Below are 220,575 nucleotides of genomic sequence, written 5' to 3'. Positions count from 1 at the left end.
ACCGATGCTTCCGTCTCTTGTTGGATGACACGAATCAACGACTCGATCTGTTTTGCCGAGACTGCCGACTGCTCAGCGAGCGTTTTGACTTCCGCTGCGACAACAGCGAATCCGCGTCCTTGTTCGCCGGCGCGCGCTGCTTCGATTGCTGCGTTTAACGCGAGTAAGTTCGTCTGCGCTGCGACACCCTTGATCGAATCCGTAATTTGTCCGATTTCCTGCGATCGGTTACCGAGACCATCGATGACGTGGCTGAGACGCGAGACGTCTTCTTGAATCCGTCCCATCTGTGTCCCGAGTGTTCCGACGACCTGACCACCGAGTGCGACTTTTTCCATTGCATCTGCCGTACGTTCCGTCATCTGCTGCGCATTTCCGGCGACATAACGGACAGATGTCGTTAATTCTTCGATCGTCCGTGAAGCATCGGACACTTGATGCAGCTGCTGACTCGCACCACTTGCCATCTCTTCCATCGTCACAGCGACCATCTCGGTTGCTTTCGTCGTCGACTCTGCGTTGACGCTGAGTTCATCTGAAGCAACAGCGACACGCTCTGCTGTTCCCGTCAATTCTAAAACGACTTGTTGTTGTGACGCGATCATCTCATTAAAGGACGTCGTCAATTGACCGAGTTCGTCTTTAGAATCATAATCGCCACGAACCGTCAAATCACCGTTACCCGATTGGTCCATCCAGCCTTGTAATCGACGAATCGGACGGGTAATCAGACGCGTGATGTATAAAGCAAGTCCCACGAATAGGACGACACCTAATAAAATAATCCCGAGCATTAAGTAAAAGGCGGTCTGTTTTTCTGACTGATTTTGAGCGTTCAGATCCTTCGCCTGTCTCGTCATCGAAGCCATCAACGACTTCGCTGAACTGGCAACATTGTCCCGGACTTGCTCCAAACTCTCCGAGTAGGCTTTATAAGCCTCTTCGTTCTCATTTCGCGTCGCGGCATCTTGGACGAGGCTCATCCCGTTATCATAGGCTAGGACGTTATCCTTTAAGTCTTCTAATTGTTTTTTTGACTGTGCGGTAAATCGTCCTGTATCTTCTACCTTATTGAGCGATGAACGGATTTGCGCTTGTCGCGTATCGATATCCGCCTGCAGTTCACCGATTCGAGTCTCGTCCTTCGTTAAAATCATCTCGACTAAAAAGGAATCGAGTGCCCGTGTATCGATTCGGATCTGTGCCACCTCTTGAATTGGTATCAGATTTTCTTGATACATCGTGCGTGAAGCATTCGACATCTGATTCAAGAAATAGAGTCCTGCTCCTGCGATTAAGAGCATTGAGATGATTGCTGTCGCAATCAATACTTGAATCTTTCGTCTGACTGACATGTGTTTCATTCCATCCCCTCCCGTTTTTTTATCGGTTCAGGATTAAAATAGTTGATTGATTTTTCAATATTCCTATATTTTGATGTGCTCAAGCAAAGCCCTGCCGTACGACTTTCTCTCTCGTGTTCGATATAATCAGCATACAGCAGGTGAAGAAAGGATGGATTCCATGCAACGTGTAGCCAATGAGATCACACAATTCCGCGGCAGTCATTATGAGTTCGGTCGCGAACAAGGGCGTTACGTCAAACGAAACCAGTTGCTCCATAACCGGGAGGACAACTGGAAGATCCGTGTTCCGCGCTTTCAAGTCGATCCGGTCGAGACGAAGGAGATGTTTCTCCGGTACGCCCCGCATATTTGGGACGAGTTACTTGGACTCCAGGACGAACTTGAACTGTCGCTTCCGGATACGTTACTCCATTTCGGGCATTACCGGGTCGAAGGACCGAAAAGTGGTTGTTCGATCATGACCGGTGATAATTTCCTCGTCCGTAACTATGATTACCATCCGATGACATATGATGGTCGATTTTCCGTCTTTCAACCGAATGATGGTGGCTCAGCAATCATCGGTCCCGCATCGCGGGTGACCGGTCGGATGGACGGGATGAATGAACATGGGCTTGCGATGGGCTATAACTTCATTAATCGTCGCCGTCCGGGCGATGGGTTCGTCAGCTTCATGATCGGGCGGATCATCCTCGAGATGTGCACGTCGGTCGACGATGCGATCTCACTCGTCAAGGAGATTCCGCATCGCGGATCGTTCACGTACGTCGTCCATGATAAATCCGCGCGTTCGTTCGTCATCGAGGCGACAGCACGCGACGTCCAAGTACGGGAATCGAACATGTGCACCAATCACTTCGATTTGCTACAGCATGAAAACCGCTATCACCTCGATGACTCGAAACGTCGGATGATGGAGTTGAAGACCCATCAACACATGATTCAAGATGCGGAGTCCGCTTTTCGACTACTCAACGATACCGATAAAGGCGTCTTCGCTGATTTATATGCCCAGTGGGCGGGAACGATTCATACGTCTGCCTACTTTCCGGAAGAGTTGAAGGTCTGGTTTGCGCTCGGTGGTGATCAGGAACCGGTCACATTCGACTTTGCCGACTGGCTCGCTGGCAATGACTTCACAGCAAGCGAGATCACAGGTGAACTGGAGACGAACATTCAGTTCGCGAATACATTACAGACGTGGCGTTAAACGAAAAAGCTTCCTCCTGCTTGCGCAAGAGGAAGCTTTTTAATGGCTGACATCGAGACGTTTCGACATATGATAATCCGTCTTCTCGTACCCAAGCGAGTCATACACATGAATCGCCCGTTCGTTATGCGCGAAGACATGTAAGGAGATTTTCTTGACGTTCATCCGTTTTAATATCACTTCTAGTGATCGGAGCGCTTTCTTGCCGTAGCCTTGGTTCTGCTTGTCGGACGTAATCTTGACGTCGAAGATGAAGGCGGAACGTCCGCGTGATTCTTCCGTCACATGGACCCAAACCATCCCGATGTCGCTATCTGTCTCATCACGAAACGTAAACAAATAATGATCCTTCGTTTTCAGACCTTCTGGCAACAGCGCCGCGAACTCTTCAGTCGCCTTCTCAAGCGACTCGTTCTCTGACCACGTACCAGCGCGACACTTATCTGCCGCATATTCCTCGATTGCTACCGGTAGATACGACTCATAGGTCGCTTGATTCATTTGCTCGATGCGCATGCTGCCACCTCCTGCGTTTTCGTCCAGTCCCGTCGTAACATCGCATAGACCTGGATGTCGTGATACGTCCCGTACAATTTCTCAGCGTCCCGTAAGACGCCTTCTTCCGTGAAGCCGAGTCGTTCCGGGATTCGTCTGCTCCGGACGTTTCCGGTCGCACACTCGATGACGACACGGTTTAAGCCGAGCGTCTCGAAACAATAGTTCGTGACGAACCGGACGACGTCCGTCATGACACCTTTTCGTAGGCCCTTTTCTCCTAGATAATAGCCGATCGACGTTTGCCCGAGATGCCGATTAATTTCATGTAAACTGATCGTTCCAACGAGCTCGTCCTCAAGATAGATGCCGCATGTAAAGCCGTTACCATCGGCGAACTGTTGCAGCCATGCTGGAATGACGCTCTCCTGATATGTACTTGCCTCTGTTGCACCATCGACCCAACCGAGCCATTCGCGGAGATGGGGGCGATTGGCATCGACGAGGGCGAACAATCCTTCCGCATGGTGCCGTTCGATTAATTGAAGCGATACGTGATTGGATACTTGTAATCTGAACATGACCTCTCTCCTTTCTAGTACCTGTTGTTTGACATCACGTTGTCGTTTCCCTGCTTGACGTCACGTTCCATTCCATTCGTCTCGAGCGGACAGCCATTCCAAGTGCCTCGTAAAAGGCGATCGCTTCTTGATTGGCGTCATCGACGCCGAGTTCGATTTTGTCACAGCCAATCGTTTCCGCATGTGCGTAAGCGGCTTGCATCAATCGTCTCCCGACGCCTTGTTTTTGATGCGTATCCGCAACGACGAGACTGATGATGCGTAAGTAATGCTTATCGAAGACGAAGCCGCTTCCTTCGACGATGTCTTCCTTTAGGACGATCACACCGGCAAGCCCGCCTTGTTCCGCAACGAGTAATGCAAAATCCGGATTCTCGAGTTGCGACAGAAATAAGTCTTCCGGAACCGGCATCTCGTGCGGACGGTAATGATCGGGTCGTAAGGCGACGTGTTGATCGTGAATTTGCTGGAACAATGGAATCAATGCCTGAAAATCGTCAGGTCGAGCAGTGCGGATATTCATCAGTAGTTCGCTCCCTTTCCGTTTTGTAGTATATTAACATATTATTCCAAAGTGTAGAGGTACTTTTTTATACAAAAAGGCACTCCGTTACCGGAATGCCGTCTCTCACTTAAATTGCTTTTGTAAAGTCTCGCGCTGTCTCCGTTAACGTCGATGCCGCACTCTGAACGTCATGGAAGCGATCGACCGTTTCTGCGACGACCGTGACGCTTGCTTGTGCATCCGACGTTGCTTGCGTCATCGCACGGGCAATCCGCTGCAGTTCATCATTCATTCGCTGCGTCGTCTGTCGGACATCGACGACGGCTTGTTCGACGAGCTTTGAGAGATTTCTGACTTCAGTCGCGACGACATTGAATCCTTTGCCGTGTTCTCCGGCTCGCGCTGCCTCGATCGATGCATTGAGTGACAAGAGATTCGTCTGTGACGCAATTGTTTTGATCGTCTCCGTCACTTGAGCGATGTCCTGTGCCTGGCGTTGCAGTCGTTCAATCGTCTGATGGTTATCACGGGTCGTCTCGGCCATCTGTTCGATCGTTCGCCGTAACGCTTCGCTTTCCTGCTCGCCATGCGTCGATCGCGTATTCAAATCACTAGCAATCGTGTCAAACGAAGTCGCGAACTTTTGAATCGTCTGCTGACGATCCGTAATATCTGAGGCAATTTTCAAAACACCGGTCACTTCCGTTCCATCGTAAATCGGCATATAGGTTGCTTCTAGCCAAATCGATTGACCATGCGCATCGATGCGTTCAATTTTATCTGCCGTACTGAAGCCACTAAACAGCTTCTGCCAAAATGCTTGGTAACTGTCACTCATTGCAAACTCCGTCGTGCAGAAGAGATGATGCTGCATCCCGATCATCTCTTCTCGTTTATACTTCATCGTCTTTGCGAACAAACCATTGACATCGACGACACGACGTTGCCGATCGAATCGAATCATCGCGACGTTATCTCGCAGGGAGGCTAAAATTTCTTGGGATCCTAGGTCGGTTGAAAGTTGGGTGGTCATGATTACAAGCTCCTCTCGCCATCTACCTCCTGTTACAGGCTATCCAAGATATTACAAATCGGAATAGTATGAATTAAAGATATATGACTAAAATTTTTTTATCTTCTTTTTATATATCCAGACAACGATAGGATGAAACGTTATTTCTCTAAATATTCTTATCCTACACCTCTTTTTTAAACTTGTCTTTTTCTTCCGACCTGCTATACTCAAATCAAAACTTATTAAACTTTTTTAATAAGTGATTTAGATTGGAGGTCTTTGTTTGACTGAACTCATTTCACTTACACGTCACGCTTTTTTAGTCGACCATCTGGATACGATCCCTGCGATTCGTCAAGTCTTGGATGTCAGTTTTCCGACTGCAAGCAAACAGATCGATCAGATGATCGCTGCTCGGGAAATTGAAGAGACACCACTTGAATTGGTTCGCGGAGGGCGTCCGGCAAAACGGTATCGCTATCGCGCGGATCACTTCCACGGACTCGCTCTTTATCTCGAACGCACGTATCTGCAGTATCGCATCCACGACGTCGGTGGTCATCTGATCGCAACGGATCGCCTGAACTTCGATTCGACGGATCATGGATCTCATTTATTGAAAACGCTATCAACATTACTCGACGATCATCCAGATGTTCAAACGCTTGCGATTGGTGTTGCCGGTGCCGTTGATACCACCGGCACGATCCTGTTCGCCCCGGATTATCCGACGCTAGACGGTCGCCCCTTGCAACAAGAACTGACGGAACGGTTCGGGCGACCCGTCGTCATCGAAAATGATATGAACGCTGCGGTTCGTGCCCAAGCTTCTGATAACGAGACGACTGTCTATGTGTATCTCGGAACGAACGGACCGGGAGCCGGCGTCGCCGTTTCCGGTCATGTCATCCGCGGAGCGCATCACTTCGCTGGAGAGATCTCGTTCATCCCGTTTGACGACAAGCGAAATGTCGGACAAGTCCTCGCGACGACTACACCACACTCTGACGACTGGTATGAAGCGTTAAGTCGGATCATCCTCTCGTTTAGCGTCACCTTGAATCCGGATGCCATCTTATTTACGTCGTCCGATGTCTCGGATGACGGATTAGCTCGGCTGACGGAACGATGCGCCAAGCGCTTTCCGCTCGACAAATTACCTCAGTTGCGGCAAGGCGACTGGGAAACCGATTATTTAGATGGTTTGATGCAACTGAGCATCCAGTCATTCATTGAACAAATTCCGTTAGGAGGTCTCGCCCGATGACCCGTCTACTATTACCTTTGATTTATCTCGCTTTTATCAGTCTCGGTCTGCCGGATGCGTTACTCGGTACGGCGTGGCCCGTGATGCGGCTCGATCTCGAAGCACCGCTCGACATGGCAGGTTGGCTCTTTATGACGATTGCTGCAGGAACGATTGTTTCGAGTCTGTTTAGCGGTCGTCTGATCGAACGTTATTCAACGGGTCCGATCACGGCAGCTTCTGCCGGTTTGACGGCACTGACATTGATTGGTTTTTACGTTGCTCCGTCCTTGATTTGGCTCTTCGTCCTTGCGATTCCGCTTGGACTGGGTGCTGGAGTCGTCGACGCGGCGTTGAATCATTTTGTTGCCACCCATTATCAAGCGCATCATATGAACTGGCTCCATTGCTTCTGGGGCATTGGTGCGACAGCTGGTCCACTCATCATGGCTGGCGTATTGCTCGATTCCGGTTGGCGTGTTGGTTACCTCGTCGTCGGCGTATTGCAACTCGTTTTGATGATCATCTTGATCGTCAGCTTACCACTCTGGAAGCGGGCTCCGAAACAGGTGTCCGAACAGGTTCAGACCGTGAATACGTCTTCTGGAAAACCACGTGGATTGATTGCCGCTCTCGCAGCGTTTTGCTTTTATTGCGGCGTCGAGGCCGTCGTCGGGCTGTGGGGCAGTAGTTATCTTGTCCAAGTCCGGTCCTTTTCCGTAACATCAGCAGCGACGTGGATTTCCGTCTACTACGGAAGTATCACCGTGGGTCGATTCATCAGTGGTTTTCTGTCGCTGCGCTGGTCGAATCGTCGTTTGATTCGTGTCGGTCAATGGACGGCATTCGTCGGAGCCGCCTGTTTCATCCTCGCACCCGCTGCCTGGATGCCGCTTGGTTTCGTACTTGTCGGGCTTGGTCTCGCACCGATTTACCCAGCAATGCTCCATGAGACGCCGGTTCGCTTCGGGGAGGCTGCAGCGCAACGGCTGATGGGGGTACAAATGGCATTCGCCTATACCGGTAGTACCTTCATGCCGCCATTGTTCGGATGGCTGGCGACGTCCTATTCCTTATCGTTGTTCCATTGGTTTACGATCAGTCTCATCTTCTTGATGCTGGTCGCTACGGAAGGGTTGAACCGGATGTTGTTCAGACAGCGATTGGCAAAAGCGTCTTGAAAAAAGGAGGAATGGAGATGAAGATTGAACATATCGCCCTCTGGGTGGCAGACCTTGACGGGATGCGTCAATTCTACGAAACACATTTTGATGCAACGGCAGGCGAGCGGTATCATAATCCGGCGAAAGGGTTCATGTCGTATTTCCTGACGTTCTCGAGTGGTGCGCGTCTTGAGTTGATGCAACGGACAGATATCACGGAACGGACGATGAATGCGCTCGGGTATGCCCACTTCGCCTTTTCGCTCGGCAGCAAACAAGCGGTCGACGACTGGACGGCTCGGTTACAGAACACAGGTGTACAACATCTTGACGGTCCCCGGACGACGGGTGACGGGTATTACGAAAGTACGGTCGCAGACCCGGAAGGTAATGTGATCGAGTTGACAATCTAAGGATGAAACGAAACAATCCCTCATTCTGATTAGAGTGAGGGATTGTTTGTTGCTCGATGAATGCTCAATGGTTTCCTGCTTGTTGGTATGTTTCGTGACGAGTTGATTTCCGACGATCGATCAATCGTTCAAATACGAAAAGAGACCCTACTGGATAGAACAATAAGAAGACAACTTTCAATAGAATCTCCGTATCCATCCACGCTGAAAATGGTGGCAAAATGCCAAATAGAAGAAGAATTATTAACGACAGAACTCCTCCTAACAGCAGGTGCAGGACAATCGACCATCTACGCTTATGCTTTTGCTGACTCACGATATATTCAATCCCTAATGATAACGGTGTCCCGATCCCTAAAAAAATCAAACTCGTATAAAAGACCGTTACGACATAAACCTCGATCAGAACGAAGATCGTCATGAACAGATTTTCTTCAACACTCCCGAGGTTCACTGGATTCATCAATAAATAGATGAATCCAAAATGAAGACTCATCAACAGAATTGCCTTCATTTTTTGCAATACTTGCTTTTTCATAGATGCCTACCCCTTTCGAAAATAGTAAAAGACAGTAAAAGCCTCTATGAACTGAGGTTCCTACTGTCTTTATCCTTCGATTCACATATCTTAACATAACGTATAGTTTTGTAAAACATTGACACCACTGCAATTAACAAATCATGTAATGCATCAGTTGATTTGAAATTAAGGATTATTTCGTTAAACCTTTGCATGATAAGAATGTAATGCGTCCTATATTCAAGCATCTATTGAAAACTCTTTATATCCCAACATTTGTAATGATATGATTAATTCAAGCCAAATTATGGCTATATATTCTGCTTATTAAAGGAGACTCGTGTATGCGAAAGCACCTAGGATGGATCTCAATCGGTATTGTGGTTTTCACTTTCCTCACTGTTAAGCTCTTACCGTTCAATGGTTTTTGGGGTACGAACTATATGTTAGCTGGACTATTGCTTGCGCTAGTGTGCGCCATCATAAGTCTAAGAAATACGGGGAAAATCATTGCGTTAACATTACTCACTTCTCTATTGGTGCTTTTTATTTTTTCAGTGATCGGCTTCTTGGCACTAGCTTAAGTATTTCTAGAAGCGATTACATTCGATTAGCTGATATCATTACGATATTTCTTCTTGAACACGTCATACGTTGCTGAATCACCGAACAGTAGGAAACAACCGCGATCATCATAGATATTCATGACGATTTTTCGATCTACGTTCACGAAAAAGACTTCCGGATAGTATGTATATGTTTGACGAAATCTTGGTTGCAGCGGTGGGAAATCCTGATGGCAAATCGCTTTGATTAAACGCTTGTAATCTAATGCGTTTTTGTTCGGTAATAACACGGCATATTCGATCACTTGCTCTTCCTCATCCATCACTTTCTCTACAAACTTTATGTTGTATTTATCTGCTCTACGTCTTAACTGACGAAACACTTTCGTCGCTGACTGTTGATACTTACCGCGCTCACTTCTCACATGCACAATTAAATAAAGGGACTCCTCTTCTCGGAATACATCTTCAAACAGTTCGTTTGATTTTTTGTATACCTGTTTGAAGTATTCTTCATTGATTTCATCTAAATTATCCTTTAGCTGATAAAGATCCTTCACTAAATCTACGTGGAATACTAAATCCTTCTTGACAAAGGAACGATCAAATAAGTTCACCTTCCCAAAATGTTGTTGCAAGTATTGTTCTAAGTTCATTTTAAAACTCCTTTATTCTGATGAGGACAGATGTATTGTTTTAAATAACTGTTGCAGGACGGATCGATATAACAATTGTAGAAAGGAGGATGAAAAGATGATCATTGATACATTATCGAATCATCCTGAACAATTAGAAGTAGTTGCCACAATGATTCATACCGAATTCGTTCAAAAGAAAAAAGGAACGACACCCTATGAACAAATAAAAGCCTTTTTGGACAAAAAATCAGATGAGTCGTATCCTGTGACGTTGATTGCCTTAGATGATGTCACGTGTATCGGAACCGTCTCTCTCTTTGAAAATGACTTGAAGGAACGACCAGCCTATACGCCTTGGCTCGCTTCTTTATTCGTTGAAAAAGTCTATCGGAATCAAGGGATCGCGCAGCAACTGATCAATCAATTAATCGTTTACGCCAAATCACGACAGATCACAACAATCTATTTAAAAACAGAAAACGCTTCAGCATATTATAAAAAATTAGGATGGACTTTAGTTGAGGCGATTGAGACGACGAATTCACCCATGTATATTTTCGCTTATAATATTGATGACGCTTCATTCGTTCTAGTGAGCGACAACAGCAACTATTAAAGCTTTACTCTTATGAGATAACAGAAAGGACGTTTTTATGAATCTCGAAATTAAAAGCTATCTTGAAATTCCGCCTGAAAAAGAAGAGCATGATGTGAATCACACTTATCCAGGATTCGTAGAGATGACCCATACGATCGACAACGATATCTTTAACTATGCTTTTGGTCGAGCTGGCGGCTATCCTGCTGGAAAAGTCGTCTTTTGTATAGAGGGAATGCCTCTCCCTTTTAACGCACACGTGAGCGAGCTATTCCAATTTTGGCATGCGTTAATAAAAAGTGTGACCACGAATGATTTGCATGACATCGAAAAGTTCGATTGGTCACTTCCATATGAAAACGAAGAAATTTCTAACCAGTTCATGATTCGATTTTTCTATCGAAAAAAACAAGTAGAATTTCATTATCAAAATCAACTCTTGGCTACTTTTTCACTAGAGACCTATAAAAAAGCAGTACTGCATGGGTTTTTAGATTTCATGTGGCATACGAATCTGGAGTTTGAGACGATCGTGTATGATTCGCTTGGTGAGGAGATTAATTACGGAGCGATGCGAGAAGATACAGGAGACGATTTATACACATGTCGCTACATCTTCTTACAATTCATGAGAGAACTTTATCGTCAAAAAAATGATATACAGACGTTGATTGACTTCGATTTTAAGATTAGTCGCCCTTTCTCTAAATTAAATTATGATTTAAACGACTAAGGACATACTGACTTAGACGAATTTACAGTCCTTTTTTAAATCGATTCTTCGTATTCGTATAGACGCCTGCAAAAATTATAAAAAACACGAGTAGAACGAAGCCTACTACGAATAAAAACGAATATCCAGATATCTCACTGAATGCGATCAATAATAGGCTAAAGCTAATCCCATACATGATCTTTCCCATGAATTTACACAGGGCGACTTCGTCATATGTTTCCTTTTTACTCTCTGACATCGTATTATATCCTGCAAGCAATGAGGCACCCTTTCCTCTTGATAAAACGATCGCAAACACTAGCATGGGGATTAAAATCACGACATACACGATGGAATCGTTCAAGGTCGTTGCTCCTTTCTCCTGTTTTAATAGATATCATGTTATTTATCCATTTACGTTCTATAAGCAGTCTGCGTTTCATAAAATATCATAAGTACACTACCACAGTAATATGTTGATTTAGTAAATGACCGAAAGAACAATCGTATGTTGAAACTCTTAATCGTACCCATTATCTGTATCCCTTTATTGATTCTATCTGCGTGTAAGGAATAACACTCAAGTGATCAAGTAAGAGCAAAGACCGCAGTGATCAACCAAGATAGTGAGCTGAACATCGTTCTACTATATGATTCCTACCAAAAATACTTTAGCGCTAGAGAGCGATTGCTTTTGAGTCAGAACCGCATGTAAAGCTTTCATCCTTAGTTCTTCTGGTTAGCGTGTCCACTTTGTTCGATTATCAAATGTAGAGAATACTCCCATGCGATATTTTGTCCTTCAACTATTCAAGGGCGTGACTGAAAACTCGAAGAGCGAGGCGATTGACTTAATTCCATCCTCACCCATCGTGACGAAAATGATGTATTGTTTTTGACCTATCAAAATCTAGATGTAGCTATAGTAAAAGCTTCCTAAAAAAGTAGACAGTTGAAATATCAAAGCTGTCTACTTTTTTAGGAAGCTTACCATTCTTATTTCATCAAGACCATTTTTCTTCAGCATCCATCCAACAATTGTTTTTTAAATCAAGAGAATCATCACTATCGTGTATCGTAAAGTACGATGGAAGATTTAGTGACGCTCCACCAGCTTTTTCCCAGCACAATCTGAACCATTGTGCAAAAACGCTTTGTTCTTGTGGAATTAACTTTTCTTCATTTTGCTCATGAAACTCAAAAAAACCTCGAGTTGACTGTCGTTCATTTGATGATATTCGACTTCTTGTAATACATCTTCGCTCCCAGCAAAAACAGTTGAATCGTTTCCTTCGTTAAATACTTCATTTGCTTCTTTATCCATTGAGAACATGATGACCGAAAGTTCGAATCTAGTCGGTTCAATGAATGCTGTGAAGTCCAGTACTTCGATGTCCTTAGAGAACGGATAAGAAAAGATTTTCTGGAGTTGGTCCTCCACTAAACCTGACTGCTTTTCAAGATGGATCTTAATTGAATCAATATAGTTTTCGACTGTAAACATGATAAGTACCTCCAAGCATGAATCTATCAATTTATGTTATTAATTCGTCAGCCTTGCTTCATGTTTTCATCGTGTTTCTCTTGAAGTCGTCTCTCTAGAACTAATACGTATATTACAGCAAACAATACTCCAATTATTCCCGGCAAAACAGCAACGATGGGATCCTTCAAATATGCGAATGGAATTACATACGTAAACAACATCTTGATTCCATATGAAACCAACACGGACGTCAGTAAAACTAAAGTTATAGTCCGCTTTTCAATATTCCCAAAAAATTGATGTCTTTGTTTCTCTACTTTATGTATACCGAGCCAAGATAACATCTTCAAATCTCCTTTATTCATAGCTAATAGTTGACAATCATCACTCTACCATACGACCTTATATTTGTACTAAAAAGTAAGTTTACTTTAAGGATTTTCACCAAAAATGCTTATCAATATAAAAAAACTAACCTAATCAAAAAACTAACCTAATCAAAATTTACGATACGTATAAGAGGATGATTCATAGTTATCATTAAGTAAGTGAGATAGGATGACAGGCGTTTAGAAGAGAGACGTACACCTCTAATTGCTTGAATAACATCCCATTTTTTGTATACTGATAATGAAATTTATACAAATAAAAGGGGGTCTTCTCTTGAGAGCAAAACTTGGCTGGATTTCTATCGGATTAATGGTTCTTACTTTCTTGGTACTTTTTACATTCCCGATTAATGGATTTTGGGGCGACGCCATCCTCATTGGTGGTCTGGTCCTTGCTTTATTAGCTGCTATCTTTAGTAATCGAGGTATAGGCAAAATGTTAGCTTTTATTTTAATGATGGTTCTTTTAATTTTATTTGTACTATCTGTCTTGAATTTTTTAGGGATTTTCGCATAAAATCGAATCGATCGAATTGGATAACGAATGTCTAAGCTCTTACAAAGATGTGACAGTCCAATAAGAACGCTCCCTCAGAGTATATGTAAGAGAGAAAACATTCTTATATATCCAATAGATCGTCACGCAGTCATTTCAGCATAACTTTATCTGAGAGTATGCTCTTCACATTCTCTATTATATCTTCGGTTGCTTTTGGCGTTTTGACCTTCTAGATTGAAAGTATTTACTTTTTCGCTTCAAACGTCAGTGTTTTTTATGCACCTTCTCCTCTTTACTCAAGAATCAATTTAAACTTTCCTTCATGAATGACATCTGAAACTGGTGTTAATGAAAACTCTTGCAGTGTCTGCTCAGATTTTTTTTGTCGGAAATCTGACATTAACTCCGTTCCTAAACTGTAAACAGTTAATCGAGGGACATCCTTCGCTTCACTTCCAGTGCTAAGTTCTTCGTAGCTTAAGGAGTTGTTCTTAACCTGTTCGAGTATCTTCTTTTTATCGTTGAAAGCCATCTTTTCTGTTTCTATAGGGGGCGCTTTAGGATAAAGTTCCTTCGCAAACACCTCCGCTTTACCTTCGAATATGAGATAGTCGATGGAACTTGGTTGTCTGATTTCAGGATGTTCGTTCACTACGGAATGATTATACTCATGCGCAACAACGTACTCCAGTATCTCATGCGTATACTCTTCACCTAACATAATCACCATACTACCATCGCTCATCGTAAAACCAATCAGCCCGCTCGTCGCCTTTGCGGCGTATCGATGCTCTTCCGATAAGGGTAGCATCAGGATAATCTTATCTTTACCAGGAAGGTGGTCAGCTGATTTTCGGAGTGCCTCATGAACAGCTTTCATATTTTCTTTCTCTTCATGCATCAAACGTTTCGTCAATCTTTTTAAATCGTTCAAATAAGAAGTGGCGGAAAAAACGTCATTGAACCCCTTGAAATCAAGAAAGATATCCTGCTCTTTCTGAATGCGATCCAGTTCCCGACGGACGGTTTTATCGAAGATTCGCTGTAGGTCCTCGTCCGTGACGTTTGTGTCCTTCATCTTTTTCTGAACTTTTGTGAAGTAGTCGATATAGGCTGGGTACAATGTAATGATTTTTGCATGCTGGTCTTTTGCTAGTTCAACTTCTCGAATAGTGGACTTGGGTTTCTCAGTCGACTGCGTCGGTTGGGATGTACATCCTGATACACAACAAATGAGTATTGATAAAAAGAACGCTAGACGTATTCTCAAAATTATTTACCACCTTATTGTTGAAATGATTGTATCGTATAACGCTTATAAAATAATTATATAGATTTATTTTCCATCTATCCATAAAAAAGTAAGTTTCAGTTTGTTCATAGACCATTTTTAAGAACCTATAACGTTATCTACGTATACATTTGTTTTTCTAAAATTCTCATCGTTTGGAGTGTTAAACATGTCAGTTGGATGGAGTGGTACGATTCAAGATTTTTTACAGATCGATCAACATCAGTTTTCGCAAGCCTTACAGCATTCCATTCCAAATGATGCCTATCGTGTCATTTTGACGAGAAATCGAGATGGATTAATTATTTATATTTTTGAAAAACCTGAGTTAGAAGAAACATGGCATACACTTAAACACGTGTTACGTATTGAAAAACTAATATAACGTTCATCAAAAAAGTCTACATCTTGTACAGATGCAGACTTTTTTGATGAAATTTAGATGCCCATCAGTTTATTCCTTTCGTATAAAATTATCTTAATAAATTCGTCTGAATCGAAAAGAATTTTCCTTTGCATCAATTTTTTTATTAATTTCTGATTATACGTACTACCATCTATTCAGCGATGAATGCGAGCATGACAGTGCGGACAAATTGCTACGACATGTTCAGTATGATCAGGGTCACCATCCGAAAATTTATACACGTGACTCGCTTCAAATAGTTCAGATCGTCCATATACTTCGCATATTCCTGCCACTCTCTTTCATGCATATACTTTAATCGCTTCTGATTGTTTTCTGACCTTTATTTGTTTGACTTGAAATCGACTCATCTCTTGTCGACGTATCTTGAAGAGCCATATTTTTAAATTTTCAAGCGAATCTTCAATTATTACACTACTCTTCAAATGACGTTCCGACTCGAACTGATCATGCTTCATAATCGTAGCTGATCCAAGAACAAATTGCATGATCTCCCGTGAATGACCGTCACGATCGAGCACTTGTTTCAGTTTATAATCCATTAACGTTAGCTGATCATCAAATCGATATAAACCATTTTGTTCCTGATGAAAAAGTAACATATCTTTTGAATGATTGACATGATCACGTATCGCTTTAATCTCAAACAGATTAAATCTTATCATCTGCCGATATGGACAGACGTAAAGACGAACTTATCATAACGATGGCGTGAAAACGAATACTCGAACGGTTTTCCGTTACCAAGGAATACGACTTGCTCTACTTCGATGACAGGATCGGTCTCCTCGTTCCCGAGATATTCATGATCCCATTGATTCGGCTTGTCTGCCCGAATCATCTTATGCGAGCTCGTGATCGTATAACCGAGTTCTTCTTGGATATACCGGTAAATCGAACTATCAAGAACTTCTCGCGTTACTCCGGTAATTAATGAAGACGGCATAAACGTGTGTTCGATCACGTATGGTTCGTCGTCAACATATCGAACACGCCGTATCTCATAAACGGGATCGGTCTTCTCGATCATCAGATGGCGTGCGACCTCGGCTTCCGGAAAACGAACCTCGAACTGAAGAACTTCACTTCTGACAGCCCGCTCTCCGAGCAGCTTTGTCAACCCTTGTGACTCTTTGTTTAATACATTGATTCTTCCTTGGGAAAAGCTTGACGGTAAAATGAACGTCCCTTGTCCTCGTTGTCGATAGATGATCCCCTCGAGTACGAGGATTTCTAGAGCACGTTTCATGGTCATCCGGCTGACCTCAAACTCTTCTGCTAGTTGAATCTCGTCTGGCATCGCTTCTTCCACATTGTATCCGCCATGAAGAATCCGTTCTCGTAATTCATCTGCAATTTTTTCATACTTTGGTTTCTTTTTATTAGACATGACAACACCCCATGTATAGACATATACATATAATATAACAAAAAATAAGGATCAGGGCTAGATATACCCCGATCCTTTCTTCTTATCCTTCGAATCCATTTTCTTCGATGAGATGCTTGAACCAGTAACCACTCTTTTTTACTGTACGCGTTTGATTCGTCAAATCGACACCGACGAAACCATATCGGTTCTTATAGGCATTACTCCACGACCAATTGTCCATGAACGTCCAAAGGTGATATCCTTTGACGTTCGATCCTTCCTCTAATGCATGATGCACCCATTTCAAATGTTCCGCGATGAAGTCAATCCGGTAATCATCCTGGATACTACCGTCCGTGTCTCGGTAGCGTTCTTCTCCTTCCACTCCCATCCCGTTTTCTGAAATGAAGCACTCGATGTTTCCATAATTCTCACGTAAGTTCGTCAGGATGTCATACACACCCTTTTCGTAAATTTCCCAACCACGATGTCGATTCATCTTGCGTCCCGGCATTTCATAATAATCGAAAAGATGCTCTGGCATGAACGGTGCTTTCGGATTCGGAAGATGTTCTTTTACTTTGATACGTCTCGGCTGATAGTAGTTGATGCCGAGGATATCAACGGTGTACGTCTCGATTTTTTTTCGGTCCGTTTCACCCATCGCCGGGAGGGCATCCTGCTCTTTTAACAGTTCGATTAATTCAGCAGGGAAAGTACCTAAAACGGACGGATCGAGGAAAGAACGATTGAACAAGATGTCCGCTAGATACGCTGCTTGTCGATCCGCTTCATTTTGACTTCTCGGATAAGAGGGAGTCAGGTTGAGAATAATTCCGATTTTTCCTGTTTGTCGTGTATCTCTGTATGCTTCGATTGCAAGGGCACTTGATAGAATCGAATGATAGGCGACCTGGACCGCTCGTTTAAAATCTACGACGTTCGGATAATGAAAATCGTACAAGTATCCCCCCTCGACCGGGACGATTGGTTCGTTATGGGTGAACCATTTGCCGACACGGTCACCGAACAGTTCAAAGCAGGTTTTGGCATACGCAACATAATGCATCACGACTTCCCTGCTCTCCCATCCTCCCTTTTCTTGTAAGGCAAGCGGCATATCAAAATGATATAAATTAACGAACGGTTCGATCCCAGCTTCAATCAACGCGTCAATGACACGATTGTAGAAATCGACCGCTTCCGGATTGATGGTTCCTTCTCCCGTTGGAAATAGACGCGACCAAGAAATCGATAGTCGAAACGAATTGTGCCCGAGCTCTTTCATCAAGGCAATGTCTTGTTTGTATTGATAGTAAAAGTCAGATGCTACTGAAGCACTGACACCATCAAAGAAGCGGTTCGGTTCGACCTCGTACCAGTGATCCCAAATGTTCGGACCTTTTCCACCTTCATAGGCGGCTCCTTCCGTTTGTGTCGCAGAGGCAGCTGTCCCCCACCAGAAATCCGTCGGAAAATCATACTTTTTAATCGTAGTCGTCTTGTTCTCTATCTGATTCATCATTAGCACATCCTATCTCTCATTTTTCACTCATCCGGTATACTTTATCCGATCTGTTGATTTTTCTCTTGAGTAGTATTCGCTTCTTCCCGTTCTTTCTTCAAATTCAAACGGTCAATGAAGACGAGGAACGGGAACCAGACTGCCATGATGATTGCAAAGTTGACTAATTGTAGCAATCCACCAGCTAACGAATTGGTTGCCATCATTCCACTGATGAACATCGGGACAGTCCACGGTACCGCAACACCGGTCGGAGGTGGGACGATCCCCGTTGACATCGCGAAGTACGTCACGGTCACCGTAATCAGCGGTGCGACGATCCATGGAATCATGATCAATGGGTTCATGACGATAGGAAGTCCAAAGATCATGGGTTCATTAACGTTGAAAATACCAGGTCCAATTGACAGTTTTCCGATTTGTTTCATTTGTTTCGATCGCATGAATAACAAGATGGCAACAACGACAGCGAGTGTTGAACCGGAACCCCCGATCCCAACCGTATAGATCTCGATGAATTGTTTACTGATGATGTTCGGGATTTCTCCGTTCGACGTGTACGCATTCAAGTTTTCAAGAGAGAGTGTGTTCCAAATCGGGTCCATGACCGAGTTGACGATGACTTGTCCGTGCAGTCCAAAAAACCAGAATAGTTGCACGAAGAAGATGGCGATTAACGTCGGGAAGAGTCCGTTCCCTAGATTAACAAGTGGTTTTTGAACAAGATTGAAAATGAGATCGTGTAAGTTCGTATCTAACAGTGAAGTGACGGCAATGTTAATGCCAAGGAATACGGTGAGCGTAAGTAATGCCGGGACGAGTGCTGAGAATGATTTGGCGACAGCTGTCGGCACACCGGCAGGCATTTTGATCGTCCAGTTTTTTTGAACGATGAAGCGATAGATCTCTCCTGCTATGAATCCCGTGATCATGGCTAGGAACATGCCTTTTGCGCCGAGACGGTCGAGTGGAATGACATTGCCGACTGGATCGGCGACATTTTCGACTGAAACAAAGAAAGGAGTAAGTAATAAAAACGAAACAAGTGCGATGACGCCACCGAAAACAGCTTCGACCTCATAACTTTTAGACAGATAATAACCGATACCGAATACGACGAACAATGACATGATGCCCATTGTGGCGGATGGAGCGTTTCCAAGTGATGTCTTAAAGGCATCTAGTACACCCGGAGACATGAACTTATCAAGGAACGGTAAATTCGCGACGACGACAATTAAGGAACCAAACATCGTAATCGGAAAAGCAAGCATGAATGCATCACGTAATGTCTGCAAATATCGACTATTGTTTAAAAATGCCGCCATCGGCATCAAAAAACGACTTAGCAAATCAAACCACTTACTATTCTCAGTCATCTTAAACACTCCTTATCATTTTTGGGAAAACTTATGTTCCATGAGTTCGATGAGTCCGGTCGTTAAATCAAGCATCGTCTGCGTCGACATCAGGTGATCTTCTGCATGTAATAACAATAAGGAGAGCGTCGTTGGCTCACCGTTTGCTTCCTTTTGGACCTGACTAAAGTGAACTTGATGCGCTTCTTGTAATTGCGATCTTGCATTTGATAATAATTGGTCGAAGTCTTCAAACGTGCCATCTTTATACACTTCGATCGCTTCACGAATCGTACTTCTCGCATTTCCACTGTGTAAGATCATCGTGAAAGCAATTTGCTCCATCGTCTGTTCATTCGTCTGCATATCGATCACCCCATCAACTTCACAGCTTGTTCGTAAGCTGCTTTTCCGTCTGCCATTCCATACGCCATCATATCGATGACTTCGACCGGTTTGTCTGTCGCTTGCTGAAATTTTGATAATAGAAATCGCATTTGTGGTCCAATCAAGATGACATCTGCACCAGACATCTCCTTCATCGCCTGATCTTGTCCGACTGCCCAAATTTTAGCTTCTTCTCCGAGTCCCTTCGCATGTTCTTGCATCTTCGACACCAAAATGCTCGTCGACATTCCTGAACTACACGCCAACATGATTTTTCTCATCTACAATTCCCTCCTCATTTGTAATCGCTTACACATTTGATTATACGGATTAATTCATTCATGTCTATACTTGATAATTAATTTGTTTATTTTTATTTTATAAAAGTGTAGAGTTGTTATTGAAAATAAGATGAAGGAGGAATTTGTATGACAAAACCGATTTATCTTACTCCCCTTTCAAAAGAACGAATTTGGGGCGGACAGAAGCTTCAAGAGTATGGATTTTCGATACCTAAAGAACAACGGACGGGAGAAGTCTGGACAGTAGCAAGTCATCCAAACGGCATGTCACGCGTCCAGACTGGACCAATGACGGGACTCACCTTAGAAAAACTATGGTCAAATCACCCTGAAATTTTTGGTATGGAGACCGACTCTGATTTTCCACTATTGGTAAAATGGATCGATGCCTCGGAGGATTTATCCGTTCAAGTCCATCCAAACGACAAGGATGCCAATCGTTTTGAAAAGCAGCCATTTGGTAAAAATGAATGCTGGTACATCTTAGATTGTCCAGAAGACGCCGTCCTTATCTATGGTCATTCGTTAACCTCCTTAAACAACTTTGATGAGACCATTCATCAGGGTACTTTATTGCAGTCTCTTCAGCATGTGCCAATCGCTAAAGGTGATTTTATCTATGTACCTGCTGGCACAGTGCACGCGTTAACAAAAGGATGTGTCGTCCTTGAAATTCAACAAAATTCAGATACGACCTATCGACTATTTGATTACGACCGGTCTGATCCGGTGACGGGAAAGGTACGCCCGCTTCATCTTGAACAAGCCCGTCGTATCATTCGTTTTCCTCATTTCCAGTACACGGAACCTGCCGTCATGCTCACTCCTTTTCGTAAAAGATTGACACAAACACCCGACTTCTTTGTCGAAGAGTGGTCGATCAGGCAGACACATATCTTAGAGGTAAGCCGTCTGTTTCGCGTCATCACGGTCATCGAAGGTACGATTGAATTGGACCACGTCCTCCTGTCTGTCGGAGCGACTGCGATTCTTCCGGCAAATAGCACCTTTCTCATCAAAGGAAACGGTCTCGTCTTGATCACTGGTCCTTCTCTTAAAATGACAACGCCTCATCGAATCGGTATCGACCTCGGTGGAACGCAAACACGTGTCGCTGTGATCGATCAACATAAAATCGTTAAACAATTGTCGTTTCCGACCAATCCTAAAGCAGGTCCATCCCAGACGCTTTCAAATATCGAGTACGCCATTCAAGTTTTTTCAGAGGAATTTCACCTGTCGAATATCGGAATTGCCGCGCCTGGTCCACTCGATACGAAGACTGGACTTCTGTTATCTCCACCAAATTTACCAGGATGGGATGAAGTCGACTTGGTTACCCCACTTTCCTCCGCATTCGACTTACCCGTCTTTCTCGAGAACGATGCCAATGCCGCGGCTCTCGGTGAAGCGTTATACGGCGCGGGACGTCACTCATCATCTGTCTACTATGTGACCGTCAGTACAGGAATCGGTGGAGGTTATGTCTATATGAAACAACTAATCCGTGGAGCAAATGGATACGCTGGTGAGATTGGCAATACGATTATCGACTCATCGGGTCCACTGCATCCTGTGTTGAACAAAGGTTCTCTCGAAGGATATGCCAGTGGTACAGCACTACAGTCACGAGCTAACGAACGACACGCCTCGTCCATCGAGCGATTACTCGCTCATCCGCAAGAGAGGGATCGTTTTACTAATCATTTAGCAACTGGACTTGCAAACATCATTCACACGATTGATCCGGAAGTCATCGTCGTTGGAGGAGGTGTTACGGGATCTGCTGATTTATACTGGGAAGCGTTACAGGAACGTGTTCGCGAACTCGTATATCCTTCCCTTCGTTCAAAGGTCGATATCCGTCTTGCCGAATTGAAAGGACAGGCAGGCGTCATCGGAGCTGCTGCTCTAGATGGAGTAGAGTAAGCACCACATCACTTACCTTATTTAATCAAAGCAAAGAGGGTGATCCATTCCGTTATTGAAATGGATCACCCTCTTTGTATACATCCTATCTATTTGAATATAGCTATTTTTTAGAGCAGCGAATTGCTAAAAATGACTTCAGCTCGTTCTCAATCCGTTTTGGGTTTAAGGAAGAACAGAAAAATGTTAAATACTAAAAAAAGACCAAGCAGTACCCACAAGACAGAATAAAATGCTGTATTCGGGACGAACAAATAATTTATCAATAACACGATTAAAAAGAGAATATATCCAACAAAATATACTTTTTTCTTACGCGAATCCATCGTCTCATCTCCTTTATACATATGAGTGTTCTGTCGATTACTTCGTATTTTTTATAATCACTACAGTTAAAACAAGGGACGGGATGAAACAAATCAGTAGATCCGAGAGTGAGATCGAGAGTGAAGTAGGATGAATCAGCATCTCTATCCCTTTAAAAATGGCACCGAGTACAACAAGTAAAGATAGGAGAACCGGAACGAAAATACGCATCCATCTCGGAATACTCAGCCATATCCGTAAGATCTTTTGTGTTTTATCATCCATGTCATTCACCTCTTTTACAATTTTACATAAATTAGTATATCATACGTATGATTTTTGTGAAAAAATGTCGAAGTCACGTGTCGATTGAATCTTCTCCTCCACGTACAAAAGCAGTAAAAAGACACTTACACATCATGTAAGCTTCTTTTTTACTGCTTTATAGGATACAGATCAATGTCTCTTCCCCTACTACTTTAAACTAATTGATCACACCTTCTGCACTACAATAAAACTCCAGAGGAATGTTGTGTGTGGATGAAATACCATGTTGAATGAATTCTCCACCGACCGTCACATCGTATGTTCTTCCGCCATCCATCAAAGTAGCGGTATAGCCAAGCTGTCTCCATGTCCCCTTACTCGATGAAGCGGTTGACGTCATAGACGTGATGGTTTTAAAGACTTGCCTTTCTGCCTCCTCACGAAGTGCGGTATCAAATGTACCAGTGATCGAAATGGCAAATGTTGTCCCCTTCGCATGAATCGTTTTTGATTTAGATGTGGATTCTTTCTTTGAGAAATCGAACGTCGATGCGAACTTTACTTTGACTCGATCTTCCGCTATCTTTCGAAAACGGTTCGGCGCCACCCAATCCTTTTCCTTAAAGGATTTTTGATCGACGAGTTCTAAATCTGTATCTGGATGATGCGAATTAATAGTACGAAGAATAACCGCATACTGCTGATAATATTGGTTTTTTTGTTGTGGAGTCAGTGCCTTTTGTTTTCCCTCTGCAAATGCCTCGTACATAAAGGAGCTGGTTAAGGTAACACTCAATGCTGTTAAGAACGTCATCGTTTTACGCTTCATTTTTTCCACTCACTTTTTTTTAGATTATGTAGTATATTCTCAAATTATCACGTTATTTGTTCTTTTCCTATACTTTCACCGTCTGTTTTTCTATTCTTACTCACACTTCAATTTTATATTTATTTTCGAATTGAAATTTATGAATTCAGCGTGATGTGACTTAGACCATTATTTATTCACAGATTCTGTGATGAGGAAGTTAAAGTCATTTGCTCCTTTTGCCAATCATTCCTTTATATTGATGTACGAAATGAACTGCAGTACCTTTCTCTTCTGGTCATTAAAAAAACGACCTCTTTTGAGATCGTCTTCCTTTAGAAAATATGCACGCTTTCCATCATAGTGTATCGTGGACGCGCATCCGTTCTAGTTCTTTTTCTTGCTTCTTTTTAAAAGATTTCCGCCCATTCGACCATTCAACTGAAAGTACAATCCAACCGAATCCTAAAATTAATACATAAGCTAGAAAACTATTGTACCCACCATTGAGGTATCGCCACGTCATGACGATTGTCAATAAAATTGGCATAATGACGCCAAGATACGGATTATTTCGACTCGATAATAGTTGCTGTAATCCTAATCCAACGGTGATGAATAAAGCAGAAATGATAAAGTTCATTCGTTGTTACCCCTCTCAAGTCGATATTTTTCGATGATTTTTTTGGCATCCTCAATCGTAATGCGATCTTCAATGGCCATTTGTTTAATGTATGCGATGAACGGTTCATTCTCGATTTTCTCATTCACTTCGATTTTCTGAATGATCCGATCGACGCGAATCCGAACTGTGGGATAGGAGACATCATAATGTTTCGCCAGTTCCTTCAAAGAACCCGAGCTTACGATGAATTTTTTAACGAATTCCATCTCTTCCAATTCTAGAGATAAAACCCAATCTGGAACATCATCTTTTTTCATTTCCCATTTCCCTCCCATGTCACTACAATAGCATTCATTTAAATAAAGTTAAAGTATTTTTGATATTAATTAAACATTTAACCAATAAACAATTAAAATATATTCATTATTTCGCTTGTCATAGTGATTCAAGTCATGGTAGTTTAGGTTTGTCAAATCGGAAAAATAAGGAAAAGGAGTGTTTTACTTGAAAAGAACAACGGAATACATATTTGCTGTCATCGGTATATTCTTGTTTGGATCATTATGTTTAGGTGGGTTTCTATTGTCTGGATCGATTGCGGATCACGCTGGCATGAGGGAGTTGGTCGATCAATTCATTCAAGATGAGAACATTACGGATGTCACGTCTACCCAAATCCTCACATCCTTCCAACAATTCTTCTTATACCTTGGTGCCGTCTCTCTCTTATGTACGATAGGCGGAATCGTCTCGATCGTCCGGATTCGCAAAAACGGTTCAGCAGGAAAGATGTTGATCATTACTGCAATTCTTGGTGGGATCTTCACATTACTTGCCGGTGTCTTTGGTTCAATCGCTTATTTGATCGCCGGTATCACTAACGTCACGAAGAATAAAAAGATAGCACGGCAATACTAAACTCAAACAGAAAGGTGTGTCGATATGTTCGCGATTACACTTCGAGAATTTAAATCGCTTTTCCAAAGTATTCGAGCCATCCTGATCATCGTCGTCTTGTTCGGTGTGACGATTGGTTCAGCTAAGCTTGTCAGCCAGTTCAAAGAACAACTCAGTGATCTCGGTCTAGGTGACAACGCCTATATCATCGGTTTGATGCTGCTTTTGTTCTTAGCTGCTCCTTTATTCGTGACGAGTATTTCTCATAGTAGCGTCAACAAAGAGATTGAATCGAAGACGATTCGTTTTCTTGCGACGAAAACATCTCGTGAGAACATCATTTTTGGAAAGTTTTTAGGCAACGTCTCGTTTTGGGTCCTCTGTCTGACAGTTGCCCTCTTGTTGATCGTCCCGTTTTCAAAATCGTTCTCGATCGTCGATTTGATCCAAAGCATCATCTTCGTCTCTTACTTCATCGGTCTGTCGCTGTTTCTTTCGACAGTCGTCAACAGCTCTGCAATGACGATGTTCGTCGGCATCTTCATCTCGATCGCGCTTCCGGTCATCGGGATGTGGAGTCTTATTTCGAAGAATGTCATCGTTGATACGTTGTCTTACTTGACGCCCTATTATTACTATACGCAAGAAAACACTGCATACACGTATCTTGTCTTGATCCATATCGCCGTCTTCGTCATCGCGAGCTTGATGATCTTTAAAAGGAGAGATTTATGATGCTAGCCCTTCGCGCAACCAATCTAACGAAACAGTACGGCAATAAGACCGTCGTCAACCAGTTGAATCTCGAAATCAAACAAGGGGTCATCTTCGGCTTCCTTGGTCAAAATGGCGCCGGTAAATCAACATTCATCAACATGATCACAGGTCTTGTCCGTCCGACATCCGGAACGTTCGAGTTACTCGGAGCGCCGAACGATTCTTTGAAGGACGTCCGGACCCGAATCGGCGTCCTGCCGGATTACTCGACCTTTTACGAAAACTTCACGGCGCTCGATCACTTGAAGTATTTCAGTAAAGTCCTCGGTCTGAAGACGACGACGGACGAATTAAAACAACTCCTCCGTGATGTCCAACTCGAAGACGCCATCGATGTGAAAACGAAAAACTACTCGTTCGGGATGAAAAAAAAGCTCGGGATCGCCCAAGCCCTGATTAATCGACCGGAAATCCTATTTTTAGATGAACCGACGTCTGGCGTTGATGCCAACTCGATTCTCGGGATTCATACATTGATCCGCAAGATTGCAGCAGACGGAACGACGATTTTCTTAACGTCTCATAACTTAGACGAGGTCGAAAAACTGTGTACGGAGATTGCGATCATGCAGGACGGAACGATTCAGACGCAAGGCACGATGGAGGAGTTACGGGAACAACATGAGAAGAACATCACCGTTCACGTAAAACATGCGTTGCTCGACAATGATACACGACAACATCTGCAGACCAAGTTGTCGACACTTGCGAAAGACGTCAACGTCTCCTCTACTCACTCGACGTTCATCGTCCAAAGTGAACACGATATTGCTAATATCAATAGCTACCTCGTCTCGCAACACGTTAACGTGTATCGACTCGAAGTCGAGGAAGCGTCGTTGGAAGAGATCTTCTTGAATTTAGGTTCAGAAATTCGCTCGGCATAAAGTGAATAACTTGCCTCATGATGAATCAAACAAAAACTTCTATACAACATCCCCCCCATTCCACTTATGAAATGAGGGGGATTATTTTTATTTTCTGCTATCTGTTCATGAAGCCCGCTCTCTTCGTAAGAGATACAGGAAGTACGGTACACCGATGATCGCTGTGATCAATCCGGCTGGTATTTCAAGCGGCGGATGAATCCCGCGACCGAGCGCATCAGCGACGACGAGTAACCCTCCACCGAGCAACAGCGCCATCGGTAAGACGACGAGGTGTTTATGTCCGACGAGACGCCGTGCCATATGTGGAGCAATCAGACCGATGAAACCGATTGCACCGACCGTCGCGACGGCAACACCGGCTAGGACGACAGCGAGCGCCAAGAAGACGTGCCGCGTCCGCTGAATCGGTAACCCGAGACCAATGCTGACTTCCTCACTAAGTGATAAGACATCGAGTTGACGATGGCGATAGAAGAGGATCGCACCGATCACGACGAGCACCGGCGCTAAGATCAACACTTCCTGCCACCCTTTCCCGAACAGACTTCCAGCAAGCCAGACGAGTGAATCGTTCGTCTGGAGTGGAAATTTAATCAACAGGTATTCTGTTCCTGAAGCACAGATCGCACTAACGGCGATACCAAGTAACGCAAACGAACTGCGGGAGACGTTTCCATCCCGCTCTAGCATCATCAACGCTAACATGACGAGTGCTGCTCCGATAAAGGCCGCTATCGGTGTCAACAAGAGCGGACCGTCCGGCACGAGGGCAATCGTCAAAACGGCGAACAGAGACGCTCCGTTCGTCACTCCGATCACGTCCGGTGAGATCAATGGATTACGGATGACGCTTTGTAAGATGACTCCAGCAAGAGCGAAACTCGCACCTGCTAAAAAGGCAAGGACCGTTCGCGGCAAGCGGTAATTTTGGACGATGAAGGCATCCTTTCCACCGAAGAACGACTGCCAGAGTTCCGTTACCGACAACTGAATCGAACCGACCGACAGTAAGACGAAGCTTGTGACGAATACGATTACTGCGACAAGTAGAATCCGACGCATCTCTCTCATCGTAATCCCCCTTTCATCTGACGGCGTGCCAAGATAAGGAAGAAAGGTGCCCCGAGCAATGACGTCACGATGCCGACTGGTGATTCATACGGATAGGCAATGAAGCGCGCCAGGACATCGGCGTACGTCAACAACAGACCACCGATGACGGCAGAGACGGGTAAGACGATTCGGTAGTCCTCGCCAACGAGTCGACGTGTGATATGAGGCACCATCAGACCGATGAAGCCGATCGCTCCGGCGACGGCGACCGTCACGCCTGCGAGTAAGACGACACTGATGCCGGCAAGCAGAAGGATCCGCGTCACTTTTTGACCGAGTCCGACCGCGACGTCTTGCCCGAGTTGGAAGACGGCGAGCGACTTCGCAAGACTTGCCGCAAGAATCAAACCGGCGAGCGACCATGGGAGAACGATCCGGAGTTCGAGCCAGCTTGCGTCACTGAGCGAACCGGACAACCAATACAACACGTTCGTGATCCGGTCGTTGAACAAGATCAAGCCTTTCGTTAGCGACGTCAACAAGAGATGGATCGCCATCCCAACGAGGGCAAGTTTTAACGCCGTCATTCCGCGAATCGAAGCGAATGAAAAGACGAGCACGCCACCGAGTAAGGCACCAGCAAAAGCGAAGTAAAGCAAGTTCGCCGTCCCGAGTGACGGAAAGATGAGCAGGCTTAAGACGACGAGAAACGACGCACCGGCATTGACCCCAAAGACTTGTGGTGAAGCGAGCGGGTTCCGTGTCACGGCTTGCATGATCGCTCCAGCGACGGCAAGGTTTGCTCCGAGCAACAATCCGAGTAAGAGACGCGGCAAGCGCAGATTCGTCAGGACGAGTCCCGCTTTAGAGGTCGTGCCACTGATCCACTCCTGCACTAAGTGGACCGGATTCATCTGTGTGATACCAAAGAACAAGCTACTATAAACGGCCAAGCAACTAAGTAAGATAAGTACGAAAATCAGACGTTTCCGCTGCACCGGATCTTTCCCCTTTCATCAAGACGAAAAGCCAGATTGCTCCGGCTTTTTGTCGTTCGTTATTTCTGTTTGAGCAATTGAATTGCTTCGTCAACGATTTGTTCAGCAGCGTCCAGACCACGGTAACGTGTCCAGAGGTCACGATTGACTTCGTAGACTTCTCCGTTTTTGACCGCTGTGATCTGATTCCAGAGCGGATTATCCTTCCACTCTTTCAGTAACTTCGGATCGGCTTCCGCCATGAAGATGACGTCCGGATCCCACTTGACCATCTGCTCTAACGTGATCGTCACAGTCGGTTCCGATGTTTTCGTAACGGCATTTTCGATACCGATCTTCTCGAGCAACTCACCGTCAAACGACGTCTCACCGTGCGCTGTCAGTGAATCGGCGCGGAAGACACCGACCATGACTTTCCGGTCATCTTTTGGATCAACCTTCTTCTTCGCTGCCTGCAAGCGCTCTTCATGCAGGGCAAGGCGATCGTCCATCTGTTTCGTTTTGCCGACCGCTTCCGCAATCGTCTTGAACGAATCGATGTTCTCTTCATACGTCGCATTGCGACTCTTCAAGATGATCGTCGGTGCGATTTCTTGCAATTGCTTGTAAATTCCTTTATGACGGTTGAAGTCGCCGATAATCAAATCCGGTTGCAAGGAACTGATCACTTCAAGATTCGGTTGTTGGCGTGTACCGACTTCCGTGAACTCGATGTCTTTTCCGAGTAATCCAGAGACATCGGTCTTGTTTTCTTGTGCAATCCCGACCGGTGTGATGCCGAGTTCGTCTAACGCATCAACGAACGAGAATTCGAGCGCGACGACCTTCTTCGGCTTTTCCGGTACTTTCGTTTTTCCTGCTTCGTGCGTGATCGTCCGCGTTTTTTCGTTCGATTGCTCTGCTTGACCTGAACAAGCTGCAAGCATCAAACTGCTCAACACGAGGAGCGTCAACGCTGTCATCCAAGTTTTCCGTCTCATGGTGAGACCTCCTTTGATTCGTGATTCGACATTGAGAATCATTCTTAATTAATCCTGTCTCAGCATATCAAAGATTTCCATCGAACAAAAGGGAAATCCTTATTTTCAGATAATATAGACTGAAATCCACATTTTCTGAAGCAATATGGGATAATCAGGTAGTGAACAAAGGAGGGACTAAAGATGGATTGGATGAAAGACTTAGAACAGCGAATTGCGTTTCCGCTCGATGCAATCACGTTTGATCAATTACCTGACTTACTCGAAGCCTTCGCCTACCAGTTACCGTTCGAGAATACGACCGTCCTTGAGAGACGCATGCGTCCGTTTAGCGACGAGCGCTTCATCGAGACATTTCTGACAGAGCGACGCGGTGGTGTCTGTTACGACCTGAACGGACTGCTACACCGAGTCCTGCAAGAACTGAACTGTCCTGTTCGACTCGTTCAAGCGACTGTTTACGATACGAAGTCGGACGCCTGGTCAGCGACCGGACCGACCCATGTCGCGATCATTTGGAATGAAACACACCTGCTTGATACCGGCTTCGGCGTTAATTTACCGCTCGTTCCTGTTCCGTTGAGTGGGGAGACCGTTCATTCCGCTAGCGGCAGTTACCGGATCATCAATAATGACACACTTGAGATGAAGCGAACGGGACAAGCAGAGTTTGTGACTGGCTACCGGTTCGACCGCGAGACATCCATTACAACAGATGACTTATCGAAGATGGAACAGATCATCCAGCAGAGCGACGCTTCGCCGTTCAATAAAGGTCACCTCGTCGCGATGCGGACGCCGCGCGGACAAAAGACGTTGACTGAGCGGACGTTACGGATTGAAGAAACGACGACGACCGAGTTACCGGTCGCAGGTCCCGCCCAATTCGACATGCTGTACAATACACACTTTTTAGGACGGGAGTCGTAAATCATGGATCGTTATACGCTTTGTTTAATCCGCCACGTAGACCACTTTTTACTCGTCAATCGGCAAAAACGTCCAGCGATGGGCATGTGGAACGGTGTCGGTGGTAAGATCGAACCGGGCGAAACACCGGAAGCCGCCGTCATCCGCGAGACGTTCGAAGAGACGGGTATCATGCTCAATAAAGTGACATCAAAAGGCATCGTCCGCTTACACGGGGAAGAGACATCTGGTATGTACCTCTACCTAGCTGATATAGAAGAGCGTCCGTTTCCAACACCGGTCATGACAGTTGAAGGAATCCTCGATTGGAAATCACTCGACTGGATTCTAGACGACGATAACATTGGCATCATCAGCAACCTCCGGCACTACCTACCGATTGTTCTGTCGACCGAGCATCCATTACTGCATGACTTCCATTACGATGGACATACAATCACGGCATACGAGACACATGAATTGATCGAGTCATAACACAACATCCCCGCTCGTCCTTTCGGACAGGCGGGGATGTCTCGTTAGAATAGATGTAAGCCCGTCACGATGACAGCGACGATGACGATGCCCGGTAACAAGTTCGCGACACGGATTTTCGTGATTCCAGCGAGATTGAGACCGATTGCTGCAATCATCACTCCACCGGTCGCCGTCATCTCCAAGATGAATTCTTGCAGCGCGGCGTCAGGAATGAACTTCGTGATCGCAACGGCACTCAGTGCAATCGCCCCTTGATAGAGGAAGACGGGAATCGCTGAGAACATGACGCCGATCCCGAGCGTTGAACTGAGGACGAGCGCCGTGAAACCGTCAATCAACCCCTTCGTATAGAGGACGTCGTGATCCTGACGCAGTCCACCGTCGAGCGCACCGAGGACACCCATCGCTCCGATGACGAAAATCAACGTCGCGGTGACGAAGCCTTCCGCGATATTTGATGGACGACCGCGACTGATCTTACGTTCGAGCCACGCCCCCATCCGGTCGAGCTTCTCATCGAGGCGGAACCATTCCCCGATCGCACCTCCGAGAACGAGACTACCGATGACGATCAAAAAGTTCGTGCTCTTCATCCCCATCTGGATCCCGAGCACGACGACGGCTAGACCAATCGCTTGCAAGACCGTCTCCTTCATCCGTTCCGGAATCCGGTGGAACATCAATCCGAGCAACGTCCCGATGATGATCAGGACGGTATTGACGAGTGTACCTGTTAAAACCATCTGACAGCATACTTTCTCAATTGATTTTTCGTTTCGCAGGACGGACGACCGTCCGCTCCGCCTGATTCAAGCTATGCAACGTCATCCCGAGCATGACGAGGATGATCCCGAATGTCGCGAGTCCCGTCGGTAGTGCCGCATGGAGAAACAAAATCTCCCCGAGAACGGTGAAGACGATCTCAAACGACTGGGTCGCCTCGATCGCGGCTAACCGGACCGGTTCCGTCCGGACGAGTGACGTCGCGTAGAAGAAGAGCGATGTCGCGATGACGCCTGAGAATAAGGCGACGAAGCCGGACTGGGTCACTTGACTGACACTTGGTAATCCGACTTGTATGTAAGCAATCATGGAGAGCACGATCCAAAACGGTAGACTCGCGATCGTCAGCCCAAGGATCCGTTCAAACACGTCGAGCTCGTTTCCATACCGTTCCATCATCTTCCGGTTCCCGAGCGGATAGGCAATCGCAGCGACGAGCACCGGCAAGGCACCGAACAGTAAGGATTGTAGCGATAGACTTCCTGCGATGGATAACTGCATGACGACGACGCCAAGGACGATCAAGACGGAATACTTGAGAGCCGACCACGGAATCCGTTGCTTGAACAAGGGCGCAAGCAACGGTCCGGCTAGGATCGTCAATTGCCACGTTCCGGCAATCAGCCAGCCCGGCGCATGATCGGCAGCAAGACAGATGCTACCGTAAAACAGTCCGAAACCGATCGTTCCGTACAGTAACCAAAAACCGAAGTCGGCTCGCAGTGCCTGTAAGACGCGACCAATTCCCCGACGCATCAAGACGATGACGATAAAGAACGGCAACATCAAGAAGAAGCGAAGCGACGCACTGTAGATCCAGTGCCCCCCTGCTCCTTGCATCGATTGATTCAAGATGAAGGTGACGGCAAAGAACATCGCCGCTAGGATGCCATACATGATCGGTCGCATCAGCGCTCCTCCTTTAGGGTCGAGACGAGTAGACGTCCGAGTCCGTTCCAGTTGTGTTCCGTCGCTTGGACGAGCTGTTCGATATCCCGTTGTTGGCACGCGATCAAAATCGCCGCATGATCGGCAATCGATTGGCGTCCGAGTCGATCGAACTGGGCGTATTCAAGCCGGCGGATCAGCGGTGTTAATCGGCGAATCGTTTCTCGTAGCTGAGCGTTCTGACTGCGCAACACAAAGACATCGTGAAAGGCATCGTCTAACGTCAGTGCTGTCTCCGTCTCCTGTTGATCGATTGCCGTCGTGAACTGTTGATGGATCGTCTGAAGTTCCATCAAGTCGTCTTCCGTCAATTGCGGTCCGGCTAGACGCGCTGCCAGCCCGTGCAGCGTCGCGATGATTGGATAGGTTTGCTGTGCTTGTTCAGCATCAAGCTCCGTCACGATCGTCCGCGAGCCCCGTTTCGCAAAAATCAATCCCTCCTCCTCGAGTCGTTTCAAGGCTTCGCGGACCGGTGTCCGGCTGACTCCGAACATTTCCGCGAGCGCTTGATCGTTCACCTTCTCGCCTGGGGCGAGGCGTAAAGTGATGATGTGATGCTGTAAACGTCGATATACTTCCTCACTGAGAGGAAGTCGTGCAATGGCTAAATCATCTGTAGGTTTCATACGAGTAATATATTACATATTAATCATTGATACTAGCTTTATTCAAAAAAACTCCCCGTCAAACAACGAGGAGTCAACTATTCAAACGTTACGTGGATTCATCGGTCCATTCAGGTGACTGAGATCGTGCCGTTTCAACAAGATCAATTGAATGACAATCGCGACGAGTAGATAAGCTTGTGTCAAAAGAGGAGTGATGCCTAAATTGACGTTCACGACATCCGCTGCGATGCTCGCGAAATCCCATAACGCATGAAAAATGATCAATGGCCAAAGAGTATTCAGCTTGAGTGCGATGATCGCTAAGAACACACCAAAGACGAATGTATTCGCAAGTTGGAACAACATCGCTGCTGGGGGAATCAAGGCGATCAAATTAAGCAAGTGGAAAGATGAGAATAGGAGCGCACTGATGAGGACGGCACGATACGGATGTTCGTTCGGTCGAAGGTAACGTAAGATGATGCCTCGAAACAAGACTTCCTCATTGAAACCAACGAATAAGGTCGTCAGGAAGACGATTCCGACAAGTTGGAGTGCCGATGATGAAATCGAGGTCGTGAGCATCGCATTGACGATCAATCCGACTTGAACGATAACGATCAGCAGTAACGGAATGTACCAGATCAGACCCCGCGACTGCAGTTTCGAAAACCCGACGGCAGCAAACGTGGCATGTCGACGAATGTACCAGACGAGAAAAATCGCTGTAACGACTTCACCGAAGATCGCGATACGTAACAACTCCGGTTCACCATAACGAATGCCGAAACCAAACGCAGAGACAGCCATGACGATACCCATGATGATGAAGACGACGGTCGCCGAGACGACAGTATTCCGCTTATCCACGATCAATACCTCCCTTTTCTAAACAAGCGACGTATCTACTTTATGATTTGTTTACCTTTTTTTCAGGGAAATGAATCTTTTTCCTTCAGCTACCTTGTAATACAAAATAGCTTGGTATATCATTACCTTGTAATACCAAGTAGCGAAAGGATGATGTGGATGTCATCGACGCAAATGTTAAAGGGGATTCTCGACGGTTGTTTACTTGCACTGATCGCGGAAGAAGAGATTTATGGTTATGAACTGGCGACGAAACTGAAAGCATACGGTTTCTCTGACATCAGCGAAGGAACGATCTATCCATTGTTGATCCGGATGCAAAAACTGGGCTGGATCGAAGCGACTTCACGCGTCTCTCCGTCCGGTCCGAAACGGAAGTATTATTCGATCACGACGAGCGGTGCAGAAGAACTCACCGCATTCAAGGAAAGATGGCAACACCTTTCGAGAAGTGTTGAAAGTATTTTAAAGGAGGATGATTGAGATGACCCTATCAACGGAATCAACCCGATTTTTGGAAGACTTGAAGGTCTACCTGCTTGCTTCGGGAAAAAATGAACAAGCGACGAACGAGATCGTCCTTGAACTCGAAGACCATCTGATTGAAGCGGAAGCGGATGGCAAATCGGTTCGTTCCATCACGGGTGACAGTCCTGCCGCCTACATCCAGTCGATCTCACACGAGATGGCATTTGATTCAAAACAAGCCTTTTGGACGATCATGCAAGTGTATCTTGGTGCTTCCAGCTTTCTATACTTACAAAATCTCTTGAATGGCACGATGACTTACAGTATCCTGCTCGTCGGTGGCTTCTTACTGATAAGCGCTGTTTATTTGACGACACTTGCATTGTTGTTCCGCAAAGACGCCTTACGCGATACTGCTCGACCACGCCTCCTGCGTTACGGGATTCATGGGAGTGTTCATCTTCTTCTGATCGTCGGACTGTTGATCGTCAACGGACTCATTGATTCGCCCAAAATCACGTTATCTCCGAGCGTTGGTTGGTTAATTGGTGCCCTTCTAATTGCCTGGATTCTCGTCACGGCATGGAAGACGAAGACATGGATTTTACCGATTGCAGTGTTCGTCTTTTTCGTGCCTCAACTGCTGCTTTTGTTTGTATTTAATTTGTCAGAGATTACCGCCGTCCTCGTGAGTTATGTTTTGACCTCGATTACGATTGCAGTTACTTTTATCTGTTCATCTAAGAACAGTCAGGCAGATTAATCACTTAATCATTAAGTAGAAAATTAGACAAAGCAGCGACGTTCTCTCACCTTGAAAACGTCGCTGCTTTGTCTTATGACTTTTCACACCTTTCACATCTTGAGTTATTTGAGTGGATCAATGATTTACACTCTTCTTTTTAATGTAAAAATCACACCACCTAAAACAATGAACGTTAGAGGAATAAGTAATCCTAATATATTTCGATAATCGACAAACGTCAGGTCAGCGTAATTACGATGGTAGGTTTCTAACAGTAACCAACCAATCGGAAAAATCGGAAAAGTATACGTATATGCGCTTGAAACAATTCGTCTTCCCCGCTCATCTTTTCCTTCCTCACCGAAAATAAACGGTAGCGATACGAATAAGCTCAATAGAAAAATCGGTATTACTATTATGTTTATAATCACCCTTTTCCCTCACCTTCTCGTTCATATTGAAATACTTCGTTAATATCCTTATCAAATAAATATGCAATTTCAAACGCCAGAATCAACGAAGGGCTGTAGCGACTTCCTTCTAAAGAAATAATGGTTTGTCTACTGACTCCGACCTTCTCTGCCAATTCTTTTTGCGACCATCCTTTTTCAGCTCTTAAAACCGCTAATCGATTCTTAATGAATCCATCACTATTGATGCCCAAACCATCTCTCCTTTCATCACACTATATTTATTACCATAAATAAACAGTAAAATTTTTTTGACTTAAAGTAAAGTTTTTTTTACACATCAAATCAAATAAAAAGCGAAATTCTCAGATTAAGAGAAGTTCGCTGATTACTTGTGTCGATTTCAATTACGTGTTCGTTATTTCACGCTTTGCTTCATACCGCTCACGCGTCCAGTTGTAGACATGACTCGTCACGGTCCGACCGTCGATTCGCTCTAAGACGAATGGTCGGTCAAGAACAGGGGTAAAACCGAGTTTCTCAACGACACGGCGTGACTGGTCATTAAAATCAAAGTGACCACACCAAACGACATCGTTCGGCAGTTCTCGGAAGATGAAATCGAGCATAGCTTCAACGATTTCCGGCATCCGTCCTTCTCCCCAGTAATCAGGTGCGAGGACATACCCAATCTCGACTTGACGGTCATGGGTGATCGAATCGTCCGGCCGACGATTAAAGTGAAATCCGAAGCTACCGATCACTCCACCAGTCGCCTTATCGGTCACTGCATACTCGCCAGGTGACGCTTGGAAAATGCCGATCACTTCTAGACTTTCGTCAAGTGACGCGTGCGGTGCCCAACCTGCTTTTGGTCCGACATTCGGATCCTTCGCGTAAGCATACAATGCTTCTGCATCCTCATCCTGCCAACGGCGTAACAGGTGCCGTGGCGTTTCGATAGTATCTGGTAAGTTCATCTGTATTCCCCCTTATTAAGATACGTTTCGCTCTCGTTCGACAGATTCCTTCACAAACAGACTCGTATAGACTAATCCAAATCCCGTCAAGAGGATCAATCCGAGGTATACACTCATCATCGACGGGATCAAGAAGGTCCCGACGAGAATCGTCGATCGAGAAAGTAAATCGGCTCCAGCAAACGACGTTCCCGCGAACGCTGAGTACGCTCCGCGTTGATCGGCTGGCATCATGTTTGCTTTTTGAGTGTTCAAGACCGGAGAGTAGAGCAACTCGCCGATCGTTGCGATGAAGATGAAGACCATCAGTGCCGTCATGCTGTTGGCACTCGTCACGACGACGTAGCCGATCGTGTACAGCATGAGACCCGCAGCGAGCGTCCGGCGCGGAGACAAACGCTTCGCTAGTCGCTGGACGATGAACGTCAACGTGACGACGAGTAACGTATTTTCGATGTTGATGATACTCATCATCCGGACCCCGTTGATCGACCAGCCGGCAAATGATAGCGGTTCGAACGAATCGGCGAGTCGGACGGCGACGTAACTGCCCATCGAAAACTCAGCCGCTAAGATACACATCGAACCGAAAACGACCTTGACGAACGGACGATCCCGCCAAGCGAGTTGATAGCTCGTGAAGATATCCGTGAGGACACCACGTAGTTTTTGACGCTGCCACGTCCGTGGTGTGTCGTCAAGAAACAGGAAGTATGCAATTGGTAAAACGGATGACGTGAAGCTTAATATCCCGAACAACAGCAGTTGGTTACTGACGTAGAGCCAGCCCCCGAGCGCCGTACCGATGGCGATCGAGAGATTGATCAGCCAGTAGTCGAGCGCATAAACCGCTTGGCGGTTCTCTTTCGTCGTTGCATCGATGATGATCGCCCCCATTGCCGGCCGACCAAGATTACTTGTCACCGAGAAGACAGCGTAAATGACCATGAACAACAGCATCCAGTCGAGTGTCAATGAGATCGTCATCGTGATGAACGTCAGCGCTGTGAGCGCAGAAGTCGTGACGAGCAGACGTTTGCGGGAAAAGCGGTCGGCAAGATATCCGCCGAGTAGATTCGTGATGAAGCTGACGAAGACCATCGCGATCAAAAATGCACCGGCGATGACTTCGTTGAATGCCTGGACGAACAAGAGGGCCATGAACGGCATGATGGAGAACGAGACAGCCCGGTTGAAAAACGATGTGATAAGACGTACTTTAATTGGTTTCGGTATTTCTTTCCATTTCATATTGTCACCTTCCATTCTCTACCTGTATCATAAACAAGACAAGACACAGGAAAAATGGACGTCATTAAAAAAAGATGTCCCCTTTTAAGGAGGAGAAGGACGATGGATGCTTATCTTTTTATGTTATGGAAGACTTGCCGAAATGGACACTACTCGATTGCGACGCTTGCCGACGCCATCCATCTTAGTCCTAAACAAACGAAACGATATCTCAATAAATGGCAGGAAGACGGTTGGATTGGTTACACGAGTGGTCGCGGACGGGGCAACTTAAGTGAACTCGTCTGGTTACGCCACGTCGAACGAGAGTATGCGAAACGGATGCTCGAACGGATCGATCGCGACTCGATCGAGTCGGTGACGGAGGAATTGACGTGGGACTGGTCGCCAGCGCAAGCAGGACGCTTCATGCGGCAACTCGAACGAAAATTCGGCTATACACAGACGACGGCTGATGCGTTATTGATTCCGCGAAAACGGAACTTCCTGACGACACACCCGTTAGAAGCAGCCGATATCCATAGTGCCCACCTCGTCCAGAACGTCTTCAACCGGCTGTTTACGATCGATGTTGACGGCAACATCCAGGGTGAACTCGCCCATCATTATATTTGGAACGGGACGACGCTCAGTCTCTTCTTACGGAAGGACGTCCGCTTTCATGACGGCTCGCTCCTGACGAGTAAGGAAGTGACGAAGAGCCTGCGTGCCTTGATTGCCTATCCGGCTTACGCTTATTCCTACCGGCACGTGAAACAGATCGTCTCGAACGGTCCGTACCGGGTCGACCTCACACTCGATCAGCGCCGGAGTTCAATTTTGCCGCAACTTGCCTCGATACATACGAGCATCATCAAGGATGGCATTGGGACAGGACCGTTCCAACTGACGCAACATGACGACAAGAAAACCGTTCTGACAGCGTTCCCGAATTACTTTGGCATCCGTGCCCTGCTCGACCGGATTGAGTTCATCCAGATGCCGGAGCAATATGACCCGGTCTACCGGACATCGGCATCTGATTCCAGTCCGATTGATACGATCGCAACGCAATCCGGATTTGGTCTCGTCTTGCTCCATCCACGCGCCGGTGGTCCGTTTGAATCAAAAGCCGCGCGACATTATATCCACCGGCTCGTCGCGGAAGTCCGTGGTGGCATTCATGACTTCCATGAACGGGCACAACCGAACGACTGTGGTTTTCTTGAGTCCTATAGTCAACCGTATACTGTCCCGGATGGTCCTGCCGTTTTGTTCACGCAACCGATCCGAATCAAGCTGACTGACTTTACGGACAAGGTGACACGCTGGCTCTGTCAGCGATTTGATCAAGACGGGATTCCGTATGAGTTCGTCGAGGTCGGATTTGAAGAGAGCATCACGGATTTTCATGCCTACGATACGATCGATCTCGCCATCCATGCCGAAGTGTTCGAGCGAAATATCCAGTACGCCTTTTATCAGTTCATGACGAACACGTTCTCACCACCGATCCGACTGTTTCAGCAGATACCAGAGATGTTGAAATCGATCGAACAATATGACGCGACACCGTTCGAAGACTGGCTTCCGATCCATCAAACGATCGAGCGTTACTTGATCGACGAATCGTACTTCATCCCGTTCTATCACGATACACGACTGATTCCGTATCCGATCGAGCTGCAAAACATCACGATCGACTCGTTCGGTTACTTTGATTTCTCGAAGCTCTGGATCTCCAACCAATCGTGACGAATCGTTGACGAAATCTTGACCTGCTTGTGACAAAACGCACGGTATCCTTTAATCTAGTATTTTAAATGTTGTATTAAAGGTGAGGCTGCGAAATACTAAGACTGTCTTCATTACTTAGAGAAAAGGAAGTGGTCTTATGTTATCAACCTCTACCATTCAAATCGTTCAATCGACTGTTCCAGTCCTCGCGTCGCACGGTGCCGCGATCACGAAAGTCTTTTATCAGCGCTTGTTTCAGGCTCATCCGGAACTGAAACACGTCTTCAATCAATCGAATCAACGAAGCGACCGTCAATCGCAAGCACTCGCGACCGCCGTGTATGCCGCTGCTGCTCACATCGATCGACTCGAGACGTTAAAGCCGGTCTTATTACCCGTGCTCCATAAACACCGCAGTCTACAAATCAAACCGGAGATGTATCCCATCGTCGGGCACGAATTACTCGGGGCAATGCAAGATGTCTTAGGAGAAGCCGCAACGCCAGAAATCTTGCACGCGTGGGGAGAAGCATATGGGGAGATTGCCAATCTGTTCATCACGCTTGAAGCCGAACTTTACGCACAGGATGAACAAGCGAAAGATTTTTCCGGTTATCAGACAGTCGAGATTTCGGATGTCGAGGAGCAAGCGGATGGGATTCGCGCCTTGACCTTCCGCACGGACGGTCCACTCCCCGCTTATCGAGCCGGACAATACATCACGGTGCGGATTCAAGACAAAGATGGCTTATGGCACAATCGTCAATACAGTCTGACGACGGCATCGAACACGGAGACATATACGATTGGTGTCAAACGAGAAGGCATCGTCTCGGACTATTTACATGCAGCGCAAGTCGGTGACACGGTATTGATCAGTGCGCCAGCGGGTGCCTTCACTCTTGATGCATCAAGCGAACCCGTCGTGCTGATTGCCGGTGGTATCGGGATTACACCGATGCTTGCGATGGCTGACGAAGCGTTAGCTGCTGGTCGACAGGTAACGTTACATCATGCCGTCCAAGACGAACGCAATCGTCCATTTAACGAGCAACTTGCCTTGCTTGAGCAACGTGGCGCACGCGTCATTCGTTACGCAGAACACCAGGCAATGGATCAAGCGGGACGCCTGCCGAAAGACGTTATCGCAGGTATCACGGATTCGACATACGTCTGTGGTCCGGAAGCAATGATTCAATATGTGATCGAACACTTCACGGCGTCACCCGACAAACTGCATTACGAAATCTTTGGACCAACGCTTGCTTTTGCAGCAGAAACTCCAGTTGCACAATAAAAAACATCCCGCTCTCTTTGACACACGTCAAGGAGAGCGGGATGTTTGATTAGAGGGGCAATCGTTCTGACAATGGACGGACCAAGACGACGTCCGTCGCCATTCGGTTATCACGGCGTGGTTCATCGACCGGTTCAATCGTCCAGTTTTTCGCATGAAGCGTATTCAAGGCACGCGCTAAGTCGTACATCGAATAACGCTCGTTACCGTTCAACTGATAGAGACCTGCTTCCTGTTCAAGTAAAATCGTAACGAGCGCTTCAGCCGTATCTTCAAGCACCGAACTCGACGGATACCAGTTCCGACTCGCCCGAATGACGCCGTGCTGCTTCATCTCGTTCGTGAAGAAGTCGACCATATTGTTCGAACCAGATTCCGTCCCGATCTGCCAGCCGATCCGGACGATCTTCGCTTGTGGATCGAGTGCTTGAATCGCTTGCTCGCAAGCAATCTTATAGGCACCATATTCGTCGGTCGCGTCCGGTACTGCGTCTTTTTCGATCGGTGCCGGCATGTCGTCCGAGAAAACAGACACCGTACTCGTGAAGAAGAACGGAATGTCATATTCTTCGCACAAACGGACGAGCGCTTCCGTCCAACTGACAGACCCCATCCCGATATGTAAGAAATAATCTGGTCGTTCCGTTTCTAAAAACGTGCGCATCGCGGATTCGTCAGTCGTCGAGACTTTCGTTCGGTCCCAGGCGACTGTCTCGATGTCGTGCTTTGCTAAGACGTCCGCAACGACGGGTGCTACCGTACCGTTCATACCTGTAATGATTGCTTTCATGTTGATGCTTCCCCCTTATCTTCGATCGAAAATCATAAAACCGCTTGCTACTTCAGTTTACACGGGAAGTATTGATTTAACGAATCTGAGGTCATTCTTCTACGACCATTTATGCCTCAAATGAAAAAAACGTCCGCTGTCCAATCTAAAATTGGTAAGCAGACGCACTGTTTAGTTAGTTCATCCTTACTCCGAAACGCCTTCCGTTTCCATTCGGCGCCACAGTACATTCAAAAAGACCGTCATCCCACTAATCGGAATCAAAAACAATAACGCTGTGATCCATAAACTCTCCATCGACTCCACTCCTCATCGTTCATTTCTATCTCTAGTGTACATAAGCGCGAAACCGCTTACCTCCACCTCAAGGCGGATATTTCATCCGACCTTGTCCTGTCGTACCTCAGTAAAGGAAACGGTACGATGAAGAAGTAACCAGACACTGGTCATGATAAGACCACTTAAGGCAAAGAACAGGAAAACGAATGAGATGCTAAAGAACGATGTCAAGTACGACGACAATCCGTAACAGAGCGCAGAACACGCCGTTGATGCTGCGACCATCGCCGTCCGGACCCGGCCGAGCAAATGCGCAGGCGTCGAGCGCTGCAACAAGGTCGCAAATGGAATCCCGAATAACGTCAGCGCCATCCCGAGCAAGACGAAACCGCCAACAGCCACTGGGACGAATGAGACATAAGCGACGATCGCAATCGCAAGACCTTGCAAGACGACGGCAAAACGAAACAGTTTATCCTGTCGTACGGAGGCGACCCATTTTCCGTAAAGGAGCGACATCGCGATTCCCCCGATCACCGTCGATAGTTCGAGTGCAGAAAACGTCTGGGCATTTCCCAACAAGACATCCTTGGCATATGGTGCAAGTAAAGTATTCATTGGTGTGATCATCCAGTTTGCAAGGATCGCACAACCGAGGATCCATTTCAGGCGACCGTCACGGACGACGTGACCGATCCCTTCGAGCAACGCTTCGCGGTACGAACCATGACGCGCTCCTTCTGCGACTTGCCCTGTCATATGTCGAACGAGTAACCAGGCGGCAAGATGTAGACCAAGATCAAGCCATAAGATACTCGTAATCGAGAAATGGGCAATCATCATCCCACCGAGCAAAAATCCGCTCAACGTACCGATCCGCTCAATCGTTGCAAGATAGGCATTCGCTTGCGGCAATTGGTCATCTTCCACTAAATCAACGACCCACGTGAAGACGGCATTGCCACCAATGATTTGCAGAATCGTCTGCACGACGAGTAAGCCGAGTAACCACGGTAGGACGACGTTCGTCAGACCGATTCCCGCTAACGCGATCCCAAGCGCCAGCAAGCGAATGAGTAATGATGTTTGATACAACGATGCACTGACGAACCGGTCGATCCATGGTCCGACGAACGTTGAAACGAGAAAACGAATCAAGAATACACCAGTCGCAATCAGTGCGACGCCAGAAGCACTGATCTCTTCCGCACTTACCCAGTAGATCGCGATATAGACGAAACTCGTCCCGACGGTCGATAACAAATCCGAGACATACATAAAACGAAACGCACGTGACATGATGCTTTATTCCTTTCCTAAAACGACTTCTTGTCTATCTTACAATTTTTCTCAATTGCTGCCCATTCTTTTTTCGTCATCACATCGTCATCGTCTGTTAAGGCATTCTTACCCGTCTGTAACAGAGCCGACATGTTCATTCGCTATACTAAACGCATAGGGAGGTGAAGATCCATGAAAACGCAAACGCGTTATGACTATGAAACCGAACAGGAACAGGTCGACGTCCCATCTGAGGCACGTCTAGGCTACTACTTTCTTTTGATCGTCCTGCCGCTTGGTCTCGCGCATCTTGTCCAGTCGCTTGCTCCTTCGCCGGATCAACACCACTCGTCCGTATTGACGGGTTTGACGTTCTTATCCATCGTCTTTTTCATGTACTTAGGTAACCGAGCTGCTGGAAATGCCAAAACGACCTTTTTCGGATACTCGATGTTCTTGAGTATCAGTCTGTTCGCGACGCTGTTTCTACCAACGGTGCCGATCATTTGAGCATAAGCAAACGAGCACACGTCCGATTTGGACGCGTGCTCGTTTTTTTAATGCGTATGCGATTCGTGTTTGCCGTCACAATACAACGTATTGCCATGTGCGTGCTGATCAGTCTCGACCTGGATGGTCGCGTGGTTAATCCCGACGTGTTTTAAATCGTGATCAATCTGTTCGCGAATTGACTCTGACTCCCGGACGGTCATGTCCTCTTTGACGACGACGTGACACGATAATGCGTTATAGCCACTCGTGATCGACCAGATGTGCAGATCATGTAGTCCGAGGACGGCTTCGTTCGTCTGTATCGTCGAAACGACCTCATCGATGTCGACATCGCTCGGCGTTCCTTCCATCAAGACGTGAACGGATGCCTTCGTCACGTAATAGCCGCTCCGTAAGACGAGGATCGCCACGATGACACTCGCCAGTGGATCCGCCCATCCCCAACCGAAGAACATGATCAGAAGAGCAGCTGCAATCGCACCGACCGATCCAAGCATGTCGCTTAAGACATGCAGATAGGCACCGCGCATGTTGAGGTTGTGCTCATGTCCACCGCCACGTGTCATGATCCAAGCAACGAGAATGTTGACTAGCAAGCCAAGGACACTGATGATCAGCATTCCGGTCGTTGCGACAGCGGGTGGATCGATGAAGCGTTGAATGGCTTCAATGAAAATATAGAGAGCGATGACGATCAGTGTCACGCCATTTATGATGGCGGCTAAGATTTCAAAGCGTTTTGAACCGAACGTCTTATTCGCATTCGGTGCTTGACTCGAGAACTGGAAGGCTAACAAAGCGATCGCAAGTGAAATCGAATCACTGAGCATATGCCCTGCGTCCGATAACAACGCTAGACTATTCGTCCAAATCCCGCCGATGACCTCGACGATCATGAACGCAGTGATGATCAGGAACGACAGGCCCAGTACCTTTTTATTGTCGGTATGATGATGGTGGTGATGATGATCATGTGCCATGACGTTGCCTCCTTTATCAGTTCATTCAAACGTCTATTTGAATTATAACGTGGCTCCTTCCTTTGGTCAACGGGCACATCCTTTATATCCCACAAGTGCTACCGTATGAAACGACCGAATGATTGGACCGCGTATTAATGCGACATTTATAAAACCAGCTTGTTCAGCAAGTGGAATGAACTCCTGTTCGATTTGTTTTCGAAGATCTAACCACTCAATCCCTGCTTTTCCATCACAGTATGTTAAAACGAATCGCCCGCCTGGTCGTAAAGCGCGATACAGTTCTTGTAATGTCTGATCGACGGATTCCCAAAAATATACCGTATGAATGCTAAAGATCCCGTCGACCGTCTCATGGAGTAATTTTAAATGATTAATATCGGCTTGTTGAATCGTCGCTCGGTTTGCTTGAATCGCTTGCCGATTACGAAAAGTTGCTGACCGGACCATCGTCTTTGACAGATCGAGACCTGTAACGTGCTTCGTATCTGTTTGCGAAAGCAAATAGGCAATGCCATGTCCCGCACCTGTACCGAGTTCTAGAAAAGTTTCTCCTGCCTGAACGTTAAGTATGTCGATCGTCCATTTCATTTCTTCATGATGTTGCCGGACCATGATCTCACCAATTGACGCTCCAATGATTCCCCGTGGTTTCGCATATTGTTGATCGATGAATCTATTCCAAAATTGCTTCATTTTTATCCTCCTGACTATCTACTCTCATGACTCCATTATCATTTCCTAGATAATTCAACACTATCAAAAAAGCAATGTGATTCCCTCACATTGCTGAAATATCGCATGTAATTGTTTTAAATGAACGACCGGAAATCCTCTGTTTGCTGCTCGAGTTGTCGTGCGACCTCTTCGATTGCGGTAAAGCGTTGCATCGTTTCTTTTACCGTCGCAAGGCTCGACGCGACTTCGAGATGGGACGCTTCAATCTTTTTCATCATCGCCATGATTTGACGATTCATCGTTTCCGTATTAGTGCGCACTTCGACAACTGCACTGCCGACTAGGTCCGATAAGTTTTTGACTTCACTTGCAACGACCGTAAAGCCTTTACCGTGTTCTCCAGCCCGTGCCGCTTCGATTGCTGCGTTCAGTGACAACAGGTTCGTCCGGGCAGCAATCTCCTTGATCGTATCAGCAATCTTCGTGATCTCGATTGCTTGGGCATATAACGTTTCGAACGTCTGTTGGTTTTCTGCCGTTTCACTCGAAATCGTGTTCATCGTCTCTTGAAGTTGGTTGCCCTCTTTCGATCCTTGAATCGACTGCAGATTCAGTCCTTCAGCAAGCGTCTGGAAGCTTTTCGCATATCCTTGTACACGATCAATCCGGTCCGTGATGTTACTGGCGATCTTGACGACACCGACGACCTCTTCTCCTTCAAAAATCGGCATGTAGGTTGCTTCAAGCCATAAGATGTCGCCCCGGGCATCGACCCGTTTGATTTTATCCGCTGTACTGAAGCCCGAAAACAGGCGTGTCCAAAAGTCCTGATACTCACGGCTGTTCGCGAATTCTGGTGTGCAAAACGTATGGTGCTGTAAGCCAATCATCTCGTCTCGTTTATATTTCATCGTTTTCGCAAACAAGTCATTGACGTCGACGACGCGTCGTTGGCGATCAAAACAGATCATCGCGACGTTTGCTTCCAGGCTCGATAAAATCGCTGGTGAGCGTAGCGGTCTCGGTAAGATTTCATTCATGGTGTCATTAACTCCTTCTATGTATCATTCATGTACTAAGACAGTTTTCCAAAAGAACAATCTGTACCTATCTATCGTCATCAATTGACCTTTTTTATAGCTGAATCGGCGATTATCCAAGTTGATTTTTCGCGAAAACGGGATCACTTTAATAAAATATTGTGACAGTCACAAACGATATACTATGGGATTGTCAAAAAGTGTAGTAGATGCTACATTTAATTATGTAGTTAATACTACATTTTTAAGGAGGAAATAAAAATGACACATAACAAGTCCCCTCTATTTTCGAAAGAACAAGCTATCGTCTTGGTCGTACTTGGTGCAGCGTTTTGGTTCGTCGGTGCCCTGTCAGTCAGATTCGGATCTGGAATCGGCATGTTCGAAAATGTCGGAAACGTGATCGCCTTCCTGATTGGTTTACCGGTTTCGTGGATTTCCGTCATCATCATAAAAAAAGTTGCATGCTTGAATGCTGAACAGATGGTGCCAGGTGTCAGTCTCGGACTGTTAGTGGCTACGTTCTTAGACGGAATCGTTCTAACGTGGGGCACATCTCTGTATGGAACGGATCCCTTACTCGTCGGACGTGGTGCAGCATGGATCCTTTGGGGGGTCTTCGCCTTTCTTGCTTCTGCTTTCATCGAGGCAAAACGGATGGGATATAAGATGATCTAATACGATAAAGTGTATTTTATAGTACGACAAATAACGAGCGTAGACCGTAGGACTCATCTAACGGTCTACTTGTGTAAAAGTAGGTGAATTAATTTTAGTGTGTCGGTGAAGAAGATAATGAGCACCTCGAAGATTTAATTCTGTGGGGTCATATTTAAAAAGAACGATGGACTTCAGATGAAATCAATCGTTCTTCGTTTGTGCTTCGATTTTCTCGTTCCGAGCAGCCTCAAAGTTGCGATAAATCGTAAATCCTACTAAACCAATCAACCAGATAATGCCATACCCGAGTTCCCAGTCGAAGCCGAAATATAAGATCGACGACGTAATGACGACGATAAGAACTAACCGAATGCTTGATAAATGATACTTACTCATGGTTTCCCTCCTTTTCTTCCGCCACCGAAGTAGATGTATGTCACAAAAAGAATCAACATCCACGTAAAAACCGCGAATATGATTTTAAATAAGCCGTCAGGCAGTATTTTTGAGATATATAACATAGTCATTAGGATTGAAAACGTTAAATGGTTATTTCTCATTTGTGTAGAGAGCTTATCCCAATTGAGCAGTACAAGTAGTACCGCGACGGGTGCGAGGAGTGCCGTTAGGAAGAAGAACGGAACGTTCCTCATATAGTACGGTATCTCGTCTTTGTTTTTTCCCATCACATATCTCTCCTCATCTTCAATATAGAAAACCTAGCTTCTCTATTCATTTCATCGAAACGGATATGATTGTATGAAAAAAGAAGTACGTCCACTCATCTATACACTTATCGTTCTCGTCATCTTGATAACTGCCTATCCGACTTACCTCTTCGTTTCTAAAACGATGACTGAAATCAAGATTGAACGAATGTTAGTTGAATCAGGATACGACCAAGATATTTCAAAAAAAGAAACGATCTTTGAGTCGAAGACCGGAAGATACGTGTCGGAAATCAATACACGAATGAACCAGACTATACATACAACTATGAAATCGTTGAAGATCATGTACTGACGACTGTATACGACCAGCATCATGTTGAAGTGATTGGCTCCGTTCAACATGAATTAAAATAGATATCGTATTTTAAATAACAATCGAGCCCATTCAGCAATCGCACGAATGAACTCGATTTATGTACCTCTTAACATTCTTCTTTCATGTTCAGTGATTCTGCCGAGCGAATCGTAATTTGTTTTGTAGCATCATCGATGGATATGACACAATCCCATGTCGGTTTTAACTGAAGGACATCATTTTGATCCAACCACAAGACCGCAGTCAGTTCGATGAAGTCCCCCATCACTACCATTTTTCTCGCCTTCTCATCAATGACGGCATATAGTTCATCCTCTAAATTGATTTTCCAGTCAAAAAATTCATTGATACTCATACGTTATCTCTCCCAATCCTTCATACGTTCTCTAGATCATTCCGCCGTAGAAAACGTAATCTTCCATTTTTTCCGCGCGATCAATACAACGATCAGAGAAGCCAATAAAGATATTCTAAGCGTTGTATCACTGATTACGTGAAATCCGTAATGAAGTGAAAAGAGTACCATGAGTAGCGCAACGACGCTTCCTAAAAAGATCATATTTTTCATTTTGTCACCTCACTTCCATTCTTGACTACTTGCTGTCAATACTCTGAAATATACCGTCCTTCTTGTTTGTTCTTAATTTGTTCGCCGTCTTTGAATCCCGTGACTTTAAAGCGATGAGCTCCCGATCGATAAATCTCATATTCATTTTCCGGTTCATCTTGGAACACGACCCGTGCAATGAATTCACCCGTGCTCGTATCGTATCGAATTTCCTTGTTCTTCACATATGTCATATACTTCTGTTGCTTCAAATAATGATCGATTTCCTGAGTGACCTCTTGTTTTTCATCATAGTAAAACACCTTAAAGGCTGAAGCACCGATAATACCCACTCCTAGAATCATCACTATCGTAATCCATACATAAATTCGTTTCATTCCATCACTCCCGAGCAGAAATAAGAAAAATATCGCATTTCCAGATGCCATTCCCCTTGTTTTAAAAACTAGATATGTATAAACTAATACAATAAAACAAAAAAAGGAAGTCGTTTGTGATAAAAAAATCCATAAAATACTTTTTATTGTCATTGATGATGCTTGTTATCATCTTGAATCTCTTGAATGGTCGAGTGATTGAAAATGAGCGATTAACGTTAGCCGTGAACATCGCTATCGTGCTGATGGCGTTATTTTTTATCAGCTTGAGATTTTCAAAGCGAAAACGTAAATAGGATGCTTATCGCTCTAAAAAAAGTACGTAAAGGTGGTTAACTCGTGGGGCAATTCATGATTTTCGGCGCCTTGATGAATCTTCTGATCATTGGCGCAGTCGTCTATGTCGTATGGAAATTAGCAAAAAAACTCTTTAAAAATAAATGATGGATGTCCCTTTTTGATTCATTGCTGAAATTCGTATCAATTATGCTTACATAAACAAGGTCCCTTTCTCATTCGAAAAAGGGACCTTGCTCCATTTTATCCTGCGTAGTTGAACAATGGACCACGCAATTCGAACTCATATGTCTCACCGTCGACGATGCCGACGATCGCGTCGCTTTCAATCAACTGATGCAGGAAGCCTGCCATTTCAGCCGCCGTATGGTACTTTTTGACGTTCTTGCTGTAGTCGAAACCTGCTTCGCCGCGCGAACGATCCGCAAACTCTGTCTCAGTCGCAGCTGGTGCCAGTACTTTCGCCCGAAGTTTTGCCCCACCTTTTTGCAGTTCTTGCGCGAGCCCTTCTGTATAAGCACTGACATAGAACTTCGTCGCGCAATACGTGACCGCGTTCGGCACGATCCGGTAGCCACCTGCTGACGAGATATTGACGAGCGTCGTTCCGTCAACGTCATGATGATCGCGGACGAACAGACTCGATAGAATCGTTAGCGCCTCGATGTTCAAGCGAAGCATTTTCTCGATTTTCCCGAGCTCAATGTCCTGGACGAGATCAAAATCGCCGAATCCAGCATTGTTGATCCACGTTTCGATGTCGAGTTCCTTTAGTCCCTCATATAAATCATGGACATTTTGGTTATCTGCGAGATCGACCGACTTGAGGATGACATCACTATCTGGTGAGATTTGTTTGACTTCATCCCGAAGTTTTTCGAGCTCAGACGTCCGTCGCGCGACGAGAACGAGTGATTTTCCTTTTCCTGCGAGTAGTTTTGCCGTCTCATATCCAATTCCTGAACTTGCTCCTGTAATGACCGTGTACTTCATGTAGCATATCCCCTTTTTGATTTGGTATAGTGAGAGTCTAATCCTTAGAGTGAACTCTAAGTCAAGCAGAAAGGTGAGATGTATGTATACGATTTCTGAAATCAGTCGATTGACCGATACGAGTGCCCATACGATCCGCTATTACGAAAAAGAAGGGCTACTGTTTCCGAAGCGCCAGAACGGTCAACGTCGATACGACGACCAAGATGTGACGTGGCTTCGGTTCGTCCTCCGCTTGCGCAAAACGCATATGCCAATCGAGCAAATCCGTTCTTACGTGACGCTGTTTCTTGCTCACGGCGAGCAGGATACGACGCAAGAACGGCTCGCATTGCTTGAAGCCCACCATGCGAACGTCTTAGCACAACTAGCAGCATTACAGGAAACGGAGCGAATGATTGCAGAAAAAGTCGACACTTATCGTCGCCTCCATCCTACAATTCCCGCTCCTGATGTTGTTCAATCCTCTGAGAACGCCTCCGTCAATTGACGATAGACCGTTTCACGCTCGTCAGGCGGCAACGCAAGAAAACTGTCGCCGATGTTGACTTCCGTCGCGCAGCCGCTATCTTTCTCAACTAGATAGCCAGCGATACCAACTTTTCCGTGCGACTGGATTTCAATCAATTTTTCCTCGACGACTGCTTTTTCTGCCTTGAAGTAGAGATGAAACATGTTCGAGACCGGCGCAAGGGGACGAGTCGAGATGCCTGAGATCGCATTCAATCGGCTCGCAAGCTCCTTTGCGGCTGCATGGTACTTCGCCATGCGGTCTTTTCGTTGTTCATAATAAAAATCGGCAGACAGAATATACGGATATAGACTGATCAAGTCACCGCCGTAGCGACGTTTCCAGATCCGTGCCTCTTGGCAAAACGGTTCTGGTCCAGCTAAGATTGCTCCTGCGACACCGCCGAGTCCCTTATAAAAAGAGATATAGACACTGTCAAACAGTTGCGCGATGTCCTTTGCTTCTGCCTCATAATACGGTAAGACCTCAAGTAAACGGGCACCGTCCAAGTGAAGACGGATTCCTCGATCACGGGCATACGCACAAATCACTTCGAGTTCTTCACGCGACGGAAGCAATCCGCCGAGTTCGCGTTGTGGTAGTTCCAGTAACAAACAACTAACGTCCGGCAAAGCTTTGACGTCGTCTATCGTCATCAACCGATCGGCTTCTCCGACTAGTATTGGTTCGATCCCGTGCAACTTCTTTAAGCCGTCCTGTTCATGAATCTCAAGGTGACAGAGCGGGTGATAAGCGACCTTACGATTGTTTTGTTCATCCGACCAGATACGTAGCGCAATCTGTTGCGCCATCGTGCCACTCGGGAAAAAGACCGCATCGTCGTGTCCGAGTAAGTCTACCATCTTGCGCTCAAACGTCTTGATTAATTCGCCGTTACCATAGATATCGCTCATTTGATCGGCAGCAACGCCCTGCAACGCTTCTTGTAACACGCCGACCGTCCGACTACCATGTCCATCTAAACGTTTCGTCGTTTCTTGGTAACTCGTTCGTAAATCCATCTCTTTCATTCCCTTCTAAATCAATGACTATTTTTTGAAAAAATCAAAATATTCCCTCTCCACTTTTGCTATACTGTGTAGCGAAAGTCTGTTAAACGTACTCGTCAAAGGAGGTGTCCCTATCGTGAAAACGCTTCGCACTCGCCTATTGCTTCTTATTCCACTTGTCTGTCTACTACTACTTACCGTGCAACAATTCGTCCCGTCGCTCTATACGTCACTTCTTGGACGAATTGATTCAGCAACGAATACATATTGCGTCGACCGTTGCGGTCCAAAGGAATCGATCTTCGATACGATCGAAGAAGGAACGTCTTATGGTGAAAGCACGGTCACGATGAGCGAAGTAGATCCACCAGCTCCATGGTTCCGGACAGGGTTCGATTCTTCGGTGACGACACCTCCTTATCTTCTCGTACTATGTCTCGTTCTCCTGTTTTGTAGCTGGTTTTTCTGGCATTATCTCCAGTGGTTGCGTCGACCTCGTATCGATCCATCAGGGTATGTGCTTCCGCCACGGTTTCCAATCTTCATTTATGAGACAAAAGACCTGCCTGCTGACTCGATTCGAAAACAACTCGCTCACTTTAATGCACAATTGCCGCTTTCCTTACGACGCCGGACCCACGAGACAGTAACAGAATGGTTCGACCGGATTGCGTTTCCATCTCCTGTTGATCCGCTCTACTTTGAAGTGCGATATGGGAAAATGCCGGTCATCTCGACACATCAATTGACCTTCTTCGTTCAAGCGATGGAGCGATATCTTCGGAACTGCCAAGTCCAGTCATCAATTTCTTGAATCTAGTCGCCTTGCGCATTGAAGCTTGGCGGTTTTTTTGTGTTTACAGATGTGATTGCTTTTGAAAAAAGATTTTAGAGGACTTTACAGACTGAATTGACTTTTTTTCAAAATCAGACGATTAGTTGCCAGAAAACTGGGTAATATAGACTATAGTAGAGAAAAATTTTTCAATTAGGAGAGTGAGGTGAGAGAAGATGATCAGTGCCCAAGAAGCCTATTACATTAAGAACGAATTGAATGAGAAATTTGTAGATCCGCGGATTTCCTGTGATTTTTCAATCTTTTCGCTTGAACCGTTCCAACTTCTCTTACACGTACAAGAAGATGTCGATGAACTTAGTACTGAAATTCGCTATGGTTTAAGCCGCAAGATTCGGTCTCAGCTCACACAACTCGATGCACGTGTCGGGGGTGTTCCCGTCAAAACGGTCTACATCATATCGGCTCCTCTCATTTCCGATCGATCGTATTGCGTCATCTTACAATGAACTTTAAAATACCCCGTATGAGAAGCAAACTCTCACGCGGGGTATTTTTGTGTTCATCGGTCTGTAAAACCATCGATTTTCCATGCGTTCTTTAAAAAAGTCTGCTCCTTGGACCAATAGACAATCGCATATTCTTGATTGATGCGTTCCCGTTCTGTTATCAAATGCTCGATTTCTGCATCAAAATCACAATAGGCATATAAAGCATTCGATCGATTGGCAATCCTCTGCATATCCTCCATGAAAATCGTCTCCTGCTGATCGAGTGACCACGCAGTTAAATTCTCTTCTTGAAAACCGAATTGAAAACCGAAACAGTCTGGTTCTTTTTCAATCGTCATTCGAACAGGTATTGTCGTTAAACCATGATACGCAAAGAAAACGAGCGAGGCATTCCCGTAATGATGACTCAGCAATGGACGCCAGTCTTTCGGAAGACCTTTTTCCTCGCCCCAATGTGATCCATCAATATCCGTCGCGTAACTGTATCCGAGAACTCGTATGTCTGAATGAAATGCATCCAAGACCGTTCGAGCAGCGTTTTCCATGTTTTCCGTTTTTTCAAAAACAAATCCTACCTGTATCACCATTCTTCATTCCCATCTGATTATGCATTACCCTGCCATGTCACCAATTTGGTTCCGACCATTCTCTTTCGCCCGATACAACGCTTGATCGGCTTGGTCGATCACCTCTTTTTCCGTCGTCTCTGCTCCAGGTACGAGCGACGTCAAGCCAAGACTGACACTGACCCGGCAAAGTGGTTCATACCGTTCATGTACGATATTCAAATCGAGAATGTCCTGACGAATTCGTTCTGCAATGTGCCGGGTTTCTTCTGCTCCACGCGACAACAGGACCGTGAACTCCTCCCCACCGTACCGTGCGACTTGCCCATGCCGTGCTTGACGCTTCAAGACGCGGGCGACTTCCTTTAAACATTCATCCCCTTTTAAATGACCATACGTATCATTATACGATTTAAAGGCATCGACATCGATCAAAATCAGGGAGAGTGGTGTCTGCTGTTGTTTGGCTTCTTCGAGAAGATGTTCTAATCGTTCATCGAACGCCCGCCGATTCGGGATACCGGTCAAGGCGTCGTGAAGCGAACGATGAATCAAGGCTCGTTTACTGCGTTCCATCCGAAACGTCTGGATGAAGGCAATCAAGACAAGAACGGCAATGCTTGCGACAACGACGATGACCCACTTCGCAGCACTCGATGCTTGCTCGGAACGATTCGTTGCTTCGGCGATGATTCGGTTGACGTCCGTCCGTAGACGGGCATCAATCGGGCGAAACGTCTCGATGAACTGCATCCCTTGATAACGCTTTGCCTCAGCGGCTGCTTGATCCCCGTTTCGAACGAGTGCCAGTTGGGCATCATAAAATCGGATGGCTGTCTCGATCCGGGGAATCGCTTCCGTTCGGACGAGCTTTCGCATGATCGGATGATTCTCATCGAGTTGATTGAGTCGTTCGACCGTTTGATCTAGCCGATCAATCGTCCGATCATACTGCGCTAGATCCGCCTCGTTCGGTGAGAGGATGTAACTGCGAACGACCAGTTCAAGATTTAGTAACGCCGGAAACAACTCCGCTGCTTCCGTCGAGATCGGAATCGCCTCGTTTAAGATGCGTGCATTTTCTCGTTCGATTTTCAGGAAAGCTTGATAACTCCAGACGCTTGTAAACAATAGCGCACAGAGTGCCAAAAACAAATAGCGCTGCAACGTTGACCATTTCACAAAAAGACCGACCTTTCTTTCTCTTTCTAATTGACTAAAGTCTATCCCTTCTATCGGTGTCTTGAAATCAAACTGTTAGTCGTTTGTATGAAATAATGCCCGTTGCTAGCACATTCCAAACGCTTCCAGCCTTCTTAATCGGTCAGGGATGTGTTTTCCAGCTGTTCCTGTGACTGCCTTCGTCTCAGTGCTCGTTCTGTCACATCATTGTTCTTCCACCAAGCGACGAGTAGACCGACCAGTCCGATCAGACCCGTCACGAACCGTTCGACGTCACTTGACGATACTGGCAATGCTGTAAAACCGAGCGTCGGTAAGAGTAACTCAAGAAAAACATAGAGAGGAATCAAGAGGCGAATCCACGCCTGAAGACGAATCATGGGGACACCGGAAAGAGACGACGCCATGTTTGAGGACCAACGATCCCGTCAGCGACTAGACGACACGTCTGTTGGAACGTTCGAACGGCGTGCGTCAATCGGGCATCAAAGACTCCCGTCACCACAAGTCCCAAGCGTTTTTCAAGGGCTCGGACGAGTTCCGGTGCTTGGATTTTTTCCCGGAGATAGCGTCCTTGTTTTGGAACGTGATGACGCGCTAGACTGACATGATCGTACAGTTCAAAGTGTGGGTAGTCGGGAAAACGAGACCAATCCCCTCCCCAGTCCATTCCGCGTCGTTTCATCGCTGCAACGATTCGTCGGAGTCGCGCGTCTGGCGGAGAAAGGAACAATGCTCCATCCTGATAGAGAAAGACGTCGATTGCGACACCGAAATTATGGTTTGATTGTCCACCGCGGGCTTGCGTCACGATGGGTCCTGGTGTCGTCCGTCCTTTTGCGTACAATACGTTCTGTTCCGCGATGCTCCGAAAACTTTGCGCTATACCGAGTTTGATTCCATGCGGATACAGCTCTCGAATCGCGTCACGCGCGATCCGGACGACAGACGGATGCATGCCCGGAACGGATAGTTTTTGATTGGCACGTCGGAGTATTTCTTCCAGTTGCATCAGGCTCCCTCCCTTGTCAGTCCTTGTAATAGTTCAGCAATTTCGGCGTCATCAGGTATGATCTGGTTCTCCTTCTGGTGTGCTTCATACACTCGTTGCGCTGCTTTTTCTCTTTCCATCCAATTCGGTAATTGAAATAATGAAGTGTCTCTTCTTGAACGTTTGGTTATTCGTTTCCGCCGTTCAGCCGGTAATCCAGTCGCAAGACGCTTGACGACTTGCTCGATGTAGCCAAAATGACGACTGTTCGCTCGCGCCGCTTCTTCGATCGCATACTGGATGCGCTCAATCGGATGGTCTGTTGCCAGCTGTAGCAATTCCTGCTCGATTCGTGGTGTCGCCTTGCCTAGATTCGTTTCGTACTGCTGCACCAGCTCCTTTTTTAAAGTCGTATTCTTCAAGACTTCTTCTTCGGAGGCAGCAGAAACCTCGGGGGCAGTCGTCACTTGACTCGCCGAGGAAGGTGTCTCGACACGGGGCAGGACACGGTAAGCATTCGAGGTCTGTCCCCCGTGTTTCGTGAACCGTTCGACTTTCTCGATCCGACCGCTTGCAACCAAGGACTGGATACACGACTTGACCGTCGATTTACTGCACGGGACAGCGTCGGCAATCGTTTGATAGGACGGGAACGCTTGACCATCCTGACCGCTGAAGCTTTCAAGAATCAGATAGATCATCTTTTCATGGACGGACGCAAATGCCGTCCCGCTCCGTAAGAGCATATGGGGAACCTGGAGATATGGGGCTTGCATGGTGATTCCTCCTTTCTAGGAAATATGACAGGAAGAAGTCGCAGATTGTTCGAAAAGAATAGGGAGATGTTTTTTGAGAGGAGTGACAGGATGAACGAACTATTCACCTATTATCTACAGGAGCTTGATCACTATCAACCGAATTCCTTGATTCATCATCTGGATCATGACACATGGTCGATCAGTCAGATGTACGATCATCTGATTGTCGTCAGTCATGAGTATTTGGATGAGGTCGAGTCGTGCCAGTTCGCACCCATGACCACGTCCGGGAAGTCACCGTTTGGCGAGGTACTGTTTGCTGCCGGTGCGTTTCCGGCGACACCGATTCGGTTACCGGATGCGATGAACGCACCACCGGACGAGACGGCTCGCGTCGACCGATTACGGAAGCGTTGGCTTGAGTTGACCGATCGTCACGCATCACTTGCCATGGTCGCCCAGTCGACAGCCTCTGACCAAAAGACGCACCACGGTGGGATGGGCTGGTTGAATGCCGCTGAGTGGTATGCTCTCGTCACGTATCATCTCGCGCACCATCGCCACCAAAAACGACGGCTTGATGCTGCGTTAGCGAATCGGTTATAAGAAAAAGCGCTCTCCGTCAACGAAGAGCGCTCCTGTTCATTTTAAGACGTCCCAATTCGAGAAGTGTCGTGCCTCGAGATCGAGTTGCTGTTCCTCTATCCAGCGAAACGCTTCGAGTACGAGCGGTGACGCGTTATCAATCGAGACGTCACTCGCCTTGACCCAGCGCGCACCGAGTGAGTCTTGTCCGACGAATTGTTCGGGGATACTCAGCGTTCCACCCGTCTGTCGGACGAGATAAAACACAGCGATGTGATGGACTTCTTCGAACTCGCGCCAATCCCACGGAAGCTTGAAGTCCGCGACGCCGATCTGTCGTTCGAGTGCCACTTCGAGCCCTGTCTCTTCCGTGAATTCCCGGCGCATCGCCGTAGCGAGCGTCTCTCCTTCTTCGAGGCTTCCCCCTGGTAAGTCATAGCGATTGATATACGGTCCACCATTCTTGTCGATGACGAGTAAGGCATCCTCCTTCATCAATAATCCATAGACACCAAATGCCCGGTGGCAACGAATCGTCTTCATGTGTCATTCCCCCTTCTCTTCATCTGCAGGACGGTCGGGATGAACGGATCCAAAAAGCCGTCAAACGGAAACTGTTGCTGCGCGATTCGTTCTTGTAGGTTCAGTAACGATGCACGGGCTCGTTCAATCACATCAGTCGGATAATCGTACAATTGTTGGTTCTCTAAAAATTCGTCCTCGTCGACGACCGTCCACACTTCCTCGCGATGGACGAGATCGAGATCCAGATCAATGAACGATAAGGTATTTCCTTGAAGAACTGGCGGTAAGCAAATGTTACAGTAGTACGTCACCTCTCCCGTCCGCTCTAAATCGAGACCGACCGTAAAATCAGCATCAAGCGGATAGAATTCGAGACTATAATTGTCATATGTATAAACCGCTTCGCGACGATGATGCAAAAGAGTCCGCCCGGGCGTATTCGCGACGAGCAGATACGCTTCCGTCTGTTCAAGGACATAGCCGTCCCATGAATAGTGCGGACGTCCATCAAATTTTCGCGCTTCCATCGTGACATGCTGTAGTTCCATTCTAACCCCACTCCTTCCCTAAAGCTCTCTAATTTTACCAAATAAATTTGTTTGAGCAAGTCTTTACCTGAATCTTTAAAATTTTGAGACTCTCTCGTTGACATCCTTTAACAAACTGCTATCGTGAAAGTATCATACTCAAGGATGTGGAACCGATGTTCATTGCCGAGTTGTTATTGAATGCTTGCATCGCCTTCACCGGCTTTTATTTGATCGCCAAAATCATTTATAGTCAACGTCTCGCGTCAAGTAGCTTGAAATCCCTCATCGTCGGTCTTGCGACCGGGCTGCTCGGGGTGCTATTGATGTTTAAGGGGATCGCCGTCAACGAGTCGTTACGGATGGATTTGCGTCATTTACCGCTCGTCCTGCTCGCTTTTTATGGCGTCCGTTCGCCCCTGATCATCGCAACGCTAATCATCGGCTGCTCCCGGTTCTACTTCGGCTGGACACCACAAGCGATCGTCGCGTTTCTTGCAGTCCTTGGTATCAGCACCGGGATGTACTTCATCCATAAACGGTTGCTCCACCGACCATTCTTGCAAAATCTCATCATGAACGTCTGGGCGTTGTTCATGATTACGATTGCCGTCTCGATCAATCTCGGCTTTAGTGACGCCGCTCTTCGTTTGCTCGCTTCGACATGGACGATCGGACTGGCGGTCGGACTGTTATCGAGTCTATTGACGATTGATTTTCAGTTGCTCAACGAACAGGTGCAGCGCTACAAACAATCAGCGGAACTTGATCATTTGACGGGACTGTACAATCGCCGGGTTTGGGACGAACGGACGGCTTTTCTTGAAGAGGAAGGACGTGTCTACAATGTGCTCGCACTCGACATCGACCACTTCAAGCATGTCAACGATACATACGGGCATGCGAACGGGGATCTCGTCTTGCAACAGTTCGCACGGATCTTACAGGAAGAAACGCGTCCGCATGATATCACGGCGCGCATCGGGGGAGAGGAATTCATGGTCCTCGTCTATGATTTGACGCCTTCGAAAGTCGCGAAGGTTGCCAACCGAATCCGGGAGCGGATCGCGAACACGCGCTTTCAGCTCGACGGCTTTCCCGCCATCTCGATCACAGCGTCCGTCGGCATCGCCCATGGGAAACACGTCGCTGCCCAGAGGATGAATATCCTTGCCGACGAAGCGTTATATGCCGCCAAGGAACAAGGGCGGAACCGTGTCATTCTGTACGAGGTCGATGCTGAGGCGGCGATGACGACGCAAGACCGTGAACCGGTCCGTTCTTAATCTTTATCATACGCATTCGATTATTGAGTAGACTGCGCTGGGTGATGCAAAAACAGATCATCCATCATCGCCATGCAGACGAGGACGACATGTCACGCAATGCTTAATCCATGCAAAAGAGGACTTACCATGAAACCGGTAAGTCCTCTTTCTTTACGCTTGATCGATTCGCCGAAACTGTAAGCCACGTGCTTTCCACTCCGGTAAGAGTTCTTTCAGCGCCGCAATCGTCTGCACGGGTGCTTGTGGATCCGCACCGAACGTATCCCCGTTATCATGCAATAAAATGATGTCGCCTTCTGACACATGCGACAACAATCGTTTGATTTTTGCGGTCCCGCCCTCTAGCTTCCAGTCCTCCGCCATCTTCGACCAGAGAATCATTTTGTAAGAAGGAGGACAGAGGACATCTCCAGCATTGAGCGCACCCCACGGTGGACGGTAGACCGTCGGTCGTTCGCCCGTGATCCGTTCAATGATTGCTGCTGTCCGTTCGATGCCTGTCCGGACTGTCGACGGTCGCATCGACCAGTTCGGTCGATGGACATAATTGTGGATCCCGAGTTGATGCCCTTCTTCGTGCATCCGGCGAATGAGGTCCGGATGTGCTTCTGCTTTATGACCCACGACGAAAAACGTCGCGTGAATGCCTTCTTGTTGTAAGAGATCCAGCAGTTCTGTCGTATAGACAGGATCTGGACCGTCATCGAACGTCAAGGCGATGGATCGTGAGTCCAGTGATTTCGTCACGCGCCATCCAAAGACGCGTGACGCCATATACGGAACGACCGTATAAGCAAGTGTCGCGAGAACTCCCGCTGTGACAAGACGTGAACGCATGTAAACTAACTCCCTTATTATCCATTTACTTTTTGACGACGATCTTGCAGGCAACCCGCAATTCGTTCCGCGAAAAACCGCTGATCGGCCATGACGCAATCATTTTGATACTGCGTGACCGCCTGTTGCCAAGCATGCATGACATCCGGGTTCTCAAGCGTCCGACGGATGACATCCGCGAGTGAATCCGTTTGATTAAAGGAGAACGCAAGCCCTTTCTCCATCAAATACGTACGATTGATCTCTTCTTGCCCCGGTAGGACGTGTTGAATGAACAGCGGAACACGTTTTTCGAATGCTTCGCTGACCGTCACGCCTCCCGGCTTCGTGACGATCGCATCCATCCGTTCATACAGTTGATTCATCTCATCTCGTGAATCGATATAGGCGAGTGGATGAATATGTGGATGACGTCGCGAAGCTAAGCGTTTATAGAGCGTCTGATTGTTCCCGCACAAGACATGAAAATCGGCTTCCGTACACTGTTCGATTTGCGCAAGCAATGTCTCGAGTTGACCGAGCCCACCGTTTCCGCCCGCAACCAGAATTTGTTTGCGGGACTGCGTCGAACGAATGATCGAACCACCAAAAATGGCTGGATGGACAGGGATTCCCGTTACGAACAACCGCTCTTCTGGGACAGCATGATGCGCGTGTAATTCCCGCATCGCCTCACGATTCGGCAACAAGTGATACTCGATATGCGTCTTTCCCCAGACGCGACTGACGAATAGATCCGTATAGGCATTGATGACGGGGACATCACAAAGGTTTCGTTCCTTCAATTGATTCAAGAGATAGGACGGAAATGCATGCGTACAGATGATGACATCCGGTTGTTCCGTTCGGATGATTCGTAACATCTGCTGTTGGAAATAATGCGACGTCCATCCGGTCGAGCGCGCGTTACTCGAACGCCCGGCAATATGCCGATGATAAAAACGACTATAACCGTTTGAGAAATGTCGGATCCAGTTCAGATAAAACTTCGATGTCACCCATTCCGCGAACGGGCTGATCGTACTGAGTAACTCTACTTCCTTGACTTCAACATCTGGTCCCTGCAATCGTTCAGCGATGGCTTCCGCGACGAGATGATGGCCGGATCGCATCCTTAAAAAAGGAAAGATCACTATTTTTTGCATCGTATGTCCACTCCTTCAAACTATCCGCAAAAATCCTTTAAAAAGAAGTATCGCTTAGTCTTCTTTTCCCGCTTGGTTTTTCCCTGAAACGACGCGTTTTTCAAGCCGTTTACGCTTGAGCCATTTGACGAGTACACCGAGCAGGAACAACACGAGTAAGGCAAGTCCGAAATACGGTACGACTTCCGGCTTGATATGAAACGTTTTTCCGGCAAAGTGACCGAGTAAGACGAAAGGAACGACCCATAGCGCGGAACCAAGTGCTGACACCCAGAAATAACGACTGAACGGAATCTGCTTCATCCCCGCAAAATACGGATTGATTTGCCGCACGCCAGGAATATAAAGACCCGCGATGATCGTCCGATTGATGCGTCCCATGTAGCCGTTTGACACCCGCTCCCAGCGCTCCCTCGTCAATCCGATGAACCGACCGTATCGTAAGACGGTCGGTCCAAAGAAGCGCCCCGCGCCATATGCCGTCAACATGCCGACGTACGTTCCGGCGAATGCCGTCAAGATCGAATAAATCAAACGTTCTTCGTTCTGACCACTTAAGATACCAATCAGGACGAGTAGTGATTCTTCCGGTGCCGGGATCCCGACGATGCCAAAAAATAAAAAAATGAAAATAACGCCATATCCATAGGCATCGAGATACTGGTTGACCGTATCCATGTTCATGTTGTCACGTCCTCTACTGCTGTCTCTCTGTACTGTTTCATAGTCTTCTGACTATGTATTCGTTCCTGTTCATGCAATTCCTTTTTTAGAAAAATTAAAACCCGTTTTCAGCTAAAAATTGACCTGTTCTCGTACCTCTCCTCGTGACAGTTCTCAGCATTTAGGCGATGATGAAGAGAGTGAACTATATCTTTAAAGATAGAAGGAGGATGACGATGAAAGAGACTGAACAATTGAAAATTCGCCCTCTCTCGATCGAGAGTATTCCACTCGTCAATGATGCCAACGATCCGTTTCCAATCATCGGACGCATCGTTCCGCAGTTTTCTGGTACCACCTGGTCCTACACGGAAGAACTTTATGAAACAACTACCGAGACCCATTTCCCGGACGACCGTCTCGATTGGTCTACTTATATTGATCATCAAGATCGTATCGTCCTACTCGCCTTCTCCGGCACTTCTTGTATCGGTCAGATTCGTCTCGTACGTGACTGGAACCGTTTCGCCTACATCGAGAACATCGCCGTCAAACAATCGTTTCGTAAACTAGGCGTCGGACACCAACTGCTCGCCGCTGCGACGAATTGGGCACAGCAACGTGAGTTGATCGGTCTGTCCCTTGAAGCACAGGACGATAATCTGATGGCTTGCCGGTTTTACGCGCGAGAAGGCTTCGTGCTCGGTGGTGTCGATAGCCTAAAACAATCCGCCAATCCACACATCGATCTGACGCTGTATTGGTACAAACTATTTTGAGCAACAAACGGAAAGGACTTATTTCTATGGCATCAATCGTAAAGAACAGTTTCATTTCCGCGATATTGTTCGCTTTCTTGTACGCACTGATTGCTGGGCATGAGATGGGGGATCCAGCAATCTACGGCACGTCCTTCACCGACTTCTTCCTGATTGGTCTACTGTTTGCCGGTCCAGTCATCCTAATCGGCGCACTCTTGACAGAAGGGCTGCCGCGCCTGTTATTCCGTTCGACTATCTCATTCGCACAACGGATCATCCTCAATCAAGTCGTCGCGTTGTTCGCAAGTATCGTCCTCTATCTACTTGTGCAACCCAATCCATTTTCGTTCTATTTTGTCTTGTTCTGTTCTGGAGTAGCATTGGTGTATCTTCTTGTCTCCGAATCAGCGCGGAAGTATCCGGCATTCCTCCCCTATCTATTCGGGTGGCTTGGTCGGACCGTCCTCAGCTTCTTTTTATTTCTCCACTTGTTTGGTTCGATGACGATGATGGTTCCGTTTTTGTCATACACGGAGCAGTTGGTCAATGAACAGTTGGATGCTGTCATGCTACTGTTCTTCAGCAGCATCGCGCTGGCTGACATGCTGTTAGCTGTTCGTTTTACGAAGCGCTCGCTACCGTGGACGACACATCTCCTCGTTCATCAAGGCACGGTCTTCGTGTTTGCTGGCGCGTTCATTTTGTTGACTTCGGTTCCTGCAGTATGTTTCGCCGGAAACGTAGTCGCTGCCTTCTTATACGTAATGGTCACCCGTCTATTCATCGTCATGAAAACCGGGAAGAAGGAACACCATGATCCGTCTGTCATTTCGACTACTGATGACTAATTGGATATTTTTGATGCTGTATCAACATCTCCCGTCGTCACCACGCCTTATGCCAGAGACGGACGCTGGGTATTATTCAGGTGTTTTCGAGACATTGCTGTCGTTTATGATTGTCATCACGGTCGGCGGCATCCTGACTGACGCGATTCGTTACTTCGGCTTCCGAACGCGTCCACTTTCCTTTACATCACATCTCTTCCTGAATCAAGGCATCGCCTTCCTTATGGGTGGCATCTTATTAATCGTCTTCAATGGTCTGTTTCAACCGCTCTATTTTCAGGCGATCGCGAGTAGCGCCGCCTTCCTCTATTTTTTAATGACACGTTTGACATTACTATACAAAAAAGATTCAGTTGTTTGAAATCAGCCACATTCTTACATTTTTGTTAGGTAAGAATGACAAGCTAGGCATTATACTGAATGTATCGTTCATTGACACTCCCACGGCTAAAGCCGCAAGCCCAAACCGTTGGTGAGGGTGGGATTCTCAAGTGCTTGGCGGACTCAATCCATTTCTGCTTCGTCCGAGCCTTGAGGTAGGGGTGTGCCATCACCCCTCCTGAGACAGACCGTATAGGTTCTCAGGCTGATGGACTGTTACCATCCATCACAGGTGCGTATCGAATGTTCATCGCACCGACGGCGTCCCGATGTCCTTTAAACCCACAGGCACACGTGTATACCCTATCCCTCACCTTGTTCCTGACGGAACAGGATGGGCAGGTCTGACTCGTGTAGGCGGGGTTCGCATACTCAACCTTGATGCCCGACAAGGCGGCTTTGTATTCGATGAAGGACGCGAGACGATAGAACGACCATGAGTGGAGGTTCTGGTTGTTTTTACGGCTTGTTCTTGCCGTCTGTCGGATGTTCGCCAAGAGTTCGAGGCGAATGACAGAGATTTTCTTCTGTCTTGCAAAATCGACGATGGCTCGGCTGACCTTGTGGTCCTTGTCCCGCATCCACCGCTGTTCCTTCTGATTGCGTCGTTTGATAGCCTTCGGCTTCTTCTTTTTGCCGAGTGCCTTCCGTTCCGCACGGAACTTGCGTTTCATATACTTGTTCTTACGACCGTTCCCGAAGAAACGGGTCGTGTCGTCATCGGTGACGGCGACCGCCGGCACTTTCAGTCCGAGGTCAACCCCCATCACCCGCACCCCCGTCCGAGGGACGGTCGGGACATGGACGGAAATCTGAGCGATCCACTTCCTTCCCTTCTTCGTGACCCTGAGCGTCCCGAGTTTGTTGGCAAGGAGTCCGGTATTCCGATTGTCCTTGTCAACCATGGCAGCACGGAATCGCATCTTCACGGACTTCCCGTCCATCCAAACGGGGAAGGAGATGCTCTCGAAGTCGAAGGAATAGTTCTGATTGTTCCAGACGCAGACCGGCTTTTTGAGGACAGGGATGCGTTTGAAATCCTCTTTCCTCGCCTTCTTGTAGATGCCGACGGCATCTCCTGCGAGTTGGTTCTTCACGGCGCTCGGAAGGGGAGTGTCGATGTCCTTGCTCGACCACCTCTTCCCGTCCTCGGAGGCGACCATGTTCGCCACGACTCGGTTGGCGGTCTGGATATAGGTCTTGCCCATCCTTTTTAGGATGGCATCCTGACGACGCGTGGCATAGATTCGAACTTCTACCGTGACGACTTGACTCATCTTTGACACCTCCTTCATCCTAATAATCAACTCCATTATAGATTTACTATAAATGCATTTCATCAGGAAGAACAGTCGGGGACATGCGGTGTCTGAAGACACCCCGTCCCCGAACTCGCTATCATCCCACCCCTAAAGGAGTGGGCTTTCTCGCTCGTACATTCTGTAAAGGAGACATGCCACATGTTTCGTCAAAAATCACTTTTGTACTTACTCATTTTTTTGTCCTTCGGTTTCGCCTTCGACACGATCACTGGATCGTCCCTCATTCCGTTCGTTGAACCCCTTCATGAATTGATTGCCTCACTTGCGCTGACGATCACGACCGCCTGTTTGTCACTGTTCTTTCTGTTCTACCATGGCGTTCGTCCGCATCTTGAATTATTGATCGTCCTCCCCTTTTTGATTTTGACGAGCGGCATCATGTTCTTCTTCGTCTTCTTGAACGCAATGACTGTCATCTAACGTCACCAAAAAGCCCGTCTTCTTCAAGGAGACGGGCTTTGGTCGGCAATATGTAGATCACGGTTTGGCGTTAAGCTCCAGCAACGGATCACTTTCACTCGGCCAATTGATTTGTCCCTCGTAATGATCCTCGATCGTCGCGACCGGTTTCGAACGTTCGAACCGGGACGGTTGCGTCGACGTCGTACAGACGATCAAGACAGCTAACAGACTGATGATACTAAAAACTCGTCGCATCATGATTTATACTCCTTTAGTCGTTTCTATCTTCATATTAAACAAACTATGCTATTATGCCATCCGTCCTCCGCTGTATCTCTCGCTCCGCCCATTAAAAAAGACCGACTACGTGAGTCGGTCTGACACCATCACCCTTGTTCGCCAACGACCGAGAATCGCTCGTTGAGATGTTGCGCGTTTTCTAGCTCATCGACTACAGCGATGGCGTAATCCGCGTAACTGATGTAGCTTTCCCCTTTTGCGTTTAGAATCATCTGCTCGCCGCCGACTGTATACGTTCCTGTGCGTTGACCGCTCGGATCAAAGAATCCAGCGGGGCTGAGATACGTCCACGTCACGTCGTGTTGCCCTTGCAGTTCGATCAAGTTTTTTCCCATGTTCGAGGCTGTCGGATAATACGCTTCCGGGAAATCCGGTGTTTCCATGACGCGTACTGTATGCTCGGCATCGACGAATAGGCTTCCTGCACCACCGACGACGAATAGTCGAATCTTACTTCCTGCTAACACGTTGATTAAATGACGCCCGACTTCGATATGTTTCGTTTCCTCACCCGGTGCTGCGTTAAACGCATTGACGATGGCGTCAAATCCGTTTAAGTCGTCTTTCGTCAGTGCGAGCACATCGCGCTCGAGAATCGTGACGTTTGCCGTCACTTTTGCGGCGTTACGGACGATTGCCGTGACGTCATGTCCACGTTTGATTGCTTCTTGTACAATCAACTGCCCTGCTTTTCCTGTTGCGCCGATGATTCCGATGTTCATGATGATTCCTCCTTTTGATATGTAACTCATTTGATTACATGTAACCAATATAGTTACAAATACTTTGTTTGTCAACTGTGTTGTTCCTATTCCCCGTTTCTTGCCAAATGAACGATACAGCGTATAATGAGAGAACAATGTTTTTAAAAAGGAGGGTCATCCGTTGGCCATCAGTACTCGTTTTTCCGTCGGTATCCATATTCTCTCGTTGATCGCAACCGACGAGAAGATGACATCCGACTTGATTGCTGGCAGCGTCAATACGAATCCGGTCGTCATCCGTAAAATCATGAGCATGCTCAAAAAAGCCGATCTGATTGAGGTCCGCCCGGGTGTCGCCGGTGCGCGACTCGCACGCCCGTTATCTCGCATCACGCTACTTGACGTTTATCAAGCCGTCGCTGTCGTACCGGACAAGGAACTGTTCGGCGTCCATGCCGCACCGAACCCAGATTGCCCGGTTGGACGAAACATCCAATCGACGGTCACACCAATCTTTGAGCTTGCGCAATCTGCTCTTGAAAAGGTGCTCGCTCACGTCACACTGGATGATATCGTCAGTGAAATCGAACAAAAAGAAGCATCGTCCTCATGAGGGGCGATGTTTTTTTTGCAATATATACATTGCATATGTCATCTATATATGACATAATAGCTAAGGGAATATTTGTAAAGGAGTGGATAGATATGTCTACATCGTTGAGTCCGATGAAACAACTTCGCATGCAGCAAGGCTTAACACAAGGTCAACTAGCAGAGAAAGTACATGTCACACGACAAACGATTGCCTTGATTGAAGCGAATAAGTTCAATCCGAGTCTTCGACTTTGTTTAGACATCGCACACGCCTTAGAAACGGATTTAAATACATTATTTTGGGAGGAACAGCATGAGTAAGTGGTTAGAATTCTTTGGTATTAAAAAAGAAACGGATGAACGGGTTCAACAACAGGGGACAAAAGTGTTTTTCGAAGCAGGAATCTTCGTCTTCTGCATAGCGATACTCGATATCATCGTACGCGGGATGGTGTTAGATCGTCCGCTGGCTGAGTGGGGGTTTAGCTTTTTCATAATAGGAGCATATCTTGTGTATGGCATCATTCGAATGGCGTTCGCTGGAGTATACGATCAAGATATTTATGATGAGACATCCTTTGAGAAGAAAATGAGAAAACACACGTTAGAACATTTGTTGATCAGCTTATTCTTATCGATTATCACGACGGTTCATGATGGTTTGCCACATGATCTAATGGGATGGATGGAGATCCCTGTTAAGTTTTGTTGTGCGTTCCTAGCGATGCAGTTGGTTGAATGGGTCTTATCTCGTATCTCACTTCGAAAAATCAAGAAAGAACTTCAATAATACATGAATACATAATGAAACGCATCGTCCTATACAGGATGATGCGTTTTACATTACATGAACCATTGATACAGTAGATATCCTCCACCGAGGACGACAAGCACCGCGAGCATCTCTAGACCACGCATTCCGTCGTTTTGCCCACGGGGTACGGCACTACCGAGACCTTGATCGACACCATCGCGGAGATGATCGAGTGGTTGTTTCTTTTCTTGTTTGAAACGAGACATATAAACGACCCCCTTTTTACATATTGTACCATTCCATCCTCACCTTGCAGTACATTCTGTTAAAAAGAATCCGTGGTAGTGCTTATCTTACATTCAATTCGTTTCTCTATTCATTTCGAAGCAATTTCATGAATCCCATCTTTTCAACGATCAAAACATCCTGCTCGAAGCGTTTGATGGAACGTTCCGTTGATCGATCGTCAATTAAATTCGGATGACCGAAGCATACGTTTAAGATCGAATTGAGTTTCTCTGCATCACCACCGATGAAGTAGTGAGACATATAGGTGTTGTCCTCTGATGCGATGACGACGAATGTCGCCATATCAAGCACTCCTTCGACATCTTCTGCTGTCAGAAGTTTGTCGTTCGCAGATACTTTCTGAAAGTCATACGATTCGATGGAGGCAATCCTACCTTTTAACAGATCAAGAATTGATTTTCGGTAAATACAATAGACGCCAACGATCGTTTCAATAGGTGGAACGAACGGATCTTCCATGATCGTGATCCATCGCTCGTCGTCTTGATTCAGGCGGATGGCATGCAAATGATTAACCAATAATTGATCAATGACGTTGTTCGTCGGTTGGATCGATTTAAAATCATATACAGGCAAGTCTTCTCCCCCGTTCGTTTAGTCGATGATTGTATCCTTCCCTTCTGCGCGTAACCGCTGCAGGGATGCTTTCATCTTCTCAATCTCCTGGTCTGTATGCCGTTCCCACGTTCCGAGTTCAGCGATGATCTTCACGGGTTCCGTCGAACGATACGACCGAGTCGGATTGCCTGGGAACCGTTTGTTCGTCAAGTTCGGATCATCCTCATACGCTCCGAGTGGTTCGACGAGATAGATACGTTCCGGAGCGTCAGATCGTGCGAGCTCTGCGCCCCACTTCGCTGCATCAAATGTTGCCGTGAAATAGACGTGCTGGAGCGGTTGTTCACGAAAATTCGACGCGTGCCCTGGTTTCAATTCGTCACCGATTTGCAACGTGGCTTTCGTGCCATGGAAAAACGGACCTTCGACTGGTTTCATATGCTCGCCTCCTGACTGGATACATTCAGTATAGACAGTCGATTCGTTCAGGTGTAGTCTGTTTTAAAATGAAATTTCACGGTATACTTATAGCAAAGGAAGAGCATTTGTCGTCAGATTGTAACTCGTTTTTTGTCTGGCCATCAGGCATGATAGGAATAGTCATTTTACATACCCTATAGGAGGTCATCCGTTTAACGTGAAGTTCTTTAAAGCTTTAGCGAAAACCGAAGAGGCTGTCTGGATTCCAGAAGCCGAGTGGCAAACCGTTTGTGAGCAAGAAGGACTGACCGTGCCGCATCATCCGCAGGAACAATTCGTTGGTCTCGCGTACAACAATCAGCGGCAAGTCGTCGAAGTCACGCGTAATTTACGTCCACCAGCTCTCAGTTATTACGTCACGATTCTAGAACCACCCCATAGTCGATCCCTAATTTCAAAACGTTCGTTCTTAACCGTGCTTCATGAACGAACGAAGCGCACATCCCTCACCGAATACGGTACATTCTGTTTACTTGAGATCAACGTTCGGGAAGAAGGACTCGGCGAGCGTGGTCTGTTACTTGAGTCGTTGATTCATGACATCGAAAAAAAGTACACTCATTACGCGATTCGTGGCGATTATGCGACAATCACCTTACAAGGACGCGTCTCAGATCAATGTTTTACGAAATATGGATTCCAGTTAACGGATTCCTATCTCACGCTTTCGAATGGGATTCCTTCCTGAACCGACCTGACACGTTCAGGTCTTTTTTTGTACAGATCCTAGGTAATGATGGGAAGTGATGGGTTTGCGTTCAAACTAGTAGCACTACATATTTTTAATATGGTATGGTAAAAGTAATTCATCAGCAGTACATTCTACATTTAAGAGGTTCCTCATGACAATAATGACAGAGACATACCCCATGACATGCTGGCAGACGATTTCGACGTATCACAACCAACAAATCAAGCACGTCAATGCGTTCTTGAAACAATGGGATCTCTCCCATACGAATCTTGAAGTATTGCGTTGCCTACAGACAACCTCATGCACGAGCCAGAAGGAAATCGCGGAACGGATCCAAGTGACCGATGGCACGATTTCACACGGAATCAAACGCTTATTCGATCGGCAACTTATCACCCGTAAGCGCAAATGGAAGACGAACTATTTGCTCTTGACGGAAAAAGGAACAGCCATTCTGCAAGAAGTGTTGCCTGCCTATGAACGTTTTCAACAGGAACAATTCGCCGCTTTGACGGCTCGACAACAGGAAGAATTAATCCGTTTCTTCGATAAGCTCAACCCTGCATGACAGAAGAGGAGGAAAAATCATGACCTTCACATTCGAATCTTCAATGCAACATTGGAACGCCATTCAGCGGATCCATTCTCGTTATTCGAAAGAAGTCAACGATGTATTGAAACCAAAAGGACTCTCAAAATCCCAATTCGATTTATTGATGACCTTGTATCATCAAGAGAGTGCGACACAAAAATCACTTGAACGCACGCTCGAACTCTCAAGCGGTGCCATTTCGCAAACGGTGAAGAAGTTACTCGCGGAACACCTCGTCATCCGAAAACGAATCAACCGGGAAAAACGGATTCTCTTGACGGAAGATGGTGCAGCGCTGATTCAAACGTCAGCTCCCGAGATCGAAGAGATTGATGATCGTTATTTCCGTGCCTTTACATCAAAGGACCACGAGACGTTCGACCAATTGCTCCATAAGATGCAAAGCGATCATTTTTGATCGTACTTCCGATAACCGCGGACTCTTTTCTATCGAGGCGTCCGCGTTTTTTACATAGAGACACTAAAACAAGGGAGCAACAGAGATGACACATAGAGACGTACTATTGGACCGATTGGATGCAATCGGGCAAACGATTGCACAAACGGATGATGCACTTGTCCTGCTCGGACTCGGTTCTGTCGGTCAAGAACTTGGACGACTTGATGACTATTCGGACTTAGACTTTTTCGTCATCGCAAAACCCGGTAAAAAGACTCGATTCATCGAGCAACTCGACTGGTTAGAAAACACACATTCGCTACACTTTCAATTTCAAAATACGCAGGATGGACATAAAGTCATGTTTGACGACGGTATCTATGCCGAATTTGCGATCTTCGAACTAGATGAGCTTTCTGAAATTGCATTTTCTGCTGGCCGTATCGTGTGGTGCGACCCTTCCTTCGACGCGTTTGAACGCTTAGTCCCACTACCGCGTAATAGTTCGAGCGAACATCCATCCGTCGATTACGCCATTCATGAAGCACTGACGAACCTGTATGTCGGGCTCTGTCGCGAAGCACGTGGCGAAACCTTATCAGCCTTCCGTTTGATTCAACAATTTGCCGTTGGTCAATTGTTACACGTTCTGTCCTCATTTGAAAAAGAGGAAGCGACATCTGTTGATCCGTTTGCTCCGGAACGTCGGATTGAGCAACGTTTCCCAGAAATGGTCAACCGATTCTCAGAGATGATGCCAGGCTATTCGCATAATAAAACGGCTGCACTAGTGATCCTCGATTACATCGAACAGATTCATCCTGTCTCACCTGCCATGTCAAACGCGATCCGTTCACTCGCTTAAATGATGTCTTCTAAAAAATACGTCCGGATGTCCTAAGTCATAGGAAATCCGGACGTATTGCGTTTAAGATGAATCCACTTCAAAAGAATACTTTATTACAGTTTTGAAAGAAATAATATTCCTGTTAGTGATAGGTTGCTTCCCTATACATAATACCATTTTTTTACATTACCTTGAATCAAAGAAGATCGTTTTTATATTTGTAATCCTTCAAGATTGTTTCCGCGTCTTGAGTCGTCCAATCTACTATCGATTCCGAGGGATGTTTTTCAAGATAGGCGTCCATGATATCTTTACCTAATCGGTACATACTCCACAAAGGTACATCCTTATCCTTATTTCCGTCCATGATATCATCTTGCGTTAACTCACCATTTTTTATTAAACGTAAAACACGCTGTTTCGTCTCTTCTTCTAATGGCTCGACCCAAGCTGGTGTCACTCCTTTAACGACGTGTTTCGCGAACTGATCCGCTTTTCCTTCAAGAAGGAGTGAATGGATCAGTGGACTAGCTTCATCTTCTAAGGATGTATCTAGCTTCATCCGATCATACAAAGCAGTATGATGATATTCATGGGCTACCGCATAATCTAACATTTTCTGATCGTAGTCGGCGGTAAGGAATAGCATAAAGCAATCTCTAGTTGCCAATCCTGCGACCCCTCCCATGACATCCATACGGTCCATGAATTCCGTGTTAACAGGCACGATGAATATCGTATTCGTTTGCTTTGGTAATGCCCGATGTGAAGCAGTGTAACTTTTTTCAATGATTGTTTTGATCTCTGTATCTTGTTTCATCAGCTCTTTCGTCCGACTTAGTAATTGTTCTTTATACTCAGTTGCTTGTAGCATAAAGTAACTTTTCATATATGTTAGATCAAGATTCTGTTGCTCACCAATTTCATCGATGTAACCTAAGACATGTTTTAGGTAACTGTTCGTGTTGTCGTCTGAGTTCCCTGTCTGCATCGCTTCTTCTAAGTACTGATTGTATTGCGTATAGAGCGGAACGATCTTGACCTGATCATCTTGACCAATCTTGATCGTCTTATTTTTAATCGTTTCGTCGTTTTGTGAAAAGAAGTTTTCTGCCCTTTCCCAAACGGTACACCCCGATAAGGTAAGCAATATCAAACAGAGTAATACGAGCCATCCTTTTTTCAATATAACCCCTCCCTCAGATTCATGTCTCAATATTTCATACTGTCATTTAATAACAAAAGTTTCATATTTTACATAAAGAAATCCATATCTAAATTGATTAGAAACAAAAAGAACCTTGAAGCGTCGCAACACTTCAAGGTTCTCCTTCTTTCATGATCCCGTACTCGCGAATGCCTTCAGTCCAAACAACCAGAACCGATAAGCAATCAAACAGGCGATGATCGCGACGAGTGGTGTCGCAATCGCCATTACGCCATAGCCTCTTCCGTCAAAGAAATACATCGCCGGGTAGAAGGCAGTAAAGCCGAATGGGATGATGTAAGTCAAGACGAACATCAAGACCTTCGAGTAGATCGTCATCGGGTAACGAGCGAAATCACTCAGACTGAAGACCGCTGAAACGACCGGTAGACTGTCGACCATCCAAAACGAGAACGTCGCAAAAAACAGATTGATCGCGATATAGAGCAATCCGCTCGATAAGACGAGCACGAGCAACATCAAGACATCACCGAAGCTCCAGACCATATCGAGATGATCCGAGGCGATGTACAGTACGCCACCGCCAATCAATAGTTGACCGAACCCGTCTTGCTGAACGCGCTCAGCGACGATTTGAAACAGTGGATTGACCGGGCGCATCAACAACCGATCCAGATTCCCGGTCCGGATGTACTGCCAGCCGATCGTCCACAAGTTATCAAAGAAGATATGGTGTAAGGCTCGTCCTAAAAAAGCGATCCCGTAAATGAATAGGATCTCGTAAAAGTCCCAGCCGTTTAACGTCTCGATATGCTGAAAGACGACCGACAGGAAAAAGAGTGAGGCGAACTGTTGACCGAAGACCGACAAGACACCGATCAGGAAATCAATCCGGTATTCCATCATGACCTTAAAATGACTTTTGGCATACAACCAGTAGAGTTTTATGTATCGTTTCATCCGCCGAACACCGTCACTTTCCGGATCGCGAGCGCGAACGTGATCCGCAAGATGACAAAGAATCCAATCAACCAACCGATTTGAATCAGTAACGCTTGCAGGATACCGCTTGCCCCGATCTCTCCCGTATAGATCGCAACCGGGACATAGACGAGTGAAGCAAACGGTAAGTATAGACTAATCGTCTGAAACCAGTCCGGAAACAGCGTCAACGGGACGATCGCACCGGACATGATCGTGATGACGGCGTCCTGTAAGACGGACAGTCCCCAAATGTTGACGGTATAGAAGGCAAAGATGCCGACGAGCAGATCAATCAATGTCGCGAGCAACACGGCACAAATCACGCTACCGACGAAGGCAATGCCAGCCAACCACGACTGTGGTCGATCCACGCCGATGAACAAAATCGAGACGAGGACGAGTGGTAGGATCGAGCGGAACAAGACCGAGACTTTTGAGCCGATGTCTTGGGCGAGTAACTTATCGAGCAAGTGATACGGACGGAGTAACTCGATTGCGATCGCCCCTTGTTTGATCATCCGGGCGAGATCGCGTCCGGCACCCCCGCGGAACTGATCGATCATCGTCGCAAGCACCGCATACGTCAGCATCGTCGACAGCGAGATACCGGAAACATCGGTCTTATTGGCATACACGGCTTGCCAGAAGAAATAGAGGATGAACAGACGCATCGTCACGCTAAACATGCTTGCCCAGTACCAGGCTGTGTAGGCGAGATCAACTTTGATTTGGGACCGCATCAACGCGGTATATTTACGGATTCTCATGCACTGATCCCCGCTTGGTAGAGCTTGCGGATTAACGTCTCCATCTTCGGGACGGACACGGAGACGTCCCGAACGGCGTACAGCGAAACGATTTCCTTGATGACTTGACCGCTTGACAGTTCTCGGTCGTCGAAGGCGAGCTCATACGTTAGTTCATCCGTCTCAAACATGATCACACGATTGATCAACACTGTCGGTAAAGCGAACGGCACCGGTTCTTCGAGCGTGATTCGAAGTGTCCGTTCGTGACTGAAGGATGCCTTTAACTGATCGATCGTATCGTCATAGATGATTTTACCGTCGTCGAGGACGATCACCCGGTCACAGACTTCCTCGATATCCTGCATGTCGTGCGTCGTCAAGATGACGGTCGTCCCCCAGCGATCACTCATCTCACGGATGAAGTGACGGATCGTCTCCTTGATCTCGATATCAAGCCCGATCGTTGGTTCGTCGAGATAGACGACTTTTGGTCGATGCAGGAAGGCTGCGGCTAGTTCACAGCGCATCTTTTGTCCGAGCGACAGTTGTCGGACCGGTACGTCTAGAAGCGGTGCCAGATCAAGCTTCTCCCGAAACCACGCGAGTGTCTCGGCAAACTCGGAAGTCGGTACTTGATAGATTTCCTTCAACAGCTCAAACGATTCTTGGACCGGAATGTCCCAGAACAGTTGCGTCCGCTGACCGAAGACGGCTCCGATTTGCGATGCGTTCTTGACGCGGTCGGCATGCGGATCAAGTCCGAACACCCGGACGTTCCCCGCGTCCGGACGCAAGACACCAGCGAGCATCTTGATCGTCGTTGATTTCCCGGCACCGTTGAAACCGATATAGCCGACCCGTTCTCCTGGTGCGATCGTCAAATCAATCGCTTTGACCGCCTCTTTCGTCCGGTACGTCCGGTGAAATAACGCTTTGATCGCTCCACGTAGTCCCGGTTCCCGTTCTAGGATTTGATAGTGTTTCGTCAGTCCTGTTGCTTTGACGGCATATGGTTGCATGTATTCTCCCCCTTTTGTGCAAACGCTTTCCGAAAACGTAGTATACCAGAAAAATCCAAGAGTCTTCCATCTCTTTTGAAAATTTTTCTCGATATTCTGACGCTGTCGCGTAATAATAGATAAAAAAAGGAGTGGTCTGACCATGCTATTACGCCATATGACACATCGGCATCACATGAAATCAATCGTGACGCGCGGTGGATTGTCACCGACATTTCAAATCGATGCACCAACAGGCTGGATCGCCTTTGAAGTCGATCCTCCAAGCGCAGCGTATCAAACGCACTTTCATCAATTAAAAAATGATTGGCAGGATGGAGATGTCGTTACGCTCGAATTCGACGGAGAGCGGATGCAAGCAGCAGGCTTCGAGATGCTGCAATCGCAAGAAGATGACCGCAGCCACCAGGCAGAGAGATTAGGCGTATCCATCGAGGAAATTGGCTCGTATGCATTCATTCGTAATTTCGTCTCACTTGATTATCTCGTCGAGTCTTCACGTGAGAAAATCTCAGAGTATTATTGATTTTGAAAAAGAAATTTGATCTTTTTTAAAAGATACGGAAATCAAGATATTCTCATACATCTTTAGGGTATGATTGGCTATAAAGAATAAATATTCACTGAATGAAGCATTTTTTTGTAGTTATTTTTCAGAACTCATTTGAGAGGAACACGAACATGTGGAATACACTGAACCATCTTATCCTCAACGTCGCTCTGACCTTTTTCTTCGTGCTCATCTCCCTGTTCTTTTTTAAACGATTTCAGTTTCGAAACACGCTCGACAGTTGGCTGAAGAAAAATCTGTTAGTACTGATTCTTGCGACAGGTGCCGGCTACTGGGTCATCCATAATGCCATCACCTATGAGGGATTTCAATTCGATTTATCGATTACCTTGATTGTCGTCGCCTTCATTTATGGAGGTATTAGTAGCGGCTTCATCACGACCCTCGTCTTCGCTTCCCTTCAAACGTTCGTTTTTGATTCCGCTCATGCCTATTGGCTGATCGGTACGTATCTGATTGTCAGCATCGTTGTCTTGTACTTACAAAATGAAGCACCGGATCGATTCATCTCGTTTCCAATCATTTTCGGCATTGCACTCATTCTCTGTTTACCATACGTTCAACATGTTCAACCGAATGACGTGACAGCGATGACGATCTTTCTCGTCGGGAATGGTTGCGCCGGTCTCCTCTTGCACAGCATCTTGCATCAAGTCCGCTGGCACTTCACTCAAGTCCGGATGCATCGGCGTCTTGCCTTGACGGATACGTTGACAGGGCTTGATAATCGACGTCGTTTAGAAGAGACCGTCCTACGTTACAAATCACAACAGACGGACTTTTCAATCATGATCATCGATGTCGATCATTTCAAACAGGTCAATGATACTTACGGTCATGACCGCGGCGATCATATTTTACGGCAAATCAGCTCTTTGCTAGCATCGTATTGTCCCCCAACTTGTGTGCTCGGACGATTCGGCGGTGAAGAGTTCATGATGCTGTTGCCGGAGCATTCGTTGCCGGAGACGCGTCGACTCGCGGAACAAATCTGTGAAGCCAGTGCCAAACGGACGTATGAGTTATCAGCGACGGAACCGTTGCAAGTGACGTTATCGATTGGGGTGTCTCGCCAAACTCATCAACCGTCTGAGACCCATAATTTTCTGCAGACGATCCAGCAGGCAGACGCTGCCCTCTATCAAGCGAAGAAGAGTGGTCGGAATTGTGTCTTTCATCATGACCCGTTGCGATGAATACGAAAAGTGCCCCCTCGCGTGACGTGGAGGGGGCACTGCTATCTGAAATGGAGGAACGAACGTGGAAATCACGAATGTCTTACGCTTTACCGATCGCGATGGCTTTCGACAGTGGCTGACGAAACACGCGAATCGCGCGACCTTCTGTTGGGTGATTCTCAGTCGAAAACAAATCGGGGACGGTTTACTTTATCTCGATGCCGTCGAAGAGGCACTTTGCTTCGGCTGGATTGATGGAATTGCAAAGAAGACCGAAGACGGCGAACTGGCGCAACGATTCACCCCGCGTCGAAAAAACAGCAACTGGACCGAACTGAACAAGGAACGAGTCCGTCGCTTAGAGCGCCTCGGCTTGATGCAACCGTCCGGACGACAGGTTCTACCAGACATGCGTGCTGATGCGTTCGTCATTGATGACACGATCCAAGCGCGCCTACAAGAAGACCCGGTCGTCTATGAACAGTTTAATGACTTCCCGGAGCTCTATCGACGCATCCGGATCGATACGATTCAAAGTGTACGCAAGGATCCCGTTCTCTATGAAAAACGTCTGCAGACGTTGATTGAAAAAACGAAACGGAATCAGATGTACGGTCAGTGGAATGACGGGGGTCGTCTTTTACTCGAAGATGTTCCGGAGACGGAATCAGAGGCTAGTCGGTCAGACCGCTAAGAAAATCTCTTCTAACGATTGACGTTCGATCTGCACCTCGTAGATTTTGACGTCTTGTTCCGCAAGCATGACGAGTAACTCTGGAATATCCTCTTCCGTCGATAAATCAAGCCGTGTACAATCATCAGCTTGCGACAAAAGCCGAGCGTATGCTGGCAGATGCGATGGAGCTAATCGCGGAACAGTCCGAATACGGATTTGAATCTCCTGCCTCATTGCTTCTTGTAAGGACGCAACGGTTCCACAGCGGACGATTCTTCCCTCCGTCATGATGGCGACACGGTCACACATCTTTTCGATCTCATTCAAGTTATGCGAGGTTAAGAAAATCGTTTTTCCGTCCGCTTTTAATGCAAGTAACAATCGCTGGATCTCGATCGCCGATTCTGGATCAAGACCGGACGTCGGTTCATCTAAAAAAAGTAATTCCGGATTTCCGGTAAGCGCTTGTGCGATGCTGATCTTTTTCTTCATCCCGAACGAGAAGCACCCAATCTTTTGTCGCTCCGTCCCGCTTAATCCGACTTGTTCAAGCAATCGTCCAATTTCTTGCTTCGTGATGCGAACTCCTGATAATCCTGCCATGTAGTTAAGAAACGCACGTGCCGTCATATCATGATACAGATTTGATGTATCCGGCATGACCCCGATCTTTTGTTTGATGGCATCCAGTCGATCAGCGGGTTCACCGAGAAGTGCGACAGTTCCGCCTGTCGCTTGTGTGATTCCGGTCATAATCTGAATGAACGTCGATTTCCCAGCACCATTACGACCTAAAAAACCAAAGATTTCTCCTCGTTCGACCGTCAAATTCACCTCTCGTAAGACTTCCTTCGCACCGAACGATTTCTTCAACCCATTTACTTCAATCGCACTCATATTACAAATCCTTTCGCTTTAACGTGAGATAGGAGACTGTCAAAAACAACCCACTCCATAAAACAGGTAACAGTAATAACGTTCCAGACATGATGACAGCGTGGTACGGCAAGATGTATTGAAACGGTACCAGATACCATTTATCCGAGAACGCTGACCAGAGACCGATGATCGGGACGACGATCCCGAGAAAAATACCGAGAAACATAGTCAAACCAGGCTTCGCAATCATCGTAGATAAAAAGATGTTGAAACTGGTGATATATAGGATGACGATCAGAACCGTCAGATAATCGATCCAGAACCATTGCTGCGCATAGAGCGAGACAATCAGAAAATTGATCGTAAGCGTCGCGCACCAGAACAATAGCGATCCGAGAAACTTCTCCAAAACGATTCGCAGACGCGACGTCTTCGTGACCAGTAAACGAATCGTCCGTGTCTCGATTTCACGATTGATGATGTCGTGTGATAACGCAGCCACGAACAGAAAACCGAAGAACAGGATGAAGAACTTAATGCTTGAAGTATAGGCAGACGGTTGATTAACGCCAGCAAGCAGTTCCGGATGCCTCGTCAAATACGATGCTGTGAAGACGGACGTGATCGTCAGAAAAAGAATCAATAGAATCGCTTTGATGCTTTTGAAGCTGCTCGTGAATTCTTGTTTTACGATTGGAAACATGACGGACTCCTTTGGACATATTTTTGATTAACGCAAGCGTTGTTTTACTTTCGTGACAAGGACACCGAGTCCATATAAGGTAACGGCTGTTAAGAGCATCGTGATGATGGTTTCCATGTGAATTCTCCTCTATGTAAATGACGTGTTATCTTACTCTACGCTACTCCTTAAAGAAAGTTTCCTTATTTTTCAATTCCCAACATTCTCCTCATGGTACAGTAAAAGAAAAAAGGAGACGGCAAATGAAACGTTATACTATCACCTGTCAGCAACAATCTGTCCACATTACGGAATGGGGAACCGAACAGCTTCCGACGATTGTCTGCTTTCATGGACTCGGCAGTACGAGTCTCAGCTTCATCGAAATCGCCGAAGCGCTCGCTGATGAATTCCGTCTGATTGCGATTGATTTACCCGGTCACGGCAAAACATCAGCTTTCTTAGATCCTCTACACTATCGCATGAAACCCTTTACGGACTGGATCGACGAAGTCTTACACATCCTTGATGTCAAGCGGTTCTATGCCTTGTCGCACTCATGGGGAAGTGTTCTGTCACTGTATTATTTGATTGAACATGCGGATCGTGTGCTCGGCACGATTCTGATTGACGGCGGCTATCATAGTAAACGGCTTTACGGTCTTTCCGTAGAGGAAGAAGTCGTCTTTTATGAACAAGATTTCGAGGATTCCGTTTCAACATGGGACGAATTTTTAGACGTTGCTGTCTATGCTCCGGATGCACGTCGCTCGCACTCCCTCGATTTAGCTGGTGCCGATCTCCTTCGGATGGAGGAAGGACGATTCCACTGGCATGCGCGAGGAGAGACGGCTGCTGCGATCGTACGCGCGCTTCACCACGAGGATGTTCTTGATTTCCTCCCGGACGTTCCACCAGCGGACATTCAGTTGTACGTCGCAACGTTACCGACAGATCAAGCATCGATCCGTCAGCAGGCAACGAACCGATTACATGAGATGACACAAGCGACGGTTCATTTCGTTCCGGAGACAGGACATCTATTACACTGGGATCGCCCTGACGTCATCATCGAAGCGATTCGTCACTACTGGACGTCCGGAAAAAGATTATCTCCCATTTGAAAAATGGTTTATTATGGAATCAGAGTAAAAAGGAGGGGTTCATATGTTAAAACGGTTAACGTTCGTTTGTGTGACCTTATGCGTCGCGATCGTCGCCATCCTTGTCGCTGCACGCCACTCAACTGGAAACACCATTTCGTTTGAAGAGCCATTATCGGTTTACATCGCGATTGGACTAATTGTCTTCTTATTCGTACCACCGCTCGTCCTATCATTTTTCGAACATCCTGTCCTGAAGATCATCAATGTCGTCTATCAATCCTTGATCGTCTTCAGTTTCGTCGGACTGATTCCCGTCGGCTTCTTGATTCCGAACGGATCCTCGACGATCATCGTCGCTGTCCTTGGAACGGTCGCAAGTCTTGCTAGTGTCATCGTCGCTACGCGGAGTACGACGTTCCAACCTGTCTTAAAGTGAATCGACTACCTGAGCAGGATGTCTCTCTTGACATCCTGCTTTTATCGTTTTAAGTTGTATATACAAACGTTATGGAAGGAGCATGATTCATGTCATTGATTCAGGAAGAGGAAGACTTATTGACCTACTGTCTCTATTTCACATCGAGCCGCTTTGCCCGTAATATCGCAAAATTGGCTGATCAAGCCATCGATGGTGAGCTCGCACCCTCTTATTACTACATGATGCTCGTCGTCCATTTCCATCCAGACATCACACAAAAGGAATTGAGTCAGCGCTTATCACTCGCACCCTCAACGAGCACACGGTTCTTAGACAAACTCGAAGCACTCGGATGGATTCATCGTACGTCACGCGGGAAACAATCTCACGTCCGCTTGACGACAGAGGGGGAAGAAGTTTACGGCTCGTTTCGTCAATCGTTGAAGCAGTTATTCGCTGATTATGCGGCGATTCTTGGCAAGGACGAGAGTAAGCAACTGAGCAAATCACTTCGGGATGCAAATGAAAAACTTGAGCGTGCTTGAGTTTTTTTGGCCTAACGTTTGTATATACAACTATTGAGGAGTGTTTTCATGACTACACAACAGACCATAGTAATCATTGGCGCCGGTCCCGGAATCGGATATCATACGGCACTTCGTTTCGCACAGGACGGCTATCGCATCGCACTGATGGCGCGGGATGAACAACGTCTTCAATCACTCGTCACTCGCCTGACAGATCAAGGATACGATGCGACCGCTCATGTCGCGGATGTACGAACTACCGTCTCGCTTGCGGCGCAATTTGAAGTCATTAAACAGATTCATGGCTCGATTGATGTCCTGCTTTATAATGCGCTAGCTAACACGCCAGGTCGTCCAACAGTGTTACGCGCAGAAAATTTACGCGCGGACTTCGAAGTCAATGTCATCGGTGCACTCAACAGCGTCAATGCAGCACTCCCGTACTTATCACCTGACGCATCGATCCTGCTGACAGGTGGTGGACTTGCGCTCTCACCTGTTGCCGAAGTCGCTTCTTTATCGCTCGGTAAAGCGGCACTCCGAAATCTAGCGTATAGCTTGCATGACGAGTTGAAGGAACAATCGATCCATGTCGGAACGTTGACGATCGCCGGTTTCGTCAAAGAAGGAACCTACTTTGCACCACAGCATATCGCGCAAGCCTTACATGAGCTTCGTCAAGATCGAGCTATCGAACGCATTTACAAGGAGGAACAACAATGAAGACACTCGTTATCGTCGCCCATCCGGATCTAACAAACTCTCGTATCAATCGAACGTGGATGCACGCGTTTCAACAGCAAGAAAACGTGATGGTTCATGATTTGTACGCCGCCTATCCCGATTTTAAGATTGATGTAAAACGGGAACAAGAGTTATTGATGGCACACGACCGGATCGTACTCCAGTTTCCGTTCTTTTGGTATAGCAGCCCCGCTTTACTGAAACTATGGCAAGACGAGGTACTTGCTTACGGCTGGGCTTATGGTCAAGCTGGTACACGATTGCATGGGAAGGAACTGTTACTCGCTTTTTCAACGGGCGGTCCAGCGGAAGCTTACCAACCGTCGGGTTTAAATCGCTTCACGTTTGATCAATTGACGACACCGTTTCAAGCGATGGCGAATTTGACGGGGATGACGTTTTTACCCCCGTACATTTTGTCCGGCGTCCGCACCTTATCCGATGAAGCATTAGCAAAGGCGACGGCATCTCTCATCGAACAGACACTTCAAGTTCCCATCCGAAAGTGAGGTCTCACATGGCACGTTTTCTCTACCAGACACGTGAATTCGACTGTCCGGTCCAGCTCAGCATGACCGTCTTGATGGGCAAGTGGAAAGTGTTAGTCTTATGGCAACTGTTCTTAAAAAATCGTCGGTATGGTGAATTGAAACGTCTCGTTCCCGGCATCAGCCATAAAGTCTTATCGGATACGTTAAAGGTGCTTGAAGAGGAACGATTCATCTTCCGTCACGACTATCATGAGAACCCACCGCACGTCGAATACGGTCTGACGGATCAGGGACGTGACCTCGAGCCGATTCTACGTGCCTTGCAACAATGGGGAATGCAGTATAAAGCACCCCACTCACCTTAATGTGCGTACTTGTCCTTCTGAACGTGTTTGATACGATGACATTAAGTCATCCATCACACCACGAACAGGAGGATTTTTTCATGAAAACGATCTTACTCGTCGTCTCGAATCCAACCGTCTCATCGACAACACAATGGCCGGTCGGGTTTTGGTTATCAGAGTTGACCCATCCGCTGGAAACGTTTCAAAAACACGGGTATCACGTAACGATTGCAAGTCCAGATGGCGGTAAAGTTGACTGGGATGCACTCAGTGATCCTACTGATCCAAGCGGTTACTCGGCTCATGATCAGCTCTCACTGTCGTATCGGGATAACCCTGAATTTTTGACACGCCTGTCAACGACACCGCGCATCGATGATCTGGACCTCACCGGATTTGATGCCATTCTCGTCGCTGGTGGTCAAGCCCCGATGTTTACGTTTGAACAAGCCACTTCACTCCATGAAGCCTTTCTCGCCTTTTATGGTGCAGGAAAACCATCAGCGGCACTATGTCACGGTACGAGTCTATTACTTTATCTAAAGGATGGCGCGCGCCCGTTCGTCAAAGACAAACGCATGACCGGCTTTACGAACGCGGAAGAAACTCTAGCTGATCAAGCAACAGGCATGCGTGTCATGCCGTTTCGCATCGAGGAGGAAGCGAAGCGTCTTGGTGCGGTGTTCGTCTCCGCCTCCCCGTGGACACCGTTTTCAGTCGTCGATGGACATCTCATCACCGGGCAACAGCAAGAATCGGGACAGGAAGTCGCAATGCGTGTCATCGAATTGCTTGAAGCATAAGGGGGTCTGAACATGCACGAATGGTCACGACCAACGATTCATACGACGACTGGGCACCGACAGGCGTCGTGGATTGAACTGTTCTTTGATCTCGTTTTCATCGCTTCTCTCGTCGAAGCGATTCATTTCGTTGAAGCGCATCTATCCGAAGGCATCATGTCGACGCTTCTACTCTTCTTGGTATTTTTCATCGCACCTTGGATCGTCTGGCGGAGTACGACGTTCTATTCCGATCGCTATGAGGAAAATACAAGCCGCCATCGTCTTCTCTTGATCGCCTTGATGATGCCGATTGGCTTGTTCGCTTACTCTGTTCACCATGTCGTCGAAGGACATGTCGGCTGGTTCGTCCTAAGCTTTATCCTCTCACGTCTTTGGCTCTTATTCATGTGGGGTACTGTCCGAATGACGGAAGAGGCACAAAGAAGAACCTTCCGTATTTTATTGCTCGGACATGGCACCGCGATGCTCCTCGTCACATTCAGTTATTGGGTTGCATTTTTACCGCTCGTCCTGCTTGCTTTACTCATTGAGTTATTTCAGACGCTGTGGACGTTACGTGCTCACGAACAACTTCCCGAGTTGACACGCAATCACTTGCCTGAGCGGTTTGGCTTGTTCACGATGCTTGTCCTTGGAGAAGGTGTCCTTGGCGTGATCGACTTGCTGGCAGCAGGAGAAGATTTATTGTTCCCGTTCTTACTCTTCCTCTATCTCGTCTGCTGTTTTTGGATCTACTACGATCAAGTCATCTACCGCCTGTATCATCCGACCGCCTGGCACGTCTATTGGTGGGGAATGTGGAACCTTGGTATCGTGATATCTTTATTGCTCGTCCGTAGCGCTTTTTCAGGTTATGTCGCAACTGATCCGGATGCTGTTCTGCTCTTTTTCAGCGCGACTCTGCTGTTCATTTGGACGACCGGTGGTATCGGATTGACTGGCCAAAAAGATACCGTGTCTGTTCGAATGACGAGACGCTTCCTCCAACTCCGTCTCTTGCTGACATGCCTACTCATCGGAAGTTTCTTCATTCTCCCTCCCCTCTTGTTGCTACTCGTGATGCTCCTGACCTTACTTCTAATCCTCTTTCAGGGGATGTATTATTGGACGACACTTTTACGTCCCTCGTCCGAAACATGATCAACCAGATGGTGCTAATCATCTGGTTATTTTATGTATAAATTTATTTATCGATAAGCTCATTTTTATTAATTTGTTTTTTGATTCATGCGGGCGTATTCTAATCACGTAGCCAATCGGCAAACGAAAAAGGAGGAACATATCATGAGTAAACACATCTTAATGGTCGTCACGAACGCAAAAGAAATGAAGGAAGGTCACGCAACTGGACTTTGGTTGTCTGAGTTCGCGGAAGCGTACATCGAATTCAAGAACGCAGGATATACGGTAACGGTCGCAAGCCCGAACGGCGGCGAATCACCAATCGACGCTCGGAGCCTTGAAGACGAAGTCCCAGCTGAGATTCAAGCGACAGCTCCACTCTTGAAAGAGACACTTGATTTAAAAGCAATCCAGGATTTCTCAGCATTCGATGCAATCTTCATGCCAGGTGGACACGGTACGATGTTCGACTTGCCACAAAGTGATGCCTTGAACAACGCTCTTCGGACATTGTTTGAAGCGAATAAGACGGTCGCTGCGGTCTGCCACGGACCCGCTGGACTCGTCAGTGCGACACTCTCAGACGGAACACCACTCGTCGCTGGAAAGACGATCGCAACGTTCACGGATGAAGAAGAACGCGCGACAGGTCTTGACGTCTACATGCCATTCTTGCTCGAGACACGTCTTCGTGAACTCGGTGCGAATATCATCACGGCTGACAACTTCACGGAAAACGTCCAAGTCGACGGAAACCTTGTCACGGGTCAAAATCCACAATCTACGATTGCGGTCGCGAAAGCCGTCATCAATACACTCAACTAATCAAAACAAGGGATCCTTTGGATGAAGGATCTCTTTTCATAGGAGGTTCTATCGATGATTCAACTGATTGCCCGAATCGAAGCGCATCCGAATCAAGGTGAACAGCTCGCTTCTATCATCGAAGGTGTGATCGTACCTTCGCGTGCAGAAGAAGGGTGCCTGACGTATCAGACACATCGCGCCATCGACAATCCGAACGTCTTCTACTTTTATGAACAATGGCGTGATCAAGACGCTTTCGATCAGCATGTCGCATCACCGCACTATCAAGCCTATCGAGCAGACAGTGCCAATCTCGTCGTTGATCGAAACGTGACGTTCTTAGATGACGTATCAAAGTAATCTGTAATTCATACAAAAAAAGTCCAATCCTCTCAGCATTTGCTTGTGGATTGGACTTTTTTAACTTAATTCAACTTAACGCCTTAATCACCTGTTGCAAAACCGGATCGTGGCGCGAGTCCGTTCGATAGGCGACATATAACTGATTCGTCGCGAATCGTTCCGGTGCAATCCGTTGTACCCGTCCAGCGCTAACCGCTGCTTCGACGAGATAATCGGGCAAAACGCTAATCCCGTGTCCTGCTTCGATGGCTTTTAGTATCGCATCAACGTTCGGTAAAATCATTTCCGGACGGATCCCAGGTCGTTCTCCGAACTGCGTCTGATAGTACCGACGAATGATCGGCAGCTCGAGTCCGTAACTGATCCAGCGCTGACGGTCCATCCACTCCTTTAGATCCGCTTCTGGAACTTCGTAGCCAGTCGGAGCGATCAAATGGAATCGTTCGTCAGCGATCGGGACGTACTGGACGCCAGGCTCATCGATCCGCTTCGTTGCGATGATGAAGTCGAGCTCATTCGTAAGCAAGCGTTGCAACAAGGGAACCGTCAAATCAAAGACTACCGTGAACTGTGCGACGTCGAGCGGTAGCTTCGGTACGATCCCATGCGTGACGAATTCCGTCGGTCCCCCGAACTTCAAGACCGGACGAGGTTGCTCCCCTGCTTCGTACTTCATCTCAAGCGATAACTCCTCAAGCCGATCAATCAATCCGACGACTTGTGTATAGAGGGCTGTTCCCGCGTCCGTCGGAATCATTTGCCGTGGCGCACGGATGAACAAGGATGTCTCCAGTTCTGCTTCTAGTGCCGCGATATGCTGGCTGACCGCCGGTTGCGTCAAAAAACGAATTCTTGCCGCTGCCGAGACGGAACGCTGTTGGTAAACATGAATGAAACTGCGATACCATTCAAAATCAATCATATGGTTTCTCCTTTTGCTTGGTCTTCCTAAAAAGTATAGATTCATTCAATCCATAAGACAAATAACGAATAATTTAGTAAGTCATAAATTTATTTATCGTATAATGAGAGAGGATTTCCAAAATGTTTCGTTAGAAGTTCCTCTATATAGAACTCAACGATTGCTCCGCGGATCATTGCAAGAAAAGCGTCAAATCTGATTTCATTTCTGCTCTTCTTTCTTTTTCTTCTCCCGGTGATATTGTTTTAATGCCATATTGACGTTCACGATGACGGCACCGAGAACACCGACGCCAAGCATGACATACACGATCGAAAACAATTTACCGAACGCTGTCTGTGGGACGAGATCCCCGTATCCGACCGTTGCGAGCGTCATGACGGAGAAATAAAAGGCGTCCAGAATACTGAACTGTTCGACATTGTGATAAAAGACTGTTCCAATCAAAAAAAGTGCCCCGACCATGATCATCAATGCCTTCTGTTCTTCTTGCTTGAATAAGATACGAATGACATGAAAAAAATTTCGGATCAAAATAAAGAACGCCAGCATGCTCTCTCCTCCTCAGTTCCGTCATAACGGCATACGTTCATTGAACAATTTCTCTAGTTGGTCAGGATCAAGTTGATTCAAGTCAGAGATCAGGAAACAATCGATTCGTTTTGATGACTGGATCTGTAAACTTTAATCCGTCCGTAGGAGCTATTTGACACCGAGCAACGTCGCGATCAAAATAAAACTACAGTTGATCAGGAACAGATATCTGCACCGAACGCGTAGGTCATGTTCTGATTCATAATGGCGTAATCGATCGTATAGACCATTGTCAACAAGGCAGTGGCGATTACGACACCGGGAACGTCCGCGCGATCAGTTCGTCACTTAAAAACGAGTCGCACCATTCAAGTCATTGATTTTTATTTACCCATTTTTAGTGTCTACGTCTTATTTCCCGTATGAAAAATAAAAAAATCCCTTTAACGAAAGGTGTATCGTTCATGAAAAAATTCCGCGGCAAACGCCGTTATTTTAAAAATCTCGAGCTTGAATTCAACAGTTTTTCTTCTCCAGCCTATATTGATTCAGACGTTTGGTTTAACGACTGGCACGAGCACCCTGACTTTTATGGACATGGCAACGCGAGTCTGCGCATTCGTAAAGCACATCTTCGGATCGCGTTGAGCGCTATGCAGGACATGCAACAAAAACTAGCGGAAAAACAGATTGAACATCAGCTTTACATAACGATTGTCCTCGAGGATGCTTCACAAGACGCACTACATGTCCACACGCTGAACCCGGACGGAACCCCATTCCCACTCGAGCGGATTCAGTCGTTCCCTCACGCTTCACACGTTCCGACCTGGGTAACGGAACTCTTTCCGAGCAACCGGTATACGATTCATGAATCACAGGAGGAATTGGTTGATGATACGGAAGAGGAGCCTGTCAGCTCGATCGTCACGTTTTTTTACATCTTGCCTAGTCCTTAAATTGACACGAAAACGAGCTACCCTTTCCTGCACAGGAAGAGGATAGCTCGTTTTGTTCGGTTTCTCTTATGGTAGCAAGACGACCTTGCCGAATTTACCAGCTTGTTTGAAGTACGCTTGGGCTTCTCGCGCTTCAGCGAGCGGGAACGTCCGGTCGATGACGGGATGAATCGTCTGCGTCCGAACGGCCTCCAGTAATTTCTCATAATCATGGCGATTGCCAAGGACAGATCCTTGTAGACGGATATGCTTCAAGTAAAGCGTCCGAAAATCGAGCGAAGTCACCTGTCCCCCGGACGATCCGGATATACAGTACGTTCCGCCGCGCTTTAGCAGATCCAGTCCTTGTTTGAACACGGCATCGCCGACGACGTCGAGAATCGCATCGACCGGACCGACTTCTTGCATGACCTGCTGATCCCAGTCCGGCTCACGGTAGGAAACGACCAGGTCCGCCCCGAGTTCTTGCAATTGATCCGTCAGCTTCAAGTCACCGACGAGTGCGACGACACGGGCGCCGAAGACCTGTTTCGCAATCTGGACGTTGAGTGAGCCGACACCACCACTGGCACCTGTTACAAGTAACGTCTGTCCTTGTTGTAAGTCAAGTTGTTCGACCATGTGCCACGCCGTCAATCCACTGACCGAGAAGACCGCACTGTCCGTATAGGAAGCAAGCGGCATGTCGTAACAGAGTTCGAGCGGCCAGCAGACATACTCCGCGTATCCGCCGTCGTACTCGGAACCGATGAACGATAAGTCCTCGGCACTCTGTTCGTCAGCGATTTCTCCACTCGCCGTGAACGGGAACAAGACGACGTCGCGTCCGATTTCCGTCTCGGCGACACCGTCTCCGACCGCGACGATCCGTCCGCTGATGTCTGAACCGGGAATCCGGGGGAACTTGACCCCTTCTGCTTTCCAGCCTGATTCACTCTCCGCACCATATGCGCCTTCCCGCATCCAAATTTCTGTATTATTCAAGGCGCAAGCTTTGATTTCAATCAGTACCTCGCCTTGTTTCGGTTGTGGTGTCTCTTGATCGATATAGGCGAGCTGCTCAAGCCCACCATGCCCCGTTACGGTGACTGCCTTCATGTTTTTGCCTCACTTTCTTCCCTCCATATGATATCTCTCTTCTTTACCCATCTATCCTGATTTTAATATCCTGCTTCCGTAACCCGCTGTCTCCTCCTATAGAACGATTCGTCCTCGTTTAATATCTAGATATAATATGGATACGAATTCACGTCTGGAGGAACGATTTATGAAAAAACGATTGATCTTTATAGGGACTTTAGCAACCATCACGGTACTGGGTATTTCCTGGTCAAGAGGTGGCGCAGATCCCGTCATGAAAGACAACTATCCACCCATCCCAAAAGATACGACGTATCGCGGACAGGTCGCTTGGCCACTAGAAACGCGCGATCGTTCGATTGCCGGTGAAGCAAGCGGCGTCGCTGTTGCTCCGAACGGTGACGTCTACTATTTACACCGAGGTAGTAATTCATACGGGGATGACACCTACATCACAGAACCGACATTGATCGTGCTCGACGGAAAGACGATGCAGGTGAAGAAGCGGTTAGGTGCAGGACTATTCAAGTCACCGCACGGTCTCGAAGTCGATGACCAAAACAATATCTGGATTACCGACATCAGTCTGAACCAAGTCTTCAAGCTCGATGCGTCCGGTAAAGTCTTGCAAACGTTCGGAAACGCATATGGTCCGTTCACGGAAGTCGGTCTGCGTATCCGAAACGTCTTGCCAAGCATCCCGCTACAGCTAGATGAAAAGACGTTCGCTCGTCCGACAGACGTCACCGTTTTCAAGGACGGCTCGTTCGCCGTATCTGACGGCTATCGGAATAGTCGCATCGTCATGTTCGATCCAAAAGGAACAGTCAAATGGGAAGTCAATGAACTCGGCAAACAAGACGGACAGTTTAATCTGCCGCATGGGATCAGTAGCGACGATGAGATGAATCTCTATGTGGCGGACCGGGACAACGCCCGGGTCCAAATCTTTAATCGAAGCGGCAAACACATCGATACGTGGTCGTCAAAAGAACTCGGTCGACCGTACGGGATCGAAGTCGGTAGGAACGGTAAAGTCTACGTCGCTGATGGCGGAAACTATTTAAATGGACAAAAAAAGAACGCGCAGAGTCAAATCGTCATTTTGAACAAACAAGGAAAGATTGAGAAACGATTCGGTGCGTGGGGCAAAGAAGCGGGACAACTCCGGATTGCACACGACATCGCGGTCGGTTCGGATGGAACGATTTATGTCGCGGAGTTGTTGAACAAACGATTGCAGCTGTTTTCTGAAAAATAATAGGGAACGGAAGTATTTCGAAATTTAAGAAATGAATATCCTTTTTTTCAAAGACACCTCAACTTATCTCGATTTATTTTGGTAAAATAAAGAAAATCCATCGGGGGTGTCTCATGAAACGTGGTCTAACATTAGCCGTTCTACTGGTCCTCGTCGTTTGCGTCATCGTTTTCGAACCGTTCCGTGGTGCGCCACCGAATCCCGAAGTCGAGGCAAACGGAAAGGATGTTCCGACCGTCCAAGGGTCTTACTGCTGGGATAGCTTACTTCGCAGTCGATGCGGTGATAAAATTTACCGCGATGGACTCGATATGGCAAATGGACAAAAAGCAGTTAATGTTTCTGCCGGCGCATCCGTTCGCGTCAAATTATCAGGCAATCCAGAAGAAGTTAAGCTAACACAATGGGACGAACAGAAAAAGAAATCTCCTGTTGTATTGAAAGATGACCAATTCAACGTCCCGACAGAACCTGGTCTCTATGCGTACGAACTAAACTCGCGCTGGAAACAAGGAGACGGACAATTCGGATTCTTACTGAAAGTGCAGTGAAACAATAACCCCCTTGACGTACGATGACGTCAAGGGGGTTATTTCATCCTGCTTGGTGATAAAGTTGCAAAATGCCAAAGACAGTCAAGATTATATACCCTGTCCCGATGAACAGAAAGACCGGGCGAATCAATTGATCCTTCGGTTGGCGCGTAATGCCTTCGAAGAAACAACCGGTGATGAAACCAAGAATCAAGATTCCAAGATACATCAATATGAACGTCAGGATGCGACCTCCAAGACCAGTCTGCAACAAAAATGGCGAGAGCCAAATCAGTATCCCAATAAAACTAGCAAGCCCAAGAATTCCGATCACGATACCGTATAGCGGTCGTACTGTATTCAGACGCTTGAAAAAACGTTGTCGCTCAACGAGCATCATCGCCGACAGACATGTCAGTAAGAACACTACCAAAAAGTAGAGCGTTTGTGAGATTGGCTCCGTCATCGAGAAGAGTGGCGTGCTGAGTACGACAAGTAGTGGCAATACGCTAAGTATAAAGAATTTCACTGTAATTCTCCTTTCAGTGAATCAATATAAAAGGTGTTTCTGAATCACTTATGACTTAGCGTATCATACAAATCATTCCAGGATTTTCCCATTTGATTCGTTCTGATTATGAAAATCCGTTTACTTACGATCGATGGAGTTCCTGAAATCGATCAATCATGCGCACAAGGGAACGATTGATGATATCCAGTTCCATTTCGTCAAGAATCGTCGTCATCTCCTCCGCCAATTGCTCTTCAATCTCATCCATCTTTCGCAAATAGGCTACCCCATTCGTATCGAGTTGGATGAAACTTTCCCTTAAGTTTGCTGGATTCTTTCGACGCTTGATGAATGTACGTTCTTCCAAAATCTTGAGTACTTGACTGACCGCACTCTTCGAGATTCCCATCGTTCGTGCGATTTCCGTCGACGTCCAGGAGTCTTTTCGTTTGAACAATAGCAGTAGCTGTTCCTGTTGTTGACTCAAAGCAAACGGATTCAACGCTGCGAAAAACTTCGCCAGCTGAAGATCTAGTTCATCGATACGCCGATACATCGTCAAGATGTCCTGTTTTTTTGATCCTTCCATTGTTTTCCTCCTGTCATGAAATGTTCCGAAAATCTCGACTTCTGCGATAGAGTAACAGACCACAGACGACACCAATCACTGCGAACGCAATCAGTAGGAACTGGATAGGAATTTCGATCGCGACTAGCAGCGATAAGACCGCGAACGCAATCGGTTCTAGACCGGAAGCGGCAAGCGCCATGATGCTCATGACGCGTCCGATCTTATCCGGATCACTCCGCTCCTGTAAAATCGTCACGGTCGGCAGATAGACGAGCATCAACAAAAATCCACTCATCGCCGCCGTGAAAGCAAGTAACGGAATCGATGCCACCTGGGTGTACAGCAAGAAAGCACCTAACGTCAAAAACAGCGCACGAAAGACGAACCGACCGCGATGAATCGACCTTAGAAACAACACGACGACACTGGCAACAAATGTCCCGACAGCAAGACCACCTTCGATGAGACTGAGATCCGCTGCTGACCCTTTCGCTGCGCCGACGAGAATCGGGATGCTCATGATCAACGGTCCCATGACGAATAGATTGACGATGGCAATCGACAACGTACCGGCACGTAAGACGGGCGTCTCTTTGACATATCGAATCCCTTCACGCAAGTCGCGTAAGACCTGACGTATCGAGAGGACGGAGGTATCAGGAATAGGATCGCGAATTAGCCGCGGCAGGACCAGTACGGCTGCAATAAAGATTAAGATCATCGCTGTCCCGAAGCTCAGTCCAAATCCCCCTTGCGTCAGCAGAAGTCCTGCGAGAAACGGACCGATGACGAACATCAATTCGAGTGATCCTTGAAATAAGGAATTCGCCCGCTGTAATTGCGACGCAGGAACCAGAGACGGCAACAAGGACGATAAAGCAGGATAAGACATGCCATCCAAAATGCCAAACACGACAGAAATCAACAAGAGTGTCCCGACCGAGTACGCATCAGCGTAATGTAAAAGAACGACACCGAGCATCAAGAACGCCTGTCCGAGATTCGTCCAAAAGAGAAGACGGCTTTTTTGGAATCGATCCGCGAACACGCCACCAAACACCATCATGATGACTCGGGGCAACGACACGGCAGTTAATATCAGACCAAGCAAAGCGGGCTGTCGCAAGACATCAATCGTCAACCACGACACACTCAAGAAGAAGATTGCAAAACCGAGCGTTAATGTCATACCGGACAACCACATGAAGACAAAGCGTTGATTCCTCAGCACTGCCATGAATCAGACTCCCTTTCCTTATAGTTAAGTTAACTAAACTATATGAATCGACCGATTGCTTGTCAACGGATCAATCGGTTAACGAGGCTGATTCAAAAGTCAGTCTCTATAAAAATAAGGATGGCAGAATGATGATCTGCCACCCTTATCGCATTCTTTTTGCGTCAGTCTCGACTAATCATGCTTTTTCGATGACACGACGGACGATCCGGAAAAAGACCGCGTGCGGCAAAAATCGTTTCAATCGAATTAAGTTCGCTGCGTTCTTACCGACAGGATAACGCATCTTTTTCGAGTCATCCATCACGGCACGGTGAATCGCACCCGCGACGACTTCCGGTCCTTCGGCTTCTTCTCCTGCTGCGTTCGAATTTTTGAGTGCCGTTTTCATATAGGTGGCGTAATCCGCGATGTCCGTTTGCACGAGATCTTGCGACCGTCCGTAGAAGTCGGTCTTGATCGGTCCTGGTTCGATCAGTTTGACGGCGATCCCGAGCGGAGCAAGCTCATAATGCAACGATTCCATGAATCCCTCGACAGCCCATTTCGAGCTGTGGTACAGGCTATAGATTGGAAACGTGACTTGTCCCCCGACGGATGTCACGGTCACGATCTTCCCCTTTCGCTGTTTTCGAAAGAGCGGCAATGCCTGACGCGTCACGTTCATGACGCCGAAGACGTTCGTATCGAATTGACGCTTGATTTGCTCCGGTGTCGCCTCCTCGAAGATGCCGACCGCACCGTACCCTGCATTGTTCAAAAGGACGTCGATCGTACCGAAATCGTTCGTGATAGCTTCAAAGGCTAGACGAATGCTCCTCTCGTCCGTGACATCCAGTGCATACAAGCGAACACCTGGTAATGAGGCGAGGTCACTTGACGTCTCCGGCTTTCGCATCGTTGCTGCGACTTGCCATCCTTCCTGACTGAACCGTTCGACGGTTGCCCGTCCGATTCCGCTAGATGCTCCCGTGATGACGATCGTTTTCTTTTGTTTCATTGTGAATTCTCCTTTGTAGTTTGACTTAGCGTGCAAAATAACGTTTTGCGATGGTCATTTTTTTCGATGTGTACGGCGCGTAGCGTAACGATGGATCAAGTTTCGTCGACGTTTTGACGATGCTCTTCGCATGCGAGAACGTCTCAAAGGTGTGTCTGCCGTGATACGCCCCCATCCCGCTACTACCGACTCCACCAAACGGCAGTTCAGCGTTCATCAGATGCACCATGCCATTGTTGATACATCCTCCTCCGAACTCGACGTGCTCCAAGAAGTAGGATTCCATCTCCAGTGATTCCGTATAGAGATATAAGGCGAGTGGATAACGGTTGCGGCGAATGATCGAGACAGCTTGTTCCGGTGAGCTGAACGATACGATCGGAAGTAACGGACCGAAGATTTCTTCTTTCATGATGTCGTCCTCAAGCGATACAGCGTCAAGCAATGTTGGCTCCACGTAGCGATCCGCTAAATCGATTCGTCCTCCGTGAACGATCGTGCCTTGTTGCATCAGACGTTGCAGAGCGTGTACGCGGCGCTCATTGATGATGCGTCCATAACTTTCACTCATTTGTGGATCCGCTCCGAAAGCACGTCTGATTTCTGCTTTTAGCAACTGGATCAACGCATCCTTGACCGTCTCTTCAACGAGCAGATAATCCGGACAGACACACGTTTGACCAGCATTGAAAAATTTCGACCAGACGATCCGTTTCGCTGTTATCTGCAGATTGGCACTCTTATCGACGATGACGGGACTCTTCCCGCCAAGCTCAAGTGTCGCCGGTACCAGTTTGGCAGCCGTCTTCATGGCGATATGTCGTCCGACACCCGGGCTTCCCGTAAAGAAGACATGGTCGAAGCGGAATCGATCGAGTAACTGGTCACCAACGACTGCCCCATCACCGAGGACGACACTGATATAGTCTGGATCGAACGTCGTTGCGATGAGCTCTGCAATCAAGCCCGACGTATGCGGTGTCAAATCCGACGGTTTCAAGACGATGCAATTCCCGGCTGCGATTGCGCCGATGACGGGTGCAAGCAACAATTGGAACGGGTAATTCCATGGTCCGATGATCAAGACGACGCCGAGCGGATCGTGCCGAATGAAGCTCTTTGACGGCTGCAGGACGAGTGGTGTTGCGACTCGCTTCGGCTCCATCCAGCGCGCCAATTGTTTTTTCGCTTCACGTAGCTCTTGATAGAGCACGCCGATTTCTGACGTGTAAGCTTCAAATGTCGGTTTTCCTAAATCTTTTGCTAATGCTACGAGAATCCGTTCTTCGTTTGATCGGACTAACTGTTCCAGCCGTTCGAGCTGACGTAACCGAAAATCGATCGTCTTCGTTTTCCCTGCATCAAAGAACGCACGTTTCCCACTATAGACTTCTTCGGTTACGGCTTGATCTTGTAAAATCATGGTTGGATGTTGCATCATTCATCGCTCACTTTCATTATGTTCTTTCGTTTAAACATTTAAACGTTTAGTGTAAAATCAAACTCTCTTCTCATGTGTGAGAAAAGAGCCTCGTTCAGCGTAGGATACAATCTTCTTCAATGGCTGCCGTCAATGTTTTTAAGACGTTGACCGCTTCTTGTAAAGTCAGATAATAGTAGTTCTCCGTACCGACTTTCTCAGAAGCGACGATTCCTGCTGCCCGCAATACTTTCAGGTGATGCGAAATCGCTGGTCGAGATAACGAAATTTTTTCATCCAATTGACTGACGTTCAAACGATCGTACCGTGCCAATTCAATGATGATCGCTTGACGATTGACATCCGATAAGACTTGAAAGATCGGAATCGCATCTTGAAAATACCCTACCGCTGCGTCTAGAGCTTGTACATCCTGTTCATTTTTTCTCATAGCGCCTCCGTTTAAACGTTTAAACATTTAAATTCATGCTCCTAATTTACAATCCTTTCTTTCCGTTGTCAACTGATTCATTTCAATTTCCTATTTACAGGTTCAGGAAACTCATGATAGGATGGTAAAAATTACATGATTCAAACGCGTCGAAGAGAACAGTACGTCATCTCGGCTTTTCCTAGAGAGCTCCGATTGGTGGAAAGGAGCATCAGCCATTGACCGAACCAAGCCTCTGAGCAGCACGGTGGAACCGAATCGGGGATATCGTGACGGGTGCTCCCGTTATCGAGCTCAGGTATTTGCCGTTTGAAAACGGTCGTACCGATGAAGGCGATACCGGTGACGGTCTCGCGAACAGGGGTGGCACCACGACACGTACAGTCTCGTCCCCAAGACCAACGTCTTGGAGGTGGGATTTTTTTATTGGCTTAAAACACAATAAAAAAGGAGTGTGTCATATGTCGAATTGGAAATACCCTGGGTTGCTATTACTTGGTGTCGGTGTTTCGAACGTCGGTGCTTGGATCTACTTCATCGCCTTGAATTTAATTGTCCTTGAACGAACGGGATCAGCGTTTGCCGTCTCCGTTCTCTATATTTTATTGCCGATTTCCGCGCTGTTGACGAGCCTCTGGTCCGGTAGTGTCGTCGATCGGATCAATCAGCGCCGCTTGCTCGTCATGCTTGACGTCTCGCGTGCCGGACTCGTCTTTTCACTGACACTGATCGATTCGTTGTATGTCCTCTATGCGCTCGTCTTTATCCTGAACATCGGCAACACACTGTTTGAGACATCGTCATTGATCTACATGACGAAGCTCGTCCCGGAGACGAGTCGCCAACGGTTCAATGCGTTGAAGAACTTTATTCAATCAGCCGGCTTTATTCTCGGACCGTCGATTGCTGGATTCTTATTTTTGATCGGTTCTCCGGAGACGGCAATCATCCTGAATGCGGGAGCGCTGTTGTGTTCTGCAGCCTTACTGTTCGTATTGCCTGACGTCCGTCTGGCGGCGACTACAGCGGTCACCTTCTCACTCCGAGTGATTCTCGCGGACTGGAAAGAGACGCTTCAGTTTGCACGGACGCGTCGCTATATCACGCTCGTCTACGCCTTCTATGCGCTGATGATCGTCCTGATGAGCGGGCTCGATTCGCTCGAAGCCTCGTTTGCGACGATTGTTCTGCAGCTGGATGAGAGTACGTATGGATTTCTCGTCAGTATCGCCGGAATCGGTATCATCTGTGGTTCTGCCGTCAATGCGACCTTCACACGTCGCTTGTCGCTCCGCTTCTTGATTCAATTTGGAGCACTGATGACACCGATCGGATATTTGATCTTTGCCACAGCGACATCGTTCCTGACGGCAGCAATCGGCTTTTTCTTGCTGACGTTCGCCCTTGCGTTTGCGAACACCGGCTTCATGACGTTCGCTCAAACGCACATTCCGGTCGAAACGATGGGACGATTCCTCAGTAGTATCCACGTCGTCCAGTCAGCTGGTGTCATTCTCTTGACGGCGTTGATCGGTTTCTATGCGGAGACCTCAATCCGCTTGACGTATGCCGTCGCTGCAGTCAGCTTCCTGATCATCGGTGGATGGATCGTTTGGATCGTCCAGGATCGAACGAAACGGCATTATTTTACGACGGAAACGGACGAAACGATCAAGCTTTCGTCATGAGAAAGGAAGGTAATCATGAACCTGACCGCAAAACGAATTTTCCTCCGTCCGATTGACGTGACCGATGCACACGTCTTATTCGAACAAACCCAGGATGAGACATTACGTTATTTGACTGGTACGACAGCAACGTTTTCGATTGAACAGATCGAACAGCACATTCTTTCGATTCAAGCTGATCCATCGCGCTTCGATTTCGCCATCTGTTTGAATTCCGGTGAAATGATTGGTGAATGTTCCATTTTAGACATTGAGGCAGAGTTGAAACAAGCGGGCTTTCGTATTTCGATGCGTGCCCTCCCCTGGACCGGTCAAGGATACGGGACAGAAGCGATCGCGTGTATCATCCGGTTTTGTTTCGAGGAACTTCGACTTCATCAACTTGAACTTGAAGTGTTTTCGCATAATGAGCGAGCCATCACTGCGTATAAAAAAGTTGGCTTTCACATCGTAGAAACGATTCCTGATGCTGTATCCTATCAAGGGATTTCGTTTGATGAGATTGTTATGCGGAAATGGAATTGACTCTTAGCTTTAAAATCAATCGTCGAAGCTGACGATAAGTGATTATTTTCTAACTTATTGTATTTTTCGATTTAGCGTTTCCCATCACTGACTGCCTGCAGACGATCAGTGATTTTTTTGTGCCAGAATAAGATTTTCACGGAATCTTCTTTCTAGACGTTCATATTTGTTAAGATGATAGACAGGAAAAGATTTGGAAATAAAAATACATAAACGAGGATCAACTATGACATATTTCATGTATCTATTTTGTTTAATCGTCTGGGGACTGAATTTCATTGCTGTCAAAATCCAAGGAACTCCCGTCGCCTTGGAAGTATCCCTGACCTATCGATTAGCGATGACAGCCCTTCTCTTCATCGCCTTCGCGTTATTCGTTAAACGAACGAACAAACCTACCGTAACGGACCTGCCTTTCATCGTCGTATTCGGTGTCTGTAACTTCGCTCTGAGTTACTTATGTCTCTATTACGCGACGATGTTAAGTTCTGCTGCCATCGTGACGTTGATTTTCTCACTAAAGGTCATTCTGACACCAATCGCTCTGCGTCTGTTTTTAAAAGAGACGCTCCATGCGCGCGTCTGGATCGGCGGATGTTTTGGCATCATCGGTGTCGGTGTTCTGCTCGTTCCGAGTCTAAGCAGCATCCATGGACTGACCAATCTGAAAGGTGTCTTGATTGCTCTAGTCGGCACGCTATTAACGGCAGTGGGTGACGCCAGTTCAGCGCGTAACGCTAAGCAGCGGATCCATCCGGTTCATGCCAATGCGATCGGATTCACTGTCGCGAGTCTACTGATGGGCGCAATCGTCTGGTTACAGGGAACACCGCTTACGCTCCCGACAAGCGTGACGTATCTTTCTGCCTTAATGTATTTAACTGTGATCGCATCGTTTCTTGCGTGGCTGTTTTATTTGAAACTCGTCGAACGGATCGGTGGTGCGAAGAGCGGTTATATGGTCGCGCTATTCCCATTGATTGGCGGTATGGCATCAGTATTGATCGGTGAATCGACGCTATCCCTTCCTCTAGTCATCGGTTTTTTGTTTAGTTGCATCGGGGCTTCGATTGCTCTAGGGATCCGTCCGTCTCGGCAACGAAATAAAGTATTCAGCTAATTTCAATTTTTAAACCGGAGTGATAAATATGTCTCGAATCACATGTACATATGATTTTTTAAATTCACCGAACGCTATTTCAAATGCTTCAGCAAGAGACATCCCCACCATTCTGTCGATTGAAGCGAATGTCAAAATCATCATTGATCATGCACTATATCTTGAAACATCATTAGCCATCTTCGAGTTTTATAAATCGTTGTATCGGTGGAAAAGATTGGTGACACCTTCATGTACTCCTGCCTTTTATTATTATTCGGTGGAGTTTGACCATGATGAAGAAAGGGCAATCGTATCGATGGTCCCTTCTGCTGATCAAGGAAACATTCAATCGATTTGGGGCGATGAACGGATGAACACTGTTTTTCCGCTCGACACCTTAGTGACGTGCTTGTCTGATTTAGAAAGGCAACTGCGATTCGATCTTGAAGCGTACTTCGACATTCAGCTGGATGCCTTCATCCGTCACATTCCCTATTCGTCACCAAATCGCTAATAGAATGAGGAGACTTCTATATGCTTGATTTATCTCAGTTCCAGATCGAGCTTGATATCAGGAAGCCAACACCCTATTTTCAGTCAATACCAGAACGCCGTATCCGCTTTTTAATGGAAGACCTAACTGCCTCGCAGTTGAAAGAAATTCTTCAGATGATTTTTCAAGAAGACAGATCCATCTTCTATTCGTCGCTGCGTACATTCATCGTCATCGGCGTTATTCAGCAAAAGCACGAGTAGGCTCGTCGATTACGATTCGAAACTGGAAAGAGTATATCGTGGAAGATAAAGGAGATTATACGGGTGTCGTCTATGAACATGTGAAACATATAAAGCTAGATGAAGTCATCTCCTACTGCTTAAACGTTTATCGAGGGCACACGGCAGCTTACATCGTCTTCTTTGACTCGGATTTCCTTTTGTATGTGTCGACTGATGTAGTGGATGTCATCGGAACAGACGTGAATGCGATTAGGTCACTCAAGGAAACATACGCGCAAATTTACGATAGCCTTCACGACAAGTACGTCGAGTAATATTCATAATAAACCTAGATATGTAAACATAAGTATTAATAATTAATTTTTTTGAATATTAAGGTTCATATATTGAATAAATGGAATACTTAATTATGTTTTTAGCAGGAACTATCATCTATCCGGTATTTGAAGGATAATTAGGGTATTATATAACTAATACAAGTATTTTATTTACCACTTTCCAACATCAGTGATGCCTCGTTCATCTAAGAGAGGAAAGGAATTTTCCCATGATTTTCATTACGGACTTTTCTTCACCGATCGGGCAGCTCGTCAGCCAACGTATGCGCACGGAAGAACAGCCTTTTTGCATCGGGGTATCCGATCCACAAGCCGCTTCCGAATTATATGGAGAGCATTTTGACTTTCGTCGATTCGATGTCCAAGATGCTTCGACGTTCGTAGAGGCACTCGCAGGATGCGATCAAATCTTTCTCGAATTTCCTGCAAACGCGGACTTGGAGACATTCGAATATTTTATTCATTATCTCAGACAGACTGCCCTGCAACACATCGTCTACCTCTCAAGCAAAGACGCTCTATCCCTCCCATTCACGCCACATCATCGTATTGAAGTCGTCATTCGCCAAACCGACATTCCCTACACGATTATTCGTCCTAGCTACTACATGCAGCATTTAAACATGTTCATGCGAGATATGTTACGAGATCATGCACACCTCTTCGCACCGGCAGGAATTGGTAAGACGTGCATGATTGATGCCCGTGACGTAGCGACCGTCGTGATGACGTGTCTTGAAAACCCAGCCACTCACTTCAATAAAATCTATACGATCAGCGGTGAAGCGGCTTACAATTTTTACGAAGTCGCCCGACTTCTCGGAGAAGAACTTGAAACAGAGATCATGTATACGAACCCGTCGATTGATTTTTTCCGGTCCTTTATGATGCAACATGGATTGTCTTACGAAGAAACCAATGAAATCATCAAACTTCATGTGCCAATCTTATTAGCTCTAGCGGATGAGACGGATAACCACTTTCTAGAACTAATTGGTGAACGACCGATCACCCTTCGGCAATATATAAAAGACCACCTATCCGATTGGGTAAATGAAGAGGAGGGCAAAGCATATGATTACTCATGAACGAGCACTGTTCGTTCGTCAATGCATCGTCGATTATTATCACCGGCTCGGCATTCATTGTCAGGTGACGATATTCACAGAGTACCCATTGCAATTGTTGCTCGACTTCGACTCTCGAAGAGATGAACTGATTACGCCTCAACGGCGAAGCCTCTCCTGTCGGTACATTCGCGCACACCTCATTTCTGCTTTGATCACATTCGATGATTCCTACACGCATGTTTACATGACGAAAGCGCCCTTTTCCTCCATGACGCGATATTGTCTCTTGATTGTCTGAAATCATCGTCAGTCAAAAATGAAAGGAGATGCGATCGTGCGGTTGAAACGTGCTACGGAACATGGCTTACTGACATTACTTTTTTTGGCACACACCTCAAAATCGATGACACGAAGAGGAGAATACGTAAAGACGAGAGATATTTCGCTTCAATGTAACATCTCGTACGAGCATCTTACGAAGATCATTTCAATTTTAGGAAGAGCAGGTCTTTTACGAACCCATGCTGGACGAGAAGGTGGTGTTCAACTCCTTCCATTGAGTCATACTGTCCGGGTCGGAGAAGTCGTCGCATTATTCGAACGTCCGCTTTTCCCGGGAACGCGTTATCAGGTACGTGCGTTAGATCAACTATTAGATGTTGCACTGATTTCGTTCTTTAATACGCTCAATCAAGTTACGATAAAGCAATTAGCGGACGATTTACCACCTCACTTTTTCTTAGACATATCATGATTTACTTCTCATCAAACAGCAGTTCAGTCAAGTGTACAGGAAGGACGTTACACATGACGATTTTAGTAACAGGATTCACAGGAAACGTCGGACTAGCCGTCGGTCATGCAATGATGAAGCGACATATTCCCTTTCATGCGGCTGTCATCGACCCAGCAGCTGCTTCAGAGAAATTCGGCAATGCTTTTCACTATCGTCACCTGGACTACGCCGATATCTCAACGTTTTCACAAGCGTTAAAAGGCGTCGATCAACTCTTTTTGATGTATCCGTCCCAAGTATCAACACGACAGTTCCATCTCTTTCTGCGCTATTTGCGCTTCACCTCAGTCCGGCACATTGTTTATCTCTCGTTCAAGGATGTTCCAGTCTTTCCGCTGACACCTCACCATACGATCGAAAAAATCATTCAAGAGACCGGTATCCCGTTTACGATCATCCGTCCCGGATACTACATGCAAAATTTGAATCTCTTCATGCGTGATGACATCCGTTTTCACGAGCAGATCGTTACGCCCGCTGGTCTTGGGAAGACAAGCATGATCGACATCCGGGATATCGCGACGTTCGTCATCCATTGCCTCGAACATCCTGCTCCCCATTTCAATCGTGTCTATACGTTGCATGGCGAGGAAGTTTTCGGTTTCCATGAGATCGCAAGTCTGATGACGCTACTCTTAGGAAAGACGATTCGTTACACGAACCCTTCGATTCCATTCTTCCAAATGAAGATGGTCCAAAAAGGATATCCGAAAAGCTACGTCAATGAAGTCATCATGTTACACCTCCCGATTAGTCTTGGACTCACGAAACGAACGAACAGTCAATTCCGCGAAGTGACTGGCACCGAGCCGATTCCCCTAAGTCAATATATTCTCGATTATCAAGCCCACTGGGAGAAGCATTGATTCCTCTATTCTTCGTAAAAGGAAAATGACTTCCTCAAAAGACGCTGATTGTTTCGTCATATGTTCCATTCTGAAGAACCATAGCTAGTTTCACTTCATTTAGGTTCCTCGCAAAATCGATATTACGCTCTTTAAGCGCTAAGAAGTCGTCTAAAAAAAGTATAGGAGTTCAAATAACTACTTTCTTAACCTCTATTCTTTCATTGCACCTAGTCGTCTCAAAGAGACACGTGTGCCTCATTCATAATCCCTTCATCCATTTGAAGGGATTTGATAGTTTATTGTGGAAAATGATTCTATATGAAGATTCTTTTGCATGATATATGACTTGATTGATTTTAATTTCCGATTTAACACTATTATTTATTCAATAAAGGAGGAGCTGGTATCCTTAAATTCATTTTGATTGGCTCACTACTTGCCGTGATTGCTTTTTTATCTATTTTGAGCCATTTCGGATCGAACCCTACGACCCCGACGTCGAAGTAAACGGTAAAGCGATTCCAACTGTCCAAGGTTCTTATTGCTGGTCCAGTTTGTTCAGTGCTCAATGTGCGGACATGATCTATGTGGATGCTTTACACATGACTGAAAAAAGTAAACCCGTCATCGTCTCACCCTCTGACAAAATTCATCTCTCGTTTGATCGTAAACCCGATTCGCTCGAAGTCGTACGCTGAGATTCGAAAACGAAAAGTGAACAGGTTTCATTAAAAAACGACATTCTTATCGCACCTTCTTCTCAAGGTACGTATACCTATGAGGTCGTTGCCGGATGGAACGAACATGGTGACGGTCTATCCGCCTTTTTGATTCAGGTCCGATGAACCCCCCACTCAAACAGGAGATGAATAACAATGCGTAAAGATTTTCGACTCTGGCTTCCCTTACTTTCACTTGCCGTCTGTCTGTTCAATGCCTTTGGCTACGACGACAAAAATATCTTGTTGTTTCTGACGAGCCCTGTTTTCTGGCTTCTTGAATCACGATCCTTTCTTGGAACATGGCTAGATTCCTTCCATGTCCCACTGTTCCTGATCTATATCCTGACCTTGATCAGTTGGTTCTTGATTGGCTTACTGATTGATGTCATTCTTTCTGTTTTGTTTAGACGATCGTCTAGACGCATCCATGATTAACTGAGGAGGAAAATACATATGGGACCAACCAATGACATGTGGGTGTGGGTACTTTCCTACGCATTCTTTTTCATCACGCTTATCAGTGCAATCTTCGTCGCGATCAAGCATCCAGCCTTGAGAAAAGCGTCGATCCGAGCGGTGGTAGCGATGCTTTTCCTGTATGCACTATTCATTTGGAACTCCATGTACCGTCTTGACATTACAGAGTTCAGACATTTTTACGAAGGATTGACGACACTGCGACCGTGGGCATGGATGTGTGTCTTCTTGTTCGCCTACACATTAAAGTGGTGGTATCTCGTGTTTCTTTACACCCGTCGTCCGACTCCCTCTTCACATGAAATGCAGCAATGAACTACATTTCTGAAAACCTTTAAAGGAGCTATCCGATATGAAATTACATCACTTCGCATCCATCTTTTGTCTTTCGACCATCGTTTGGACGACAGCGGGTTGTACCATGATGGAAGAACAAGCAACACCGCATGTAGCACAAAAAAATGTCGCGTCACCTGAACAAGTAAACACTTCCTTGAAGAAAGCAACGACCGACTCCAAGAACCAACAAGCAATCGAATTAGAAAAGCAGTCGGAGCGCATCACGTTAGGTCAAACGAAAACGTACGACCTTTCTTCCTTATTAAGCAAACACCGTGTCTCGATCGATCCACAGTATGCTTATCAAAACCAGATGTTTTACTTGGATCTACAAGAAAATAAGAGCACCATTTATACATACGATACGAAACGACAGCACAACAAAATCGTCCATGCGACGAAGCATGCAATCCCGATGATGACGGGTACAGGTGAATTTTTACTATGGGTCGAAACGGAACAACCGACGAAAACAGGTGTAAAATGGTCGATTCGTCAATTGAAGATTACGACGAATCAGGTGACGACGCTCGATGTCGGTGAAAGTCGCTTCGATACGTCCCCTCCGAGAATCGATGTTACGTCAACTCGGGTTTCCTGGATCACGCAAGAAGCGACTGCACAAAAAACGGTCTCCACGATAAAAACGTATTCCTTAAAAACCGGAAAGATCACACCACTCCAGTCCTTCATCTTAAAAACAGGAAAGGTACGAGACGGTCTATTCACATACGAGCACCGCGATAGCGATGACGGCGTGACCTTATACACGTCTCACTTTAACAACGGAAAGAACGTCCGTGTGCTTGAGACGCTGGATGGTGCCTACAAAAAAGAGATATCCGGATTAATCGATTTCAGTCGCAGCGGTACCTATCTCGCTCTTGGAACAGAAGGCGACGCCATATTCCAACCCATCGGATTGGACGAACAGACGCTGAACTATTCCGCTTCCAGTGCCCAGACGACGATCGACGGCATTCAGTTCCTCTCAAATACACAAGTCATCTTCCGCGAAGGCATCCATCAGTTGATGTATGCGAACTTAAAAGCGAAGACCGTCGCTCCTCTGACTAACTTTGAAGAGTTGGTTTCCATTCCTCTTTACCATGACGGTGTACTGGCGTACAGCATCACGAATGGAACGAAAACGACGTACCATCTTGTAAACTTGAAAGCTTCAAATTACTAGACACGACAGTAAAAAAGCTTTTAAATCGTTTAAATCAAAAAATAAAAAACGATAACAAACTAAATGTAAGCCTAGATCAACTCAATTGGGAGAACTAGGCTTATTTTTAAGTTCTATATTTTAATAGTAGCTATTTTTAAAATCTGAACGACATTAGAACATTACGTTAAATATAAATCCAATATATCCGATACTTATTTGAAAGCTATTTAAACATAAGGGAGGAAAAATCTTTGCGTACAACTATAAGTTATCCCTTCCTTCTGTCCATCGGAATTGGTTTATTGTTTTGGTATGGGAACCATTTTTTTGAAGGATCTGAATGGATGCGATTGGTTCTATTGAACACGGTCCAGTTGTTCGTCGGTATTTTAAGTACGATTTGGATCATAAAAAGTTATCTTAAGAATAACTCCGCTAGACGTTTTTGGATGTTTTTAGGTCTTGGAGCTAGTTTTTCTACCCTTGGCACACTTGTTTGGATCATCTTACTTGTTACGAATAATGTCCTGGATACACCGGACTTATCATCCTTAACTTGGGTCTGCTCTTACTTTTTCTACTTTGCTGCCCTGTTAAATCAACTTTTGAATCAAACGAGAAAATTTTCAAACTCGGCATTCTTCTTTAATACAATGATTTATATGATAGCCGCGACTTCAATTAGTTATCATTACCTGCTTTATCCACTTTATCAGATTAATCAACAGTCTTTGTGGTATATCGCCCATACATTTCTTTTCCAAATTGCAGATTTAGGAATTCTTTTTTTTATCATCACGCTTTATTATTTAATTCTATTTAACAAACGCAATGCATATTTGACTTATCTCATCATCGGTTTATTTTTACAAGTCATCGGAGATATCACTTTTGCACAATTTACAATTAAAAATAGCTATATATCAGGTGGCAGTGTCGATTTGATTTGGACTATCGCATTATTATTTATCGGTTACACTGCTCGATATCATGAAAAAGAGCCAAGACAAGAAAGTATGATTGATCCATTTGCTCTTAATGTATCAACTAAAAAAGAATTTATCTTTCCTTATTCGAGCATCTTGATTCTCTCTATCCTAATGATGCAAAGTTATGCCTGGAATTTAAATGCCTTAAGTACAGGATGGATCATGATTTTTCTTCTTATCATTATTAGACAAGCTTTTACTGTCATGAAAAATAGTGAATTATTAGCTGAATTAAACCAAATTGCATATATCGATCCATTAACAAGCTTAGGTAATCGTGTATCTTTTTTACAAGACACCAAAAATACCCTTAAAGATGAACACACACCGCTTGCCTTCATATTGCTTCAAGTAGAACGGGTGCGAATGTACACAGATATTTTCGGGCATCATGTCGGTGAACAGATCATGAAAGAAGTATCTTTCCGTTTAAAACATGTACTGAAAGAGAATTCTAAAATGTATCGGTATAGTGAAGATGAGTTTATGATTGTGCTTCTGAAAACAGAAAGATCTAGTATCACTGTAATGAATGAAAAAATATTCATTCACCTTGCAGCTCCTATCCGTTTGAAGGAGCTAGAATTGAATATTGTAGCGCATGGTGGTGTCAGTGTATTTCCTGACCAAAGTTTGACTATCGAAGAAATACAGGCTCATACAGCTGAAGCTCTTTATCAAGCTAAACAGAATGGAAATTACGCATTTGTTTACTATGGAACTGAACTTCAATCCAACTTAGTACGAAAGCTTGAAATTGAATCCTATTTACGAAATGCGATACGTGAGCAACAATTAAGCGTCTACTATCAACCTAAAGTCAATCTTCGTTCTGGAAGAATCATTGGTATGGAAGCATTGCTCCGTTGGCATCATCCAAAGTTCGGATGGATTTCACCAGCTGAGTTCATTCCAATCGCTGAAGAAGCAGGTCTTATCAATGAAATCGGAGAGTGGGTCCTATTTACTGCGACTTACCAAAGTAAACAACTTCAGCATTTAGGATTCGAACCTTTGCTTCTATCGGTCAACGTTTCTGTTCTTCAATTCCAAAGTCCAAACTTCTGCCAGCGTGTCAGCGAGATTCTCGAGGAGACATCTCTTGACTCGCAGTGGCTCGAGCTTGAGATTACAGAGAGCATTGTTCAAAACATCAAAGAGAGCGTTTCGATTTTGCAATGTTTGAAGACCTCGCAGATTAAAACATCCATCGATGACTTCGGAACAGGGTATTCGTCCTTGAATGTGCTCGAGCAACTTCCGATAGATACATTGAAAATCGATAAGTCGTTCATTGATCGCCTGACTTCTAATCAGAATTCTCCTATGGTCAAGACGATCATTGAGCTTGGTTTGAATCTGAATTTAAACGTCGTTGCGGAAGGTATAGAAACGATTGAGCAAAAAAAGATTCTCACTTCCTACGGTTGTACGATTGGTCAAGGCTATCTATTTTCACGTCCAATCGATTTTGACGCATTCGTTACATTACTTCAAACACAAGATGTATTGAAGACCACATCTCTCTAAAAATTTTAAAGTGCATGATGTAGATGACGTTTGATCGTTTATGTCATGCACTTTATGATTGCGATTTATTTTTATACCTTTCTCTTAAGGAATACTTTTAAGATGCTCTGTCTGATTAATCAGTATAGACCTGTTTTATAAACAAATTCTGTTCAAAAAATAAGCTCATTGTATACTAAGTGAATATGATAAGAAGGAGTAAAAGAATAGCATGTTTAAACAACCTAAAAGCTTTATCCTAATCATTCTACTCTATGCTTTAGGCTATTATGGATGGATTTTTACTTTTTCTGATTCTCCCTCTCTTGAAGCACTAGGAGGAAATATCTTTTCGATTTCAGGATTGTTGATTGCCCTTCTCTATTTAAAGATTGCTATCAAATGGGCTGATTCAAACGATCGTAAGTTTTGGTTACTTATCGCTTTCGGCACCTTTTGGTATTTAATCGCCGAATTGATTTGGTTTTTCACAGAAAGTATTTTCCACAAAAATGTGGCGTTTCCAGGATGGCCAGACGTGTTTTACATTCTTCAAGTGCTATTCCTACTTTACGCTCTGACATACAAAATTTTAAAGGATGCAGCAATACAGCAACGCATTTCATTTTTATTCGATGTCTTGATCATTTTAGTCGTTGCGAGTACGTTTTCTTGGCACTTTTTGATCGAACCTATTCTGGATACGAGCATGGCAACCATCAATGCTCTCATTGTCTCTCTCATCTATCCTTTGGGAGACTTGGGTATGTTAGTCGCCGCTTCCTTTTTATTTTTTAATCTTACGCGTAAGGATAAAAGTTTATCCATGTATCTCATTATTGCAGCCGTCACGATACAAGCAATCGCTGACTCTGTTTACTTGTATTTGATTGCCCAAGACACGTACATCTCAGGTAGTTTAATTGACCCCTTGTTCATCATAGCAATGATTCTTTTAGCTTATGCGGGTCTTCAACATCAGCCAAATACTATAAGTACAACGTCAGCGACTCAACCCGAAAAGTTAAATATTTTTCAAATGCTAACGCCTTATGGAGGAGTCTTGATTCTGTTCGTCTTCATGGGTTTTCACTCCCGTAGTTTCGATATCGTGACAGTTGGTTCAGGACTTTCCATTTTACTCGTCATCACCCGACAAGTCTTAATTATTATCGAGAATCATAAATTAGTCCGTCGCTACTACGATCAAGCACAAACGCTTGAATTAAGCGAAGAACGATATAAATCCTTGTTTGAATACCATCCAGATCCAGTGTATTCAACTGATCTTAAAGGTCAATTCGATAGTGCGAATACTGCCTGTAGCAATCTTTTAGGTGTCTCTAAAATCGAATTGATGGGTCAAAATAGCCTTCGATACGTCAAAGATACACACCGGATGACAGTCTCAAAAGAATTGAAAGAAGTATTTAAAGGTATGCCACGAAGCTATGAAACCGTGGTTGAAAATGCACTTGGTTCCAGTACGTATATGAACATCACCAATGTTCCAATCATCGTCCAAAACGAAATTGTAGGAATCTTTGGTATCGGTAAGGATGTGACTGAAATGAAACGAAATGAACAACGTATTCAATACCTTGCCTATCATGATGCACTGACCGGACTGTTTAATCGTCTTGCATTCGAGGAACGACTTTCAACGCTTATCACATCTGATTCACCTCATCCTACATCAAATGTGTCGTTATTTTTCATGGATTTAAATCAATTCAAAACGGTCAACGATACACTTGGACACGATGTCGGTGATCAATTATTGAAATCTGTTGCGAAAAGACTACAATCATTTGAAACGGATTTTGACATGATGGCGCGACAAGGCGGCGATGAATTTACATTACTTTTAAAGGAAGTTAGATCATACGAACAACTTCATCGTATGGCAAATCAGTTGTTGAGCACGTTACAAGCACCTTATGAGATTGCCAATCATACGATTTCTTGCCCGCCAAGCATCGGTATCTCCTGCTATCCGACGGATGCCTTGAGTATGCTCGAGATGCTCCAACATGCGGATATCGCCATGTATCGTGCGAAAGACATTCCATCAGGAAGCTACGTTCTTTATGACGAACTTCAACATATGCCGAGTTAAAAAATTATTAGTCTTGGATATAGACTCTTTAGAATATGAAACCAGCACCTGATTATTTATCAGATGCTGGTTTTTATTAATTGATATTATATTTAATAAAAATAGTGGTTCTCTAATTCATCTTAAAATGTAAGAAGAATACAGTTATGAATGTAAACATTCGTCAATTGTCTCATCAGGAAAATCCTCCGATGAATTTTTTGCTAGTGGCAGAACCCTCATATAAGATAGTCAAACGTCTAGATTTCGAATAATCGGTGTCGATACGAACTACTTCTTGAGGCACTACAAAAAGGAAATCATTGAAAACGGAATCCGGTGCACGGATATGATCCGATTATCTCAAAACCTATGAAAATTCAGCATCCTTTTTTGAAAAGCATGATCTTATCGTTTGTACCAGAATCCAGCTATAAAACTCCATTCAAACTCTTTGAACAATCATGATTGATGCCTTGATAAACGATTCACCTCAAATAATATTGCAAAAAATGTATTCATACCCCATAATATGAACATACGTTCTTATTATGGGGAGGTTCATCATGCAGCACCTTCAAAAAGAAATGACTCATCCGGTATCGTTACCCACTATGAATCCGCTTATTTGTCTCTCCATCGATTCATCCATTATTCTTCACAATGATACTTCCGTTACTATGACTTATAAAATGGACGTCATGTTATTCATCGCTTTACGGGAAAGATTATCCTTAAAACTGCTTCCTCCCCATCATTCCGGTGGCATTACAGAACTTGTCTACATAGAAGAAGTCGACTTCGAGAGTCGACAGTTGACGCTATTTCATGTGAACGATTCGTCATTGTCCTATCATCGCTACGTCGAAAACGATTACTTACTCTCCGAACAGCCTCAACTATTACTTAGCATAATGTGAGTTGAAACAAAATGATGACGTCAAAAAAGGTTGAATCCATTTCGATGTGTGAATGGATTCAACCTTTCTTCGCGCTTCTCTGCAACAACGCTATTTCATTTAACGATACGAACGTTCAATCACGAAGTTTGTCTTATCCCCACGGAAGTAGGATCGTGAATACTCAATGATCTGACCTTCCTGATCCTCTGTCACCGTCTCGATATAAAAACACGGCGCATTGACCGGACATTTCAGATGACTACTGATGGCTTCATCCGCTAAGATGATTTCTAGTGACTCCGTCGTTTTCGCCACTTGGATATCGAAGACCTTCGATAGCGTATCAAACAACGAATGTTCTGCTTGTTCCTTCGTAATTCCTGGAGCAATCGACCACGGGATGAATGAGATCTCATATTGTGTCGGTTCACCGTCGGCATGACGAATCCGTTCAATCTTCTGGATGGGCGCTTGCTCTTCTACAGGAAAGACTTCCGTTAGGACGTCGGTCGCAGAGACGACAGACAATTGAATCAACGACACCTCGCCCCGCTTTCCTTGCACCGCTAACTGAGCGGCATAATTGTTTGGTGTATGCGACAAGGTCTGCCGAACTTTTTTACCGGCGACGAACGTCCCACGCCCTTGCTGTCGAATCAGATACCCTTCAAGCGTCAACTGGTTCAACGCACCTCGAACGGTCGTCCGACTGACATCGAACTCTTCACAAAGTACATACTCCGTCGGGAACTTCTTCCCTTCTTCGTAATAGCCTCTCTTGATTCGCGACAGTAACTCTTCCTTGATTGCCGTCTGTAACGTCGATTGCGACATACCCCCACCTCTTCCTCTAATCCTTTGTGCCTTTATTGTGATACAGACATCATACAAATGCAAATACAAATCATAATTTGTTTTATTTGTATTTTTATATTGCTCTAAGTTGTATTATTTGTTACATTTGTTACAACAAAAAGAAATCGCTTTCATGAGGAGGAATTCACAACATGCCACTCAAGGTCGTCATCATCGGTGGAGGCTCCAGCTATACACCGGAAATCATCGAAGGATTCATTCTGCGTCACCACTCCTTTCCGGTCGATGAGGTCGTGCTTGTCGATATCGAAGACGGAAAAGAAAAGCTCGAAACCGTTGGTCAACTCGCTCAACGCATGATTGACAAGTCTAACGTGAAGATTACGCTTCGTTGGACGCTCGATCGAAAAGAAGCGCTCCGAGGAGCCGACTTCGTCTCGACGCAAATCCGAGTCGGTGGTCTTGCGGCACGTGCGCTTGATGAGCGCATCCCACTGAAGCACGGCTTCATCGGACAAGAAACGAATGGGGCTGGCGGTATGTTCAAGGCGTTTCGGACGATTCCTGTCTTACTCGAGCTAGCTGACGAGATGGCGGAACTTTGCCCCAACGCCTGGTTAATCAATTTCACCAATCCTGCAGGAATCGTGACCGAAGCACTATTGAAACATTCCAAGCATCAGAAGGTGATCGGTGTCTGTAACATCCCGTTCAACATGCGGAACTCCGTTGCTGAAATCCTGCACGCCCCCGTCGAGCACGTCTCGATCGAATTCATCGGATTGAATCACTTCATCTTCGGTCGACAAGTCTTGGTGAATGGTGTGGACCGGACGGCAGACGTTCTTGCTGCATTGCGTCAAGGGAATGACTACTCACCAGCGAATATCGTCGGACTCGGCTGGTCGGAGTCGTTCCTGAATTCAATTAAAATGTTGCCGAACCCGTACCATCAGTATTATTTCCAAACGCGTGACGTGCTCGCAAAAGATCTACAGGCTTACGAAGAGAATGGGACACGAGCCGAAGTCGTCCAAGAAGTCGAGCGCCGACTGTTCGAGCAATACCAAGACGTATCGCTCGATGTAAAACCGAAGGAGCTTGAGCAACGCGGTGGAGCCTACTACTCGGATGCAGCGTGTAACTTAATGGACTCGCTCTATAACGACCGTGGTGATATCCAAACCGTCAATACGCTGAATCAAGGAACGATCCGTGACTTACCGGAAGATGCGGTCATCGAGGTCAACGCCGTCATCACAAAAGCCGGACCGCGACCTCTGTCGATCGGTAGCTTACCACTCCACGTGCGTGGACTGATCATGAACTTAAAGACATTCGAGCAACTGACGATTCAAGCCGCCATCTCCGGGAAGTACGAGGATGCTTACCTCGCTGCCCTGATGAACCCATTGATCCAAGACGAAAAACGAATCGACGCTTTACTTGAAGAGCTGTTTCGCGCGCATCACCTGTACTTACCCCAATTCCAACTTAAGGAGGTTCTCTCATGAACAAGTTCATTGAAATCGCCGGACGGATCGGTTCCCAGCGCCATCTCGTCGCCATCCGTGACGGGTTCGTCTCCGTCATGCCGCTCATCATCGTCGGTTCGCTCGCGATCCTGATCAATAACTTCCCTGCCATCCAGCTCGGCAGCTGGTCGCTCGACTTCGTCGGCTCGATGAACAACGCTTTTGGTGAAGGCAGTTGGCAACGGCTCGGTGGAAACATTTGGAATGCCTCCTTCGCGATCCTCGGCTTACTAGTCGCTTTCTCGATTGCCTATAACTTGGCACGGTCCTACGATATCGACGGTCTTGCCGCTGGTATCCTGTCGATCGCATCTTACGTCATGCTTGTTCCAGTCACGAAAGACTGGGGACTTAGCTTTGCTTGGCTCGGCGCACAAGGCTTATTCGTCGCCATCATCGTCTCGCTCCTCGTGACGGAAGCGTTCCGCCTTCTCATCCATACGAAGCTGACGATCCGGATGCCGGACGGTGTGCCCGGTGGTGTCACCCGATCGTTCCAAGCATTGATTCCTTCGATGATCATCTTGACGGTCGTTGCTGCGATCCAGTTGTTCATTCAAATAAAACTCGAGCTCAGCATCTTCGAAGTCATCTTCAAGGCAATCCAGCAACCGCTTCAAGGTTTCGGAGATTCGCTCGCTGCCGGTCTGATCATCGCTCTGTTGAACCATGTCCTCTGGTTCTTCGGATTACACGGCACGAACATCATCGGTTCGGTCATCGAGCCGATCTACCTGCCGCTGATTGAACAGAACTTAGCTGCATTTCAAGCTGGTGCCTCCGCCTATGACGTCCCGTACACGGTAACGAAACCGTTTCTCGATGCGTTCGTCTTCATGGGTGGCTCTGGTACGACGTTGTCACTACTACTTGCCATCTTCATCGTCGTCCGGAAACAACGCAATCATCCCTATCATCAAGTCGCTAAGCTATCAGCACCAGCTGGTCTGTTCAACATCAACGAACCGGTCATCTTCGGCATGCCGATCGTGCTCAACCCGGTCATGCTGATTCCTTTCATCCTCGCACCGGTCGTCTTGACGGTCGTCTCATATGTCGCACTATCAACTGGAATGGTTCCAAAGACGGTCGCCATCGTACCATGGACGACACCACCAATCATCAGTGGGTACCTTGTCACCGGTGGCAGCATCCGCGGTGTCCTGCTTCAGGTGTTCAACTTGACGCTCGCGACGCTCATTTACATCCCGTTCGTCGTAGCAGGAGCACGCGCCATGACTGCCGAAATCAATCGAAACAAAGACAGCATCCACGAAGGAGAGAAAATCAGTTGAAGACAGAATCAATCCAACAACTATCGTTCATGATCATCTTACATGCCGGAAATGCACGCTCGAGTGCTTTTGAGGCGATTGCTGCTGCCAAACGCAGTGACGAAGCACTTGTCCAAGCGAAACTCGAAGAAGCAGAGACTTCGTTTCTTGAGGCACACAAACTTCAAACGGAACTGTTGCAAGAAGAAGCACGAGGAACGAGCAACGAGATGAGTGTCCTACTTGTCCACGCTCAAGATCATCTGATGACGGCGATGACGGTCAAGGAACTGGCGACCGAGATGATCGACATGATCACTAAAATCAATCGACTGGAGGAAACGAAATGAATATCTTACTCGTCTGCTCAGCAGGCATGTCCACTTCAATCTTAGTAGAAAAAATGCGGACGGAAGCCGTAGCACGAGGGCTTGACGCAACGATCGAAGCAGTACCCGAATCGCGACTAAAGGAACATACGACGATGGACGTCATCTTGATCGGTCCGCAAGTCCGCTACCTCGAGAATAAAATCCGTACAGCAGTTAACGTGCCGGTTGCTGTGATTGACAACATGGCATACGGGTTGATGAAGGGCGATCAAGTGCTTGATCAAGCACTCTCGCTGACTGGTACGGCACATGCCTAAGACGCGTGTAATCGTCAATGCTGATGATTTCGGTTTGACGACGGGTATTAACACAGGCATCATCGAGAGTCATCTTTACGGTCCCGTCAATTCGACGACGCTGATGATGAACGGACATGAGGTCGAAGAAGCTGTTCGACTTTCTCAGCAACACCCGGACCTGCATGTCGGCGTACATCTCGTGCTCTCTTGGGGAAAACCGCTCGCTTCGACAAGTCAGTCGTTAACGAAGGAGGACGGAACGTTCCGCTTCACGAGTCGCTTTTTGAAAGAAGAGCCACCGGATCCTAAAGACGTCTACCTAGAATGGAAAGCCCAGATTGAAGCTTTTCTTGCTACCGGGCTGTCGTTGCATCACTTAGACAGTCACCATCATATCCACGGCTGGTCCGCGATCGATTCCATCATCGTCGATCTCGCTAACGAATATCAAACGACGTTCCGTGCTGCGGGGAACGAGAAGCACCGGGATCTCTGGCTGACGAATCGCTTCGATGAGCGGTTTTATGGAGAGGGCGTTTCGTTTGCGACACTTGATTCAATCACACCCGGTTCATCCGTTGAGGTCATGGTGCACCCTGCCAACATGGATGCGTTACTTCCAAGCGTCACATCTTATGTGAATCAGCGACTCGTCGAGAAAGATCTTTTAACGAGATATACTCCACCGGATTGGTGGACATGAAAATAACATCCCTACTGCCTTGACGAACCGAGGAGTAGGGATGTTGTCATTTTCTTTATGAAACGTTGTAATAAGAAATTGCGATTTTTTTAGAATTAATTTTACATATATAAAATTAAAGTACAAAATGATTGTTGTTTTCACACTACGCATTATTTGGTGTAATGCGAAATTGAGTCTCAGAAAGTATATCTTCCGTATAATCAATCGCAGTTAACTGAGTGAGGTCTGTTAAGACGATATCAATTAATGGTCCCTCGACTTTATAGTTGTTTTCTTGAAGCCATTCTTGTAGAAATGAATATAATTTACGAAAACGTTCCTTCCCTGCCATACCTCTACTCACAATACAAGCATAACTACCACTAGGCAAAGTCGCATTCTGAAACGGGGATGTCATGGAAGGAAGAAGCACGCCTACCTCTAAATCGATTTCTGGAAGATGTCTTTCGAAGTGAGAAAATTCTTCATTTAGTTGGATATGATGATGCTGTAACACGAGCGATGTAACGGGTACATCCTCAAACGAATTTTCTTTGAGTAACTGTAGAAACGCGTCTTGATAGATATCAATTCCGCCTCTGTCGAAAATCTTTCGCTTCGATAGAATAGGTCGTTCATCAAAATGTTTCACTACTATTTCCCAACTATCCTTTTTCGTGATTGTTGATGAAATTAATTCCTTTTCTATAGATTCGATTCGGCGATGCACTTCCTTCTCAGTCTGAAGAAGTGCCAACCGCTTTAACTTAATTTCTTGTTTCTTCTTATCTAACAATCCAAGTTGAAGATTCACATCTCTTTCGTTTAAAAAAAGTTGAACTTCTTCAAGAGAAAAATTCATCCTGCGCAGATGCTGGACGATTTTCATATGTGTGATGTCGTGTTGTGTGTAATATCGATACTTACTATGTGGATCGATTTGACGCGAACGGATCAGACCAATCTGATCATAATATCGTAGTGTCGATGCAGGTATCCCACTTTGTTTTGCAGCCTCTCCAATTTTAAATAAACTCAAGTTATCTCTCCTTTTAAACTATATTTTATAGAAAGCTTGACCTTAAAGTTACTTGAAGGTTGATAATCAATCAGTGTCATCACAACATTGATTGAAGGAGAACTGAACTATGAAGTCAAGAAGGAAACGTACTCTTTTATTTTTATCTCTAATAGTAATTGGTAGTCTTTTCGTCTATCTTACCCGCCCGTTCGTACAAAACGAAACAGATAATGAAAATATTTCACTTCAAAGTAAAACAGATACTGAACAGTTGAAGATAAGTCTTCAACAGCAGATGAAACGCAATGAGTCGGACGCATTATATGCAATTCAGGATACCCAACAAGTGGCATCCATCGGCTCTTCGAACGAATTGTATAATGTTGCTTCTATTCGTAAAAGCATCATCAGTGCACTATTTGGGATTGCAGAGGAAAAAAGGTTAGTAGACTTGGATATGACATTGGGACAACTCTCTGTCGATGATTCCAAGCAACCCTTAACGAAACAAGAGAAGTCCGCAACAATTCGGGACTTATTACAAGCACGATCAGGTATCTACTTAAACGCATTGGGTGAATCACAACGAATGAAAGATTTACGTCCAAAACGTGAAAGTCATACTCCAGGAAGTTTTTATTACTATAACAATTGGGATTTTAACATGTTGGGTCTTATTCTTGAGAAAGAGACAAAAATGAAAATCGGAGATGCTTTTGAACAATGGATCGCCAAGCCTGTTGGCATGAAAACATTCAGCCCTTCTCATGTCACTTATGAAAAGAATGAAGAAACATCCATTCCGATGTATCGATTTTATATGTCTGCCGAAAACCTTGCCCGATTTGGTGCGCTTTATGCCCAAGATGGTAAGTGGAAAGGACGATCCGTTATTCCAATCAAGTGGGTTGAGGAGAGTACAATGGCTTACTCTAAGATTTCGGACGTCGATCGTTTTTCAGGATATGGATATCTTTGGTGGTTAGAATCAAATGCTAAAAATCCTCTGTTATGGGGAGTGGGATCAGGCGGACAGTTTTTAATCGTTGATCGGAAGAATAATTTATCTATCGCTTTATTGAATGACACTGGAACTTCGCCATTATCAACTCTCACTTATCGTTGGTTCGGACAGGAATCGACATATGCTGAGGCAAGGGCGATTCATCGACTATTAATAAAGTAGAATGTAGGAAACATGAAAAATCCCTGCTCTCTTGACAAAACGAGGAGTGGGGATGTTGTCATCTATTCCTAAAATTTTATGATGAAAATCCAGGGTTCTAATTGGAATTAATTTTACAGACATCTTACTTAATGGCATAATAATGGTAACCCTTTCATAAGGAGGAGATACTTTTGAAAAAACAGCTTGCTTTTGCCGGTTCTTTTGCGCTCTCAGCTATCACAATCGTCATCATTCTTAAATTAGTTGGAGTCGATATCTAAAGCAATCACTCAAATGATGTAGATTTTCAAATCAATGATTCAATCCCTGTTATGATGTATCGTCTTCCGATCATCTGTAACAGCTTTTCTAGGTTCAATGCTATGGAACGATCGGAAGTGATGAATTGAAAAAAGTCGGAATGAACGTTTTGGTTGCCTCACTCCTATTAGGTGGACTGCTGTTTTACTTAGACGTCCGATACGATGAACGATTCGAGCAGCACGTCAGCACAAAAGTTGAGACCTATGTCGAGAAAAAATACGGTCCAGCTCATGTCGTCTCACTCCACTCTGCTTATGACGACAAACACCGCGATAAGGAAAAACGCTATAAGATTGCCGTAAAAGTCCGTGGTCAAGGGCTCCAAAAAGAGGAATATTTCTTGTATCGTCTTCAAGACGACCGAGTCGTTGAGGTGGGCACAACGACTAGTTTGCCGAAGCGAAACTAGAGTTCGCAATGGTAACTTGGTTCACACTACATATTAGTAAAGGTCAGTTGATTCCTTTTTACATGGAATCAGCTGACTTTTTTATTTAATCTGTTTTATGACTCCGAAATACCGTAAGCCAGTAACAGTAAATATGACATCATGCAGAACGTAATGAGATGGATGCCGACGAATCTCCACTTGAGTATTCGGTGCTTCGTTTTGTACCCTGTGTATACGCCGACTAACGGAATGATAAACAGAAGCAGGATATAGACAGTTCCAAACCCTTTCAGACTGACTCCGCTCTTCATCAGGAAAAATAAGAAACAAAAACAGATGAATTCAGCTAACGAAAGAATACTGTAACGATTCATAAGCCCTCCTCCATTACAAATACAGCTTAGCGTCTTACCGTCTGAAGATTAAAGTATGTCGAGAGCGGCACAATCCGCCCCTGTTCATGCCAGTTCCGATATGCTTCAAAAACGCGTAAGACGTCCCCGGCATACCGCTCTTCGATGAGATGGTGGATTGCGAGAAAGCTCCGCCAATAATCAAACATGATACTCGACAGACTACCAGTATAGGAGGCACTCCCAAATTGATCAATCGAGCGCGCTCCATACTCCTCCTGAAAGAGCTCGACCAGCTCTGTCTCAATTGTCGTAATTCGCTTGAATGCTTCGTCCGACAACAGGTGCTTCCGGGGGAGGTACTCACACATTCCCTCTTCGAACCAGATTCCGTCTTCTCTCTCATCGTCGAATTCATCAACGAACAAATCCAAATGATGGGTCAGTTCATGACCAGCTATCGTCAAGACGTGATCTTCCGCAAGCGTTTCGTAGAATGCTCGAATATGTGGTACGTCCTTTCCGTCGAGTTGAGACAAAAATAACGTCCGCCATTCTGCAACGTCTGGTGATATGTAAATCAAGTCCTTGTTCGTAAATGCCGGAATCGGAATGTCCGAGAAGACGGTCGTCGCGAGTTCCGCTGACGTCCAAACGATTCCTTTCGGCACGTCGATCAGTTGATACTTCTCTTGTAAGATTGTTTGATACTCGTCTAACCGTGCTTGAAAGCGATGCGTGACCGCTTCGTATTTCTCATAGTCCGTTTTTGTCTCAAACGCATGAATCTGTTTCATCATCGCTATATCCCCCTATTCTTAAAATAGCCTATTTTATTTTAACATATATTGGATAACCATAAAAAAACCACCTGAATCAGGTGGTTCGATGAATCATTCGTTTGCTACTAACACGACGACGTTACCGAACTTTTGCCCGGTATCGACATAACGATGCGCTTCGACGATCTCATCAAGTGAATAGATATGGTCGATGACGGCTTTGAATCGTCCCGCTTCAAACAGTTCATTTAAATAGTGTAGATCTTCTTTCCGTTCTCTCGCCACACCTTGTCCCGCGACGGATGCAAAGGCGCCATTTTGTTTGACGTGCCGTTTCGCTTGCGTCTTATTGATTTTTCCGGACGCATCGAAGACGGCATCATACTTCAGCAACAATCCATCGTAACCGTCCCTTGTATAATCGATGACGTGATCGGCACCGAGCGCTTTGACCCGCTCCGCGTTTCGTCCACTACAGACAGCCGTCACCTGAAGCCCTTTTGCTTTTGCGATTTGAACGGCCGCTGTTCCGACAGCACCCGACGCACCGTAAATCAAGATCGTCTTCATCTGATCGATTTGGAGTTTCCGGAAGAAATGGAGCGACGTCGTACCACCGAACGGGAGACAGACCGCTTCCGTGTACGATGCGTGTTGCGGCATTTTTGCAATGCAACGCTTCTCAGACACGCACGCATATTCGGAGTATCCACCGAAGCCAAATCCGGTCAAAGCATGAATGCGGTCTCCGACTTGAAACTGCTTGACGTCTTGACCGACTTCGACGACTTCACCGGCAAGAACAACGCCAAGAATCGGTTGTCGCGGTCGCTTGAAACCGACAGCCAGACGCATCGGAAGTTTCCCTAACAGCGGGACATCGAGCGAACGCATGCGACGATCTCCGGAATGGACTGCAGATGCATGTACTTTAATCAATAGATCGTTTGATTTTGGAACCGGACGAGGTACCTCTGTGATGTGCAAGACGTCCGGGGATCCGTAGCGGGTACAGATGGCTGCCTTCATCGTATTTCCTCCTCTGATCGAGATGATGGTATTCCCTTAATCATACGCCGATTTCAATCTGAATTCCTTTTATTTTGGAGTAAGAAAGTTTTTTTAATTCGCATCAATCAGCATCACAACTGGTAAAATTTATATAATAATAAGATTTCATCTAACCCTATTAACTGACGAAAGCAGGTGCTTGGTTCATGCCGACACGTCGGTGGCTTTTTGCTTTTATTCTATTCCTTAGTATGCCGCTTAGTGCCTGTACACACGAGAACGATGCACGTATCGTCGAGAAAATTACAGGGGATACGTTATTCGTCGCTCCAAGTGAACAACATCCAGACGAGCAGTATGCATTAACAGAAATTCGCGTCACAACGGACACGATCGTGTATGGAAAAACGGATAACACGGCTGCCATTCAAACGGGTGATACGATTCAAGTGACGTTTGCAAAGGACTCGATTGTCGCGACGGAGATCCGTCGAACGAAAAACTAAGAAGAGGGGTTCTCCATGATAGTCCAAGTACTTCGCCATCTACGCAATATTTTCATGATTACCACTGCGATTTTTGGTTCATCCTATTTTTTCAAAAGAACATCGGCAATGATCTCATTGGTTTCCTGTTCATCGGAATCATAGGTGCGATTGGTTTTTTCATTACCCTCGGACTACTCTGGTATCTCAAACGAAAAGAAACGCACAGTTTTTAATAAGTTTGTCAAAGGAGACACAATCATGATGGCACGTACGAAAAAATCACACCTTATTCAGTTGAAAGTACTCTTCGCGCTTCTGATCACGCTTTCGATGATTGGTGCTATTTTCGCACCTCATTCTGTCGATGCAGTGACTAAGGAGTATACATCTTACAAAAAGCTAAAACTCGGCATGACCGCGACAGACGTCGCAAAGTCGCTTTACGGAAAATCGTTTAAGAAATACATAAAGAAAGAACACGGCGTCACGACACTCAATCACAAGGTAGTATTGAGTGAGATCAAAGACGACTATGCTTTATACGCTTTCTCATTTTATCCGTACGATGAAAAAAACGATCATTGGTCTTTACAGCGCATGCACCTGATCTTCAAAACGAAACAAGAAGGTCACACGTTATATCTTGCGCAAAAGGAATACACCCCTAAAACGCCTTCGAAAAAGCGACTCTTACCAGGAAAGAAATTTAAACCAGGCATGACGATGGCTGAATTCGATCATATTCTTTCAGGTAAAGGGCTAGGTGTCATGACGGCTCACCGCACAGAAGATTACTCTAAGATCGGAAAAGCCTACAATGACAGTACAGTCGAATATCCAGAAAAACAGACATCGCTCTTTTACTCGTATCGGAATCCAACGGGTGATGAATGGATGATCGTTGAATTTAAATATGATTTCGATCAAAAGAGATATATCGCTCAAAAATAACGAGTATTCATCTTCGGATGAATACTTTTTTACTTTTAATTGAAATTGATTGAATCTTTTTACAGTAATATTCGTAAAAATCTGTATACACGAAAGGAGCTCGACACACATGTATGATTTGTTATTGGCCGTTGGTATTTGTCTCGTTGCCTATTGGTTCTACTATGTCTTCTTACTCGGATTCAAAAAAGGAAATATCGTCATGACGTTTAACGAGCGGTTCATCCATCATGAAGACCATATTCAAGCTGTTAAGCGAAGATTAAAGGATGACGGTCGCCACTTCGAGTATCTTGGAGATCGAAAATTCATCGTCGATGGAAAACCGTACCTGTTCATGGAACGGACGGTTCCAGGGGACTTTGGTCCTCTGCAACAGACGATTCTAAAAGGTCAACGTAAAGCGTTCTAACCAAAACACCGCTCCTTCTGTCAATGACAGAGGGAGCGGTGCTTATTTGATTAAGCATTATTCAGGTGTATGTACATCTAACGCATCGATGACGCGTCGAATCGCAGGCAATGAATGCTCTAAATCAATCCATACCTTAAAGTAGTACTCGAAAAAGACACCTTGGTTCCGCATCCGTTCTAATGTATTGATGGGATCTCCCTCAATCGTGAAGTCAAGGCTCGTATAGTTCGAGTATGAATCGCTGAACCCTCCGTCTTCTTCATCGTAATCTTCTTCAAAGTAGTTCTCCATCCGTTTCTCGTTTTGTACATCTATTTCACGATAAAAGGCTCGGACTAAGTCTTTTGGAATATCTTCATGAAACTTCTCGCCCGTATCATACTTCTCTTGATGATACCATTCCCATAACACGACCCACTTTATGACCAATTCATCGATCAAGTAATGACCAAGCGCCCGGTCCATCCGGCAAAAGTTAAATCGAAACGTCCGTTCACCAAAGTTTGTCTTCAGATCAAGGACGACTTTGATATCATTGGTTTCCGGCGGATGACCGAAAAATAAGATGCCATGCTCGAATCCTTGTGCAAACTCCTCGATTGACTGGCGTCTGCCGGCTTTATCCTCAAAACTGACTGTAATCGAATCGAACTGAACGATTGATTGCTCCATCTTTTTTCCCCACCTTGTATATGTATTCAAAAAAGTGAGCCTCGAGCGAGACTCACTTTTGTTCGTCATGACGAGACGACTTCTCCACCCGTCAAATCAATATGTCCTTCTCCCCATGCGCACATCGCGTCAAGAATCGGCTTCAGCGACCAGCCGTACTCGGATAACGAGTAGATGACTTTCGGTGGGACTTGTTCAAAGACCGTCCGGATGATGACGCCGTCTTCTTCTAACTCGCGCAATTGTTGCGTCAGCATTTTTTGCGTAATCGTCGGCATTAGCTTGCGGAGCTCACTCGTCCGACGCTCGCCTTTGATCAAATGACACATGATGACGACCTTCCACTTTCCGCCGATGACTTCAAGTGTTGCTTCGACCGGGATATTGTATGGCATATATGTTCCATCCTTTCGTGATTCCGTTAAGGGCATAGGTACTTTTTAGTGCCTATCGTACTTGAAAGTGCGTACTTCCCAAGCAGATTAGCTGGCTATATGATAGCAATTGTCAACGGAAAGTACAACCTCCTTTTAGACCTTGCATCTAAATGAAGGAGTAGGGTACTTTTTAGTGCCTATCGCACTTTAAAGTACGTACTTCCCGAAATGAAACACCCCGGTTATGCTGGGGTCATGTCAATCGGATCATGTTCGGTCGGGCCCACTGAACACGATCCCTACTGAATTTTTTTTTAGGAGGAATCCCTATGAATCAATTAAACTCACGGATCCAGGAGGAACAGGTCCCAAGAAACGGCGGACTTGCCCTACTTGCCTTAGCAATCAGTGCTTTTGGTATCGGTACGACGGAATTCGTTCCAGTCGGACTGCTCGCAGCGATCGCTGGTGACTTAAATATCGGCATCACACTCGCTGGTCTCATCATTTCTGGTTACGCGATCGGTGTCGCCGTCGGTGCACCCATCCTGACGGCACTAACGAACCGAATGAATCGGAAAACGTTACTGATGGCATTGATGGTCGTCTTCATTGTTGGTAACCTCGTTTCCGCGATTTCACCGACGTTTGAATTGTTGATCGCTGCTCGTTTCATCACTGCTTTCTCGCACGGTGTCTTCTTCTCAATCGGTGCGACGATTGCCGTCCAGCTCGTACCAGAGCATAAAAAAGCGAGTGCCATCGCCTTGATGTTCACAGGTCTGACAGTCGCAACGGTCACAGGTGTTCCACTCGGGACATTCATCGGTCAATCATTCGGCTGGCGCGCGACGTTCTACGCGGTTGCAGCACTCGGCATTATTGCGATCATCGCAAGCTTCTTCTTGATTCCAAAAGACTTGAAACAATCACCACCTGCTAAGTTCTCCGACATGTTCAAATTGTTGACGAACGGACGCTTGATGCTCGGCTTCTTGATCACTGCCCTCGGTTATGGTGGAACGTTCGTCGCCTTTACGTACTTGACACCAATCATGCAAGACGTCACGAAAATCAGTCCGAGCTTAATCAGTATCATTCTGCTCGTCTACGGAATCGCGGTTGCGATCGGAAACACGGTCGGTGGAAAACTCGCGAATGGTAATCCGATTAAAGCGTTGTTCTATATGTTCATCATTCACGCTATCGTCATGATCGCTCTCTCGTTCATGATTCCGTTCAAGGTCGCCGGTATCATCGGTATCATCTTAATGGGACTCCTGGCGTTCATGAACGTCCCTGGACTCCAGCTCTACATCGTCCAGTTGGCTGAAAAATATGTCCCAGCAGCAGTCGATGTTGCGTCTGCCTTGAATATCGCAGCCTTCAACATCGGCATCGCACTCGGAGCAACGATTGGTGGTCTCGTCACCGATACGATCGGTCTCGTCCACACGCCATGGGTCGGCGGAATCATGGTTATCCTTGCCGTCATCTTGACGGGTGTCTCGCGTCGTCTCGAACATCAATAAGGAGGACCACTATGTTGAACGATCATGCAAGTTATCAGCGGATGTACCGGGAGGGCGAGCTCACGCTCGGTCTCCACGTCCCGCTTGAAAATTTCAAGATGCGAACACCGACGCTTGCCAATCAAGTCGAGCTCGCACAAAAAGCAGAGAACTATGGTTTTACGACCCTCTGGTTACGCGACATCTTATTGAAGGATCCTTATTTTCTTGATCCTGCTGTCGGACAGATTCACGATATGCTGATATACGGGACGCATCTCCTTAGTCAGACGAAACAGATCGCCCTCGGAACGTCAGCGCTCGTCTTACCGCTCCGTCATCCGTTACGCTCTGCGAAAGAAGTCGCGACGATTGATGCGTTGTTCCCGGAACGTTTGATTCTCGGTGTCTCGTCCGGTGACCGGCAAGCCGACTTCCATGGACTCGGTGTCGATCACCCGAGCCGTGGTGCTCAGTTCAAGGAAGCTCTGCAAGTGATGGAACAAGCTTTATATGAAGATTATCCGCAAATTGATTCGACGTATGGAGAAGTTCGTGGTGCGACACTCGTGCCACGACCAAAGAAACGAATCCCGACGATGATCACGGGTTTCGCACAGCAAGATATGGACTGGCTCGCTAAAAACGGCGACGGCTGGATGTATTATCCTCAAGGACCGTTCGAACAAGCACGTGCCATCGAGCAATGGCGTGCCGCGAGTCAAGCAGCCGGTAACACAACGTTTCGTCCGTTTTCGATGCCGATGCATCTTGATTTATCCGCGGATCCAAATGAAGAAGCGACACCGATTCGACTCGGTTTTCGGATCGGACGCAATCGACTGATCGAGTTGCTGGAATTGTATCGCGAGCTTGGCGTCAATCATCTGTTCTTCGCCTTATTCGACGGTGAGCGATCAGCAGAAGACGTCATCGATGAACTCGGAACGTACGTCGTGCCGCATTTCCCTCCCTTATCATAATGACTTATATAATTAAAAGTAACATGCATGAAACCCAGTCCCTTCTCGGAACTGGGTTTCATGTCGTTTTATTGCACATCACGTCGAATACATTCGTCCACTTTCGGGGATTGTTTTTTAACCAATTGCACATTCCAAACATTTTTCGCTTTACTTTTGAGTTCTTATGACCTTATAATAAATTCAAGATAACAATTACCTTAAAGGAGGAAGCGCTGTTGACACTACTCATTGCTTTTCTAGCCATCGTTTTCATCATGCTCGCCCTTGACCTTGGAGTCTTCCATCGTAAGGCACATGAAGTTTCGCTTCGGGAGGCCTGGACGTGGACGTTCGTCTGGATCGCAATCGCCGTCGCCTTCGGTGGCTGGCTCTACTTCGATCAAGGAAGTTCCGCTGCGATCGAATATACGAGCGTTTATTTCATCGAGAAGGCTCTCGCGATTGATAACGTCTTCGTCTTCTCACTCGTCTTCGCATACTTCGCGATTCCATTGAAGTACCAGCACAAAGTCTTATTCTGGGGTATTCTTGGTGCAATCTTCTTCCGCGTCATCTTCATCGTCGCTGGTGTTTCGTTGCTTGAGAACTTCGCTTGGGTCTACTACATCTTCGGAGCGTTCCTCGTCTACACTGGTTGGATGATGTATAAAAACATCGGTCAAGAGACGTCGCTCGAAGAAAACAAAACGATTCGTTGGTTAGAGAAACGTTTGCCAATCACGCAAGACATCTCGTCTGGTAAGTTCGCAAAACGAATTGATGGGAAACTGTTCTTCACGCCACTCTTGATCGCGCTCGTCTTCATCGAGATCTCGGATATCGTCTTCGCCGTCGACTCCGTTGCAGCAAGCTTCGCGTACTCGCGTGACCCGTTCATCATCTTCTATGCGAACATCATGGCGATCCTTGGACTCCGGAGTCTCTACTTCGTCCTCGCGAACTTGATTGATCGTTTCTACTACTTGAAACACGGTCTTAGCTTCATGCTCGTCTTCATCGGAGCGAAGATGATCTTCAGTGACGTTTACAAAATGCCAATCTGGATGTCACTCGGTACGATCGTCCTCGTCATCTTGATCAGCGTCTTCTACAGCTTCTACAAGACGAAACCAGGAAAATAATCAATCGTAATACAACAGGGAGTGGATCCGTTGATCCACTCCCTGTTTGTGTTAGCCGACCTGTTCGAGTCGACCTTGATTGATGCGGTAGACGGAGTCACAAAGTGCATCGATGTCCTGTTGATTATGACTCGTCAAGATGATCGTCTTCCCTTCTTTTTTGAACGACAACAAAAGTTCCCGCAGACGCAAGACACTATCGTGATCGAGTGCATTGAATGCCTCATCCAAGATCAAGATGTCCTGCTGTTCCATGATGGCTTGCGCGATTGCGAGCTTTTGTTTCATTCCGAGCGAATATTGTTTGACCTTCTGACGATTGCCAGGCTGTAATCCGACGGTCCGCATCGCTTGTTCGATGTCAGCATCTGTGATCACTTTTCGGATCGCTGCGAGTTGCTTTAAGTTCTCAAATCCAGATTTATGAGCGATATAGCCTGGTCGATCAATGATGACACCGACGTTTTCCGGAAAGCGTCGTGTCGGACCAAGCTGTTCATTCCGGACGGTGATCGTTCCCGCGTCCGGATGGATGAAGCCGCAAATCATCTTGAATAAGACGGATTTTCCTGAACCGTTCGGTCCCGTGATGCCGACGATGTCTCCTTTTTGAATCGTCAAATCGACGTCTGCGAATAACGGATTACCTTGATACCCTTTCGTGACCTGCTCGAGCTTGATCATTTCCATGATACGTCCTCCCTATATTCGTATGCTTTTTTGAAACAGAAGATATAACCAGACAAGTGAAAGTCCAACATAGATCAACAAAACGATCAAGAGATGCGTCAGACTAAACGACTGCAACTGGGCGAACCCATTCAATCCGGACGGAATGATGCCATACCGATTGAAGTTCGGCAGTAAGAAAACCGATAAGATGCCGAACACACCGAGCATCGCGTATCCATCTGGGAACTGCCACAGCAAGATGAAGCTGAAAAGAGAATAAAGCATTAATTGTAGCATCGAGATGCCAATCAGTTGCAGCAACAATTGCATCGGTGAAATCGATAAAAGGTTAGTCGAAAGCGACAGCGATACGCCTTGCAGCATTCCGATCCCCATCGTTCCGAGGATCAGAAGTAAGAGGGCAAGTAGATAAAAACGTCCTTCCTTGACAAAGACATGCAGTGCCCATTTCTCGAGGCGTTGATAACGCATCCACGTGTATGGTCCGATTGCCGTCATTTGATCCTGCAGACGCAATTGACTTAAGTAAGCGAGTCCGAAGAAAAGGATCAGATGCGACACGAGTTGGAGAGACGAACTGCCCTCCGCACTGACACCGTAAAACACGACGACGAACAGATCACCAATCGTTTGCAGCTCAGTTGACGCTCGACTACTACTGAGGAAGATGTACAGACTAGCAAGCATCGCATAGGTGAGATACGGTACGAACTCATTTCGCGAAGTCAGTAGCTGACGAAGCGGTCGCATCCATTGCGCCAGTAAATAGATCAGCACGATCGCAAGACTGAGGATAACGAGTGCGATCCAGGGATGCATTATATTGGATACAGCCCCGACAGAGAAATATGTTGCGGGTGAAAAGAACTCTCCTACTCCAAACGATGATTTAAAACTAAAGATACACCAAAACACTACCCCTGCCGCCTGAAGCAACAAGCCATTACACTTTTCGTGCAACAGAAACACAATACACATGAACCCATGTAAAACGATACTCGCAAGCAACCACAGAATCGGTTGTAAGAAAATCACTGACAGAGGTGAATGGAAAGATGAAACGAGATAATGACTGATGTTACCACTCGTTGCAAGTCGACTATATGGACTCCACTGCAACGTAAATGATTGATCGCTAGCACTAAGAAGACTCAGCAACAAGACGAATCCGAACAGTGTCAGAACAGCGCGTACATACCGTTTTGTCGAGTAGTACACCCAGTTCCGAAATGAGCCAACCCGAATCAAAATCGTCGGTTCATACTGCTGTTCAATCGTTCGAAACGAGAGGAACAGCAGTAACGGCATCAGGAAAAAGAGTATTAGGTACATATCATTTTGAATCGCAAATGTGATGTCCCACGCGTTGACGTCTTTACCGAATTCTTGTGCTTCGGACAGAACTTCTTGTCGTCTATACCATGCGACGTAGCTGATCACGAGGAAGAATAAACTGTTCAGTACAATCGAAATGTTTCGTGTCCTCTTCATGATTGGAAGATCCACTCCGGTTTCGGTCGAATCATCGTCAGATAGAGCGTGATGTTAACGACAACCAAAATAGCAAACGGCACGAACACCGTCCAAAGCGGTTGTTCCGTGATATTGAACGGAAAGACCGTACTGATGGGCGAGAACTGTGGTGCTTGCATGATACCCGCGACAAAATTGAAGATATGATAAGCGACGAATGGTAACGAAATTGCGAGATAGACTTGTTCGAGCGCCAAAATCAACAGATAAGCAAGCGTCGCATACGCGGCTCCGTTGAGTCCAATCCAAGCAGCATAGAGGACGGCATAGAGTAACGGATGAATGTCCGCTAAGAACGAAAATGCATTTGAGGTCTCATACGTCTTTTCGCTGAGAGACCAATAGTCAACGAGACCGATGATTGGTTCGACATAATGAATGAGGACGAACGTCACGATCGTCATTAAAAAGAACACGAGTCCTGTCAGCATCGCATTGACGAAACCGACCGCAAGCAGATAATCCTTTAGACTCGCACGTGTTCGGACATATGTCAGATAGTTATCCTTGTATTCAGCGATGAAGATTGGCAAGAAAATTAAGACCGCAAGTACCGGAAACAGCATTGGGATCGTTCCTGATAGCGTCTCCTCGAACACTTCGATCGGTAAGAAGAACTGATAGCCTTCATAAATGAAACTGAATTGAAGCACCGGTAACCCGAGAATGATCAGAAGATATAACACGCATCGTTTCACCGTGAATGCTTGTGACCAAATGAGCTTGATTTGCTGCGACATATGACCCCTCCTATTTTCGTAATGCCCAAAACCAATAACCCAGGACGTTAAAGAATACGACTGAGACGATACTTAATAGATGCAATCGTCCTGCATGATGGAGCTTGATGATGCTCCAAATGACCGATGTCACGAGATAGATCGTCATGCCGATCAGCGCGAGCACGGCACCGAATTTCGTGACGTCAAAGCTTTCTGTCGTCGTCAGGTGCTGTTCGTCAATCAGATACATGCCGTGTGAAATGAACAACTCCGGTAACCATATCGATTTATGAATGGTGAAATCACGTGATGACGCCGCGTCTTGTCCGGAAATCGATACCAGCAACAGATGATCTTCTAGAAGACGTTCATACGCTTCGATTGAGCTTTCATTGCTATAAAAGGCATCCGCATAAGTGAGCGACTGATGCTGGCTCCATATCATCGTGCCGATAAAGCATAATATCGTTGCAGCAGCTATACTAATCCCGATGCGGAGCAACCACGAAGCGAACGTCCGCTCTTTTCGATAGACCCACGTCAAGAGCTGATCGACATGTTCCTTGCTACCGTAGCGATACATGGCAAGCTTCGTCGCTTCTTCTTCTGAGTAACCTTGAATCATCAAGTCTCGCACCGATTGTTCGAGATGGCTTCGCGTCTCTTCCATGACGTCGATGATTTCCGGATCCGTCACATCCGCATCTTGATACAAGTCATGGACGAAATGATCGAGTTTATTCAAGCGCACCGTCTCCCTCTTCAAGAAACTTCGGGAGTAGTTGCTTCAGAAAACGCCATTCACGTCGTTTTTTCGCAAGAAGGATTTTTCCTTCAGTCGTCAGCGTATAATATTTACGCCGCCCGCCGCCCGCTGCTTCGTCACTCCAATAGGATGTGACGAACCCTTTTTTCTCGAGTCGCTTGAGTGACAAATAGAGTGTCGCCTCTTTCAGTTCGAACTGCTCGTCTGACGTTTGCCGGATCGTCTTCGCGATTTCATACCCGTATCGGTCTTGATCGTTCAGCAACGACAAGATAATCGTGTCGACGTGCCCTTTTAACAGTTCTTTATCGATTTCCACCCCGTCCTACCCCTTCCTTATTCTGGATTTATCAGTACCTTAACGATAAACTGAATTACTCTGTAATGCAAAGTACTTTTTACAACTTATGGGAATGAATCAACAAAAAGCACGCTCCTGTTCAAGAGCGTGCCCAGTCGGTTTAGTTCAATAAGTCATTTACTTTCTTCGAATCTTCGATAAAAGGCTTCGTAAATGCCTTAAGTGCTTTCTCATTATTGTAAGACGTAAAGTCTTTTCCATACCAATCGCGCAGTTGTTGTTTCGTAAAGTGATACGAAGCATCCTCGATCGTCATGTTGACGTGGTCGACATTCGGAATCAATGTGAACAGTGCTGTTGCATTGTAGATTGCCGTACGATTACTTTTTTGTTCGACCTGTCCTTCTTCGTATCCAGCATAACGTAACGTTAGTTGATACGGTTTATCCTACGTCGACAGTTCCATTTTCTTTAACTGATCGCCATGAGGTAGCTGTTGGACGATGTCTCGTACACTACTGTTGTCGCCTAGATATGTACCTTGTTGATCAAATACATCGGTTTGTGTTGCGGCTGTTCCGCAACCACTGAGTATTAGCATGCCGCTCGCTAAGGCGATTGCACCAACTGTCTTTTCCATGTTTATTCCCGCCAATACGTTGACTCGTTCTCATCCTAATAAACGAACCAAACAAAGAAAAGTTTCGAAATAAAGGAAATCAACGCTTTGAAGAACTCGGTGATCTTAGTTTTAAGTAGAGTAGGCTGTACAAAGTACCTACACCTACAGCAATCAAAACTTTAATAAAATTAAACCGAGTGAACCCTTCAAAAGCGTACCCTTTTATCTTTTGAGCCAAAGTTGCTTCCGGAATCCAATCAATCGTATATCCGATGCTGAAGGATAAAATCAAACTGAGGAATAAATAAGTAATGATGGCACTAAAAATAAATCTTTTGATAATCATGATATCCCTCTCTTTTTCAAAATGGAATAAAGCAACTATTCATTCATATAATAAGTAAATCATTTAAAAAATATAAAACCACAAGTCATTTCCCAATATAATGTTAATTACTATGTTACTCTATTATTATTCGAAAGTTCGAAAATCCAGCTATACCTATTTACGGAGGTCTTTGATGTTAAATCTATCTGCCTACCTACTAGTTACGCTTCTTTTATTCGCCCTGCTGACATGCGGATTTGTTTTTGCGATACGCCGGTTCATCAAAAAAATCAAATCGTAATCACGACAACCCGGTCTCTCAGACGAGAGAAGCCGGGTTGTTGTTCGTTTCATAGAGTTGTCGGATACGATGCACGATGTCGTTTGCCGTTTCCGGTACAGGTGGCATCCATAGACCCGTCACAGGACCGTAGACGACGGGATTGATTGCCACCTCGTACCCACCATACGGATGTTCTTCCGCTGTCGGCAAATAACCAATATAACCGTTCGTATAGCCTCCGAAAAAGGCGAGTTCCGTTTGACGCATCTGTTGAATCTGTAGCGCTGTCTCACAGAACGGCTCCATCGGGATGCCTGAGAACGAACCATCATTTAGTTCAAACAATTGAACTTCGACCGGGATGGTGAGTGTTGTTCCCGATTGCTCTTGAACGTACGCCAACCAGCGCGCTGCGCTGACGCCCCATGTCTGTTCAGCGTAAGTTGCCATGTCTTGCAATACGTCCGCAACCGGTATTTCTGTTAAGCGCATCGGATAAATCATCGACTGAATCCGGTGGTGCGTTAACGGTTGAAACGACACGTCTGGAATCGTCGTCAAGACGTGTCCACTTAAAGCAAACGCCATCTTCTGTAGACTTGCTAGGTCACCACGATATTTCGCATTGACGTTTCCCGTCGCCCCTTGGACGATCACGACTGGACAGCCGAGTGCCTGTTCGAGGATCGTTCGAGCGACGCCCGGGTAATCACCGGATAAGACGACACTGTCTGATTTCAAGACGTTCGGATGCGCTGTACAGAAAACGAAGGCTCCGATGAGACACGCATCATCGGCACGGCGAACCAACAGCGTCCCGATTCGATCATCCGTCACCCCAAGCGGATCCATTCCCATCACCGCGTGACCATTCCTTTTCTCCCGTCGGTTGACGCCAATTTTTCCAGACTTCACACCCCAACCCATCTCGACCGACTGCATCGCTTCGCTTGCTTTGACGGCAGATACGATCGCTTGTTGCGTCAAGATCGTTTTGTAGGCGACGGTCAACGGTTCAGTTCCCGCTGTCGCTGGACCTGAATGTGTATGTGTGTAAACGACCGTGATCTTTTCCTTCGACACGTCTAGCTGGTCTGCGATACCTTCACGGATGGTATCGGTATCTGCAACGAGCAAACCGATGTTATCGATGCTGACGAAAACCGATGTCGTCTGCTCACTTTCAAAGATGCTCGCTGTGACATATAGCGGATCGTGTATGCTTGCGACACCGACTTCTCGGTGATAACCGATGAAGGCGGCACCGAGCGGTGGATTGATTACTTCTCGATGCATTCCAAAACGACTCATGTCTGACGTTCCCCCTTGAATAACACATTACTTCTTCCATATACTAACATTAACTATAGCAAAGGAGGAGATGCAGATGTCGATTCGTTGGAAGGAAGAGATGCTTCAGTTCGAGACATACCGTGAAGCCGAAGTTTGGGCGGATTCGATCACGAACGAGATCCATGGTCGGTCAATCACCGGTTATTGCACTCCTGACTTTAAAGTCGCGACGATTCTTGCATTTTATTTAGCGGAAAACCCAGACTATCGCGTACGGTCGGCAACGGTTCACCTCGATGAAAAGATTTATTATCAAGTCTGGGTCGAGATACTCGATTCACTTTGACTTCGTGAATTGGTCCAGGACGATTTCCTGAAACGCGCGTGTCACGGGTGAGCCCCACTTCGACTGTTTCGTAAGCAGATGGGCATACATCGGTTCGAACGTCTCATCATGATGAGTAACTTTCAACGTACCAGACTCCACTTCATCCGCTACCGTCACATACGGTAACACAGCAAAACCAAGCCCGTTCATCGCCATCTTCTTGATCGCCCCGATACTCCACAATTCTTGTGTCTGAAACGAGATGTCTTGGTTTCTGACGCACGCCTCAAACATCGATCGGTAACTGCATCCTTCTTCATTCGTCAGAAAGACGTATGCGTTCACGGAAGATCGAATCGCGTCAAAATGATCCGGCATCGTCGGATGACCAATGATGACGATTTTTTCTTCTGTCAAAATGTCATGCGTACAACGTTCGGCGGTAAACATTGGATACAGCATCAAGGCGACATCGACCCGTCCATGTAAGAGTTCGTCTTGATTTTCCTTACATGTTCCATTAGACAGAATGATGTTGACATTCGGATATGCTGTCATGAACGTCTGTAAGACGGAGCCAAGACGAGAGATCGTCAGTGACTCTGGCGCTGCGACTTTCAAGACGCCTTCAAAGGGATCCTGTTGTTGAATCGACTTTATTTTCTCATGTGTCGCTAGTAAGTCTTTAGCTAACGGGATGATTTCCTGACCTAAAGGTGAGAGCTGAAGCGTACGATTGGCATAGAAAAACAAGGCACCGCCTACTTCTTGCTCGAGCAGTTGCATATGGGAAGTGATTGTCGATTGCGTGTAGCCAAGTTCACTCGCAGCTGCCGTATAACTCCCTGTCTCAATGATCTTCAAGAAGCTGATCAAATGCCGAATTTCCATTCTAAGATTCTCCTTTCATCATTCCATCGAAAAAACTGATGGAATGATTTTTTATTTCAATTTTATTTATCGATCTTGACATCTTACACTAGAATTCAAGTATTCGATAGAATGAAAAAGGAGTTTTCTCATGAATGTTATTGCTTTTTTATCTTATGTCATCATTACGTCCATTACACCTGGACCAAGTAATCTGTTAGTCATGCATGAATCGAGCCACTTCGGTTTTCGTGGTGCTTGGCGATTTAATACCGGAATCTTACTAGGGTTCATGATACTCGGGTTGATCAGCGCATTAGGGACGACAGTATTACAAGCGACCTTACCTATGATCGAACCGACTCTACAGTGGCTCGGTGCCGCATACCTCGGTTACCTTGCCTATAAGATTGGTTTCCCGAAGCAGACAGCAAGTCAGATCGATACCGTGCCAGCGACATTTTTATCCGGTCTGTTGTTCCAACTCATCAACGTCAAGAGTATCCTTTTTTTCTTAACCGCTTTATCGACGTTCATTCTGCCGCACAGCACGTCTACTGTAGAAACCGTTCAATACACGTCGTATGCCATCCTTCTCGGGTGGATCGCCTTATTGCTTTGGGCAGGAAGTGGCTCTCTGTTTCGTTCGTTATTTCAAAGATACGATGTCGCGTTTCGCGTCGTTATGTGTGGCTTACTCCTTTATTCAGCTGTGACGATTTTTCAGTGAAATGCCGAAAAAGGACAGCACACCTCAGTTACGAGGCATATTGTCCCTTGTTAATGCAATCATCGCTTCAACCGCCGCGTCCATCCGGTCTTGTAAACCGATCTTATTCAAAACGACGAGTCCTTCCGTGAAGACAAAGAGCAACGCTGTTTGCTTATCGGCATCTTCCCCCTCTGTTGGTACATAGATCTGTTTAATCCAATCGTCGAACGACTCCCCGATCGTCCGCGTGATTGACGTATACGGTTCTCCCTGACTCGTTGCGAGATGGGTGATCTCGAACCAAAGATTCAAATATGGCTTGATTCGTGGCTCATCGATTGCTTGACGTAGAAAGCGGACGAATGCCGTGAACTCGAGTTTTAAATCCGGTTGCTGCAGTAAATCAATCAGTTCTTGGCTGATCGCAGTCAACACTGCGGTCTCGATATCTTGCTTATCCTTGAAATAATGCATCAGCATCCGGTCACTCGTCCCGGCAGCGGTCGCCATCTTCTTCAGACTCATTTCCTTGATGCTTGATGCTAACGTCGCTTGTGCGATCTGATGCGTATAATCCTGTCGCTTCTGTTCAAACTTATCCATTATGATCGATTCTCCCTTCTCCTTTTTCATCATACAACATCTAAGCAGATTGACGCATGGATGTAGTACATGCTACATTAATTTGTAGTAATCACTACATTTTAAGGAGGATCCTTCATGAGAGAATCTCAAGCTTCATTTGTAGACACCATCCCGAAACCTTTATTGCTTGTCATTACGATCGCTTTCGCTGTTTTAACTGCCTTTTCGATAATTGATTTTGGTGTACTTGGCATCTTTACGGAAGCGACACAAAACACGGCGACGCTCCAGATTTTCGTCGACCTGATTCTCTGCGCCCTCTTCATCATCGTTTGGCTCCGCCATGATACACGTCGTACCGGACGAAGCTTTCCGCTTTGGGCAATCATCACCCTCGCGATTGGTGCGTTCGGACCCCTACTTTATTTGTTGACTCGAAAATCATGACGTTCTGACACGTGCCGTATCTTCGGTACGTGTTTTTCTTAAGACAAACTTAAGAAAACGACTCCGTCTATCAACAGAATTCGATCGTATCCTAAGAGGTAGATTACAACTTAAAGGAGTTTTTACCTCATGAAGAAAGCCATCTTTGATACGATCGTCCACTTAAATGCTCGACCAATAGTCGCGAACACACTGAAACGGTTTGCGATGAGTCGCTTTAGTAAACCTCTCATCCGACCTTTCATTCGCACCTATCACATTCAGACGGATCAAGCGCTGAAGTCTGTCGATTCGTTTACCTCGCTGCACGATTGTTTCGTACGCGAGTTACGTCCCGGTATGCGACCAATCGCAACCACGACGGATGCCTTCGTCAGTCCGAGTGACGCCGTCCTCTCCATCGTCCCGGCATTAACGCAAGATAGTCGGTTTACAATCAAAGGACAGGACTATACCGTTGCTGAGCTGATTGGCTCGAGCGAACGCGCCGAGGATTACGCGAACGGTGTCGCCTTGATTTTCTATTTGAGTCCGACCGACTATCACCGTGTCCATTCGCCAGTCACGGGCGAAATCACGACGAGTTATACACTGGGGCGAGAATCGGCACCCGTCAATGACATGGGGCTACGATTCAGCAAACGTCCGTTGACACGTAATTATCGCCGCGTCACGCGTCTGCAAGTCGATCACCGCACGATTGAGCACGTCATGGTCGGTGCGCTGAACGTCAATACGATCGTTCAGACACATCAAGGACGCCTGCTGGAGCGTGGTGCAGAGTTCGGTTACTTTTCGTTCGGTTCAACTGTCATCCTCGTCTTGCCACCGGACACGGTCGAACTCGCTCCAGGCATCGAACGTAGCGTCAAGATGGGTGAGCAGATCGGACGCTGGATATCCTAAAAATGGATTCCCCTTTTTTAAGATTTCTGACTAAGAAAAGCATTTGAATTTGCTAGACTAAAGGAAACTGCTGTTCAGAGGTGATCCTCATGTCCGAACGCTTATTTAAGCGAACCTTACTGATTGCATGCTTACTTTTCCTCACGTTTTTCACGCTCTATGGTATTCACCGCGCTTCAGCGACATCTGTACCCGAACACCTCATCTTTCAGGCAAAAGGCGAATCCTGGAACGCCGTGATTCATGTACGGCAAGTCAAAGAACGTCCTTTATCTTACCGGGTAAGCGAAGGCTACGCCCTAACATATATCGGACAGGATCTAAAACGAGTGGAGCACCAACAGAACCCTGTGACCTGGTTTGTCGATAGTCAGTTGTCAGATGGTCGATATGCTAAACACTCTAGCCATTTCCGAAGCTTCATTGGAACCGAAAGAGATGGCGCCACCTTTGAGACAAGTGCCGCCTTACAAATCTTTAAAGATACTGACACGTACCATGTCCGAATCAAATGGGATGGCAACCGTGAAGAGCAGTTGACGTTAACGTGTATCGGCATGGAATAACTTACAAAACGGGAAAGAGGTTATATCATGAAAAAAGTCGTTTTATCATTCGCTTTCTCGATTATGACGGTATGGATATTAGTTGGTTGTAATAATGAAGAGATAATGCAAAGTACTAGTGAAAAACCGACGGCATCCGAAGTATTGAGCGAAGATGCTAAAGCAGACATTTTTCAATTCAATGATACGATCTACAAATCAGACGTAGCATGGGCAGAAAAAACCGAAGTCACTCAGAATGAAAAAGTTGGAGAAATTAAAAGAAAAAGTTCGGATAAAGACGCTTTTGATAATGGGACTGCTACGAAACTCTATAAGGGTACCGTCCTATACTCTACTAAAGAAAGAGAAGACATTTTGCTAGTGAGTTTCAATGGGAAATTTAAAAAGTACGTTGCTTTAGGAGAAGGTTAATTTGTCTATAAGAAAAGGCATCCTCAGCTAAGGATGCCTTTTCTTATTTAGATCATGCTGATAATAGAGAAGCTAATCAGCCGTTGACGACTTTTTCAGATACATCTTCATTCATCGACTGACGATTGATCGAGAGCGTTTCTCCCTCTTTAAGTCGTTTTCGATATTCTGCTGTCGCCGTGAATAAGACATCTGTTGACGAGTTGAGTGCTGTCTCAAACGAATCTTGTAACACACTGACTAGAACACCCGCTGCTACGACTTGCATCGCGATGTCATTCGGAATCCCGAATAAGCTACATGCGAGCGGAATCAAGAGGAGCGAACCGCCAGCGACACCGGATGCGCCACATGCACAAACAGCAGCGAGAACACTCAAGATGATGGCTGTCGGAAGGTCGACTGGGATACCAAGCGTATGAACCGCTGCTAACGTTAAGACGGAAATCGTGATGGCCGCTCCCGCCATATTGATCGTGGCACCGAGCGGAATCGAGATCCCGTACGTCTCTTTATCGAGGTCAAGTTTCTTACATAATTCCATGTTGACCGGAATGTTTGCAGCTGAGCTTCGTGTGAAGAAAGCGGTAATTCCACTCTCCCGGATACATTTGAAGACGAGTGGGTATGGATTCTGACGAACGTTGATGAACACGATGAGAGGATTAACAATGAGTGCTACGACAAGCATCGTGCCAATCAATACCAATAATAAATTCCCGTAATCGAGCAATGAAGAAAGACCGTTTTCCGTAACAGATCCAATGACGATTCCCATGATACCAAGAGGAGCCAATTTGATGACCCATCCGACCATTTTCGCAATGGCGTCAGAGAAATTCGAGATGAATGTCTTCGTCGTATCGGAAGCATTCTTTAAAGCGATTCCTAACACGATCGCCCAAGTCAGAATACCAATGTAGTTCGCTTGGATGAGCGCATTAACTGGATTATCAACCATATTCAAGACGAGTTTCTGAAGAACTTCAACCGTGTTCCCCGGAGCAGCCAATTGTTCCGCACCTTCCGTCAATCGAATGTTTACTGGGAAAAGGAAACTGACGATGACCGCAATGGCTCCCGCTAGGAACGTCCCAAGCAGATACAAGAAAATGATCGATTTCATATTCGTCTGCTGTCCTTTTTTATGCTGCACGATTGATGCCATAACTAAGAAAAAGACTAAAATCGGCGCGACTGCCTTCAGGGAAGAAATAAATAAAGTCCCAAAAATGGTCAAGGATTTCGCCGCTTCAGGAATCGTGACGGCTAAAATAATACCCACTATCAAGCCAATCGCGATTTGTTTCACTAAACTGATTTGGTTCCACATCTTCAACACTTTCATACGTTCCCCTCCAGGCTTACAAAAAATAAGTTATTTAGAATTCGAAAAACGATGACTTCTCTCTTCTACTCAAAAGGATGAATAGTCTAGTCATTCACTTTTCTAAAAATTCTCGCAGTTTGTTGTGTTCTATTCTTGCATAAATCGTGTGAAATAAAAACTAGTTTTTTGCAAGAAATATAATTCCTTTTACTGGATGTTGAATTAGCATACGAATGCAATCGATTGCATAATTACAAAAAAAGTAGAAGAAGAGACATGCCTCCTTCTACTTCATTATGTAAACTAAATGGTTTCATCGGAGTTAATTGACCTTTATTCTCTCTTCAGCAATCTTCTCGAATTTAGTATTGACAGGTATCGTTAGCGCTCTAAGTGTCGGATGAATTAAGAAATAACCGGCAAAGCCAAAATAGCCGATACCAGAGATCAATAAGATTGCTGTACTAGAAGACCATTCTCCGAAAATCCCTCCCGCAAAATATCCAAGTGGACTTAACGACCCTAACAGTGAAGAGAGAAACGAAAACCCTGTTCCCAAATAGTCCGACGGAAGATTGACTTGGATAAGCGTATACAGATAAATGCTGTTCACACCGATTCCAATCCAAGCGATTCCAAATAAAACGATGGGTAACACCCCAGCATCTTTTACTAAAAACGCACTAATCCAAAATAGACCGGATAGGAGCGCTGCAATCGGCATGACACGATTAAGAGCAAATGTCTCCAAGTGACTTGAAAGCAATGTTCCGATCATCGTTCCAAGTGAAATTGCTGCTAACCAAAATCCATACTCTGCTGACGTCTCAGAAATGATTGGTAACACCGCAAGTCCCATTGTCGCAAGAAAATTCATTCCGATGATGCCATAAATGATGGTCAGTAATTTCTTTTGTTGCTTGACAACATAATATCCTTCTTTGAAGTCTCGCTTATACTGGTTCCAAAAGTTTCGTAAAATGATGGGGTGTTCTTTTTCTGAAGATGGCACTTTGAGTACGAGCAAAAATAAGAACCCGATCCCTAGCAATACGATACTATTCGCAGCGAATACGATTCCGACACCGACAAATAGAATCACAATGCCTGCTAACGCATCCGCAATCAAATCAATCGTTTGATAAGAAAAGGCAAACACTGAATTGACTTTCGTCAACTGATCATTTGATGCCAGTCGCTCGATGAGTGTATTTTCGGTGGGATACGAGATTTCCGCTAATGTTAACGCTAAAAACAGAATAACGAGTAGTAATGGAATCCAGAGCGTCTCGTTAAAATAAAGCAAGGTGATGATTCCGACCAAAACGGCTTGCCCGACGCCTGAGAAAAAGAGGAGTTTCTTTTTCGAATAACGATCAATGATAGGACCGTACAAAAATTGAAGCGTCACGGGTAACACAGCAATCGTACTCGTTAATCCGACCAGGAATGGCGAATTCGTCGTCGTCTTGACGAACCAAACGATGGCAATCATATAAAAGCTGTCTGCTATATTCATCAAAATTCTACCAAGTAGCAAGATGACCAGTTGCTTGTTCAATCGTCTTCCCCTCTCTCCAATAGTTAAATTTTATTGAACTTTATTGTAGAGTAAAGGACTGGAAGAAAAATGTAAAGTAATAAGTTCAATTTAATTTAACTAAACCCTTAAAAAAATGCTTTTTCGTAAATAGAGCCTTTACGAAAAAGCACGTTTACTACTATGTAGATGATGTCCTTACGTCGTACATAAAACGATCCCTTCTTTGATTTGTTCCGATTCAACACGATATCGCCTCTAATCCTTCAATCGTCCGCTGGAATTTCGGATGATTATCGAAACAAACGTTGAAATTCTGAAATCAGCTTTCTAAAACGGTTCATCACGAATTTCCCTTCTCAAGAGATCGTTGTTTTTTTGCGTTTGACGATCAACAAAACGATCACGAACAGAAACTCAAGGATTGTAAAGATGCCGACGAAGAAATAGACGACTAACACCTGACTGATCCCATCGACAGCAATCGTGTAAAACCACAGTAATGAAATGCCCGTCGTATAAAGAAGATTGATGATCGTTCCGCTAATCAAGCTAGCTTTCAAACTTTTCTTACTCCGTGCCTGACTCACGATGATGACGATGGCTCCGATCACCCAGACGACGAGTATGACTTCAAGGATAGTCTTATCGTTCCATTGTACATCCATGATTTACTCTCCTTTTCAATAGGCTGATTGAATGCGATTGATACCTATATTTTACAGCAATACAAACTCTTCTAGCCTTATGAAAGTTAAGCAAATAAGTTTTTAAAGATCCAAATCAGAATAGTCTTTCATTTTCCTAACCCGAACACTTTCCTCCTGACCGATTTGATCGGTCTCTTTCAAGCGGTGCTGAACGACGAGCAACACTAGTATGATCGCAGAAATCACACAAATCGTCGCACAGTACGGTTGCGCGACGCGCTCGAACTCTAACGCTGATAGCACCTGTAAGATCGTCAATCCCGCGAGCATCCCGTGGAAATACCGTTGATAGCTGCGCGGCATTCCTGGCTGTCCGAATGTCTCATACCAGACGTATAAGCCGAGTCCGAACGCAAGTCCGTTCAGGATCGGCGAAGGAAGAAGGAAGAGAAGAATGCCGAGACCGAGCATCAACCAGGCGTATCGGATAGCGGGCTTAAAGAAAGCAGGATCGAGCTGCGCTTCCTCTTCCTCGATGACGGGCGCTGCTTTCTCCGCTTCGGTCAATGGTCGAAAACCAAGGGCTTCTTTCGCTTCCGCTAACTCAAGCATTCGTTTCTTCATCCCGAAATAAAACGGAAAACGTTCTTTGACGACCTCCCCTTCATCCGTTTGACCATCCGCTTGCTCTTGCACGGATACCTGATACAGCGTGCGCCCCATCCGGTAACTGACCCAGTAGTCGGTCGTTTGACCATTATTACGCTTGAGTTCAATCACCTTCGTTTGTTGATTCGTCATGATATGTGATTCCTTTCGTCGCAAGTTCCTGTAATTGTTCTGACGCATACAACAGGAGAATGAATCCTGAGATGAGACAGACCGCTCCGTTAATCGAGAGATTGATTGGTGATAGATAGTTTTTTGATGAGCCCGCTAACGCGAATAAGAAGAGTCCACCAGACCAAAAATAGAAGCGAGTACGTGCTGATTTTCCTTCGAGATCACGCGGCCAGAACAGAGTCAGAACAACGAATGTCACATATCCTGGAATCGGTAAGCTACCTGTCAGCGTCAGTAATCCACTGAACAAGATCAATAAAGCGCTAAAAATACGCAACTTTATGATTCGTCGGTCGGCTCGAAAATCCATCGCTTCAGACAGAGCAAAAGGTGACCGGATGTATCCATCGTCTAACTTTTCACGGACCCACGTTTTTTTCTGACGATACGCGAGGAACGGATTTTTGAAAACAATCCGCTTCGTTGCGGACTCTTCATTCGTTTCCATCGTATCCCCGCTATCGATTGCCTGCTCTTTTCGGGCAACACCTTCCCGGCAGAATAAAGTGCGCCCCTCTTGGTGAAAGACGATGTGATGCACACGATCGTCGATTTGTTTTACTAATTGAATCATGATTTGTGCTCCCTTTATCTTACTTTCTACATTCCTATAGGTCTCACCAAGCTGCGCTGACCACGTATAGTATGAACAGTCCACCTAAGACACAGACGTAACCATAATGTCTGACGGTCAACGAACAAAATAGGATGACGCCAATTGACAAAATGACACTGAGTACGAATGAATCAACCGTGTCAACGCTATTCCCATGTCCCGATAGCGGTGTCTTTTTCGCATGCTTCGAGCGGATGAAATAGATGCCTAACGTCAACAATAATATCCCGACACCAAGTCCAAGTAACGGTATTACCATCGACATCTCCTCCGACAAATGTATTCTTTGAATATATTTGTTTCATGAAGTTATTATACAACTATTAATTACGATATTTTCCTTAATTAAGTTTCATTGAATAATTTTCTATGTATGGTATATATTTATGATGTTTGATGTATATTTTTCCCTTATATCATATTTATTCTAAAGCATATAGATGATAGCTTTTCTTCTTTTTTCACAAAAAGAGTGCAAAACTATGTACGCTTCCATCGCACCAGCCTGCACTCCTATTTCGCATGATATATTCACTTTTCTTATTAAAATTCTTGTCCGAAAAATAGGGTCATGGACCTGTACCACAAGAGACCGCGTACTTCTCTTCACTCACCTTCTTCGAATAACAGACAAAAGGAGTTCCGCCCGTCTCACTTTTCCAATGATACCAAAACATATGGTAACGCTCCGCTTGTGGATCTTGTTCCGTAATGATTGCGAAGTAACTTTGATAAAAATAGCCTTCTTTATAGAGTTCGTGTCTTAGAGCACCCCTCGGCGAAGCATCCGTAAACAGAACCGGTGATAGAATCGGCATAAGTAGTATGATGATGGCTAGCGTTCCGAAACAGATCAGGACTATTTTCTTTCTGTTCATTTTCTTAGAATTCGATTTACCCATCATTTCAATCTTTCCTTTTTTGGTTTTTTTGTTATATAGTAGCATTATCCACAAAACAGAAAGAGGTTTTGATATTGAAGAAAACTATTTTATTATCACTCTCTCTAGGTGTACTTCTATCTTCTGGTTTTTTGATAAGTAACGCAATAGCGACTTCTAATATTTCACAGGAAAAATCTGAAAGCACCATTTCAAAGGAGCAAGCCTTCACTTTTTTCACGAACATCCTGGAGCAACAAAAAGCGGATTTTTTAAACAATACGCCGTTAGCACACACCAATCAATCGAGATTATCTTCACGCGACGAGGCTGTACTAATTTTTCTATCTAGTACAAAAGTGGATAAACAACAGCTACATTCATTTAGTTATAAAATTTCTAACGTAAAAGTGTACTCCGAAAATCAACGAAATTATGCTGAAGCTTATGTAACACGAACTTTTAGCTTCGGAAGTGGGCTTGAAACGGGTTTAGGTGATACATTAGTGCTCGAAATCCAATCAAGTCCAGATGATTTAAAAGGACCGTCCCACACCTTTTCCTCGAGTAAATCAACGAGTGAAGTAAATGAAAAGGTCTCTGTTGATGAATTTTTAGAGAAATATGAAGCAGAGGCAGCAAAATAAAAAACGTAAAGCTAAGCCTAGGAAAAACTAAATCGGATATTTATAATAATTTCCGATTATGATGTGTAAGCTTAATCTGTATTACAATATAATACAGAGGAGATGATAATCATGAGTACCATTTCCATACGTTTGGATGATCAGGATGCACGACTCATAAAAGAATACGCAAAGGCAAATAACATTACGATTTCTACACTCGTTCGCGATGTCGTCATCGACCGTATCGAAGGCGAAATAGATTTACAACTCTACCATGATTTCATGGCAACATATCGTAAAAAATCAGAATCTATCTCTTTCGACGACATGATGAAGGAACTTGATTTAGAATGACAACATATGCGATAGAGTTGCTTCAATAATCCTAAAACAAATCTCTTTCTTTATGTACTTGAACTATTCTAAATGTGTAAGACAAATTAAACATCCTCGAAGTAGTCACTTTTAATATGTACTAAACACTACTACTACTGAATTAAAGCATGAAAGCTACACTCATCTAGTATTAAAAAATAGAAGCACACATCTCTTTTACGATGTGTGCTTCTTTGCAATCATAACTAGATTCCGCAAGTGAATAGATTAGATAGAAACATCATCTGGCCAATGAATAGCAATCTCATCAAAAGAAGTTATACTCTCCTCAATTCCTTCCTTATCATTCGTATCTAATGCTTGAATGTCCTCATGTGATAAGGTAATAGTTTGAGATGGATTCTCTATTTTCAAGTGATATAGTGTTTCCAAGAGCACCAGCTGTCGTTCCGTGAGTTCATAGTACTCTTCCCAATATGCCAGTCCAGCTTCGTAACCCGACGCCTGTATTTCTAATAGACTTGATCCTCGATCCATCATTTCTTCATATTGATGACTAGAAAAAGATTGCCGATCATCTCCCCACAAGATAGAAGTGACGACCGGGAGAATGACTCCTTCAATATCATCTAATAGATATTGAAAAGTATCATTTACAGCCATTTTTTGTACTTTTTCTGGAGCTTCTAATAGCAAGTCATTCGCTTCTATAGTCTCTTCAAAAAATTCTTCGTTTCGAAAGCCCGCCACAAAAAAATCCTGTCCAAATGTTACTGTTCCTCTACAGCCTTGACCATCATTCGTACTGTAATGATCACCATCCCACGAATGCTCATAAGCAAAATCCGGGTTATTCGCGACAAAGATAGCATGAGCGATTGAAGCGAGTATACATCCCTGCCATATGGTTTGACGATTCCATCCTGAATCCATGATTTGATTCTTATTCATTCATACCTCCTGTTTTTAAAACAGTTATGGAAATTCTTCTAATTCACTTGAGGAGTTCAAGCATCCACTAGATGATTTACTGTCATTGTGCGATATATCAAGACTTTATTTAAACTTCTTTCTAAGCTTCTGATGATCGTTATTCTCGATTTTTTGGAGTTCTTTCACCCAATCACGGATATCTTCCTCACAGTGCAGATATTCGCTAGGGCTATAGAGTAAGTCCATGCCATACACTGTAGTTAAGCCTTGAAAAACTAAAATATCGTAATCTGTAGTCTCCCATCCTTCTTTATTTTCTAAATCCATCATCCATTTATAAGCCCAATCAGACACTTCTTCTCTAGAAAGCTTATTTTCTAAAACCAATTCTAATTTCGCTATGATGTCAGGTATACGAGGCGTCTTCATTTGATCCTCCATTATTCTCTAAACCTCTAGGATGTTCTATCAGATCGTGTATGATCGATATTTTATCTTTCAAATAGCTATCAATAACCATTTACAAGAGTGGTTTACGGTTAAAATTTACTAACTCATCTGTCTCAAACAAAAGATCTTCAAATTGATCCGCTCCGTGTTTTTCAATATATTTCTCCTCAGATTCAAAAATCGGTACGAACCAGACTGGCAATACGGTATCTGGCTCATTCCCAACATTAGAATCTGTTTCAAATAGGAAGAAGGATTCATCAAAGTACACAGGACTTGTAACATAAACAGAGGAGAACTGATACTTTTCAAATATTCCTTCAGGGAGTGGATAATACTCTGCTGCATTAAATGCATGTCCTGTTCTCATAGCGTACTCAGCCAATTGCCAGAGTAAATAAATGATCTCGTCCTGAACGTCTGGTTGTTCCGCTGACATCATTATTTCTTGATGCATCAGTGAATCATCTTCCGTTTGGAGTGGATGAAAAAGTAATCCAAGGGATGCAATCGTATAGGTTTCCTTAAATGGTGCATCTTTGAATTTCAAGATTTGGACGTTCTTTTGTTCAAGTTCCTCGATTGGAAATGCTTCCGTGAATTCTCCGCAATGCTGTTCTAAATGATCAAGATAATTCATTAAATCAACCTCCGTTTGAGTATCGTTTTAATACTTCTAAACCAATCTGTGATCCCAACATAAATAGTCATTTCAAATTGTCATTGATTTCTTTTAATCGATCTTCGAATTCGTATACAGCTGCTCGATCACCCCACGTTCCTGAGGGATTGATTACCGCTCGTGCCTTTTCCTCTTCAACATACACTCTTTCTCCATAAATACCTCGAGTAATGTAGTAGTATTCTTCATCAGAATCTAAGCTAGGTACACTACCAAATAGTAATGGCGTCTCAAACGTTTCTTCCCGATGCCTTTTTCCGATCGTTTTCCATTCTCCTTCTCTTATTCCCTGTTGTCCTGTATCCATGATGATACAAGTCTCAGGCTTTTTTTGATCTAACTCGTAAAGGGAAAGAATCGTTTCTGTTCTAAGGTTGTAGTATTGAACGTATTTCATAGAATTTATTTCTCCACTCTCAAAGTTTTTATCTTTTGAGACTCTCATTTCTGCATATCCGTATCCTTCTAGTCGGGGTAACGGAATCGCATAGACAATTCCTGATGATAGATTCCAACGTACAGGCTTTTTTTTAGTTCGAATGGAAAGGGTCGAAATATCTCTTTCCTCATCTTCTCGTGTACTCAAAAGGCTATCTAATGCATGCTTCAGCAGGTATCGCCATTCCTCAATCAAAAATTCGTGGTCCACTCTCTTTTCGAATTCTTGAAGTGTACTTCTCAATTGATTTACAAACAATTCTAATTGCTCTTTATTTTTCAATGTTTTGTATCCCCGTTAACTTATTATGAATTCTTAAAATCATTCATTATTTTTAATCGTTCTTCATATTTGTATACAGCAGATAAATCACCACAGGTTGCAGAAGGATTTATCACCTCTCGTGCCTTTTCCTCTTCCACAAACATTCTTTCTCCATTGATACCTCGAGTAACATAGTAGTTTTCCCCATCAGAATTTAAACTAGGTACACTACCAAATAGTAATGGCGTCTCAAACGTTTCTTTTTCTCGATGCCGTTTTCCAAGTACGATCCATTCTCCTTCTGTAATCCCGTAATACCCCGTATCTATGATGATACAAGTCTCAGGATTCTTTTGGTCTAACTCCTGGAGTGAAAGAATTCTTTCTGTTCTAAGATTATAGTATTGGATGTAACCCATAGGCTCTATCTTTCCAGTCTCATGATTCTCATCTTGCGAAATTCTCATCTCTGCATATCCATATCCTCCAAGTCGAGGTAACGGAATGGCATAGACAACTCCAGATGTTAGCTTCCAACGAATAGGCCTTTTTTTCGTTCGAATGGAGAGCTTTGAAATCATTTGCTGTGTGTCTTCACGTGTGCTCAAAAGACTATTTAATCCGTTTTCCAGAAGGTACCGCCATTCCTCAATCGAAAATTTGCGTTCCATCTTCTTTTCGAATTCATAAAGTGTATTTCTTAATTGATTTACATGCTGTTCTAATTGTTCGGTCGATTCCATTGTTTTTTATCCTCCTGATCCATTACGCTAAAGATTGTTACTTGATTAGCAGCATCTTTACTTTTAATTGCTGCGTTCATATTCAAAAATCGCCCATGGCAGCCATAAGACTGCTTCTGTCGCCTCGCCTAATTCATTACAATAATCTGAGTAACGATCCGCTTCTTCGAACGTATGGATCAAACCATGGCTGTTTAGTAAAGTGTTGAAATGATGATAAAAATCGCATTCCAGTCCGTTACACAAATACGAATGAAATAATCCCGAATCAAATCCTAACACTTCGTACCCGATTTTTTTGGCACCGTCTGTGTCAGGGCTGATATGTTGTGATACCATTTTTTCTACTCCATAAGGCTCTGAATTTTTACTACTAAAAGCCGCTATATCTTCAAGAAAATCCACTTTATACTGCTCAGGCAAACCGATGCTAATGATACGTATTTCAGGAAGATGATTCAAAAAACGATCTACGAACGTTTGCGCAGCATTTAAGTTAGAGAACACTTGAGGAAACAACATATCTCCTGTCTTCCGATGTTCTTCTATCCATTGTTCGAGTAACTGAAAGGTGATAAGTGAGAGACCGAGTTGATCCATATAACGGTCTTTCTTTACTTCCGAGTTTCCCCATAAGATACTGATGTCAGGATAGTGTGTACAGATGCATTCACTTACGGATAGAACGGATTCAGGAACAACCGTCTTGTCCATGTATTCTTTTCGAGGAGTTGGCAGAATAAGATAGTATCCCGCAGATAGGTAGCTCATAAATTGGCTCCTTTTTATGTAAAATGAATTCAATGAGTGTATGTAATGGATTCGGTACGATAGATTAAGTAGAAAGGAACTGAAAACATGGATAAAGAACAAGAAAGAGTGCTCGTCCAATCATTTTTTGTCAAGCGCGTTCAAGAGCGCGTTCTACATGAATTGTTCACGCCAAAAAAACGAGATATGGCGCTTCAGCGGTTAGATCACCGGTATTTAAGCATGCTGAAGAATGATTATTTGATTGAAATCAAACCACCTAATTCATGGCCAGACGATACGTATGATTTGTTGAAACAATATGGTGCACCGGATACGTGCTATTGTCTATCAGAAAACGAGCTGATTAGCGGGAAAACGTTACCTCTCCGTGAGGCACTCGAACACGCCATCGGCTTTGGATTCGCCTCGATCATTTCTTGTATTCCAGGCGAATTGGCGTATTTCGAAGCGGAGCAATCTTTCGGTCCACCACCTCGCTATTTGTTGAAGAAACCAAGCAATCGTTAATCTTCATCCTTGCATGCTTGGTTTCTAACAACTACGTCACGTGGTCGTACGCCAAAATTTGCTGAATGCATATCATCATCCTCATGTTCCTCTTAGTCTGCTTCGTATATGCCCTCTCTGAAGTCGTACACTTGACTCCATATCTTAATTTTTGTGCCATTGATCGTCACCGTATCCTTCGTCCACTTCACTTCTTTTATTTCGCGACAAGGATACTCCCAGTACATCCTGCGCTTTTCTCCGTTCTTATTCTCCATAATGCCGAGCATCGCATAATCCACCGTCGCGCCACCATTTGCGCGGTAAAAGCGAATCGTGTACGCCTGATCGGGCGAGGTGCTTTTCGAGATATAGTCTTCTTTTGGTACAACATTGATATCAACCAAGAAAAATAGCCGATAGATCGTCCACACGACATATATCGAAAGACTTACACCTGCTATGATTCCCGTTATCTTTAACTTTTTTCTCACTTTTCAAAACTCCAATATTTATATATTCTTCAACATTCAATCGTTTAGTCGCCCCAAAAGCAAATCAACGTATTTTGATAGACTGACGCGATGCACATCCGCTTCAACAATTCTAAAAATTGATGTAGTTTCATGATTCGTTTATCTGATTGATGTATCATCCACGGCTCACTCGCATAATGATTCGCTTGATTCATCATCCACGCTTCCTTCGGTGTGCAATAGCGTTGAATAAGCAGCTCGCAAATTCCAATCAACTCGTTCACTTCTCTCGCTCTAAACAACTTATCGCCGTAAGGATCGAGATCAATCAAGAGGTCACAGCGATTGGAGGTACTTGCGAATTCTTCTCTTAAAAAGCGTTGGACGTGACTCGGAAATGGGAGAATCTCTTTTTCGTTTTCTGGCACTTCTTTTAGACTCATACTGATCCCAAACATGATCGTCCTCCTTTATATCGTTCCTATGAATGTCAATCATAGTAGTCGATGCCTTCTCCTTTTGGAAGAAACGCTTTTACCTTGTCTTCACTATCAAAACAAGCTTCATTCGAAAACAGATAATAGCCCATGAAATCATGCTCCATTGTGATGAACGACATCTCTTTCGTCGCACGAATGACTGGAACGATACGTTCTTTTTTGAAAAACCATCCTTTGACCATTTTCCGCTCAAACGTCAGGAGATTCGTAAAGGATAGGAAATAAAAATCGTTTACTGCCGCATACCAATACGTTTCATCCAGCAGACGCTCAAGTTCGCTCGCATCGTTCACTTGAACGCTATAAAAAGGAATGCTCTTATCTGGTTGAATCTTTGTATAGCATAGGTTCTCCTTCTGAAAAAACGGCTCGACTTCTTCATTGGTAAAACCACCGCCGAACGTGACGAATATTGGAAAGCGATTCAGACGCGTCAAAAAATACTTCAGTACTTCATTGGAGTCATGTTGATAGTCGCGTTTCTCGTCATTCGGAAGACATCCCATCGAATAAATCGACTTAATAGCATCTGGTTGATCAATATCGAGATAACGGTCTTTGATTACTTTTGCATGATTCGTATGTTCTTCGAAATCGATGTATAACATGGAAATCCCTCCACGTATTCTGCTTGATCCATCTACATCATCCAACTGCTTGTTTCATCAATAGAATTCAATGGTACCGTCGTCAGGAAAGATGGCTTTCACCTTGTCCTCGGTATTAAAACAGGGTTCATTCGAAAACAGGTAATAGCCCATGAAATCATGCTCCATCGTGATGAATGACATCTCTTTCGTCGCATGAATGACAGGAACGGTTCGTTCTTTTTTGAAAAACCATCCTTTGACCATTCTCCGCTCAAACGTCAGGAGATTCGTAAACGATATAAAAAAGTCTTCGTTCACAGCCCCATACCAATAGGTCTCATCTAGCAACAACTCAAGTTCGGTCGCGTCATGCACTTGAACGTGATAGTATAGGTTCTTGTACGGTCGAACCTTTGTATACGATAGATTGTGCTTTTGAAAGTACGGCTCGACCTCCTCATCCGTAAAACTTCCACCGAACGTGACGAAAATCGGGAACCGATTGAGACGCGTCAAAAATTGTTTCAGGACTCGATTTGAATCACCTTGATAGTCGCTTTTAGTTTCCATATCCGGTAGACACCCCATCGAAAAGATGAAGTCGATACGTTCTGGTCGATCAACGTACAAGTATCTGTCTTTGAACACTTTTGCGTGATCCATATGCCTCTCAAAATAGACATCTAACACGATTCCACTCCTCTCTCAATCACTTTATTACCGCTCGATTTCATCGTCCGGAAAAAGTGCTTCTATTTTTTCTAATGCATCGAAATCCGTTTCATTCGAAAAGATCAGCACATTCTCGAAATCAAAGCCGATTTTAAAAAATGTCGTCGGTTTCGTCATATCGATTACTGGCACTACTCTCTCTTTGTTGATGAACCAGCGCCTTACTCGCTGCCTTTCAAATTTCAATAGATTGGTGAAAGCAATCAAATAGTAGCCATTGTAGTTAGCCATTGTAATTGACTGCGTGAGTACCTGAAATAAGTCCGTTGGATGATTCACTTCGACCGTCATATATCTCTCACGCTTAGTGATTGAGATCTCTGTATACGATAATTGTTTGTGCTTAAGCGTAGACAGCAAATCTTCTTTTTCTAAATCCGTCAGTTCATGGAATCCAAAGGAGAGATAGATTGGAAAACGATTCAACCGTGTGAATAATTGGGTTAACACTTCTTCGTCCGAAATGACTTCATCTTCCTTTGAGTCATCATTATAATATTCGAATGAAAAAATGGATTCGATTCGGTCTTGTCCTTTTAGTGTCAGATGATATTCTTTAATCGTCTTCGCATGATTTTGGTGTTCTTCAATGTAAATCTGCACGTTAATCCCCTCGCTTTCGCTGGATTGTCACGGTCTCCATCAGGATTCTCTACCAACGGGTGTTACACTACAAGTATGCTCTCTTCTAACGTTCGACAACGAGACATACATAACTCAACTTAGAGGTGATTCCAATGAAAAAACTTCTGCCTTGCGCCATCTGTGGCGAACGCCACGACGAACTCCCGACTGAATATGAAACACTCGGACCGGTCTACTACGAACAAATGTCTGAGAAAGAGCAAGAAACGAAAAGCGAGATGCATGATACGTGGTGTGTCTTAGAACTGGACGGTCCGCATTATTTCGTGAAGGGCATTCTTGAACTCCCGATTGCTGGACAAGACGAACCCTTCTGGTGGATTACATGGGTGAGCCTGAGCCCTGAAAACTTCGCTCGCTTCATCGAGAAGAAACGTCCTCGCATCGAGGAGCCGATGTTCGGCTGGTTTTCAAGCGATCTACCCGCTTACCCGGATACCGTCAACTTAAAAGTGATGGTCCATGATGAAGGAACCGGTCAACTTCCTTTCTTTGAACTCGAGCCGACGGATCATCCTTTGTCAATCGAATTCTATTCCGAGATGACGCTTGCGCAAGTCCATGCCATCGCAGACATCGTCTATGCACAAGAGTGAACCAAATAAACCAAAGCCGCTGTGGATCAGCGGCTTTTTAGTTTTCACTCTGTTTCGTGATCAAAATATGCGTTCTTTCAGGAATCTCAATGTCTTCTAACTGATCAAGTTCCAAAGATAGTGTCATACTTTTTACTTTTGGATAGTACTCTTCCCCAATCCAACATGTATACAATTCGAATGATTCACCCTCGTCTAAGAAGTCATTCATGAACGTAAACAGATAACGTAGCTTTTCTTTCGACTCCAGTGCAATTTCAGAATCAAAAGGTTCAACGATCTCGATGCCCCAGTTACTCGAAATTTCATATACATACCATTTGTGAAAATGCTTCGTTTTTACTTCATACAGACAGTCTTCATCCGCAAAACAGGGACCGATATATAAGGGAACGGTCTCATCTTCTTCATATAAATTGAGATACTGCTCAGGAATTTGTCTCTCCATACAAATATATGACGCTAAGCTCATTATGCTTCCTCCTAATGTATGATGTTTCCATCGTTACTTGAAAGACGTCTCTCCATCGTTCATCTTTCCAAAATGCGCGATCTTTCCATTCGTACAAAAGTGATCGAGCATGCCAAATCGATTTGTTGCATCGCGGGTCACGATGAAGTTATAGGGCATCAATAACGAGAATTCAGACATGAAGTCCTCAAGCGTTTGCCGTGCGGGACGTGCATCTTTCGAAAATAATCCTGATGTCACTTCCTTGCGCTTCAGCAAATGCAATACATGTTCTTCCAACACCGCTTGCCAATTGGAGTCGTGCAACGTCATCACGTGAATCGAATCGTCATTATCTAGAACATCCCGACCACAAAAGACGACCTCGACTGGAAACGAGGCATTCGGTAAAACTGCATCGAAAAAGTTCTCATAATCTGTTCCAACGTCATCAAGCTCCTCATACGCGACTCCATACATCGAGACACAATCGTTCGTGACTCGGACGATTCCTTGTCCTTGTTTTTGGATAATGAGCGTCACTTCTGCTTTAGTCGCCATTTCCTGCTGTTCGATGACAAGGTGTTCGAGAAATCTTTCAAGCTGTGAGTCGTCGGTCATAATCATGTGAGATCGGACCGTCCAATCCGAAAAATCACCGATGTTCGGATTCTGCTTGAGTGGTCGTTTCAGAAACTTTACTTCAACCGGATACGAATGCTGACTTACTTGAAGACGGACGAGGTCTTGCCAATCGTCGCGTGGTAGCAGTTCCCGGAACACATCGATCCAGTCGTTTCGTCGAAATGTCATTTTCATCTTACTCACCCTTTTCGGATTTCATTCTTAAAACTCTTTGTTCCTTGGAACGCAGAGATCAGATCTTCTCCAAACAACGTGATGCTACCCTCCCACGGATGACCGAGATATCCCCAGCGAAAATCACGAGCGATGAAAAAGGAGTAATCGCCATCTGGAACTGCTGGAATCATCCAGTCTCCTTCTTCATTGCGAAGAAACGGATGTCTTGGGTCGATCCAATACCCTTGATGATTCCAATCGAGCGCCATGACGCGTTCTCCTTCAACACTTAGCTCGATCAGAATACGCTTTAACGTTTGCTCGATTTCTTCGCTTTTTTCATAATCCACTTCGTATGTAATGAACGGACTCGGGGCATGGTATGAGGGGAAAACTGTCGTACTGGGTGCGAATTGAAATTGTTGATCAATGACGTGCCATATCTTCTCGTCCTCCGCTTGCGTCATCGGAATCCAGCTCCATGGTTTACCTTCACCAATCAAATCGAACGTCGCTCCTTGAGGATATAGAACGGTGTACGCTGCTCCTTCTTGTACTGCAATTTTTGGTTCGTCTTGTACATCGCGTGCTTTCGTCTCTTCAAAAATTAGTGCAATGGCTGCCTCGACATCAAGGACATGGTAAAAGATATTCGTCGTACCGCTACCGATATCTCCCCCTTCGCAGTAGCCGTTCCCCGTATGAAGCAAACCATCATTGATTACTTCTTCCATCATGTAACGTCGCTCGAGCGCTGTTTCTTCCTGATCCTTTTCATAAGAAAACTGGACGATTAGTTCCCGGTAATCTGTCTCGTTCAGCTCGCGATAGCCTTGACGTTCAAACTTCTCGATCAGCTGTAAAATCTGTACACCTAATCGTTTGAAGCGCGAGACACGCATTTGCTTTACGTTTTCTGCTTTCACCCACGCTCCAACGATTCCTTGATGTTGAACGATGAGGCGTCCCTCTGTATAGATTGTTTGGTAGAGCGTATCCGAGCCGTTTTGTTTTGTCAGTTGGATCATGAGTAGTTTCGCTCCTCCATCAACAGTTCGTAGTTCATGTCTCTTATCTTGAACGTTTAGCTTTTACATCTGTTCGTCTGAACAGTGTCTTATTCTGACCATACCGACAAACGAGTCCGAGGATCATTATCATCTGTCACCCATTCGATTCCGGTATATCCACGTCTCACGGCGTTCTCATAAAATGCTTCGGATACGTGCTGCTCCTTACAATAGATATCGACGTACGTGCAGTCATACACCAAAATCGCGATGTGACAATTGCTTTTCTGAAACCACTCATACGTCATTCCTACTTCTTCAGTCTGACCACTTTGAAATGCAAACAATTCAGCAAAGATCAAGTAATTGCTTGGTCCCCTTAGCCATTTCGCTAGTTCATGTCCTGTCGCTATCCGATCGATTGAAAACTCTTCTAAACTGTCATACAACTCCCCACCCATGGTTTGGATCGGAAAATCAAAGTTACGAAGAAACCAATCATACGCCTTCATTTCAATCGCACTTAATATGTCGAGCAAGACACGTCCCGGTTCATTCGGAATTTCAAACGATACGCCACGCAGACTCATCGAATTCCTTCTTTCTACATTGTTATAAGAAAGCTGCCGTATAAAAACACTGTAGTTCCTGTTCTTCACTCGAACTTCCCCATGTGCAGACGGCATAACCTTGTGCGGTTAGTGTCGTGACCATCTCGACAACTGGTAAGTTTCCACTTTCTGTTAAGCCAATCTCGAGCACCTGATCAAGTAACTCCTGACAGTGTGACGGTCGATCATGATTCGCACAAATAATGGTATACATAGCTGGAGAATCACTAATCATCTCGATAGCTGTCGAGAGCTGTTCGATACCAAATTCAGCAATCCCAACGTAGTACGGTTCTTTCCCCACTTGGACCAGTACTTCTATTCGAGAGGTGAAGCCCTCGAGCATCTCTTCTCGTTCGAGTAGACGCCACAGCTTGTAGTAATCAAAGATTCTTTTGGACTGAAACTCATTTCTGACACACACTACTACATAAAAGCGATACGTGCTTAGCGCATGCTTTTTCGCTAGCTCATCACGGAACATCTCACTACTGATTTGTTTGAACTGGACGATATCTTCTGGAAACAAAAGCATCTCACCGACCACACATAGACAGCGAATTGATGAACTCGCATCCGCAAGCCATGGAAAGATGCGTGTCGCATCGCTATGCTCTTCAAGATACGTTTTCATGAAGTATCTCCTTTTTCATTCCCATTGACACGTTACGCTTTGATTGGTTTCAAATCGTAGATGTACGAGTTCATTTGTTTTGAGATTAGACAGTTTCAGCGAACTTTGAGCTTCATTCGTATAAGGCCATTCGAATCTGACACCTTCGATTTTCTTCAGTAAAAAATATGCCCAGTGCCGATTGTATTCATTTTCGGATAGGACATCCCATAACGCATCTTCACAATGATTCGCCTCGTAGACATATAATTTCATGACCGTGTTCTCCGATATCACGTGTAACCCCGCGAATACAGGAGGATTCGGAATTCGCGGTTTTTGAATGACCAATGTATAATCATCTTTTAGAAGACGATCCAAATGTTCGCGGCTATCCGGAAGCTCCTCTTCGATGACGGAATCCGGAAGTTCTCTGATGCGGACTGGCAATCCCACCTCATATTCAAAAGAATCTTCGAGTGCGAGTAAGTCTTCACGAGAATAGATTATTTTCATGAGATCATCCTCACATTCTTTTATGGAGTGCTTTTAGATTACACGCGCGCCACGCATCACGGACGATATCTTGGAAAGTCGTTGCCTTAGGTTTAAGTTTTAACGTTCTATAGTCGAAGCAATAGACAGCTTCGTCTGGACGCTCTTTCAATACTGCATAGTATTCGTCCTGTCTAAACGACGAGCCAAAAAAGAAATACTTGTCACGGATTGCATCGAACTCGGTTAACGCGTATTCATCGAGACTGTCCGAGAGATTGCCCTGGATCTCATGCGATAACCCGTTCCAGCTCGTCAACGGAATACCGTTTAAGTTCAACTCTTCGGAAAAACGCACACCGTTACAGACTCTCAAAATCTCTTTATACCACTTCGGAATCGCAAAATGATTGGTCTCGAATGCTTGGAGGCGGGCTTCTGGACAAGGACTCTCCACGGACACTTGATAGTTTTGGATGGAGGATGAATAATCATACAAATACAGCTTGTACTCCACCTTCTCACCTTCGATTGGAATGCTGTATTTCAAGGATTTTTGATCGTTCACATAAAATAGTCGCATCGCCTGAAGGATATTTGTAAGAAAGACATCGTCTGGTAAAGCAGTGTTCTGATGATTCAGTCGTGGAACTTCAACGTCTTCCAGCGATATTTCTTTCTCGTCATCGTTTTCTTCAAAAGCCTCATGTTCTCCGAGGACGATCGCAATCCCTGTCATGTCACCGTTTTCCCGTCGGACAAGGACTTCATAGTGTCCGTCCCCCATTAACTGAACGGCGACACCGAACGGAAACAGGAAGATTTCATCTTCCATCATTTCATCTGAGATTGCGATATAGAACGGATCGATTTCTTCGTCGAACTCTAGCGTATTTCGAATCTCCCAGTCGATGGCTTCCCGTCTCCCGTAATCCGCTGTGTTCATGACGACGAGTTGCGCTGAATCGACGACGACTAGATCGGATAGCGGTTCGAAATCGGATGGAGCTATCTCCGTTTTTTCGTTCACTGTTAGGTAAAGCAAATTGATTGATTCGAACTCATCTTCGTCATAGAAGACCGTCCAAATCGAACCTTGTTCAACTGGAATTGTCACGTTGTATTCTACATCCGGCTCAAGGAAAGCCGGATCCGAGACAATCAGATTCCCTTTGTGACTTGTAAACGTGCCTAGTTTTTTCATGTTAAATACCTCTTTCTTAAATATAACGGAGAGGACATTTCTAACTTGGTAATGCCATTGGATTAATCAAACTCAACCCTTGATTCTTGTTGCATGCGCCACTCCATGAATCCGGTGGTTTGCTCTTGCCGGAAAAGAGTCCAATCCGTTAAGGTTTGATTCATCTTCTGCCATTCGTTAATACATTCCGATTTGAAAACCGCATCTTCGAGTTGCTCGATTAGTAACCAAGCCACTGATAAGGTTGCTGCGTCCTCTTCTATTTCTCCTAAATACAAATCATCATCGAGATGGTGGAAAGAATACCAAAGTCCATACAAGTGATGATCAATCATCGTCTCGATCGCTAACTGCTCCCGTCTTCCTCCACGTGTAATCGCCTCTTGTAAGTAGATGAAACGGTCATCTTCATCAAAGAAAAGACCATACCAGCGATACGGTCGGACGTCATCCGGCAACTCTTTCATCCATTGATTCAAGATTGGTTTTAGGAAGCGTTCTTTTAGTGGATGAATCAAGATGACCGAAGCGTCTGCCTCTCCTTCACAGGTAGTCAATAACCAACTCACAAACGTCCGCTGTCGTTCGAAGTACCATGTATCCGCTTCTTCAATGAACCCCTCCATATGTAACAACCACGCTTTGCGCAAGCCTCGTCTCGTTCTTTCGCAAGAAGAGCACTATGTAAACGTGGTACCTCAGAAACGGCAGGTTCTTGTAGTAACTTATCTAGAAGCGACATCTTTCATCTCCTTATAAAATGTCATTGCTCCACTTTCATTTGTTGTCTCGTTTTTCGAAGATGAAACCAGAGGAGTAAACCCGTTCCAATCGACAGAACCGGAAATAGATGCGGGATATACTGCTCTTGCCGAAAACTGACATGCATTAAGAAATAATCGACGAAACAGATGACACGTAGCCACATCGGAAACTGATCTTTACTAAGAAACGCTAAGAACATCAGAGTGATACCGATACCTAATACAACAAACGGTAATATAGTGAACGGTGTCACGAACTGGAACAGACCGAGACCCAGAAGAAGATAAGCGAGCCACGACGTCCGGCGGCGAAATTTCTCACGCTCTTTCCGTCCGGGTTGTATCCCATAAATATCATCCTGCCTGTATCCTTCAGCCTGTTTCTTAGCAATCAATTCCTTCAGTCGTCGTTTAGCTTGACGCCGAAATGTATATCGTTCTTCAATAGAATCTCTGACATCCTGATCGAGTTTCCATTGTTCGGTGACACCATGATACATCTGGATTGTTCGACCATCCCGGTACATGACCCAGAAATAGATGATGCCATCCACTTGTTTACTGAGCGTGACAATCATTTAATTATCATCCTTATCAATTGAATTGGTCTTCTGTAGCAGTTTTTAAATAGAAGCATGGTTCGGCTGTTCCGCTAGAAAATCCGTTTGATTGTATCTGTTTTGGACATAAAACAACAGGAGTGTACCCGTTCCAATCGCGAAACCAGCGTATAAACCCTCTTGGTATTCAACGTTCATGACACAGCAACTGATGAAGCAAACCTTGCGTAGCCAGCCCGGTAAATAGTCTTTACTGAAAACGACCATTCCCATTTGAAGTAGCGCAAGCACTGCGATGATAATTGGAGAGACGAGAAAAGGCATCACTACCAGAAACAAACCGACACTAATCAGCAGAGACGCGAGTCCTATCATTCGACGCTTGAACGTCTGTCTTTTCTTGCGGTTCGGTGTCAGTCCGAATACGTCCTCGAATATGTATCCTTCTGCCTGTTTTTCCGAAATCCACGTATCCATCCGACGTTTCGCTTGATATCGGAACAAGTAGCGCTCTTCCATCGCTTGTTTCATATCGTCCTGATGAATTTCGTTCATGACACCGTGATACGTATACAATTTTCGTCCATCGCGATAGATGAGCCAAACGGCTGTCATTCCATCGACTTGTTTACGAAGCGTCCGAATCATGTTAACCCTCCAGATCTGCTAGGACATCTTCTGGATCCAGCTCAAGTCCGACGAGCTCCGGTCCCCAATCCAAGCCACAATACAGATCGTCGTCAATCATGTTCGGTAACCAACCGTTAATAAACAAGTCTAAATCCAATCGAATCAGATGATAATTCGTCCATTCCTTCGTCTGTAACGCCTTCGCCGCTGCTTCCGTCGAAAAGAATAACAGCACGTCTGTCTCGTCTTGATTCGACGGACAATAGGCCCAGCCCGACTGTTCAAATTTTGATAGACCATAGACAGCTCCCGTTTCAAGAACCGTCTCTAAGAAAAGTTCTGCTTGTTCCGCACTCTGTTCCATTTGTTGTTCCTTTTCAACGAACGCATTCAACGTCGGTGCTACCGGAAATAGTTCTTGTTCTTCGTGGTCCCATAAGACGATCGTCTCTGTGTCCGGTAACTGATATCCGAGTTCGTCACCTGTTCCGTCACTGGCAATTCGTAAGAAATCGGATGGGTAGTCCTCCGCATCCGTCGTGTTGACACGAACAAGGTCGTCCCATGTCCGCTTGATATACTGCTCGTCCTTGATTGGATGAAATCCCCATTCGCCGATGCTGAATTTATTTTCGTGCTTGTACCTATTTCGTAGTTCTTTCGGAAGCTCGAAGCCAAGTTCTGCTTCTACCTCTTGTAATCTCTCTTCTGTAACGCCTGGTAAACCGATTTGATATGTCATCTATATGACTCCTTCTTATACATTTTTGTCTTTAATTTTTCCGGTTAAAATTCTTGCCTTTGGGATAAAGTCCGGTCAAACGTCTGCCGTAATGAACTTTTGCCTGCCCCATTCGGATTTTCTTCAGATTAAACTGGTCCTTAAAATAATCAATGACGGATTCAACGATATAGGACGGCTCCAAGATATGAAGGACGAATTCGATCGCTTCTGGACCATATTCATCTTCAACAAAATACCCGTTGCCGATTTCAAAAAGAAATCCATTGAGGTCTTCTTCAATGCTCGAACGATGCTCAAAGATGAAGTCATACTCTGAATCCTGACAAAAGATCTCGACGACAACTTCGTGGTAATCCGCTTCTTGAACGACCGAGTATCCGTCCTTTTCTTTCTCAGCTACGAGTTCTCGAATGTAGGCATCCAGATTAAAAAAGCGCGAGAACTTTTGCTCGCTCATTGGTTCTTTCAATCTCTCTCCCATGATTCCGTGAAACGTGTAGAGTGTCCGTCCATCCTTCTCGAACAGCCAAAAAAGATTCTGACCGTTCATTGGTTTGATGAGTTGCATGACTTCCCTCCCGTTCTTATAGATCCGCGAACATTTCTCCATTGAGCTGGCGAATCACCGTATCGTTCGGTAACTGTTGTCGTAGTCGATTTGCCCAATCTGTGCGAAGATCATAGGCGAATTGTTCTTCGTTCGAGAGCAGATAAAGCATTGTTCCATCATGGTCGACAATCACGACCGTTGTATCTTCCGGATAAACGAACCGATCTTCTAAGACACGTGTTTTTCGGTACGTTGTTTCGACCTCTTGTTGAATCGACAAGCGATCGGAATACGAAAACATGAACAGTTCGTTCATCGACGCAACTCTATAAGCGTGTTCAAGGAAGAGTTCGAGCATCCTAGCATTTTCAATCTTTACCGTGAAAAAATGACTCTCACTTGTCGATGTTCGTTTTCCACGTAACCAACCGTTCGTTTGTTTCTGTCTAGACAAGACATGTGAAGTGAACGACATATGATGTTGCGAGAAGAAAGCTCTGTTGTCTTTGTCTTCCTCTTCAAAAGCAAAAAAGGTCGCGTAGATCGGAAAACGATTTTGATGATTTAGAATATCAAACAGGAAAGTTTCGTTTTGAGCTGTATCGCCTTGTTCTCCCGATTCAACACTCATGTGATACGCTTTCGCTAGCGGTCCATTTAGTAAGAATGGTCGTTGGATATCGTCTTCAAAAAGGGAGTCGTTAATTTCGCATTCGCAAACGAATACCTCCCTGTTAAAAATCGATTCTTCAATTTCTTCATTGTCTCCCACGAGCGGATGACGTTTTAAATTAAGCAATTGCATCTCAGTTTCATATAACATCTCATTATTTCTCAGCGCCGTATTGTTCGATGTATGCGACTTCCGAAGCATAGATGGGTACGAACCAGACTGGTAACACCGTCTCCGGTTCCCCGAACGCCGCATTCCCTTTATAGACTTGAAATGATTCTTCAAAGTAGAATGGTGTCGCTACGTATAGGGCAGCGAAATCGTACTTCGATAACAACCCATCCGGCATCGGTAAGTAATCGCCTAAATCATAAGCGTGTCCAGTCTTTAATGCTTCCAGCGTCAAACGATAGATCAATTCAATTAAATCCGACTCGGCCTCTTGTTGCATGACGGACAACATCACTTCTTGATGGACAACAGCACCGTTCTCGAATTGCAATGGGTGGTGCAATAATCCAAGTGATGTCACGGTATTCGCATTCGCAAACGGTGCATTTTGAAACTGCAACAATTGAATCGCATGATCTTGTAATTCTTCTATCTCAAGATGACCTGTAATTTCACCACAATGGGCTTCTAAATGTTCTATGTAATTCATTTTGTATAAACTCATCTCATGACATAAAGGAAATGTTCTTTTTAAAAAATACGCTCTACCATATATTATATGTTTCACGATACATTTTTGGAATTTTTTATTTAAAAATTGATATAATGTATGTTTTTAATTTAGAAAAGAACAGTGTTTACGAATAGATGGTGTTTTTCTTCAAGAGGAACACTACTATATGTTGGAATCGATCGAAAAAAAACGATACTTTCTGTGTATATTTCCGTATCAACCTAGTTAAACGTCATACTTTTCTTGCGTGAAGGATAGTGTGACACATGAAGTTCTGGAAATTATAAAAGATGACTCCGGTCAAATACCGAAGCCATCTCATAGCAGCTTAAAACGTTAAGGGTGCTTTTATTAAACTGTCCAAACTGTAGGGCTCAGTTCACTTTAAGACGTTATAGCAAATAGACTTTCATTTGATGCAATACTTCATTATTGCAATTAGCATTTAATTTGAAAAAATGATATAGCCCTCTAAGAGCTGTGATAAAAATTGTAGCGTCTTAACCGAAGGTATTATTTTTCAAATTACCGATTGTTTTTAAAACTATTTCAAGTTTCTTTTACATCTCGACTTCCATTTCATCATAGTGATCAACATCACTGTACATCACGCTATCCTCATGCCAATTCCAGAAGTTATCGCCTTGTGCGATCACTACACATTCAAGGAAGGATTCGAAATTCATGTTCAAGGGATACGCCGTCTCCATACCATCGGACGGATGAAGCATGATGATGTATGACTTTTTAAACAGCCCTTCTGATTCCTGACACTTCAGCTTATCGATCAAAATCCAGTACTCATTTTGTTGACCGATGATCCAATAATGTTCATCCTCAAGAATGCCGTCTTCCGCTTGCTGTTCCTCAGAAAACTCAAGCATTTCTTGCAACGTAAACAATTCAATCTTCGTATCCACCTCTGTACTAAATAAACGACCTCCGTTGTGTAGGGTGAGAAACTTTTTGTAGTCTTCCGGCAGGAAAAAAGAATCTTCTTTTATGAAATTGATTATTTCACTCTCCGGCAACGGATCGTTAAGCGTGCAAGTAGAATCGCCACTCTCTCCATAACGTCCCATAATATATCGTGGACCATCTTTATACATCATGTGTAATGACGCTATCGTTCTCTCGATTGGTTTCATGTAAAACGCTCCTTCATCTTATTTTTGGAAAATCGCACACGCTAGTATCTGATAGGAAAATCATATGAAACGGTCGAGAATTGATACTTTCTTATTCGTAGCATCCAGTTGAATCGTGGCACCAATTGGTAACGTCAACATCGGATGGGTATGACAACAATCGAAGTCCGCTAAAAATGGTACCTTCGTCTCTCCGAGTACCTCGATTAAGATCTCATATGGTTTACGTTCCGTCTCTTGATCGTCAAAGTGTTCATGCTTCCCAAGGATGATTCCAGAAACCTTGTCGAACACACCGTTTACTTTTAACAGCGAGAAAGCACGCTCAATTTCTGCAGCAGTCTTCATCGTGTCCTCGATGAAGAGGATGTCCCCTTCACGTACCTCAGGCATATACGCGCTTCCCCAAATCCCCTGGATAGTGTTCAAGTTCCCACCGATGACTCGTCCTGTCGCAATTCCCTTGTAAACACAAATCCATTCGTTACGTCGCTGGTCTTTTTCCTTCGTCTTCTCTTCCCAGTTCACGAACTCATCCGTCCAGTACGGAGGTACTTTCATTTCGTACGGCAGCGATGGTTCCTCAATCAATAAATCGTTGAAGTACTCATAGGTATGATGGACGAACGGTTCGAATTCACCAAAAGAAGGAACAAGCGCTGGACCATAGAACGTCTGAATGTCCGTCTTCGCATATATCGCGAGTAGAATCGCGGTGACATCGGAGTAGCCGATAATGATTTTCGGATGTTGTTTGAAGGCTTCATAATCGATGTACGGGAGAAGTGAGTTCGAGTTCATTCCACCAATCGTCGACATGATACATTTGATGTCAGGATTTCGAATCAGTTCATTCAGTTCTTCCGCCCGTTCTTTGATGCTTCCAGATCGATAATGGTCCTGTTTTCCGGTCAGCTTTCCTTCGACAATCACGAACCCTTTCGCCTCCAAAAATGTTTTCGCACGCTGGAATCGTTTTGGACTGGAATAGGTAGCTGGAGCTGACGGTGAAAATATCCCGATCTCATCCCCCGGTTTTAATCGTTCAAGGTGTCTCAACTTTTTCATCCCCTTTCTAAACTGACGGCTCATCCTGATTTCGACGTGCAACGATACGATTTACGAAATCGGTCTTCTTTGCAGCATAGGTGTGTTTATCCTCGGCAAAGGACGTCGCTAATGTGTATTTCAACTCTTGATAGTCCTGCCTGAGTGAATCATCTTCTCTGAGCGCATCTCGAAAGATCAACTGTTCTTGTAAAAACGAGCTTCCGCTACGATAGAAATGAATTTGATGCGTCCGGGGATCTCCCTTGATGAAATAAAAACGGTCTGGCAGGATTTGATCTCCCATGCAGTGGTATCCTAGTTGTTCCAGCAACTGAACTTGTTCTTTAATTGCACTGAAGTTTTCGACTTCGATTGCGATATCAAGAACGGGTTTAGCATCCAAGTGCTTGATTGCAGTACTTCCAATATGGTGAACGATCACATGATGATCCTTCATCGTATCTAAGATAGACTTTCGCTCTTGTTCAAAATAAGATGACCACTCCCGATTCCACGGAACGATGGTCACCACGCCATTCGGTAATCCCAGCATGTTCTTCCTCCTTCATTGTACGTACAGTTTTTAGAACGTTACCTTTGAAATGCATCGTTACGTCAATCGCTGCATTGCATAACATTTTATCTTTTAAAGCTTCCCGCTAAGATTTTGCCTATTTTAAACATGTGTTGCATCAAGTTTTGTACCTAAACATATAAAGTAATACATCTCTACAGTTTTTGGTACCTACAAGATTACAATAACATTTTTTTACTGTAGAGAAATGATGTATCCTGTTAATAAATAGGAGGAAAAAAGACCATGATTGGATTAAAGATAAAAAATGATCGCATTCGTCAAGGTATGTCACAAAGTCAACTCGCTGGGGACGACCTTTCCCGTGCATATATCAGCATCATCGAAAGCGGAAAAGCTATTCCTTCTGCAAAAATATTAGCGCTACTTGCAGAACGATTGGGAAGACCACTACACTATTTTTCAGATGATGTGGAAGAGACAGACGAAGAAATCTGTTACGCCATACTAAATCGCCTTGATAACGACTTTTTGGATTTCGATCCTGCTGTGAAGCTCCTGAATAAAGTATTACATCTATCGAAGGATAAGCATCTGTTAGGTACCACATTTTTACGTCTGTTTGATTTATTTGCGGAGCATCAAGCTTTTGAGGACATCCTCCTTCGTCGTAAAGAGGCACAGCAATCGCTACTTGATCATCCTGATAAATCTTTAATCGTACGTCTTCATATGATTATTGCAAAGGCGTTCTTTAGGACGGAACGATTTTTAGAAGCGAAAAGGTATTATACTTCTGCCTTGCTATATGGTCGTCCTCAAAAAAAGTGTCAATATGAAGTAACTCAAACTCTGATCTTCCTAGGTACGACGAATCTTCGACTCGGTGATATACCTCAAGCGCACATACATTACAAGGAAGCGTTAGCCCATATGGAATACACAAACTTCGAAGATTTACGCGCAAACATCTATCTTGGTTTAGGAAAAACTTACTCACTTACTGGGCAAGAACAGAAAGCGCTACACTATACGAACTTATCCCTTCAAGGCTTCGAGGATATAGGCGATCAAGCAGGTGCACACATTGCGTTTCAAAACTTATTAATCCTGAATGACCGCAACAACTCGATCGAATATACCGTCGAGCATCTTCAACAGTTATATGACTTATATCAAGGACGTAATCCTTTTAAGGAGGCTTCCGTTCTTGAAGAATTCGCCATCATCCATTTACGGAGTAAGCAATACGAGGATGCTAAGCAATTTGTTATCCGTGCTGTCCAGGTATTAGAGGATAAAAATCTTGTTCATTCGCGAGCTCTCTACTACAGCCTTTATGGCGTCTTGGAAAAATTATTAGGAAACGAGAACACGGGAAATTTATTAATTCGAAGTAGTCTTGATCTATTCTCACGGATAGATGCTCGTCACGACGTTTCGATTTGTCAGCAGTTGTTAGATTGCCCAGAGTATCGAGATTTAGGGGAATATTTTCTATCATTGCATGCACGTGGAGAAATCTTTGTAGACAACTCACTTGGCACACTATCTTAAGTCACCTATGTTATTCGAATCATGTAGATACCTTTCTATTTACATGGGGTAACTATTATTTACGTCGTTCTAGTCAACATATCGCTGTTGATCCCTCTTCTAGTCAACATATCGCTGTTGATCCCTCTTATAGTTAGTGATGAAAGATGTACAACTTAAGGAGGGATCATGTATGCGGCTGAGAGAACTACATATCAACATCAAGATCCGTATTTTGATTAATTTTCTTCAAAAGGTCACCCAAATGGCAATTTTCCCATTCATGGCTATTTATTTTTCGACTCAATTCGGTTTAAAAATTTCTGGGATATTAATGGTGATCGTTATCATCGCTTCGCTCATTGCTAGCTTTTATGGCGGATATCTATCCGATGTCAAAGGACGGAAGCTTGTTTTATTTCGCGGCGAACTCTTACGATTCTTTTCTGTTTTACTGATGGCTTTATGTAACTCACCCGTCTTTTCCAATGCGGAATTGACGTTCGTTACTTTTTTATTCACGAACATCTTGATTGGATTGATCACACCTGCGAATGAGGCGATCTTGATGGACGTTAGCACAGATAAGACACGCAAAATGTTGTACAGTATCAATTACTGGTCAATCAATTTATCAATCGCCATGGGTAGCTTAATCGGATCATTATTCTATGCCGACCATTTCTTTGAACTTCTACTTGCAACAGCATTTACTTCTCTTATCTGCTGCGCTCTCATACAGGTGTTCATTATCGAAACACATACATTTAAAAGCATTCCGACTAAACTCTCTTTTCGAGATTTGTTTTATGGCTATTTTGATGTTTTAAAGGATCGTATATTTTTAATCTATCTATTAGCTGGAACGTTGATGCTCGGACTTGAGTTTCAGCTGACTAACTACATTTCAGTGAAACTGAACACCGATTTCAAACCGTTCGTGCTTCCCTTTTCACATGAAACGAAAATTGACGGTATACAGATGTTAGGGTACTTGAGAATTGAGAACACAATATTAGTTGTTGTACTTGGTGCTATCATGCTGAAGATGATGAATAATCGAAAGGAACAATATGTATTGTATATCGGTTCCATTATTTTTGCGCTCGGATTCTCACTTCTAGCGTGGAGTAATAATTTTTATATCTTACTCATTGCAACGTTTATCTTCACTATTGGTGAATTGATGTATGTTCCAATTCATCAGTCACTTCTGGCGACGTTAATCGATGAGAAGAAACGAAGCCAATATATTGCAGTCAACGCTTTGCGGCTTCGTGGTGCCATGTTGATCGGCTCGTTTTTCATCATTCTTGGTGACTACGTAAGCTCGAGCATAATTTCGGTTTTATATGCGTTTATTGGCGGTATTAGTGTCGGACTCTATACTATTTTGTATACAAATTACCAAAGCAAAGAAAAATTAAATCACAAATCGGTTAGCTAGTTCGTATAATCGTTGTATTATGTTTTAACCCAATCAATATATTTCGACATCGAAATGTATACTGCTTGGGTTAATTCTTTGATTTTTTTACCTGCAAAAAGAAATAAATTGACAATCCGTATGATTTATTGTCAAATTAATTTAACCGGTCAAAAAAGGGGTTTTACTATGCAACCGATGATGACATTAACCGAGTTAAACCAGTTAAAATCATTAAGTGTTCCGATCCGAGCTGAAATCATGATGTACTTGATTGAAAAACCGCTCACTGGACAGATGCTTTCTGAACTACTGAACCTATCTCGTCCCAAGGTCCATTATCACTTGAAGGAGTTAGAAAAGAACGGACTGATCGAATTAGTGAAAACGGAAGAGAAAGGTGGTATCCTCCAAAAGTTCTACCAATCCGTCGCTCGCGGATTCACGCCCTCGACCGAATTGTTACCACATGCTGAAATCATCAGTGAATCATCTAGACAAATTCTATACCAGATGACAGAGCGAACGAAGTCCATCATCCTTTCTGCCCCAGAAGAGGCGTTCACATCTCCAGTCGCAAGCGAGTCTCCGGAGAACTGGAATCATGTCGGATCGATGTGGCAAATCTCTGCGACCGAAGAGAATTATAAGGAGTGGATCAAAAAATACTTCGCATTGATGGAAGAATTGCGAACACTTTCTCACGAACCGAAAGATGCAGAAGCCCAACGTCTCTATTTCTTTTCAACGATGGCTTTTGCGATTGATCATCCTTTCTTAGATGCGCCTGAAAAAGAATCGTAAAACATTCTTTTTCTTTTTTGATGTATTGTCAAAAAAAATTGACCGGTCTAAAAAATAAAAAAGGAGTTGTTTTCCATGTTTCGCTTACTTACACATCCCTCTTTCTTATTCTTATTACTGGGTAGAGTCGTCACGAATATCGGAGATAGCTTGTATTATGTCGCGTCGATGTGGCTTGTCTTTGAACTGAGTCATAATCCTTTTTATACCGGCCTTGCGGGATTCTTGATTCTCGTCCCGAAAGTACTGCAGTTTTTGATCGGTCCTCTTGTCGACCGGTGGCGCGTGAAACCTATTTTGATTTCTACGCAGGTGCTACAAGCCGTCCTATTAATGACCATCCCGATTGCTTATTATTTAGATGCACTTCATGTTTCCTTTCTTCTATGTATCATGCCACTCTTAGCATGTATCGAAGAGTTTGCTTATCCTGCCCAGACGAAGACTCTCCCTCTTTTGTTGAAAAAGGAGGACTTGCTACATGCCAACTCTCTATTTGCTATAGCCTATCAAGGCATTGATTTGATCCTCAATTCTTTAGGAGCTATCCTTGTTGCAAGCTTTGGGGCTATCTTCGTCTTTTGGATCGACTCAATCACTTTCGTCATAGCTGCGCTCTGTTTTTCACTCGTGAAAATCCCACGAAGAAAGCTTGATCAGGACGATGTGAAAGAAAAACAGTCTTCCATCAAGCGATACGTCATTGAATTACGCGAAGGATTTCATGTTGTCCTTCATTCCTTGTTGTGGGTTTTCACGATTGGCTCCCTTCTTGCTAACTTTACGATTGGTATGACGTTAGCCATCCTTCCAAGCTTTTCCGATCAAATCGGTGGTGTAGGAACTTACGGTTTTTTATTGACGGCTATCTCAGCAGGTTCGTTGATGGGCGCATTCTTAGGTCCTCTCCTTGGAAGATTTCGAATCGGTTCGACCGCGATTCTCTGCTTTACACTCGGTGGTCTTTGTTGGATCGTCGCTGGCTGGATGACTTCTCCTATACTGATATGTCTCTTGTTCGGTGTCGCCTGGATTCCCGTCGGTGCAGTCAATATTCTATTCGCTGGACTCATCCAGGCCGCTGTCCCGCATGAAATACTTGGGAGGACTACGTCCATCACTTACAGTATCAGCGTATCCGCCATGCCAATTGGTTCCTTGGTAGGTGGCTCATTAGCCAATTACCTAGGAAGTTCATTCATTTTCTCATTTTCAGGTATCGGTCTCATACTGATTTCTTTCGTTTGGTTGTTGCATCCTCAATTGAGACAGCTTTCAACGCAGGATACTATTGATGCTAGTGTTCTAAAATTACCTCCAACTAGCACGCCCCCTTCACCAGTCGTGAACTAAGATGGATAGACGATTTAATTGACGCGATGGAAAAGTTTAGTCTACAGGCTTGTCAGGTCAATCATTATATTGTATTCTGAAATAATTTGTTAATGACATAACTTAGGAGAGTTTATTATGGATGTACTCAATCGTTCCAAACAGATGACTGCAGAAGCAAATACCATACTTGACGAGCTAGGCTTAAGAAAGAAATGGAGCGCACTCGGCGACGTTCATATCGTTGGCGCGATGTCTTATGACTTAATGGTGAAACCGGATATTGATATAGAGATTTTTAGCGATTCGCCTAAACCATCGCAAGCGCTGAATCTATTACACGATCTCGCGGAACACCCCCGAATCATCGAAATCAAATATCGGAATCATCTCAACACTCCTTTTAACGGATTTTACTTCAAGATGACATACGAATCTGAAACACGGTTGCTCTGGAATATTGACATGTGGTTGTTCCACAGCAATCGTCAAGGTCCGGTATCACGCGATCTTGTCGATGGCATGACTGCTTCCTTGACGAACAGCTCAAGAGAGCTAATTCTGCTGATTAAAGAAGACATCCTCCGGAAGAACTTAGATTATCCTTCAATTTTCATCTATCAAGCTGTCTTAGACGGACACATTCAACATGTGGATGAGTTTTATGACTGGGTGAAAACGATCAATCTAGATTGCTTGACTGATTGGACACCTCAGTCATGAAGTAACGCGTCACAAGCCATCCCTACACGAAAAGGCGACTTCTTTCCATAAAGAAGAATCGCCTTTTCGTTACCTTTATATAACGCAATATCAAACATTCAAGACCTTACGTTAAAGCTTTCAATGGGTCGTCAGAGTAAATTTTCGTAAATCTGATTCGATCGTAAAAGATACTCGATTGCCTGTCGTTCCTGGTGTTGTTCGATTAAGATTTGAGCATGTACTCTCAGAGTTTTTGCGAGAAGTTGACGTTCGTCAAGTCTTTCTACTATGGCAAGAGCATCATCACTCCACCACTTCGCTTGTTCGTATTGCTTATCCTCATATTCAATCTGAGCAAGCAATAGACGCATCTTCACCTGTAGCGCGTCTTCTGGATCTACTTTTTGAATATGGCGTTCGCACAGGCTTTTTGCTTCACTCCATTGATTTAAGCGGAAATATGATGTCGCTAGTTCCAACGAACTGTTAACGATGTTCCATTGACTATCATTTTGTTCAGCCAAGGCGACGCTTTGCTCGAGATAATCGATCGACTGATTTAAATCACCCGACTCTCGCAAGAGAATACCGAGATTCGTCATACATCCGGTAACATACTCACTTTGCTTATTTTCTTCGAAAAGGGCTAACGCCATCTTGGTATGCTTGATCCCCTTTTCGTAATCCTTCATATAGAGAGCAGCTAATCCGTTAAGCATGCGGAACAGGCTTTCGTTATAGAAACAGTTCGTTTTTTGCATGTAATCTAACGCATCATCAATGATCTCCATTGCTTTTTCGTAACTTTTCAACCGAGCATATCCATATGCCTGCACGTACATTAGTTGTAAACGTAGTAAAATATTTTTGTTCGTCGGTAGTGAATCAAGTAGGAGCATACCTTGCATCGCAACATCAATGCTTTTACTGAATGCTAAGGCATTCAAATGACTTTTGGCTAGATGGTAGTACGTATCTACATATTCATCCATGACGGATGAGTCTAAGTACAGCAACGCATTATTGAGACAATCTATAGCACGACCATACTCCGCCCGTTCAATTGCCAACTCCCCCTGTAGTTTTAAATAACGTCCTTTTAAAGAAGCGGGAATATGAGTTTGATCAAGCTCGTCGATCATCTTCTGTGCTTCCTCGTGCTTCCCTACGCGAAGTAACCCTTCCGTTTTTCGAAGAAGAACGCCAGCATCTTCTGTTCCACTTAACTCCGCTTCTTCTTGATTCAACAGATAATTCACACTCACTTCAAGTGTTTTTGCTAAATGCTCAAGCGTTTTAAGAGACGGATTTGTCATATCTCGTTCGATTAGACTAACCATCCCGCTACTCAGTTCTGCTCCTGCCAAATCACTTTGCGTCAATCCGATTGCTTTTCGTCGTTCTTTAATCCGCAAACCTAACGTACTCATCCTCATCCTCCTGACTTTGTTTCCTATTGGTAATGTTTGCATCAGTTACGTTCCAACTCTCTATTCATCATACATTTTCTTTATTTTATTCTCAAACGTGTCATTTCTTTAAAATATTACGAGTACTAATCCATTTCTTATTGATAGTTCATGTGCAAAGAAGACCAAGACATAGACGTTTTTACGCCGTGCCTTGGTCTTCTGGATACCTGTTCAGCATGTTCATTTTTATGGACTATGCTACATGTTCCTCTGGCTCATCATGTGAAATCCCTCTTGTTTCAAACCAATAAATGATTCCAAGTAAACTTGTCAAAAGAACACCCATTATGGCAAGTAAGATTCCTGCATTTACGATACCTAACCACGCTAGTGGATAAACTAGAAGCAGTGGTGTCAGCGCTTTCGTGAATTGAAACGCCGTCGTCGTTCGCCCTGTCCAAATGACCGTCTCTTCTTTCGTCTCTAAAAACTTGAACATTAAGATCCGTTGATAGATCCGGAATCGGTTGAATCCGAGACCGAGGCTGAACCCTAGAAAGATGGCAAGAGACCAATTTTCTATCGTACCTAGCAACGCATCAATGACTAGTATCAATCCGAACGACGCATACGGGACGAATCGTCCAAATCGACCAAGTACCGTCGCTATGAATGCACCAAGTCCCATCGCTGCGCCAACCACTCCATATTGAACGGATGACCAGTCATACACATCATGGAAAATGATCGGCAATAAGAAATTAATGGATGCGAGCTGTACGGTCAATAAGGTGACACCTATTACGGTAAGCCGTAACATGTGATCCTTTGAAATACCTGCGCGTAATTGGATAGAGTCAAGCGGATCACGGTCGACTGGTTTCGTCACTTTTTCCGCCACTTTATCCGATTGATGAGAGAGAAGCGGTAAAATGAGTGGAATGCCAACACCGATCAATAGCGTCATACTTAAGATCAAGCCGACCATCTCGATTCCACCGAGTGCGAGTAGTACCCCTGTCAAAGAATTCCCTGCGAAGGCACCGATTTGAATCGCTGCCTGTAACTGATTGGATGCTAGACTCGAATCCACCTTCCCTTCGAGGACTTTTTGTGACATATAGGCTTCGAGACTTTGCATGGACAAAAAGAAGATACACGCAAACACACCACCGATAACATAATACGTATAGATGTTTTCCTGATCAAAGATGAAGAACAAGATTCCAAGCATGAGGATGCCTAGTATACGGACGACCGCAAAGACCAGCAAGGGATTCGAAGATAACATCGTCTTCAGTGGCTTGACATATTTTTGTAGAAGATACGGGAATACACTCATGATACAAATGGTAATACCGAGATGGACCACTGATCCTTGTCGCTCAAGAATCGTCCAGATCAACATGAGATTCAACATGCTATCCCCACACAACGTGATGGACAGAAATACGATCGAGAATATTTTTCTCATCCTACCCGCCCCCTCTTCATCTTTGTTATTAAAATGTTCATAGCACGACCTCCTCCTCGATCTCGACTTGGAAGCGTTCAGATGCCCGCATCAACCGAAGACGTACTTCTTCGAAAGAGTTTCCCTCAATGACGATGAAACCAGAGCGCGACATCGTATCTTTTCCGCCACTCAATACTTGTCCGGTCCTCACGGGAATAGTGACCGATACGACGCCTTCGATCGTAGTCGTAAAGTCTTGTTCAGACGAAATGGTTTTGACTTTTCCAATGGCTGACGGAAACGATAACATGCCTGTGTATTTAGATGTCTGTTTCGATGGATCTACTTTATATATACCGAGTTCGACGTCAATCACTGCTTGAAAAAGATCGACGCCATGCGTGTTTAAGACAATCGGGGGAATAACTGCGATTCCCCCAATCCGTGCAGCGATCTCTCCGAAGTAAAGCGTTCCCTCTGCTGTTACAAATATCTCTGCATGGCAAACTGAATTCGTAATCCCGAGTGCTCGAATGATACTTTGATTAAACTGTTTAAGCCGCGTTACTAATTCGTTCTTAACTTGGCTTGGATAAGCAATACTACCAAGCGGTTTTTGATGATCAATCACATCGAGGCAATTGAATAAATACTCGGAGACGGACGTAAAGACGACCTCTGCATGCGAGACAATAGAATCGACATGAAACTCCTTTCCTGAAATGAATTCTTCGATAAGTACTGGTTGCGGTGAAGCAGACCACTCGCTTACGAAGGAATCAAACTGCGCTTGATCCTCGATGCGATATGTCTTGATGGTTGCCCATCCCGCTACCGGTTTAATGATACAGGGATATCCGATTAGCTCCACATACGCTCGCAACTCGCGTTCCGTCGACGCGATCCTTATTCTAGGAGACAGGATTCCGTGTTGCCTCGCAATTTCTTTCATGACCCACTTGTTACGAACACTCGTCGCCTGATTATGTTGCATCCCTTGAATGCCGAATCGGGTTCGCAGACGTCCCGCGACTTCAATGATATTTTCCGTAGTCGCGATGAGAGCTTGAATATCGTTTTGATCCATCAATTCGTTCATGACGGTCTCTAGTTCAGAATAGCTTGAAATATCATTTATGACGTACACTTCATCAAAGCACCCAGTGGGTATACCTCCCATCTCTTCAATTCCTTCTTCGATGATTAAAATTTTCTTCAATGCGTATTCTTTCAAATGATCGAAAAACTTCAGCTTCGATTGAACTCGTTTATCGACTAAAAATAAAATGGATGCCATTAAAATCACTACCTTTCTCCAATACTTTATGAATAGAGATACAGAAAGACACAAAATAATTAATATATTAATAAATTCAATATAATGCATAAATTAGTGTATTTCAACAAAAAATTAATATAAATTAAAAATTTAATATATTCAAAAAAATAAAGAGAATATACACATGACAATGTGATATTTCACCTTGATTAATTAAGGATTTATTTATTGAATTCAATTTATTAGTATTTCCACATTTAAACGCTAAAGATTTACATGGTATATCGTTTTAAGAAGCGGCGCTTAGGTGTTGAAATGTTGTATGACTTCTCTTTGGAAGTCGCTTGCTCGAACTACCACCATTAATAGATCATCGAAGGAAACGTCTAAGCGTATCCTGAAGAAATCATCGAAGCGATCGAACTATAATGTGCCCGTCCTAAGGCACTTCCCTATTTCTCAAGTACGCTACATATGAATTGTTTCCTTGATGTACACTATCGGTAGTACAAAAACGTGTACTTCGGAGGTGTTCGCACTTGAAAATGAAACGTTTAGCTTTCCTCCTTTTTTTGATCGTCTTCCTAGCAGGATGTAGTGATTACGATCAAGACGGTAATACGACTAGCGAGAAAGCAAAACAGAAATATGATGTAGCTATCAACCAAGTCTTCAAAACTGAAAATCAGTTCTTGAAAAAGCAACAGATTGATCGACAACTTAAGCGAAACACCGGTGAAACGGGCGCCATCGTTTATGAGGATCAAGGTCTCATTGAAATCTATTACGACCAATCAGCTAGAGGAGAAAGAGCCATTTATCAGAAAGACGGATCAACTTACGCGCGGAAGACATACACGAAACAAATCAGCCGTAAAATCGATGACTCTGAAAAAAAATACCTTGAGAACATTGGAATCAAGTAACTTTCATCAGACTAGACCAATTTTTAATTGTTTATATCAGAAAGAGTCGATGACTCTCCTCAAAGAAGAGAATCATCGACCCTTTTTCAAAAATACGATGTCATCGAACTATACTGTTACAAGAAGATTAGAAAATATGGAAAAGAAGTGCACCGATGAAAGATTACGTTAGAAACCGATGTAAGTAGTCTGCAGCGTTCCGTTGCATGACTTTTAATTGATCTATTCTATAGTTAAGTCAAAAAAATACGTTTTTGGAGTGATAAAAATGGAAGGTAAGGAAGAAAAATCACCTTATTATCTAAGAAGAATCCCCTTCTTTATTATTTCTTACTTATTTGCACCTTTAGCGTACATCTTACTTTTCATCAAATGGCGTACGTTAGATTCTTCCGTGCGCGATGCGCGACTGATTGTTGCATCACTATTTTTACTACTCTTCATCGTTGATTTTTTTCCAGCTGGTCTATATCAAAACATCGTACTTGCTATCGCTCTCACAGTTGGTTTGTTTATTACCTTTATTGGATTAGGTGGCGGAAAAAAATAGTCGATTAGCTGTATATCCGGATTTATGAACGTCGTTTTGCTCAGAATCCCATCAATCCATTCCATTTTATATTCTATATCTCCATTTTTCCTACTCATTATTTAATATACTTAAACAAATCATTGTAAGAAAGGATCATTCGGATGTGGTAGGGACTCTTATTTTCTTCCATCTGAATCGGTATCACGATCCCACTTGTGTTAGTTGTCATCTTTACGCATTTCGAACCCTTACTTACTTTTGATACGAGTGGCATCCTCACGTTGATCACAATGGTAATCGGTGCAATTGCTGATCTCTATTTAGCAACTCGTATTTGGACTTGGATCAAACATAAGCTGTACAAACGAAAGCATTACATGTGAAAACGCAGATTATTCGTTCGTCATCGAACAGATAATCTGCGTTTTTTTAGATGAATCGTGCCATATAATCGGAAAAAATTTTTGTCATGACTTTCGGCGTATTCGCGATGTAAATCCGCATCTGTTCAACGTTTGCCTCAACAGCATTTTCTTCCTTCTCTTCGGTCGGAAAATCGGAGATCCCTTTGATGATGATACATTCGATTCCGTTTTTCTGACAGATGTACGCGATTGCCCCCGCTTCCGTATCAGCAATCGTCAATCCGTTATCCCGCAGTTCGATATAGTCTCGCCACATGACGACAGCCCGATCTGCCGTTCCGATCGTTCCGAGATAAAAGTCGTTACCATACTTCGATACATCGAGATTGACGACGAACGAGGGTTTGATCAGTGGTTCAATCTCTTTAACCGTGCAATCATATTGAACAGCACGATCTGGAACGATGATATCAAGTACGTCGTACCTCGGATCAATCCCGGCACACGTTCCAGCAACGATGACCTTCGTCAATGGAAAGCGGAGGATCATATATTGATTCGCACCGATACCGTTTACTTTTCGAACACCCGTGCTGTAAAACAGAAGTGTCTTCCCATTCATCTCACGCGTGAAGTATTCACCATATGGATAGGCAATTCTTTCTTCGGGCGAGACACGAAAATACGCTAGTGTTGCGTCGAACTCCCATTTGGTTGCGATACTGATTCCAATCATTTCATCCTTCACCTTCCAATCTCCATGTTTAGGAACATATTATTTTTTAATTTTACGATAGTTCATTTTGTTTTGAACTGTTTTTCCCCAGAAGATAGCAATTATTATCAAAAAACATTTTTCACTTATGCCTATAATAAGGATGTAAACAAACAGAAAAGGAGTCCTGCCGATGATTCTAGATTTATTGACTTCCATCGTAGCCGAAATATTGCATAGCCTGATGTACACTTCGTCTACGAAACGCTCGGAGCAAATCAATGACTACCATTGATGTCATTCTAAAAGATATCGAAGACCATCTATTCGATGAGTCCTTACTTGAACAACTCGCAGAGCGCCATCATTACTCTACGTTTCATTTCGGACGACTCTTCAAACGACAAATCGGTCAGACGCTCGGAGAATATGTCCGTTTACGTCGTTTGTCGGTCAGCGCCACTCTTTTAAGAGACGGCGTCGACTTACTCGAAGTTACATTGATGTGTGGGTACCAATCTCAAGAAGCCTATACGCGCGCGTTCAAAGGGTTATATAATTTTCCTCCACGAAAATATGTAAAGCTGATGGAACTAATGACGAATAAGGAGATGATTCAAATGGAAGAACAGCTTGTAGAAGGTTGGTTCTTAAGCGGTAGTCATGCTGGATCTTACACGCTCAAGACCGATTCAGAGATCGTCCATCAAGGACGTAGCTCTGGAAAAATCAGTTTTGCGTCTGACACGGAAGAAGCAGGCATGTTCGGTACGATGATGCAAAGCATACAAGCGACCGCCTATCGGGAGAAACGAATCATGGTCGCAGGTTTTCTGCGAACGGAAGCAGTCGAAAGGGCAGCCATCTGGTTTCGTGTCGATGACGTCCACGGTGATCCGGTACAGTTTGATAACATGACGAATCGTGGATTAACTGGTGACCAGGATTGGACGTATTGTGCCTGTGTTCTTGACGTTCCCTTTGAAGCCGCATCGCTTCACTTCGGTGTATTACTTGAAGGAAGCGGAACCGTTTGGGCAGATTCATTCACCTGTCATGAAGTTCAGACATCTATTCCGTCTACAAATCAATTACATCAGGAGCTTCTTCCGTTACATCCGACGAATTTGTCTTTCGATGTAATCATTTAATGCGAATGCAAAAAGATCCAACGTAGAAGAACCGTTCATCGGTCTTCTGCGTTGGATCACTTTTTTTGCTCATATCATGACAACGCATCAATCTCTTTTTGTCGTAAAATCTCCGCAATTTGATGATGCTCGTTCGCAAGAGCTAGATCGCGTGCGGAACTCCCTGCAGCGTCGCGGTGAAGCGGATTTGCTCCATAAGAAAGTAATATGCGGACGATACGTTCGTATCCCTTCGCGCTAGCTAGCGTCAATACCGTCTCCCCGTCCTCTGATGGGCTCATCTCATGATCTGCTCCTGCTTTGAGTAACGACTTAACGGCTTTCGGATGATTATTTTCAACCGCTAAATACAGTGGTGTGATGCCCTCTGGTCCCTCTGCCTCGATTTCCGCTCCCGCTTCAAGCAATAAGGTGACTTTTTTTGCCTTCCCTGCCTGAGCAGCAATGTGTAGAGGCGTCATTCCCTCACCCTCTTCAGTTCGTTCGTGTAATAATTCCATATCCTGAGCCAATTGACGCAGGATTTTTTTATTGCCAGACCGACCTGATATTAGATGTAGTGCTGTAAATCCATCACCTGTTAAATCTAAATAGGCGCCGCGCTTCATTAATAATAAAGCAATCTCAGATTTCCGGTCATACAATGCGATGTGTAGCGGCGTCATTCCATCTTGATTGGGTAGATTGATGTCTGCTCCGTGGTCGAGCAACAATGCGACGATCGCGATGTGTCCTTCCTGGATTGCCCAGTGTAGTGCCGCGAACCCTTCTTCATCCCACTCATTCAGATCATCCCCTCGTTCGATACAGCGCATGACCTGCTTCTTCTTCCCTAGAAAGGCTGCATCTTGAATGGATCGCTTCCCCATGTCGGTTCGCCCCTTTATCAACTCTGTCGTTAGTTCATTTTACAACAACCGGCTTCAGGAAAGCGAAAAAACCATCTTGAGCAGCGCCAAGATGATTTTACCTAGTGAACAAATTTTTTTATATGAATTTTCCAAACGCAAGTAACTGCATCGCTGCTTGTCGGACTTGTTCCGACGTTTTTGCTGTCGTATCAATCGGATATACCGAAAATTGTTCATACCATTTCTCTTCGAGCGCCCAAAGCGGTTGATGCTGTTCAAAAGATTGACGAGTTCTTTCTTGATCAGCGTCGCGCCGCTCTCGTAAGAGATGGTCTAATGCCTGTAAATAAATAATCTGGTCGGATCGACATTCTCTTAATGCTTCAAGTTCCGTCTTTAAACGAGATTCCATATCCCAGTCATGCCCATGTATCTGTGGATAATGAAGCGTGTAGAATTCAAGATCTTCCGGACCACGATCTAATATGATGTGTCCATCTGGAAAGTGGCGAAATCGTTCGATTTCCGCTTGAATGAACATGCGCTGATTCTCAACGAATCCGTCTTCGGTATGGATGTCTAATCCGAGCTCTTTTCGTTTTTGAACGATCGGATATGGATTTTCATAATAGACATGCAACTCCGGGTAAGCGTCTTCAAGCGCTCGCGCTAATGTCGTCTTCCCTGATGCCATGCCGCCTTGGATCGAGAGGATGGTTCTCATGAATGGTGTTCCTCCTACTTGTATATACTTTAAGTATTAAAAAAATAAGCGCCTAGGTCTGGATGACTGATCAATTCCTTTAACTGCCTTTGTTCTGAACTCGGGATTTGCTCAAGCGTCCTAAGAATGGCCATGAGTCGTAACCAGTCTGAAAGATTCGATAGCTGAATGGACGAAACAGCTTGATAACGGTCAAGATATTCGCGACAGACGTATCGTCGCATCTCGTCCAGCACTGCTGTTCCACCCGCTGCCCGCAGTAAGAGCAACGTCCGCGCGACATCCGCGATCGGTGGACCTGTCGTCGCATCATGCCAATCAATGACGACGAACGTTTCATCTGCTGTCACGAGGATGTTCTGGAAATGGAAGTCCCCGTGGAGCAATCCTTGCTGTTGCGGAACGGAAAGTGTTTGGAGTAATCGTTCCGCCTTCAAGCGTAACTCTAGTGATAGATTACGTATTTTGTGCTCGGTGACATCGTACCATTCAGGAGCTACACGCGATTGTTGCTGATGAATCCGTTGATGTAATGTCGCGAAGGCGTTAAGAAAATCTGTTATTCGCTCCGGTTCGAACAACTCTAACAATTCGCTGCCGTCGACCCGCTGCATCTCAATGAAAGGCGAATCTTCTAATTCAACGGCATATACGTTTGGTGTCGGGATGGTCGTCCGCTCAAGTTCTTCGAGCATGCGAAATTCCTGAGTGATCCGTTGTTTTTCAATCGATGCTTGAAAGTACTTACGGACTCGTTCGTCAGAGATCGTCATCACGGTAGCGGTCGCACCGGTTTTTTCCTTATTCATCTGTATAACCCCCAGTCTCTTATGTCGTTTGTCGAATCATCAAAGAAGGTTCCAGTAAAGAACTAGCGCTTTCACTCTGATTCAGCGCGTCACTCAATAATTGTTCTGCTGCCAGTCTGCCAAGCATTACAACCGGTTGTCGGATCGTTGTTATTTCAAGCGCTCTGGCAATTGGTACATCATCAAATCCCGTAATGGCGATATCCTCTGGCACCCGAATGCCATCCTTGCGAAATTGATCGATAAGACCCGCTGCGACTTCGTCATTGCCGACGATGATGGCGTCTGGCAAGTCTATCGTTAGAAGTTGACCTGCTAGTGCTTGTCCGTCTTCGAAAGAATAGCACCGATCCGCGTACCATTGAATTCCATGGCAGAGCGTAGACGTCTTGAGATATTGGTCGAACGCCTCCCGTCTGACTCTTCCGACTCCGCTATCTGGATTTCCAAGACAGAGACCGACTGTTTTTGCTCCTCGTTCTTCTACATGTTGCAGCAACATTGTGATCGCTTTTCCATGATTAAAAAAGAGCGACGGCACGATATCCTGATGGTCTTCGCAGGCAACGACTGGTCCAACCGTCCGCATCGTTTCAAGTAACTGCGGCTGACTGATGGCGCCAATGATCAATCCGTCAATCCGCTTATCGCGAAGGTATTGCATACTCGCTTCTTCTTTTGCTGGATCGTGTTCCGTCTGGATGACAAGGAGTGTGTGGTTTCGTTCCATGCACACCTGACCAATCCCCTCGAGTAATTGATGAAAAAACGGATGACCCACACGCGGCACGAGGACACCAATCGTATTCGTCTTACCGCGTGAGAGGTTGATCGCATTTCCGTTCGGACTATACTCCAGTCGCTCCATCACGTCTAAGATGATCCGCCGCTTTTCTTTTGAGACATGCTTATGACCGTTTAAGACACGGGATACCGTCGACTTCGAGACACCCGCTTGTTTAGCGATATCCGAGATGTTCGCCATACTGTTCCTCCTTCGTTTGTTCCCATCGTTCTAAGCCGTTTAATGCCTTCGCTACACCGTCCTCGTCATGATCACTGGTGAGGTATGTCGCTCTGCTTTTGACAGATGCTTCAGCGTTTCCCATGGCAATCGATGTTCCCGCCACTTCAAACATCGGTAGATCGTTTTGATTATCACCGATCGCAATGATGTCCTCGGCTGTCATCCCGTACGCTCTCGCGATGTCTTGAAGGGCAGTCCCTTTTGTCACGCCGTTTGCCATGACTTCTAAGTTATAGGCACCTGAACGTGTCACGGAACAGATCTTCAGCTGAAGGAGTTGTTGCTCGAGGTGTTCGAGCTGCCATCTGTCAGGTGAGACGAACATGAATTTGATGACGTCCAGTTGATCGATTGCGATTTCGTCAACTTCCTCAACACCGTATTGCGTTAATTGAGCCTGAATCGCTTCTTGAAACGCACGATCTCCGCCTTGAAGAGCAGCAAGCGAAAACTGCGGTAACAGGATGTTGTCTTGTAGATAAATATGTATGAATACGTTTGTAAATCGTACGATCTCCCAAATCGTTCGACTACTGGAACGGTTCAAAAAATACCGTCTACCTTGTCCTACCTCGACTTCTGCCCCGTTCGCACCAATGACCGGACAATCCAGTCCGTGTTGCGCTAGAATCCGTCGCGCATCAAAGGCAGCTCGCCCGGTGACGATAATGACGATATCTCCTTTATCCTGCCGTTTCTTGATGGCTGTCTGATTTCCCGCCGAAATTCTGTGTTCCTTATTCAATAACGTTCCATCTAAATCAATCGCAAAGCATCGCATCGCGTTTCCCCCTTTTCGTGTCCTCTTGATGCTACAGGCTGAAACGCGTCCCAGTGCAACAAAAAATCTTGAATGAACAGTTCATTCAAGATTTTTTGTTTTTTTATCCTTTGCTTCAAATGGAGACGTGATGCGCTGTCTGTTGTTTTTGAACATACTCCATCAAGATCGGTCGTTCCGGTGGATTGAGGTTTTCTGGTAGCTGATCGATAGCGAAAAAGCGTAATTCCGCGACTTCTGACGGATCCCGAACGATTTCACCGGTATACGCCGTACACAGAAATGCCGAGATCACATTATAGACTTCATCCCCATGCGGATACTTATAGTAAAACGCATCACCCGAATAGACGTTCAATAATTCGAGATGCTCTGCTTCAAGACCGGTCTCTTCCCTTAATTCTCGTTTTGCTGTCTCTACGAGCGTCTCCCCGATCTCAAGCGCTCCACCAGCGAGTCCCCAGCATCCGTTATCTTGCCGAAGTTGTAATAAGACTTCTTGTTTATCGTTGACGACGATGACGCATGCCCCTGCCATGACGAGCGGTCGTGTGCCGACGAGTTTGCGTAATTCTGTGATGTATCCCATGTCATTCAGTCCTTTTCCATTTAAATCACTCTCGTTCGGACGCGCATCCGTTTGAGTCCCGTCAATAGGAGACACAACAAGATGATGCCTGAAACGAACAGTACGTACGTATGAATCGTAAAGAGGGCACGGAAATTGATTACGGCAACATTCTGTTGCACCTCAATCCAACTACTTAGTATGATTCCACTGATTGCAAATAAGATGAGTACGCCGACCTGTCGTCGTGTCAACGTAACATACGTCAAAACGCGCATGCCTTCTCGGATGACGAACGGTAGGAGAACGAGGAGTGCTGCGACCGGTAAGATGATCGGGTCACCGCCTTGCTGAATCGGCATCGACCGGGCCAAATAGCCAAACAGAAAAAAGAAACCACATACGAACAACAATAATCCGAACGCGATACTCGCATTCACCGCTTTATTCATCTTACTTCCCTCACTTTTTAGAATAATGAATTATGAAGAAACGGCACTTTGATGCCATACGCCCGCTGCATCAAGCCGGACCCGATGTCTGCCGTCGAGTTCCATCTCGATCGGACTGACCTTCGCCGTCTTCGGTGAGAACAACCATGTCCGACCTTCTGGGACGAGCAAGATATGCGTTCCATCCGCGACTGGTCCGAGGAAGTTGAGAGACGCGCCATTGAGCGGACGTTCCCGTCGTTCGAGAACGCCGATCTCCGCTAACTGCTCACCCACTTCAAGCACATCTTTCACCGTCAGACTCATCTCACCGATTCCGAGGATGTCGGATACATCAAACGTCAGTTCTGCTTTAGATGGATTGATTTGATGCCGCGCGATCAGTTCCAAGACATTTTCATCTGGATCATAAAAATAGCAGGAATGCGAATCCGTGAAGTCAAAATAAATCTCGTCCTGTCCGTCTTCGATCAAGAGTGATGTCCGTTCTACGAGCCACGCTTTTCCTTGTTGGAAGACGTTTTCCGGAATGTTGAACGCCATATGGTATTGCGTATCAACATCGTCCGTCTGTCGATATGTCAGCTGATCGGTACCGATTTGCATCGTAAACGAATCGTTCGTTTCCGAGACGAGCGGGAATCCGATCTGATTTATGTAAAAATCTTTCATTGCTTGTAGATGACGTGTCACAAGAATGGTTTTTGAAATGTTCATGCTGATGACCTTCCTTCATTTGCAGTAAAATTTATCAAAAAGCGATATGCTTTATTTTACCACTAATGGTAAAATCATGACGAATGGAAAGTCTGATTTTTCAGATATATTTATACCTGAGAGGATGTTTTGATGAAATTATTAATCGCTCAACCAAAACGCGAGACCGGACTCGAACAATTCGAACGTGAAATCGCCGCTTATCCTGAAGTCGATCTGATTGTCTACCCAGAAGGCTATTGTAAGGTCACGGAACTCGATCGCGCGAAACATCTTGCCAAGCAGTTCGAAACAGCAATCGTCCTCGGTTACAAAGATGAAGCGAATCTCGATCGCGCTGTCATCATCGATGCGACCGGGACGATTCTCCTTGATCGCGCAAAAACACCAGAAGCTGGACCACTTTATACACCATCAACAGCAAATGACGGGTCATTCCGCTATGGATACGTCCTCTGTCGCGAAATCTTCTTAGGAAAAGACGGACTACGCGAGGAATCCGGACTTGATCTCATTTTCAACCCGATAGGCGTCGGCATGTTCAGCGAGGAACAGTACGTTGAGTGGTCCGGTGAAGCACGTAGTATCAGTCAGGCGCAACAAGCGCTCATGATCGGAACGAGTCATGCTGATGGTTCGTACCGCAACTGTGGTTTTTCTATTCCGATTGCCTTCATCTATGACGAGACCGGTGAACCGTTGCTGTTGTCTCATAACGATACGCGGACACGTCTGTTTGATACGGTCACGCGTCACGTCGAAGTCGTCGGTACACCCTCTCTATCGTAAACGAACACACGCTTCTTCCGGTCAGAAGAAGCGTGCCATTCCTTCAGGAGGTGCTCTTATGTCTCAAACAGGTCGTGCGACATTCTTTTGGAAACGATACTTCTATGTCTTCTTTCCTTTGTTCCTCTTCGGCGTTAGTCACGAATCATACCTGGTCGATAATCCGTTAGCTAACCTTGAGGACATCGGCGAGTTCTTCTTCTTCTTTTGCCTTTATCTGTTTAATTTTGCCGTCCTTGCCGCTCTATTAACGAATCTGTGGTGGTGCTTCCTTCCGACAAAACCCGCTCATTCCGAAACTGATTTTTGATAGGAAACGAGTGTCGCCCGTTCATTGAGCGGTTGACTGACACCCGTCAATCGGTAACCCATCTTCTCATAGAAATAACAGTTACGTGTCTCTTCGCGAATCGTCCGCAGTTCCCATGTCGTTGCAGCCGGATACGCTGCTTCAACGAGCTGTAATGCGCGTTGGGCGATTCCTTCACCTTGACGGGCTGGATCTAAGAACATCGGACTGATCGCGTAGCGACTCGGTGCTTTCGCAACGACACAAATCCCGCCGACGACGACATCGTCGACGATGATTTGATGAAACGTACTGCTCGGATGCGTGATCCGGTGAATGACACGATCGATCGATTCGTTCGCCGGATTCGTTGCAAAATCTTGATACCGCTCGAGCGTCTCTGAAAACGCCTCGAGTTGAAGCGTATGAAGCTTCGCAGCGTCTGCAAGAGACGCTGTCTTTAATTGAATGTCCACTGAACCTCTTCCTCTCTTACCGGAACCACTCCCAAAATTGTGTGCCTTGCGCGACGATCAAGTAGTCGAGCCATCGCTCGAAGCCGAACGGCATTGCGTCTTCTTCCCATTCCTCGAAATTAAGAAATTCCCCACTCCAGATCCGATTTCCTGCCGGTCGATTCATCTCATAGACGATCCACTCCCCGTCTGGTCCTGCGCCGATCGCTAAGAAGTCTTCGGGACATTCCCAAATCTCGCTATACGTCAGGCAATCCTCGATCGAAAAGAGTTCGAATCCATCGTTATGCGATAACGATTCTTGCTGAAACAGCTTCGCCCCGTTATGTTGACGTAAGAACGTCTGATAGTCGTCTGCCGTCCACGCAGGTAACAGCGCGAGCTGTTCGACCGTCGCTCCTCGGTTAAAGATGAAACGTTCTCGGGCAACATATCCTTCTTCTTTTTGGACCTCTAAAAACCGTCGACGAGTCGACCTTTTAATGTTTCTAATGCAATCATGATCTTCTCCTTAACAATATTCTTTCGTTGGTGTGAACGAGACACCGACATCGTGTCCCCCTAGCTGAACATCCCCTGCTCCTTGTAGCGGTTCAGTTCGCACGGACGATAAGGCAAGGTGTTTGAATAACAAAGGCTCAAACGTCTCGACGATCGGCTGGAACGTCGCATCGACCGACAAGACGAGATCGATTCGGGCGTCCCGCGATAACGCTTGTGCCTTTCGTTCCGACTGGATATAGCGGACGAGCTCCCGCATCCAGCGTTCCTGCTCCAGTGCTTCCGTGATCCGCGTATCGAGCGTCACGGTGAGTCCACCATTCGTCGCAGCAGCAAAACCCGTCTGGACGATTGGTTCGACGATGACGTCCGCTTGACGCACCTCGACTTCATCGCCTGAAGCGGTCTGATAGATTAATCTTCCTGTCTCAAGCAAGTCGGAAGTCTCCTGTGCAGACAATTGTTGTAGCCATTGATGGATCGCGTTCGCTTGCTGTGCGAATTTCGCTCCGGCTGCGCGGAAGTTCAGTTTAAGACGGAACCGTGTCGTCGCTTGCGTCGTCGGAACGATTTGGACGTCTTTTACATTCAGTTCCTCTTGGATGATTGCCGTATAGTCCGCCCACGAAAAGGATTCACTCGATTGGACGCCTAAGCTAGCAAGCGGTTGTTTGACTTTTAAGGCGTGCGTATTACGTACTTGTCGTCCTAACTCGACGACAGAGACAACCTGTGCCATTTCGTATTCCAGATCAGGTCGGAGCATCGATTGATCGGCAACCGGATAATCCGCTACATGCACGCTCATTCCTGTCAATCGTTGATAGACATCATCGGCAAGGTACGGCGTGAACGGAGCGAGTAGTCGTGCCGTCGTCGAAAGTGCGAAGTGAAGCGTCTTGTACGCGGCTTGTTTCTCTTGCGACCAGTCAGCTTGCCAGAAACGTTCCCGCGAACGGCGGATGTACCAGTTACTGATCTCATCGACGAGTTGCGCAAGACTCCGTGCTGCTTGAGTCAATTGATAATCGTCCATTGCATCCGTCACGTCTTGCGTCGTCTGATGGACACGCGAGAGCAACCATTCGTCGAGACGCGTCCGTTTTTGCGGACGTGAGCCATCAAATCCGTCCAGCTTGGCATACGTCAGATAGAACTGGACGGCATGATCCAGTGTATCGACTAGTTTTGATTTTGCTTCTTGGACGATCCGCTCAGCAAACCGTTTCGCACTCCACGGACTGCTGTCGACGAGTAGCGCCCAGCGTAAGCTATCAGCACCATATGCTTCGATTAATGCCACCGGATCGAGGGCATTTCCACGACTCTTCGACATCTTCTGTCCGTTCTCATCGAGGACGTGCCCGAGTGCGAGGACACGCTTATAGGCAGGCTGTCCCGTGAAGAGTGTCGAGATCGCTTGCAAGCTGTAGAACCAGCCCCGCGTCTGATCGATGCCTTCGATGACGACATCGGCTGGATAGCGGTTAAGCGTCTGCGTCCGTGACGGATAATGCTGTTGCGCGAACGGCATCGCTCCGCTATCAAACCAGACATCGATGACTTCGGGTGTCCGGTGCATCACTCCCTGACACGTCGGACAAGAGACCGATAACGCATCAACGTATGGTTTATGCAACTCGACGGATTCCGTCGATGTCGTCGTCCGGTGCAACAAGTCAGCCTTGTTTTTTGGAACGAACGTCGTGTCACACGCTTCACACTCCCAGACGTTCAGTGGTGTACCCCAGTAGCGATTACGACTGATGTTCCAGTCGACGAGTTGCTCGAGGAACTTTCCGAACCGCCCTTCCTTGACGTGATCGGGGTACCACGTCACAGAAGCATTGTTCGCAAGGAGTTGTTCCTTGACGGCCGTCGTCTCGATGAACCAGTTGTCTTGTGCGTAATAGAGCAGTGGTGAGTCACATCGCCAACAATGCGGATAGCTGTGCGTATAGCGTTTTTTCGCAAACAAGCGTCCCCGTTCAGCGAGCAGCTGGATGATCGCGACGTCTGACTCCTTGACGAATCGACCAATGAGTGGTGGAACGGCATCCGTGTAACACCCAGCAGCATCGACGACGTTAACGAACGACAGACCGTTTTCCCGGACGACCCGGTAATCTTCTTCCCCGTATGCTGGAGCAAGATGGACAAGTCCGGTTCCGCTCGTTGCTTGGACGAAGGACGCCCCGACGACCGTATGACCATTCTCTGGCGTCACGAAATCAAACGGTGGTTCATAACGCAAACCGACGAGTTCCGCACCGAGCTGTTCGGATACGACCTCGACGGATTCCGAGAACAGTTCAGCGACTAACGCTTTAGCGACAATGAATCGCTCTCCTTTAAACGCTACTGTGACATACGTCAATTCCGGATGAACCGCCACCGCGACGTTTGCCGGTAACGTCCACGGTGTCGTCGTCCACGCTAGTAGAAATGTCTGTACCATGCCGACGATCGGGAGTTTGACCGTCGCCGATAAGTCCGTCACGTCCTGATAGCCTTGCGCGACTTCATGGGAACTGAGTGACGTCTGACAGCTCGGACAATACGGTGATACACGATGTCCCTTCGTCAACCATCCTTTGTCATGGATCGTCCCGAGAATATGCCAGACGCTTTCGATATACTCGTCCTCCATCGTCACGTAAGGGTCATCCATGTCGACCCAGTAGCCGAGTTTTTCCGTGAAGGCACGCCACTGTGTTTCATAGGAGAAGACACTTTCCTTACAGCGTGCGATGAATGCTTCAACACCATAGTCTTCGATCGCTTGTTTGCCGGAGATGCCGAGTTGTTTCTCGACCCCGAGTTCGACCGGTAGTCCATGTGTATCCCAGCCAGCTTTTCGTTCGACCCGGAATCCTTGCATCGTCTTATAGCGGGCGACGGTATCCTTGACGGTTCGTCCGAGTGCATGACCGACGTGGGGTAAGCCGTTCGCGGTCGGCGGTCCTTCGTAGAATACGAATTCCGCTTCCGTGCGTTGTTCAATCGATCGTGCGAAGACTTGGTCTTGTTTCCATCTGTTGCGGACACGCTCCTCGCGTTGTTGTACGGTTTCTGCTTGATTTTGTGACGTCATCTCTTGTTCGCTCCTTTGTCGGTAACTAAGAGAATACAAAAAAGTCCGCCCCCTTTGACAGGGACGGACTTCACCGCGATACCACCCATATTCCGCCGAGAATGCTTATTCTCGACAGCACTTAGTTGCACACTATCATGCGCATTCCATGTAACGGTGGACACCCGGTCACGCTTACTGAATGGTTCAGCGTGACTTCTCAGAGAGGATCTTCATGATTGATCTGGCTACCGGCTCTCAGCAATCCCGGTTTTCTGTAAGGCAGAGGGACAATCATTACTCTTTCTCGTCAACGAAATGATATGCTCTTGTTGTGGAGAATCTTACCATATGACTTAAAGACTGCACAACAGCTTTATACATTTTCTTGCAAAGGAGTTTTTTTGAATGTTACATACTTTCCCAACGCTTAAAACGAACCGTCTCGTCTTACGCGAAGTGTTACCCGAAGATGCTACGAGTGTCCTCGCCTATTTATCAGACGAACAAGTCGTCAAACAGATGGGGCTCGACCCCTTTCAATCAGAAGCAGACGCGCTTGAAGAGATTGACTGGTACGCTTCGATTCGTCGCGATGGCACGGGTATCCGGTTCGGGATCGCGTTACAAGAAGACGATGTCATCATCGGCAGTTGCGGATTCTTGAATCAGTCGGCACGCCATCAGCGGGCAGAACTTGGTTTTGAGTTGAATCCTGCCTATCAGGGACAAGGCATCGCGAAAGAAGCAGCACTTGCAGTCATCACATATGGGTTTGAGAAGCTCTCTTTAAATCGTATCGAAGCACTTGTCTTACCAGCAAATACTGCTTCACACCAATTGCTTGAACGGCTTGGATTCCAGCGGGAAGGGTTGCTTCGTCAATATGAGAAAACACGTGGTCAGTTCGATGATTTGTATATGTACTCGATTTTGCGGAGTGAGTGGTCTGTCAAAGATCTCACTTTAGGTTCTTCGACTCTAACTCTTTGATCCGTCGGTAGACTTCTTCTACTTCTGATTGCGCAAACCAAGCATCGGGATGCTTTTCAAACATCAACAAATTGATGTACCATTCGATGTTATCAGGATCTAGTTCGACTGCTTTTTTTGCATGGAATAAAGCGATTACGCAAGCTCCCTCGAGATGGCAAAGTGGATGTAGCATCAATGAAGATGTCAAATCATGTATCTCGCTCGATTCGTGGTGTTGGAGTAAATAATTCATAAAGGCATATATCGTGAGATGAAACGTATCAAACCCTGCACTAAGAATCATGTTGAATTGCTCTTCTTTTGTTAACTCTAAAAATAGTTTCGCTGCTTTCTCGAAATCCATCTCAGCAATATGTTTCCTTAATCGGTACTCTAATTCTGTCACGGTGATTCCCTTCCTCCATAAAAAATCGCTGTTAATTGGCACTTGCACTTTTACACGAGTCGTCTCTCCCAGTAATGTATCTAACATCCATTGCAGAAGATCGACTGCCATTCCTTTTCATCGATAGGATCGTGCCTTTAGGAATTCAATGATCGGCAACAGTGTCAGTCCGATCGCGAACAAGACGATCAATAACAGATTCGCTGATTCATGCAAAAAGTAATCGAGACAGATGAATCCAAAAATCAGGACGATCAGAATTTTGTAGCTAACGAGCCCACTCTCCGTCGTAATCTTTTCTCCAAGTTCATCATTCGGTGTCGGTCGACTGTCTTCTCCTGAACGTGCCCACGTAAAATACGAGAAGAACATGATCAACAAAATCGCCAATTGAACAATCGAGAAGAACGTTACGTTGTTTTCGATGATCATACTAATGATGGTAAGACTCGCCACTATCACGAGCGTTACTAAAAATAAACCCGTTTTTTTCTTAGACATCCCATTCCTCCTGTTCTGAAATGAACAGATGATCGACTTGTGTCTGCAATACTTTGGCGATATTAAACGCTAATTGTAAAGTCGGATCATACTTGTTGTTTTCAATCGCATTGATTGTCTGCCGACTGACCTGACAGCGGTCAGCCAGTTCTTGTTGCGATAATTTTGCCGCTAGACGTCGCTCCTTAATGTGGTTTCTCATGTCCATTCCTCCACGACGTGTCAAATTCTTTTTACATCTCTACTGTAATGAAATTCCATCCTCATGTCAAAAACATTTGACACGAAAATCATTAAAAAACACGTTCTGATGCTCAGAACGTGTCGTATATGATAGCTCAACCTCGTGGTGGAAATGGATCGTGTCCGTAGGAATCTTTTTCGCGAATCTGCCCTTCTTTGTTATGAATGACAAGCTCCGTCTTCTGTTTTTTCGCAATCCGACGCCCTTCTGCAATCGCTTCTTTCTGTGTAGCAAATCGCTTTGTTGCTCGAGTCGCACCAGCAGCTTTCACTTGATAGCCACCTTTAGAATGTGGCGTGACATGTTGCTCTCGTTTCATCACGTGACCTCCATTTCCTTAATCTATTTCATCTTAATGACACTATTTTGAAGTGCGGTTGCCTCTTCACTTGAATTTTCTACTAGCCTCTCGGGGGATGCAGTATACTAAAAGAAACGTTTGTTGCCTCGAAAGGAGTTGATATCGTGAATCATTTCGTCTGGCAAGTCCGGTTTTTACGCTTTATCGTCTTCGGTATCATCTTCAGTCTGTTCGGTTTAGCTGGTCTTGGTATCCCACTTGTCTGGCATGGTATCACGAAAAACTTGTTACTCGAGCGACCTGGCTACAGTGTTCTATTGACCGCATACCTTATCTTCATCCCGACTCTTTTGATTTTATTCCATGCGCTCCGAATCCTTCGATATATGTCGATGGCTCCTCCGGCTTTTCCACTCATCACTGCTTCCATTCAATCGATGAAATTGTCTTTTTATATCGTTGCTATTTTAACGGCATGTCTCTTTCCCGTCTTTTTCTATATTGGTCAGATTGACGACGCGCCTGGTCTGATTATCATCGGAATGGGTTTGATTCTTACTCCGTTGACAATCGGAACGCTACTTGCCTGTATCCAACAATTATTATTACGCTATGTGTTGCCGATGAAATCCTAACGTGAACGACCGAAAAACAAGTGCTCATGATTGTTTTTGTCATTCTAGCCGTTGCTTTTCCTACCTAGCACTTTGTTCAATCTCGCTCCTAAGAGCGGGATTTTTTAATTCGCGTCACATTGATGGCTATCCTGATGTCCCTGTTTCAACAGAATCTTCGATTGACAACGTAGACATGTCATCAATCGAAATGTGGCTTTTTTTGTGCTGACCGCGTGTCTTCGTAATTCATTTTCATATACATGTCTTGCCTTGATTCGATGGTCGACTTCACTTTCCATCTCAATCCCTCTTCCCTCAACTTATATTTTTTTCTAACTATTATGTGCCCTGAATCATTCTTGATAAATCCTTTTTTTAGAAAAAACGGTTTTTCTTACGACCTTTTATAAAAAAATCGTTAAAAGGTCCTGTTTAATATGTATTGTAACGACCGATAAATGAATTACAGATAGAAAATATGAGTTGAAAGGACGGTTGCATGTGAAAAACACAACCAAGAACCATTCCATCCGAACACGTCTTTTAGTAATGATCAGTTTGATTTTGATTGCCTTTTTTGTTTTTAGTAGTCTGGCCTTATACTTCAATACGAAACAAACTGCGGTCTCAACGCTGAAAGCGACCGCCGAAAAGGACGCGCTTCGCATCAGCAAAACATTCGACACAGTGGCTTATAGCGAATTCCTACAATCGCCTGTCGCGTCCGAACAATACGAAACGTTACGAACAGAACTCGATACGTTACGAAAGCAAAATGGACTCTTATATACATACACAGCACGCATCGACCAAAACAAGGTCCGTTTGCTGATTGACGGTCTCCCTAAGAAAGATGCCGCAAAGATTAATGAACCGGCGAGTGGCGCAAAAGTTACTGACATGAAGGACGTATTAAATGGTGGAACACACGCGACGGACATCATTGATGATCCTGTATATGGACAGTATATGAGTGTCTACGTTCCGTTAAAGGATGCGTCTGGTCAAATCATCGGAATTCTTGGCGTCGACATCGCTGCGAAGGAAATCGATGCCCTCACAACAGAATTATTAAAACAAAATGCTCCGATTTTCATTGGACTTTTACTTCTTCTGTTAACGGCCACACTCATATTGCTCTACATCGTCCTCGGTCGAAAGTTACGTCCGCTCGAGACGTTACAGAAAGTCGCTGCCTTGATTGCCGAGGGACGACTGGATCAGGCAAAACAGACGTTGACCGATTTGACGATTGCTTCGAAAGACGAAATCTATGCGCTTGCGATCTCGATTCGTGATATGAACGAGATGCTGCGGACGATGATTGTCGACATCAAACAGACGGCTACCCTCGTCTCGACGACGAGTCAATCGATCGACCAAAGTACGTCGGAAGTACTCGACGGTTCTGAGCAAATCGCTCATACGATGTCGGAAATCGCGACCGGAACCGAAAGTCAGACCCAAGTCACGCTTTCATTGAATGATGAGATGAATCGGTTCGCAACATTGATCGAGACGACGAATCAATCTGGTGTCGAAATTCAAGGAACGACGGAGCAGATGGCAACACTGACACGAGTCGGACGGGAGCAAATGTCCGCTTCCGTCGAACAGATGCGTCACATTCATCAGCACGTCACGCAATCTGCTGAACAGATTGATCTACTGAAACAGCAATCATCAGATATCCAAACGCTCGTCGGTATCATCCGCGGTATTTCCGAGCAAACGAATCTACTCGCCCTTAATGCCGCAATTGAAGCAGCACGGGCGGGGGAACAAGGCAAAGGATTCGCTGTCGTTGCGACCGAGGTCAAGAATCTTTCGAGCCATGTCGCTAGCAGTGTCAGTGAGATCGCAACGATCGTCACGTCAATCGAAGCCAGTGCGCAGCAGATGCAACATAGCTTTAAAACGACGGTCGAAGCAACAGCAGCCGGTGAACAGATCGTCCTCGATACGGATACGACGTTCGAACGATTGACGGACCAAGTCACGCACGTCTCAACGGCAACACAGCAGATGACGCAACAGATGGAAGACGTCTTGCAGGCAGAACGGTTCATCCGCAATGCCTTGACGGAAATTGCTGCTGTCGCAGAAGAACATACGGCGAGTAACGAAGAAGTTGCCGCTGCATCTGAACAGATGATCGCGACGATCACGACGCTGCATACGCTCGTCGGTGATTTAAACGCACGAACAGAACACTTAGAACAAGAAGCCCGTCGCTTCGAGATTTAATCTTTCATTTGTTCTTTTCTGGTTCTCACTCTATACTGGTGTGAACTTACATATGAAGGAGTCGAACCAGATGTCCCATTATGATGTCATCATCGTCGGTGCCGGTTCCATGGGGATGGCAGCCGGCTACTATCTCTCACGAACCGATCAAAATATCTTATTGTTGGATGCTCACAATCCACCGCATGATCAAGCGAGCCATCATGGCGAGACACGGATCATTCGCCATGCCTACGGGGAAGGTGAAGCTTATGTGCCGCTCGCCTTAGCCGCGCAACGCTTGTGGTATGAGTTAGAACAGATCAGCGGTCGGAGTCTGTTCCTGAACACCGGAGTCTTAAACGCTGGTCACCGCTCGTCCCGTTCGATGCAGACGATCATCAGGAGTGCAGCGCAATATGATTTACCGCTTGAGATCCTGACGGCTGACGAAATGAGAACGCGCTGGTCCGGCTTAACGATGCCCGACGAGTATATCGGTTGTTTTGAACCGACGTCCGGTGTGTTGAAGTGCGAGGATTGTATTGAAGCATACCGCGATCTTGCTGTCGCGAACGGTGTCGACATCCGGACGAATGCGAAAGTGACGACGCTTACCGCCCACACTCATGGTGTGGACGTAACCGTCGGAACAGACACCTACTCAGCTGACGCGTTAATCGTCGCAGCCGGTGCCTGGTCTGGTCCGTTGCTCGAACAGACTGGACTCTCCTTACCGCTGCGCCCTATCCGTAAGACGTTCGCCTGGTTCGAAGCAGCGGAAGAGGTATTCAATGACGCGGTGTTCCCTGCCTTCGCCTTTGATACACCCGCCGGTTATTATTACGGTTTTCCAAGTATCGCTCAAGCCGGTCTGAAAATCGGACGCCACGACGGCGGCATCCCGGTTGATCCGAATCAACCACGCCGTCCTTTCGGTCAAGAGACGGGTGATCTGGCTGATTTACGACAGTTCACGAATACGTTCATGCCCTCAATCGATACTTTAGCTCACGGCAAACCGTGTCTCTATACGATGACGCCAGACGAAGATTTCATCATCGATTTGCATCCGGACTATCCGCACATCGCGATCGCCGCCGGCTTCTCCGGTCACGGATTCAAGTTCAGCAGCTTAGTCGGAAAAGTACTCAGTGAATTGATCATGGAACGATCGACGACCGAACCGATCGGACCGTTCGCGATTAAGCGATTTAAATAATTGAACACATGAAACGATAAAGACCGGCAACGAAAATGCGTTGTCGGTCTTCTGTATCAACGGTATGATGTCACACCGATTCATTCGATTCTTGCTGATTTTTTGCAGCTAGCTTTTCACGCTGTTTTTTCTCATCTTCAGTCCACCAGCCGTGGATCAGTAATACGAGTCCAAGGATCAATGCACCGATTGGAAAGTATGTTAAGTAGTATTCGCCAAGATTTTCTCCTAGAAACTCTGGTGATAACTCAACATACGCACGAAACATCTGAACGATGAAGAATAAGAAAAAGCTTGTAATGAGTGCATATGTACCATAGCGATAACTTGTATTTTTCATATGACGACTCCTTTCTAAAACATACTCTAATCTAAATCATTCAAGGAATACATCAAATTCCCTCTTTTTACATTATCATTTTTAAGAATGTTTCCAAAAGCATGATAAGATAGTTTTAGAATCGATTGAACGAAGGAGTGAAACACGTCGTGAACTTTAACTTATTCAAAAATCATGTCCGGTTTAAGATTGCACTTGAATTAATTGATCGCGAAGACGGTTTATCAATCATGCAACTGAATCAACGCTTAACGGATGTACCGCAGTCGACCTTATACCGGCAAGTCAATGCGATGATGGACGATCAGTTGTTGAAGGTCGTCGCAGTCCAGCGTGTTGGAAAAGTCGAAGAGAAGATCTATGCCTTGAACACAAGCGGCTATCAAATCAGCGAAGCAGACTGGAACAGTGCGACGTACGATGAAAAAGTGAACTTCGTCTCGTTCTACTTCATGTACGTCTTGCAGCAGTACCAGACGTACTTCGAACAGACAGTTCAAACGCAAGGTCAGGACCATTCGACGTTCTCGATCGCGAAATTGCAACTGACGGATGAAACCTTCAACGATTTCCAACAGGACATGCGAACATTGCTCGAAAAATATCATCACCTAGAGACAGAAGACCAGGCAACTGAACGGACCGTCTCACTCGTCATCTTGCCGTAAACACGCTCCGTTTCTAGAAGCGTATTTTCACCAAACTGAAACGAGACAACATTGCGAGGGAGAGAAAATAGACCCCATGAAACGGATCAAAGAAAATCTTGATGCAATTGTGCTGGATACGTTGAACGTAAAAGCAGAACAGATTCTAAAGATTGGTGAAGGAGCTTGGCACACTGTATATAAGTTAAAGAGAGTAGATGATCAAGACCTTGTGATTCGCATAAAAAAGAATGAAGCTTATGGGGAGTTGCAACAGATTGATAAACAAGAGCTGACTACAGAGTATGAGTCTACGAAAGCTTACTATTTACATGCCAATACAAGTGACCAAAATGTCTGTCCTGACTTTTATCAGTATTTTATTGAAGATGACACAGTATTTACAGTAGAAACGTTCATGGGTCGTGGAACGGATTTATTGTTACTCGATCAGAATAAAGCCCATTCTTACGGTAAGAAATTAGGGAGAATTTATCACAATATACACAACCAGAAAACCTCTATTGTTGGTTTCGGGGAACTGCACTGGCAAGGGGAAACTTTACAAGGTAGTGATTTAAGAAACGAGGATAAATTATGGCAGGATGAAAATGAACACGTCTTAACCGCCTTAAATACTCTCATCCACTCTAATCTTTGCTTTGATAAAGAAAAAGTCAGTCAGCATATTCATGCTTTAATTGAAAATAGACGAACTCAGGTTCAAAACATCTCGCTCGTGAATCAAGATGTAACACCAGAAAATTTAATTTTAAGTGATAAACACATTGCAATCATTGATCCGTTTCCAAGATTGGATTTTGATTTGAAATATGCGGCTTACTTCGTTTTTTGTTACAAATTTCTGCTACCAGCCTTTTCAAATGCACCACGATACATAAAGCAAGCGTATCAAGAAAAAAATAATGTTCTTAACAAAATCGCTGACGGATTCATAAGTGGATATTGCTTTAACGTGGTTGGAGACGAACGCACCACTCAAATTCAACGATTACTGGATGAATATACATTATGGATATTGCAAGAAGCGTATGAGCACTACGATATTCTACATCAGCCTCAACTCACTCATAAAACAACGCAACAGATGGGAAATCGAGAAATGATCACTGCTCGGTTACATCTATGCCTCGAAGAATTAGAAAAATGGTGTACGGAATCAGAGTAGAGGCTGACGTAAACTTTAGTCTCTACAAAGATAAAAAGAATGATGCTTTACACACCACTCCTATAGGAAAAGCGCATTTTTGCGCTGTCAGAGACAAACAAGCCAGTTTTCCTGCTTGAATGAAGCAGGAAAACTGGCTTGTGCCTCGCCTGAGGAAAGGGCGTGAGAAAACAAATCATTCTTCTTTTGAGATAGCTTTTTTTATGTATCGCACTTGGTTTCGTCATATGGAAACAAGAGATGATGTATCGAGTTCTTCACTTTCAATTACGATCGCTGTTAACCCCGTATCCGTCTTCGTTTCATGCCATTCTCCTTGATTCCAAAACACGGCTTCCCCACGCTGAACATTTATGTAGTCATCCGTTTCCCCTCTTACAAAGCCCTCACCCTCTACAATTAATAGAAGTTGCGGCACGACAGCCTGGTGATAACCGACCACGCCATCCTTCTCTAAATGGATGCATCCGATGTGCGTCACTTTTTCAGTTTGCATGATTCGCGACATCACAAAGTTCGAATCAAATTTCGTGATCTTCTTACCAACCTCTTTTTTGAATTGATAAATCTGCATATAAGCCTCCTTAAAATCATGATTCGTTTATAGTTCGTCTTTCATTTAAACTATTTGATTCAAATCTCATTTGGAAAATTTTGATAAGAGAAGTTTATCATAGCTCTAACTGATTGAGAACTAACGATGATTCGTCCATGGCATTGACTTTTCTATTTTCATTATTGATAATGGTAATAGAAAAGGAGGGTTTTTCATGAACACAGATTTCTCTGCCTTATCACACATCGACTGGGAACGATTCCTGCCCCTATTATTGATTTACATCTCCATCAACCTGATTCTACTCAGCTGCGCCTGTATCGATTGGTTTAGACGGAAGGACCGGATTGCGACACCGACTACTTGGTTATTGATTATTCTCCTCGTCCAGCCGATTGGCTCGATTCTCTACTTCGTCCTCGGAAGGAGGATGAAAGCATGATTCAGATTTCTCATCTCCAGCTTTCACTTCAAAGACGTCTTATCCTAGACGATATTTCCTTTACGATTCACGAACATGAATGTCTTGGACTGATTGGTCCGAATGGTGCCGGAAAGACGACACTCCTGAAATGTCTGAGCGGCATGATCGAGAGTGACCGTGGTTCCATCACGATGTCTTCGCGCTCCATCCGTCAAAACCAGCAATCGATCGGCTACTTATCACAACAGACCGACTTTAAGCCTTGGATGACATGCGAACAATCATTACGTTTTTTCGGTCGCTTGTCAGGTCTCGATCGCGCAACGTTAAATAAGCGGATTCCGAACGTTCTAAATGAAGTTGGACTCCACGATCAACAAGCAGAAGTCATCGAACGCTTGTCCGGCGGGATGCGCCAACGTCTCGGAATCGCCCAAGCCATCTTACATGAACCGATATTTTTGATTCTCGACGAACCGGCTTCCGCCCTTGATCCGAGTGGTCGACATGATATCAATCAATTAATCCTCCGCTTAAAGAAACGGATGACGATCATCGTCTCAACGCACCTCTTAGAAGACGCAAAGACGTGTTGCGATCGCTTCCTCGTCATTAAGCACGGAAAATTGTTAGGTCCACTCGACAATCAGCGCAACGTGGATCAATACAGGATTAAAGTCGAGACGCTTACAGCTGCCCCGTCGTTTTCTGCGACACGATTTCCACGAGTCGAAATTGATCGAATCAACCCATGCTGCTATCAGTTCTCCGCACAGCAGCCGCTTGATCTCTCACAGTTAGCGACTACTCTGATTCAACAGGGATGGTCGATTGCTTCGATTGCCTATCAACCAATCGGACTTGAGGAACGGTTCCTCGACATGGTGGCAGACGTATGAGGACCTTTTATACGCTGACATGGACCGAGTGGTTGGAAGCATGGAAAGAATGGAAGATCGTTTGGTTACCGCTGTTCTTCATTGCTCTCGGTGTGACCCAACCGTTGCTGTTGATGTACATGGATGTCTTGCTCGCATACGTCGGAAATGCAGACGGAATCATCGTTGATCCGAATCGTCCTACTCCGCAACCGCTTGACGTCTTCAGCGCAACGATCCACGGACAGTTCAATCAGCTCGGCTTGATCGTCCTGATCATGAGCTTCATGGGATTGCTTGCTTCAGACCGACAAACTGGCATGCAGGATTTCATTCTGACGCGTCCCGTCTCGCGAAATATCTATCTGCTGTCGAAATGGTTCAGTCACGGGATGATTAGTCTATTCGGGATGCTGATCGGCGCCCTCACGTCCTACTGTTTGACCGTCTATTGGTTCGGATCTCTCTCACCGATGCTTGCACTACGTATCATCCTCGGTTTTAGTCTTTGGACGTTATTCGTCGTCAGTCTGACACTTCTGATCAGCACTTTCTTGCGACGTGCTGTTCCGATTGGTATCCTGTCGCTCGTCGTTTCCTTACTACTTGTTGCACTTCCTTCATTAATGCCAGACATTCTATTCTTTATGCCTAGTGCGCTACTGTCGCTCCCATCGCACACGTCGTTTTTTTCTTCGTCTCATCTGATTGGTGTCGCTTCTTGTCTCATTTGGATTCTTCTCACACTCGGCTGGTCGGCTCTTCGATTCCGAAAAACAGCTTATTGATCCACCGCTACAACACAAAAAGGATAACGGAGCCGTTCAGCCGTCCGTTATCCTTTGTTTGATTGTGTCTTTCGAATCGTTCGTTGCCTTGGATGCACGGCAAGCTTTGCTTGGCGCATCCGTTCAACGGCAGGATCCGTCGCAGCATCGAACGCTGCTAAACTCGGGTAATGCCCGACGAGACGTCCCTGCTCCAAAATCGCAAAGCTGTCACACAGTTGTTCGGCAGCTTTAATGTCATGGGTGATGAAGACATATGTTAGACCGTGTAGGCGTTTCAAGTCAGCTAACAATGCAAGAATCAATCGTTTGTTGACCATGTCGAGGCTACTGACTGCTTCGTCTAAAACGATCAGACGTGGTTCAGCAGCAATCGCTCGCGCAATCGCGATCCGCTGGAGTTGCCCGCCACTGAACTGCGCCGGATATTTCGTCAGATCCGTCGCCTTGAGCCCGACTTGTTCAATTAGCGTGACGAGACGCTGTCGCCGTGCTTCACCCTTTAAACGAATGAAGTTATCAAGCGGTTCGGCGATAATATCGGCCGCCGTCAGCTTCGGATTGACAGCAGCGAAGGAGTCCTGGAAGACGACTTGGACATCTCCTTGAAACGGTCGTTTTGTCGCAAGCCGGTCGACACCGTTGAACCAGATCGTACCGCTTGACGGACGTTCGAGTCCGAGTAACAATCGTCCGAGCGTACTTTTGCCGGCACCACTCGACCCAAGTAGTCCGAGACACCGCCCCGCTTCAAGCGTCAACGAGACATCATGTAAGACGGTCTGAGCTGGTCGAAACCGGCGTTTGTAGACGTGTGAGACTTGATCGATTTGTAGTAAACTCATCCGAACGCCTCCCTTCCTAGATGTTGGGCAAGAAGGGACTGTGTATATGGATGTTGTGGTCGATCAAACAAATCAAAGACATCTGCCTGCTCAACGATCCGTCCTTGCTGCATGACGAGGACATCGTCTGCAAGTTCAGCGATCACACCGAGATCGTGTGAGATGAGTAACATCGCCGTTCCATAGGTCGCGCACATCCGTTCGAGTAACTCAAGAACTGTCTTCTGATTGAAGACGTCGAGTGCTGTCGTCGGTTCGTCGGCAATCAAGACGCTTGGGCGCAGGGCAACAGCTAAGGCGATCATGATCCGTTGCAACATCCCTCCACTCAGCTCGAACGGATAAGCTTTGAGCAACCGGGCGGCATCCGTCAGATTGACTTCTTCGAGTGCCGTCATCGCTTGTTGTTTCGCTTCACGTTTTGAACAACGCGTATGGGTCTGAATCGTCTCGATCATCTGGTGCCCGATCGAGTAGACCGGTGTGAAGGCACTCATCGGATTTTGCATGATGAACGCAATCTCACCGCCCCGAATCGTTCGCACAGCGCGTTCTGATAAGGATTGAATTGATGTTCCGTTCAGTCGAATATCGCCAGTGACGTCTGTTGTCTGTGGATTAAGTAGACGCATTAAAGCGAGACTCGTCACCGTTTTCCCACAGCCACTCTCTCCGACAAGACCAAGAATCTGTCCAGCTTGAATTGAGAACGTCACCCCTTCGATCAATGTTACTTGTTGTTTCGTACGGACGTTCAGACCGTCGACAGCTAAGATCGGTTCGATACGGGCACCTCCTCTCATTTCATCGTTTTTGATACACCGAATCGTTCTGCTAACTGTTCTCCTACTAGGTTAAAACTGATGATGACGAGCATGATCGCAAGTCCCGGATAAATCATCAATTCCGGATTCGTCCGGATGTACGATTTTCCTTCGTGAATCATCGCCCCCCACTCGGCTGTCGGTGACTGGACACCAAGCCCAAGGAACGACATCGCCGAGATATCCATGATCGCCCAGCCCATCTCAAGCGTTCCGATGACGAGCAGCGGCGGTAAGATGTTCGGCAGGATGTGCGTCCGAATGATCTTCCACGAAGACGAACCATTGACGCGAGCAGCAGCGATGAACGCTTCCGTTTTCAGCGTCATGACCATTCCGCGGAACATCCGCGCGTAGTAGACCCACTGGACGAGCATCAAGGCGATGATGACCTGCTTGAGACCTGGACCGAAAATACCGACGAGACCGAGGACGAGAATCAGACTCGGAAATGCCATTACACCGTCACACAGGCGCATCAAGAGCTGGTCAACCCAACCACCACGGTAACCGGCAAGTGTTCCGACGAACAATCCAATCGCAAGTGAGGCGACGAAAATCAACACGGCACAGCCGAGTGAAATCCGCGCGCCGTAAATCAAGCGTGACAACAGACACCGACCGAGCTGGTCAGTGCCAAGCGGATAAGCCGGCGACGGACCGTGTAGTTTTTGCGTCAAGTCAACGAGATTCGGATCATGCGGCGCGATCCATGGTGCGAACAAAGCAATGCCTGCCATCCCGATTAAGACGAATGCACAAAGATAAAGAAGCGGTGTATACCGCGACCGGATCATCGTTGCTGGAAGTGGAGTGTTCATACCGTCCCTCCTTTTTTCGCTAGGCGTGGATCGAGCACGGCTTGAATGATGTCGACGAGCAAACTGCTCCCGATGAAGACGAGGGCAGCGAGAAAGACATAGCCTTGGATGACCGGCATGTCCCGGTCAAAGATCGCTTCAATGAAGTAACGACCGAATCCTGGCCACGAGAAGACGGTCTCGACGATGATCGTTCCCGTCAGCAACTTCCCAAGGTTCATCCCAAGACCCGTGATCATCGGCGGAATCGCCATCCGAAGGACGTGTTTCCCAAGAATCCGTCCTTCCTTTAAGCCACGTGTCCGGGCAAACAAGACATACGGTTCGTTCAATGCTTCGATCACACTGCCACGGAGCAATCGTGTATACAAGGCAATTAACGGAAAGGCGAGTGTCAATGCCGGTAAGATCAAGTGCATCACACTTCCCGTTCCACCGACTGGAAACCAATCCAGCTGGACGGCAAAGAAGAAGATGAACAGATACCCGAGCCAAAACGACGGAATCGAGGCACCGATGAATGCGATCCCCCGACTGAGATGGTCAAAGAAGCCATTCTTCTTGATCCCAGCAAGGAACCCGAGCGGGATACTGACGACGAGTGCGAGCAGCAGACTCGTCACTGCTAGCTCGACCGTCGGTGGTAAGCGAAGCAAGACATCTTCTAGGACCGGTTTGCCGGAAAGATACGATGTGCCGAAATCGAGCTGCGCCAAGCGGATGACGGCATCGAAGTATTGTTTGTAGAACGGTTGATCGAGTCCGAATTCTGCTCGTTTTGCAGCGAGCAGTTCATCCGTCGGTTGGATATGGGCAGCGGATAGATAGGCCTGTGCCGGATCAACTGGTGACAAATGAATCAACCCTGTCAGAATCAAGACAGCAAGTAACAAGATCGGGATGACGGATAATATGCGTTTGACGAGGAAGACCCCCATGTCATCCCTCCTTTACTTAATTCCGATTCGGGCAAATGGACTCTCATCCCGGTTCGCCGGGAACTGGAAGTTCGTCACGTCCGACTGATAGACCGCCATCTTCTTCAAGTACGAAATCGGAATCAATGCCCCTTGATCTTGGAGTGATGGCAGAATGTCGGCGTACATCTTCTGACGCTTCGTCTCGTCTGTCGTCTTCAAGACATCTTTGATCTCTTGCAACAGTTGTTCTTTATTCGGATAAGCCGAAATCGCTTCTTTGAAGCCGAAGCCATCCGTATCAATCAGGTTCACGAACGTATGCGGATCATACGGTGCACCGAAGTTGCTGTAGAAGTTGATGTCAAATCGGTTGTCCTTGAAGCGCTGGACTTGATCCGGTAATTCGACAGCTTCCGTCTTCAGCTCGACGCCGATTTTCGACCATTCCGACTGCAACGTTTCGGCCATCGCCTTTTGGACCTGCTCGGCCGCATCATACATCATCCTGATTTGCAGCGGTTGCCCGTCCTTGACGCGAACCTTTTCACCTTTCGGCAGTTTCCAACCTGCTTCATCAAGAAGACGATTCGCTTCCTTGACGTCATAATCCCGTTGCTTCACTTTCAGGTTCGACGTGTACGGCATGTTCGGTGGCAACAGGTAGTCAGCCGGTGCTTCTATTCCCGACGTGATCCCTTCGACGAGAGCGGCTTTATCAAACCCGTGCTGGAGCGCCTGGCGGACGCGTTCGTCAGACAGACGCTTATTTTTCGTATTCAAGACGAGGAGACGCGTCGCGACTGGTTCGGACATCTCTGTTTTGTAGGATTTATCCGTCTTCAACTGATTGAAGGCATCGATGCTGATCGCCCCTTCACCGTAAATCAGATCAACCTGTCCTTTTTCGAGTGCTAAGACACGCGTTTCCGCGTCCGGGATGATGTCGACCTTGATGTGATCGATGTTCGGCTTCGGACCCCAGTAGTTCTTATTGACCTTAAACGTCGCATACTGATCCGGTTTGTATTCGTCAAGCATCCATGGACCTGTCCCGACTTCTTTTTTGACACCCTTCGACGTATCGCCGTTTTCCGGGAATCCCGCTTCTCCGAGGAAACGGACCGGGCGGACGACCGCGAGCTCTTGAATCGTCGGGTAATAGGCTTCAGATAATGTCAGGCGGAACGTCTTCGCATCGACGGCTTCCGTCTTCTCGATTTTCGTGATGAAGCCAAGCCAGCTATGTAAGGCTTTTTGTTTGAGGATCGCGTCAAAATTCTTTTTGACGATCGCTGCGTCAAACATCGAACCGTCCGAGAACTTGATGCCGTCACGGAGCGTGAACGTATACGTTTTTCCGTCTTCAGAAATCTTCCAAGACGAGGCTAAGTATGGCTCGAGCTTTCCACCTTCTCCGTAGTGGACGAGTGGTTCATAGATCATTGACTGTGCGAACAGTTGTGATGGGTTATAAACGTGCGGGTTCATCGTTCCGACGTCGCGTGGCCACGCGAGCGTCAATGTATCTTTATCTTTTCGCTCTCCTGTCGACTCGCCCGGGTTCGAGCAGCCGATCAATAAAGATGTCAAAGACAGGATCGAGACGGTAGAAATCAGTAATTTTTTACGGTTAACGTTCATGGTAGGCAGAACTCCCAACTTGTATTGATAATCATTTTCAATTGTATGAGGGAAAGGGAAGGATTGTCAATGGATAATCTAGATGTTAACTGGACGTACAGGCGCTTTTTGACAGGATTTCCACGCTTAACTGAGTAACATTCTGTGTACGTCTCTTGTTTGTAAATAATTGTAATCAACTGTGTTAAACGGTATCCTAGTTTGTATGCTGCATTTCTTGTCTAACGAAATCAATTGCACGGAAAGGATGATAGGATGTCACGACTGGTTTCCTCCGTCTCGCTTGTTTTGCTCAGTCTGCTCTTAGTGCTCCCTTTACTGATGATCGATGGACTGATTTTATACGTCGGAGATGTGTCCTACGACTCGTTCGTTGGTTGTCTAGTGTTTCTCGTATGTTTCTATCTCGCTAGCCTGGTCGTCAGCGTCGTCTTCGACGGGATGATGCGTGCGCTTGGCGGACTGTTCAAGCGTCGTTTCTCGAACATACTGTTTGCTGTCGTGAACGGTTCCGTCAGTTTGAGCGTCTTACTTTGGATGGACCTCTACGTTGCGTCGATCACGATTTCTCTCGCGACAAAAGTCGTGCTGGTATCTGTACATACGGTATTGTTTTACCTGATTCATCAATCGAGCGATTCGACTGCTTCGTCTTCTGAAGGCAGCGCACAACATGAGCCAATCGTCCAAGAAGCCATCCGCTTGTTAGAAGATGTCGATCCCGTGACATGTGTCGAACAGTTATGTCTCAAGTACCCTGATCTTCCGAAAAAGGACATCATTCGGATCGTCTATCGTCTTCATGGCAACTAAAAAGACCTGAATGTTTCTGAGAAGATTCAGAAGCGTCAGGTCATTTTTTATTTCTTTCATTTCTTCGCCAACTCATAGAACTGATACGTATTCTTTCCTAACGACTTAGCGGCATATAGCGCGGCATCTGCCTGTTGTAACAAGGCTTGCAACTCTGGACGGTACTCACCGTCATACATCACGATCCCGATGCTCGTCGACACCCGGTAGTCCGTTTTCCACTCACTTAACGCGGTGACGATCTGCTCCGCAAGTCGTTCCCAGCCTTCCCTCGAATCAGCATGTCCAAAATGCAGAATGAACTCATCGCCTCCTAGTCGCACGGCTATCGCATCATCCTGTTCACGTACGAATTGTCGCAAGCGTTGTGCGACTTCTTGCAGGACGATGTCCCCCGTCTCGTGTCCATAAACGTCGTTGACCTGCTTAAAGCCATCTAAATCAAGGAAGAAGACGGCTCCTGTCTGCCCGCGATACTCCTCGAACTGTTTCGTTAAGTACCTCCGATTGTGCAGTCCTGTCAACGCGTCTTTCCAAGCATGACGCTCGAGCTCCAAGTAGTACAAAAACAACCGGACGATGCGTTGCAATAGCTGAATGTTCTTTTGCTCATACAAGCTGACCTGATTATTGATCGCACATAACGTTCCGAACGTCTCACCGCTCGTCAAGACGATCGGAATACCTAAATAGGACCGAACGTGAGCCTCCTCCAGACCTTTTCGCCAGTCGCCGAGTTGTTCCGCGTTCGGAATATCTTCGAGGACGACCGGCTGTTTCGTCTCGAAATCAATCAGTTTACATAACGATTGGTTCAATTCAAGCTGCATGCCTTCCACCATCGGGATATCCGCTTTATCGTTCGCGATTTTCAACATCCGTTGTTGCCCTGCTTCGATCGCTGATAAATACAGCATCTGGTCCGGTAGAATCTCTTTTGCGAAATCGAGGACATCATCTGCGAGCTCATCAAAATTTTGATACATCTTCAAGTCTTCGAATGGTTGATTCATACAGCACCTCATTTCGAAGTCATCTTCTGTAGCGTCTCTGATTTAAAAAACGAAAAGGTTACATTTATTACCACTTTCTCTTTTTTCAGTCACCTAAACCTCTTTTCGTCAAAAGCGTCCAATGTTCCTACTTCCAGTCCTAAATGAGAAAGATTATCATTTTTTTATTTTCGTATAGTTTATAGAAGGTAAAAATTCAGACAGCCATTTGGCTGGAAATTAGCGTTGCGTCTTCCAAAATCGTCTGCTATCATTCTCGGTGAACATGACAATGATAATCATTATCACTTATTGAGAGCAGATTAATCACGTAGGTATACATAATCCATCTGCTACTCAATCCGTGATCCATGTTTATCAAATTGAACAAGAGGAGCTGAATCATCATGGGGACATGGAAAACACCACTCGTCGTGAGTTCGCTTGCTGTCTTATTGGCGGCATGCGGGAACGCAGGAGAAGCAGACACGAAGAAGGACGCAGAAGCACCGAAGACAGTCAAAATCAAGGACGCACACGGAACAGTCAACGTCCCGGTCGATCCGAAAAAAGTCGTCGCACTCGACAACCGAACGTTCGAGACGCTTGCCGCATGGAACGTCGAACTCGCAGCAGCACCAGTCGGACTGCTCCCGGCTGAATCACCATACGCAAAAGACAAGGATATCGTCGATGTCGGCATGCACTTCGAACCGAACCTCGAAGCGATTGCTGGTGTCAATCCAGACGTCGTCATCGTCGGCCAGCGTTTCGCTGATCATTACGAAGACATCAAAAAACTCGTCCCGAACGCCGCTGTCATCGATCTTGACATCGCTTTACCGGAAGACTCCGGTACGCCAGGTGAGTTACTCGTCAAAGGACTTGAAGATACGACTGAAACACTCGGACAAATCTTCGATAAAAAACAAGAAGCGGACCAGCTCGTGACAACGCTTGAGCAATCGATCAAAGACGTTAAAAAATCGTATAACGGACAGGACAGCGTCATGTCGGTCATCGTCTCAGGCGGCGATATCGGATTCTCGGCTCCGATGAGTGGACGTGTCTTCGGACCGATGTATGATCTGTTCGACTGGAAACCAGCCCTCGAAGTCAAACAAAAATCGGGCAACGACCAAGGTGATGAAGTCTCGGTCGAAGCGATTGCTCAAAGTAACCCGGACTGGTTACTCGTCCTTGACCGCGACGCACCACTTGGAAACGCTGAAGGTGCCGTACCGGCGCAAGATGTCATTGACCGTGCGCCTGCCCTGCAGAAAACAAAAGCAATCAAAGACGACAACATCGTTTACGCACCAAAAGACACGTACTTGAATGAATCGATTCAGACGTACTCTGAATTCTTCACTAACATCGCGAAAGCGCTCGAGAAGTAATGGCACACGCACAGCAACAAATGAATGGAAGAGTTGAGCCACCCGCTCGACCTTCCTTTTCTGTCGTTTGGACGAAGCCGTTCGTCTTGACCTTATGTCTCGTCTTAGCGCTCGCAGCGGCTTCCCTCTTCACGGGCGTCTACGAACTACGGAGTGCAGCGAACGATTTCGATATGTTCTGGATCACACGTGTTCCGCGGACACTCGCCTTGATGCTGACGGGTGCTGCGATGGCAATGGCTGGACTCGTCATGCAACTGATCACGCAAAATCGGCTCGTTGAACCGACGACGACGGGAACGATCGAATGGGCGGGACTCGGACTGTTAGCCGTTTACTTACTCATTCCGGCACCGTCCTTGTTGATGCGGATGACCGGAGCCATCGTGTTTGCGTTCATCGGGACGATGGTCTTCTTCTGGTTTCTCCGTTCGGTCCGACTGCGTTCATCGTTGATCGTCCCAATCATCGGTCTGATGCTCGGAGCCGTCATCTCCGCGATATCGACGTTTCTCGGACTATTTTTCCGTGCCAGCCAAGCAATCGAAGGCTGGTTCGTCGGTTCGTTCGCGTCCGTTCAAATCGGTCGCTACGAATACCTCTGGATCATCATCGGTGTCACGGTCTGTATCTTCTTTCTCGCGAGTCGCTTGACGCTCGTTGGACTCGGCGAAGACATCGCGACGAGCCTTGGCGTCAACTACAATCGACTGATGCTGATTGCGACTGGGCTGATCGCCCTATCAGTCGGTGTCGTCGCGACCGTCATCGGCAATCTGCCCTTCCTCGGTCTGATCGTTCCGAACATCGTTTCGATGTTTCGCGGTGACGATCTCCGTAGTAATTTACCGTGGGTCTGTCTGATCGGGATGGCAACGATTCTAATCAGTGATCTGATTTCACGCACGATCATCCGTCCGTTTGAACTGCCGGTCTCCTTGATTCTCGGAACGGTCGGGGCAGCCGTCTTCATCATCATTCTGTTACGTCGACGGAAGACTGGAGGTGTCAGATGAGTACTGCGATTAAACAACAGGAACATACACGAATTCAACCGAGCGTTACACGTGAAACCAATCGCCGGGCGTCTGCGTTTCAGTCGAAACGACTCGAGCGCCGCTACTGGATTCTCCTCATTCTGTTCCTCAGCGGCGGAGTGCTCAGTACGATCGGTCTCTTGCTCTACAATAATCCGGTCCCGTTTGATTCTCCATCCTTTTGGCCGGTCGTCGAACGCCGAATTACCGCCGTCATCACGATGGCGATCGCAGCAATTTGTCAAAGTCTCGCGACCGTCTCCTTTCATTCGGTCACGAGCAACCGGATCATCACACCATCCCTGCTTGGTTTTGATGCTCTCTACTCGACGATCCAGACATCGATGATCTTCTTCTTCGGTGCGGGAGCACTCGTCGGCTTTACCGGCACGAGCGCCTTTTTGACACAGGTCGCGATCATGCTCGCGATGAGTCTCTTATTATACGGATGGTTGTTATCCGGAAAATACGCGAACCTGCAGCTGATGTTACTCGTCGGAATCATTCTCGGCACGGGTCTGAACTCGCTGTCGTCATTCATGCGAAAAATGCTTGCACCATCCGAATTCGATATCTTACAAGCACGATTATTTGGTTCGGTCACGAATGCCGACGCGTCTTACTTCCCGATTGTCATTCCGGTCGTCCTCATCGTCGGTCTATTGCTCTTCTTCTCGTCAAGACGACTCAACGTCGTCGCACTCGGTAAAGAGGTCGCGACATCGTTCGGCGTCAATCATCGTGGTAGTGTCATCTACTTCTTGATTCTGATTTCACTCCTTATGTCGATGTCAACGGCATTGATTGGACCGTTGACGTTCTTCGGCTTTTTAGTGGCGACACTCAGTTATCAGGTCGCTGCTACGTACGATCATAAATACGTCTTCCCGATGGCATTCGCAATCGGTTTCTTCGTTTTAACGACTGCCTATTTCTTCATGTATCACATTTTCAACACGCCAAGCGTCGTCTCCGTCATCATTGAACTGTTCGGCGGACTGATATTCCTTATCGTGTTGCTTAGAAAGAGGTCACTATGATATCACTTGAACAAGTTAAAAAATCGTATACGGATGATGTCCGAATCGGTCCAATTGATTTATCGATTCCTAAAGGCGGATTCACGGCATTGATTGGTCCAAACGGTGCCGGTAAGTCGACGACGTTGATGATGATCGGTCGTTTGCTTGATCTCGATGCCGGACAGATCGAAGTCGCTGGTATGGATGTGACAAGTAGCAAATCGAAAGACTTAGCGAAGATCATCACCATCCTGCGACAGGAAAATCATTTCGTGACCCGACTGACCGTCCGGCAGCTCGTCGGCTTCGGACGTTTCCCCTACTCGAAAGGTCGCTTGACGGCTGACGATGAGACGATCATCTCGAAATACATCGATTTTCTCGAGTTGACGTCGCTTGAGAACCGTTACCTCGATGAATTATCGGGCGGACAGCGGCAACGGGCGTATGTCGCGATGGTACTCTGTCAGGAAACGGAATACATTCTACTCGACGAACCCCTCAATAACCTCGATATCGCCCGCTCGGTCCAGATGATGGGGTACCTGCGACACGTCGCTGATACGTTCGGACGGACGATCATCACCGTCTTACACGACATCAATTTTGCTGCGAAATACGCAGACCACATTTGTGCGATGAAGGATGGACAAATCGCCGCCTTCGGAACGGTTGCCGAAGTCATGGATGAAGCGCTATTATCCGAGATCTTTGAGACACGACTTGAGATCATCGAAGGTCCATACGGTCCGATTGCCGTCTATTGATGCTGATAGCGAGTACCTAATATCTTTTTAAATCAATGAGCAAACGTCACACAGTGGTGTCGTTTGCTCATTTTCGTGTATACTCTCCTCTTGAAACCATCATCCATATTTTGTAACATGAGTTTATGAAAGGGTGACTGAATATGGATGTTTTACTCTACAACTTCATCATGTTTCTCTTCTATTTTCCTTGTTTGATTATTCATGAGTATGGTCATGCGTTCGCTGCACGATGTTATGGTATTCCGATTAAATCCATTGCATTAGGAAAAGGAAAACCATTTTTTCAACTGGGACATTTCTTTATTTCTAGAAAGTACATTTGGGAAGGGTTATATACTCCGGGCGGCCCTATCAGTACGTTAAATCGCACGCAAAAATCTTTTTATTATCTAGGTGGTGTATTGTTTAACTTCATTTGTGTTGTGATCGGGAGTCTGATCCTTTTTCTATTGCATAATGAAACAATACATTACATGCTACAAGCTTTCGTACGTATGTCCGCTATATTCGTCATTTTCAATCTATTACCACTTCGTTTATTTAGTGGATTTCCAAGCGATGGATTACAACTGATCTATCTATTTAAACGAAGAGATCATGCACAATGAATTAGGAGGATGATCTCTTCACATTTAATAAAAAAAGACTGGGACTGTGTAGATGTCCTAGTCTTTTTTTATGAGTACATCTAAAACATACCTTGGATTGTGATATGCATTTTGATAAAAGATAGTATGTACACATATAGTTACGTTAAGGTATGAGAAACTATAGAAAATCCAAGTGTCTCAAGAAACATTAGATTTATTGAAAAAAGATGGAACATTCGGCATAAACTGATGACTCCCACATACCTTAGTTTATACCACTCCTCAGAATAATTTTGTAAACGCATTCAAATTACTGGTGATTTAGTGGTAACGTACGTCATACTGACTGTAGGTAATAGAAAAGGAGTGTTGAAGATGGAATACAAAAAAGGACTCGAAGGCGTCATTGCCGCTGAAACACAAATCGGTTTAGTCGATGGAACGTTAGGTCACCTTATTTATCGCGGACACTGGGCAAAGGAACTCGCATTATCCTATTCATTCGAAGAAGTGGCGTATTTCATCTGGAACGGTGCGTTCCCGACTGAAGCGGAATTGGTCACATTCAAAGAACAGATGACAAGCTACCGTGAACTTCCTTCTTATATTAAGACGATTCTCGATACGTTGCCGAACGAGATGGATGTCATGAGTACGATGCGAACAGCGATCTCGGCACTCGGTACGCCCGCTTTCGCTTGGCCACCGACAATCGATCAAGCGATGCATCTAACAGCACTCTTGCCAACGATCATTGCCTATAAATATCAAAAAAATCAAGGTGCTGACTTCATCGAACCGAATCCGGAACTCGATCATGTCGCGAATTACATCTATATGATCAAAGGACAATTACCGAGTGACGTCGAGATAAAAGCATTGACGGCGTATCTTATCTTAACAATTGAACACGGTATGAATGCTTCGACGTTCGCTTCCCGTGTCGTCGTCTCGACGGAATCGGAAATAATTTCTGGCGTCTGTGCTGCGATTGGTTCCATGAAAGGACCGCTTCATGGTGGCGCCCCGTCAGAAGTCATTGAGATGATTGATGAAATCGGAACGATCGATAACATCGAACCTTGGATCCGGAACAAATTAGAAAAAGGCGAAAAACTGATGGGCTTTGGTCACCGTGTCTACAAAACACGCGATCCGCGTTCAGAAGCCTTAAAAGTCGTCTCAAAAGATCTCGCGCAAGAGAGCGATTGGTTCAACCTGATTACACAGATGGAGCAAACAGCGATCGATTTACTCGAGGAATACAAACCGGGTAGAAAACTGTATACGAATGTTGAATTCTTCGCGGCAGCCGTCTTAAAAGGACTCGACATTCCGAAAGAACTGTTCACACCGACGTTTACCTCTAGCCGTATCATTGGCTGGACGGCACATATCCTCGAACAATCGCAAGATAACCGGATCTTCAGACCACAATCGTCCTATACAGGACAGATGCCGGAACAAGCAGCTAAGTTTTAATGAATCATTGATTGGAGGACCTCTTTTGGCGAAAAGTGATCACCTATTAGCAATTCTTTGGATGCTTCAATCCGGAAAAAAAGTAACGGCTCAATACATCTCCGAACAACTTGAAATCAATATCCGGACCGTCTATCGATATATTGATACGCTTTCCGCAAGTGGTGTTCCGATTGTTGCCGAAGCAGGTCATCATGGTGGATACAGCTTGTTAACTCAATTCATAGAAGCACCTTTATTCTTCGATGCTGAAGAGCAGCAGTCTTTATATCACGCTGCTCTTTTTGCAGAAGAAGCCGGTTACTATGGTAATACAGCTTTAAAACGTGCGATTTCAAAAATAAAACAGCATGCTTTAAAACCATCGACAAATGCTCCGCTCTTGGATGTAATTCCCTATCAACCCGAAATGTCGTCGAGAGCCGAAATCTTGTTACGAGAAATCGATCAAGCCATTCGCAGTCGAACAACCATACATATTCAATACTGTCGCGCGAACAATGAAGATATTCAATCGCGTGACATCAATCCTTTTAAATTAACTTATTGGAAACACGCTTGGTACGTCACTGCCTTCTGTCAGTTAAGAGGAGCAATTCGTCATTTTAAAATCGACCGCATTCACATATTCAAAGTGACGACGGATCAATTCGATATTCCAGATGATTTCGATGTTCAGTCTTCTTTTATGACCGATTTACTACCAAATCCAAGAGAAACTCAAGGTGAACTAATCCTCTCCGGTGACACCTCTACTATCGATTCAATTTGCCAACACTGGTACTTTAAGCACTGTTTAATCGAACAAAATCAAAACCGTGCTGTTTTTATGATTGAGACGAGCGTTTTAGACGAACAAGTCCCGAGTCTCCTTATTGCTTATGGAACATCGATACAAGTCGTTTCTCCTGTTGAAATCAAAAGTAAAATCATTGATCGATTACACGAATTGATCGCTTCGCATCAATGATTTACTTTCACTGACAGTAGTTGTCAGGATAACCTTTCTATACTAAATGTATCTCATATAGTAAAGGAAGCGATTATCTTGACTCACACTGTCTATTTATATGTATTCGATTCAATTTCAGATTGGGAATACGGTTACGTGATGCCAGAGTTACATTCACGAAGATATTTCAAAACAGATGCTCCTCCATTCAATGTTGTTACAGTAGGACCCACGCTACACCCCATCACGACTATGGGCGGATTACGTATTTTACCAGATATCGCAGTTTCTCAATTAGAGCTTACTTTAAAAGATGCTTTGATCCTTCCCGGTGGACAGACGTGGCAAGAGACTCTTCATGATCCCCTACTGAGTAAAGTAGGCGACGCGCTGAGTAATGGAACGCTCATCGCTGCGATTTGTGGGGCGACTGAAGGGTTAGCAAAGAGCGGATTCTTAGATCAGCGGTTTCATACAAGTAACGATTTATCTTACTTACAATCCGTTTGCTCGAATTATTCCGGAGAATCTTTTTATCAACATACTCCAGTTGTCCGTGATGACTCGTTAATCACAGCGTCAGGAATGGCAGCATTAGAGTTTGCTTATGAAACGATTCGTGCACTCGATGTATTCACACCTGAAACGTTAGAAGCATGGTATAGTCTTCATAAGACGAACGAACCCACATACTTCTTTGATCTCATGGCTGCAACATCTATTAATCAGTGAAGATGTTATCTAAAATAAGCAGAATCGATAACATATGATTTTTTTCAAAAAACATCGATATAAAGAACGATTAAACGGCTTGATCCCTTTAACATTAAGGGTTCAAGCCGTTTATGTTTTATTATGATGTCTATTTTCTAGACGATTCTTCGTAGTTAAACAAGACACTTAATGAATAAGGATGTTGTTAGCTATTGACGTCAATCGTATCTTGAATAATGTAATAGAGAAAATCTGAGAACGATTTGAAAGCATCACGATCATCATAGTGTTCTTCCGGTACGTTCACTTCTCTATACACTACTTTAGGCTCACCGTTCTTGACATTTTTGAAATCGAGACGCGCATAAAATTCCTCAAGATCGTCAAAATAAAAAGCTACTAAATGTTTTGAATGAACTGAGCCCCGTAAAATGGATAGTTTAATAAAAAGACCACGTTTTCTATGCTGCGATCAGATGGTCCCGATATTGTTTAAGGGTCATCTTTTTTAGGTTCCATCGACCGCGTTCATAGTTGTAATAGCTGATGTAGTACCCGACCATCTCTCGGACCTCCTCGATTGACTCGCACGAACGGTTGGCGACATAGTCCTTCAAATGACCAAAGAACGATTCGATCGGTGCGTTGTCGAGACAGTTGCCCCGACGGGACATGGACTAAACCAATCCGAGGTCGCCAATGAGTCGCTGGTAGCCCGGATGGGTGTAGTGGAAGCCTTTGTCCGAATGAATCATCGCCTCGGGATGTCGATTCCCTGGAGATGCTCTTCGAGCTTTTTCATCGTCTGAAAGACGAGGTCCATACGAAGATCCGTGTGGATAGTTTGTATGCCACGATCTCGCGTGTGGCGACGTCCTTCACACAAGACAGATAGACGTTCTCGCCGTAGGCGATGGAGAGATAGGTGATATCGTTCACGAACACCTTCCCAGGCTCGCTCTGTCGGAACTCACGATTCAATCGGTTCGGCACGACGCGGTGCTCGTGCGTCGCCCGAGAGAGCTTGCGATACGGGTTCATCCTCCGGATTTTAGTAACGATATTAAATTTGCGCATCAGTCGGAGAATCCGTTTATGGTTAATCGGGAAACCGAGGGTGGCGAACACCTCCATGTACAGCACCCGATAGCCGACTTTGCCTTTATGGCTATCATGGATGCTCTTGAGGAGTGTCGCATCTAGATGATCACGCTCTTTCCGGAGGGAATCCGCCTCGGCACGGGTCAACCAAGCGTAATAGCCACTGCGGCTCACTCCGGCAATCTCACATAGTGGGCGGACGAGATTCTTAATCTGTGCGATGCGGATGACGGTGTTGATGA

General features: G+C 45.4%; 270 protein-coding genes, 2 pseudogenes and 1 other annotated feature (1 of these 273 only partly in view). Of the genes and pseudogenes, 120 read left to right on the top strand and 152 right to left on the bottom strand.

Annotated elements, in window-relative coordinates; all coding sequences use genetic code 11:
- Window positions 1-1,364 carry the 5' portion of a methyl-accepting chemotaxis protein gene (locus ASF99_RS06750; protein WP_055968000.1) on the bottom strand. The gene continues 343 nt to the left of window position 1, outside the view, so only the first 1,364 of its 1,707 coding nucleotides appear in the window; it begins with the start codon at window positions 1,362-1,364; the stop codon falls past the left edge of the window.
- Window positions 1,365-1,524: 160 nt separating this feature from the next.
- Between ASF99_RS06750 and ASF99_RS06745 the strand changes: the two genes are divergently transcribed.
- Window positions 1,525-2,577 (top strand): C45 family autoproteolytic acyltransferase/hydolase, encoded by a 1,053-nt coding sequence (locus tag ASF99_RS06745; RefSeq protein WP_023468255.1) that lies wholly within the window; start codon window positions 1,525-1,527, stop codon window positions 2,575-2,577.
- A gap of 39 nt (window positions 2,578-2,616) precedes the next feature.
- On the opposite strand, the gene ASF99_RS06740 is transcribed toward ASF99_RS06745, so the two are convergent.
- The 4 genes from ASF99_RS06740 to ASF99_RS06725 form a co-directional block, all read right to left on the bottom strand.
- Window positions 2,617-3,093, bottom strand: a complete 477-nt coding sequence (locus tag ASF99_RS06740) for a GNAT family N-acetyltransferase (RefSeq protein ID WP_055967998.1) — start codon at window positions 3,091-3,093, stop codon at window positions 2,617-2,619.
- Window positions 3,075-3,653 (bottom strand): GNAT family N-acetyltransferase, encoded by a 579-nt coding sequence (locus ASF99_RS06735; protein ID WP_055967995.1) that lies wholly within the window; start codon window positions 3,651-3,653, stop codon window positions 3,075-3,077. Before ASF99_RS06735 ends, ASF99_RS06740 begins: the two co-directional genes overlap by 19 nt.
- A 34-nt stretch (window positions 3,654-3,687) precedes the next feature.
- Window positions 3,688-4,176 (bottom strand): GNAT family N-acetyltransferase, encoded by a 489-nt coding sequence (locus ASF99_RS06730; RefSeq protein WP_055967992.1) that lies wholly within the window; start codon window positions 4,174-4,176, stop codon window positions 3,688-3,690.
- Window positions 4,177-4,285: 109 nt separating this feature from the next.
- The gene (locus ASF99_RS06725) at window positions 4,286-5,191 is read right to left on the bottom strand and encodes a methyl-accepting chemotaxis protein (protein ID WP_055967988.1); all 906 of its coding nucleotides are present in this window, start codon (window positions 5,189-5,191) and stop codon (window positions 4,286-4,288) included.
- A gap of 265 nt (window positions 5,192-5,456) precedes the next feature.
- On the opposite strand from ASF99_RS06725, the gene ASF99_RS06720 reads away from it, so the two are divergent.
- Genes ASF99_RS06720 through ASF99_RS06710 form a run of 3 tightly spaced genes read left to right on the top strand, consistent with a single transcriptional unit; the run spans window position 5,457 to window position 7,995 of the window.
- The gene (locus tag ASF99_RS06720) at window positions 5,457-6,440 is read left to right on the top strand and encodes an ROK family protein (RefSeq protein WP_055967985.1); all 984 of its coding nucleotides are present in this window, start codon (window positions 5,457-5,459) and stop codon (window positions 6,438-6,440) included.
- Window positions 6,437-7,600, top strand: a complete 1,164-nt coding sequence (locus ASF99_RS06715; RefSeq protein ID WP_055967982.1) for an MFS transporter — start codon at window positions 6,437-6,439, stop codon at window positions 7,598-7,600. Before ASF99_RS06720 ends, ASF99_RS06715 begins: the two co-directional genes overlap by 4 nt.
- 17 nt (window positions 7,601-7,617) lie before the next feature.
- Window positions 7,618-7,995 carry a VOC family protein gene (locus tag ASF99_RS06710; RefSeq protein ID WP_055967979.1) on the top strand — a complete coding sequence of 126 codons (378 nt, stop codon included), beginning with the start codon at window positions 7,618-7,620 and terminating at the stop codon, window positions 7,993-7,995.
- A 64-nt stretch (window positions 7,996-8,059) separates the two neighbouring features.
- Here the strand turns inward: ASF99_RS06710 and ASF99_RS06705 are convergent, their stop codons facing one another.
- Together ASF99_RS06705 and ASF99_RS06690 are read right to left on the bottom strand one after the other, a co-directional pair.
- Complete coding sequence (locus ASF99_RS06705) at window positions 8,060-8,533, bottom strand: hypothetical protein (protein ID WP_023468247.1); 474 nt, start codon at window positions 8,531-8,533, stop codon at window positions 8,060-8,062.
- Window positions 8,534-9,125: 592 nt separating this feature from the next.
- Entirely contained in the window at window positions 9,126-9,737 is a 612-nt protein-coding gene (locus ASF99_RS06690) for a DUF3885 domain-containing protein (RefSeq protein WP_055967974.1), read from the bottom strand.
- Window positions 9,738-9,834: 97 nt separating this feature from the next.
- Between ASF99_RS06690 and ASF99_RS06685 the strand changes: the two genes are divergently transcribed.
- Entirely contained in the window at window positions 9,835-10,335 is a 501-nt protein-coding gene (locus ASF99_RS06685; RefSeq protein ID WP_023468243.1) for a GNAT family N-acetyltransferase, read from the top strand.
- A 37-nt stretch (window positions 10,336-10,372) separates the two neighbouring features.
- Window positions 10,373-11,050, top strand: coding sequence for a hypothetical protein (locus ASF99_RS06680; RefSeq protein ID WP_023468242.1), 678 nt, complete (start codon window positions 10,373-10,375; stop codon window positions 11,048-11,050).
- A 22-nt stretch (window positions 11,051-11,072) separates the two neighbouring features.
- Here ASF99_RS06680 and ASF99_RS06675 read toward each other — a convergent pair whose 3' ends face one another.
- The 3 genes from ASF99_RS06675 to ASF99_RS06665 all read right to left on the bottom strand — a co-directional run bounded on the left by ASF99_RS06675 (window position 11,073) and on the right by ASF99_RS06665 (window position 12,862).
- On the bottom strand, window positions 11,073-11,357 hold the full coding sequence (locus tag ASF99_RS06675; RefSeq protein WP_051353626.1) for a DUF3784 domain-containing protein: 285 nt from the start codon (window positions 11,355-11,357) through the stop codon (window positions 11,073-11,075).
- A gap of 843 nt (window positions 11,358-12,200) precedes the next feature.
- Window positions 12,201-12,536 carry a hypothetical protein gene (locus tag ASF99_RS06670; protein WP_055967971.1) on the bottom strand — a complete coding sequence of 112 codons (336 nt, stop codon included), beginning with the start codon at window positions 12,534-12,536 and terminating at the stop codon, window positions 12,201-12,203.
- 47 nt (window positions 12,537-12,583) lie between these two features.
- The gene (locus tag ASF99_RS06665) at window positions 12,584-12,862 is read right to left on the bottom strand and encodes a hypothetical protein (protein ID WP_023468239.1); all 279 of its coding nucleotides are present in this window, start codon (window positions 12,860-12,862) and stop codon (window positions 12,584-12,586) included.
- 319 nt (window positions 12,863-13,181) lie between these two features.
- Between ASF99_RS06665 and ASF99_RS06660 the strand changes: the two genes are divergently transcribed.
- Window positions 13,182-13,424 carry a hypothetical protein gene (locus ASF99_RS06660; RefSeq protein WP_023468238.1) on the top strand — a complete coding sequence of 81 codons (243 nt, stop codon included), beginning with the start codon at window positions 13,182-13,184 and terminating at the stop codon, window positions 13,422-13,424.
- Between the two features lie 274 nt (window positions 13,425-13,698).
- Here ASF99_RS06660 and ASF99_RS06655 read toward each other — a convergent pair whose 3' ends face one another.
- Window positions 13,699-14,676, bottom strand: coding sequence for a DUF2268 domain-containing protein (locus tag ASF99_RS06655; protein WP_023468237.1), 978 nt, complete (start codon window positions 14,674-14,676; stop codon window positions 13,699-13,701).
- Window positions 14,677-14,866: 190 nt separating this feature from the next.
- On the opposite strand from ASF99_RS06655, the gene ASF99_RS06650 reads away from it, so the two are divergent.
- Window positions 14,867-15,082 (top strand): hypothetical protein, encoded by a 216-nt coding sequence (locus ASF99_RS06650; protein ID WP_023468236.1) that lies wholly within the window; start codon window positions 14,867-14,869, stop codon window positions 15,080-15,082.
- 323 nt (window positions 15,083-15,405) lie between these two features.
- Here ASF99_RS06650 and ASF99_RS06645 read toward each other — a convergent pair whose 3' ends face one another.
- The 6 genes from ASF99_RS06645 to ASF99_RS06620 all read right to left on the bottom strand — a co-directional run bounded on the left by ASF99_RS06645 (window position 15,406) and on the right by ASF99_RS06620 (window position 20,047).
- The gene (locus ASF99_RS06645; protein ID WP_217448906.1) at window positions 15,406-15,666 is read right to left on the bottom strand and encodes a hypothetical protein; all 261 of its coding nucleotides are present in this window, start codon (window positions 15,664-15,666) and stop codon (window positions 15,406-15,408) included.
- Between the two features lie 119 nt (window positions 15,667-15,785).
- Window positions 15,786-16,514 carry a GntR family transcriptional regulator gene (locus ASF99_RS06640; RefSeq protein WP_023468234.1) on the bottom strand — a complete coding sequence of 243 codons (729 nt, stop codon included), beginning with the start codon at window positions 16,512-16,514 and terminating at the stop codon, window positions 15,786-15,788.
- Window positions 16,515-16,596: 82 nt separating this feature from the next.
- Window positions 16,597-18,021, bottom strand: a complete 1,425-nt coding sequence (locus ASF99_RS06635) for a glycoside hydrolase family 1 protein (RefSeq protein ID WP_369792083.1) — start codon at window positions 18,019-18,021, stop codon at window positions 16,597-16,599.
- 41 nt (window positions 18,022-18,062) lie between these two features.
- Window positions 18,063-19,400 carry a PTS cellobiose transporter subunit IIC gene (gene celB / locus ASF99_RS06630; protein WP_023468232.1) on the bottom strand — a complete coding sequence of 446 codons (1,338 nt, stop codon included), beginning with the start codon at window positions 19,398-19,400 and terminating at the stop codon, window positions 18,063-18,065.
- 15 nt (window positions 19,401-19,415) lie between these two features.
- Complete coding sequence (locus tag ASF99_RS06625) at window positions 19,416-19,745, bottom strand: PTS lactose/cellobiose transporter subunit IIA (protein ID WP_041255102.1); 330 nt, start codon at window positions 19,743-19,745, stop codon at window positions 19,416-19,418.
- A 5-nt stretch (window positions 19,746-19,750) separates the two neighbouring features.
- Complete coding sequence (locus ASF99_RS06620; protein WP_023468230.1) at window positions 19,751-20,047, bottom strand: PTS sugar transporter subunit IIB; 297 nt, start codon at window positions 20,045-20,047, stop codon at window positions 19,751-19,753.
- A 147-nt stretch (window positions 20,048-20,194) separates the two neighbouring features.
- Here ASF99_RS06620 and ASF99_RS06615 point away from each other — a divergent pair, with 147 nt between their 5' ends.
- A complete protein-coding gene (locus ASF99_RS06615; RefSeq protein ID WP_055967968.1) occupies window positions 20,195-21,997 on the top strand; it encodes a type I phosphomannose isomerase catalytic subunit in 1,803 nt (600 codons plus the stop codon).
- A gap of 790 nt (window positions 21,998-22,787) precedes the next feature.
- Here ASF99_RS06615 and ASF99_RS06605 read toward each other — a convergent pair.
- From ASF99_RS06605 to ASF99_RS06595, 3 genes are all read right to left on the bottom strand, one after another.
- Window positions 22,788-23,399, bottom strand: coding sequence for a hypothetical protein (locus tag ASF99_RS06605; RefSeq protein ID WP_156357192.1), 612 nt, complete (start codon window positions 23,397-23,399; stop codon window positions 22,788-22,790).
- Between the two features lie 337 nt (window positions 23,400-23,736).
- On the bottom strand, window positions 23,737-24,021 hold the full coding sequence (locus tag ASF99_RS06600; protein WP_055967960.1) for a hypothetical protein: 285 nt from the start codon (window positions 24,019-24,021) through the stop codon (window positions 23,737-23,739).
- Window positions 24,018-24,320, bottom strand: a complete 303-nt coding sequence (locus ASF99_RS06595) for a DUF2089 family protein (RefSeq protein WP_055967957.1) — start codon at window positions 24,318-24,320, stop codon at window positions 24,018-24,020. Before ASF99_RS06595 ends, ASF99_RS06600 begins: the two co-directional genes overlap by 4 nt.
- Before the next feature lie 187 nt (window positions 24,321-24,507).
- On the opposite strand from ASF99_RS06595, the gene ASF99_RS06590 reads away from it, so the two are divergent.
- Genes ASF99_RS06590 through ASF99_RS06580 form a run of 3 tightly spaced genes read left to right on the top strand, consistent with a single transcriptional unit; the run spans window position 24,508 to window position 26,564 of the window.
- The gene (locus ASF99_RS06590) at window positions 24,508-24,921 is read left to right on the top strand and encodes a DUF4064 domain-containing protein (RefSeq protein ID WP_162236801.1); all 414 of its coding nucleotides are present in this window, start codon (window positions 24,508-24,510) and stop codon (window positions 24,919-24,921) included.
- A 24-nt stretch (window positions 24,922-24,945) separates the two neighbouring features.
- Window positions 24,946-25,635 carry an ABC transporter permease gene (locus ASF99_RS06585; RefSeq protein ID WP_055967951.1) on the top strand — a complete coding sequence of 230 codons (690 nt, stop codon included), beginning with the start codon at window positions 24,946-24,948 and terminating at the stop codon, window positions 25,633-25,635.
- Window positions 25,632-26,564 (top strand): ABC transporter ATP-binding protein, encoded by a 933-nt coding sequence (locus tag ASF99_RS06580; RefSeq protein WP_326937798.1) that lies wholly within the window; start codon window positions 25,632-25,634, stop codon window positions 26,562-26,564. The genes ASF99_RS06585 and ASF99_RS06580 overlap by 4 nt, the downstream gene beginning before the upstream one ends.
- 105 nt (window positions 26,565-26,669) lie before the next feature.
- On the opposite strand, the gene ASF99_RS06575 is transcribed toward ASF99_RS06580, so the two are convergent.
- From ASF99_RS06575 to ASF99_RS06565, 3 genes are read right to left on the bottom strand one after another with little or no spacing between them, the layout of a single operon-like run.
- Window positions 26,670-27,629, bottom strand: coding sequence for an iron chelate uptake ABC transporter family permease subunit (locus ASF99_RS06575; RefSeq protein ID WP_156357214.1), 960 nt, complete (start codon window positions 27,627-27,629; stop codon window positions 26,670-26,672).
- 5 nt (window positions 27,630-27,634) lie between these two features.
- Window positions 27,635-28,618 (bottom strand): FecCD family ABC transporter permease, encoded by a 984-nt coding sequence (locus tag ASF99_RS06570; protein WP_055967942.1) that lies wholly within the window; start codon window positions 28,616-28,618, stop codon window positions 27,635-27,637.
- A 59-nt stretch (window positions 28,619-28,677) separates the two neighbouring features.
- The gene (locus tag ASF99_RS06565) at window positions 28,678-29,598 is read right to left on the bottom strand and encodes an ABC transporter substrate-binding protein (protein WP_055967938.1); all 921 of its coding nucleotides are present in this window, start codon (window positions 29,596-29,598) and stop codon (window positions 28,678-28,680) included.
- Between the two features lie 183 nt (window positions 29,599-29,781).
- On the opposite strand from ASF99_RS06565, the gene ASF99_RS06560 reads away from it, so the two are divergent.
- Complete coding sequence (locus tag ASF99_RS06560) at window positions 29,782-30,528, top strand: arylamine N-acetyltransferase family protein (RefSeq protein WP_055967935.1); 747 nt, start codon at window positions 29,782-29,784, stop codon at window positions 30,526-30,528.
- 3 nt (window positions 30,529-30,531) lie between these two features.
- Complete coding sequence (locus ASF99_RS06555; RefSeq protein WP_055967933.1) at window positions 30,532-31,002, top strand: NUDIX hydrolase; 471 nt, start codon at window positions 30,532-30,534, stop codon at window positions 31,000-31,002.
- Window positions 31,003-31,046: 44 nt separating this feature from the next.
- Here ASF99_RS06555 and ASF99_RS06550 read toward each other — a convergent pair whose 3' ends face one another.
- The 4 genes from ASF99_RS06550 to ASF99_RS06535 form a co-directional block, all read right to left on the bottom strand.
- Window positions 31,047-31,748, bottom strand: a complete 702-nt coding sequence (locus ASF99_RS06550) for a DUF554 domain-containing protein (protein ID WP_047395308.1) — start codon at window positions 31,746-31,748, stop codon at window positions 31,047-31,049.
- 16 nt (window positions 31,749-31,764) lie between these two features.
- Window positions 31,765-32,697 carry a DMT family transporter gene (locus ASF99_RS06545; protein ID WP_055967929.1) on the bottom strand — a complete coding sequence of 311 codons (933 nt, stop codon included), beginning with the start codon at window positions 32,695-32,697 and terminating at the stop codon, window positions 31,765-31,767.
- Entirely contained in the window at window positions 32,697-33,362 is a 666-nt protein-coding gene (locus tag ASF99_RS06540; protein ID WP_035397508.1) for a GntR family transcriptional regulator, read from the bottom strand. Before ASF99_RS06540 ends, ASF99_RS06545 begins: the two co-directional genes overlap by 1 nt.
- An 81-nt stretch (window positions 33,363-33,443) precedes the next feature.
- The gene (locus tag ASF99_RS06535) at window positions 33,444-34,214 is read right to left on the bottom strand and encodes a CPBP family intramembrane glutamic endopeptidase (RefSeq protein WP_055967927.1); all 771 of its coding nucleotides are present in this window, start codon (window positions 34,212-34,214) and stop codon (window positions 33,444-33,446) included.
- A 159-nt stretch (window positions 34,215-34,373) separates the two neighbouring features.
- On the opposite strand from ASF99_RS06535, the gene ASF99_RS06530 reads away from it, so the two are divergent.
- On the top strand, window positions 34,374-34,697 hold the full coding sequence (locus tag ASF99_RS06530) for a PadR family transcriptional regulator (protein ID WP_055967923.1): 324 nt from the start codon (window positions 34,374-34,376) through the stop codon (window positions 34,695-34,697).
- Between the two features lies 1 nt (window position 34,698).
- The gene (locus tag ASF99_RS06525) at window positions 34,699-35,445 is read left to right on the top strand and encodes a hypothetical protein (protein WP_023468213.1); all 747 of its coding nucleotides are present in this window, start codon (window positions 34,699-34,701) and stop codon (window positions 35,443-35,445) included.
- Between the two features lie 409 nt (window positions 35,446-35,854).
- Here ASF99_RS06525 and ASF99_RS06520 read toward each other — a convergent pair whose 3' ends face one another.
- From ASF99_RS06520 to ASF99_RS06510, 3 genes are all read right to left on the bottom strand, one after another.
- Window positions 35,855-36,085, bottom strand: a complete 231-nt coding sequence (locus tag ASF99_RS06520; protein WP_055969474.1) for a helix-turn-helix transcriptional regulator — start codon at window positions 36,083-36,085, stop codon at window positions 35,855-35,857.
- Window positions 36,086-36,244: 159 nt separating this feature from the next.
- On the bottom strand, window positions 36,245-36,817 hold the full coding sequence (locus ASF99_RS06515; RefSeq protein WP_055967920.1) for a GNAT family N-acetyltransferase: 573 nt from the start codon (window positions 36,815-36,817) through the stop codon (window positions 36,245-36,247).
- A gap of 15 nt (window positions 36,818-36,832) precedes the next feature.
- Window positions 36,833-38,068: an MDR family MFS transporter gene (locus ASF99_RS06510; protein ID WP_055967917.1), complete on the bottom strand. Its 1,236-nt coding sequence runs from the start codon at window positions 38,066-38,068 to the stop codon at window positions 36,833-36,835.
- Between the two features lie 102 nt (window positions 38,069-38,170).
- Here ASF99_RS06510 and ASF99_RS06505 point away from each other — a divergent pair, with 102 nt between their 5' ends.
- The gene (locus ASF99_RS06505) at window positions 38,171-39,802 is read left to right on the top strand and encodes an ABC transporter substrate-binding protein (protein ID WP_055967914.1); all 1,632 of its coding nucleotides are present in this window, start codon (window positions 38,171-38,173) and stop codon (window positions 39,800-39,802) included.
- Between the two features lie 139 nt (window positions 39,803-39,941).
- Complete coding sequence (locus ASF99_RS06500) at window positions 39,942-41,081, top strand: globin domain-containing protein (protein ID WP_055967911.1); 1,140 nt, start codon at window positions 39,942-39,944, stop codon at window positions 41,079-41,081.
- Between the two features lie 49 nt (window positions 41,082-41,130).
- Here the strand turns inward: ASF99_RS06500 and ASF99_RS06495 are convergent, their stop codons facing one another.
- Both ASF99_RS06495 and ASF99_RS06490 read right to left on the bottom strand, forming a co-directional pair.
- Window positions 41,131-41,871 carry a sugar nucleotide-binding protein gene (locus ASF99_RS06495; protein ID WP_055967909.1) on the bottom strand — a complete coding sequence of 247 codons (741 nt, stop codon included), beginning with the start codon at window positions 41,869-41,871 and terminating at the stop codon, window positions 41,131-41,133.
- Window positions 41,872-42,249: 378 nt separating this feature from the next.
- On the bottom strand, window positions 42,250-43,449 hold the full coding sequence (locus ASF99_RS06490; RefSeq protein ID WP_055967906.1) for an MFS transporter: 1,200 nt from the start codon (window positions 43,447-43,449) through the stop codon (window positions 42,250-42,252).
- Window positions 43,450-43,623: 174 nt separating this feature from the next.
- On the opposite strand from ASF99_RS06490, the gene ASF99_RS06485 reads away from it, so the two are divergent.
- Window positions 43,624-43,941: a hypothetical protein gene (locus tag ASF99_RS06485; RefSeq protein WP_023468204.1), complete on the top strand. Its 318-nt coding sequence runs from the start codon at window positions 43,624-43,626 to the stop codon at window positions 43,939-43,941.
- Between the two features lie 47 nt (window positions 43,942-43,988).
- Here ASF99_RS06485 and ASF99_RS06480 read toward each other — a convergent pair whose 3' ends face one another.
- From ASF99_RS06480 to ASF99_RS17750, 3 genes are all read right to left on the bottom strand, one after another.
- Window positions 43,989-44,924 (bottom strand): cation diffusion facilitator family transporter, encoded by a 936-nt coding sequence (locus tag ASF99_RS06480; RefSeq protein WP_055967903.1) that lies wholly within the window; start codon window positions 44,922-44,924, stop codon window positions 43,989-43,991.
- Between the two features lie 66 nt (window positions 44,925-44,990).
- Window positions 44,991-45,620 (bottom strand): class I SAM-dependent methyltransferase, encoded by a 630-nt coding sequence (locus tag ASF99_RS06475; protein ID WP_055967900.1) that lies wholly within the window; start codon window positions 45,618-45,620, stop codon window positions 44,991-44,993.
- Window positions 45,621-45,736: 116 nt separating this feature from the next.
- The gene (locus tag ASF99_RS17750; protein WP_050677849.1) at window positions 45,737-46,642 is read right to left on the bottom strand and encodes a methyl-accepting chemotaxis protein; all 906 of its coding nucleotides are present in this window, start codon (window positions 46,640-46,642) and stop codon (window positions 45,737-45,739) included.
- 261 nt (window positions 46,643-46,903) lie between these two features.
- Here ASF99_RS17750 and ASF99_RS06465 point away from each other — a divergent pair, with 261 nt between their 5' ends.
- On the top strand, window positions 46,904-47,320 hold the full coding sequence (locus ASF99_RS06465; protein ID WP_055967897.1) for a hypothetical protein: 417 nt from the start codon (window positions 46,904-46,906) through the stop codon (window positions 47,318-47,320).
- A gap of 183 nt (window positions 47,321-47,503) precedes the next feature.
- Here the strand turns inward: ASF99_RS06465 and ASF99_RS06460 are convergent, their stop codons facing one another.
- Complete coding sequence (locus ASF99_RS06460) at window positions 47,504-47,698, bottom strand: hypothetical protein (protein WP_023468199.1); 195 nt, start codon at window positions 47,696-47,698, stop codon at window positions 47,504-47,506.
- Between the two features lie 363 nt (window positions 47,699-48,061).
- Here ASF99_RS06460 and ASF99_RS06450 point away from each other — a divergent pair, with 363 nt between their 5' ends.
- Window positions 48,062-48,325, top strand: coding sequence for a hypothetical protein (locus tag ASF99_RS06450; RefSeq protein WP_055967894.1), 264 nt, complete (start codon window positions 48,062-48,064; stop codon window positions 48,323-48,325).
- 130 nt (window positions 48,326-48,455) lie between these two features.
- On the opposite strand, the gene ASF99_RS06445 is transcribed toward ASF99_RS06450, so the two are convergent.
- The 3 genes from ASF99_RS06445 to ASF99_RS06430 form a co-directional block, all read right to left on the bottom strand.
- Window positions 48,456-48,704 (bottom strand): hypothetical protein, encoded by a 249-nt coding sequence (locus tag ASF99_RS06445; protein ID WP_055967891.1) that lies wholly within the window; start codon window positions 48,702-48,704, stop codon window positions 48,456-48,458.
- 248 nt (window positions 48,705-48,952) lie between these two features.
- A complete protein-coding gene (locus ASF99_RS06440) occupies window positions 48,953-49,294 on the bottom strand; it encodes a DUF3139 domain-containing protein (protein WP_082487200.1) in 342 nt (113 codons plus the stop codon).
- Between the two features lie 540 nt (window positions 49,295-49,834).
- Window positions 49,835-50,584: an SDR family NAD(P)-dependent oxidoreductase gene (locus tag ASF99_RS06430; protein ID WP_055967881.1), complete on the bottom strand. Its 750-nt coding sequence runs from the start codon at window positions 50,582-50,584 to the stop codon at window positions 49,835-49,837.
- Between the two features lie 82 nt (window positions 50,585-50,666).
- On the opposite strand from ASF99_RS06430, the gene ASF99_RS06425 reads away from it, so the two are divergent.
- Window positions 50,667-51,074 carry a MerR family transcriptional regulator gene (locus tag ASF99_RS06425; protein WP_055967877.1) on the top strand — a complete coding sequence of 136 codons (408 nt, stop codon included), beginning with the start codon at window positions 50,667-50,669 and terminating at the stop codon, window positions 51,072-51,074.
- On the opposite strand, the gene ASF99_RS06420 is transcribed toward ASF99_RS06425, so the two are convergent.
- A complete protein-coding gene (locus ASF99_RS06420) occupies window positions 51,044-52,117 on the bottom strand; it encodes a threonine aldolase family protein (RefSeq protein ID WP_055967874.1) in 1,074 nt (357 codons plus the stop codon). The genes ASF99_RS06425 and ASF99_RS06420 overlap by 31 nt on opposite strands.
- Window positions 52,118-52,241: 124 nt before the next feature.
- Between ASF99_RS06420 and ASF99_RS06415 the strand changes: the two genes are divergently transcribed.
- Together ASF99_RS06415 and ASF99_RS06410 are read left to right on the top strand one after the other, a co-directional pair.
- Window positions 52,242-52,919: a hypothetical protein gene (locus ASF99_RS06415; RefSeq protein ID WP_055967871.1), complete on the top strand. Its 678-nt coding sequence runs from the start codon at window positions 52,242-52,244 to the stop codon at window positions 52,917-52,919.
- 197 nt (window positions 52,920-53,116) lie between these two features.
- Complete coding sequence (locus ASF99_RS06410; protein ID WP_023468187.1) at window positions 53,117-53,410, top strand: hypothetical protein; 294 nt, start codon at window positions 53,117-53,119, stop codon at window positions 53,408-53,410.
- Window positions 53,411-53,463: 53 nt separating this feature from the next.
- Here the strand turns inward: ASF99_RS06410 and ASF99_RS06405 are convergent, their stop codons facing one another.
- The 5 genes from ASF99_RS06405 to ASF99_RS06385 all read right to left on the bottom strand — a co-directional run bounded on the left by ASF99_RS06405 (window position 53,464) and on the right by ASF99_RS06385 (window position 56,928).
- The gene (locus tag ASF99_RS06405) at window positions 53,464-54,000 is read right to left on the bottom strand and encodes an Imm64 family immunity protein (RefSeq protein WP_035397551.1); all 537 of its coding nucleotides are present in this window, start codon (window positions 53,998-54,000) and stop codon (window positions 53,464-53,466) included.
- 24 nt (window positions 54,001-54,024) lie between these two features.
- Window positions 54,025-55,161 carry a GGDEF domain-containing protein gene (locus ASF99_RS06400; protein WP_023468185.1) on the bottom strand — a complete coding sequence of 379 codons (1,137 nt, stop codon included), beginning with the start codon at window positions 55,159-55,161 and terminating at the stop codon, window positions 54,025-54,027.
- A gap of 134 nt (window positions 55,162-55,295) precedes the next feature.
- The gene (locus ASF99_RS06395) at window positions 55,296-55,541 is read right to left on the bottom strand and encodes a phage holin (RefSeq protein ID WP_023468184.1); all 246 of its coding nucleotides are present in this window, start codon (window positions 55,539-55,541) and stop codon (window positions 55,296-55,298) included.
- Complete coding sequence (locus ASF99_RS06390) at window positions 55,538-56,173, bottom strand: M15 family metallopeptidase (RefSeq protein WP_055967868.1); 636 nt, start codon at window positions 56,171-56,173, stop codon at window positions 55,538-55,540. The genes ASF99_RS06395 and ASF99_RS06390 overlap by 4 nt, the downstream gene beginning before the upstream one ends.
- A complete protein-coding gene (locus tag ASF99_RS06385; RefSeq protein WP_055967865.1) occupies window positions 56,173-56,928 on the bottom strand; it encodes a helix-turn-helix domain-containing protein in 756 nt (251 codons plus the stop codon). The genes ASF99_RS06390 and ASF99_RS06385 overlap by 1 nt, the downstream gene beginning before the upstream one ends.
- Before the next feature lie 90 nt (window positions 56,929-57,018).
- Between ASF99_RS06385 and ASF99_RS06380 the strand changes: the two genes are divergently transcribed.
- The gene (locus ASF99_RS06380; RefSeq protein WP_055967862.1) at window positions 57,019-57,516 is read left to right on the top strand and encodes a DinB family protein; all 498 of its coding nucleotides are present in this window, start codon (window positions 57,019-57,021) and stop codon (window positions 57,514-57,516) included.
- Between the two features lie 36 nt (window positions 57,517-57,552).
- On the opposite strand, the gene ASF99_RS06375 is transcribed toward ASF99_RS06380, so the two are convergent.
- Together ASF99_RS06375 and ASF99_RS06370 are read right to left on the bottom strand one after the other, a co-directional pair.
- On the bottom strand, window positions 57,553-58,038 hold the full coding sequence (locus tag ASF99_RS06375; RefSeq protein WP_055967859.1) for an NUDIX hydrolase: 486 nt from the start codon (window positions 58,036-58,038) through the stop codon (window positions 57,553-57,555).
- Window positions 58,035-58,568, bottom strand: a complete 534-nt coding sequence (locus ASF99_RS06370; protein ID WP_055967857.1) for a DUF402 domain-containing protein — start codon at window positions 58,566-58,568, stop codon at window positions 58,035-58,037. The genes ASF99_RS06375 and ASF99_RS06370 overlap by 4 nt, the downstream gene beginning before the upstream one ends.
- Before the next feature lie 155 nt (window positions 58,569-58,723).
- Here ASF99_RS06370 and ASF99_RS06365 point away from each other — a divergent pair, with 155 nt between their 5' ends.
- Window positions 58,724-59,833, top strand: a complete 1,110-nt coding sequence (locus ASF99_RS06365) for a GGDEF domain-containing protein (protein ID WP_055967854.1) — start codon at window positions 58,724-58,726, stop codon at window positions 59,831-59,833.
- A gap of 153 nt (window positions 59,834-59,986) precedes the next feature.
- Here ASF99_RS06365 and ASF99_RS06360 read toward each other — a convergent pair whose 3' ends face one another.
- From ASF99_RS06360 to ASF99_RS06350, 3 genes are read right to left on the bottom strand one after another with little or no spacing between them, the layout of a single operon-like run.
- A complete protein-coding gene (locus tag ASF99_RS06360; RefSeq protein ID WP_055967852.1) occupies window positions 59,987-60,673 on the bottom strand; it encodes a polysaccharide deacetylase family protein in 687 nt (228 codons plus the stop codon).
- 17 nt (window positions 60,674-60,690) lie between these two features.
- Window positions 60,691-61,818 (bottom strand): MGDG synthase family glycosyltransferase, encoded by a 1,128-nt coding sequence (locus ASF99_RS06355; RefSeq protein WP_055967849.1) that lies wholly within the window; start codon window positions 61,816-61,818, stop codon window positions 60,691-60,693.
- A 54-nt stretch (window positions 61,819-61,872) separates the two neighbouring features.
- Window positions 61,873-62,502, bottom strand: a complete 630-nt coding sequence (locus ASF99_RS06350) for a DedA family protein (protein WP_055967846.1) — start codon at window positions 62,500-62,502, stop codon at window positions 61,873-61,875.
- A 215-nt stretch (window positions 62,503-62,717) separates the two neighbouring features.
- Here ASF99_RS06350 and ASF99_RS06345 point away from each other — a divergent pair, with 215 nt between their 5' ends.
- From ASF99_RS06345 to ASF99_RS06335, 3 genes are read left to right on the top strand one after another with little or no spacing between them, the layout of a single operon-like run.
- Window positions 62,718-63,260, top strand: coding sequence for a GNAT family N-acetyltransferase (locus ASF99_RS06345; RefSeq protein ID WP_055967844.1), 543 nt, complete (start codon window positions 62,718-62,720; stop codon window positions 63,258-63,260).
- A 26-nt stretch (window positions 63,261-63,286) separates the two neighbouring features.
- Window positions 63,287-64,090, top strand: a complete 804-nt coding sequence (locus ASF99_RS06340) for a hypothetical protein (protein WP_055967841.1) — start codon at window positions 63,287-63,289, stop codon at window positions 64,088-64,090.
- Between the two features lie 13 nt (window positions 64,091-64,103).
- On the top strand, window positions 64,104-64,451 hold the full coding sequence (locus ASF99_RS06335) for a hypothetical protein (RefSeq protein ID WP_235515877.1): 348 nt from the start codon (window positions 64,104-64,106) through the stop codon (window positions 64,449-64,451).
- Window positions 64,452-64,671: 220 nt separating this feature from the next.
- On the opposite strand, the gene ASF99_RS06330 is transcribed toward ASF99_RS06335, so the two are convergent.
- A complete protein-coding gene (locus ASF99_RS06330) occupies window positions 64,672-65,748 on the bottom strand; it encodes an RNA-guided endonuclease InsQ/TnpB family protein (protein ID WP_055967836.1) in 1,077 nt (358 codons plus the stop codon).
- A 183-nt stretch (window positions 65,749-65,931) separates the two neighbouring features.
- Between ASF99_RS06330 and ASF99_RS06325 the strand changes: the two genes are divergently transcribed.
- A complete protein-coding gene (locus ASF99_RS06325; protein ID WP_055967835.1) occupies window positions 65,932-66,213 on the top strand; it encodes a hypothetical protein in 282 nt (93 codons plus the stop codon).
- A 57-nt stretch (window positions 66,214-66,270) separates the two neighbouring features.
- On the opposite strand, the gene ASF99_RS06320 is transcribed toward ASF99_RS06325, so the two are convergent.
- The gene (locus ASF99_RS06320; protein ID WP_023468170.1) at window positions 66,271-66,453 is read right to left on the bottom strand and encodes a hypothetical protein; all 183 of its coding nucleotides are present in this window, start codon (window positions 66,451-66,453) and stop codon (window positions 66,271-66,273) included.
- A gap of 128 nt (window positions 66,454-66,581) precedes the next feature.
- A complete protein-coding gene (locus tag ASF99_RS06315; protein ID WP_055967833.1) occupies window positions 66,582-67,217 on the bottom strand; it encodes an NAD(P)-dependent oxidoreductase in 636 nt (211 codons plus the stop codon).
- A 163-nt stretch (window positions 67,218-67,380) separates the two neighbouring features.
- Between ASF99_RS06315 and ASF99_RS06310 the strand changes: the two genes are divergently transcribed.
- From ASF99_RS06310 to ASF99_RS06300, 3 genes are all read left to right on the top strand, one after another.
- Complete coding sequence (locus ASF99_RS06310) at window positions 67,381-67,812, top strand: Rrf2 family transcriptional regulator (RefSeq protein WP_035397593.1); 432 nt, start codon at window positions 67,381-67,383, stop codon at window positions 67,810-67,812.
- 92 nt (window positions 67,813-67,904) lie between these two features.
- Entirely contained in the window at window positions 67,905-68,114 is a 210-nt protein-coding gene (locus tag ASF99_RS06305; protein WP_023468167.1) for a helix-turn-helix transcriptional regulator, read from the top strand.
- Complete coding sequence (locus tag ASF99_RS06300) at window positions 68,107-68,583, top strand: DUF6773 family protein (RefSeq protein WP_035397596.1); 477 nt, start codon at window positions 68,107-68,109, stop codon at window positions 68,581-68,583. Before ASF99_RS06305 ends, ASF99_RS06300 begins: the two co-directional genes overlap by 8 nt.
- A 53-nt stretch (window positions 68,584-68,636) precedes the next feature.
- On the opposite strand, the gene ASF99_RS17220 is transcribed toward ASF99_RS06300, so the two are convergent.
- From ASF99_RS17220 to arr, 3 genes are all read right to left on the bottom strand, one after another.
- A complete protein-coding gene (locus ASF99_RS17220) occupies window positions 68,637-68,813 on the bottom strand; it encodes a hypothetical protein (protein ID WP_156357191.1) in 177 nt (58 codons plus the stop codon).
- Between the two features lie 106 nt (window positions 68,814-68,919).
- Complete coding sequence (locus tag ASF99_RS06295) at window positions 68,920-69,432, bottom strand: hypothetical protein (RefSeq protein WP_055967831.1); 513 nt, start codon at window positions 69,430-69,432, stop codon at window positions 68,920-68,922.
- Window positions 69,433-69,450: 18 nt separating this feature from the next.
- Window positions 69,451-69,852 carry an NAD(+)--rifampin ADP-ribosyltransferase gene (arr, locus tag ASF99_RS06290; protein ID WP_055967829.1) on the bottom strand — a complete coding sequence of 134 codons (402 nt, stop codon included), beginning with the start codon at window positions 69,850-69,852 and terminating at the stop codon, window positions 69,451-69,453.
- A 199-nt stretch (window positions 69,853-70,051) separates the two neighbouring features.
- Here arr and ASF99_RS06285 point away from each other — a divergent pair, with 199 nt between their 5' ends.
- The 4 genes from ASF99_RS06285 to ASF99_RS06270 all read left to right on the top strand — a co-directional run bounded on the left by ASF99_RS06285 (window position 70,052) and on the right by ASF99_RS06270 (window position 72,445).
- The gene (locus ASF99_RS06285; protein ID WP_023468162.1) at window positions 70,052-70,582 is read left to right on the top strand and encodes a hypothetical protein; all 531 of its coding nucleotides are present in this window, start codon (window positions 70,052-70,054) and stop codon (window positions 70,580-70,582) included.
- Between the two features lie 154 nt (window positions 70,583-70,736).
- A complete protein-coding gene (locus ASF99_RS06280; RefSeq protein WP_023468161.1) occupies window positions 70,737-71,156 on the top strand; it encodes a MarR family winged helix-turn-helix transcriptional regulator in 420 nt (139 codons plus the stop codon).
- A 19-nt stretch (window positions 71,157-71,175) separates the two neighbouring features.
- Window positions 71,176-71,598 carry a MarR family winged helix-turn-helix transcriptional regulator gene (locus ASF99_RS06275; RefSeq protein ID WP_023468160.1) on the top strand — a complete coding sequence of 141 codons (423 nt, stop codon included), beginning with the start codon at window positions 71,176-71,178 and terminating at the stop codon, window positions 71,596-71,598.
- Window positions 71,599-71,683: 85 nt separating this feature from the next.
- Window positions 71,684-72,445: a hypothetical protein gene (locus ASF99_RS06270; protein ID WP_055967826.1), complete on the top strand. Its 762-nt coding sequence runs from the start codon at window positions 71,684-71,686 to the stop codon at window positions 72,443-72,445.
- A gap of 178 nt (window positions 72,446-72,623) precedes the next feature.
- Here the strand turns inward: ASF99_RS06270 and ASF99_RS06265 are convergent, their stop codons facing one another.
- The 4 genes from ASF99_RS06265 to ASF99_RS06250 form a co-directional block, all read right to left on the bottom strand.
- The gene (locus tag ASF99_RS06265; RefSeq protein ID WP_055967823.1) at window positions 72,624-73,613 is read right to left on the bottom strand and encodes a DUF2268 domain-containing protein; all 990 of its coding nucleotides are present in this window, start codon (window positions 73,611-73,613) and stop codon (window positions 72,624-72,626) included.
- Window positions 73,614-73,763: 150 nt separating this feature from the next.
- Window positions 73,764-74,555, bottom strand: a complete 792-nt coding sequence (locus ASF99_RS06260) for an ABC transporter permease (RefSeq protein WP_055967820.1) — start codon at window positions 74,553-74,555, stop codon at window positions 73,764-73,766.
- A complete protein-coding gene (locus tag ASF99_RS06255) occupies window positions 74,552-75,346 on the bottom strand; it encodes an ABC transporter permease (protein ID WP_193748180.1) in 795 nt (264 codons plus the stop codon). Before ASF99_RS06255 ends, ASF99_RS06260 begins: the two co-directional genes overlap by 4 nt.
- Window positions 75,343-76,347: an ABC transporter ATP-binding protein gene (locus ASF99_RS06250; RefSeq protein WP_055967816.1), complete on the bottom strand. Its 1,005-nt coding sequence runs from the start codon at window positions 76,345-76,347 to the stop codon at window positions 75,343-75,345. The genes ASF99_RS06255 and ASF99_RS06250 overlap by 4 nt, the downstream gene beginning before the upstream one ends.
- Before the next feature lie 142 nt (window positions 76,348-76,489).
- Between ASF99_RS06250 and ASF99_RS06245 the strand changes: the two genes are divergently transcribed.
- The 3 genes from ASF99_RS06245 to ASF99_RS06235 all read left to right on the top strand — a co-directional run bounded on the left by ASF99_RS06245 (window position 76,490) and on the right by ASF99_RS06235 (window position 78,790).
- Window positions 76,490-76,873: a hypothetical protein gene (locus ASF99_RS06245; RefSeq protein ID WP_023468155.1), complete on the top strand. Its 384-nt coding sequence runs from the start codon at window positions 76,490-76,492 to the stop codon at window positions 76,871-76,873.
- Between the two features lie 155 nt (window positions 76,874-77,028).
- Window positions 77,029-78,114, top strand: coding sequence for a GGDEF domain-containing protein (locus ASF99_RS06240; RefSeq protein ID WP_023468154.1), 1,086 nt, complete (start codon window positions 77,029-77,031; stop codon window positions 78,112-78,114).
- Between the two features lie 64 nt (window positions 78,115-78,178).
- A complete protein-coding gene (locus ASF99_RS06235) occupies window positions 78,179-78,790 on the top strand; it encodes a YdeI/OmpD-associated family protein (protein WP_055967813.1) in 612 nt (203 codons plus the stop codon).
- On the opposite strand, the gene ASF99_RS06230 is transcribed toward ASF99_RS06235, so the two are convergent.
- Together ASF99_RS06230 and ASF99_RS06225 are read right to left on the bottom strand one after the other, a co-directional pair.
- Window positions 78,779-79,669: an ABC transporter ATP-binding protein gene (locus tag ASF99_RS06230; RefSeq protein ID WP_055967809.1), complete on the bottom strand. Its 891-nt coding sequence runs from the start codon at window positions 79,667-79,669 to the stop codon at window positions 78,779-78,781. The genes ASF99_RS06235 and ASF99_RS06230 overlap by 12 nt on opposite strands.
- Window position 79,670: 1 nt before the next feature.
- The gene (locus ASF99_RS06225; RefSeq protein WP_055967806.1) at window positions 79,671-80,354 is read right to left on the bottom strand and encodes an ABC transporter permease; all 684 of its coding nucleotides are present in this window, start codon (window positions 80,352-80,354) and stop codon (window positions 79,671-79,673) included.
- Window positions 80,355-80,596: 242 nt separating this feature from the next.
- Between ASF99_RS06225 and ASF99_RS06220 the strand changes: the two genes are divergently transcribed.
- The 10 genes from ASF99_RS06220 (at window position 80,597) to ASF99_RS06175 (ending at window position 87,061) form a co-directional block, all read left to right on the top strand.
- Window positions 80,597-81,457, top strand: coding sequence for an alpha/beta fold hydrolase (locus tag ASF99_RS06220; RefSeq protein WP_055967802.1), 861 nt, complete (start codon window positions 80,597-80,599; stop codon window positions 81,455-81,457).
- Window positions 81,458-81,500: 43 nt separating this feature from the next.
- Entirely contained in the window at window positions 81,501-81,875 is a 375-nt protein-coding gene (locus ASF99_RS06215; RefSeq protein ID WP_055967799.1) for a hypothetical protein, read from the top strand.
- Window positions 81,876-81,964: 89 nt separating this feature from the next.
- Window positions 81,965-82,402, top strand: a complete 438-nt coding sequence (locus tag ASF99_RS06210; RefSeq protein ID WP_023468147.1) for a MarR family winged helix-turn-helix transcriptional regulator — start codon at window positions 81,965-81,967, stop codon at window positions 82,400-82,402.
- 48 nt (window positions 82,403-82,450) lie between these two features.
- The gene (locus ASF99_RS06205) at window positions 82,451-83,107 is read left to right on the top strand and encodes an SDR family NAD(P)-dependent oxidoreductase (RefSeq protein ID WP_035397622.1); all 657 of its coding nucleotides are present in this window, start codon (window positions 82,451-82,453) and stop codon (window positions 83,105-83,107) included.
- Window positions 83,104-83,637, top strand: coding sequence for an NAD(P)H-dependent oxidoreductase (locus tag ASF99_RS06200; protein WP_035397624.1), 534 nt, complete (start codon window positions 83,104-83,106; stop codon window positions 83,635-83,637). Before ASF99_RS06205 ends, ASF99_RS06200 begins: the two co-directional genes overlap by 4 nt.
- Window positions 83,638-83,645: 8 nt before the next feature.
- Window positions 83,646-83,984, top strand: a complete 339-nt coding sequence (locus ASF99_RS06195) for a winged helix-turn-helix transcriptional regulator (RefSeq protein ID WP_023468144.1) — start codon at window positions 83,646-83,648, stop codon at window positions 83,982-83,984.
- 80 nt (window positions 83,985-84,064) lie between these two features.
- Entirely contained in the window at window positions 84,065-84,769 is a 705-nt protein-coding gene (locus tag ASF99_RS06190; protein WP_082487048.1) for a type 1 glutamine amidotransferase domain-containing protein, read from the top strand.
- Window positions 84,770-84,781: 12 nt separating this feature from the next.
- Window positions 84,782-85,912 carry a low temperature requirement protein A gene (locus ASF99_RS06185; RefSeq protein WP_055967795.1) on the top strand — a complete coding sequence of 377 codons (1,131 nt, stop codon included), beginning with the start codon at window positions 84,782-84,784 and terminating at the stop codon, window positions 85,910-85,912.
- A 144-nt stretch (window positions 85,913-86,056) separates the two neighbouring features.
- On the top strand, window positions 86,057-86,719 hold the full coding sequence (locus ASF99_RS06180; RefSeq protein ID WP_023468141.1) for a type 1 glutamine amidotransferase domain-containing protein: 663 nt from the start codon (window positions 86,057-86,059) through the stop codon (window positions 86,717-86,719).
- 54 nt (window positions 86,720-86,773) lie between these two features.
- Entirely contained in the window at window positions 86,774-87,061 is a 288-nt protein-coding gene (locus tag ASF99_RS06175) for a putative quinol monooxygenase (protein WP_023468140.1), read from the top strand.
- Window positions 87,062-87,131: 70 nt separating this feature from the next.
- Here the strand turns inward: ASF99_RS06175 and ASF99_RS06170 are convergent, their stop codons facing one another.
- Together ASF99_RS06170 and ASF99_RS06165 are read right to left on the bottom strand one after the other, a co-directional pair.
- Window positions 87,132-87,986: a LysR family transcriptional regulator gene (locus ASF99_RS06170; protein WP_055967792.1), complete on the bottom strand. Its 855-nt coding sequence runs from the start codon at window positions 87,984-87,986 to the stop codon at window positions 87,132-87,134.
- Between the two features lie 201 nt (window positions 87,987-88,187).
- Window positions 88,188-88,538, bottom strand: coding sequence for a potassium channel family protein (locus ASF99_RS06165; protein WP_055967789.1), 351 nt, complete (start codon window positions 88,536-88,538; stop codon window positions 88,188-88,190).
- Between the two features lie 446 nt (window positions 88,539-88,984).
- On the opposite strand from ASF99_RS06165, the gene ASF99_RS06160 reads away from it, so the two are divergent.
- The gene (locus ASF99_RS06160; RefSeq protein ID WP_055967786.1) at window positions 88,985-89,479 is read left to right on the top strand and encodes a hypothetical protein; all 495 of its coding nucleotides are present in this window, start codon (window positions 88,985-88,987) and stop codon (window positions 89,477-89,479) included.
- Window positions 89,480-89,545: 66 nt separating this feature from the next.
- Here ASF99_RS06160 and ASF99_RS06155 read toward each other — a convergent pair whose 3' ends face one another.
- Window positions 89,546-90,577 (bottom strand): zinc-binding dehydrogenase, encoded by a 1,032-nt coding sequence (locus ASF99_RS06155; RefSeq protein ID WP_055967783.1) that lies wholly within the window; start codon window positions 90,575-90,577, stop codon window positions 89,546-89,548.
- A gap of 169 nt (window positions 90,578-90,746) precedes the next feature.
- On the opposite strand from ASF99_RS06155, the gene ASF99_RS06150 reads away from it, so the two are divergent.
- A complete protein-coding gene (locus ASF99_RS06150; protein ID WP_055967780.1) occupies window positions 90,747-91,820 on the top strand; it encodes a peptidyl-alpha-hydroxyglycine alpha-amidating lyase family protein in 1,074 nt (357 codons plus the stop codon).
- Between the two features lie 113 nt (window positions 91,821-91,933).
- Entirely contained in the window at window positions 91,934-92,371 is a 438-nt protein-coding gene (locus ASF99_RS06145; protein WP_055967776.1) for a hypothetical protein, read from the top strand.
- A gap of 43 nt (window positions 92,372-92,414) precedes the next feature.
- On the opposite strand, the gene ASF99_RS06140 is transcribed toward ASF99_RS06145, so the two are convergent.
- From ASF99_RS06140 to ASF99_RS06115, 6 genes are all read right to left on the bottom strand, one after another.
- Window positions 92,415-92,882: a hypothetical protein gene (locus ASF99_RS06140; protein WP_023468133.1), complete on the bottom strand. Its 468-nt coding sequence runs from the start codon at window positions 92,880-92,882 to the stop codon at window positions 92,415-92,417.
- A 124-nt stretch (window positions 92,883-93,006) separates the two neighbouring features.
- Window positions 93,007-93,453 (bottom strand): MarR family winged helix-turn-helix transcriptional regulator, encoded by a 447-nt coding sequence (locus ASF99_RS06135; protein ID WP_035397643.1) that lies wholly within the window; start codon window positions 93,451-93,453, stop codon window positions 93,007-93,009.
- 13 nt (window positions 93,454-93,466) lie between these two features.
- Window positions 93,467-94,672 (bottom strand): MFS transporter, encoded by a 1,206-nt coding sequence (locus tag ASF99_RS06130; protein ID WP_035397645.1) that lies wholly within the window; start codon window positions 94,670-94,672, stop codon window positions 93,467-93,469.
- 178 nt (window positions 94,673-94,850) lie between these two features.
- Complete coding sequence (locus ASF99_RS06125; protein WP_055967774.1) at window positions 94,851-95,672, bottom strand: SDR family oxidoreductase; 822 nt, start codon at window positions 95,670-95,672, stop codon at window positions 94,851-94,853.
- A gap of 25 nt (window positions 95,673-95,697) precedes the next feature.
- Window positions 95,698-97,110 carry an aldehyde dehydrogenase gene (locus tag ASF99_RS06120; RefSeq protein ID WP_235515876.1) on the bottom strand — a complete coding sequence of 471 codons (1,413 nt, stop codon included), beginning with the start codon at window positions 97,108-97,110 and terminating at the stop codon, window positions 95,698-95,700.
- A gap of 97 nt (window positions 97,111-97,207) precedes the next feature.
- Window positions 97,208-97,570, bottom strand: a complete 363-nt coding sequence (locus ASF99_RS06115; protein WP_023468128.1) for an ArsR/SmtB family transcription factor — start codon at window positions 97,568-97,570, stop codon at window positions 97,208-97,210.
- A gap of 434 nt (window positions 97,571-98,004) precedes the next feature.
- On the opposite strand from ASF99_RS06115, the gene ASF99_RS06110 reads away from it, so the two are divergent.
- The 16 genes from ASF99_RS06110 (at window position 98,005) to ASF99_RS06030 (ending at window position 112,876) form a co-directional block, all read left to right on the top strand.
- Entirely contained in the window at window positions 98,005-99,231 is a 1,227-nt protein-coding gene (locus ASF99_RS06110; protein ID WP_055967773.1) for an MFS transporter, read from the top strand.
- Between the two features lie 15 nt (window positions 99,232-99,246).
- Window positions 99,247-99,756 carry a GNAT family N-acetyltransferase gene (locus ASF99_RS06105; protein WP_055967770.1) on the top strand — a complete coding sequence of 170 codons (510 nt, stop codon included), beginning with the start codon at window positions 99,247-99,249 and terminating at the stop codon, window positions 99,754-99,756.
- A 226-nt stretch (window positions 99,757-99,982) separates the two neighbouring features.
- The gene (locus ASF99_RS06100; protein WP_055967768.1) at window positions 99,983-100,876 is read left to right on the top strand and encodes a DMT family transporter; all 894 of its coding nucleotides are present in this window, start codon (window positions 99,983-99,985) and stop codon (window positions 100,874-100,876) included.
- A gap of 28 nt (window positions 100,877-100,904) precedes the next feature.
- Window positions 100,905-101,372 carry a DUF7878 domain-containing protein gene (locus ASF99_RS06095; protein ID WP_055967764.1) on the top strand — a complete coding sequence of 156 codons (468 nt, stop codon included), beginning with the start codon at window positions 100,905-100,907 and terminating at the stop codon, window positions 101,370-101,372.
- A gap of 20 nt (window positions 101,373-101,392) precedes the next feature.
- On the top strand, window positions 101,393-101,614 hold the full coding sequence (locus ASF99_RS06090; protein ID WP_055967762.1) for a hypothetical protein: 222 nt from the start codon (window positions 101,393-101,395) through the stop codon (window positions 101,612-101,614).
- Window positions 101,615-101,652: 38 nt separating this feature from the next.
- Window positions 101,653-101,910, top strand: coding sequence for a hypothetical protein (locus ASF99_RS06085; protein WP_055967759.1), 258 nt, complete (start codon window positions 101,653-101,655; stop codon window positions 101,908-101,910).
- A 233-nt stretch (window positions 101,911-102,143) separates the two neighbouring features.
- The gene (locus ASF99_RS06080; RefSeq protein WP_055967756.1) at window positions 102,144-103,022 is read left to right on the top strand and encodes an NmrA family NAD(P)-binding protein; all 879 of its coding nucleotides are present in this window, start codon (window positions 102,144-102,146) and stop codon (window positions 103,020-103,022) included.
- Window positions 103,009-103,302: a hypothetical protein gene (locus ASF99_RS06075; RefSeq protein WP_023468121.1), complete on the top strand. Its 294-nt coding sequence runs from the start codon at window positions 103,009-103,011 to the stop codon at window positions 103,300-103,302. Before ASF99_RS06080 ends, ASF99_RS06075 begins: the two co-directional genes overlap by 14 nt.
- A gap of 36 nt (window positions 103,303-103,338) precedes the next feature.
- Window positions 103,339-103,758 (top strand): RrF2 family transcriptional regulator, encoded by a 420-nt coding sequence (locus tag ASF99_RS06070; RefSeq protein WP_055967752.1) that lies wholly within the window; start codon window positions 103,339-103,341, stop codon window positions 103,756-103,758.
- Between the two features lie 53 nt (window positions 103,759-103,811).
- A complete protein-coding gene (locus tag ASF99_RS06065; protein WP_055967749.1) occupies window positions 103,812-104,666 on the top strand; it encodes an NmrA family NAD(P)-binding protein in 855 nt (284 codons plus the stop codon).
- A gap of 857 nt (window positions 104,667-105,523) precedes the next feature.
- A complete protein-coding gene (locus ASF99_RS06055) occupies window positions 105,524-105,805 on the top strand; it encodes a hypothetical protein (protein ID WP_055967746.1) in 282 nt (93 codons plus the stop codon).
- Window positions 105,806-105,823: 18 nt separating this feature from the next.
- Window positions 105,824-106,162, top strand: a complete 339-nt coding sequence (locus ASF99_RS06050; RefSeq protein WP_055967744.1) for a hypothetical protein — start codon at window positions 105,824-105,826, stop codon at window positions 106,160-106,162.
- A 37-nt stretch (window positions 106,163-106,199) separates the two neighbouring features.
- A complete protein-coding gene (locus tag ASF99_RS06045) occupies window positions 106,200-107,378 on the top strand; it encodes a hypothetical protein (RefSeq protein WP_055967742.1) in 1,179 nt (392 codons plus the stop codon).
- A 233-nt stretch (window positions 107,379-107,611) separates the two neighbouring features.
- The gene (locus tag ASF99_RS06040) at window positions 107,612-109,879 is read left to right on the top strand and encodes a putative bifunctional diguanylate cyclase/phosphodiesterase (RefSeq protein ID WP_156357190.1); all 2,268 of its coding nucleotides are present in this window, start codon (window positions 107,612-107,614) and stop codon (window positions 109,877-109,879) included.
- Window positions 109,880-110,090: 211 nt separating this feature from the next.
- On the top strand, window positions 110,091-111,977 hold the full coding sequence (locus ASF99_RS06035) for a DUF4084 domain-containing protein (RefSeq protein ID WP_055967735.1): 1,887 nt from the start codon (window positions 110,091-110,093) through the stop codon (window positions 111,975-111,977).
- Between the two features lie 545 nt (window positions 111,978-112,522).
- Complete coding sequence (locus ASF99_RS06030; protein WP_055967732.1) at window positions 112,523-112,876, top strand: hypothetical protein; 354 nt, start codon at window positions 112,523-112,525, stop codon at window positions 112,874-112,876.
- A 99-nt stretch (window positions 112,877-112,975) separates the two neighbouring features.
- Here ASF99_RS06030 and ASF99_RS06025 read toward each other — a convergent pair whose 3' ends face one another.
- Complete coding sequence (locus ASF99_RS06025; protein WP_055967729.1) at window positions 112,976-113,692, bottom strand: GntR family transcriptional regulator; 717 nt, start codon at window positions 113,690-113,692, stop codon at window positions 112,976-112,978.
- A gap of 173 nt (window positions 113,693-113,865) precedes the next feature.
- Between ASF99_RS06025 and ASF99_RS06020 the strand changes: the two genes are divergently transcribed.
- Genes ASF99_RS06020 through ASF99_RS06000 form a run of 5 tightly spaced genes read left to right on the top strand, consistent with a single transcriptional unit; the run spans window position 113,866 to window position 117,817 of the window.
- Window positions 113,866-115,188 (top strand): 6-phospho-beta-glucosidase, encoded by a 1,323-nt coding sequence (locus tag ASF99_RS06020; protein WP_055967726.1) that lies wholly within the window; start codon window positions 113,866-113,868, stop codon window positions 115,186-115,188.
- Complete coding sequence (gene celB, locus ASF99_RS06015) at window positions 115,185-116,504, top strand: PTS cellobiose transporter subunit IIC (protein WP_055967723.1); 1,320 nt, start codon at window positions 115,185-115,187, stop codon at window positions 116,502-116,504. The genes ASF99_RS06020 and celB (ASF99_RS06015) overlap by 4 nt, the downstream gene beginning before the upstream one ends.
- A gap of 29 nt (window positions 116,505-116,533) precedes the next feature.
- Window positions 116,534-116,833, top strand: coding sequence for a PTS lactose/cellobiose transporter subunit IIA (locus ASF99_RS06010; protein WP_029341536.1), 300 nt, complete (start codon window positions 116,534-116,536; stop codon window positions 116,831-116,833).
- Entirely contained in the window at window positions 116,830-117,132 is a 303-nt protein-coding gene (locus tag ASF99_RS06005) for a PTS sugar transporter subunit IIB (RefSeq protein ID WP_047390543.1), read from the top strand. The genes ASF99_RS06010 and ASF99_RS06005 overlap by 4 nt, the downstream gene beginning before the upstream one ends.
- Window positions 117,125-117,817, top strand: coding sequence for a ChbG/HpnK family deacetylase (locus ASF99_RS06000; protein WP_055967722.1), 693 nt, complete (start codon window positions 117,125-117,127; stop codon window positions 117,815-117,817). Before ASF99_RS06005 ends, ASF99_RS06000 begins: the two co-directional genes overlap by 8 nt.
- Window positions 117,818-117,962: 145 nt before the next feature.
- Here ASF99_RS06000 and ASF99_RS05995 read toward each other — a convergent pair whose 3' ends face one another.
- Complete coding sequence (locus ASF99_RS05995) at window positions 117,963-118,838, bottom strand: MerR family transcriptional regulator (RefSeq protein WP_055967719.1); 876 nt, start codon at window positions 118,836-118,838, stop codon at window positions 117,963-117,965.
- A 109-nt stretch (window positions 118,839-118,947) separates the two neighbouring features.
- Between ASF99_RS05995 and ASF99_RS05990 the strand changes: the two genes are divergently transcribed.
- Both ASF99_RS05990 and ASF99_RS05985 read left to right on the top strand, forming a co-directional pair.
- A complete protein-coding gene (locus ASF99_RS05990) occupies window positions 118,948-120,006 on the top strand; it encodes a serine hydrolase domain-containing protein (protein ID WP_052017145.1) in 1,059 nt (352 codons plus the stop codon).
- Window positions 120,007-120,394: 388 nt separating this feature from the next.
- Window positions 120,395-120,721 (top strand): hypothetical protein, encoded by a 327-nt coding sequence (locus ASF99_RS05985; protein ID WP_055967716.1) that lies wholly within the window; start codon window positions 120,395-120,397, stop codon window positions 120,719-120,721.
- Between the two features lie 95 nt (window positions 120,722-120,816).
- Here ASF99_RS05985 and ASF99_RS05980 read toward each other — a convergent pair whose 3' ends face one another.
- From ASF99_RS05980 to ASF99_RS05970, 3 genes are all read right to left on the bottom strand, one after another.
- Window positions 120,817-121,077: a hypothetical protein gene (locus tag ASF99_RS05980; protein WP_055967713.1), complete on the bottom strand. Its 261-nt coding sequence runs from the start codon at window positions 121,075-121,077 to the stop codon at window positions 120,817-120,819.
- Window positions 121,078-121,103: 26 nt separating this feature from the next.
- Entirely contained in the window at window positions 121,104-121,856 is a 753-nt protein-coding gene (locus ASF99_RS05975) for a collagenase (protein WP_235515875.1), read from the bottom strand.
- A 93-nt stretch (window positions 121,857-121,949) separates the two neighbouring features.
- Window positions 121,950-122,867 carry an NAD(P)-dependent alcohol dehydrogenase gene (locus tag ASF99_RS05970; protein ID WP_055967710.1) on the bottom strand — a complete coding sequence of 306 codons (918 nt, stop codon included), beginning with the start codon at window positions 122,865-122,867 and terminating at the stop codon, window positions 121,950-121,952.
- A 188-nt stretch (window positions 122,868-123,055) separates the two neighbouring features.
- Here ASF99_RS05970 and ASF99_RS05965 point away from each other — a divergent pair, with 188 nt between their 5' ends.
- From ASF99_RS05965 to ASF99_RS05955, 3 genes are all read left to right on the top strand, one after another.
- Complete coding sequence (locus ASF99_RS05965; RefSeq protein ID WP_055967707.1) at window positions 123,056-123,355, top strand: hypothetical protein; 300 nt, start codon at window positions 123,056-123,058, stop codon at window positions 123,353-123,355.
- Window positions 123,356-123,595: 240 nt separating this feature from the next.
- Entirely contained in the window at window positions 123,596-124,288 is a 693-nt protein-coding gene (locus ASF99_RS05960; RefSeq protein WP_055967703.1) for a hypothetical protein, read from the top strand.
- A gap of 109 nt (window positions 124,289-124,397) precedes the next feature.
- Entirely contained in the window at window positions 124,398-124,700 is a 303-nt protein-coding gene (locus ASF99_RS05955) for a hypothetical protein (RefSeq protein ID WP_035397713.1), read from the top strand.
- Window positions 124,701-124,757: 57 nt separating this feature from the next.
- Here ASF99_RS05955 and ASF99_RS05950 read toward each other — a convergent pair whose 3' ends face one another.
- Both ASF99_RS05950 and ASF99_RS05945 read right to left on the bottom strand, forming a co-directional pair.
- The gene (locus ASF99_RS05950; protein WP_055967700.1) at window positions 124,758-125,375 is read right to left on the bottom strand and encodes a hypothetical protein; all 618 of its coding nucleotides are present in this window, start codon (window positions 125,373-125,375) and stop codon (window positions 124,758-124,760) included.
- Between the two features lie 65 nt (window positions 125,376-125,440).
- Entirely contained in the window at window positions 125,441-125,770 is a 330-nt protein-coding gene (locus ASF99_RS05945) for a winged helix-turn-helix transcriptional regulator (RefSeq protein WP_055967696.1), read from the bottom strand.
- A 311-nt stretch (window positions 125,771-126,081) separates the two neighbouring features.
- Between ASF99_RS05945 and ASF99_RS05940 the strand changes: the two genes are divergently transcribed.
- From ASF99_RS05940 to ASF99_RS05930, 3 genes are all read left to right on the top strand, one after another.
- Window positions 126,082-127,284, top strand: coding sequence for an MFS transporter (locus ASF99_RS05940; protein ID WP_055967693.1), 1,203 nt, complete (start codon window positions 126,082-126,084; stop codon window positions 127,282-127,284).
- An 11-nt stretch (window positions 127,285-127,295) separates the two neighbouring features.
- Window positions 127,296-128,246, top strand: coding sequence for a TIGR03571 family LLM class oxidoreductase (locus ASF99_RS05935; RefSeq protein WP_055967690.1), 951 nt, complete (start codon window positions 127,296-127,298; stop codon window positions 128,244-128,246).
- Window positions 128,247-128,464: 218 nt separating this feature from the next.
- Window positions 128,465-129,370, top strand: a complete 906-nt coding sequence (locus ASF99_RS05930; RefSeq protein ID WP_035397719.1) for a TerC family protein — start codon at window positions 128,465-128,467, stop codon at window positions 129,368-129,370.
- 51 nt (window positions 129,371-129,421) lie between these two features.
- Here the strand turns inward: ASF99_RS05930 and ASF99_RS05925 are convergent, their stop codons facing one another.
- The 9 genes and pseudogenes from ASF99_RS05925 to ASF99_RS05885 all read right to left on the bottom strand — a co-directional run bounded on the left by ASF99_RS05925 (window position 129,422) and on the right by ASF99_RS05885 (window position 135,929).
- Complete coding sequence (locus ASF99_RS05925) at window positions 129,422-130,060, bottom strand: ATP-binding cassette domain-containing protein (protein ID WP_055967687.1); 639 nt, start codon at window positions 130,058-130,060, stop codon at window positions 129,422-129,424.
- 12 nt (window positions 130,061-130,072) lie between these two features.
- The gene (locus ASF99_RS05920) at window positions 130,073-131,554 is read right to left on the bottom strand and encodes a hypothetical protein (protein ID WP_055967683.1); all 1,482 of its coding nucleotides are present in this window, start codon (window positions 131,552-131,554) and stop codon (window positions 130,073-130,075) included.
- Window positions 131,551-132,336: a hypothetical protein gene (locus ASF99_RS05915; protein ID WP_055967681.1), complete on the bottom strand. Its 786-nt coding sequence runs from the start codon at window positions 132,334-132,336 to the stop codon at window positions 131,551-131,553. The genes ASF99_RS05920 and ASF99_RS05915 overlap by 4 nt, the downstream gene beginning before the upstream one ends.
- Before the next feature lie 10 nt (window positions 132,337-132,346).
- The gene (locus tag ASF99_RS05910) at window positions 132,347-133,069 is read right to left on the bottom strand and encodes a hypothetical protein (protein ID WP_055967679.1); all 723 of its coding nucleotides are present in this window, start codon (window positions 133,067-133,069) and stop codon (window positions 132,347-132,349) included.
- Window positions 133,056-133,403, bottom strand: coding sequence for a PadR family transcriptional regulator (locus ASF99_RS05905; RefSeq protein ID WP_035397727.1), 348 nt, complete (start codon window positions 133,401-133,403; stop codon window positions 133,056-133,058). The genes ASF99_RS05910 and ASF99_RS05905 overlap by 14 nt, the downstream gene beginning before the upstream one ends.
- 142 nt (window positions 133,404-133,545) lie before the next feature.
- Window positions 133,546-133,818 (bottom strand): annotated as a pseudogene (locus tag ASF99_RS17580) (DUF4825 domain-containing protein); the annotation flags it as partial.
- A 15-nt stretch (window positions 133,819-133,833) separates the two neighbouring features.
- Complete coding sequence (locus tag ASF99_RS05895; protein ID WP_055967673.1) at window positions 133,834-134,025, bottom strand: hypothetical protein; 192 nt, start codon at window positions 134,023-134,025, stop codon at window positions 133,834-133,836.
- Between the two features lie 79 nt (window positions 134,026-134,104).
- On the bottom strand, window positions 134,105-134,353 hold the full coding sequence (locus tag ASF99_RS05890; protein WP_200934659.1) for a hypothetical protein: 249 nt from the start codon (window positions 134,351-134,353) through the stop codon (window positions 134,105-134,107).
- Window positions 134,354-134,654: 301 nt separating this feature from the next.
- Complete coding sequence (locus ASF99_RS05885; RefSeq protein ID WP_055967670.1) at window positions 134,655-135,929, bottom strand: alkaline ceramidase; 1,275 nt, start codon at window positions 135,927-135,929, stop codon at window positions 134,655-134,657.
- 76 nt (window positions 135,930-136,005) lie between these two features.
- Between ASF99_RS05885 and ASF99_RS05880 the strand changes: the two genes are divergently transcribed.
- The gene (locus ASF99_RS05880; protein ID WP_370448369.1) at window positions 136,006-136,257 is read left to right on the top strand and encodes a hypothetical protein; all 252 of its coding nucleotides are present in this window, start codon (window positions 136,006-136,008) and stop codon (window positions 136,255-136,257) included.
- Here ASF99_RS05880 and ASF99_RS05875 read toward each other — a convergent pair.
- Window positions 136,249-137,130, bottom strand: a complete 882-nt coding sequence (locus tag ASF99_RS05875) for a LysR family transcriptional regulator (RefSeq protein ID WP_055967667.1) — start codon at window positions 137,128-137,130, stop codon at window positions 136,249-136,251. The genes ASF99_RS05880 and ASF99_RS05875 overlap by 9 nt on opposite strands.
- 130 nt (window positions 137,131-137,260) lie before the next feature.
- Here ASF99_RS05875 and ASF99_RS05870 point away from each other — a divergent pair, with 130 nt between their 5' ends.
- On the top strand, window positions 137,261-137,839 hold the full coding sequence (locus ASF99_RS05870) for a LysE family translocator (RefSeq protein ID WP_055967664.1): 579 nt from the start codon (window positions 137,261-137,263) through the stop codon (window positions 137,837-137,839).
- A 24-nt stretch (window positions 137,840-137,863) separates the two neighbouring features.
- Here ASF99_RS05870 and ASF99_RS05865 read toward each other — a convergent pair whose 3' ends face one another.
- Window positions 137,864-138,424, bottom strand: coding sequence for a TetR/AcrR family transcriptional regulator (locus ASF99_RS05865; RefSeq protein WP_055967661.1), 561 nt, complete (start codon window positions 138,422-138,424; stop codon window positions 137,864-137,866).
- A gap of 117 nt (window positions 138,425-138,541) precedes the next feature.
- On the opposite strand from ASF99_RS05865, the gene ASF99_RS05860 reads away from it, so the two are divergent.
- The 4 genes from ASF99_RS05860 (at window position 138,542) to ASF99_RS05845 (ending at window position 140,739) form a co-directional block, all read left to right on the top strand.
- Window positions 138,542-138,853 carry a DUF2834 domain-containing protein gene (locus tag ASF99_RS05860; protein ID WP_082487037.1) on the top strand — a complete coding sequence of 104 codons (312 nt, stop codon included), beginning with the start codon at window positions 138,542-138,544 and terminating at the stop codon, window positions 138,851-138,853.
- Window positions 138,854-138,982: 129 nt separating this feature from the next.
- Window positions 138,983-139,759, top strand: coding sequence for a phosphatidylserine decarboxylase (locus ASF99_RS05855; protein WP_055967660.1), 777 nt, complete (start codon window positions 138,983-138,985; stop codon window positions 139,757-139,759).
- Between the two features lie 89 nt (window positions 139,760-139,848).
- Window positions 139,849-140,325, top strand: a complete 477-nt coding sequence (locus tag ASF99_RS05850; RefSeq protein ID WP_055967657.1) for a hypothetical protein — start codon at window positions 139,849-139,851, stop codon at window positions 140,323-140,325.
- Between the two features lie 27 nt (window positions 140,326-140,352).
- Window positions 140,353-140,739 (top strand): hypothetical protein, encoded by a 387-nt coding sequence (locus ASF99_RS05845; RefSeq protein WP_055967654.1) that lies wholly within the window; start codon window positions 140,353-140,355, stop codon window positions 140,737-140,739.
- 76 nt (window positions 140,740-140,815) lie between these two features.
- On the opposite strand, the gene sstT is transcribed toward ASF99_RS05845, so the two are convergent.
- The 7 genes from sstT to ASF99_RS05810 all read right to left on the bottom strand — a co-directional run bounded on the left by sstT (window position 140,816) and on the right by ASF99_RS05810 (window position 146,623).
- The gene (gene sstT / locus ASF99_RS05840) at window positions 140,816-142,087 is read right to left on the bottom strand and encodes a serine/threonine transporter SstT (RefSeq protein ID WP_023468078.1); all 1,272 of its coding nucleotides are present in this window, start codon (window positions 142,085-142,087) and stop codon (window positions 140,816-140,818) included.
- A gap of 304 nt (window positions 142,088-142,391) precedes the next feature.
- On the bottom strand, window positions 142,392-143,630 hold the full coding sequence (locus ASF99_RS05835) for an MFS transporter (RefSeq protein WP_055967652.1): 1,239 nt from the start codon (window positions 143,628-143,630) through the stop codon (window positions 142,392-142,394).
- 338 nt (window positions 143,631-143,968) lie between these two features.
- The gene (locus ASF99_RS05830; protein WP_055967648.1) at window positions 143,969-144,277 is read right to left on the bottom strand and encodes a hypothetical protein; all 309 of its coding nucleotides are present in this window, start codon (window positions 144,275-144,277) and stop codon (window positions 143,969-143,971) included.
- 102 nt (window positions 144,278-144,379) lie between these two features.
- Window positions 144,380-145,060, bottom strand: coding sequence for a hypothetical protein (locus tag ASF99_RS05825; protein ID WP_055967645.1), 681 nt, complete (start codon window positions 145,058-145,060; stop codon window positions 144,380-144,382).
- Window positions 145,032-145,676 carry a hypothetical protein gene (locus ASF99_RS05820; protein WP_055967642.1) on the bottom strand — a complete coding sequence of 215 codons (645 nt, stop codon included), beginning with the start codon at window positions 145,674-145,676 and terminating at the stop codon, window positions 145,032-145,034. The genes ASF99_RS05825 and ASF99_RS05820 overlap by 29 nt, the downstream gene beginning before the upstream one ends.
- A 43-nt stretch (window positions 145,677-145,719) precedes the next feature.
- Window positions 145,720-145,977, bottom strand: a complete 258-nt coding sequence (locus ASF99_RS05815; protein WP_055967639.1) for a hypothetical protein — start codon at window positions 145,975-145,977, stop codon at window positions 145,720-145,722.
- A 310-nt stretch (window positions 145,978-146,287) separates the two neighbouring features.
- Window positions 146,288-146,623 carry a hypothetical protein gene (locus tag ASF99_RS05810; RefSeq protein ID WP_423752120.1) on the bottom strand — a complete coding sequence of 112 codons (336 nt, stop codon included), beginning with the start codon at window positions 146,621-146,623 and terminating at the stop codon, window positions 146,288-146,290.
- Window positions 146,624-146,694: 71 nt separating this feature from the next.
- Between ASF99_RS05810 and ASF99_RS05805 the strand changes: the two genes are divergently transcribed.
- Together ASF99_RS05805 and relB are read left to right on the top strand one after the other, a co-directional pair.
- A complete protein-coding gene (locus ASF99_RS05805) occupies window positions 146,695-147,246 on the top strand; it encodes a hypothetical protein (RefSeq protein ID WP_055967636.1) in 552 nt (183 codons plus the stop codon).
- A 111-nt stretch (window positions 147,247-147,357) separates the two neighbouring features.
- Window positions 147,358-147,582 carry a type II toxin-antitoxin system RelB family antitoxin gene (relB, locus tag ASF99_RS05800; protein WP_055967631.1) on the top strand — a complete coding sequence of 75 codons (225 nt, stop codon included), beginning with the start codon at window positions 147,358-147,360 and terminating at the stop codon, window positions 147,580-147,582.
- Between the two features lie 249 nt (window positions 147,583-147,831).
- Here relB and ASF99_RS05795 read toward each other — a convergent pair whose 3' ends face one another.
- From ASF99_RS05795 to ASF99_RS05770, 6 genes are all read right to left on the bottom strand, one after another.
- On the bottom strand, window positions 147,832-148,515 hold the full coding sequence (locus ASF99_RS05795; RefSeq protein WP_055967628.1) for a hypothetical protein: 684 nt from the start codon (window positions 148,513-148,515) through the stop codon (window positions 147,832-147,834).
- Window positions 148,516-148,620: 105 nt separating this feature from the next.
- Window positions 148,621-148,926 carry a hypothetical protein gene (locus ASF99_RS05790; protein WP_156357186.1) on the bottom strand — a complete coding sequence of 102 codons (306 nt, stop codon included), beginning with the start codon at window positions 148,924-148,926 and terminating at the stop codon, window positions 148,621-148,623.
- 91 nt (window positions 148,927-149,017) lie between these two features.
- Window positions 149,018-149,587 carry a suppressor of fused domain protein gene (locus ASF99_RS05785; RefSeq protein ID WP_055967622.1) on the bottom strand — a complete coding sequence of 190 codons (570 nt, stop codon included), beginning with the start codon at window positions 149,585-149,587 and terminating at the stop codon, window positions 149,018-149,020.
- A 67-nt stretch (window positions 149,588-149,654) separates the two neighbouring features.
- A complete protein-coding gene (locus ASF99_RS05780; RefSeq protein WP_055967619.1) occupies window positions 149,655-150,350 on the bottom strand; it encodes an Imm26 family immunity protein in 696 nt (231 codons plus the stop codon).
- Window positions 150,351-150,373: 23 nt separating this feature from the next.
- Window positions 150,374-151,075 (bottom strand): hypothetical protein, encoded by a 702-nt coding sequence (locus ASF99_RS05775; protein ID WP_055967616.1) that lies wholly within the window; start codon window positions 151,073-151,075, stop codon window positions 150,374-150,376.
- Between the two features lie 63 nt (window positions 151,076-151,138).
- Window positions 151,139-151,846 carry a hypothetical protein gene (locus tag ASF99_RS05770; protein WP_235515874.1) on the bottom strand — a complete coding sequence of 236 codons (708 nt, stop codon included), beginning with the start codon at window positions 151,844-151,846 and terminating at the stop codon, window positions 151,139-151,141.
- Window positions 151,847-151,933: 87 nt separating this feature from the next.
- Here ASF99_RS05770 and ASF99_RS05765 point away from each other — a divergent pair, with 87 nt between their 5' ends.
- The gene (locus ASF99_RS05765; RefSeq protein ID WP_023468065.1) at window positions 151,934-152,356 is read left to right on the top strand and encodes a hypothetical protein; all 423 of its coding nucleotides are present in this window, start codon (window positions 151,934-151,936) and stop codon (window positions 152,354-152,356) included.
- A gap of 92 nt (window positions 152,357-152,448) precedes the next feature.
- On the opposite strand, the gene ASF99_RS05760 is transcribed toward ASF99_RS05765, so the two are convergent.
- Genes ASF99_RS05760 through ASF99_RS05740 form a run of 5 tightly spaced genes read right to left on the bottom strand, consistent with a single transcriptional unit; the run spans window position 152,449 to window position 155,236 of the window.
- Window positions 152,449-152,829, bottom strand: coding sequence for a DUF5412 family protein (locus ASF99_RS05760; RefSeq protein WP_055967613.1), 381 nt, complete (start codon window positions 152,827-152,829; stop codon window positions 152,449-152,451).
- A gap of 44 nt (window positions 152,830-152,873) precedes the next feature.
- Window positions 152,874-153,269: a hypothetical protein gene (locus ASF99_RS05755; protein ID WP_055967610.1), complete on the bottom strand. Its 396-nt coding sequence runs from the start codon at window positions 153,267-153,269 to the stop codon at window positions 152,874-152,876.
- 32 nt (window positions 153,270-153,301) lie between these two features.
- Window positions 153,302-153,919: a hypothetical protein gene (locus ASF99_RS05750; protein WP_055967609.1), complete on the bottom strand. Its 618-nt coding sequence runs from the start codon at window positions 153,917-153,919 to the stop codon at window positions 153,302-153,304.
- Between the two features lie 57 nt (window positions 153,920-153,976).
- Complete coding sequence (locus ASF99_RS05745) at window positions 153,977-154,591, bottom strand: hypothetical protein (RefSeq protein ID WP_235515873.1); 615 nt, start codon at window positions 154,589-154,591, stop codon at window positions 153,977-153,979.
- 27 nt (window positions 154,592-154,618) lie between these two features.
- On the bottom strand, window positions 154,619-155,236 hold the full coding sequence (locus ASF99_RS05740) for a hypothetical protein (RefSeq protein ID WP_055967603.1): 618 nt from the start codon (window positions 155,234-155,236) through the stop codon (window positions 154,619-154,621).
- 134 nt (window positions 155,237-155,370) lie between these two features.
- Here ASF99_RS05740 and ASF99_RS05735 point away from each other — a divergent pair, with 134 nt between their 5' ends.
- Window positions 155,371-155,874 carry a DUF2199 domain-containing protein gene (locus ASF99_RS05735; RefSeq protein WP_023468059.1) on the top strand — a complete coding sequence of 168 codons (504 nt, stop codon included), beginning with the start codon at window positions 155,371-155,373 and terminating at the stop codon, window positions 155,872-155,874.
- A 37-nt stretch (window positions 155,875-155,911) separates the two neighbouring features.
- On the opposite strand, the gene ASF99_RS05730 is transcribed toward ASF99_RS05735, so the two are convergent.
- The 17 genes from ASF99_RS05730 to ASF99_RS05650 form a co-directional block, all read right to left on the bottom strand.
- On the bottom strand, window positions 155,912-156,346 hold the full coding sequence (locus tag ASF99_RS05730; RefSeq protein ID WP_035397792.1) for a hypothetical protein: 435 nt from the start codon (window positions 156,344-156,346) through the stop codon (window positions 155,912-155,914).
- A gap of 33 nt (window positions 156,347-156,379) precedes the next feature.
- Window positions 156,380-157,144 carry a hypothetical protein gene (locus tag ASF99_RS05725; protein ID WP_235515872.1) on the bottom strand — a complete coding sequence of 255 codons (765 nt, stop codon included), beginning with the start codon at window positions 157,142-157,144 and terminating at the stop codon, window positions 156,380-156,382.
- Window positions 157,145-157,149: 5 nt separating this feature from the next.
- Complete coding sequence (locus tag ASF99_RS17575; RefSeq protein ID WP_055967600.1) at window positions 157,150-158,154, bottom strand: DUF2716 domain-containing protein; 1,005 nt, start codon at window positions 158,152-158,154, stop codon at window positions 157,150-157,152.
- Between the two features lie 89 nt (window positions 158,155-158,243).
- A complete protein-coding gene (locus tag ASF99_RS05715) occupies window positions 158,244-158,726 on the bottom strand; it encodes a DUF2691 family protein (protein WP_055967597.1) in 483 nt (160 codons plus the stop codon).
- 22 nt (window positions 158,727-158,748) lie between these two features.
- Window positions 158,749-159,381 carry a hypothetical protein gene (locus tag ASF99_RS05710; RefSeq protein ID WP_055967594.1) on the bottom strand — a complete coding sequence of 211 codons (633 nt, stop codon included), beginning with the start codon at window positions 159,379-159,381 and terminating at the stop codon, window positions 158,749-158,751.
- Between the two features lie 15 nt (window positions 159,382-159,396).
- Entirely contained in the window at window positions 159,397-159,876 is a 480-nt protein-coding gene (locus ASF99_RS05705) for a hypothetical protein (RefSeq protein ID WP_055967585.1), read from the bottom strand.
- Between the two features lie 10 nt (window positions 159,877-159,886).
- The gene (locus ASF99_RS05700; RefSeq protein WP_055967582.1) at window positions 159,887-161,059 is read right to left on the bottom strand and encodes an SMI1/KNR4 family protein; all 1,173 of its coding nucleotides are present in this window, start codon (window positions 161,057-161,059) and stop codon (window positions 159,887-159,889) included.
- 62 nt (window positions 161,060-161,121) lie between these two features.
- Window positions 161,122-161,709, bottom strand: coding sequence for a hypothetical protein (locus ASF99_RS05695; RefSeq protein ID WP_235515871.1), 588 nt, complete (start codon window positions 161,707-161,709; stop codon window positions 161,122-161,124).
- A gap of 113 nt (window positions 161,710-161,822) precedes the next feature.
- Window positions 161,823-162,401, bottom strand: coding sequence for a hypothetical protein (locus tag ASF99_RS05690; protein WP_055967574.1), 579 nt, complete (start codon window positions 162,399-162,401; stop codon window positions 161,823-161,825).
- A gap of 45 nt (window positions 162,402-162,446) precedes the next feature.
- Window positions 162,447-163,031 carry a hypothetical protein gene (locus ASF99_RS05685; protein ID WP_055967571.1) on the bottom strand — a complete coding sequence of 195 codons (585 nt, stop codon included), beginning with the start codon at window positions 163,029-163,031 and terminating at the stop codon, window positions 162,447-162,449.
- 1 nt (window position 163,032) lies between these two features.
- Window positions 163,033-163,755 (bottom strand): DUF2750 domain-containing protein, encoded by a 723-nt coding sequence (locus ASF99_RS17060; protein WP_082487030.1) that lies wholly within the window; start codon window positions 163,753-163,755, stop codon window positions 163,033-163,035.
- A 31-nt stretch (window positions 163,756-163,786) separates the two neighbouring features.
- The gene (locus tag ASF99_RS05675) at window positions 163,787-164,326 is read right to left on the bottom strand and encodes a hypothetical protein (RefSeq protein WP_055967568.1); all 540 of its coding nucleotides are present in this window, start codon (window positions 164,324-164,326) and stop codon (window positions 163,787-163,789) included.
- A 16-nt stretch (window positions 164,327-164,342) separates the two neighbouring features.
- Entirely contained in the window at window positions 164,343-165,131 is a 789-nt protein-coding gene (locus ASF99_RS05670; RefSeq protein ID WP_055967565.1) for a hypothetical protein, read from the bottom strand.
- Window positions 165,132-165,135: 4 nt separating this feature from the next.
- On the bottom strand, window positions 165,136-165,642 hold the full coding sequence (locus tag ASF99_RS05665) for a suppressor of fused domain protein (RefSeq protein ID WP_055967562.1): 507 nt from the start codon (window positions 165,640-165,642) through the stop codon (window positions 165,136-165,138).
- 584 nt (window positions 165,643-166,226) lie between these two features.
- The gene (locus ASF99_RS05660; RefSeq protein ID WP_055967560.1) at window positions 166,227-166,814 is read right to left on the bottom strand and encodes an SMI1/KNR4 family protein; all 588 of its coding nucleotides are present in this window, start codon (window positions 166,812-166,814) and stop codon (window positions 166,227-166,229) included.
- Window positions 166,815-166,874: 60 nt separating this feature from the next.
- The gene (locus ASF99_RS05655; protein ID WP_156357212.1) at window positions 166,875-167,873 is read right to left on the bottom strand and encodes a S66 family peptidase; all 999 of its coding nucleotides are present in this window, start codon (window positions 167,871-167,873) and stop codon (window positions 166,875-166,877) included.
- Window positions 167,874-167,889: 16 nt separating this feature from the next.
- Complete coding sequence (locus ASF99_RS05650) at window positions 167,890-168,417, bottom strand: GrpB family protein (RefSeq protein ID WP_055967558.1); 528 nt, start codon at window positions 168,415-168,417, stop codon at window positions 167,890-167,892.
- A gap of 267 nt (window positions 168,418-168,684) precedes the next feature.
- Here ASF99_RS05650 and ASF99_RS05645 point away from each other — a divergent pair, with 267 nt between their 5' ends.
- The 5 genes from ASF99_RS05645 (at window position 168,685) to ASF99_RS05625 (ending at window position 174,220) form a co-directional block, all read left to right on the top strand.
- Window positions 168,685-169,956, top strand: a complete 1,272-nt coding sequence (locus ASF99_RS05645) for a helix-turn-helix transcriptional regulator (protein WP_055967557.1) — start codon at window positions 168,685-168,687, stop codon at window positions 169,954-169,956.
- Between the two features lie 172 nt (window positions 169,957-170,128).
- Window positions 170,129-171,382: an MDR family MFS transporter gene (locus ASF99_RS05640; RefSeq protein WP_055967555.1), complete on the top strand. Its 1,254-nt coding sequence runs from the start codon at window positions 170,129-170,131 to the stop codon at window positions 171,380-171,382.
- Between the two features lie 168 nt (window positions 171,383-171,550).
- A complete protein-coding gene (locus tag ASF99_RS05635) occupies window positions 171,551-172,165 on the top strand; it encodes an ArsR/SmtB family transcription factor (RefSeq protein WP_055967553.1) in 615 nt (204 codons plus the stop codon).
- A 75-nt stretch (window positions 172,166-172,240) separates the two neighbouring features.
- Entirely contained in the window at window positions 172,241-173,518 is a 1,278-nt protein-coding gene (locus ASF99_RS05630) for an MFS transporter (RefSeq protein WP_055967551.1), read from the top strand.
- A gap of 117 nt (window positions 173,519-173,635) precedes the next feature.
- The gene (locus ASF99_RS05625; RefSeq protein ID WP_055967548.1) at window positions 173,636-174,220 is read left to right on the top strand and encodes a hypothetical protein; all 585 of its coding nucleotides are present in this window, start codon (window positions 173,636-173,638) and stop codon (window positions 174,218-174,220) included.
- Window positions 174,221-174,351: 131 nt separating this feature from the next.
- Here ASF99_RS05625 and ASF99_RS05620 read toward each other — a convergent pair whose 3' ends face one another.
- From ASF99_RS05620 to ASF99_RS05610, 3 genes are all read right to left on the bottom strand, one after another.
- Window positions 174,352-175,632, bottom strand: a complete 1,281-nt coding sequence (locus ASF99_RS05620) for a helix-turn-helix domain-containing protein (protein ID WP_055967545.1) — start codon at window positions 175,630-175,632, stop codon at window positions 174,352-174,354.
- Window positions 175,633-175,867: 235 nt separating this feature from the next.
- On the bottom strand, window positions 175,868-177,088 hold the full coding sequence (locus ASF99_RS05615) for an MFS transporter (protein ID WP_055967542.1): 1,221 nt from the start codon (window positions 177,086-177,088) through the stop codon (window positions 175,868-175,870).
- A gap of 37 nt (window positions 177,089-177,125) precedes the next feature.
- Window positions 177,126-178,367 carry an ATP-grasp domain-containing protein gene (locus tag ASF99_RS05610; protein WP_055967541.1) on the bottom strand — a complete coding sequence of 414 codons (1,242 nt, stop codon included), beginning with the start codon at window positions 178,365-178,367 and terminating at the stop codon, window positions 177,126-177,128.
- A 521-nt stretch (window positions 178,368-178,888) separates the two neighbouring features.
- Between ASF99_RS05610 and ASF99_RS05605 the strand changes: the two genes are divergently transcribed.
- Together ASF99_RS05605 and ASF99_RS05600 are read left to right on the top strand one after the other, a co-directional pair.
- Window positions 178,889-179,275, top strand: a complete 387-nt coding sequence (locus ASF99_RS05605) for a membrane lipoprotein lipid attachment site-containing protein (RefSeq protein WP_055967536.1) — start codon at window positions 178,889-178,891, stop codon at window positions 179,273-179,275.
- 268 nt (window positions 179,276-179,543) lie between these two features.
- Entirely contained in the window at window positions 179,544-179,825 is a 282-nt protein-coding gene (locus ASF99_RS05600) for a hypothetical protein (protein WP_023468046.1), read from the top strand.
- 411 nt (window positions 179,826-180,236) lie between these two features.
- Here the strand turns inward: ASF99_RS05600 and ASF99_RS05595 are convergent, their stop codons facing one another.
- Window positions 180,237-180,908, bottom strand: coding sequence for a 5'-methylthioadenosine/S-adenosylhomocysteine nucleosidase family protein (locus tag ASF99_RS05595; protein ID WP_023468045.1), 672 nt, complete (start codon window positions 180,906-180,908; stop codon window positions 180,237-180,239).
- A gap of 260 nt (window positions 180,909-181,168) precedes the next feature.
- Here ASF99_RS05595 and ASF99_RS05590 point away from each other — a divergent pair, with 260 nt between their 5' ends.
- Window positions 181,169-182,038 (top strand): helix-turn-helix transcriptional regulator, encoded by an 870-nt coding sequence (locus ASF99_RS05590; RefSeq protein ID WP_055967533.1) that lies wholly within the window; start codon window positions 181,169-181,171, stop codon window positions 182,036-182,038.
- Window positions 182,039-182,112: 74 nt separating this feature from the next.
- Here ASF99_RS05590 and ASF99_RS05585 read toward each other — a convergent pair whose 3' ends face one another.
- The 8 genes from ASF99_RS05585 to ASF99_RS05550 all read right to left on the bottom strand — a co-directional run bounded on the left by ASF99_RS05585 (window position 182,113) and on the right by ASF99_RS05550 (window position 187,967).
- The gene (locus ASF99_RS05585) at window positions 182,113-182,907 is read right to left on the bottom strand and encodes an ankyrin repeat domain-containing protein (protein WP_055967530.1); all 795 of its coding nucleotides are present in this window, start codon (window positions 182,905-182,907) and stop codon (window positions 182,113-182,115) included.
- A 118-nt stretch (window positions 182,908-183,025) separates the two neighbouring features.
- Window positions 183,026-183,613 carry an AAA family ATPase gene (locus tag ASF99_RS05580; RefSeq protein WP_055967527.1) on the bottom strand — a complete coding sequence of 196 codons (588 nt, stop codon included), beginning with the start codon at window positions 183,611-183,613 and terminating at the stop codon, window positions 183,026-183,028.
- Between the two features lie 29 nt (window positions 183,614-183,642).
- Window positions 183,643-184,422, bottom strand: coding sequence for a phosphotransferase family protein (locus ASF99_RS05575; protein ID WP_055967524.1), 780 nt, complete (start codon window positions 184,420-184,422; stop codon window positions 183,643-183,645).
- A 19-nt stretch (window positions 184,423-184,441) separates the two neighbouring features.
- Window positions 184,442-185,407 carry a LacI family DNA-binding transcriptional regulator gene (locus ASF99_RS05570; protein ID WP_055967520.1) on the bottom strand — a complete coding sequence of 322 codons (966 nt, stop codon included), beginning with the start codon at window positions 185,405-185,407 and terminating at the stop codon, window positions 184,442-184,444.
- On the bottom strand, window positions 185,382-186,230 hold the full coding sequence (locus tag ASF99_RS05565; protein ID WP_052017155.1) for a Cof-type HAD-IIB family hydrolase: 849 nt from the start codon (window positions 186,228-186,230) through the stop codon (window positions 185,382-185,384). The genes ASF99_RS05570 and ASF99_RS05565 overlap by 26 nt, the downstream gene beginning before the upstream one ends.
- 115 nt (window positions 186,231-186,345) lie before the next feature.
- The gene (locus tag ASF99_RS05560) at window positions 186,346-186,819 is read right to left on the bottom strand and encodes an NUDIX hydrolase (protein ID WP_023468038.1); all 474 of its coding nucleotides are present in this window, start codon (window positions 186,817-186,819) and stop codon (window positions 186,346-186,348) included.
- A 20-nt stretch (window positions 186,820-186,839) separates the two neighbouring features.
- Complete coding sequence (locus tag ASF99_RS05555; protein WP_055967518.1) at window positions 186,840-187,250, bottom strand: hypothetical protein; 411 nt, start codon at window positions 187,248-187,250, stop codon at window positions 186,840-186,842.
- Window positions 187,251-187,280: 30 nt separating this feature from the next.
- Window positions 187,281-187,967 (bottom strand): glyoxalase, encoded by a 687-nt coding sequence (locus tag ASF99_RS05550; protein ID WP_023468036.1) that lies wholly within the window; start codon window positions 187,965-187,967, stop codon window positions 187,281-187,283.
- Window positions 187,968-188,099: 132 nt separating this feature from the next.
- Here ASF99_RS05550 and ASF99_RS05545 point away from each other — a divergent pair, with 132 nt between their 5' ends.
- Together ASF99_RS05545 and ASF99_RS05540 are read left to right on the top strand one after the other, a co-directional pair.
- On the top strand, window positions 188,100-188,756 hold the full coding sequence (locus tag ASF99_RS05545) for a hypothetical protein (RefSeq protein WP_023468035.1): 657 nt from the start codon (window positions 188,100-188,102) through the stop codon (window positions 188,754-188,756).
- A 58-nt stretch (window positions 188,757-188,814) separates the two neighbouring features.
- The gene (locus ASF99_RS05540; protein ID WP_023468034.1) at window positions 188,815-189,066 is read left to right on the top strand and encodes a hypothetical protein; all 252 of its coding nucleotides are present in this window, start codon (window positions 188,815-188,817) and stop codon (window positions 189,064-189,066) included.
- On the opposite strand, the gene ASF99_RS05535 is transcribed toward ASF99_RS05540, so the two are convergent.
- The 3 genes from ASF99_RS05535 to ileS all read right to left on the bottom strand — a co-directional run bounded on the left by ASF99_RS05535 (window position 189,045) and on the right by ileS (window position 193,116).
- Complete coding sequence (locus tag ASF99_RS05535; RefSeq protein ID WP_023468033.1) at window positions 189,045-189,521, bottom strand: GNAT family N-acetyltransferase; 477 nt, start codon at window positions 189,519-189,521, stop codon at window positions 189,045-189,047. The genes ASF99_RS05540 and ASF99_RS05535 overlap by 22 nt on opposite strands.
- A gap of 16 nt (window positions 189,522-189,537) precedes the next feature.
- Window positions 189,538-189,687 (bottom strand): hypothetical protein, encoded by a 150-nt coding sequence (locus ASF99_RS17570; RefSeq protein ID WP_235515870.1) that lies wholly within the window; start codon window positions 189,685-189,687, stop codon window positions 189,538-189,540.
- A 345-nt stretch (window positions 189,688-190,032) separates the two neighbouring features.
- Window positions 190,033-193,116 (bottom strand): isoleucine--tRNA ligase, encoded by a 3,084-nt coding sequence (ileS, locus tag ASF99_RS05525; RefSeq protein ID WP_055967516.1) that lies wholly within the window; start codon window positions 193,114-193,116, stop codon window positions 190,033-190,035.
- Between the two features lie 56 nt (window positions 193,117-193,172).
- Window positions 193,173-193,418, bottom strand: a binding site (T-box leader).
- An 85-nt stretch (window positions 193,419-193,503) separates the two neighbouring features.
- Between ileS and ASF99_RS05520 the strand changes: the two genes are divergently transcribed.
- Complete coding sequence (locus ASF99_RS05520) at window positions 193,504-194,088, top strand: GNAT family N-acetyltransferase (RefSeq protein WP_055967513.1); 585 nt, start codon at window positions 193,504-193,506, stop codon at window positions 194,086-194,088.
- Here ASF99_RS05520 and ASF99_RS05515 read toward each other — a convergent pair.
- The 4 genes from ASF99_RS05515 to ASF99_RS05500 all read right to left on the bottom strand — a co-directional run bounded on the left by ASF99_RS05515 (window position 194,057) and on the right by ASF99_RS05500 (window position 195,540).
- The gene (locus ASF99_RS05515) at window positions 194,057-194,476 is read right to left on the bottom strand and encodes a hypothetical protein (protein ID WP_055967510.1); all 420 of its coding nucleotides are present in this window, start codon (window positions 194,474-194,476) and stop codon (window positions 194,057-194,059) included. The two genes, ASF99_RS05520 and ASF99_RS05515, sit on opposite strands and share 32 nt — an antisense overlap.
- Window positions 194,477-194,593: 117 nt before the next feature.
- The gene (locus tag ASF99_RS05510; RefSeq protein ID WP_035397856.1) at window positions 194,594-194,977 is read right to left on the bottom strand and encodes a hypothetical protein; all 384 of its coding nucleotides are present in this window, start codon (window positions 194,975-194,977) and stop codon (window positions 194,594-194,596) included.
- The gene (locus ASF99_RS05505) at window positions 194,970-195,179 is read right to left on the bottom strand and encodes a helix-turn-helix transcriptional regulator (protein ID WP_023468028.1); all 210 of its coding nucleotides are present in this window, start codon (window positions 195,177-195,179) and stop codon (window positions 194,970-194,972) included. The genes ASF99_RS05510 and ASF99_RS05505 overlap by 8 nt, the downstream gene beginning before the upstream one ends.
- A 136-nt stretch (window positions 195,180-195,315) precedes the next feature.
- Window positions 195,316-195,540 (bottom strand): DUF2188 domain-containing protein, encoded by a 225-nt coding sequence (locus ASF99_RS05500; RefSeq protein WP_055967507.1) that lies wholly within the window; start codon window positions 195,538-195,540, stop codon window positions 195,316-195,318.
- 146 nt (window positions 195,541-195,686) lie between these two features.
- Between ASF99_RS05500 and ASF99_RS05495 the strand changes: the two genes are divergently transcribed.
- The 3 genes from ASF99_RS05495 to solA all read left to right on the top strand — a co-directional run bounded on the left by ASF99_RS05495 (window position 195,687) and on the right by solA (window position 199,587).
- The gene (locus tag ASF99_RS05495; protein ID WP_055967505.1) at window positions 195,687-196,157 is read left to right on the top strand and encodes a DUF2975 domain-containing protein; all 471 of its coding nucleotides are present in this window, start codon (window positions 195,687-195,689) and stop codon (window positions 196,155-196,157) included.
- Between the two features lie 483 nt (window positions 196,158-196,640).
- Window positions 196,641-198,386 (top strand): methyl-accepting chemotaxis protein, encoded by a 1,746-nt coding sequence (locus tag ASF99_RS05490; RefSeq protein WP_235515869.1) that lies wholly within the window; start codon window positions 196,641-196,643, stop codon window positions 198,384-198,386.
- Window positions 198,387-198,456: 70 nt separating this feature from the next.
- The gene (gene solA, locus ASF99_RS05485; RefSeq protein WP_055967502.1) at window positions 198,457-199,587 is read left to right on the top strand and encodes an N-methyl-L-tryptophan oxidase; all 1,131 of its coding nucleotides are present in this window, start codon (window positions 198,457-198,459) and stop codon (window positions 199,585-199,587) included.
- Between the two features lie 70 nt (window positions 199,588-199,657).
- Here the strand turns inward: solA and ASF99_RS05480 are convergent, their stop codons facing one another.
- Window positions 199,658-199,927 (bottom strand): hypothetical protein, encoded by a 270-nt coding sequence (locus tag ASF99_RS05480; RefSeq protein ID WP_023468025.1) that lies wholly within the window; start codon window positions 199,925-199,927, stop codon window positions 199,658-199,660.
- Between the two features lie 149 nt (window positions 199,928-200,076).
- Here ASF99_RS05480 and ASF99_RS05475 point away from each other — a divergent pair, with 149 nt between their 5' ends.
- Both ASF99_RS05475 and ASF99_RS05470 read left to right on the top strand, forming a co-directional pair.
- The gene (locus ASF99_RS05475; RefSeq protein WP_035397867.1) at window positions 200,077-200,595 is read left to right on the top strand and encodes a hypothetical protein; all 519 of its coding nucleotides are present in this window, start codon (window positions 200,077-200,079) and stop codon (window positions 200,593-200,595) included.
- A gap of 76 nt (window positions 200,596-200,671) precedes the next feature.
- Window positions 200,672-201,763 (top strand): hypothetical protein, encoded by a 1,092-nt coding sequence (locus ASF99_RS05470; RefSeq protein ID WP_055967499.1) that lies wholly within the window; start codon window positions 200,672-200,674, stop codon window positions 201,761-201,763.
- A 223-nt stretch (window positions 201,764-201,986) separates the two neighbouring features.
- Here the strand turns inward: ASF99_RS05470 and ASF99_RS05465 are convergent, their stop codons facing one another.
- On the bottom strand, window positions 201,987-202,337 hold the full coding sequence (locus tag ASF99_RS05465; RefSeq protein ID WP_055967497.1) for a hypothetical protein: 351 nt from the start codon (window positions 202,335-202,337) through the stop codon (window positions 201,987-201,989).
- Between the two features lie 196 nt (window positions 202,338-202,533).
- On the opposite strand from ASF99_RS05465, the gene ASF99_RS05460 reads away from it, so the two are divergent.
- Genes ASF99_RS05460 through ASF99_RS05450 form a run of 3 tightly spaced genes read left to right on the top strand, consistent with a single transcriptional unit; the run spans window position 202,534 to window position 204,409 of the window.
- Window positions 202,534-202,761 carry a PLDc N-terminal domain-containing protein gene (locus ASF99_RS05460; protein WP_055967494.1) on the top strand — a complete coding sequence of 76 codons (228 nt, stop codon included), beginning with the start codon at window positions 202,534-202,536 and terminating at the stop codon, window positions 202,759-202,761.
- The gene (locus ASF99_RS05455) at window positions 202,758-203,642 is read left to right on the top strand and encodes an ABC transporter ATP-binding protein (RefSeq protein ID WP_055967491.1); all 885 of its coding nucleotides are present in this window, start codon (window positions 202,758-202,760) and stop codon (window positions 203,640-203,642) included. The genes ASF99_RS05460 and ASF99_RS05455 overlap by 4 nt, the downstream gene beginning before the upstream one ends.
- On the top strand, window positions 203,639-204,409 hold the full coding sequence (locus tag ASF99_RS05450) for an ABC transporter permease (protein ID WP_055967490.1): 771 nt from the start codon (window positions 203,639-203,641) through the stop codon (window positions 204,407-204,409). The genes ASF99_RS05455 and ASF99_RS05450 overlap by 4 nt, the downstream gene beginning before the upstream one ends.
- A gap of 47 nt (window positions 204,410-204,456) precedes the next feature.
- Here ASF99_RS05450 and ASF99_RS05445 read toward each other — a convergent pair whose 3' ends face one another.
- Genes ASF99_RS05445 through nikA form a run of 5 tightly spaced genes read right to left on the bottom strand, consistent with a single transcriptional unit; the run spans window position 204,457 to window position 209,460 of the window.
- Entirely contained in the window at window positions 204,457-205,254 is a 798-nt protein-coding gene (locus ASF99_RS05445; RefSeq protein WP_055967487.1) for an ATP-binding cassette domain-containing protein, read from the bottom strand.
- The gene (locus ASF99_RS05440; RefSeq protein WP_055967485.1) at window positions 205,251-206,057 is read right to left on the bottom strand and encodes an ABC transporter ATP-binding protein; all 807 of its coding nucleotides are present in this window, start codon (window positions 206,055-206,057) and stop codon (window positions 205,251-205,253) included. The genes ASF99_RS05445 and ASF99_RS05440 overlap by 4 nt, the downstream gene beginning before the upstream one ends.
- Window positions 206,054-206,899 (bottom strand): nickel ABC transporter permease subunit NikC, encoded by an 846-nt coding sequence (gene nikC, locus ASF99_RS05435; RefSeq protein ID WP_082487013.1) that lies wholly within the window; start codon window positions 206,897-206,899, stop codon window positions 206,054-206,056. Before nikC ends, ASF99_RS05440 begins: the two co-directional genes overlap by 4 nt.
- The gene (nikB, locus tag ASF99_RS05430) at window positions 206,896-207,837 is read right to left on the bottom strand and encodes a nickel ABC transporter permease (protein ID WP_023468015.1); all 942 of its coding nucleotides are present in this window, start codon (window positions 207,835-207,837) and stop codon (window positions 206,896-206,898) included. Before nikB ends, nikC begins: the two co-directional genes overlap by 4 nt.
- Before the next feature lie 12 nt (window positions 207,838-207,849).
- A complete protein-coding gene (gene nikA, locus ASF99_RS05425; RefSeq protein WP_055967482.1) occupies window positions 207,850-209,460 on the bottom strand; it encodes a nickel ABC transporter substrate-binding protein in 1,611 nt (536 codons plus the stop codon).
- Window positions 209,461-209,715: 255 nt separating this feature from the next.
- Here nikA and ASF99_RS05420 point away from each other — a divergent pair, with 255 nt between their 5' ends.
- Window positions 209,716-210,273, top strand: coding sequence for a hypothetical protein (locus ASF99_RS05420; RefSeq protein WP_055967479.1), 558 nt, complete (start codon window positions 209,716-209,718; stop codon window positions 210,271-210,273).
- Between the two features lie 56 nt (window positions 210,274-210,329).
- Here ASF99_RS05420 and ASF99_RS05415 read toward each other — a convergent pair whose 3' ends face one another.
- Entirely contained in the window at window positions 210,330-211,286 is a 957-nt protein-coding gene (locus tag ASF99_RS05415; protein ID WP_055967477.1) for a sensor domain-containing diguanylate cyclase, read from the bottom strand.
- 386 nt (window positions 211,287-211,672) lie between these two features.
- Here ASF99_RS05415 and ASF99_RS05410 point away from each other — a divergent pair, with 386 nt between their 5' ends.
- The 8 genes from ASF99_RS05410 (at window position 211,673) to ASF99_RS05375 (ending at window position 219,250) form a co-directional block, all read left to right on the top strand.
- Window positions 211,673-212,665 carry a siderophore ABC transporter substrate-binding protein gene (locus ASF99_RS05410; RefSeq protein ID WP_055967474.1) on the top strand — a complete coding sequence of 331 codons (993 nt, stop codon included), beginning with the start codon at window positions 211,673-211,675 and terminating at the stop codon, window positions 212,663-212,665.
- A 20-nt stretch (window positions 212,666-212,685) separates the two neighbouring features.
- Window positions 212,686-213,681, top strand: coding sequence for an ABC transporter permease (locus tag ASF99_RS05405; protein ID WP_055969444.1), 996 nt, complete (start codon window positions 212,686-212,688; stop codon window positions 213,679-213,681).
- A complete protein-coding gene (locus tag ASF99_RS05400) occupies window positions 213,678-214,742 on the top strand; it encodes an iron chelate uptake ABC transporter family permease subunit (protein WP_055967471.1) in 1,065 nt (354 codons plus the stop codon). Before ASF99_RS05405 ends, ASF99_RS05400 begins: the two co-directional genes overlap by 4 nt.
- On the top strand, window positions 214,739-215,491 hold the full coding sequence (locus ASF99_RS05395) for an iron ABC transporter ATP-binding protein (RefSeq protein WP_055967468.1): 753 nt from the start codon (window positions 214,739-214,741) through the stop codon (window positions 215,489-215,491). Before ASF99_RS05400 ends, ASF99_RS05395 begins: the two co-directional genes overlap by 4 nt.
- A gap of 143 nt (window positions 215,492-215,634) precedes the next feature.
- Window positions 215,635-216,102, top strand: a complete 468-nt coding sequence (locus ASF99_RS17765; RefSeq protein WP_055967466.1) for a site-2 protease family protein — start codon at window positions 215,635-215,637, stop codon at window positions 216,100-216,102.
- Window positions 216,103-216,459: 357 nt separating this feature from the next.
- Entirely contained in the window at window positions 216,460-217,566 is a 1,107-nt protein-coding gene (locus tag ASF99_RS05385; RefSeq protein ID WP_055967463.1) for a citrate synthase/methylcitrate synthase, read from the top strand.
- 25 nt (window positions 217,567-217,591) lie between these two features.
- Window positions 217,592-218,536, top strand: coding sequence for a helix-turn-helix transcriptional regulator (locus tag ASF99_RS05380; protein WP_055967460.1), 945 nt, complete (start codon window positions 217,592-217,594; stop codon window positions 218,534-218,536).
- 75 nt (window positions 218,537-218,611) lie between these two features.
- Complete coding sequence (locus ASF99_RS05375; protein ID WP_055967457.1) at window positions 218,612-219,250, top strand: type 1 glutamine amidotransferase family protein; 639 nt, start codon at window positions 218,612-218,614, stop codon at window positions 219,248-219,250.
- A gap of 443 nt (window positions 219,251-219,693) precedes the next feature.
- On the opposite strand, the pseudogene ASF99_RS05370 reads toward ASF99_RS05375, so the two are convergent.
- A pseudogene (locus tag ASF99_RS05370) lies at window positions 219,694-220,575 on the bottom strand (IS3 family transposase); the annotation flags it as partial.

The organism is Exiguobacterium sp. Leaf187 (assembly GCF_001423925.1).
Classification (GTDB): domain Bacteria; phylum Bacillota; class Bacilli; order Exiguobacteriales; family Exiguobacteriaceae; genus Exiguobacterium_A; species Exiguobacterium_A indicum.
The sequence above is the reverse complement of the archived record's forward strand: the minus strand, read 5'-3'. Positions and strand labels throughout refer to the sequence as shown.

Coding starts and splice junctions, on each gene's coding strand:
- ASF99_RS06745 (WP_023468255.1), top strand. CDS start 1,525: ATGCAACGTGTAGCCAATGAGATCACACAATTCCGCGGCAGTCATTAT.
- ASF99_RS06740 (WP_055967998.1), bottom strand. CDS start 3,093: ATGCGCATCGAGCAAATGAATCAAGCGACCTATGAGTCGTATCTACCG.
- ASF99_RS06735 (WP_055967995.1), bottom strand. CDS start 3,653: ATGTTCAGATTACAAGTATCCAATCACGTATCGCTTCAATTAATCGAA.
- ASF99_RS06730 (WP_055967992.1), bottom strand. CDS start 4,176: ATGAATATCCGCACTGCTCGACCTGACGATTTTCAGGCATTGATTCCA.
- ASF99_RS06725 (WP_055967988.1), bottom strand. CDS start 5,191: ATGACCACCCAACTTTCAACCGACCTAGGATCCCAAGAAATTTTAGCC.
- ASF99_RS06715 (WP_055967982.1), top strand. CDS start 6,437: ATGACCCGTCTACTATTACCTTTGATTTATCTCGCTTTTATCAGTCTC.
- ASF99_RS06710 (WP_055967979.1), top strand. CDS start 7,618: ATGAAGATTGAACATATCGCCCTCTGGGTGGCAGACCTTGACGGGATG.
- ASF99_RS06705 (WP_023468247.1), bottom strand. CDS start 8,533: ATGAAAAAGCAAGTATTGCAAAAAATGAAGGCAATTCTGTTGATGAGT.
- ASF99_RS06690 (WP_055967974.1), bottom strand. CDS start 9,737: ATGAACTTAGAACAATACTTGCAACAACATTTTGGGAAGGTGAACTTA.
- ASF99_RS06685 (WP_023468243.1), top strand. CDS start 9,835: ATGATCATTGATACATTATCGAATCATCCTGAACAATTAGAAGTAGTT.
- ASF99_RS06680 (WP_023468242.1), top strand. CDS start 10,373: ATGAATCTCGAAATTAAAAGCTATCTTGAAATTCCGCCTGAAAAAGAA.
- ASF99_RS06675 (WP_051353626.1), bottom strand. CDS start 11,357: ATGCTAGTGTTTGCGATCGTTTTATCAAGAGGAAAGGGTGCCTCATTG.
- ASF99_RS06670 (WP_055967971.1), bottom strand. CDS start 12,536: ATGTTTACAGTCGAAAACTATATTGATTCAATTAAGATCCATCTTGAA.
- ASF99_RS06665 (WP_023468239.1), bottom strand. CDS start 12,862: ATGTTATCTTGGCTCGGTATACATAAAGTAGAGAAACAAAGACATCAA.
- ASF99_RS06650 (WP_023468236.1), top strand. CDS start 14,867: ATGTCAGTTGGATGGAGTGGTACGATTCAAGATTTTTTACAGATCGAT.
- ASF99_RS06645 (WP_217448906.1), bottom strand. CDS start 15,666: ATGGATTATAAACTGAAACAAGTGCTCGATCGTGACGGTCATTCACGG.
- ASF99_RS06640 (WP_023468234.1), bottom strand. CDS start 16,514: ATGTCTAATAAAAAGAAACCAAAGTATGAAAAAATTGCAGATGAATTA.
- ASF99_RS06635 (WP_369792083.1), bottom strand. CDS start 18,021: ATGATGAATCAGATAGAGAACAAGACGACTACGATTAAAAAGTATGAT.
- celB (WP_023468232.1), bottom strand. CDS start 19,400: ATGACTGAGAATAGTAAGTGGTTTGATTTGCTAAGTCGTTTTTTGATG.
- ASF99_RS06625 (WP_041255102.1), bottom strand. CDS start 19,745: ATGCAGACGAATGAACAGACGATGGAGCAAATTGCTTTCACGATGATC.
- ASF99_RS06620 (WP_023468230.1), bottom strand. CDS start 20,047: ATGAGAAAAATCATGTTGGCGTGTAGTTCAGGAATGTCGACGAGCATT.
- ASF99_RS06615 (WP_055967968.1), top strand. CDS start 20,195: ATGACAAAACCGATTTATCTTACTCCCCTTTCAAAAGAACGAATTTGG.
- ASF99_RS06605 (WP_156357192.1), bottom strand. CDS start 23,399: ATGAAGCGTAAAACGATGACGTTCTTAACAGCATTGAGTGTTACCTTA.
- ASF99_RS06600 (WP_055967960.1), bottom strand. CDS start 24,021: ATGAACTTTATCATTTCTGCTTTATTCATCACCGTTGGATTAGGATTA.
- ASF99_RS06595 (WP_055967957.1), bottom strand. CDS start 24,320: ATGAAAAAAGATGATGTTCCAGATTGGGTTTTATCTCTAGAATTGGAA.
- ASF99_RS06585 (WP_055967951.1), top strand. CDS start 24,946: ATGTTCGCGATTACACTTCGAGAATTTAAATCGCTTTTCCAAAGTATT.
- ASF99_RS06580 (WP_326937798.1), top strand. CDS start 25,632: ATGATGCTAGCCCTTCGCGCAACCAATCTAACGAAACAGTACGGCAAT.
- ASF99_RS06575 (WP_156357214.1), bottom strand. CDS start 27,629: ATGCGTCGGATTCTACTTGTCGCAGTAATCGTATTCGTCACAAGCTTC.
- ASF99_RS06565 (WP_055967938.1), bottom strand. CDS start 29,598: ATGAGACGGAAAACTTGGATGACAGCGTTGACGCTCCTCGTGTTGAGC.
- ASF99_RS06560 (WP_055967935.1), top strand. CDS start 29,782: ATGGATTGGATGAAAGACTTAGAACAGCGAATTGCGTTTCCGCTCGAT.
- ASF99_RS06555 (WP_055967933.1), top strand. CDS start 30,532: ATGGATCGTTATACGCTTTGTTTAATCCGCCACGTAGACCACTTTTTA.
- ASF99_RS06550 (WP_047395308.1), bottom strand. CDS start 31,748: ATGGTTTTAACAGGTACACTCGTCAATACCGTCCTGATCATCATCGGG.
- ASF99_RS06545 (WP_055967929.1), bottom strand. CDS start 32,697: ATGCGACCGATCATGTATGGCATCCTAGCGGCGATGTTCTTTGCCGTC.
- ASF99_RS06540 (WP_035397508.1), bottom strand. CDS start 33,362: ATGAAACCTACAGATGATTTAGCCATTGCACGACTTCCTCTCAGTGAG.
- ASF99_RS06530 (WP_055967923.1), top strand. CDS start 34,374: ATGTCATCGACGCAAATGTTAAAGGGGATTCTCGACGGTTGTTTACTT.
- ASF99_RS06525 (WP_023468213.1), top strand. CDS start 34,699: ATGACCCTATCAACGGAATCAACCCGATTTTTGGAAGACTTGAAGGTC.
- ASF99_RS06515 (WP_055967920.1), bottom strand. CDS start 36,817: ATGAACTTACCAGATACTATCGAAACGCCACGGCACCTGTTACGCCGT.
- ASF99_RS06510 (WP_055967917.1), bottom strand. CDS start 38,068: ATGAAATGGAAAGAAATACCGAAACCAATTAAAGTACGTCTTATCACA.
- ASF99_RS06505 (WP_055967914.1), top strand. CDS start 38,171: ATGGATGCTTATCTTTTTATGTTATGGAAGACTTGCCGAAATGGACAC.
- ASF99_RS06500 (WP_055967911.1), top strand. CDS start 39,942: ATGTTATCAACCTCTACCATTCAAATCGTTCAATCGACTGTTCCAGTC.
- ASF99_RS06495 (WP_055967909.1), bottom strand. CDS start 41,871: ATGAAAGCAATCATTACAGGTATGAACGGTACGGTAGCACCCGTCGTT.
- ASF99_RS06490 (WP_055967906.1), bottom strand. CDS start 43,449: ATGTCACGTGCGTTTCGTTTTATGTATGTCTCGGATTTGTTATCGACC.
- ASF99_RS06485 (WP_023468204.1), top strand. CDS start 43,624: ATGAAAACGCAAACGCGTTATGACTATGAAACCGAACAGGAACAGGTC.
- ASF99_RS06480 (WP_055967903.1), bottom strand. CDS start 44,924: ATGGCACATGATCATCATCACCACCATCATCATACCGACAATAAAAAG.
- ASF99_RS06475 (WP_055967900.1), bottom strand. CDS start 45,620: ATGAAGCAATTTTGGAATAGATTCATCGATCAACAATATGCGAAACCA.
- ASF99_RS17750 (WP_050677849.1), bottom strand. CDS start 46,642: ATGAATGAAATCTTACCGAGACCGCTACGCTCACCAGCGATTTTATCG.
- ASF99_RS06465 (WP_055967897.1), top strand. CDS start 46,904: ATGACACATAACAAGTCCCCTCTATTTTCGAAAGAACAAGCTATCGTC.
- ASF99_RS06460 (WP_023468199.1), bottom strand. CDS start 47,698: ATGAGTAAGTATCATTTATCAAGCATTCGGTTAGTTCTTATCGTCGTC.
- ASF99_RS06450 (WP_055967894.1), top strand. CDS start 48,062: ATGAAAAAAGAAGTACGTCCACTCATCTATACACTTATCGTTCTCGTC.
- ASF99_RS06445 (WP_055967891.1), bottom strand. CDS start 48,704: ATGAGTATCAATGAATTTTTTGACTGGAAAATCAATTTAGAGGATGAA.
- ASF99_RS06440 (WP_082487200.1), bottom strand. CDS start 49,294: ATGAAACGAATTTATGTATGGATTACGATAGTGATGATTCTAGGAGTG.
- ASF99_RS06430 (WP_055967881.1), bottom strand. CDS start 50,584: ATGAAGTACACGGTCATTACAGGAGCAAGTTCAGGAATTGGATATGAG.
- ASF99_RS06425 (WP_055967877.1), top strand. CDS start 50,667: ATGTATACGATTTCTGAAATCAGTCGATTGACCGATACGAGTGCCCAT.
- ASF99_RS06420 (WP_055967874.1), bottom strand. CDS start 52,117: ATGGATTTACGAACGAGTTACCAAGAAACGACGAAACGTTTAGATGGA.
- ASF99_RS06410 (WP_023468187.1), top strand. CDS start 53,117: ATGATCAGTGCCCAAGAAGCCTATTACATTAAGAACGAATTGAATGAG.
- ASF99_RS06405 (WP_035397551.1), bottom strand. CDS start 54,000: ATGGTGATACAGGTAGGATTTGTTTTTGAAAAAACGGAAAACATGGAA.
- ASF99_RS06395 (WP_023468184.1), bottom strand. CDS start 55,541: ATGATTCGTCTTCAGGCGTGGATTCGCCTCTTGATTCCTCTCTATGTT.
- ASF99_RS06390 (WP_055967868.1), bottom strand. CDS start 56,173: ATGCAACTGGAAGAAATACTCCGACGTGCCAATCAAAAACTATCCGTT.
- ASF99_RS06385 (WP_055967865.1), bottom strand. CDS start 56,928: ATGCAAGCCCCATATCTCCAGGTTCCCCATATGCTCTTACGGAGCGGG.
- ASF99_RS06380 (WP_055967862.1), top strand. CDS start 57,019: ATGAACGAACTATTCACCTATTATCTACAGGAGCTTGATCACTATCAA.
- ASF99_RS06375 (WP_055967859.1), bottom strand. CDS start 58,038: ATGAAGACGATTCGTTGCCACCGGGCATTTGGTGTCTATGGATTATTG.
- ASF99_RS06370 (WP_055967857.1), bottom strand. CDS start 58,568: ATGGAACTACAGCATGTCACGATGGAAGCGCGAAAATTTGATGGACGT.
- ASF99_RS06365 (WP_055967854.1), top strand. CDS start 58,724: ATGTTCATTGCCGAGTTGTTATTGAATGCTTGCATCGCCTTCACCGGC.
- ASF99_RS06360 (WP_055967852.1), bottom strand. CDS start 60,673: ATGCGTTCACGTCTTGTCACAGCGGGAGTTCTCGCGACACTTGCTTAT.
- ASF99_RS06355 (WP_055967849.1), bottom strand. CDS start 61,818: ATGCAAAAAATAGTGATCTTTCCTTTTTTAAGGATGCGATCCGGCCAT.
- ASF99_RS06350 (WP_055967846.1), bottom strand. CDS start 62,502: ATGAACATGGATACGGTCAACCAGTATCTCGATGCCTATGGATATGGC.
- ASF99_RS06345 (WP_055967844.1), top strand. CDS start 62,718: ATGAAAGAGACTGAACAATTGAAAATTCGCCCTCTCTCGATCGAGAGT.
- ASF99_RS06340 (WP_055967841.1), top strand. CDS start 63,287: ATGGCATCAATCGTAAAGAACAGTTTCATTTCCGCGATATTGTTCGCT.
- ASF99_RS06335 (WP_235515877.1), top strand. CDS start 64,104: ATGCTGTATCAACATCTCCCGTCGTCACCACGCCTTATGCCAGAGACG.
- ASF99_RS06330 (WP_055967836.1), bottom strand. CDS start 65,748: ATGAGTCAAGTCGTCACGGTAGAAGTTCGAATCTATGCCACGCGTCGT.
- ASF99_RS06325 (WP_055967835.1), top strand. CDS start 65,932: ATGTTTCGTCAAAAATCACTTTTGTACTTACTCATTTTTTTGTCCTTC.
- ASF99_RS06320 (WP_023468170.1), bottom strand. CDS start 66,453: ATGATGCGACGAGTTTTTAGTATCATCAGTCTGTTAGCTGTCTTGATC.
- ASF99_RS06315 (WP_055967833.1), bottom strand. CDS start 67,217: ATGAACATCGGAATCATCGGCGCAACAGGAAAAGCAGGGCAGTTGATT.
- ASF99_RS06305 (WP_023468167.1), top strand. CDS start 67,905: ATGTCTACATCGTTGAGTCCGATGAAACAACTTCGCATGCAGCAAGGC.
- ASF99_RS06300 (WP_035397596.1), top strand. CDS start 68,107: ATGAGTAAGTGGTTAGAATTCTTTGGTATTAAAAAAGAAACGGATGAA.
- ASF99_RS17220 (WP_156357191.1), bottom strand. CDS start 68,813: ATGTCTCGTTTCAAACAAGAAAAGAAACAACCACTCGATCATCTCCGC.
- arr (WP_055967829.1), bottom strand. CDS start 69,852: ATGAAACCAGTCGAAGGTCCGTTTTTCCATGGCACGAAAGCCACGTTG.
- ASF99_RS06280 (WP_023468161.1), top strand. CDS start 70,737: ATGACAATAATGACAGAGACATACCCCATGACATGCTGGCAGACGATT.
- ASF99_RS06275 (WP_023468160.1), top strand. CDS start 71,176: ATGACCTTCACATTCGAATCTTCAATGCAACATTGGAACGCCATTCAG.
- ASF99_RS06270 (WP_055967826.1), top strand. CDS start 71,684: ATGACACATAGAGACGTACTATTGGACCGATTGGATGCAATCGGGCAA.
- ASF99_RS06260 (WP_055967820.1), bottom strand. CDS start 74,555: ATGAAACGATACATAAAACTCTACTGGTTGTATGCCAAAAGTCATTTT.
- ASF99_RS06255 (WP_193748180.1), bottom strand. CDS start 75,346: ATGAGAATCCGTAAATATACCGCGTTGATGCGGTCCCAAATCAAAGTT.
- ASF99_RS06250 (WP_055967816.1), bottom strand. CDS start 76,347: ATGCAACCATATGCCGTCAAAGCAACAGGACTGACGAAACACTATCAA.
- ASF99_RS06245 (WP_023468155.1), top strand. CDS start 76,490: ATGCTATTACGCCATATGACACATCGGCATCACATGAAATCAATCGTG.
- ASF99_RS06240 (WP_023468154.1), top strand. CDS start 77,029: ATGTGGAATACACTGAACCATCTTATCCTCAACGTCGCTCTGACCTTT.
- ASF99_RS06230 (WP_055967809.1), bottom strand. CDS start 79,669: ATGAGTGCGATTGAAGTAAATGGGTTGAAGAAATCGTTCGGTGCGAAG.
- ASF99_RS06225 (WP_055967806.1), bottom strand. CDS start 80,354: ATGTTTCCAATCGTAAAACAAGAATTCACGAGCAGCTTCAAAAGCATC.
- ASF99_RS06220 (WP_055967802.1), top strand. CDS start 80,597: ATGAAACGTTATACTATCACCTGTCAGCAACAATCTGTCCACATTACG.
- ASF99_RS06215 (WP_055967799.1), top strand. CDS start 81,501: ATGTTAAAACGGTTAACGTTCGTTTGTGTGACCTTATGCGTCGCGATC.
- ASF99_RS06210 (WP_023468147.1), top strand. CDS start 81,965: ATGTCATTGATTCAGGAAGAGGAAGACTTATTGACCTACTGTCTCTAT.
- ASF99_RS06205 (WP_035397622.1), top strand. CDS start 82,451: ATGACTACACAACAGACCATAGTAATCATTGGCGCCGGTCCCGGAATC.
- ASF99_RS06200 (WP_035397624.1), top strand. CDS start 83,104: ATGAAGACACTCGTTATCGTCGCCCATCCGGATCTAACAAACTCTCGT.
- ASF99_RS06195 (WP_023468144.1), top strand. CDS start 83,646: ATGGCACGTTTTCTCTACCAGACACGTGAATTCGACTGTCCGGTCCAG.
- ASF99_RS06190 (WP_082487048.1), top strand. CDS start 84,065: ATGAAAACGATCTTACTCGTCGTCTCGAATCCAACCGTCTCATCGACA.
- ASF99_RS06185 (WP_055967795.1), top strand. CDS start 84,782: ATGCACGAATGGTCACGACCAACGATTCATACGACGACTGGGCACCGA.
- ASF99_RS06180 (WP_023468141.1), top strand. CDS start 86,057: ATGAGTAAACACATCTTAATGGTCGTCACGAACGCAAAAGAAATGAAG.
- ASF99_RS06175 (WP_023468140.1), top strand. CDS start 86,774: ATGATTCAACTGATTGCCCGAATCGAAGCGCATCCGAATCAAGGTGAA.
- ASF99_RS06170 (WP_055967792.1), bottom strand. CDS start 87,986: ATGATTGATTTTGAATGGTATCGCAGTTTCATTCATGTTTACCAACAG.
- ASF99_RS06165 (WP_055967789.1), bottom strand. CDS start 88,538: ATGCTGGCGTTCTTTATTTTGATCCGAAATTTTTTTCATGTCATTCGT.
- ASF99_RS06160 (WP_055967786.1), top strand. CDS start 88,985: ATGAAAAAATTCCGCGGCAAACGCCGTTATTTTAAAAATCTCGAGCTT.
- ASF99_RS06155 (WP_055967783.1), bottom strand. CDS start 90,577: ATGAAGGCAGTCACCGTAACGGGGCATGGTGGGCTTGAGCAGCTCGCC.
- ASF99_RS06150 (WP_055967780.1), top strand. CDS start 90,747: ATGAAAAAACGATTGATCTTTATAGGGACTTTAGCAACCATCACGGTA.
- ASF99_RS06145 (WP_055967776.1), top strand. CDS start 91,934: ATGAAACGTGGTCTAACATTAGCCGTTCTACTGGTCCTCGTCGTTTGC.
- ASF99_RS06135 (WP_035397643.1), bottom strand. CDS start 93,453: ATGGAAGGATCAAAAAAACAGGACATCTTGACGATGTATCGGCGTATC.
- ASF99_RS06130 (WP_035397645.1), bottom strand. CDS start 94,672: ATGGCAGTGCTGAGGAATCAACGCTTTGTCTTCATGTGGTTGTCCGGT.
- ASF99_RS06125 (WP_055967774.1), bottom strand. CDS start 95,672: ATGAAACAAAAGAAAACGATCGTCATCACGGGAGCATCTAGCGGAATC.
- ASF99_RS06120 (WP_235515876.1), bottom strand. CDS start 97,110: ATGCAACATCCAACCATGATTTTACAAGATCAAGCCGTAACCGAAGAA.
- ASF99_RS06115 (WP_023468128.1), bottom strand. CDS start 97,570: ATGTTTAAACGTTTAAACGGAGGCGCTATGAGAAAAAATGAACAGGAT.
- ASF99_RS06110 (WP_055967773.1), top strand. CDS start 98,005: ATGTCGAATTGGAAATACCCTGGGTTGCTATTACTTGGTGTCGGTGTT.
- ASF99_RS06105 (WP_055967770.1), top strand. CDS start 99,247: ATGAACCTGACCGCAAAACGAATTTTCCTCCGTCCGATTGACGTGACC.
- ASF99_RS06100 (WP_055967768.1), top strand. CDS start 99,983: ATGACATATTTCATGTATCTATTTTGTTTAATCGTCTGGGGACTGAAT.
- ASF99_RS06095 (WP_055967764.1), top strand. CDS start 100,905: ATGTCTCGAATCACATGTACATATGATTTTTTAAATTCACCGAACGCT.
- ASF99_RS06090 (WP_055967762.1), top strand. CDS start 101,393: ATGCTTGATTTATCTCAGTTCCAGATCGAGCTTGATATCAGGAAGCCA.
- ASF99_RS06080 (WP_055967756.1), top strand. CDS start 102,144: ATGATTTTCATTACGGACTTTTCTTCACCGATCGGGCAGCTCGTCAGC.
- ASF99_RS06075 (WP_023468121.1), top strand. CDS start 103,009: ATGATTACTCATGAACGAGCACTGTTCGTTCGTCAATGCATCGTCGAT.
- ASF99_RS06065 (WP_055967749.1), top strand. CDS start 103,812: ATGACGATTTTAGTAACAGGATTCACAGGAAACGTCGGACTAGCCGTC.
- ASF99_RS06055 (WP_055967746.1), top strand. CDS start 105,524: ATGCGTAAAGATTTTCGACTCTGGCTTCCCTTACTTTCACTTGCCGTC.
- ASF99_RS06050 (WP_055967744.1), top strand. CDS start 105,824: ATGGGACCAACCAATGACATGTGGGTGTGGGTACTTTCCTACGCATTC.
- ASF99_RS06045 (WP_055967742.1), top strand. CDS start 106,200: ATGAAATTACATCACTTCGCATCCATCTTTTGTCTTTCGACCATCGTT.
- ASF99_RS06035 (WP_055967735.1), top strand. CDS start 110,091: ATGTTTAAACAACCTAAAAGCTTTATCCTAATCATTCTACTCTATGCT.
- ASF99_RS06030 (WP_055967732.1), top strand. CDS start 112,523: ATGCAGCACCTTCAAAAAGAAATGACTCATCCGGTATCGTTACCCACT.
- ASF99_RS06025 (WP_055967729.1), bottom strand. CDS start 113,692: ATGTCGCAATCGACGTTACAGACGGCAATCAAGGAAGAGTTACTGTCG.
- ASF99_RS06020 (WP_055967726.1), top strand. CDS start 113,866: ATGCCACTCAAGGTCGTCATCATCGGTGGAGGCTCCAGCTATACACCG.
- celB (WP_055967723.1), top strand. CDS start 115,185: ATGAACAAGTTCATTGAAATCGCCGGACGGATCGGTTCCCAGCGCCAT.
- ASF99_RS06010 (WP_029341536.1), top strand. CDS start 116,534: ATGATCATCTTACATGCCGGAAATGCACGCTCGAGTGCTTTTGAGGCG.
- ASF99_RS06005 (WP_047390543.1), top strand. CDS start 116,830: ATGAATATCTTACTCGTCTGCTCAGCAGGCATGTCCACTTCAATCTTA.
- ASF99_RS06000 (WP_055967722.1), top strand. CDS start 117,125: ATGCCTAAGACGCGTGTAATCGTCAATGCTGATGATTTCGGTTTGACG.
- ASF99_RS05990 (WP_052017145.1), top strand. CDS start 118,948: ATGAAGTCAAGAAGGAAACGTACTCTTTTATTTTTATCTCTAATAGTA.
- ASF99_RS05980 (WP_055967713.1), bottom strand. CDS start 121,077: ATGAATCGTTACAGTATTCTTTCGTTAGCTGAATTCATCTGTTTTTGT.
- ASF99_RS05975 (WP_235515875.1), bottom strand. CDS start 121,856: ATGATGAAACAGATTCATGCGTTTGAGACAAAAACGGACTATGAGAAA.
- ASF99_RS05970 (WP_055967710.1), bottom strand. CDS start 122,867: ATGAAGGCAGCCATCTGTACCCGCTACGGATCCCCGGACGTCTTGCAC.
- ASF99_RS05965 (WP_055967707.1), top strand. CDS start 123,056: ATGCCGACACGTCGGTGGCTTTTTGCTTTTATTCTATTCCTTAGTATG.
- ASF99_RS05960 (WP_055967703.1), top strand. CDS start 123,596: ATGATGGCACGTACGAAAAAATCACACCTTATTCAGTTGAAAGTACTC.
- ASF99_RS05955 (WP_035397713.1), top strand. CDS start 124,398: ATGTATGATTTGTTATTGGCCGTTGGTATTTGTCTCGTTGCCTATTGG.
- ASF99_RS05950 (WP_055967700.1), bottom strand. CDS start 125,375: ATGGAGCAATCAATCGTTCAGTTCGATTCGATTACAGTCAGTTTTGAG.
- ASF99_RS05945 (WP_055967696.1), bottom strand. CDS start 125,770: ATGCCATACAATATCCCGGTCGAAGCAACACTTGAAGTCATCGGCGGA.
- ASF99_RS05940 (WP_055967693.1), top strand. CDS start 126,082: ATGAATCAATTAAACTCACGGATCCAGGAGGAACAGGTCCCAAGAAAC.
- ASF99_RS05935 (WP_055967690.1), top strand. CDS start 127,296: ATGTTGAACGATCATGCAAGTTATCAGCGGATGTACCGGGAGGGCGAG.
- ASF99_RS05925 (WP_055967687.1), bottom strand. CDS start 130,060: ATGGAAATGATCAAGCTCGAGCAGGTCACGAAAGGGTATCAAGGTAAT.
- ASF99_RS05920 (WP_055967683.1), bottom strand. CDS start 131,554: ATGAAGAGGACACGAAACATTTCGATTGTACTGAACAGTTTATTCTTC.
- ASF99_RS05915 (WP_055967681.1), bottom strand. CDS start 132,336: ATGTCGCAGCAAATCAAGCTCATTTGGTCACAAGCATTCACGGTGAAA.
- ASF99_RS05895 (WP_055967673.1), bottom strand. CDS start 134,025: ATGGAAAAGACAGTTGGTGCAATCGCCTTAGCGAGCGGCATGCTAATA.
- ASF99_RS05890 (WP_200934659.1), bottom strand. CDS start 134,353: ATGATTATCAAAAGATTTATTTTTAGTGCCATCATTACTTATTTATTC.
- ASF99_RS05885 (WP_055967670.1), bottom strand. CDS start 135,929: ATGAGTCGTTTTGGAATGCATCGAGAAGTAATCAATCCACCGCTCGGT.
- ASF99_RS05880 (WP_370448369.1), top strand. CDS start 136,006: ATGTCGATTCGTTGGAAGGAAGAGATGCTTCAGTTCGAGACATACCGT.
- ASF99_RS05875 (WP_055967667.1), bottom strand. CDS start 137,130: ATGGAAATTCGGCATTTGATCAGCTTCTTGAAGATCATTGAGACAGGG.
- ASF99_RS05870 (WP_055967664.1), top strand. CDS start 137,261: ATGAATGTTATTGCTTTTTTATCTTATGTCATCATTACGTCCATTACA.
- ASF99_RS05865 (WP_055967661.1), bottom strand. CDS start 138,424: ATGGATAAGTTTGAACAGAAGCGACAGGATTATACGCATCAGATCGCA.
- ASF99_RS05860 (WP_082487037.1), top strand. CDS start 138,542: ATGAGAGAATCTCAAGCTTCATTTGTAGACACCATCCCGAAACCTTTA.
- ASF99_RS05855 (WP_055967660.1), top strand. CDS start 138,983: ATGAAGAAAGCCATCTTTGATACGATCGTCCACTTAAATGCTCGACCA.
- ASF99_RS05850 (WP_055967657.1), top strand. CDS start 139,849: ATGTCCGAACGCTTATTTAAGCGAACCTTACTGATTGCATGCTTACTT.
- ASF99_RS05845 (WP_055967654.1), top strand. CDS start 140,353: ATGAAAAAAGTCGTTTTATCATTCGCTTTCTCGATTATGACGGTATGG.
- sstT (WP_023468078.1), bottom strand. CDS start 142,087: ATGAAAGTGTTGAAGATGTGGAACCAAATCAGTTTAGTGAAACAAATC.
- ASF99_RS05830 (WP_055967648.1), bottom strand. CDS start 144,277: ATGGATGTACAATGGAACGATAAGACTATCCTTGAAGTCATACTCGTC.
- ASF99_RS05825 (WP_055967645.1), bottom strand. CDS start 145,060: ATGACGAATCAACAAACGAAGGTGATTGAACTCAAGCGTAATAATGGT.
- ASF99_RS05820 (WP_055967642.1), bottom strand. CDS start 145,676: ATGATTCAATTAGTAAAACAAATCGACGATCGTGTGCATCACATCGTC.
- ASF99_RS05815 (WP_055967639.1), bottom strand. CDS start 145,977: ATGGTAATACCGTTACTTGGACTTGGTGTCGGGATATTATTGTTGACG.
- ASF99_RS05810 (WP_423752120.1), bottom strand. CDS start 146,623: ATGATGGGTAAATCGAATTCTAAGAAAATGAACAGAAAGAAAATAGTC.
- relB (WP_055967631.1), top strand. CDS start 147,358: ATGAGTACCATTTCCATACGTTTGGATGATCAGGATGCACGACTCATA.
- ASF99_RS05795 (WP_055967628.1), bottom strand. CDS start 148,515: ATGAATAAGAATCAAATCATGGATTCAGGATGGAATCGTCAAACCATA.
- ASF99_RS05790 (WP_156357186.1), bottom strand. CDS start 148,926: ATGAAGACGCCTCGTATACCTGACATCATAGCGAAATTAGAATTGGTT.
- ASF99_RS05785 (WP_055967622.1), bottom strand. CDS start 149,587: ATGAATTATCTTGATCATTTAGAACAGCATTGCGGAGAATTCACGGAA.
- ASF99_RS05775 (WP_055967616.1), bottom strand. CDS start 151,075: ATGGAATCGACCGAACAATTAGAACAGCATGTAAATCAATTAAGAAAT.
- ASF99_RS05770 (WP_235515874.1), bottom strand. CDS start 151,846: ATGAGCTACCTATCTGCGGGATACTATCTTATTCTGCCAACTCCTCGA.
- ASF99_RS05765 (WP_023468065.1), top strand. CDS start 151,934: ATGGATAAAGAACAAGAAAGAGTGCTCGTCCAATCATTTTTTGTCAAG.
- ASF99_RS05755 (WP_055967610.1), bottom strand. CDS start 153,269: ATGTTTGGGATCAGTATGAGTCTAAAAGAAGTGCCAGAAAACGAAAAA.
- ASF99_RS05750 (WP_055967609.1), bottom strand. CDS start 153,919: ATGTTATACATCGATTTCGAAGAACATACGAATCATGCAAAAGTAATC.
- ASF99_RS05735 (WP_023468059.1), top strand. CDS start 155,371: ATGAAAAAACTTCTGCCTTGCGCCATCTGTGGCGAACGCCACGACGAA.
- ASF99_RS05730 (WP_035397792.1), bottom strand. CDS start 156,346: ATGAGCTTAGCGTCATATATTTGTATGGAGAGACAAATTCCTGAGCAG.
- ASF99_RS05725 (WP_235515872.1), bottom strand. CDS start 157,144: ATGAAAATGACATTTCGACGAAACGACTGGATCGATGTGTTCCGGGAA.
- ASF99_RS17575 (WP_055967600.1), bottom strand. CDS start 158,154: ATGATCCAACTGACAAAACAAAACGGCTCGGATACGCTCTACCAAACA.
- ASF99_RS05715 (WP_055967597.1), bottom strand. CDS start 158,726: ATGAGTCTGCGTGGCGTATCGTTTGAAATTCCGAATGAACCGGGACGT.
- ASF99_RS05710 (WP_055967594.1), bottom strand. CDS start 159,381: ATGAAAACGTATCTTGAAGAGCATAGCGATGCGACACGCATCTTTCCA.
- ASF99_RS05705 (WP_055967585.1), bottom strand. CDS start 159,876: ATGAAAATAATCTATTCTCGTGAAGACTTACTCGCACTCGAAGATTCT.
- ASF99_RS05700 (WP_055967582.1), bottom strand. CDS start 161,059: ATGAAAAAACTAGGCACGTTTACAAGTCACAAAGGGAATCTGATTGTC.
- ASF99_RS05690 (WP_055967574.1), bottom strand. CDS start 162,401: ATGATTGTCACGCTCAGTAAACAAGTGGATGGCATCATCTATTTCTGG.
- ASF99_RS05685 (WP_055967571.1), bottom strand. CDS start 163,031: ATGATTCGGACGCTTCGTAAACAAGTCGATGGAATGACAGCCGTTTGG.
- ASF99_RS17060 (WP_082487030.1), bottom strand. CDS start 163,755: ATGACATATCAAATCGGTTTACCAGGCGTTACAGAAGAGAGATTACAA.
- ASF99_RS05675 (WP_055967568.1), bottom strand. CDS start 164,326: ATGCAACTCATCAAACCAATGAACGGTCAGAATCTTTTTTGGCTGTTC.
- ASF99_RS05670 (WP_055967565.1), bottom strand. CDS start 165,131: ATGTTATATGAAACTGAGATGCAATTGCTTAATTTAAAACGTCATCCG.
- ASF99_RS05665 (WP_055967562.1), bottom strand. CDS start 165,642: ATGAATTACATAGAACATTTAGAAGCCCATTGTGGTGAAATTACAGGT.
- ASF99_RS05660 (WP_055967560.1), bottom strand. CDS start 166,814: ATGAAACCAATCGAGAGAACGATAGCGTCATTACACATGATGTATAAA.
- ASF99_RS05650 (WP_055967558.1), bottom strand. CDS start 168,417: ATGCTGGGATTACCGAATGGCGTGGTGACCATCGTTCCGTGGAATCGG.
- ASF99_RS05645 (WP_055967557.1), top strand. CDS start 168,685: ATGATTGGATTAAAGATAAAAAATGATCGCATTCGTCAAGGTATGTCA.
- ASF99_RS05640 (WP_055967555.1), top strand. CDS start 170,129: ATGCGGCTGAGAGAACTACATATCAACATCAAGATCCGTATTTTGATT.
- ASF99_RS05635 (WP_055967553.1), top strand. CDS start 171,551: ATGCAACCGATGATGACATTAACCGAGTTAAACCAGTTAAAATCATTA.
- ASF99_RS05630 (WP_055967551.1), top strand. CDS start 172,241: ATGTTTCGCTTACTTACACATCCCTCTTTCTTATTCTTATTACTGGGT.
- ASF99_RS05625 (WP_055967548.1), top strand. CDS start 173,636: ATGGATGTACTCAATCGTTCCAAACAGATGACTGCAGAAGCAAATACC.
- ASF99_RS05620 (WP_055967545.1), bottom strand. CDS start 175,632: ATGAGTACGTTAGGTTTGCGGATTAAAGAACGACGAAAAGCAATCGGA.
- ASF99_RS05615 (WP_055967542.1), bottom strand. CDS start 177,088: ATGAGAAAAATATTCTCGATCGTATTTCTGTCCATCACGTTGTGTGGG.
- ASF99_RS05610 (WP_055967541.1), bottom strand. CDS start 178,367: ATGGCATCCATTTTATTTTTAGTCGATAAACGAGTTCAATCGAAGCTG.
- ASF99_RS05600 (WP_023468046.1), top strand. CDS start 179,544: ATGGAAGGTAAGGAAGAAAAATCACCTTATTATCTAAGAAGAATCCCC.
- ASF99_RS05595 (WP_023468045.1), bottom strand. CDS start 180,908: ATGATTGGAATCAGTATCGCAACCAAATGGGAGTTCGACGCAACACTA.
- ASF99_RS05590 (WP_055967533.1), top strand. CDS start 181,169: ATGACTACCATTGATGTCATTCTAAAAGATATCGAAGACCATCTATTC.
- ASF99_RS05585 (WP_055967530.1), bottom strand. CDS start 182,907: ATGGGGAAGCGATCCATTCAAGATGCAGCCTTTCTAGGGAAGAAGAAG.
- ASF99_RS05580 (WP_055967527.1), bottom strand. CDS start 183,613: ATGAGAACCATCCTCTCGATCCAAGGCGGCATGGCATCAGGGAAGACG.
- ASF99_RS05575 (WP_055967524.1), bottom strand. CDS start 184,422: ATGAATAAGGAAAAAACCGGTGCGACCGCTACCGTGATGACGATCTCT.
- ASF99_RS05570 (WP_055967520.1), bottom strand. CDS start 185,407: ATGGCGAACATCTCGGATATCGCTAAACAAGCGGGTGTCTCGAAGTCG.
- ASF99_RS05565 (WP_052017155.1), bottom strand. CDS start 186,230: ATGCGATGCTTTGCGATTGATTTAGATGGAACGTTATTGAATAAGGAA.
- ASF99_RS05560 (WP_023468038.1), bottom strand. CDS start 186,819: ATGGGATACATCACAGAATTACGCAAACTCGTCGGCACACGACCGCTC.
- ASF99_RS05555 (WP_055967518.1), bottom strand. CDS start 187,250: ATGAATAAAGCGGTGAATGCGAGTATCGCGTTCGGATTATTGTTGTTC.
- ASF99_RS05550 (WP_023468036.1), bottom strand. CDS start 187,967: ATGAACATTTCAAAAACCATTCTTGTGACACGTCATCTACAAGCAATG.
- ASF99_RS05545 (WP_023468035.1), top strand. CDS start 188,100: ATGAAATTATTAATCGCTCAACCAAAACGCGAGACCGGACTCGAACAA.
- ASF99_RS05540 (WP_023468034.1), top strand. CDS start 188,815: ATGTCTCAAACAGGTCGTGCGACATTCTTTTGGAAACGATACTTCTAT.
- ASF99_RS17570 (WP_235515870.1), bottom strand. CDS start 189,687: ATGAATCGACCGGCAGGAAATCGGATCTGGAGTGGGGAATTTCTTAAT.
- ileS (WP_055967516.1), bottom strand. CDS start 193,116: ATGACGTCACAAAATCAAGCAGAAACCGTACAACAACGCGAGGAGCGT.
- ASF99_RS05520 (WP_055967513.1), top strand. CDS start 193,504: ATGTTACATACTTTCCCAACGCTTAAAACGAACCGTCTCGTCTTACGC.
- ASF99_RS05510 (WP_035397856.1), bottom strand. CDS start 194,977: ATGTCTAAGAAAAAAACGGGTTTATTTTTAGTAACGCTCGTGATAGTG.
- ASF99_RS05505 (WP_023468028.1), bottom strand. CDS start 195,179: ATGAGAAACCACATTAAGGAGCGACGTCTAGCGGCAAAATTATCGCAA.
- ASF99_RS05500 (WP_055967507.1), bottom strand. CDS start 195,540: ATGAAACGAGAGCAACATGTCACGCCACATTCTAAAGGTGGCTATCAA.
- solA (WP_055967502.1), top strand. CDS start 198,457: ATGTCCCATTATGATGTCATCATCGTCGGTGCCGGTTCCATGGGGATG.
- ASF99_RS05480 (WP_023468025.1), bottom strand. CDS start 199,927: ATGAAAAATACAAGTTATCGCTATGGTACATATGCACTCATTACAAGC.
- ASF99_RS05470 (WP_055967499.1), top strand. CDS start 200,672: ATGAAACGGATCAAAGAAAATCTTGATGCAATTGTGCTGGATACGTTG.
- ASF99_RS05465 (WP_055967497.1), bottom strand. CDS start 202,337: ATGCAGATTTATCAATTCAAAAAAGAGGTTGGTAAGAAGATCACGAAA.
- ASF99_RS05460 (WP_055967494.1), top strand. CDS start 202,534: ATGAACACAGATTTCTCTGCCTTATCACACATCGACTGGGAACGATTC.
- ASF99_RS05455 (WP_055967491.1), top strand. CDS start 202,758: ATGATTCAGATTTCTCATCTCCAGCTTTCACTTCAAAGACGTCTTATC.
- ASF99_RS05450 (WP_055967490.1), top strand. CDS start 203,639: ATGAGGACCTTTTATACGCTGACATGGACCGAGTGGTTGGAAGCATGG.
- ASF99_RS05445 (WP_055967487.1), bottom strand. CDS start 205,254: ATGAGTTTACTACAAATCGATCAAGTCTCACACGTCTACAAACGCCGG.
- ASF99_RS05440 (WP_055967485.1), bottom strand. CDS start 206,057: ATGAGAGGAGGTGCCCGTATCGAACCGATCTTAGCTGTCGACGGTCTG.
- nikC (WP_082487013.1), bottom strand. CDS start 206,899: ATGAACACTCCACTTCCAGCAACGATGATCCGGTCGCGGTATACACCG.
- nikB (WP_023468015.1), bottom strand. CDS start 207,837: ATGGGGGTCTTCCTCGTCAAACGCATATTATCCGTCATCCCGATCTTG.
- nikA (WP_055967482.1), bottom strand. CDS start 209,460: ATGAACGTTAACCGTAAAAAATTACTGATTTCTACCGTCTCGATCCTG.
- ASF99_RS05420 (WP_055967479.1), top strand. CDS start 209,716: ATGTCACGACTGGTTTCCTCCGTCTCGCTTGTTTTGCTCAGTCTGCTC.
- ASF99_RS05415 (WP_055967477.1), bottom strand. CDS start 211,286: ATGAATCAACCATTCGAAGACTTGAAGATGTATCAAAATTTTGATGAG.
- ASF99_RS05410 (WP_055967474.1), top strand. CDS start 211,673: ATGGGGACATGGAAAACACCACTCGTCGTGAGTTCGCTTGCTGTCTTA.
- ASF99_RS05405 (WP_055969444.1), top strand. CDS start 212,686: ATGAATGGAAGAGTTGAGCCACCCGCTCGACCTTCCTTTTCTGTCGTT.
- ASF99_RS05400 (WP_055967471.1), top strand. CDS start 213,678: ATGAGTACTGCGATTAAACAACAGGAACATACACGAATTCAACCGAGC.
- ASF99_RS05395 (WP_055967468.1), top strand. CDS start 214,739: ATGATATCACTTGAACAAGTTAAAAAATCGTATACGGATGATGTCCGA.
- ASF99_RS17765 (WP_055967466.1), top strand. CDS start 215,635: ATGGATGTTTTACTCTACAACTTCATCATGTTTCTCTTCTATTTTCCT.
- ASF99_RS05385 (WP_055967463.1), top strand. CDS start 216,460: ATGGAATACAAAAAAGGACTCGAAGGCGTCATTGCCGCTGAAACACAA.